This is a genomic window from Bacillus sp. RC242 (assembly GCF_044908245.1).
Lineage (GTDB): Bacteria > Bacillota > Bacilli > Bacillales > Bacillaceae_G > Bacillus_A > Bacillus_A mycoides.
This window is the reverse complement of record NZ_JBIYCZ010000003.1, coordinates 115,343-346,028: the sequence shown is the minus strand read 5'-3', so window position 1 is coordinate 346,028 and position 230,686 is coordinate 115,343. Positions and strand designations below refer to the sequence as shown.

Annotated in this window: 219 protein-coding genes, 5 pseudogenes, 2 riboswitches and 6 other annotated features (2 of these 232 cut by a window edge); of the genes and pseudogenes, 61 read left to right on the top strand and 163 right to left on the bottom strand. The window is 34.6% G+C overall.

Annotated features, from left to right (window positions below; all coding sequences use genetic code 11):
- From thrB to ABH957_RS08615, 4 genes are all read right to left on the bottom strand, one after another.
- Positions 1–752 carry the 5' portion of a homoserine kinase gene (gene thrB, locus ABH957_RS08630; protein ID WP_219302045.1) on the bottom strand. Its footprint begins 142 nt before the window's first position, so the window shows 752 of its 894 coding nt (coding positions 1–752); its start codon is at positions 750–752; the stop codon falls past the left edge of the window.
- Positions 749–1,807 (bottom strand): threonine synthase, encoded by a 1,059-nt coding sequence (gene thrC / locus ABH957_RS08625; protein ID WP_404454923.1) that lies wholly within the window; start codon positions 1,805–1,807, stop codon positions 749–751. Before thrC ends, thrB begins: the two co-directional genes overlap by 4 nt.
- Positions 1,800–3,095, bottom strand: coding sequence for a homoserine dehydrogenase (locus ABH957_RS08620; RefSeq protein ID WP_404454920.1), 1,296 nt, complete (start codon positions 3,093–3,095; stop codon positions 1,800–1,802). The genes thrC and ABH957_RS08620 overlap by 8 nt, the downstream gene beginning before the upstream one ends.
- Positions 3,096–3,403: 308 nt before the next feature.
- Positions 3,404–3,635, bottom strand: a binding site (T-box leader).
- Between the two features lie 116 nt (positions 3,636–3,751).
- Positions 3,752–3,983 (bottom strand) — a binding site (T-box leader).
- Positions 3,984–4,219: 236 nt separating this feature from the next.
- On the bottom strand, positions 4,220–4,858 hold the full coding sequence (locus tag ABH957_RS08615) for a pyridoxamine 5'-phosphate oxidase family protein (protein WP_002012360.1): 639 nt from the start codon (positions 4,856–4,858) through the stop codon (positions 4,220–4,222).
- Between the two features lie 81 nt (positions 4,859–4,939).
- Between ABH957_RS08615 and ABH957_RS08610 the strand changes: the two genes are divergently transcribed.
- Positions 4,940–5,548 (top strand): NUDIX hydrolase, encoded by a 609-nt coding sequence (locus tag ABH957_RS08610; RefSeq protein WP_404456473.1) that lies wholly within the window; start codon positions 4,940–4,942, stop codon positions 5,546–5,548.
- 49 nt (positions 5,549–5,597) lie between these two features.
- On the opposite strand, the gene ABH957_RS08605 is transcribed toward ABH957_RS08610, so the two are convergent.
- From ABH957_RS08605 to ABH957_RS08570, 8 genes are all read right to left on the bottom strand, one after another.
- The gene (locus tag ABH957_RS08605) at positions 5,598–5,936 is read right to left on the bottom strand and encodes an SdpI family protein (RefSeq protein WP_242308932.1); all 339 of its coding nucleotides are present in this window, start codon (positions 5,934–5,936) and stop codon (positions 5,598–5,600) included.
- 72 nt (positions 5,937–6,008) lie between these two features.
- The gene (locus ABH957_RS08600) at positions 6,009–6,839 is read right to left on the bottom strand and encodes a peptidoglycan-N-acetylglucosamine deacetylase (protein WP_404510975.1); all 831 of its coding nucleotides are present in this window, start codon (positions 6,837–6,839) and stop codon (positions 6,009–6,011) included.
- A 117-nt stretch (positions 6,840–6,956) separates the two neighbouring features.
- Positions 6,957–7,829, bottom strand: coding sequence for an aminoglycoside 6-adenylyltransferase (locus ABH957_RS08595; protein ID WP_404510973.1), 873 nt, complete (start codon positions 7,827–7,829; stop codon positions 6,957–6,959).
- 133 nt (positions 7,830–7,962) lie between these two features.
- Positions 7,963–8,634, bottom strand: a complete 672-nt coding sequence (locus tag ABH957_RS08590) for an O-methyltransferase (protein ID WP_404456467.1) — start codon at positions 8,632–8,634, stop codon at positions 7,963–7,965.
- Positions 8,635–8,782: 148 nt separating this feature from the next.
- Positions 8,783–9,502, bottom strand: coding sequence for a 3-ketoacyl-ACP reductase (locus ABH957_RS08585; RefSeq protein ID WP_000818985.1), 720 nt, complete (start codon positions 9,500–9,502; stop codon positions 8,783–8,785).
- Positions 9,503–9,670: 168 nt separating this feature from the next.
- Positions 9,671–10,744, bottom strand: coding sequence for an envelope stress sensor histidine kinase HitS (hitS, locus tag ABH957_RS08580; RefSeq protein ID WP_404456464.1), 1,074 nt, complete (start codon positions 10,742–10,744; stop codon positions 9,671–9,673).
- The gene (hitR, locus tag ABH957_RS08575) at positions 10,741–11,418 is read right to left on the bottom strand and encodes an envelope stress response regulator transcription factor HitR (RefSeq protein WP_085310518.1); all 678 of its coding nucleotides are present in this window, start codon (positions 11,416–11,418) and stop codon (positions 10,741–10,743) included. Before hitR ends, hitS begins: the two co-directional genes overlap by 4 nt.
- 86 nt (positions 11,419–11,504) lie before the next feature.
- The gene (locus ABH957_RS08570; protein WP_404491390.1) at positions 11,505–13,265 is read right to left on the bottom strand and encodes an ABC transporter ATP-binding protein; all 1,761 of its coding nucleotides are present in this window, start codon (positions 13,263–13,265) and stop codon (positions 11,505–11,507) included.
- A gap of 275 nt (positions 13,266–13,540) precedes the next feature.
- On the opposite strand from ABH957_RS08570, the gene ABH957_RS08565 reads away from it, so the two are divergent.
- Positions 13,541–14,305 (top strand): alpha/beta fold hydrolase, encoded by a 765-nt coding sequence (locus tag ABH957_RS08565; RefSeq protein ID WP_002086164.1) that lies wholly within the window; start codon positions 13,541–13,543, stop codon positions 14,303–14,305.
- A gap of 167 nt (positions 14,306–14,472) precedes the next feature.
- On the opposite strand, the gene entFM is transcribed toward ABH957_RS08565, so the two are convergent.
- Entirely contained in the window at positions 14,473–15,753 is a 1,281-nt protein-coding gene (gene entFM, locus ABH957_RS08560) for an enterotoxin EntFM (protein WP_404510971.1), read from the bottom strand.
- A 718-nt stretch (positions 15,754–16,471) separates the two neighbouring features.
- Between entFM and ABH957_RS08555 the strand changes: the two genes are divergently transcribed.
- The gene (locus tag ABH957_RS08555) at positions 16,472–16,642 is read left to right on the top strand and encodes a DNA mismatch repair protein MutT (protein ID WP_404456452.1); all 171 of its coding nucleotides are present in this window, start codon (positions 16,472–16,474) and stop codon (positions 16,640–16,642) included.
- A gap of 43 nt (positions 16,643–16,685) precedes the next feature.
- Here the strand turns inward: ABH957_RS08555 and ABH957_RS08550 are convergent, their stop codons facing one another.
- Together ABH957_RS08550 and ABH957_RS08545 are read right to left on the bottom strand one after the other, a co-directional pair.
- Positions 16,686–17,285 (bottom strand): nitroreductase family protein, encoded by a 600-nt coding sequence (locus ABH957_RS08550; protein ID WP_002141347.1) that lies wholly within the window; start codon positions 17,283–17,285, stop codon positions 16,686–16,688.
- A 248-nt stretch (positions 17,286–17,533) separates the two neighbouring features.
- On the bottom strand, positions 17,534–18,487 hold the full coding sequence (locus ABH957_RS08545) for a D-alanyl-D-alanine carboxypeptidase family protein (RefSeq protein WP_404510969.1): 954 nt from the start codon (positions 18,485–18,487) through the stop codon (positions 17,534–17,536).
- Between the two features lie 219 nt (positions 18,488–18,706).
- On the opposite strand from ABH957_RS08545, the gene ABH957_RS08540 reads away from it, so the two are divergent.
- The 3 genes from ABH957_RS08540 (at position 18,707) to ABH957_RS08530 (ending at position 20,583) form a co-directional block, all read left to right on the top strand.
- Positions 18,707–19,708: a S66 family peptidase gene (locus ABH957_RS08540; RefSeq protein ID WP_404456446.1), complete on the top strand. Its 1,002-nt coding sequence runs from the start codon at positions 18,707–18,709 to the stop codon at positions 19,706–19,708.
- Positions 19,709–19,910: 202 nt separating this feature from the next.
- On the top strand, positions 19,911–20,252 hold the full coding sequence (locus tag ABH957_RS08535) for an EamA family transporter (RefSeq protein WP_002086172.1): 342 nt from the start codon (positions 19,911–19,913) through the stop codon (positions 20,250–20,252).
- Positions 20,245–20,583: an EamA family transporter gene (locus ABH957_RS08530; protein ID WP_002135751.1), complete on the top strand. Its 339-nt coding sequence runs from the start codon at positions 20,245–20,247 to the stop codon at positions 20,581–20,583. Before ABH957_RS08535 ends, ABH957_RS08530 begins: the two co-directional genes overlap by 8 nt.
- Positions 20,584–20,618: 35 nt before the next feature.
- Here ABH957_RS08530 and ABH957_RS08525 read toward each other — a convergent pair whose 3' ends face one another.
- From ABH957_RS08525 to ABH957_RS08470, 12 genes are all read right to left on the bottom strand, one after another.
- Positions 20,619–21,068, bottom strand: coding sequence for a DUF6376 family protein (locus ABH957_RS08525; RefSeq protein ID WP_002135750.1), 450 nt, complete (start codon positions 21,066–21,068; stop codon positions 20,619–20,621).
- A 244-nt stretch (positions 21,069–21,312) separates the two neighbouring features.
- Positions 21,313–21,534, bottom strand: a complete 222-nt coding sequence (locus ABH957_RS08520; protein WP_002031341.1) for a hypothetical protein — start codon at positions 21,532–21,534, stop codon at positions 21,313–21,315.
- Between the two features lie 195 nt (positions 21,535–21,729).
- On the bottom strand, positions 21,730–23,454 hold the full coding sequence (cydC, locus tag ABH957_RS08515) for a thiol reductant ABC exporter subunit CydC (RefSeq protein ID WP_404510967.1): 1,725 nt from the start codon (positions 23,452–23,454) through the stop codon (positions 21,730–21,732).
- A complete protein-coding gene (gene cydD, locus ABH957_RS08510) occupies positions 23,451–25,172 on the bottom strand; it encodes a thiol reductant ABC exporter subunit CydD (protein ID WP_144512423.1) in 1,722 nt (573 codons plus the stop codon). The genes cydC and cydD overlap by 4 nt, the downstream gene beginning before the upstream one ends.
- Complete coding sequence (cydB, locus tag ABH957_RS08505; RefSeq protein WP_002141342.1) at positions 25,172–26,188, bottom strand: cytochrome d ubiquinol oxidase subunit II; 1,017 nt, start codon at positions 26,186–26,188, stop codon at positions 25,172–25,174. The genes cydD and cydB overlap by 1 nt, the downstream gene beginning before the upstream one ends.
- Positions 26,175–27,578, bottom strand: a complete 1,404-nt coding sequence (gene cydA / locus ABH957_RS08500) for a cytochrome ubiquinol oxidase subunit I (protein ID WP_002012335.1) — start codon at positions 27,576–27,578, stop codon at positions 26,175–26,177. The genes cydB and cydA overlap by 14 nt, the downstream gene beginning before the upstream one ends.
- 625 nt (positions 27,579–28,203) lie before the next feature.
- Positions 28,204–29,259: an LLM class flavin-dependent oxidoreductase gene (locus tag ABH957_RS08495; protein WP_098635389.1), complete on the bottom strand. Its 1,056-nt coding sequence runs from the start codon at positions 29,257–29,259 to the stop codon at positions 28,204–28,206.
- Between the two features lie 16 nt (positions 29,260–29,275).
- Positions 29,276–30,217, bottom strand: a complete 942-nt coding sequence (locus ABH957_RS08490) for a ring-cleaving dioxygenase (protein WP_404491387.1) — start codon at positions 30,215–30,217, stop codon at positions 29,276–29,278.
- A 52-nt stretch (positions 30,218–30,269) separates the two neighbouring features.
- The gene (locus tag ABH957_RS08485) at positions 30,270–30,713 is read right to left on the bottom strand and encodes a MarR family winged helix-turn-helix transcriptional regulator (protein WP_113938227.1); all 444 of its coding nucleotides are present in this window, start codon (positions 30,711–30,713) and stop codon (positions 30,270–30,272) included.
- Positions 30,714–30,814: 101 nt separating this feature from the next.
- A complete protein-coding gene (locus ABH957_RS08480; RefSeq protein ID WP_235661805.1) occupies positions 30,815–31,138 on the bottom strand; it encodes a carboxymuconolactone decarboxylase family protein in 324 nt (107 codons plus the stop codon).
- Positions 31,135–31,545 carry a tautomerase family protein gene (locus ABH957_RS08475; RefSeq protein WP_404510965.1) on the bottom strand — a complete coding sequence of 137 codons (411 nt, stop codon included), beginning with the start codon at positions 31,543–31,545 and terminating at the stop codon, positions 31,135–31,137. Before ABH957_RS08475 ends, ABH957_RS08480 begins: the two co-directional genes overlap by 4 nt.
- A 45-nt stretch (positions 31,546–31,590) precedes the next feature.
- Positions 31,591–32,136, bottom strand: coding sequence for a DUF4865 family protein (locus ABH957_RS08470; protein ID WP_113734663.1), 546 nt, complete (start codon positions 32,134–32,136; stop codon positions 31,591–31,593).
- 120 nt (positions 32,137–32,256) lie between these two features.
- Here ABH957_RS08470 and ABH957_RS08465 point away from each other — a divergent pair, with 120 nt between their 5' ends.
- Positions 32,257–33,045: a LysR family transcriptional regulator gene (locus tag ABH957_RS08465; protein WP_404510963.1), complete on the top strand. Its 789-nt coding sequence runs from the start codon at positions 32,257–32,259 to the stop codon at positions 33,043–33,045.
- A 164-nt stretch (positions 33,046–33,209) separates the two neighbouring features.
- Here ABH957_RS08465 and ABH957_RS08460 read toward each other — a convergent pair whose 3' ends face one another.
- The 11 genes from ABH957_RS08460 to ABH957_RS08410 form a co-directional block, all read right to left on the bottom strand.
- Positions 33,210–34,163: a branched-chain amino acid ABC transporter permease gene (locus ABH957_RS08460; protein ID WP_404456499.1), complete on the bottom strand. Its 954-nt coding sequence runs from the start codon at positions 34,161–34,163 to the stop codon at positions 33,210–33,212.
- A 49-nt stretch (positions 34,164–34,212) separates the two neighbouring features.
- Positions 34,213–35,073, bottom strand: coding sequence for a branched-chain amino acid ABC transporter permease (locus ABH957_RS08455; protein WP_219302024.1), 861 nt, complete (start codon positions 35,071–35,073; stop codon positions 34,213–34,215).
- Between the two features lie 21 nt (positions 35,074–35,094).
- Entirely contained in the window at positions 35,095–35,796 is a 702-nt protein-coding gene (locus ABH957_RS08450; protein WP_001196706.1) for a branched-chain amino acid ABC transporter ATP-binding protein, read from the bottom strand.
- Positions 35,774–36,547: an ABC transporter ATP-binding protein gene (locus ABH957_RS08445; RefSeq protein WP_404456426.1), complete on the bottom strand. Its 774-nt coding sequence runs from the start codon at positions 36,545–36,547 to the stop codon at positions 35,774–35,776. Before ABH957_RS08445 ends, ABH957_RS08450 begins: the two co-directional genes overlap by 23 nt.
- A gap of 91 nt (positions 36,548–36,638) precedes the next feature.
- Complete coding sequence (locus ABH957_RS08440) at positions 36,639–37,856, bottom strand: substrate-binding domain-containing protein (protein ID WP_078178798.1); 1,218 nt, start codon at positions 37,854–37,856, stop codon at positions 36,639–36,641.
- Positions 37,857–38,061: 205 nt separating this feature from the next.
- Entirely contained in the window at positions 38,062–39,033 is a 972-nt protein-coding gene (locus tag ABH957_RS08435; protein WP_404510961.1) for a 3-oxoacyl-ACP synthase, read from the bottom strand.
- Positions 39,033–39,449 (bottom strand): MaoC family dehydratase, encoded by a 417-nt coding sequence (locus tag ABH957_RS08430; RefSeq protein ID WP_002064880.1) that lies wholly within the window; start codon positions 39,447–39,449, stop codon positions 39,033–39,035. The genes ABH957_RS08435 and ABH957_RS08430 overlap by 1 nt, the downstream gene beginning before the upstream one ends.
- 4 nt (positions 39,450–39,453) lie before the next feature.
- Entirely contained in the window at positions 39,454–40,944 is a 1,491-nt protein-coding gene (locus ABH957_RS08425) for an o-succinylbenzoate--CoA ligase (protein WP_404456419.1), read from the bottom strand.
- A gap of 15 nt (positions 40,945–40,959) precedes the next feature.
- Positions 40,960–41,565 (bottom strand): TetR/AcrR family transcriptional regulator, encoded by a 606-nt coding sequence (locus ABH957_RS08420; protein WP_404456416.1) that lies wholly within the window; start codon positions 41,563–41,565, stop codon positions 40,960–40,962.
- Positions 41,566–41,695: 130 nt separating this feature from the next.
- On the bottom strand, positions 41,696–42,619 hold the full coding sequence (locus ABH957_RS08415; protein WP_404456396.1) for a CobW family GTP-binding protein: 924 nt from the start codon (positions 42,617–42,619) through the stop codon (positions 41,696–41,698).
- 117 nt (positions 42,620–42,736) lie between these two features.
- Complete coding sequence (locus tag ABH957_RS08410; RefSeq protein ID WP_404449494.1) at positions 42,737–44,179, bottom strand: flavin monoamine oxidase family protein; 1,443 nt, start codon at positions 44,177–44,179, stop codon at positions 42,737–42,739.
- 200 nt (positions 44,180–44,379) lie between these two features.
- Between ABH957_RS08410 and ABH957_RS08405 the strand changes: the two genes are divergently transcribed.
- Both ABH957_RS08405 and ABH957_RS08400 read left to right on the top strand, forming a co-directional pair.
- On the top strand, positions 44,380–45,324 hold the full coding sequence (locus ABH957_RS08405; protein WP_002012312.1) for an L-lactate dehydrogenase: 945 nt from the start codon (positions 44,380–44,382) through the stop codon (positions 45,322–45,324).
- 112 nt (positions 45,325–45,436) lie between these two features.
- Positions 45,437–45,721, top strand: coding sequence for a YesK family protein (locus ABH957_RS08400; protein ID WP_002086206.1), 285 nt, complete (start codon positions 45,437–45,439; stop codon positions 45,719–45,721).
- A gap of 46 nt (positions 45,722–45,767) precedes the next feature.
- Here the strand turns inward: ABH957_RS08400 and ABH957_RS08395 are convergent, their stop codons facing one another.
- The 3 genes from ABH957_RS08395 to ABH957_RS08385 all read right to left on the bottom strand — a co-directional run bounded on the left by ABH957_RS08395 (position 45,768) and on the right by ABH957_RS08385 (position 48,799).
- Positions 45,768–46,787 (bottom strand): AI-2E family transporter, encoded by a 1,020-nt coding sequence (locus tag ABH957_RS08395; protein WP_404510959.1) that lies wholly within the window; start codon positions 46,785–46,787, stop codon positions 45,768–45,770.
- A 159-nt stretch (positions 46,788–46,946) separates the two neighbouring features.
- Positions 46,947–48,557: an amidase family protein gene (locus tag ABH957_RS08390; RefSeq protein WP_404510957.1), complete on the bottom strand. Its 1,611-nt coding sequence runs from the start codon at positions 48,555–48,557 to the stop codon at positions 46,947–46,949.
- A gap of 107 nt (positions 48,558–48,664) precedes the next feature.
- Positions 48,665–48,799, bottom strand: coding sequence for a hypothetical protein (locus tag ABH957_RS08385; RefSeq protein ID WP_002012306.1), 135 nt, complete (start codon positions 48,797–48,799; stop codon positions 48,665–48,667).
- 217 nt (positions 48,800–49,016) lie between these two features.
- On the opposite strand from ABH957_RS08385, the gene ABH957_RS08380 reads away from it, so the two are divergent.
- Positions 49,017–49,436, top strand: a complete 420-nt coding sequence (locus ABH957_RS08380) for a GNAT family N-acetyltransferase (RefSeq protein ID WP_078178803.1) — start codon at positions 49,017–49,019, stop codon at positions 49,434–49,436.
- Positions 49,437–49,600: 164 nt separating this feature from the next.
- On the opposite strand, the gene ABH957_RS08375 is transcribed toward ABH957_RS08380, so the two are convergent.
- From ABH957_RS08375 to ABH957_RS08360, 4 genes are all read right to left on the bottom strand, one after another.
- Positions 49,601–50,203, bottom strand: a complete 603-nt coding sequence (locus ABH957_RS08375) for a nitroreductase family protein (RefSeq protein ID WP_002012304.1) — start codon at positions 50,201–50,203, stop codon at positions 49,601–49,603.
- Between the two features lie 73 nt (positions 50,204–50,276).
- Entirely contained in the window at positions 50,277–50,927 is a 651-nt protein-coding gene (locus ABH957_RS08370; protein ID WP_002012302.1) for a DsbA family oxidoreductase, read from the bottom strand.
- Between the two features lie 103 nt (positions 50,928–51,030).
- Positions 51,031–51,462 carry an Rrf2 family transcriptional regulator gene (locus ABH957_RS08365; protein WP_002012300.1) on the bottom strand — a complete coding sequence of 144 codons (432 nt, stop codon included), beginning with the start codon at positions 51,460–51,462 and terminating at the stop codon, positions 51,031–51,033.
- Positions 51,463–51,581: 119 nt separating this feature from the next.
- Entirely contained in the window at positions 51,582–52,451 is an 870-nt protein-coding gene (locus ABH957_RS08360; RefSeq protein WP_002012297.1) for a LysR family transcriptional regulator, read from the bottom strand.
- Between the two features lie 97 nt (positions 52,452–52,548).
- Here ABH957_RS08360 and ABH957_RS08355 point away from each other — a divergent pair, with 97 nt between their 5' ends.
- A complete protein-coding gene (locus ABH957_RS08355) occupies positions 52,549–53,454 on the top strand; it encodes a DMT family transporter (RefSeq protein ID WP_404491380.1) in 906 nt (301 codons plus the stop codon).
- A gap of 185 nt (positions 53,455–53,639) precedes the next feature.
- Positions 53,640–54,416, top strand: coding sequence for an alpha/beta fold hydrolase (locus ABH957_RS08350; RefSeq protein WP_404510955.1), 777 nt, complete (start codon positions 53,640–53,642; stop codon positions 54,414–54,416).
- A gap of 118 nt (positions 54,417–54,534) precedes the next feature.
- Here ABH957_RS08350 and ABH957_RS08345 read toward each other — a convergent pair whose 3' ends face one another.
- From ABH957_RS08345 to ABH957_RS08315, 7 genes and pseudogenes are all read right to left on the bottom strand, one after another.
- Positions 54,535–55,155, bottom strand: coding sequence for a YcnI family copper-binding membrane protein (locus tag ABH957_RS08345; protein WP_404449485.1), 621 nt, complete (start codon positions 55,153–55,155; stop codon positions 54,535–54,537).
- 35 nt (positions 55,156–55,190) lie between these two features.
- Positions 55,191–56,840: a copper resistance CopC/CopD family protein gene (locus tag ABH957_RS08340; RefSeq protein WP_404510953.1), complete on the bottom strand. Its 1,650-nt coding sequence runs from the start codon at positions 56,838–56,840 to the stop codon at positions 55,191–55,193.
- Between the two features lie 444 nt (positions 56,841–57,284).
- Positions 57,285–57,392: pseudogene (locus ABH957_RS08335) on the bottom strand (glyoxalase); the annotation flags it as partial.
- Positions 57,393–57,452: 60 nt separating this feature from the next.
- Positions 57,453–58,466 carry a CgeB family protein gene (locus ABH957_RS08330; RefSeq protein WP_002012286.1) on the bottom strand — a complete coding sequence of 338 codons (1,014 nt, stop codon included), beginning with the start codon at positions 58,464–58,466 and terminating at the stop codon, positions 57,453–57,455.
- 308 nt (positions 58,467–58,774) lie between these two features.
- The gene (locus ABH957_RS08325) at positions 58,775–59,194 is read right to left on the bottom strand and encodes a VOC family protein (protein WP_002086225.1); all 420 of its coding nucleotides are present in this window, start codon (positions 59,192–59,194) and stop codon (positions 58,775–58,777) included.
- 86 nt (positions 59,195–59,280) lie between these two features.
- A complete protein-coding gene (gene brnQ / locus ABH957_RS08320; RefSeq protein ID WP_002135709.1) occupies positions 59,281–60,639 on the bottom strand; it encodes a branched-chain amino acid transport system II carrier protein in 1,359 nt (452 codons plus the stop codon).
- A gap of 238 nt (positions 60,640–60,877) precedes the next feature.
- Positions 60,878–61,570: an FMN-dependent NADH-azoreductase gene (locus ABH957_RS08315; protein WP_201051853.1), complete on the bottom strand. Its 693-nt coding sequence runs from the start codon at positions 61,568–61,570 to the stop codon at positions 60,878–60,880.
- Positions 61,571–61,882: 312 nt separating this feature from the next.
- Here ABH957_RS08315 and ABH957_RS08310 point away from each other — a divergent pair, with 312 nt between their 5' ends.
- Entirely contained in the window at positions 61,883–62,848 is a 966-nt protein-coding gene (locus tag ABH957_RS08310) for an arsenic resistance protein (protein WP_404456381.1), read from the top strand.
- Positions 62,849–62,970: 122 nt separating this feature from the next.
- Here ABH957_RS08310 and ABH957_RS08305 read toward each other — a convergent pair whose 3' ends face one another.
- Entirely contained in the window at positions 62,971–64,218 is a 1,248-nt protein-coding gene (locus ABH957_RS08305; protein ID WP_404456378.1) for a DUF4153 domain-containing protein, read from the bottom strand.
- A 643-nt stretch (positions 64,219–64,861) separates the two neighbouring features.
- Positions 64,862–65,737 carry a LysR family transcriptional regulator gene (locus ABH957_RS08300; RefSeq protein WP_372488993.1) on the bottom strand — a complete coding sequence of 292 codons (876 nt, stop codon included), beginning with the start codon at positions 65,735–65,737 and terminating at the stop codon, positions 64,862–64,864.
- Between the two features lie 138 nt (positions 65,738–65,875).
- Between ABH957_RS08300 and ABH957_RS08295 the strand changes: the two genes are divergently transcribed.
- The gene (locus tag ABH957_RS08295; protein ID WP_033708127.1) at positions 65,876–66,544 is read left to right on the top strand and encodes a YczE/YyaS/YitT family protein; all 669 of its coding nucleotides are present in this window, start codon (positions 65,876–65,878) and stop codon (positions 66,542–66,544) included.
- A 440-nt stretch (positions 66,545–66,984) separates the two neighbouring features.
- On the opposite strand, the gene topB is transcribed toward ABH957_RS08295, so the two are convergent.
- Positions 66,985–69,129, bottom strand: a complete 2,145-nt coding sequence (topB, locus tag ABH957_RS08290) for a DNA topoisomerase III (RefSeq protein WP_404510951.1) — start codon at positions 69,127–69,129, stop codon at positions 66,985–66,987.
- Positions 69,130–69,567: 438 nt separating this feature from the next.
- On the opposite strand from topB, the gene ABH957_RS08285 reads away from it, so the two are divergent.
- Positions 69,568–70,113 (top strand): hypothetical protein, encoded by a 546-nt coding sequence (locus ABH957_RS08285; protein WP_377895446.1) that lies wholly within the window; start codon positions 69,568–69,570, stop codon positions 70,111–70,113.
- Positions 70,114–70,395: 282 nt separating this feature from the next.
- Positions 70,396–71,031 (top strand): pentapeptide repeat-containing protein, encoded by a 636-nt coding sequence (locus ABH957_RS08280; RefSeq protein ID WP_002148795.1) that lies wholly within the window; start codon positions 70,396–70,398, stop codon positions 71,029–71,031.
- A 102-nt stretch (positions 71,032–71,133) separates the two neighbouring features.
- Here the strand turns inward: ABH957_RS08280 and ABH957_RS08275 are convergent, their stop codons facing one another.
- Positions 71,134–72,417 (bottom strand): aminopeptidase P family protein, encoded by a 1,284-nt coding sequence (locus ABH957_RS08275; protein ID WP_404456367.1) that lies wholly within the window; start codon positions 72,415–72,417, stop codon positions 71,134–71,136.
- 223 nt (positions 72,418–72,640) lie between these two features.
- Between ABH957_RS08275 and ABH957_RS08270 the strand changes: the two genes are divergently transcribed.
- From ABH957_RS08270 to ABH957_RS08255, 4 genes and pseudogenes are all read left to right on the top strand, one after another.
- Positions 72,641–73,633, top strand: coding sequence for a F510_1955 family glycosylhydrolase (locus ABH957_RS08270; RefSeq protein WP_002126844.1), 993 nt, complete (start codon positions 72,641–72,643; stop codon positions 73,631–73,633).
- Between the two features lie 19 nt (positions 73,634–73,652).
- A pseudogene (locus ABH957_RS08265) lies at positions 73,653–73,829 on the top strand (sulfite exporter TauE/SafE family protein); the annotation flags it as partial.
- A 103-nt stretch (positions 73,830–73,932) separates the two neighbouring features.
- The gene (locus tag ABH957_RS08260; RefSeq protein ID WP_404510949.1) at positions 73,933–74,259 is read left to right on the top strand and encodes a cytochrome c biogenesis CcdA family protein; all 327 of its coding nucleotides are present in this window, start codon (positions 73,933–73,935) and stop codon (positions 74,257–74,259) included.
- A 14-nt stretch (positions 74,260–74,273) separates the two neighbouring features.
- The gene (locus tag ABH957_RS08255; RefSeq protein ID WP_003188550.1) at positions 74,274–74,519 is read left to right on the top strand and encodes an urease accessory protein UreH domain-containing protein; all 246 of its coding nucleotides are present in this window, start codon (positions 74,274–74,276) and stop codon (positions 74,517–74,519) included.
- A 54-nt stretch (positions 74,520–74,573) separates the two neighbouring features.
- Here the strand turns inward: ABH957_RS08255 and ABH957_RS08250 are convergent, their stop codons facing one another.
- A complete protein-coding gene (locus tag ABH957_RS08250; RefSeq protein WP_404456364.1) occupies positions 74,574–75,446 on the bottom strand; it encodes a LysR family transcriptional regulator in 873 nt (290 codons plus the stop codon).
- A 142-nt stretch (positions 75,447–75,588) separates the two neighbouring features.
- Here ABH957_RS08250 and ABH957_RS08245 point away from each other — a divergent pair, with 142 nt between their 5' ends.
- Both ABH957_RS08245 and ABH957_RS08240 read left to right on the top strand, forming a co-directional pair.
- The gene (locus ABH957_RS08245) at positions 75,589–76,296 is read left to right on the top strand and encodes an alpha/beta fold hydrolase (protein WP_404456361.1); all 708 of its coding nucleotides are present in this window, start codon (positions 75,589–75,591) and stop codon (positions 76,294–76,296) included.
- Between the two features lie 143 nt (positions 76,297–76,439).
- A complete protein-coding gene (locus ABH957_RS08240) occupies positions 76,440–76,670 on the top strand; it encodes a DUF896 domain-containing protein (RefSeq protein ID WP_061689763.1) in 231 nt (76 codons plus the stop codon).
- Positions 76,671–76,720: 50 nt separating this feature from the next.
- On the opposite strand, the gene ABH957_RS08235 is transcribed toward ABH957_RS08240, so the two are convergent.
- From ABH957_RS08235 to deoC, 6 genes are all read right to left on the bottom strand, one after another.
- Positions 76,721–77,203 (bottom strand): CcdC family protein, encoded by a 483-nt coding sequence (locus ABH957_RS08235; RefSeq protein WP_002012104.1) that lies wholly within the window; start codon positions 77,201–77,203, stop codon positions 76,721–76,723.
- A 15-nt stretch (positions 77,204–77,218) separates the two neighbouring features.
- The gene (locus ABH957_RS08230) at positions 77,219–77,614 is read right to left on the bottom strand and encodes a DUF2871 domain-containing protein (protein ID WP_000737878.1); all 396 of its coding nucleotides are present in this window, start codon (positions 77,612–77,614) and stop codon (positions 77,219–77,221) included.
- Between the two features lie 166 nt (positions 77,615–77,780).
- The gene (locus ABH957_RS08225) at positions 77,781–78,176 is read right to left on the bottom strand and encodes a cytidine deaminase (protein ID WP_000358532.1); all 396 of its coding nucleotides are present in this window, start codon (positions 78,174–78,176) and stop codon (positions 77,781–77,783) included.
- A 33-nt stretch (positions 78,177–78,209) separates the two neighbouring features.
- The gene (locus ABH957_RS08220) at positions 78,210–79,511 is read right to left on the bottom strand and encodes a pyrimidine-nucleoside phosphorylase (RefSeq protein WP_002165965.1); all 1,302 of its coding nucleotides are present in this window, start codon (positions 79,509–79,511) and stop codon (positions 78,210–78,212) included.
- 36 nt (positions 79,512–79,547) lie between these two features.
- Positions 79,548–80,729 carry a NupC/NupG family nucleoside CNT transporter gene (locus tag ABH957_RS08215; protein ID WP_000876193.1) on the bottom strand — a complete coding sequence of 394 codons (1,182 nt, stop codon included), beginning with the start codon at positions 80,727–80,729 and terminating at the stop codon, positions 79,548–79,550.
- A 105-nt stretch (positions 80,730–80,834) separates the two neighbouring features.
- Entirely contained in the window at positions 80,835–81,506 is a 672-nt protein-coding gene (deoC, locus tag ABH957_RS08210; protein ID WP_002012110.1) for a deoxyribose-phosphate aldolase, read from the bottom strand.
- 156 nt (positions 81,507–81,662) lie between these two features.
- Between deoC and ABH957_RS08205 the strand changes: the two genes are divergently transcribed.
- A complete protein-coding gene (locus tag ABH957_RS08205) occupies positions 81,663–82,025 on the top strand; it encodes a hypothetical protein (RefSeq protein WP_404510947.1) in 363 nt (120 codons plus the stop codon).
- Positions 82,026–82,073: 48 nt separating this feature from the next.
- Here the strand turns inward: ABH957_RS08205 and ABH957_RS08200 are convergent, their stop codons facing one another.
- From ABH957_RS08200 to ABH957_RS08175, 6 genes are all read right to left on the bottom strand, one after another.
- Positions 82,074–83,021, bottom strand: a complete 948-nt coding sequence (locus tag ABH957_RS08200) for a DNA-binding transcriptional repressor DeoR (protein ID WP_000356572.1) — start codon at positions 83,019–83,021, stop codon at positions 82,074–82,076.
- A 654-nt stretch (positions 83,022–83,675) separates the two neighbouring features.
- On the bottom strand, positions 83,676–84,566 hold the full coding sequence (locus ABH957_RS08195) for a Vgb family protein (RefSeq protein ID WP_001223216.1): 891 nt from the start codon (positions 84,564–84,566) through the stop codon (positions 83,676–83,678).
- A gap of 115 nt (positions 84,567–84,681) precedes the next feature.
- Positions 84,682–85,077 (bottom strand): DUF3224 domain-containing protein, encoded by a 396-nt coding sequence (locus ABH957_RS08190; RefSeq protein WP_002126833.1) that lies wholly within the window; start codon positions 85,075–85,077, stop codon positions 84,682–84,684.
- 551 nt (positions 85,078–85,628) lie between these two features.
- Positions 85,629–86,159: a GNAT family N-acetyltransferase gene (locus ABH957_RS08185; RefSeq protein WP_002126830.1), complete on the bottom strand. Its 531-nt coding sequence runs from the start codon at positions 86,157–86,159 to the stop codon at positions 85,629–85,631.
- Between the two features lie 241 nt (positions 86,160–86,400).
- On the bottom strand, positions 86,401–86,844 hold the full coding sequence (locus ABH957_RS08180) for a carboxymuconolactone decarboxylase family protein (protein WP_000083030.1): 444 nt from the start codon (positions 86,842–86,844) through the stop codon (positions 86,401–86,403).
- Positions 86,845–87,529: 685 nt separating this feature from the next.
- Entirely contained in the window at positions 87,530–88,480 is a 951-nt protein-coding gene (locus ABH957_RS08175; RefSeq protein ID WP_002126827.1) for a nucleoside hydrolase, read from the bottom strand.
- Between the two features lie 340 nt (positions 88,481–88,820).
- On the opposite strand from ABH957_RS08175, the gene ABH957_RS08170 reads away from it, so the two are divergent.
- A complete protein-coding gene (locus ABH957_RS08170; RefSeq protein ID WP_002126826.1) occupies positions 88,821–89,087 on the top strand; it encodes a hypothetical protein in 267 nt (88 codons plus the stop codon).
- A 243-nt stretch (positions 89,088–89,330) separates the two neighbouring features.
- On the opposite strand, the gene ABH957_RS08165 is transcribed toward ABH957_RS08170, so the two are convergent.
- From ABH957_RS08165 to ABH957_RS08145, 5 genes are all read right to left on the bottom strand, one after another.
- Positions 89,331–89,957, bottom strand: a complete 627-nt coding sequence (locus ABH957_RS08165; protein WP_404510945.1) for a LysE family translocator — start codon at positions 89,955–89,957, stop codon at positions 89,331–89,333.
- Positions 89,958–90,191: 234 nt separating this feature from the next.
- Positions 90,192–91,271 (bottom strand): non-hemolytic enterotoxin subunit C, encoded by a 1,080-nt coding sequence (nheC, locus tag ABH957_RS08160; RefSeq protein ID WP_404510943.1) that lies wholly within the window; start codon positions 91,269–91,271, stop codon positions 90,192–90,194.
- Positions 91,272–91,378: 107 nt separating this feature from the next.
- Positions 91,379–92,587 (bottom strand): non-hemolytic enterotoxin NHE subunit B, encoded by a 1,209-nt coding sequence (gene nheB / locus ABH957_RS08155; protein ID WP_016092835.1) that lies wholly within the window; start codon positions 92,585–92,587, stop codon positions 91,379–91,381.
- A 37-nt stretch (positions 92,588–92,624) separates the two neighbouring features.
- Positions 92,625–93,785, bottom strand: a complete 1,161-nt coding sequence (gene nheA, locus ABH957_RS08150; RefSeq protein ID WP_002135640.1) for a non-hemolytic enterotoxin NHE subunit A — start codon at positions 93,783–93,785, stop codon at positions 92,625–92,627.
- Between the two features lie 604 nt (positions 93,786–94,389).
- Positions 94,390–96,216, bottom strand: coding sequence for an APC family permease (locus ABH957_RS08145; RefSeq protein WP_002126816.1), 1,827 nt, complete (start codon positions 96,214–96,216; stop codon positions 94,390–94,392).
- Positions 96,217–96,358: 142 nt separating this feature from the next.
- Positions 96,359–96,505: riboswitch (cyclic di-AMP (ydaO/yuaA leader) on the bottom strand.
- Between the two features lie 139 nt (positions 96,506–96,644).
- Between ABH957_RS08145 and ABH957_RS08140 the strand changes: the two genes are divergently transcribed.
- Positions 96,645–96,773: a hypothetical protein gene (locus ABH957_RS08140; protein ID WP_002086273.1), complete on the top strand. Its 129-nt coding sequence runs from the start codon at positions 96,645–96,647 to the stop codon at positions 96,771–96,773.
- Positions 96,774–96,835: 62 nt separating this feature from the next.
- Here ABH957_RS08140 and panE read toward each other — a convergent pair whose 3' ends face one another.
- Positions 96,836–97,768, bottom strand: coding sequence for a 2-dehydropantoate 2-reductase (panE, locus tag ABH957_RS08135; RefSeq protein WP_002168643.1), 933 nt, complete (start codon positions 97,766–97,768; stop codon positions 96,836–96,838).
- Between the two features lie 175 nt (positions 97,769–97,943).
- On the opposite strand from panE, the gene ABH957_RS08130 reads away from it, so the two are divergent.
- A complete protein-coding gene (locus ABH957_RS08130; protein WP_012260743.1) occupies positions 97,944–99,419 on the top strand; it encodes a hypothetical protein in 1,476 nt (491 codons plus the stop codon).
- Between the two features lie 48 nt (positions 99,420–99,467).
- Here the strand turns inward: ABH957_RS08130 and trhO are convergent, their stop codons facing one another.
- A complete protein-coding gene (gene trhO, locus ABH957_RS08125; protein ID WP_002086277.1) occupies positions 99,468–100,427 on the bottom strand; it encodes an oxygen-dependent tRNA uridine(34) hydroxylase TrhO in 960 nt (319 codons plus the stop codon).
- Between the two features lie 493 nt (positions 100,428–100,920).
- Here trhO and ABH957_RS08120 point away from each other — a divergent pair, with 493 nt between their 5' ends.
- The gene (locus ABH957_RS08120) at positions 100,921–102,216 is read left to right on the top strand and encodes an Nramp family divalent metal transporter (protein WP_242247556.1); all 1,296 of its coding nucleotides are present in this window, start codon (positions 100,921–100,923) and stop codon (positions 102,214–102,216) included.
- Positions 102,217–102,275: 59 nt separating this feature from the next.
- On the opposite strand, the gene ABH957_RS08115 is transcribed toward ABH957_RS08120, so the two are convergent.
- The 3 genes from ABH957_RS08115 to ABH957_RS08105 form a co-directional block, all read right to left on the bottom strand.
- Entirely contained in the window at positions 102,276–103,136 is an 861-nt protein-coding gene (locus ABH957_RS08115; protein WP_404510941.1) for a M23 family metallopeptidase, read from the bottom strand.
- A gap of 82 nt (positions 103,137–103,218) precedes the next feature.
- A complete protein-coding gene (locus tag ABH957_RS08110; protein ID WP_404510939.1) occupies positions 103,219–104,286 on the bottom strand; it encodes a sensor histidine kinase in 1,068 nt (355 codons plus the stop codon).
- Entirely contained in the window at positions 104,276–104,974 is a 699-nt protein-coding gene (locus tag ABH957_RS08105; RefSeq protein ID WP_404456337.1) for a response regulator transcription factor, read from the bottom strand. The genes ABH957_RS08110 and ABH957_RS08105 overlap by 11 nt, the downstream gene beginning before the upstream one ends.
- A 143-nt stretch (positions 104,975–105,117) precedes the next feature.
- On the opposite strand from ABH957_RS08105, the gene ABH957_RS08100 reads away from it, so the two are divergent.
- Positions 105,118–105,648, top strand: a complete 531-nt coding sequence (locus tag ABH957_RS08100) for a GNAT family N-acetyltransferase (RefSeq protein WP_098270827.1) — start codon at positions 105,118–105,120, stop codon at positions 105,646–105,648.
- Between the two features lie 64 nt (positions 105,649–105,712).
- Here ABH957_RS08100 and ABH957_RS08095 read toward each other — a convergent pair whose 3' ends face one another.
- Positions 105,713–107,341 carry a peptide ABC transporter substrate-binding protein gene (locus ABH957_RS08095; protein ID WP_404510937.1) on the bottom strand — a complete coding sequence of 543 codons (1,629 nt, stop codon included), beginning with the start codon at positions 107,339–107,341 and terminating at the stop codon, positions 105,713–105,715.
- 633 nt (positions 107,342–107,974) lie between these two features.
- Between ABH957_RS08095 and ABH957_RS08090 the strand changes: the two genes are divergently transcribed.
- Entirely contained in the window at positions 107,975–109,351 is a 1,377-nt protein-coding gene (locus tag ABH957_RS08090) for an alpha/beta hydrolase (RefSeq protein ID WP_404444401.1), read from the top strand.
- 208 nt (positions 109,352–109,559) lie between these two features.
- Here the strand turns inward: ABH957_RS08090 and ABH957_RS08085 are convergent, their stop codons facing one another.
- The 7 genes from ABH957_RS08085 to ABH957_RS08055 form a co-directional block, all read right to left on the bottom strand.
- Positions 109,560–110,885 carry a bifunctional S-methyl-5'-thioadenosine deaminase/S-adenosylhomocysteine deaminase gene (locus tag ABH957_RS08085; RefSeq protein WP_404456325.1) on the bottom strand — a complete coding sequence of 442 codons (1,326 nt, stop codon included), beginning with the start codon at positions 110,883–110,885 and terminating at the stop codon, positions 109,560–109,562.
- A gap of 53 nt (positions 110,886–110,938) precedes the next feature.
- A complete protein-coding gene (locus ABH957_RS08080) occupies positions 110,939–111,298 on the bottom strand; it encodes a YunG family protein (RefSeq protein WP_404510935.1) in 360 nt (119 codons plus the stop codon).
- A 27-nt stretch (positions 111,299–111,325) separates the two neighbouring features.
- Positions 111,326–111,769, bottom strand: coding sequence for a GNAT family N-acetyltransferase (locus ABH957_RS08075; RefSeq protein ID WP_404444410.1), 444 nt, complete (start codon positions 111,767–111,769; stop codon positions 111,326–111,328).
- 230 nt (positions 111,770–111,999) lie between these two features.
- Positions 112,000–113,514, bottom strand: coding sequence for a succinyl-CoA:acetate CoA-transferase ScpC (gene scpC, locus ABH957_RS08070; RefSeq protein ID WP_404444413.1), 1,515 nt, complete (start codon positions 113,512–113,514; stop codon positions 112,000–112,002).
- 127 nt (positions 113,515–113,641) lie between these two features.
- The gene (locus ABH957_RS08065) at positions 113,642–114,286 is read right to left on the bottom strand and encodes a LytTR family DNA-binding domain-containing protein (protein WP_404444416.1); all 645 of its coding nucleotides are present in this window, start codon (positions 114,284–114,286) and stop codon (positions 113,642–113,644) included.
- A gap of 81 nt (positions 114,287–114,367) precedes the next feature.
- The gene (locus ABH957_RS08060; RefSeq protein ID WP_404444419.1) at positions 114,368–114,973 is read right to left on the bottom strand and encodes a pentapeptide repeat-containing protein; all 606 of its coding nucleotides are present in this window, start codon (positions 114,971–114,973) and stop codon (positions 114,368–114,370) included.
- Between the two features lie 55 nt (positions 114,974–115,028).
- A complete protein-coding gene (locus ABH957_RS08055; RefSeq protein ID WP_404491370.1) occupies positions 115,029–115,952 on the bottom strand; it encodes an alpha/beta hydrolase in 924 nt (307 codons plus the stop codon).
- A 203-nt stretch (positions 115,953–116,155) separates the two neighbouring features.
- On the opposite strand from ABH957_RS08055, the gene ABH957_RS08050 reads away from it, so the two are divergent.
- Entirely contained in the window at positions 116,156–116,917 is a 762-nt protein-coding gene (locus ABH957_RS08050) for a DODA-type extradiol aromatic ring-opening family dioxygenase (protein WP_404456316.1), read from the top strand.
- A 54-nt stretch (positions 116,918–116,971) separates the two neighbouring features.
- Here ABH957_RS08050 and ABH957_RS08045 read toward each other — a convergent pair whose 3' ends face one another.
- From ABH957_RS08045 to ABH957_RS08035, 3 genes are all read right to left on the bottom strand, one after another.
- Positions 116,972–118,186, bottom strand: a complete 1,215-nt coding sequence (locus ABH957_RS08045) for a multidrug efflux MFS transporter (protein WP_404456314.1) — start codon at positions 118,184–118,186, stop codon at positions 116,972–116,974.
- Between the two features lie 116 nt (positions 118,187–118,302).
- Positions 118,303–119,169, bottom strand: coding sequence for a GNAT family N-acetyltransferase (locus ABH957_RS08040; RefSeq protein ID WP_404444430.1), 867 nt, complete (start codon positions 119,167–119,169; stop codon positions 118,303–118,305).
- Positions 119,170–119,183: 14 nt separating this feature from the next.
- The gene (locus tag ABH957_RS08035) at positions 119,184–119,903 is read right to left on the bottom strand and encodes a DUF554 domain-containing protein (protein WP_404456312.1); all 720 of its coding nucleotides are present in this window, start codon (positions 119,901–119,903) and stop codon (positions 119,184–119,186) included.
- Positions 119,904–120,116: 213 nt separating this feature from the next.
- Here ABH957_RS08035 and ABH957_RS08030 point away from each other — a divergent pair, with 213 nt between their 5' ends.
- Positions 120,117–121,232: a CapA family protein gene (locus ABH957_RS08030; protein ID WP_404456309.1), complete on the top strand. Its 1,116-nt coding sequence runs from the start codon at positions 120,117–120,119 to the stop codon at positions 121,230–121,232.
- A 29-nt stretch (positions 121,233–121,261) separates the two neighbouring features.
- Here the strand turns inward: ABH957_RS08030 and ilvA are convergent, their stop codons facing one another.
- Genes ilvA through ilvE form a run of 6 tightly spaced genes read right to left on the bottom strand, consistent with a single transcriptional unit; the run spans position 121,262 to position 128,162 of the window.
- A complete protein-coding gene (gene ilvA, locus ABH957_RS08025; protein ID WP_404456306.1) occupies positions 121,262–122,524 on the bottom strand; it encodes a threonine ammonia-lyase IlvA in 1,263 nt (420 codons plus the stop codon).
- Between the two features lie 31 nt (positions 122,525–122,555).
- The gene (ilvD, locus tag ABH957_RS08020; RefSeq protein WP_098501036.1) at positions 122,556–124,229 is read right to left on the bottom strand and encodes a dihydroxy-acid dehydratase; all 1,674 of its coding nucleotides are present in this window, start codon (positions 124,227–124,229) and stop codon (positions 122,556–122,558) included.
- A 46-nt stretch (positions 124,230–124,275) separates the two neighbouring features.
- A complete protein-coding gene (gene ilvC, locus ABH957_RS08015; RefSeq protein ID WP_377866094.1) occupies positions 124,276–125,283 on the bottom strand; it encodes a ketol-acid reductoisomerase in 1,008 nt (335 codons plus the stop codon).
- Positions 125,284–125,297: 14 nt separating this feature from the next.
- Positions 125,298–125,528, bottom strand: coding sequence for an ACT domain-containing protein (locus tag ABH957_RS08010; RefSeq protein WP_044440462.1), 231 nt, complete (start codon positions 125,526–125,528; stop codon positions 125,298–125,300).
- Positions 125,525–127,240, bottom strand: a complete 1,716-nt coding sequence (ilvB, locus tag ABH957_RS08005; protein WP_404491368.1) for an acetolactate synthase large subunit — start codon at positions 127,238–127,240, stop codon at positions 125,525–125,527. Before ilvB ends, ABH957_RS08010 begins: the two co-directional genes overlap by 4 nt.
- A gap of 22 nt (positions 127,241–127,262) precedes the next feature.
- A complete protein-coding gene (gene ilvE / locus ABH957_RS08000; RefSeq protein WP_404456299.1) occupies positions 127,263–128,162 on the bottom strand; it encodes a branched-chain-amino-acid transaminase in 900 nt (299 codons plus the stop codon).
- 150 nt (positions 128,163–128,312) lie between these two features.
- Positions 128,313–128,551: a binding site (T-box leader), on the bottom strand.
- 67 nt (positions 128,552–128,618) lie between these two features.
- Positions 128,619–128,864 (bottom strand) — a binding site (T-box leader).
- A 258-nt stretch (positions 128,865–129,122) separates the two neighbouring features.
- Between ilvE and ABH957_RS07995 the strand changes: the two genes are divergently transcribed.
- Both ABH957_RS07995 and msrA read left to right on the top strand, forming a co-directional pair.
- The gene (locus ABH957_RS07995) at positions 129,123–129,881 is read left to right on the top strand and encodes an SDR family oxidoreductase (protein ID WP_000911713.1); all 759 of its coding nucleotides are present in this window, start codon (positions 129,123–129,125) and stop codon (positions 129,879–129,881) included.
- Between the two features lie 90 nt (positions 129,882–129,971).
- Positions 129,972–130,508, top strand: coding sequence for a peptide-methionine (S)-S-oxide reductase MsrA (gene msrA / locus ABH957_RS07990; RefSeq protein ID WP_002189175.1), 537 nt, complete (start codon positions 129,972–129,974; stop codon positions 130,506–130,508).
- Positions 130,509–130,672: 164 nt separating this feature from the next.
- Here msrA and ABH957_RS07985 read toward each other — a convergent pair whose 3' ends face one another.
- The 5 genes from ABH957_RS07985 to ABH957_RS07965 form a co-directional block, all read right to left on the bottom strand.
- A complete protein-coding gene (locus tag ABH957_RS07985; RefSeq protein ID WP_404456295.1) occupies positions 130,673–130,873 on the bottom strand; it encodes a hypothetical protein in 201 nt (66 codons plus the stop codon).
- A gap of 257 nt (positions 130,874–131,130) precedes the next feature.
- Positions 131,131–132,042, bottom strand: a complete 912-nt coding sequence (locus ABH957_RS07980; protein ID WP_404510933.1) for an RCC1 domain-containing protein — start codon at positions 132,040–132,042, stop codon at positions 131,131–131,133.
- 165 nt (positions 132,043–132,207) lie between these two features.
- Positions 132,208–132,849 (bottom strand): FusB/FusC family EF-G-binding protein, encoded by a 642-nt coding sequence (locus tag ABH957_RS07975; protein WP_377866098.1) that lies wholly within the window; start codon positions 132,847–132,849, stop codon positions 132,208–132,210.
- A gap of 110 nt (positions 132,850–132,959) precedes the next feature.
- Positions 132,960–133,646, bottom strand: a complete 687-nt coding sequence (locus ABH957_RS07970) for a DUF421 domain-containing protein (protein WP_404456292.1) — start codon at positions 133,644–133,646, stop codon at positions 132,960–132,962.
- 193 nt (positions 133,647–133,839) lie between these two features.
- A complete protein-coding gene (locus ABH957_RS07965; protein WP_377866100.1) occupies positions 133,840–134,103 on the bottom strand; it encodes a CD3324 family protein in 264 nt (87 codons plus the stop codon).
- Between the two features lie 326 nt (positions 134,104–134,429).
- On the opposite strand from ABH957_RS07965, the gene ABH957_RS07960 reads away from it, so the two are divergent.
- The gene (locus ABH957_RS07960; protein ID WP_404456289.1) at positions 134,430–135,134 is read left to right on the top strand and encodes a polysaccharide deacetylase family protein; all 705 of its coding nucleotides are present in this window, start codon (positions 134,430–134,432) and stop codon (positions 135,132–135,134) included.
- Positions 135,135–135,173: 39 nt separating this feature from the next.
- Here the strand turns inward: ABH957_RS07960 and ABH957_RS07955 are convergent, their stop codons facing one another.
- Positions 135,174–136,517 (bottom strand): sodium-dependent transporter, encoded by a 1,344-nt coding sequence (locus tag ABH957_RS07955; protein ID WP_404456287.1) that lies wholly within the window; start codon positions 136,515–136,517, stop codon positions 135,174–135,176.
- A 322-nt stretch (positions 136,518–136,839) separates the two neighbouring features.
- Positions 136,840–137,062 (bottom strand) — a binding site (T-box leader).
- A 373-nt stretch (positions 137,063–137,435) separates the two neighbouring features.
- On the opposite strand from ABH957_RS07955, the gene ABH957_RS07950 reads away from it, so the two are divergent.
- The gene (locus tag ABH957_RS07950; RefSeq protein ID WP_404456284.1) at positions 137,436–139,070 is read left to right on the top strand and encodes a putative polysaccharide biosynthesis protein; all 1,635 of its coding nucleotides are present in this window, start codon (positions 137,436–137,438) and stop codon (positions 139,068–139,070) included.
- 41 nt (positions 139,071–139,111) lie between these two features.
- On the opposite strand, the gene ABH957_RS07945 is transcribed toward ABH957_RS07950, so the two are convergent.
- The 6 genes from ABH957_RS07945 to ABH957_RS07920 form a co-directional block, all read right to left on the bottom strand.
- A complete protein-coding gene (locus ABH957_RS07945) occupies positions 139,112–139,936 on the bottom strand; it encodes a DUF4037 domain-containing protein (RefSeq protein WP_404510931.1) in 825 nt (274 codons plus the stop codon).
- Between the two features lie 93 nt (positions 139,937–140,029).
- Positions 140,030–140,542 carry a GNAT family N-acetyltransferase gene (locus ABH957_RS07940; protein WP_404456281.1) on the bottom strand — a complete coding sequence of 171 codons (513 nt, stop codon included), beginning with the start codon at positions 140,540–140,542 and terminating at the stop codon, positions 140,030–140,032.
- Positions 140,543–140,619: 77 nt separating this feature from the next.
- Positions 140,620–141,537, bottom strand: coding sequence for a cysteine synthase A (gene cysK / locus ABH957_RS07935; protein ID WP_404456278.1), 918 nt, complete (start codon positions 141,535–141,537; stop codon positions 140,620–140,622).
- Between the two features lie 10 nt (positions 141,538–141,547).
- Complete coding sequence (locus ABH957_RS07930) at positions 141,548–142,759, bottom strand: MFS transporter (protein ID WP_404510929.1); 1,212 nt, start codon at positions 142,757–142,759, stop codon at positions 141,548–141,550.
- A 267-nt stretch (positions 142,760–143,026) separates the two neighbouring features.
- On the bottom strand, positions 143,027–144,286 hold the full coding sequence (gene hflX, locus ABH957_RS07925) for a GTPase HflX (protein WP_404456272.1): 1,260 nt from the start codon (positions 144,284–144,286) through the stop codon (positions 143,027–143,029).
- A gap of 471 nt (positions 144,287–144,757) precedes the next feature.
- On the bottom strand, positions 144,758–144,946 hold the full coding sequence (locus ABH957_RS07920) for a hypothetical protein (protein WP_404456269.1): 189 nt from the start codon (positions 144,944–144,946) through the stop codon (positions 144,758–144,760).
- Positions 144,947–145,322: 376 nt separating this feature from the next.
- Here ABH957_RS07920 and ABH957_RS07915 point away from each other — a divergent pair, with 376 nt between their 5' ends.
- A complete protein-coding gene (locus ABH957_RS07915) occupies positions 145,323–146,306 on the top strand; it encodes a ketoacyl-ACP synthase III (RefSeq protein WP_404456266.1) in 984 nt (327 codons plus the stop codon).
- A 133-nt stretch (positions 146,307–146,439) separates the two neighbouring features.
- Here the strand turns inward: ABH957_RS07915 and ABH957_RS07910 are convergent.
- Positions 146,440–147,709 (bottom strand): annotated as a pseudogene (locus tag ABH957_RS07910) (MFS transporter).
- A 174-nt stretch (positions 147,710–147,883) separates the two neighbouring features.
- On the opposite strand from ABH957_RS07910, the gene ABH957_RS07905 reads away from it, so the two are divergent.
- Positions 147,884–149,749, top strand: coding sequence for a leucine-rich repeat domain-containing protein (locus tag ABH957_RS07905; RefSeq protein ID WP_404444478.1), 1,866 nt, complete (start codon positions 147,884–147,886; stop codon positions 149,747–149,749).
- 37 nt (positions 149,750–149,786) lie between these two features.
- Here the strand turns inward: ABH957_RS07905 and ABH957_RS07900 are convergent, their stop codons facing one another.
- The 13 genes from ABH957_RS07900 to ABH957_RS07840 form a co-directional block, all read right to left on the bottom strand.
- Entirely contained in the window at positions 149,787–151,535 is a 1,749-nt protein-coding gene (locus tag ABH957_RS07900; protein ID WP_404456260.1) for an MFS transporter, read from the bottom strand.
- A 36-nt stretch (positions 151,536–151,571) separates the two neighbouring features.
- A complete protein-coding gene (locus ABH957_RS07895; protein WP_404444484.1) occupies positions 151,572–152,111 on the bottom strand; it encodes a PadR family transcriptional regulator in 540 nt (179 codons plus the stop codon).
- A 179-nt stretch (positions 152,112–152,290) separates the two neighbouring features.
- Positions 152,291–153,103, bottom strand: coding sequence for a polyphosphate kinase 2 family protein (locus ABH957_RS07890; protein ID WP_404456493.1), 813 nt, complete (start codon positions 153,101–153,103; stop codon positions 152,291–152,293).
- 192 nt (positions 153,104–153,295) lie between these two features.
- Positions 153,296–154,237, bottom strand: coding sequence for an ROK family protein (locus ABH957_RS07885; protein WP_404510927.1), 942 nt, complete (start codon positions 154,235–154,237; stop codon positions 153,296–153,298).
- 19 nt (positions 154,238–154,256) lie between these two features.
- A complete protein-coding gene (locus ABH957_RS07880; RefSeq protein ID WP_404456257.1) occupies positions 154,257–155,171 on the bottom strand; it encodes a 1-phosphofructokinase family hexose kinase in 915 nt (304 codons plus the stop codon).
- A gap of 12 nt (positions 155,172–155,183) precedes the next feature.
- A complete protein-coding gene (locus tag ABH957_RS07875) occupies positions 155,184–156,029 on the bottom strand; it encodes a tagatose-bisphosphate aldolase subunit GatY (protein WP_404456254.1) in 846 nt (281 codons plus the stop codon).
- 4 nt (positions 156,030–156,033) lie between these two features.
- Positions 156,034–157,197 (bottom strand): N-acetylglucosamine-6-phosphate deacetylase, encoded by a 1,164-nt coding sequence (nagA, locus tag ABH957_RS07870; RefSeq protein WP_404456251.1) that lies wholly within the window; start codon positions 157,195–157,197, stop codon positions 156,034–156,036.
- A 6-nt stretch (positions 157,198–157,203) separates the two neighbouring features.
- Entirely contained in the window at positions 157,204–158,391 is a 1,188-nt protein-coding gene (locus ABH957_RS07865) for an SIS domain-containing protein (protein WP_404510925.1), read from the bottom strand.
- A gap of 77 nt (positions 158,392–158,468) precedes the next feature.
- Positions 158,469–159,188: a GntR family transcriptional regulator gene (locus ABH957_RS07860; protein ID WP_002086331.1), complete on the bottom strand. Its 720-nt coding sequence runs from the start codon at positions 159,186–159,188 to the stop codon at positions 158,469–158,471.
- A gap of 164 nt (positions 159,189–159,352) precedes the next feature.
- Entirely contained in the window at positions 159,353–160,618 is a 1,266-nt protein-coding gene (locus ABH957_RS07855) for a Gfo/Idh/MocA family protein (protein WP_404510923.1), read from the bottom strand.
- A 26-nt stretch (positions 160,619–160,644) separates the two neighbouring features.
- A complete protein-coding gene (locus ABH957_RS07850; protein ID WP_404456490.1) occupies positions 160,645–161,478 on the bottom strand; it encodes a carbohydrate ABC transporter permease in 834 nt (277 codons plus the stop codon).
- The gene (locus ABH957_RS07845) at positions 161,471–162,415 is read right to left on the bottom strand and encodes a carbohydrate ABC transporter permease (RefSeq protein ID WP_404444509.1); all 945 of its coding nucleotides are present in this window, start codon (positions 162,413–162,415) and stop codon (positions 161,471–161,473) included. The genes ABH957_RS07850 and ABH957_RS07845 overlap by 8 nt, the downstream gene beginning before the upstream one ends.
- Before the next feature lie 53 nt (positions 162,416–162,468).
- Positions 162,469–163,719, bottom strand: a complete 1,251-nt coding sequence (locus ABH957_RS07840) for an ABC transporter substrate-binding protein (RefSeq protein WP_404491354.1) — start codon at positions 163,717–163,719, stop codon at positions 162,469–162,471.
- 479 nt (positions 163,720–164,198) lie between these two features.
- On the opposite strand from ABH957_RS07840, the gene ABH957_RS07835 reads away from it, so the two are divergent.
- The 3 genes from ABH957_RS07835 (at position 164,199) to ABH957_RS07825 (ending at position 167,162) form a co-directional block, all read left to right on the top strand.
- Entirely contained in the window at positions 164,199–165,062 is an 864-nt protein-coding gene (locus ABH957_RS07835; RefSeq protein WP_404456239.1) for a PucR family transcriptional regulator, read from the top strand.
- 102 nt (positions 165,063–165,164) lie between these two features.
- The gene (locus tag ABH957_RS07830; RefSeq protein ID WP_404444515.1) at positions 165,165–166,268 is read left to right on the top strand and encodes an ABC transporter ATP-binding protein; all 1,104 of its coding nucleotides are present in this window, start codon (positions 165,165–165,167) and stop codon (positions 166,266–166,268) included.
- Positions 166,269–166,697: 429 nt separating this feature from the next.
- Positions 166,698–167,162 carry a hypothetical protein gene (locus tag ABH957_RS07825; protein ID WP_002168672.1) on the top strand — a complete coding sequence of 155 codons (465 nt, stop codon included), beginning with the start codon at positions 166,698–166,700 and terminating at the stop codon, positions 167,160–167,162.
- 19 nt (positions 167,163–167,181) lie between these two features.
- Here ABH957_RS07825 and ABH957_RS07820 read toward each other — a convergent pair whose 3' ends face one another.
- From ABH957_RS07820 to ABH957_RS07805, 4 genes and pseudogenes are all read right to left on the bottom strand, one after another.
- A complete protein-coding gene (locus tag ABH957_RS07820) occupies positions 167,182–167,460 on the bottom strand; it encodes a hypothetical protein (RefSeq protein ID WP_002135550.1) in 279 nt (92 codons plus the stop codon).
- 28 nt (positions 167,461–167,488) lie between these two features.
- On the bottom strand, positions 167,489–168,751 hold the full coding sequence (locus ABH957_RS07815; protein WP_404456233.1) for an MFS transporter: 1,263 nt from the start codon (positions 168,749–168,751) through the stop codon (positions 167,489–167,491).
- A gap of 197 nt (positions 168,752–168,948) precedes the next feature.
- Positions 168,949–170,328 carry an S-layer homology domain-containing protein gene (locus ABH957_RS07810; RefSeq protein ID WP_404510921.1) on the bottom strand — a complete coding sequence of 460 codons (1,380 nt, stop codon included), beginning with the start codon at positions 170,326–170,328 and terminating at the stop codon, positions 168,949–168,951.
- 253 nt (positions 170,329–170,581) lie between these two features.
- Positions 170,582–171,819, bottom strand: a pseudogene (locus tag ABH957_RS07805) (N-acetylmuramoyl-L-alanine amidase).
- Between the two features lie 169 nt (positions 171,820–171,988).
- On the opposite strand from ABH957_RS07805, the gene ABH957_RS07800 reads away from it, so the two are divergent.
- Positions 171,989–172,474, top strand: a complete 486-nt coding sequence (locus ABH957_RS07800; RefSeq protein ID WP_404456230.1) for an 8-oxo-dGTP diphosphatase — start codon at positions 171,989–171,991, stop codon at positions 172,472–172,474.
- 28 nt (positions 172,475–172,502) lie between these two features.
- On the opposite strand, the gene ABH957_RS07795 is transcribed toward ABH957_RS07800, so the two are convergent.
- From ABH957_RS07795 to ABH957_RS07785, 3 genes are read right to left on the bottom strand one after another with little or no spacing between them, the layout of a single operon-like run.
- On the bottom strand, positions 172,503–174,128 hold the full coding sequence (locus tag ABH957_RS07795; RefSeq protein WP_404456227.1) for a YndJ family protein: 1,626 nt from the start codon (positions 174,126–174,128) through the stop codon (positions 172,503–172,505).
- A gap of 5 nt (positions 174,129–174,133) precedes the next feature.
- Positions 174,134–174,745 (bottom strand): DUF4166 domain-containing protein, encoded by a 612-nt coding sequence (locus ABH957_RS07790; protein ID WP_404444534.1) that lies wholly within the window; start codon positions 174,743–174,745, stop codon positions 174,134–174,136.
- Between the two features lie 4 nt (positions 174,746–174,749).
- Positions 174,750–175,658 (bottom strand): DoxX-like family protein, encoded by a 909-nt coding sequence (locus tag ABH957_RS07785; RefSeq protein ID WP_404456224.1) that lies wholly within the window; start codon positions 175,656–175,658, stop codon positions 174,750–174,752.
- A gap of 192 nt (positions 175,659–175,850) precedes the next feature.
- Positions 175,851–176,037: riboswitch (Lysine riboswitch) on the top strand.
- A 201-nt stretch (positions 176,038–176,238) separates the two neighbouring features.
- Here ABH957_RS07785 and ABH957_RS07780 point away from each other — a divergent pair.
- Complete coding sequence (locus ABH957_RS07780; RefSeq protein ID WP_404456221.1) at positions 176,239–177,468, top strand: aspartate kinase; 1,230 nt, start codon at positions 176,239–176,241, stop codon at positions 177,466–177,468.
- A gap of 280 nt (positions 177,469–177,748) precedes the next feature.
- The gene (locus tag ABH957_RS07775; RefSeq protein WP_404456218.1) at positions 177,749–178,201 is read left to right on the top strand and encodes a VOC family protein; all 453 of its coding nucleotides are present in this window, start codon (positions 177,749–177,751) and stop codon (positions 178,199–178,201) included.
- A 289-nt stretch (positions 178,202–178,490) separates the two neighbouring features.
- Here ABH957_RS07775 and ABH957_RS07770 read toward each other — a convergent pair whose 3' ends face one another.
- Entirely contained in the window at positions 178,491–178,931 is a 441-nt protein-coding gene (locus tag ABH957_RS07770; RefSeq protein WP_201038476.1) for a helix-turn-helix domain-containing protein, read from the bottom strand.
- A gap of 144 nt (positions 178,932–179,075) precedes the next feature.
- A complete protein-coding gene (gene asnA / locus ABH957_RS07765) occupies positions 179,076–180,059 on the bottom strand; it encodes an aspartate--ammonia ligase (protein WP_002126735.1) in 984 nt (327 codons plus the stop codon).
- A 70-nt stretch (positions 180,060–180,129) separates the two neighbouring features.
- Positions 180,130–180,389 (bottom strand) — a binding site (T-box leader).
- 408 nt (positions 180,390–180,797) lie between these two features.
- On the opposite strand from asnA, the gene ABH957_RS07760 reads away from it, so the two are divergent.
- Positions 180,798–180,929, top strand: coding sequence for a DUF3934 family protein (locus tag ABH957_RS07760; RefSeq protein ID WP_000047589.1), 132 nt, complete (start codon positions 180,798–180,800; stop codon positions 180,927–180,929).
- 135 nt (positions 180,930–181,064) lie between these two features.
- On the opposite strand, the gene ABH957_RS07755 is transcribed toward ABH957_RS07760, so the two are convergent.
- The 6 genes from ABH957_RS07755 to ABH957_RS07730 all read right to left on the bottom strand — a co-directional run bounded on the left by ABH957_RS07755 (position 181,065) and on the right by ABH957_RS07730 (position 191,199).
- On the bottom strand, positions 181,065–184,259 hold the full coding sequence (locus ABH957_RS07755) for a DEAD/DEAH box helicase (RefSeq protein WP_404456213.1): 3,195 nt from the start codon (positions 184,257–184,259) through the stop codon (positions 181,065–181,067).
- 119 nt (positions 184,260–184,378) lie between these two features.
- Entirely contained in the window at positions 184,379–185,311 is a 933-nt protein-coding gene (locus tag ABH957_RS07750) for a response regulator (RefSeq protein WP_002135525.1), read from the bottom strand.
- Between the two features lie 2 nt (positions 185,312–185,313).
- Positions 185,314–186,612: a sensor histidine kinase gene (locus ABH957_RS07745; protein WP_404510919.1), complete on the bottom strand. Its 1,299-nt coding sequence runs from the start codon at positions 186,610–186,612 to the stop codon at positions 185,314–185,316.
- Positions 186,613–186,676: 64 nt separating this feature from the next.
- Positions 186,677–188,389 (bottom strand): oxaloacetate-decarboxylating malate dehydrogenase, encoded by a 1,713-nt coding sequence (malS, locus tag ABH957_RS07740; RefSeq protein WP_404510917.1) that lies wholly within the window; start codon positions 188,387–188,389, stop codon positions 186,677–186,679.
- A 74-nt stretch (positions 188,390–188,463) separates the two neighbouring features.
- A complete protein-coding gene (aspA, locus tag ABH957_RS07735) occupies positions 188,464–189,903 on the bottom strand; it encodes an aspartate ammonia-lyase (RefSeq protein ID WP_002086363.1) in 1,440 nt (479 codons plus the stop codon).
- A gap of 24 nt (positions 189,904–189,927) precedes the next feature.
- Positions 189,928–191,199: a cation:dicarboxylate symporter family transporter gene (locus ABH957_RS07730; protein WP_002086365.1), complete on the bottom strand. Its 1,272-nt coding sequence runs from the start codon at positions 191,197–191,199 to the stop codon at positions 189,928–189,930.
- 377 nt (positions 191,200–191,576) lie between these two features.
- Between ABH957_RS07730 and pyrH the strand changes: the two genes are divergently transcribed.
- Positions 191,577–192,320, top strand: a complete 744-nt coding sequence (pyrH, locus tag ABH957_RS07725) for a UMP kinase (protein ID WP_002064732.1) — start codon at positions 191,577–191,579, stop codon at positions 192,318–192,320.
- Positions 192,321–192,377: 57 nt separating this feature from the next.
- Here pyrH and cls read toward each other — a convergent pair whose 3' ends face one another.
- The gene (gene cls, locus ABH957_RS07720) at positions 192,378–193,589 is read right to left on the bottom strand and encodes a cardiolipin synthase (RefSeq protein WP_404491348.1); all 1,212 of its coding nucleotides are present in this window, start codon (positions 193,587–193,589) and stop codon (positions 192,378–192,380) included.
- A gap of 116 nt (positions 193,590–193,705) precedes the next feature.
- Between cls and ABH957_RS07715 the strand changes: the two genes are divergently transcribed.
- Positions 193,706–194,644, top strand: coding sequence for an esterase/lipase family protein (locus tag ABH957_RS07715; RefSeq protein WP_404510915.1), 939 nt, complete (start codon positions 193,706–193,708; stop codon positions 194,642–194,644).
- 44 nt (positions 194,645–194,688) lie between these two features.
- Here the strand turns inward: ABH957_RS07715 and ABH957_RS07710 are convergent, their stop codons facing one another.
- The 5 genes from ABH957_RS07710 to ABH957_RS07690 form a co-directional block, all read right to left on the bottom strand.
- Positions 194,689–195,834, bottom strand: a complete 1,146-nt coding sequence (locus tag ABH957_RS07710; protein ID WP_404510913.1) for an ABC transporter permease — start codon at positions 195,832–195,834, stop codon at positions 194,689–194,691.
- A 1-nt stretch (position 195,835) separates the two neighbouring features.
- A complete protein-coding gene (locus ABH957_RS07705) occupies positions 195,836–196,945 on the bottom strand; it encodes an ABC transporter permease (protein WP_404456200.1) in 1,110 nt (369 codons plus the stop codon).
- Positions 196,946–196,982: 37 nt separating this feature from the next.
- Positions 196,983–197,921, bottom strand: coding sequence for an ABC transporter ATP-binding protein (locus ABH957_RS07700; RefSeq protein ID WP_404444560.1), 939 nt, complete (start codon positions 197,919–197,921; stop codon positions 196,983–196,985).
- Positions 197,922–198,209: 288 nt separating this feature from the next.
- On the bottom strand, positions 198,210–199,310 hold the full coding sequence (locus tag ABH957_RS07695; protein WP_404456197.1) for a sensor histidine kinase: 1,101 nt from the start codon (positions 199,308–199,310) through the stop codon (positions 198,210–198,212).
- Positions 199,311–199,314: 4 nt separating this feature from the next.
- A complete protein-coding gene (locus tag ABH957_RS07690) occupies positions 199,315–199,953 on the bottom strand; it encodes a response regulator (protein ID WP_404510911.1) in 639 nt (212 codons plus the stop codon).
- A gap of 219 nt (positions 199,954–200,172) precedes the next feature.
- Between ABH957_RS07690 and ABH957_RS07685 the strand changes: the two genes are divergently transcribed.
- From ABH957_RS07685 to exsE, 4 genes are read left to right on the top strand one after another with little or no spacing between them, the layout of a single operon-like run.
- On the top strand, positions 200,173–200,718 hold the full coding sequence (locus ABH957_RS07685) for an RNA polymerase sigma factor (RefSeq protein WP_307897080.1): 546 nt from the start codon (positions 200,173–200,175) through the stop codon (positions 200,716–200,718).
- Positions 200,715–201,158 carry a hypothetical protein gene (locus ABH957_RS07680; protein ID WP_002126705.1) on the top strand — a complete coding sequence of 148 codons (444 nt, stop codon included), beginning with the start codon at positions 200,715–200,717 and terminating at the stop codon, positions 201,156–201,158. The genes ABH957_RS07685 and ABH957_RS07680 overlap by 4 nt, the downstream gene beginning before the upstream one ends.
- Positions 201,151–202,221, top strand: coding sequence for a hypothetical protein (locus ABH957_RS07675; protein WP_016119984.1), 1,071 nt, complete (start codon positions 201,151–201,153; stop codon positions 202,219–202,221). Before ABH957_RS07680 ends, ABH957_RS07675 begins: the two co-directional genes overlap by 8 nt.
- Entirely contained in the window at positions 202,218–203,174 is a 957-nt protein-coding gene (gene exsE, locus ABH957_RS07670; RefSeq protein ID WP_404510909.1) for an exosporium protein ExsE, read from the top strand. The genes ABH957_RS07675 and exsE overlap by 4 nt, the downstream gene beginning before the upstream one ends.
- Before the next feature lie 30 nt (positions 203,175–203,204).
- On the opposite strand, the gene ABH957_RS07665 is transcribed toward exsE, so the two are convergent.
- Positions 203,205–204,452 carry a DUF445 domain-containing protein gene (locus ABH957_RS07665; protein ID WP_404510907.1) on the bottom strand — a complete coding sequence of 416 codons (1,248 nt, stop codon included), beginning with the start codon at positions 204,450–204,452 and terminating at the stop codon, positions 203,205–203,207.
- Positions 204,453–204,605: 153 nt separating this feature from the next.
- Positions 204,606–205,943: a D-serine ammonia-lyase gene (locus ABH957_RS07660; RefSeq protein ID WP_404510905.1), complete on the bottom strand. Its 1,338-nt coding sequence runs from the start codon at positions 205,941–205,943 to the stop codon at positions 204,606–204,608.
- 149 nt (positions 205,944–206,092) lie between these two features.
- Between ABH957_RS07660 and ABH957_RS07655 the strand changes: the two genes are divergently transcribed.
- Positions 206,093–206,638, top strand: a complete 546-nt coding sequence (locus ABH957_RS07655; protein WP_002012259.1) for a helix-turn-helix domain-containing protein — start codon at positions 206,093–206,095, stop codon at positions 206,636–206,638.
- Positions 206,639–206,686: 48 nt separating this feature from the next.
- Here the strand turns inward: ABH957_RS07655 and ABH957_RS07650 are convergent, their stop codons facing one another.
- The 6 genes from ABH957_RS07650 to ABH957_RS07625 all read right to left on the bottom strand — a co-directional run bounded on the left by ABH957_RS07650 (position 206,687) and on the right by ABH957_RS07625 (position 210,480).
- Complete coding sequence (locus ABH957_RS07650) at positions 206,687–207,370, bottom strand: prolipoprotein diacylglyceryl transferase family protein (RefSeq protein WP_404510903.1); 684 nt, start codon at positions 207,368–207,370, stop codon at positions 206,687–206,689.
- A 14-nt stretch (positions 207,371–207,384) separates the two neighbouring features.
- Positions 207,385–207,939: a TlpA family protein disulfide reductase gene (locus tag ABH957_RS07645; RefSeq protein WP_002031090.1), complete on the bottom strand. Its 555-nt coding sequence runs from the start codon at positions 207,937–207,939 to the stop codon at positions 207,385–207,387.
- Between the two features lie 18 nt (positions 207,940–207,957).
- Entirely contained in the window at positions 207,958–208,671 is a 714-nt protein-coding gene (gene ccdA, locus ABH957_RS07640) for a cytochrome c-type biogenesis protein CcdA (protein WP_404510901.1), read from the bottom strand.
- 54 nt (positions 208,672–208,725) lie between these two features.
- Positions 208,726–209,538, bottom strand: a complete 813-nt coding sequence (locus ABH957_RS07635; RefSeq protein WP_404510899.1) for a M56 family metallopeptidase — start codon at positions 209,536–209,538, stop codon at positions 208,726–208,728.
- 1 nt (position 209,539) lies between these two features.
- Entirely contained in the window at positions 209,540–209,956 is a 417-nt protein-coding gene (locus tag ABH957_RS07630; RefSeq protein WP_078175715.1) for a BlaI/MecI/CopY family transcriptional regulator, read from the bottom strand.
- 125 nt (positions 209,957–210,081) lie between these two features.
- On the bottom strand, positions 210,082–210,480 hold the full coding sequence (locus tag ABH957_RS07625) for a DUF3942 family protein (protein ID WP_002012266.1): 399 nt from the start codon (positions 210,478–210,480) through the stop codon (positions 210,082–210,084).
- Between the two features lie 537 nt (positions 210,481–211,017).
- Here ABH957_RS07625 and ABH957_RS07620 point away from each other — a divergent pair.
- Positions 211,018–211,716, top strand: a complete 699-nt coding sequence (locus ABH957_RS07620) for a peptidase E (protein ID WP_002064712.1) — start codon at positions 211,018–211,020, stop codon at positions 211,714–211,716.
- 53 nt (positions 211,717–211,769) lie between these two features.
- Here the strand turns inward: ABH957_RS07620 and ABH957_RS07615 are convergent, their stop codons facing one another.
- Together ABH957_RS07615 and ABH957_RS07610 are read right to left on the bottom strand one after the other, a co-directional pair.
- Positions 211,770–213,179, bottom strand: a complete 1,410-nt coding sequence (locus ABH957_RS07615) for an MATE family efflux transporter (protein WP_404510897.1) — start codon at positions 213,177–213,179, stop codon at positions 211,770–211,772.
- Between the two features lie 99 nt (positions 213,180–213,278).
- Positions 213,279–214,043, bottom strand: a complete 765-nt coding sequence (locus ABH957_RS07610) for a DUF2087 domain-containing protein (RefSeq protein ID WP_002141210.1) — start codon at positions 214,041–214,043, stop codon at positions 213,279–213,281.
- A 220-nt stretch (positions 214,044–214,263) separates the two neighbouring features.
- Here ABH957_RS07610 and ABH957_RS07605 point away from each other — a divergent pair, with 220 nt between their 5' ends.
- Positions 214,264–215,049, top strand: a complete 786-nt coding sequence (locus tag ABH957_RS07605; RefSeq protein ID WP_404511030.1) for an MBL fold metallo-hydrolase — start codon at positions 214,264–214,266, stop codon at positions 215,047–215,049.
- Positions 215,050–215,087: 38 nt separating this feature from the next.
- Here ABH957_RS07605 and ABH957_RS07600 read toward each other — a convergent pair whose 3' ends face one another.
- A complete protein-coding gene (locus ABH957_RS07600) occupies positions 215,088–215,279 on the bottom strand; it encodes a hypothetical protein (protein ID WP_404510895.1) in 192 nt (63 codons plus the stop codon).
- Positions 215,280–215,411: 132 nt separating this feature from the next.
- Between ABH957_RS07600 and ABH957_RS07595 the strand changes: the two genes are divergently transcribed.
- On the top strand, positions 215,412–215,834 hold the full coding sequence (locus tag ABH957_RS07595) for a PH domain-containing protein (RefSeq protein WP_044441536.1): 423 nt from the start codon (positions 215,412–215,414) through the stop codon (positions 215,832–215,834).
- A gap of 95 nt (positions 215,835–215,929) precedes the next feature.
- On the opposite strand, the gene fumC is transcribed toward ABH957_RS07595, so the two are convergent.
- Positions 215,930–217,318: a class II fumarate hydratase gene (gene fumC / locus ABH957_RS07590; protein ID WP_404456174.1), complete on the bottom strand. Its 1,389-nt coding sequence runs from the start codon at positions 217,316–217,318 to the stop codon at positions 215,930–215,932.
- A 190-nt stretch (positions 217,319–217,508) separates the two neighbouring features.
- Between fumC and ABH957_RS07585 the strand changes: the two genes are divergently transcribed.
- Positions 217,509–218,219, top strand: coding sequence for an SDR family NAD(P)-dependent oxidoreductase (locus ABH957_RS07585; protein WP_404510893.1), 711 nt, complete (start codon positions 217,509–217,511; stop codon positions 218,217–218,219).
- 7 nt (positions 218,220–218,226) lie between these two features.
- Positions 218,227–218,616 carry a MerR family transcriptional regulator gene (locus ABH957_RS07580; protein WP_404510891.1) on the top strand — a complete coding sequence of 130 codons (390 nt, stop codon included), beginning with the start codon at positions 218,227–218,229 and terminating at the stop codon, positions 218,614–218,616.
- 40 nt (positions 218,617–218,656) lie between these two features.
- On the opposite strand, the gene nhaC is transcribed toward ABH957_RS07580, so the two are convergent.
- Entirely contained in the window at positions 218,657–220,060 is a 1,404-nt protein-coding gene (gene nhaC, locus ABH957_RS07575) for a Na+/H+ antiporter NhaC (protein ID WP_002135474.1), read from the bottom strand.
- A 391-nt stretch (positions 220,061–220,451) separates the two neighbouring features.
- Positions 220,452–221,111, bottom strand: coding sequence for a class I SAM-dependent methyltransferase (locus tag ABH957_RS07570; protein WP_002030981.1), 660 nt, complete (start codon positions 221,109–221,111; stop codon positions 220,452–220,454).
- 205 nt (positions 221,112–221,316) lie between these two features.
- On the opposite strand from ABH957_RS07570, the pseudogene ABH957_RS07565 reads away from it, so the two are divergent.
- Positions 221,317–221,434: pseudogene (locus ABH957_RS07565) on the top strand (cobalamin biosynthesis protein); the annotation flags it as partial.
- Positions 221,435–221,509: 75 nt separating this feature from the next.
- Here the strand turns inward: ABH957_RS07565 and ABH957_RS07560 are convergent.
- The gene (locus tag ABH957_RS07560) at positions 221,510–221,821 is read right to left on the bottom strand and encodes a DUF3784 domain-containing protein (protein WP_002064702.1); all 312 of its coding nucleotides are present in this window, start codon (positions 221,819–221,821) and stop codon (positions 221,510–221,512) included.
- Between the two features lie 163 nt (positions 221,822–221,984).
- Between ABH957_RS07560 and ABH957_RS07555 the strand changes: the two genes are divergently transcribed.
- Entirely contained in the window at positions 221,985–222,950 is a 966-nt protein-coding gene (locus tag ABH957_RS07555; protein WP_002168697.1) for a DMT family transporter, read from the top strand.
- Between the two features lie 16 nt (positions 222,951–222,966).
- Positions 222,967–223,638 carry a GntR family transcriptional regulator gene (locus ABH957_RS07550; RefSeq protein ID WP_193663025.1) on the top strand — a complete coding sequence of 224 codons (672 nt, stop codon included), beginning with the start codon at positions 222,967–222,969 and terminating at the stop codon, positions 223,636–223,638.
- A gap of 52 nt (positions 223,639–223,690) precedes the next feature.
- Here the strand turns inward: ABH957_RS07550 and fbpA are convergent, their stop codons facing one another.
- Both fbpA and ABH957_RS07540 read right to left on the bottom strand, forming a co-directional pair.
- Positions 223,691–223,861: a Fur-regulated basic protein FbpA gene (gene fbpA / locus ABH957_RS07545; RefSeq protein ID WP_002012091.1), complete on the bottom strand. Its 171-nt coding sequence runs from the start codon at positions 223,859–223,861 to the stop codon at positions 223,691–223,693.
- A gap of 193 nt (positions 223,862–224,054) precedes the next feature.
- A complete protein-coding gene (locus ABH957_RS07540) occupies positions 224,055–224,954 on the bottom strand; it encodes a cation diffusion facilitator family transporter (RefSeq protein ID WP_404510889.1) in 900 nt (299 codons plus the stop codon).
- Between the two features lie 268 nt (positions 224,955–225,222).
- Here ABH957_RS07540 and ABH957_RS07535 point away from each other — a divergent pair, with 268 nt between their 5' ends.
- Entirely contained in the window at positions 225,223–226,296 is a 1,074-nt protein-coding gene (locus tag ABH957_RS07535; RefSeq protein WP_404456167.1) for a beta propeller repeat protein, read from the top strand.
- A gap of 39 nt (positions 226,297–226,335) precedes the next feature.
- Here ABH957_RS07535 and ABH957_RS07530 read toward each other — a convergent pair whose 3' ends face one another.
- Together ABH957_RS07530 and ABH957_RS07525 are read right to left on the bottom strand one after the other, a co-directional pair.
- Positions 226,336–227,427: a DUF4179 domain-containing protein gene (locus tag ABH957_RS07530; protein ID WP_404491339.1), complete on the bottom strand. Its 1,092-nt coding sequence runs from the start codon at positions 227,425–227,427 to the stop codon at positions 226,336–226,338.
- Positions 227,424–227,990 (bottom strand): sigma-70 family RNA polymerase sigma factor, encoded by a 567-nt coding sequence (locus ABH957_RS07525; RefSeq protein WP_404510887.1) that lies wholly within the window; start codon positions 227,988–227,990, stop codon positions 227,424–227,426. Before ABH957_RS07525 ends, ABH957_RS07530 begins: the two co-directional genes overlap by 4 nt.
- A gap of 269 nt (positions 227,991–228,259) precedes the next feature.
- Between ABH957_RS07525 and asnB the strand changes: the two genes are divergently transcribed.
- Positions 228,260–230,083, top strand: a complete 1,824-nt coding sequence (gene asnB, locus ABH957_RS07520; protein WP_404510885.1) for an asparagine synthase (glutamine-hydrolyzing) — start codon at positions 228,260–228,262, stop codon at positions 230,081–230,083.
- A 46-nt stretch (positions 230,084–230,129) separates the two neighbouring features.
- On the opposite strand, the gene ABH957_RS07515 is transcribed toward asnB, so the two are convergent.
- Positions 230,130–230,686, bottom strand: the 3' portion of a protein-coding gene (locus tag ABH957_RS07515) for a PP2C family serine/threonine-protein phosphatase (protein ID WP_002012083.1). 271 nt of this gene lie beyond the right edge of the window; 557 of the gene's 828 nt are visible here — the last part of the coding sequence; its start codon lies off the right edge, out of view; the stop codon is at positions 230,130–230,132.

The following is a 230,686-nucleotide window of genomic DNA, read 5'->3' as shown; positions in this document are numbered from 1 at the left end:
GATGGTCCCGCACCACTAAGCGCTGTGCCATATGCTCCAAATTCCTTTGCACATTTACGAATTGATGGTAATAACGGTACAAGTTCTAAACGATATGGCTCGTGGAAATGATCTCGTTCCATCATTTCACCTACAACTTCCCACTTCTTTTGACATAACGCAGCTACTAATACGTTGCTTATCGCACTAGCTTTAACTGCTTCATGAAACGGAAACATCTCTGGTAATACAGATCGGCTTTCATCTGTATTTAGCTCTTCATTTGGAATAAGAGAAATTACGCCTAATTCCTTACTTTCAATTCTTACAACCGAAACATTCTTTCCATCAAGTGCTCCGATTACAGTTCCACCTAAAATAGAAGCAGCAACATTATCTGGATGCCCTTCAAAATTTGTAGCAATTTGAACCTTTTGATCAGTTGTTAAATGTAAATTTCCAAGTTGATTCGCAAGCTCTATTCCTGCTACAATCGCTGATGCGCTACTTCCTAGCCCTCTTGTCAGCGGAATATTACTAGTAACTTCTATTATATGGGGTGATAAAGAAGGACATACTTTACATGCCGTGCTAACAATTAAATTTTTATCGTCTGTTGGAATTGAATCTTCAAAGGAATGGATTACTTGCCATTTATCCGCTTCCGCCTTTACCAGCACATCTAAATATAATGACAATGCTATTCCTACTGAATCAAATCCAGGTCCAACATTTGCTGTACTAGCAGGGACACGAACTCTTACTGGTATCACGACATAATCACCCCTTTAATATGATCTTTAATTTGTTCTATATTATTTGAAACACTTGCAATGTCTAATTTATTAGAAGAGATAGCGATATCAGGATCTTTCAAACCATTTCCAGTTAATACCGCGACAACTGTTTCGCCTTTTTTGATTTTTCCAGATTGAACATGTTTAATTACGCCGGCTAATGAAGCATTTGATCCTGGTTCAGCAAAAACTCCTTCCGTTTTTGCTAACAATCTATACGCGTTTAAAATTTCTTCATCTGATACCATATCTATTTCACCATTAGACTGCTCGGCAGCCTCTACTGCATATGACCAACTTGCCGGATTACCGATGCGAATCGCTGTTGCAACCGTTTCAGGCGCCTCAATTACATGTCCTTTTACAATTGCCGCTGCTCCTTCCGCTTCAAATCCATGAATTCTTGGTTTCTTATAACCTTTTTCTTTCTCATATTCACAGAACCCTTTCCAGTATGCTGTAATATTTCCAGCATTCCCAACAGGTATAGCTAGAACATCTGGTGCGTTTTGCAACTGGTCACAAATTTCAAACGCTGCTGTTTTTTGCCCTTCAATTCGATAAGGATTCACTGAGTTTACTAATGTAATCGGCTCTTCCGCAGCAATGTTTCTTACAGCTCTAAGTGCATCATCGAAATTCCCTTCTATTGAAATAATCTCCGCTCCATAAGCAACTGCTTGTGCTAATTTCCCATGCGCAATCTTTCCTTCTGGTATTACGATAATACATTTCATTCCGAGGCGTGCCGCATAAGCTGCAGCCGATGCCGATGTATTACCTGTAGATGCACAAATGATTGCCTCTGCCCCTTCTTCTTTCGCTTTTGCAACTGCCATTACCATACCACGGTCTTTAAAAGAACCTGTTGGATTCGCTCCTTCATACTTTCCGTATAACTGAATCCCTAATTGTTTTGATATATTTAATAATGGAATAAGGGGTGTATTTCCTTCCATTAAGCTGACATCAGGTGTGTTTTCATTCACCGGTAAATAAGAAGCGTACTGGTTTAATAGTCCTTTATACATATTGTTTTTCCTCCTCAATAATGTAGTAACTGTTTATTTCACTTGCGACATCTTCTATCGCCCCTAAAACTTGTTCGAATTGATATTTTGAAGTTCGATGCGTCACAACAACGACTTCTGCAAGCTCACGATTCAAAGGTAATTGAATTACCTCTTTTAAACTCACAGAATAATCGACGAAACATTCTGTTATTTTTTTAAACATTCCAGGCTCATCTCGTAATGAAATGCGCAAAAAGTATTTTGAAACTACTTCTTCATCTCCTTGTAATTCATACGGCTCCGGTTCTTTTAATACACTTTTATTTTTCGGAACTTGATTTATATTTTTAACGATTGAAATAATGTCACTTACTACAGCAGAACCAGTTGGTAACTTCCCAGCTCCAGGTCCGTAAAACATCACTTCTCCTACTGCTTGACCGTGAACATACACCGCATTAAATTCATTATTCACATTCGATAGCGGATGATGACGTGGTAATAAAGTCGGTTCTACACTTAAGTGAATGGATGATCCTTGTTTTTCAGCTTTACCAATTAATTTCATTGTAAATCCTAATTTTTCGGCCATCTCTAAATCTTCTTTTTCAACCTTTCGAATACCTCTAACTTGAACATCATCTAAAGAAACATTCATCGAAAAACCTAAGTTTGCAAGAATTGCTACCTTTCTCGCAGCGTCTAGTCCATCTACATCCGCTGTCGGATCTGATTCTGCAAACCCTAATTTTTGCGCTTCCTGTAAAGCCTCTTCATACGACCATCCATTTTGACTCATCTTTGTTAACATATAATTTGTTGTTCCATTTACGATTCCCATTATTTTTTCAATTTGATCTGAAGCTAGCCCGTCTGATAATCCTCTTAATATTGGAATCCCACCGGCTACACTCGCTTCGTAACATAGGTCACATTCATTTTTATTTGCCAGTTGCAGAAGCTCCGCACCATATACAGCCATTAAATCTTTATTTGCTGTTACGACATGTTTCTTACTTTGCAAAGCCTTCACAATATGCTCTTTCGCTTCTTCAATTCCGCCCATTACCTCTACTACAATATCAATATTTGAATCATTTAGAACTTCATCGACATTACTTGTTACTACGATTCCATCAATGCAAACATCACGTTCCTTTTCCAAATCACGTACAACGACTGTCTTTACCTTTACTTCATACCCTGTATCAAGAGTAATTTTTTTATAATGTTCTTTCAAAATATGGACAACACCACTTCCGACAGTACCTAACCCTAATACCCCAACATTAATAACGTTATTCATCTTCTAATCTCCTCCTAAATAGTTTAATTGTTACACCTATGAATCACCTTACTCTGCTTTTTAATCATGCAGGTGATGGTTATTTCCGTACGTACTAATCGTTTCATGTTACCGCACCTCCTTTCAAAGTAATAAAGTGAAACTTTAATCAGTGGGGATTTTGTCCATGCCTCACTGATTATTAGTTGAACCAATCGGGCTTTTACGGACAGTTGATCTCCCGTCTTACTCCCTCGCATCCGCCAAATTTTGAGATGGGAGTCTTACTGACCGTTAATGCGGGATAAAAAAAACACACTCATCCCTAGGAAAGGGACGAATGTGTTTTCGTGGTTCCACCCTTGTTCCAACCTAGACTTACTTTCTTCTAGATTGCTCAAGTTCAGATAACGGCTGATACCGTCAATAATTACTAGATTGCTCGTTCACTATTGAAGTTCAAAGGTGGTAAGATCATTTCTCGTGTTAGGAAGCTCACAGCCTTGGCCTCCCTCTCTGTAAACCGTAAAAATGTTCTCATGTCCTTATCGTTACTTTTTCGCTCATGTTTATTTGTTAACTCATTATACTCGCATAAAAAACAAAATCAATACTATTTTTTAATTATTTTAAATTTTCAATCTTAAAAACTATAAAAAAAACACACTCATCCCTAGGAAAGGGACGAATGTGTTTTCGTGGTTCCACCCTTGTTCCAACCTAGACTTACTTTCTTCTAGATTGCTCAAGTTCAGATAACGGCTGATACCGTCAATAATTACTAGATTACTCGTTCACTATTGAAGTTCAAAGGTGGTAAGATCATTTTTCGTGTTAGGAAGCTCACAGCCTTGTCTTCCCTCTCTGTAAACCGTAAAAATCATCTCATGTCCTTATCGTTACTTTTTCGTTCATGTCTATTTGTTAACTTATTATAGTTATCAACTTTTCAAAAAGCAAGCCTATTTTTCTTCACAATTTTTAAGAATATGAATAATTATATTTTAAAATAACAAATCATCTAATACAGATTTATTCTCTTGCACATATATTCATCACATACAAATTAGCAATATTTATAGTTAAAGTCTCACTCTAAAACGTTTAGAGTTTCATACTTCAACACTATATTTAAAAAATAATTTTTAATACAATCTTTCCCTATAACTTTCTTCTAAAGAACGTGCAACTTCCTCTTCTGAAGCATTCACTTTCGCATGCTCCATTAACATTTTCGGTGCTGAAGGTAGCTCTGTTTTATTTAACCATGACTCTGGATCCCACATTTTTGAACGAATAAAAGCTTTTGCACAATGAATATAGCATTCTTCTATTTCAACAACAATTCCAAGTAACGGATTGCGTCCATTCGCCTGCATTTCTTTCAAAATTTCTTCATCGTTCGTAATATATGCTTTACCGTTTATTCGGAGTGTTTCTCCAAGACCCGGAATAAAAAAGATTAACCCTACGTGCGAATTTGAAATTATATTTAAAATAGAGTCTATACGACGATTACCCGGTCTTTCTGGGATGATAATTTTATTTTCATTTAATACATATACAAATCCAGGTGCGTCTCCCCTCGGCGAAGCATCACACTCTCCGAATTTATTTGCAGTAGATAATACTAGAAAAGGCGATTTAGACAGGAAATCTACACAATGGTGATCAAGTGATGAAATAACTTTTTTCAAAGCCCGTTCACTTGGTTGCCCCAATATTTGTCGTAATTCTTCCTCAGTTGAAATTATTGATTTTATTTCCTTATTCTCTATCTTCACTAATAATCACTCCTTTTTCTTTATTTTCCCAAAATTCAATACAAATATTGTATAATAAAATTTGCAGAAAGGGGAATTAAAATGACAGAGTGGTTAACAATATTTGATCCTGAAAGAAATACACTTGGAAAGAAATTACGTGATGACGTGCATCGTGACGGTGATTGGCACGAAACATTTCATTGCTGGTTTGTAGAAAAAGATGCTGAGGATATGTTCTTATATTTCCAATTACGCTCTAAAAATAAAAAAGAAGCTCCGAATATATGGGATATTACATCAGCTGGACACATTATGCATGATGAAGATGTACAAATTGGCGGTCTTCGTGAAATTGAAGAAGAATTAGGACTTTTCTTTCAAACTACTGATCTAACATACAAAGGAATCTATAAAATAGATTATGAAATTTCAAATCTTACTGATCGTGAATTTTGTCATATGTATTTTCACAATGTAATAAAGCCACTTCCATTTGCACCAGGTGAAGAAGTAGACGATGTGATGAAAGTACATGCAACTTCTTTTCTACAACTATTAAGAAGAGAGATTTCATCTTTAACGACTAATTCTGTTTTAAACAGTAAACCGATAACAATAACATTTGAAGATATTTATCCGTATGATCTTGAATACTATGAATTTGTTGTAGAACAAGGCAAAGAATTGCTAAAAAATAATAGTTTGTAAATAAAATATGACTCCCAGCTAATAATACTCGGGAGTCATGTTTTTTCCATTATTTCTCAAGTTTCTTTAAGCTTTTCTCTACTCGTATGATTAAACGTATAATTAACAATAGCATGACAGCCATAATCACTGCTGTTGTATGGGGATATCTAAACAATATACTAATAACACTTCCAATTAACATCATAATAAATCCATTTTGATTCATCACTTCTGCACTATACTTGTTACCCGCATCCCATAATTCCTTATTTTTCATTGATCGTTTCGTACGGTAACCGTATGCTGCGTTAATATCCGTTGGTGGATTTTTTTGAAGAATAAGTGCGGCAAGTATAAATATAATACCAATCAATATGCTTATTCCTATGTTTACTAGTGCATACATCAATCATATCCACCTCCTAACTTACACTTTCATTATACTATACAACTTTACATGTTCCAATTATTAACATTTTCACTTTCTCTCTTTAGATGTCTGGAACATACTTGGAAGTGTTACAAAACGCGCTCCTTTCGTTTTTAACTGTGGAATGATTTTGTCTAGCGCCTCTACTGATCCTTGTAAATGTCCACCTGGAGTTGAATGTTGAAGTATAACACTACCTGGAAATGAATTCCCTAACACATTATTTGTAATTGTATCAGCACTTACACCTTTCCAATCAACCGTATCAACACTCCACTGTACAATCATAAAATTTTGTTCTGTCGCCCACTTCAATTGATTTTCAAGTATTTCACCGTAAGGCGGACGTATAAACTTCGGTGCATAACCAGCTAAACGATTTAATATTTCTTCCGTTTTTATAATTTGATTATGGTACTCAGCCTCATTTACTTTCGCTAAATTCGGATGACTATACGTATGATTACCAATTACATGCCCTTCATTAGCGATACGCTTTACTACATTTGGATACCTTTCTGCATTTTCACCAAGCAGGAAAAAAGTAGCTTTTACATTATGTTGTTTTAACTTATCTAAAATTTTTGGCGTAAATACTAAATCTGGTCCATCATCAAATGTAAGAGCCACTTCTGCTTTATTGTATGGTCCTGAAAATGCATACGCATATTTTTCGGCCCACGAAAATGGTGTCCATGACCCTCGATCCTCTTCTTTCATTTCGGCTTCATAATTTTGAGGAACATGTAATGCGTATGGCATCGCATTTACATAGTCTCCATAATAAAATGAATGATATGGCATATAAGTATACGAAATATTGCGTTCTAGCCCCAAAGGAAATGGAACGAACATTTCTGGTGAATAAAAATAATACATGATAAAAACCTCCCTAAAATTTCATATGTGATTCAGCTGCACTTTGTTAGAGAAATTCTTATTCATGAACAAAAATAAGACTGTCCGTAATTAGGACAGTCTTATTGATTTATATACTTAATAAATTACTTTACTATCTTTCGGTAATTTTCTTACATGCTTTAAATAACTCGACACTTTGTCATCGGCATCTTGCGGATATTGATATTCATAAGTGTTAGCAATTTCGTTCGAAACTTTCCTAAATAAATCACCCATTACGAAAAATGAATCCCAAATGTTTTCATATTCTGCATTTGAAAATGTCCTTTTAAACTGCTCCCAGACATCTTTTTCAACATATTGTTCGAAATGCTTTCCAAACTTCCCAGCATTAACTGTAAACTCTGTTTTCATACCGATATGCCACTCTAGCATTACAACCAACATATCTCGTACAGGGCCTTCAAGCATCCCTTTCGCATAAGAAAGTTCCTCGCGCCACAATCCTTTCCCTACATTTGTACTGCACCACCAAAATTCATTACAGCAATCCAAAAACTCTTTTTCTGTAGGCTTTTTTATCGTGTAATCATTATCGTTTGCTGGTGCAAACTCGCCAATACAATTATCTTTATCAAGTAGCAATTTACTTAAACTATCCTGTCCAATAAATTTATTTATTAAATCCACTGGAACTAGCATTAAATCAATCCGGTTTCCATCCATAAACTGCATTAAATACGGAAATTTCCCGTCTTCATCCGCTGGAACTAACGACATTTCTTCCGGCATTTGCACAATCATTATTTCTCCAAATCTATTAATCCAACTATGATTACACGTAAAAGATTGTATATCTTTTACAACATAAATAATATCATAGTCTTGAAAACAATCTTTTTTCACATTTGGATTCACACGTGACCCATTCATGATGACAGCTCGAATTCTTTCATCCTCTTTTGCTGTATTTATAATTAAGTCTAGCATTTCTTTTTCCGTTCTCATCTACTCACAACCTCCAATTCTTTAATATAACATATAGCGTTATGTATATCGGAGGGCCACGAGCTAACTGCGTTGTACACGATACACGTTATAATTGTTCAAACATCTTTTTCATTCCACTTATCTCCTTACATCATTCTTTAACGACTGCCATTACAAATCCATCGTATCCTTTACTTCCGACAGTTTGAAGCGCTGTAGCACTTACACGTGGCTCAGCAGCTATTATCTCATAGAAACGACGTATCCCTTGTACACGAGGATCGCTGCTAGTATTGTCAATAACTTCTCCTTCACGTACTACGTTATCCCCAATAATTACAGTACCAGGGCGTGATAGCTTCATTGCCCATTCAAAATAAGCAGGGTTATTTTGTTTATCCGCATCTATGAAAATAAAATCAAATGGTTCATACTTCTCATTTTCTATTTGTTTTAAAGAATCTAACGCTAATCCTACTCGTATTTCTATTCTATCATTCAAATTGGCACGTTCAATATTGCTCCGTGCAATTTCAGCATGCTTTTCACTTGCTTCTAATGTAACAATTCGCCCTCCAGATGGCAATGCTCTTGCAAGCCATATAGTACTATATCCGCCTAGAGTGCCAATTTCTAAAATGTTACGTGCTCCTTGAATTTGTACTAATAGTTGTAAAAACTTCCCTTGAGTCGGCGATACATCATGTACTGGCAAATTAGCTGCAACGTTTGCTTGAAGAACTTCTTCTAATGTAGAATCTTTTGGTATTAATACATCACTCATATATTGATCAACAGCCGTCCATTTCTCAATTGTACTCATGTAAATACCATCTCCTTCAATTTTCCAATGCTTTTCTACCATTCACATCTGATTATACCAAAAATTCTGTCCTATAAACAAAAAGAAAGAAGGGACACCCACTCCATTACAGAATAGATATCCCTTCTTTTGTTTATAAATTTATCCCTTACGGATTAGTAGACCAAAGTCCTGCTGATTTAATAAATGTACGTTTATTTAATTTCAGCTGCGCTACGATAAACTCTGCAATATCTTCCGCTTGCATTACTTTATCAGGGTTTCCATCAGTTAATCCTAAGTCTACAGCCATGTCAGTTGCTACTGTACTTGGAGTTAAAGCTGTTACACGGATATTATGTTTACGAACTTCCATTGCTAACGATTCTGTTAAACCAAGAACACCAAATTTAGAAGCACTATATGCACTCGTTACAGGTGCACCTTTTTGTCCTGCTGTAGATGAAATATTAATAATATCACCAGATTGTTGTTCAATCATACTTGGTAAAGCTGCACGAGTTGCATAGTATACACCCATTAAGTTTACTTGAATGATTTTTTCCCAATCAGCAACGTCTAATTCTAAAAACTTACCGAATTTAGAAATACCAGCGTTATTAATTAAAATATCGATAGATCCTAAACCGTTTTTTAATGTTTCAATTGCAGTAGTTACCTCTTCATATGAAGATACGTCAGCAGTTGCAATAACAGCTTTTACGCCTTCTGCTTCTACTTCTTTCGCAACTGCTTTTAAGTTTTCTTCTGAACGAGCTAAAAGACCAACATTTACGCCTTCTTTCGCTAATGCGATCGCTACAGCGCGACCAATCCCTCTACCTGCTCCTGTAATTAAAGCATTTTTTCCTTGTAATAATTCTGCCAAGTGTAACACTCCTTAATCTTCTCAGTTGTTTATTATATTAAAAGTGTATCTATGTTTATGTAAAAAGGCAATGATGCACTTTTATGTGCGTAGGTTACTTATAGGTAACTATAGTAATGGTAAATGCATTTTTAAAGAAAAATAGTGTTAGAAGGCCTCCTTCTAACACTATTTTTCTTCATGATTTGGAATACGCACAATAAATTCTGTACCATTTCCTTCTACACTCTCAACTTTTATTTTTCCTTGATGAAGGTCGAGTACTTTTTTTACAATTGCTAGACCTAATCCACTTCCTCCATAAGCACGGTTTCGTGAAGAATCCGCTTTATAAAAACGTTCAAAAATATGTTGTTTCTGTTCTTCGGATATACCAATTCCCGTATCATGAATACTTACTTCCAAGAATTCCTTATGTTCTTTTAAATGAATTGTAATCGTGCCACCATTTGGTGTGAATTTAATACTGTTATGAATTAAATTAATCCATACTTGGCTCATACTTTCTTTGTCTGCAGTAACACACACTTTATCCATATCGAGATCTAACTCAAGTCCTTTTTCATCCCAAAGAGGCTCACTATTTAACACAATTTGTTTCAACTGTTGATCTAATCGATAAGTGGCTCTTTCTGGTGAATACTCCTCTGACTCTAAAAGTGTTAGCTTCAATAAATTTTGACTCAATTTAGATAATCGCGTTGTTTCAGTTTCAATAATAGTAAGATAATGTTTTCTTTTTTCAACTGGTAGATTATCATCTTGTAGTGCTCGAGCAAATCCCTTAATAGATGTTAATGGCGACTGTATTTCATGAGAAACATTCGATACAAATTCTTGTCTCATTTTCTCCATTGCATTAAGTTCATCCGTCATATCGTTAATACTTTTTACAAGCACACCAATTTCGCCATCATACTTTTCTTCATTCCGTATTTTTACAGAGAAGTCCCCTTTTGCAATTTTTTGTATCGGTTCAATGATCGTCCAAATCATCGCCTCTCGCTTCGGTCTCATTAAAATCCCGATTAATGTCCAAATAAGAACGATAAAAACAAAGCCGACCATATCACTAATTAGAAAACTAATAAAAGGCGATACGTTTATTTCAAAAGCTTTCATTAGACTAGACGATACAAAAAAGGCTATTGACCAAATTATAGTAAGAAAAGCAAAGAGCGCTACTATCGCCCCTATTACTTTTAACATCTTTATCTTACTCATTCTTTCTCTTTTTCTCATTTACTTACCTCTAAGCGATACCCTAAGCCCCTTATCGTCCTTATACTAAACTTCGATAGCTCTTCTTGAAACTTTTCACGCAACCGATTAATATGAACGTCTAGCGTGCGTTCATTCCCTTCAAAATCATATCCCCATACGTCTTCTATTAATTGCTCTCTTGAACAAGTTCTTCCCGCTTTAGATCCTAATGTAAAGAGCAACTCAAATTCTTTTAGCGGCAGCGTCACCGTTTGTTCTCCGGCGTTAACTTCAAATGTTTTACGATTTAACAGTACATTCCCAACTTGAATAGATTGCGATACTGTAATTTGGTAACGTTTCAATAATGCCTTCACTCTCACAACTAATTCCAAAGGATCAAATGGTTTTACAAGATAATCATCTGTTCCGAGGTGAAATCCTTTTACTTTTTGAGATGTTTCACCTTTAGCAGTCAGCATAAGAATTGGGATATCATAGTATTTTCTTAATTCATAACATAAATCAAACCCATCCATATTTGGCATCATAATATCAAGAATCGCCATATCGACTTTCACTTCTTCTATTTTTCGAAGAGCATCTAATCCATCAACGGCCTCATATGTTTGAAAACCTTCTCGTTCCAAAAATACAGAAACAAGTTCTCTAATGTGCGGATCATCATCTACAATTAAAATTTTGGGTATCAAGGAATCATATCCTTTCTGCTTAACATACTTTTTGGCACTCTAAAATCAACAATCAGTGAAGTGCCCCTTCACTGATTGTTTTCATTCTATAATGCTCCTTCTTTAATTTTCAATTGTTGCATTGCAAATTCACGGTACATGTCATGTGTCCGTAATAACTCATCATGTGAGCCACTTCCTGTAAGATTCCCTTTTTCAATAAAGATAATTTTATCTGCATCTACAACAGTAGAAAGTCTATGCGCAATAACTAAAGTTGTTCTACCTTTCATTAAGTTATTTAACGCCTTCTGAACAACCGATTCCGATTTACTATCAAGACTTGAAGTCGCTTCATCTAACATAAGGATTTGCGGATTTCGTAGTAACGCTCGAGCAATCGCAATTCGTTGTCTTTGCCCTCCAGAAAGCTTCACACCACGCTCTCCAACTTCTGTTGCGTATCCACTTGGTAAATCATGAATAAACGCATCAACATACGCCATCGCTGCTACTTTTTCAATTTCTTCATCCGTCACTTCACCCTCAACACCGTAACAAATATTATCACGAATCGTTCCATCAATTAACGGACTATCTTGTGAAACGTAACCAATTTGACGTCGCCATGATTGTAATGAATATGCTGTAATTGGTTCTTTCCCTAATTTTATGAAACCACTAGTTGGCTCATAGAAACGTTCTAACAGCGAGAATAAAGTTGTTTTTCCGCTACCACTTGGTCCTACAATCGCCGTTACTTTTCCAGATTCAATCGTGAAATCGATATTTTCCAACACTTTCTCTTCTTCGTTATACTCAAAATGTACATTTTCAATAACGATCGACTGCTTCGCATTTATAACATTCATACCTGTTTCATGATCTTCTACTTCATATTCTAAAATCGTATTAATTCTTTCGGTTGCACCAATTGCTTTTTGGAACTGAGTAAAGAACATAGATAACTGACTCATCGGCATAATAATTTGAACTAAATACAAAATAAATGCTACAAGTTCACCTGTTGTTAATGCACCACTAGAAACTCGCATTCCACCATACCCTACGATAATAACAAGCAATGCCATTAAAACAAACGACATAACAGGTGAAATTAATGCTTGCACTTTTCCTTCTTTCAAACCAAATTGCAATAATTTTTGGATACCTGTATTACCTGTTTCATATTCTTTTTTTTCCGTATTTGAAGATTTTACTAAACGAATTTCTGATAGTACTTGTGTTAATACACTAGTAAAAGAAGCCGTTTCATCTTGAAGTGCTTTTGAAATCTTATACATTTTCCGTCCAAGTGGAACTAAAATTAGTACCGATAATGGAATAACCGTTAAAAGTAAAATTGTCATTTTCCAGTCTAAAACAAATAATACAATTAATGACCCAATAATTGAGATACCGCCTGTTAATAAGTTTGACAAATGCTCAGAAATTAATGTTTTAACAACACCTGTATCATTTGTCATACGACTAATTGTATCTCCCGTTCTGTTTTGATCATAATAAGACACTGGTAAAATAAGTACCTTTTTCCACAATCGTTCTCTAAGTCCAGCTACAATTTTTTGTCCAATATAATTCAGTAAATAAATTGACAATCCTGCAGCAATTGTTTGAATAATAAAGAATGCAATTAATCCAACAATTTGTCCCGTACTAATTGAAGAAAGTGAAAAATTATCAACTAAACCTTTTGTCAGCATTGGAATAAACAAACTCGCTCCAGTAGAAAGTAAGCTCATTATTAATGCAAAAATAAGAATGCCTTTCGGTGGATTTGTATCTTGAATGAGACGTAAAAACTGCCTCCAATTCCCTTTTTTCTTTTCTGTATTCCTAACTTCCATTGTCGTTCATCTCCTCGTTATAAACAAAACTATTCTTTCTAAAACTAGAATACGCTATAAATGTAAACTGAATGTAAACACACTTTTTTCTAATTTTACAAAATATACATATAAACTCATCTTTACAACAAGTATAAATATCTGATATTATTACCTGGTACTTATTATTATTCTATGTAAATTATAGACTACGCATAGAAAATATATAACTAATTTTATCAATTAGCTAATTTAAAACACTATATAAATCTCCAGCATTGAAAGGAGTATCCTTTTTGCAAACAAATAAACATTCCGAAAAGGAAACAATCATTTTTATTCATGGATTAGTTGGAAATCGCCGCGCCTTCAAAAAAGAGCATAAACGATTTTCTGCCTCCTACAACATTATAACTTATGATTTATTAGGTCACGGCGACGATAAAGGAGAAGCTATCGACTTTTCAATACAGCGCCTCGTAGATCAATTATTGAACTTGTATGAAAAAGAGGGAATTAAAAAGGCTCATATTTGTGCTCTAAGCTATGGCTGTTATATCTCTACGACATTTGCACAAATGCATCCAGAAAAAGTATTGAGTATTTGTCATATTGGTGGACATTATAATAACCCTTCCCGTTTATATAATGTTTTTCAGAAATTTTGGGAAAAACGCGGTGATGAATATTCATCTTGGCTTTCTCAGTATGCTAGTACTATTTTTCCAAGTGGAATACTAAGGGCAAATCCGTTCGCTGTTATTTCACGAAATATTTATTACCGTTTCGGATTACAATTACACTCGTCCATTATTGCTGAGTCATTACGACATCGCTTAGAATTCGACTTGAAATCTAAATTAAAAGCACTTCCCCATCCTATATTATGGGTGATGGGAGAACATGATCATCTCTATAAATCTTGTCTCTTTGATTTGAAGTCCATTCTTCCGAACGTTTTATATAAAGAAATTCCATTAGCAGGTCATGCAGCAAACTTATTCCGTCCAAACTATTTTCATGATTTATATGCTAAGTTTTTGCATGGGAAATTGACATAAAGTGAAACTTTAATCAGCGGGGGTTTGTCCATCCCCCGCTGATTATTATCCCGCAAATAGCAGGATAAATACTACTATACTGTTAGTTTATCCAACTATGAAAAAGGCTTCCCAAGTTTCCCTGGAAAGCCTTTTCTCTATACGAAAAGTATATAAAATACTTTTTCTTAGTATGCTTTTGTGTAACCTAATAGGTGCTTACTCCAGTAAGAGTTGCTTACAGAGCTAATGCGTACACCAGTTGCGTCAGTTTCTGCACTGATGAACTGTCCATTACCTAAGTAAACGCCCATGTGAGAAGGACCTGATTTATAAGTATTTTGGAAGTATACTAAATCACCTGGTTGTGGATTGCTAGTTTTTGTTTTAGAGCTCCAGTATCCAGCAACTGTTTGACGAGCGCCTTTATGACCAGTTTGATTTAATACGTAGTGAATGAATCCACTGCAGTCAAAACCAGCAGGTGTTGTACCAGCAGTTCTGTATGGTGAACCATTTAAAGATCTAGCGAATCCAGCGATTGAAGATGTATCTCCACCTGTTGGTGCTGTTGGTTTTTGTACTTGATTAGTACCTTCGTTACCATCAGTAACTACATTGTTCACTCCGCCTTTTACAAACTTCACAAAGTCTGCACTTACGTAACCTGTACGGCCGTTATGGTTAATTTTATACCAACCATTTTCAGCGCCAGTAACGTTTAATACTGTACCGTTTGTTACCCCACCAATTACAGGGTTATATGTAGCTGGACCTGTACGTACTTTTAAAGCACCTGTGTTAACAACATATGATCCACCAGTTTGAACTGTAGTAGTATTGTTGTTGTTGTTTGTAGTTGGTTGCTGTGTTTCGTTAGATACAGCTGAACCACCTTTTGTTACGAAGTCTTTGCTTACGTATCCAGTTCCACCATTGAAGTTAATTTTAAACCAATCTTGAACTTCACCTACAACTTGAACTGTTTTACCTTTATTTACAGAACCTAAAACAGTATGAGACGCGCTTGGGCCTGTACGTACATTAAGTGAAGAAACGTTTACTGTGTAAGTACCTGTTCCTTGCTGAACAGTAGTAGTAGTTCCTTTATTGCCACCAGTTGTTACGAAGTCCCCACTTACATAACCTGTTTGACCGTTTACACTAACTTTGAACCAACCGTTTTCTTGTCCAATTACTTGAAGTACTTGACCTGATTTCACTTTAGAAATAACGTTATGTCCTGTACCAGCACCTGAACGTACATTTAATACATCAGCTGTTACTGTGTATTTTAATTCAGAAGTTGTTTCTACCGTTTTTGTTTCAGTTACAGTCGTTTGAGTTTGAGTTTGTCCATTAATTTCTTTTAGCGCATCATTTGAAACTTGTGCATGAGCAGAATCCATTCCAGGAACTGCTACACCTACTACAGATGCTGCTGCTAAACCTGCGATTACTTTTTTCATAAGTTGTCTTTACTTCCTTTCCCTACTATCCTCTTGAGAAAACTATAAACTTAGTACTTTACAATATTATCAAAGTAAAATATTCATCCAGTTCCATTTTTTAGCAAGAGTTTTATTTTTCACACATCATTTATTTTAAACGATTGAAGTGAATTTAGTGTGAACTTCATGTGAACTTTATCATTAAACAGTGTGTTTTTGCAATGCTTTTTTCAAATTTCTTATGTATTTCATTGAAAATTCGACATTCCACTCATTATCTTAATATATATTTTTCTTTTGCTATCCACTTTAAAAAACTCTATTAATCTAATACAATGCAAAGAATGTATTTTCTAGTAAAGTCCCTTCCATGAAGCATACTCTTATCATGACAAAAAATGCTTTTTTTATCAATAGTATAATATTTTCAGAAAACTTTTTTTGATATTATCCATCGTTTTTAAAAAGATTTGACGATTTGTAAGATTTAACTCCAAAAATTCTGTTCTAATTTGACGAAAATACACATTCCACTATCTATTTTTCACTATCCATGGAATTTTCAGGATATTTGTATTATCATATATAAAGTAGGATTTTAATCCATACAAATTTTATTCACCCCACACTGAAACCAATCGAACTTTTACAGGTCGGTATTCTATACGTATCATTGAATTTTGATATGGAAGCCTTACTGCCCGCAAATAGTGAGATAAAAAAAGGAGATATATTTATGAAAAACATAATAGATGATCCTATAAATAAAAATATAGAACTGTACTATGCTTTTTTTCAATTCGTTTCAATTATAACATTACAAAAAGTATCAACTATTGAAACACGTAAAAACAAATTAAAAAATCAGATTAAAAATTCCTACAAAAAAAATCCTTACTACTTATAAAAGGTGAACAGATTATATCTCTGTTCACCTTTTATTTTTTATTTTATTTGTAAATTTTCACACGAGTTTCTAATGGCTGATATTCTTTATCTCCTGCCGAAACTACCGGTTTACCAAATGGCATTTGCGCAGTTAACTTCCAGTTTTCAGGTACATCCCATTCTTTTTTTACTTCCTCATCAATCAACGGATTATAATGCTGTAGTGTAGCACCAAAACCTTCAATCTCTAATGCTGTCCAAATCGCAAATTGCAACATTCCAGAAGATTGCTGAGACCATGTAGGAAAATTATCTTTATATAGTGCAAAGTTCTCTTGCAAACTTTCTACTACTTTACTATCTTCGAAATACAAAACTGTTCCATAGCCACTTTTAAATGCATTCATTTTCTCTTCAGTAGGTGCAAAATTATTTTCAGGCACAATTTTTCGTAACGTTTCTTTCGTAACATTCCATAATTTGTCGTGTTGTTCACCTAGTAATACAACAACTCTTGCACTTTGAGAATTAAAAGCCGAAGGTGTATGTTTCACAGCATGATAAATCACTTCTTGAATTCTTTCATCAGAAACTACTTGCTCTTTACTAATCGCGTAAATAGATCTTCTGTCTTCAATTGCTGAGTAAAAATCTTTTGCCATTACAATTCCCTCCAATTTTCATTTGAGGCAGTATCATATGTACGAAGCATATAATGCCTCTCGAACTTATTATTAATAAGTTCTTAACTTAATAATATCAACAAACAAAAACAAACTCAAATGATATCACTTGAGTTTTCACTTCCTATACGTCAAAGAATAAAAAAACAGTTTATTGTCACCAAAATCAAGGTTCAATAAACTGTCTGTCTTATTTTTATAACAATCTAAATTACTTCTTTCTTCACCTAATTAAGCAATTGAAATGCATAGGACATTAATTTATTTGTTTCTGTAAAACGTTTTATTTTACTTTTTGTCCCCATAACAACTGTAATAACACGATTATCGCCTTGTTTTGCAGTACCTGTAAAACAATACCCTGCGCTATCTGTAAACCCTGTTTTTAATCCGTCTATTCCTTCTATATATAAAGCTTTATTATTTTTGTTTAACATCTCATTTGTGCTTGTAACATTAACATTATTAAATGCTAACTGACTTTGACGTAAGTGAGTCACTTCTAATATCTCTGGATAGTCTTTTATAAGATGATACGCTAATTTTGCTACGTCAGCTGCTGTCATTTTTGTTTCACTTCCGTCGGGCTCCTGCAATCCGGAAGCATTCGCGAATTTAGCTTTATCTGACATTTCTAACTGCTTTGCTTTTTCATTCATAAGTTGAACAAAGTTTTTTTCTGTCTTAGCTACATGTTCCGCTAAAGCGACAGCCGAATTATTAGCCGATTCAATCATTAACGCATGATATAAGTCCTTAACAGTTAATGTATCATTTGCTTGCATCGGGATTTTTGCACCCTCTGTTTGTGCCGACTTTGCACTTATTTTCACTGGATCTTCCCAGTGGACTTTCCCATTATGTATACTCTCTAAAACGAGATATGCTGTCATCATTTTTGACATACTAGCAGGGGCAACAGCTTCATTTTCATTATTTTGATAAATAACTTCTCCATTACTCGCATCGATAATAATAGCTGCTTTTGCATCAATTTCTGGTGGTATATATTTTGGTGGAACTACTTTTTCAGATAGCCCTGTTTTAGGTAGCTCTGCCACTTGTAAAGGCTGAGTATCTACTTTTGTTTCACTCTTTTGAATCCCTTGGAAAAAGAACCAACATATACCCAGAATTACTACTAATAGGATTGTTAATCTTCCCCATTTTAACCGCTTCATTCTAAAACTCCTTTAGCAAACCTTTTATACACTCATGTTTAACCATAACAACAATTACTTTATATCGTCAAGGTAAAAAGTATATTTATTCATCTACAGCAATTATAATTTCAACCTCGTTCTCTTTTTCATATGTGTTACACTAAAAACAACAAAATATAAGAATATTCAATAACATCGTACCACAAAAACACTATATAATAGAAAGGATTTATACAAATGATACTTCCAAAATCATTAAAATATGGCGATACAATTGGCATCTACTCTCCCTCTTCACCAGTAACCTATACTTCGCCAAAGAGATTTGAGCGAGCAAAATTATACTTAGAACAGAAAGGTTTTCATATATTAGAAGGTTCACTAACAGGTCAATATGATTATTATCGCTCCGGGAGCATTAAAGAGCGTACTGATGAATTAAATGACTTGATTAGAAACCCTAACGTCTCTTGTATCATGTCGACAATTGGGGGACTGAATTCAAATTCATTACTACCTTATATTGATTATGAGACTTTTCAAAAGAATCCTAAAATAATGATTGGCTATTCAGACACAACAGCATTATTACTAGGAATTTATGCAAAAACAGGAATTCCTACATTTTATGGTCCAGCACTTGTTCCTTCTTTTGGTGAATTTGAGCCTTTCGTAGATTGCACGTACAAATATTTTGCGGATACTTTATTAACTGATCAACACCTTCCTTACAACATAAACCAGCCGTTATTTTGGTCAGATGAATTTATTAATTGGGAAGAAAAAACGAAAGAAAAAGATCTTCGACCGAACAATTGGATTTCAGTAATTGGTGGGAAAGCTACTGGACGTATTATTGGTGGGAATTTAAATACTATACAAGGTATTTGGGGTAGCCCCTATATGCCACTTATTCAAGATGGTGACATTCTCTTTATTGAAGATAGCTCAAAAGATGCAGCTACTATCGAAAGAAGTTTTTCATTACTTAAAATTAACGGCGTTTTTGATAAAGTTTCAGGTATCATCCTTGGAAAACATGAGCAATTTGATGATTGTGGTACAAATAGAAAACCTTACGAAATATTATTAGAAGTATTACAAAATCAAAAACTTCCTTTTCTAGCCGATTTTGATTGTTGTCATACTCATCCAATGATTACTTTACCAATAGGTATTCAAGTAGAGATGGATGCAACAAATAAAACGATACAAATTATAGAACAGTGGAAAATCTAACTCTACTAGCTCTATTATTTTCAGCTCTAAAGCTACGCATTGCCTTCTATTGTTTTACATTAGAAGACATGATACTATATATTTTGGAATGTGAAGAAATAAACAAAAATCATTTCAATATGCCTTTTATATATAATAAGAAGCTATTGATTATATACATCGAGTTTACATACGTGTATATAAAGTAAAAGAGAGTGAATATATGAAACCAACTATTAAAAACTATGTATTTTTACATGTGGCCTTCTTGATATATTCTATCATTATGGTTTACATGAAATGGGCATCTCAATTCCCTATTGCATCAATTTCATTTTTTATTGCTTACTTCGGACTTGTTGTACTTTTATTCGGATATGCAATTCTATGGCAACAAGTCATTAAGAACTTTGAAATTTCTAGAGCATATTCACACCGTGGGATTATCATACTATGGTCAATGCTTTGGTCAGTATTCCTGTTTGGAGATACGATACAGTGGAATCACATACTTGGCGCAGCTATTATTATCGTCGGAATTGTGGTGGTGACAAAAGATGAATAGTTATATGTTATTATTGATATTTGGGATAATTTTAGCCAATTACTCACAAATATTATTAAAAAAGGCTACTTTACAACAATACGATTCTAGAATAAAAGAATATGTGAATCCTTATGTTATCATCGGCTACTTTTTATTTGTAATTAATGCCGGATTAAATGTGATCGCCTTAAAGGGCATGGCATTAAAGCAAGCATCTGCATTAGAATCATTAAGTTATATCATCATTTTAATTTTCAGTTGGTACTTCCTAGGGGAGAAAATCACGAAACGAAAAATCATTGGCAACATTATTATTGTCATTGGTGTAATCATCTATTGTATTCAATAACAAAAAGATCCGTTTATGATAAACGGATCTTTTTGTTATTGCCCTAAATTTTGAACCTTATCCTTCAAATCACGAACTTGTTCTATCGTCTGCATAAGCTCAGAGTTTTTAAACTGCTCTACATTCATTTTTCCTTCCTCTATCTTTGTCATAGATGTATCAATTAATGTATTTAACTTTTCATTATAACCGACGATTTGCTGGTGAAGATCCTTCGCTACATCTGGTGGTGTTAATTCATTAAAAGCTGGTATATCTTGTTTAATTTCAGTAAGTTTCGTTTCTAGTTCTTTCCGGGCTTCCCCATCCTTAACAGCCTTTTCAGCTAATGCTGGCGCTTCATTTGCAAATGCACTTATTTCATTTACATAGTCTGTCGCTTTTTGAGCGTAATCTATGGAGTTCTTCCCTTCCTCTACTAGCGAACATCCCATCAAACCAATTGAAACTACAATTGAAAGTAACATTGTTTTTGTAAACTTCATTTTTACCTCCTAAATAATTTCCATACTTTTATTCATTTATAAACACTTTATTTTCTTCTTATACACTTTATCACATCATATCTTATTTTTTTAATCTTCCTCTTATACATTCTAGAAAAATCATTATTATCCTGTTCAACATGTACCTCGAAACTATCTTCATTTAAATATAAAAACAGACATACTTATTTTCAGTACGTCTGTTTTCCAGGTACGTATAGCTCTCACTAATTAAAGTTTCTCTTTATCCTCTCACATGCCCTATTACTGTTATAATATCTATGTCTATATGTACACTAATAATATCTTCTATAATGTCCGTATATCCTTGGCCTAAAGGTGTTCCGTAATGTAATAAAATTTCTTTTTTTTCATAAACTGACTTCGGTACTGTAAAAATAAATTTCCTCATATTCCGCTCATCAGCAGGCTCCAAAATTAAAACAATGCCATCCTCTTCAAACATATAATCACGCCTTCCAACAATCCATTCACTATGGCTCAAGTATTGCCTTGAAAGGATAGGTTTTAAACACCCTTTCTAACAATATATAACCATTTCATGATCAAATAGCTTATACGGCTTATATGATTTCACCACAAATACAAAAAAACACGAACCTTGAACTACCAAGAATTTGTGGTTTTTTGCATTTCATTCCTATATACCTTTATCAAGCTCATATAACCTACGATATTTCTCATTTTCTTTCAGTAGCTGTTCGTGACTACCTTGCATAGCGATTTGGCCACTATCAAGGAAAATAACTTCATCTACATGTTCAATTCCTACAAGATGATGTGTAATCCAAATAACAGTCTTTTCTTCTGTTGCAGAAAACATTGTTTCTATTAAGGCTAATTCCGTTTTAGGGTCTAAACCGATAGTCGGTTCATCAAGTACAATGATTGGTGTTTCTTGCATAAGAGTTCTTGCAAATGCTACCCTTTGCCTTTCTCCGCCAGAAAACCTCTTTCCCATTTCATGCATTTTTGTTTGTAATCCATCAGGAAGAGAAGCAATGTGTGGTGCTAGCTGTGCTTTCTCTAAAGCTTTCCATATCTCTTCATCATTAGCCTCTGGTTTACCGATCCGCACATTATTTCCAATTGTCGTATCGAATAAATGTGGTTTTTGGTTTAATACAGAAATATATTTTGACAAAAAATCCGTACGAGCTTGTTCACCATTCAATATAACTTGGCCATTCACCGGACGTAGTGCACCAGTTAACAATTTTAGTAAAGTAGATTTCCCTGTTCCACTTCTACCTAAAATAGCAATTTTCTTTCCTGCCTTTATTTGCAATGATACATCTTTTAATACAGGTTCATTACTATCCGGATAATTATACGACACATTACTCAGTTCGATATCTACATGTTTTGATGCAACGTATTCTTTATTTACAGATAACTCCTTACCCTCATCCAAAGCGCTCTCACTTTCTACGCCATTAAGCCGATGAGCAGATTCTACATAAGATGGAATTCGATCGATAGCATCTGATATAGGGATAAGCGCATTTGTCACAGATAATGTCATTAATACGAACGCTGCAATAACTGTAGGTGCAATCTGTTCACTTGCTGCTTGATTTCCAGTCCACATAATCATTGAAATAACTACAATGCCGACTATTAAATGAATGATACTGTCTCGAATATGGTACCAGCGTTTCACTCTCTTTTCTGTCTTTAACAACTGGACATTTTGCTCTACATACGCATTAATAAATTCATCTTTTCTACCACTCGCCTGCCAATCAGATAACCCAAATACAGCATCTGTCAATTGTTGATACAAACGATTTCTTCCTCGCTTCAAAGCAACATGATGTCGTTTCATCAAAAGTAGTGATACGAATGGGAGAAGAAAAACAATAACAGCTAACATACAAGATGCGATAAGTGCAAATACTAAGTCAAATGCACCGATAACAATTACGAAAATGCTATATACAACTAACGCTAATATACTAGGGAATATTGTACGTAAATATAGATTCTGTAAATGTTCTATATCATCAGACAATACACCTAGTACATCACCAGTTTGAAATCGAGAGCGTAAAAATAACGCCTGTGGTTCTACAATTCTATATAGTTTTGTCCTCATTTTTTCTAAAATTCGTAGAACGACGTCATGCCCAACTAAACGCTCTAAATAATGAAAGACCGCTTGTCCTATACTAAATGCACGCGTTGCGACAATAGGAACATATACAGCCATTACATTTTCCGGTCTGAGAGCAGATTTAGAAATTAAATAACCTGAAATGAAAAGTAACATCGCACCCGAACTAACTCCAAGAAGCCCAAGGAAAATAGTCAAAGTCATTCTACCTTTATTTTGCTGTATATAAGGCTTAATCCAGTTACTCATCGCTCTCCCCTCTCTTCGCTATGAAAATGTAATGTCTCATTCGTTAAAAGTTCTTCATATGTTCCACTTTCTATAACTTTCCCTTTATTAAAAATAAGAATATGATCCATTTGCTTCATCCAATGTAGACGATGCGTTGCAAGAAATACTAACTTACCTTCAAACAGACGTAACATCGATTGCTTTATTTCAAATTCAGTTTCAATATCAAGATGTGCTGTAGGTTCATCTAATAAAATGATTGGCTTTTTACTTAAAAGTGCACGTGCCATAGCGACACGTTGTTCTTGTCCACCACTAAGCATACGTCCACCTTCTCCAATTCTTTCGTACATCCCATGTGGTAATGATGCAACGAGCGAACGAAGACCAACTTCATTAATAACTCTCTCAACCTCTTTATCAATTGTATTCGTTTCATAGAAACAAATATTATCTTTTAATGAAAGCGGAAAAATATAAGGTTGCTGCGGAATATAAGCAATATTTTTTTGCCAATCTTCTCGATTAGATTCACCAATTTCCACACCATTCACTAACATCTTCCCACCCGAAGGAGCTAGAAATCCTGCTAACACATCGATTAACGTTGATTTCCCTGCCCCACTTTCACCAATAATGCCTATAGCACCGTTACCTTGCCAAGTAAAATCAATTCCCTCTAATATAGCCTTTTCAGATTCATCATTATTTACTTTTACATCTTGTAATTTCAAACTACTAGAAGAATTCCATACTATATCTACATTTGAATCTTTCTTTTCTATTTCTTTTTGTTTCTGTAAAATTTCTTCTATTTGCTCCATTGCCAGTTGTCCATCTAATGTAGCATGATAATTCGCTCCAACTTGCTTAATCGGCAGAAAATATTCCGGCGCTAAAATTAAAATCGTAAGAGCTGGCAACAGTATAATTGTCCCATCTATTAACCGTATCCCTAATCCAACTGCTACAAATGCAATTGATAAACTCGTAAAGAAATCTAATGCAAAAGAAGAAAGAAAAGCAACTCGCAAAGTACGCATCGTTGCTTTTCTATATCGTTTACTTACTTTTTCAATCTTTCCTTCGTGCTGTTTACTTTTCCCTAAATACTTTAATGTTTCTAATCCTTTTAACGTATCTACAAAATGATTAGAAAGTACACGATATGTCTCATATTGGCTATCCGCCATTTTCTGCGCTGCTAATCCTAGAAGGATCATAAACATGATCACAATTGGAATCGTTACAACTAATATGATTCCCGACTCAATGTCTAGTGTAAAAACATATAGAACAATTAGCCCTGGAACGATACTACTTCTAATCATTTTAGGAATTGTCAATTCAATATATGTTTTAAATTTCTCAATACCTTCTATCGATAAAGTAACCAGATGACCAGTCCCATTCGTTTGGACAAATCTCGGCCCTAACGTAAAATATGCTTCTATTAACTGTTTACGTAATGCAAATCCTGTTTTTTCAGCGAAACGCTCAACCAATATTTGCGATGTTCGCACTAACATTTGGCGTGCTGCAAACGTGATCCCAAAATAAACAGTTTCATTTAGTACAGCTTGCACTGTTTCTCCATGAAATAAAAATGTGATTGCTCGTGCTAAAAACACTGTCTGCGCAATGATACTACACGCCTCTAAAATGCTAATAAGACTTAAAGTTACATATAAAACTCGGCTACCAGGATACGACGGAAGTCCTCTTTTTCTTTTCATTAGTACTCCAAATCTTTGTCTGACTTAACAGGTTGTCTAAATACATAGAAACTCCATATTTGACTACCGATAACAAATGGTAAAATAGCAAGAGAAAAATAGCTCATCAGTTTTAATGCATAAGGTCCTGATGCCGCATTATAAATTGTCAAATCATTTACCGCTCCTAATGAGCTAATCATGACACGCGGGAACATACCGATGAACACACTTGCACTTAACAAAATGATTGTTAAACTCGTCATAAAGAAAGCCCAACCATCTCTTCTTCTTTTATTTAATAAAGTAGAAACAAATAGCGCTACAAAAGCTCCAATTGGAACCATTAGCCACTCTGAACCATGTGCGGTGAAAATATCTGTTTTCCATAACCCTACAGCTGCAAAAACAAGAAGTGTTATTAATGCAAAAGGTGCAATCTTTGTCGCGGCAATACGTGCGCGTTCTCGTAATTTTCCTGTTGTACGTATAGTAAGGAATTGCAAACCATGAACAATACATAGAAGAAGAAACATAACTCCCCCAAGTAACGCAAATGGGTGAAGTAATTTCATAAATCCGCCTACCATATTTTTACTTCCATCAATTGGTACACCTGTCATAAAGTTTGCGATTGCAACTCCCCAAAGTATGGGAGGTAGCAAACTTCCAATAAACATGCCCCAATCCCAGAAACTCTTCCATTTATGATTTTCTATTTTCGCACGGAATTTAAAGGAAACACCTCTTATAATTAATGCAAGAAGCATAAACACAAATGGAATATAAAACCCACTAAATAAAGTTGCATACCAGTGCGGGAATGCCGCAAACATAGCGCCACCAGCACAAACAAGCCATACTTCATTTGCGTGCCAAAACGGCCCAATTGTATTTAAATATATACGTTTTTCCAGATCGTTTTTCCCTAAAAACCTTGAAACGATTCCTACACCAAAATCGAAACCTTCAAGTACAAAGAAGCCAACGAATAAGGTTGAGATAATTAGAAACCACAACTCATTAAGAGATAACATACTCTTCCTCCTTATCAAATGGATCATGGCTTTGATAATCCTTTTTCGTTTTCTTATTCGCATGTCCTTTAATGATACGAACGAATAAGTAAACAGTAATTCCTCCAACAATTAAATATAGTGATGTGAATGAAACAAGAGAGAATAATACTTCTCCAAATGAAACGTTTGGAGATACAGCATCTTCTGTTTTCATAACACCGAAGACAACCCAAGGCTGACGTCCCATTTCAGTCATGATCCATCCTACTGTATTACCGATAAACGGTAGTGCAATTGCATATACCATTATTTTTAAATACCAAGGGTTTTCAGTTAAGCGATCTTTTCTTGATAAGAACCAGCCGTACATTCCTAAAAGAAGCATGAATGTTCCACTCATTACCATCGCTCTAAAACTCCAGAACATAGTATGTACTGGAGGAATATAATCTCCAGGTCCATATTTTTCTTCATATTGTTTTTGAATTTGATTCATCCCTTCAACTTGACCGCTAAATTTATCATATGACAATAGACTTAGCATATAAGGGATTTGAATTTCAAACGAATTTTCTTTCTTCTCTGTATCAATTTTTGCAAATACTGTAAATGGCGCTGGATCCTCACTCGTATTCCATAATGCTTCAGCTGCTGCCATTTTCATCGGATGTGTCTTAATTAAATTTTGTGCTTGTGCATGACCGAAAAATAATACCAATGCTGTTGTAATTGTTCCAACAACGATAGAAACTCGGAACGATTTTTTAAACACCGCAGTTTCTTGACCTTTTGATATTTTCCATGCACTTACACCTGCAATAAAGAATGCACCAGTTGCAATTGCCGCTGTAATTGTATGCGGGAATTGCACCCATAATTGTGGATTTTGAATAATCGCCCAAAAATCATTCATTTGCGCACGTCCATCTGCTGCCATTTCATATCCTACTGGGGCATGCATAAATGCACTTGCAGTTAAAATCCAAAATGCTGATAACATTGTTCCTATTGAGAGGAGCCAAATACATAAAAGATGAACTCGCTTCGGAAGTTTATCCTCACCGAATACCCATAAACCTAGGAATGTAGACTCAATGAAAAATGCTAATAAACCCTCAATTGCAAGTGATGGTCCGAAAACATCACCAACAAAACGTGAATACGTTGACCAGTTCATACCAAACTGAAATTCTTGTAAAATACCTGTTACTACACCTACTGCGAAGTTAACAAGGAATATTTGTGTCCAAAACTTTGTCATCTTCTTATAAATTTCTTGTCCCTTTACCACATACAACGTTTGCATTAACGCAATGATAAAAGCTAAGCCTATAGACAGCGGAACGAAAAAGTAATGAAAAATCGTTGTTGATGCAAATTGTATTCGTGCCAATTCGAGCGTTTCCATGCTAAAGTCACTTCCTTCATATTTTTTTATATCGTAATATCGATTGAATTGTATGAATTCACTTCATAACGAACAATTCAATCATTTGGAAATACAAAAAGATAAATTCGTTTATGTACTTTCTGAAAATATAGATTGTCAGTTTTTTAGATAATTACAAAAGAACTTTCTTCATACGATTTACCTTTTCACTATTTCAGTAGTGTTTTATTCGTTAATCGAATTGTATAATATACTTACATAATAAATTCAGGTGATTTTTGACGTATTATTGACAGGATTTTGTCTGAAATATGTCTTTTGTAATTTTTTTGAATTAGATTTTTCACATTTTAAAAACGGACTTTTCAAACATACAACACACTCTTATATCAATTATTATTATGTTTTTCTCTTCATACGCTTGACTTTCCTCTTGAAAAATGTCCTCGAATCAAACCTGAAAACACGTTAGATTTTTGTCAAGAGAAAAATGTATTTCCAAAATTCAAATCAACAATATTGTTATTCACAAATAGAAAAAAACTCCCCTTTCTCTAGACATAAAATTCGTTTTTTTGTCATTTTTCAAACTGACTAAATAAAAAAGTACCGAGAATAGATTATATTCCCGGTACTTTTTTCATTATTTCGTTGTATATTTTCTAACAGCCGGCATAATTTCAGTAGCAATTAATTCAATGTTTTTCTCAATCTTATCAAATGGTACACCGCCAAAATCAATCTGTGCCATAAAACGTTGCTGTCCAAATAATTCATATTGATAAAGCATTTTTTCAATAATTTGTTGCGGGCTACCAATCATTAACGCATCACGGTGATCTACTGCGTTAGTAAATTGTTGTTTTGGATACCCACCACCGCGTAGCGCAAGCATACCAGCATTAATATGAGGATAATATTCACTAAGTGCATCTTGTGAATTTTCTGCTGTATAAAATAAACTTGTTGTCGCAATTGGTAATGTTGCTGGATCAAAACCACTTTGCTCAGCTGCTTCACGATATGCATCAACCGAAACTTTAAAATTAACAGCCGGGCCACCAAGTGTCGTAAGCATCATTGGTACACCTGCGCGTCCTGCCTTAATTGCACTAGCAGGTGGCCCTCCAACAGCACGCCAAATTGGCATATTGTTATTTTTAGCTCTCGGTATAATTGCCGCATGTTCAAGTGGCGTTCTAAACTGCCCTTTCCATGTTACACTTTCTTCTTTATTTATTTTTAATAAAAGATCCATCTTCTCTTCAAATAGTTCTTCATAATAATTTACATCGTAACCAAGTAAACTATATCCCCCAATACGAGATCCACGACCAGCAACGATTTCAGCACGACCACTAGAAATTAAATCAATTGTGGCAAAATCCTCATATACACGAACCGGATCTGACGTGCTTAATACTGTTGCGGAACTCGCGATTTTAATGTTTTTCGTAGCTTGTGCAATAGCTCCTAAAATAACTGTATGAGCTTGCGTTGTAAAATGCGCTTGATGACTTTCACCGACAGCAAACACATCAATTCCAGCTTCATCTGCTAACTTAGCTGTTTCAATTAGTTCATGAATTCTTTTTTCTGCACTTATTTTCGAACCATCATGCGGATTTAAAATATGATCTCCAATTGAATATAATCCAAATTCAATTCCCTTACTTGTATCAATACGGTATTTTTCCATAGTTGCTCTCTCCCTTTTAATAAAGCGGTATTAATTTCTCTTCAATCTCTTTTCTTCTCTCTTCTAAAAATGGTGGTAAATCCAGCTCTTTTCCTAATTCTTCAACTATTGAATCTACTGTAAATCCTGGGCCATCCGTCGCAATCTCAAATAAAATGCCATTTGACTCACGGAAATATAAACTTTTAAAATAAAAGCGATCGATAATCCCTGTTGATTGGAACCCTTTATCTTTCACCGCTTCATTCCAATAACTCAGTTCTTCATCATTTTTCACACGAATAGCTAAATGATGAATACTTCCTTTTCCTGGTCTTTCACTCTCTCCATCTTGCTGTTTCACCAAAATTTCTCCAAAAGATTGACCATCAATAGATTGATAAATCCCCTCATCGTCTGAACGAGATACTTCTTTATAACTAAACAAACCTGTTAATGTTTTTGATAATTTATTTAAACTGCGCACTGTCATTTCAACTGTTCCCATGCCTAAAATACGATGATTCTGCTCTACAGAAGATTCATCCCATGCAGTCCAATATTCAGGCACCTCTTCATCTTTATTATTTAACAGCACTAACCGTAGACCATCTGGATCTTCAAAGTGCAGTGCGTCTCTTCCGGCGTAAGTTGTAATTTCCCCATGCGCCACCTGGAGTGACTCAAAACGTCTCTTCCAAAATGTAAGACTTTCTATTGAAGGTACGAGCAAGCCTATTTGTGTTATTGCATTTGTACCACGGATTGTTCTACCTACATTCGGCATTTCAAAAAATGATAATTCAGTTCCGGCACTCCCTGTTAAATCACCATAAAACAAATGATACATAAATGGATTATCTTGATTGACTGTCTTTTTCACCCGGCGTAATCCTAAAACATCTCGATAAAAATTATTATTCGTTTTCGCATTTTTAGTCACCATAGAAATGTGGTGATGTCCTGGAATTGTATACATAAAACTTCCTCCTCTTTATCACTTGATTAGTCAATTGATTAAGTAAAAAAAATTACTCATTCGGTAATTCTTTTTTTTCACTATGCTTATGAACTTTTGACATCAACTCGTATAGTATTTTCTGCTCTTCTTCATTTAATACATCATCAAAAAATGATGATTGAAATGCAAGTTGCTCTGGCAATGCTCTTTCTAAAGCCGCTTCCCCTTGCCCTGTAAGACTAATTGTTTTCGTTTTCCAATCTTGTTTTCGTATAATATATCCTTCTTTTTCAAGACGTGTTAACATTCGAGAAATACCGCCTTGTGTAACGGTAACCTTTTCTGCTAACTCCATTTGTGTTAATGGCTGATAAGTCCGTATTTGCAAAAGCACATCAAATTGGGCTGTTGTTAAATCAAAACGTTTTAAAAACTCATTTGACATTTGATTACTTTGGTTCGTAAATCGTATTAAACGTAGCCATATTAACGATCCTATCGTATTTTCACGCATGTTTCATCACTTCCTAGCGTTGATCTTACTATCACTTTACCACTCAAGTGATAGTAATGCAAGTAGAAATATGTTAAAAATACCTCCCAAAATCATTATTCTTAACTTTCCATTTCATTCATTGCTATATTTAAAGCTGCCACAGCTTTTGGCCAACCAACGTAAAAAGCCATATGTGTTATTAATGCAACTAATTCATTCTCCATTATCCCATTTTGTTTAGCTAGCTTCAGATGAAATGATAATTGTTCTGTATTACCAAGACTGATTAGCGCCGACAATGTACATAAGCTTCTTTCTCTTAATGTTAAAGCGGCATCCCGCCACACTTCCTCAAATAATATCTCTTCACTATAATGAGAAAATACAGGTGCTATTTCTCTCATTTTCTTTGGAATATAAAATTCAATTGGTTCATTCATCATTTTGCTCCCTTCATTTTTACCAATTGTGCCGTCCCTTGACCAAATGACCAGTTTTCAGCAGCTGTCTCATGTAATGTAATAAAAATGTCAGTAACTTTTACGTTGGAACATTCCGAAACTTCAAAGGATATAGATTGATACAAACCTTTTTTCTGTTGTACTGTTCTTCCAGGTCCACATGTAATAGAAACATGAATCATATTCTCAGTTCTCATTTCTCCTCTTTCCAACAAATAATATGGATTATACAAAAATTGATTTCGTTGATAAGGTAAAAATATTTGAAAATAATCATTTTCAGGGATGTTAAAATGTTCAATTAATGAAAGATGGATACATTCACCTATCTTTTTCAACTCTTCTTTATTTACTATATCTTCATGATAATAAACGTTCACAAAAGGCATACATTTTCATTCCTTTTTCTTAATTTAGCATTCAACAACATATCCTCATGAAATATGTAAAATCTCATAAATAGTAACATCGTCCATTACATCTATTTCAGGCTTTTCCTTATAAAAACTGAATTGACTATATCCCCACTTATCCGGATTATAAACTATTACATTTCCTAAACATTTTTCTATGTTTTGCACATTTTCATTTACTTTATTTAATTGCGTCCCAATCAGCGATTTACTTTGAGAAATACTCCCTGCATATTCAACAGCATATCTACTTTTTCTAAAATCATTACTTAAATTAACAACTAATGGAACACCTATATTTATTTGTTGCCACCCAAACGATTGCAAAATATTATCGTAATACCCTTCGAATATAAATTTGTTCATCCCTTCATGACCATTCCACATATATAAAGGTGCATAACAGTTATAGAAATTCCCATCCTTACCTGTCTCAGTAATTAAATAAGCCTTAAAATTTAGTTCTTGAAAACCATCAGTTTTAAACCCATTATCCTTTACCCTTTTTTTAATAATCTCCATGTCATAATCCTTTGGTAAAATGACCTTATATTGCATACCAATCATGTTTATCACTCACTTTCGATCTTATATACATAATGATAAACCGATGATCGGCTGACGTAAAATAGGTATAAATTATGTTTGATATCATTTATAATGATACCGTATAAGGGGCTGAAATGAATGGAAATAAATGATCTTATTATATTTAAAACTGTAGCTAACGAAGGATCTATTAGTAAAGCTGCTAAAGAGCTAGGCTATGTACAACCAAATGTAACTGAGCGAATCAAAAAATTAGAACAAGAATTAGAAACACCTTTACTACATAGAGATAACAAAGGTGTCTCCCTGTTACCTTCTGGTGACATTTTATTAGACTACACGAATAAAATATTAGCTCTTTTAGAAGAAGCGAAAGATGAAATTAAAACAAGTGCTTCTTCTTATATAATAGCGACGTCACAATCTATTTTGACTAATTATTTAAGTATGCGTATTAAAGAAAATTTCAGGAATTATCAAATATATATAGAAAGTAGTAGCCATTTACAAAAACTACTACAGCAACAAAAAGTTGATATAGTCATAACTTATGAGGATTATCCCGACGCAGCGTTTAAAAAAGTATTCACCACTTCAATTTCTGTAGGCTTATTAAAAGCGAAAAAACAGTGTAACATTGACTTTTCAAAAGAACTTTTCTTTGTTAGTAACGATAAAAAGTGCCCTTTTAGAAATATGACAATACAATTTCTAAAAGAAAACAATCTATCCCAGCATCAACTTCAACAGTTAGATTCTTATTCGCTTATTGAAGAGTTTATTGTTGAGGGAAATGGGATAGCTTTTTTACCGATTAGAAATGATAAATTAGTTCCAGTTGAAAATGTCGCAGTTGAAAAACTACCTATTAACTTCTTTACAACTCGAGACTTAAATAAAGTGATTCCAGGTGAACTATTTAATTAATAAAGAGGCTACACTTGTCGTATTTTACGGGTAAATAGATATCCCTTTTCGAATCGCTAATATAACTTCATATACTATCGTACGGCTTAATAAAATAAAAAGGGATGTTACCTAGTTAATATGTTTAACTACTAGGACATCCCTTTTCATCTTGAAGACTTATTTTACACGTTCTGCTCCACCCCTGTGTTCTTCTCCTTCTTATCCCTTTTAAAATTCTTCAACTTCTTAACTGTTCCAACTAACCCTTTCGGAAAAACTAGAAGCACGATAATGTATAATAAACCAAGAATAATCGTCCACCTTTCAAAAATCGGATACTCTGTAGCTAGTTCTGATAAATAATATTTTAGTGATTCAATAATTCCTGCTCCAGCAATAGCTCCGATTAACGTTCCAACTCCCCCAATCATTGTCATCAATAATGCATTTAATGTCATTTCAATTGAAAATACAGTTGTATTAACAAAGCGTAAAGTGATAACAAATAAACCACCGCTAATCGCTGCAACTACTCCTGCAACAACACTAGCAATAATTTTATAATGAAGCACTTTATAGCCAAGTGCTTCAACTCGTTGTTCATTTTGTGAAATCGCCTTTAACACTTTCCCAATTGAAGATTTTGTGAAAAGACGTAACAAAATGAAAATACTGATTAGACATATAAATGTTATATAATAAAATGTAAAACGATCACGGAATATATCTGGTACACGAAATGTAAATCCATCTCCTCCATGAGTCAGTGAACGCCATTTTTCAGCAAGTACAAAAAACAGCTGGGAAATAGCGAGCGTTAACATTGCATAAAAATGACTTTTCAAACGTAATGAAAGCATACCAATTATATAACTAACGATGGCTGATACAATAATTGCGGCTGCTATTCCTATAAAAAAGTTCGTTATAGACACCCCTTGCCGATCAAATAAGAGTGCCACACCATACGCCCCTATTCCAAAGAACATACAATGACCGAATGAAACAATACCCGTATATCCAAGGAGAACATCAAAACTCATAGCGAAAATAGCAAAGATGAAGATTTGAGTGAACAAAATTAACAAGCTCCGTGAATCATTTACGAATGGAAATACACTTAAACAAATGAGCATAAATACTCCGAAGTATACTTTAATTCGATTTGATGTGCTGTTCACCGTTTCACCCCTTTTCACCAACAAGGCCCGTTGGCTTCACTATTAAGAAAAATAGTAACATTAACATATTAATTGCAAGTGATAAATCCGGTATAAAATATGCTGTAAAAGCACCAGCTAATCCAACAATTAAAGAAGCGAGCGCTGAACCTTGTACGCTACCTAACCCTCCAATGATAACTACTATAAAGGCTAAAATTGCATACTGCATACCCATCTCAGCAAAAATAACTCCTGAATATGGTGCTAGTAGAAAACCACCTAACGCCGCCATCCCTGCTCCTAATAAAAAAACAAACGAGAATATCGCTTTTACGTTAATTCCGAGAGCTTGAACCATCTCTTTATCCATTACACCAGCGCGAATCATAAGTCCTATCTTTGTTTTTTTCAGTAGCAATAGTAAAGCGATGTAAATTAGTATCCCAACTAAAATAACGAATAGACGATATTTAATTAATATAACGCCTTCAAATGTATAACTACCTTGTAACCATAACGGTAATTTAGCACCAATGGGATTTGGCCCCCAAAATACTTTAATACATTCACTAAGTACAAGCATTCCTCCAAGCGTCACAAGAAGCTGGCGAACATGATTTCCATATACCGGTCTAATAAGGAATCTTTCTAAAATGAATCCAAGAAACATCCCCATAGAAATTGCTCCAATTAAAGCGAGTAAATAGCTTCCAGTTGTATTAAATATCCATACACCTGTAAAAGCTCCCCATGCAAATAACCCACCATGTGCGAAGTTTAGAACGCTCATTAAACCGAAAATAAGTGAAAGACCTGACGCTAATAAAAAAATGAGCATCCCTGTTGAAATCCCATTTACAAATAAATTGATTAACACATCCATCCTTCTCACCCCGGATTCATGTTAAGAGATTCCTAAATATTTGTGACACATTTCCTTATCCTCTTTTAATTCATGCATAAAACCGTTATGAACAATTCTTCCGTTATCCATAATATAAAAGTAATCACCAATTTGACTAGCCATCATAAAGTTTTGTTCAACGAGTAAAACTGTTGTTTTCTCTTTCATTTTCAAAATGGCTATCATTAATTTTTCTATCATAATGGGCGACAAGCCTTTACTCGGCTCATCAATAAGTAATAAACCATCACTATTAATAAATGCTCTTGAAATTGCTAGCATTTGCTTTTGCCCTCCGCTTAAGAGTCCGCTTTTTTTATGCCAAAATTGCTTTAAATCTGGAAATAATTCAAGCATCCAGTCTATTTTTTCTTCCGCTTCTTCTCCCTTCCCCCTAGCAAGAGCGAATGTTTCTTCTACTGTCAGGTCGTGAAAAATACCTTGATTTTCTGGTACATACCCTATTCCTTTCCTTGAAATTAAATGTGTAGATAATCCATTTACTTGTGTACTATCATAATAAATTTCACCATGTGCGATATGGTGAAATCCCATAACCGAACGTAATGTCGTAGTCTTCCCTGCCCCATTTCTTCCAAACAGTACAGTAATCGTTCCTTTCTCAACAGTAAGAGATACCCCTTGTAAAATATGAAACTGATCTAAATACGTCTCTATATTATTCACTTGTAATAGTGCCACTATATAATCCCCCTAAATAAGCACTTTGTACACGCTCATCTTTCATCATTTCTTCGGGCAAACCTTCAGCCAATAACTCTCCATGGAATAAAACGATAAGATGGTCTGACAAACCTAGTACCATATCCATTTTGTGTTCAATAAGTACAATTGTACTCTCTGGATGTTTCTTAATATTTTCAATCACTTGTAAAATAGCCGGTACCTCCTCAACTGATATACCTGCCGTCGGCTCATCAAGTAGTAACACATCCGTTTTTAAAGCTAATAACATCGCAAGCTCTAACTTTCGTTTTTCCCCATGCGCTAGATCTTTCGCTAATACATGTTCTTTCTCGTGAAGTAATACTGTTTTTAAGAAACGTCTCGCCTCTCCAACTTGTTGCTTAAATTTTGCCGAACTCGGAAAAAACCTATAGTAATCTTGCACAAATGATTGAACACTTAAACGAACATTTTCAAGTACCGTTAACTCTGGGAATATATTTGTAAGTTGAAAAGAACGACCAATTCCTAATCGAGTACGATCCGAAATTGATAAATTTGTAATCTCTTGTCCTTTAAAATATACTTCACCCTTTGTTGGAGAAATTTGTCCACTTAGTAAATTGAATAGCGTTGTCTTTCCTGCACCATTTGGTCCAATAATTGAAATGAGCTTTCCTTTTTGTACTGTTAAATTCACATCCTTAATAACATGATGCTCGCCAAAAGATACGCAAAGATTTTTCGTTTCTAGCAAATGTGTCACGAAATCCCTCCCTTTAAAGCTTTAAGTATGAAAGAAATACGTATAAAGAGGGTGTACTCCCTCTTTATATGTAAACAACAGAAAATTCAGTCTATTTATTTTGAACTTGGGGTTCTGTCTCTTTCATCGTTAATTCTCGCTCTAATACTGGCACCGGATAATCAACACCATCTTGCTTTTTCAATGTGATAGAATAAAGTGTCTGCATCGCTTGGTGATCTTTTTCTCTAAACTTCATCTTTCCTTTCGGTGTATCAAATTCCATTCCTTCCATTTTCTTAATCAATGTATCTACATCTGTATCACCTTTTGTTTTCTTTAAAGCTTCTACAATTGAAATTGCCGCTGACATTCCTCCTGCTGTAAATAAATCTGGCACCGCACCATTAAATCGTTTTTTATGTTCTTCAACTAACCAATCATTCACCTTATTTTTCGGAAGTGTGTGATAATAAACAGAAAAACCTTGCATTCCTACTAACGCATCCATCGTTTTTAATGCCGGTATATCTGGTGCACCGGTAGAAATTTTAATACCCTGCGCTTCCACATTCATATCTTTTAACTGTTTCCAAGGTGAATTTGCCCCTGCCCAAACGATAAATAAATAATCCGGCTTTGAGCTAATGATATTTTGAATATTTGCAGTGAAGTCAGTCGAATTTGTATCAGCATATTGCTCGTTTACAATATTCGCACCTAATTTCTTTGCTCCAGCTTTAAATGCCGCAATTCCCTCACGGCCGTAAGCATTATCTTGTGCTAACGTTGCTATTTTTACATCTTTTTTAGCAATTGCCGCAGCACCAGCGACTGCATCTTGAGATGAATTTCTACCTGTTCTAAAAATATATTTATTCCAGTTCTTCCCGGTAATACTGTCAGCTACTGCTGGTTCTACAACCATTATTTTTTCATATTCTTCTGCAAGTGGTAAAACCGCTAATGTATCACTTGAACTAGACGATCCGACTAAAAAATCGACTTTCTCTTCTTCTAATAATTTCGTAGCTTTTTTAACTGCTACATCAGCTTTTGTTTCCGTATCTTCTACAACAAACTTAATCTTCTTCCCTTCCACTTTCCCAGTTCCACCCGTTGCATAGTCTAACCCTAATTCAAATCCGTTCACTGTTTGTTTTCCATATGATTCTAATGGACCTGTTAATGAAGCAAGAACCCCTACCTTAATCGTCTTTTCATCCTCTGTACTTGTTTTCTTTCCTGAACAAGCTGCCGTTATTAATAACGAACCTAACACACAACCAGTAGCCACCATTCTTAGCCATTTACGTTTTTTCATCGACATTGTGATCCTCCCCATATTTTACTTTCTGATAGAATCAAACAAGCCAAAGTTACCCATCCGTAATTATGACTTTTCCTTTGAATCATACAAACAAATCTGTTTGAAAAATTTAATGAAGTACCTTTACATTCGCCGCCTCTTTCCAAATACCTCCATTTACCATATATTCATCTAGTATTTTTCACCACCTAATTACAGTCGCTGCTCAAGTATACCCAGTACCTGCACTAACCACTACTGCAATATCTCCAGGCTGTAATTTCCCTTGCTCATTTGCAAAATGAAGACCTATACATGGGTCAAGTGCTGACATATGCCCATAATGATCTAAATATACAACTTGCTCTTCTACTAAGCCCAGCCCCTGTAACAATTCTATTAGCATAGAGCGTTTTGTATGCAGTGGTAACAATACTTTAATATCTTTAGGAGTAAATCCACTTTTTCTTAACGCCTCCCGAATAACCTTATCAAAATTAGGGGTTGAAATTGGATCTAAACGTTCTTTCATACTAATAGGATCTATTACATCAATATAATGTTGTCGATTCTCAACTGTATCATAGCTCGCAACCTGCTTCGATCCACCAGCTGGAATACGAACATCGTCATGAAATGAACCATCCGTTATAATCGCACTGCCTAATATTTCACCGTTGCTAGCTCCCTTTTTTACTAAAGCTGCACTTCCGCCATCAGCAAAATTAAACATAAAACGTGAGCGTGGATTATCATAATCTACAATTTGAGATTCTTTACATCCACCTACTAATAATATATTTTCAATTGAGTTATCGGAGTAGAGCATATCCTTTGCGACTTTGAGAGCGATTGGAAAGCAAGAACTAACATTCATAATTTCAAAAGCATAAGCATTTTTCAATCCAAGTTCATGCTGAATTTTTGGGGCACTAGACCATACGTGGTAATCTTTATGTGAACTGCCAAAATAAATGACTACATCAATAGATTGAGGATCTACTTGTAATAATATTGGCTTTGCAGCAGCAATAGCTAAATCTGATGCATGCATCGTTTCGTCTGCCACATGTTTTTCATATAACCCAAACTTTTCTATAATAATATTCTCAGGAATACCTGTTTTTTTAGATAAATCTGCGGCCGTCTCTACGTCTTTTGGGAAGAAAACACCAGTTGCTTCAATCCCAATTCTCATTAGACAATTCCTCCTTCTTTTGGCACCATCATAGTCGCTACACCTGTTAACACTAAATCTCCTTTTTGGTTATGACACTCAGTTAACAATTTCAAAACTCTCTTTTCTATCATAAATTCTTGTACTGTTGCCGTAGCTGTAATCGTATCTCCTATAAAAACTGGCGCTGTAAATTTAATAGTTTGTTCCATATAAACGGAACCCTTTCCTGGTAAATGAACGCCTAACAATTGTGATAATAAACTAGAAGTTAATAAACCATGTGCGATTCTTTGATTAAATCTAGTTTGTTTCGCATACTCATGATCAATATGAATTGGATTAAAATCCCCACTTAAACCTGCAAATAGTACAAAATCTGTTTCCGTTATTGTTTTACTACATGATGCCTGTTGACCGGAACTATACATCGTCATCTTTTCACCTACTTTTCAGTTGATTTGCCAACTGTGCTTTTTGAATTTTACCAGTTGCATTTTTAGGCAATTCCTCTAGAAACATAATTTCTTTTGGAACTTTATATTTGGCTAGAAATAAACGACAATGATCAATGACTTCCTTTTCATTTAATACACTGCAACTCTTTTTCACAATAAAGGCGATTGGAATCTCTCCCCACTTTACATGTTGTGTACCAATTACTGCTACCTCACATACTTCTGATAGTTTATTAATAACTTGCTCTACTTCAAGGGGATAAATATTTTCACCACCGGAAATTATCATTTCTTTTTTTCTACCGACAATGTATACAAAACCATCTTCATCAACTCTAGCTAAATCTCCCGTATATAACCAACCATCTTGAATCGTTTCTTCTGTTGCATCTGGCCGATTCCAATACCCTTTCATTACATTTGGTCCTCTTATTATTAACTCTCCAACTTCACCAATCTCAACTTTATTTTTGTTTTCATCAATAAGTACATAATCACAAAACAGAACAGGTTTTCCAATTGAGCCTACTTTACGTCTTGCATCTTCTTCTGAAAGCATAAATACGGTTGGTGATGTTTCAGTCATACCAAAGCCTTGACCAAATAAAAATCCTCTATCTATAAATTCTCTCATCAACTCTTCTGGACATGGTGCGCCACCGTTATAAAACCAGCGAACTGATTGTAAATTTGTAGTTTCAAACTTTGCGCAATTAATTAATGCTTGGTGAATTGTAGGTACTCCCATTACAACAGTCACTTTATATTTTTCTATCATAGAAAGAGCTATGGTTGGCTCAAATTTTCTCGGAACAATGATTATTCCACCTGCAAATAAAGTTGGAAATGCGAATAAACCAATCCCACCAATATGAAATAAAGGCAATAACACAATGGAGCGGTCATGAACAGTTAGGTCAATCGCAAATGTATTATTAAGCGCATTCCAAAACATATTCTCTTGTGTAAGTACAGCTCCTTTCGGTTGTCCTGTTGTCCCCGAGGTATAACATATAATAAAGGATGCGCTTTCATTTATCTCTTCAAAGTTGTCAATTTTTCTATCTTCTATTTCTTTTAAACTTTTAATCGAAATAACTCTTTGTACATATGTTACATTCTGCATTGACAGTGCCATATTTTGAAATGTTTCCTCTACAAATAAAACTGTAGCTCCACTATCTTTTAACTGAAATATAAGTTCATTTTCTGTTAACCGTATATTCAGTGGAACAGCAATACATTCTACCTTTGCTATAGCAAATAAAAGTACAATATATTTCAAACTATTTTGTGATAAAATAGCTATCCTCTCTCCTTTTTGCACATTTAAGTCGTAAATTAAATATGCTGCTACTTTACTTACATACTCATGTAACTGTTTATATGTCATTTCCTCCTCTTCTGTAATAATGGCAATGCGATCTGGATGTAAATAGGCCCGTTTTTCAATCCAATAAGCAATGCCTTGCATATTTTCCCCACTCCCTTATCTCTTTCTCAATCCTTCAAATATTAATGACATCGCTGCTTCAAATACATCTTCCGGAACATCTTTCTCTTCCCAATAGCCCCATCGCATTCCTAAAAATTGACCAATTGACATAAGACAATACGCAATTGTTTCTTTATCAAGTTGTTTAAATTCCCCCGCTTCCATGCCAGCCGATAAACTTTTTAAAAATCCATTTGCGAGCTTTGCATAATACCATCTATATAAATTATCATCAACAACTACCGCCTGTTGTACAATGTTATATAGATTAGGACGATCTTTCACCCATCGAAAAAAGGCCTGAAAACCTCTTCTTTGTGCCTCTTCATAACTTGATATCCCCTTCATTTCTTCTTTAATAATTAAGCGTAACTCACGGTTCAATCTGCGAATCAATTCATCAAATATATCTTTTTTAGATGGAAAGTAATTATAGAAAGTTCCGTGCGCTACCGTTGCTTCTTGTGTAATATTCACGATAGAAGCTTCGTAATATCCTTTACTACCAAATACCTCTTCTGCAGCACACAATAATTTCTCTCTCGTTTCTAACCCTTTTGTTGTTAGGTTTTTTACATCCATTATTATTTTTTCTGACACCTGAATCACCTCTTAGATTTGATTATAAATATATTTCTGAATTTTTCAATTATTTTTATTAGACAAAATCCGCAAGCGTTTTTCTACATACAAAAAAGGACTAACTTATTTTGAAGTTAGTCCTTTAATCTTAATTAGAATTAAGTTCTACTTTCTCTAACCCTTCAGCCAATTGTTTCTTATCTAGCCCTTCTCCTATTACTACTAAGTTTGTCGGGAAACCGAAGTCTTGCTCCAGTAAAGTTGGTACGCCAAATGAATATTGGAATAAGTGAGGGTATTTATCTCCATGGAATTTCACAAATCCTTTTACACGATAAATGCTATCTGGTAAATTCGAAAGCCATTCGTATAATTTATCTTGATCAATCGATTTCGTAAATTGATACGTCATCGTTTGTATATGTAAATGCTGTTTAACATGAAGTGTCTCATGTTCTCCATCTCTCACAAATTCAGCTTCTTCTATATCTTTTAAAGATATATTACAATACTTTGTTTCAAACAATTTCGCATGATTATTTATTGCTTTTACGTCTTCAAGTACTTTGTTCTTATCCGAATCTGTTAATAAATCTGATTTATTAATAAGAATATGACTTCCATATTTCATTTGCTCATGTAATAGCTGTTGTACATTTGCACTTAATATACTTCGGTTTAACCATCTTACTGCATCTAATACGACTACTATAGATTTCACTTCAAGGAAAGGAGCTAAAATTGGTGATACACATGCATCTAACACTTCAATTGGATGTGCGACACCTGTTGTTTCTATATAAATTACATCTGGTCTTTCTTGTTGATATAAAGAATGTAATTGAATTTCAAGCTCTTCTTTTAACGTACAACAAATACATCCTTTCAGAAGCTCCCTTAACACATTCTCTTTTCCAATAATATCTGTATCTACCGAGTATTCACCGATTTCATTCATCAAAACTGCAACTTTTCGATTTTTCTTCTTTTCTGCTAATAATAAATTTTGCAGCAATGTTGATTTTCCGCTACCTAAAAAACCACCTAATATATGAATTTCTACTTTACTCATTCGACCGACCATCCATTTCTCTACTTCAAATTTCTTCAAAGCGTAATTATTACGATTTATATTTATCATTTTATTAAAAGAATACCTATTTGTAAACAAAACTGCTAGATTATCGTTTCATTTTCCATTCACTTCATGAGCAACTCTAATTCCAGACTCGATTGCTCCTTGCATCCATCCATGTGTTAATGTCGTATGTTCTCCTGCAAAGTGCACTCTACCCGCTGGCGGCGTAATATATGGAAACAATTCAAGCTCTTGCCCTGGTTCAAAAGCTGTAAATGCTCCGCAAGAATACGGATTTTGACTCCAGCTAAAAGATTCTCCCACAACATACTCACTATAAACCACATTCCCATAAATTTGCGCTAAATTTTTCAATGCATAACGAATACGATCTCTATGCGAGAGACTATCCCACGTTAACGCTTCATCTGCCCACGTATAGCTTGCTATAACGATAGCTGCCCCTGGTGACTGAATGCCATAGCTCGGATAATATGTAAAGCGGATAGGTAAATCTGTAATTGACTTACCACCATATTGTCCTGCTCTTTCCCAAAATCTACTTTTAAACTCTATCGCAATTTTAGTTGAAGCAATATAATTTAATTCACGAATTGCCCGCCTTTTATAATAAGAGAATAAATGATATGGCTGAACTTCTGCAAATCGCAAAGCTGAAAATGGAATTGTGACAATAGCGATGTCACCAGTTACTATAAATGAATTTAACGTTTGTTCATGTGTTACTTGCATCATTACTTTATTATCTTCCTGTATAATTTTTTCTACTTTATACGACATAAAAATATTATCCTTTAGCTCTGGTAAAAATGAATTTGGTAATGCGTCCATCCCGCCTGTTATCTCATAATATTTCGTCGTTGAAGTGAAAAAGATCATTTCGCGTAATACTTCAATTAAAGACATTCCCATGTATGCTTCCATATCAAGAAGTACCCCGATCATATCTATTGCCCCATCTGAATAATACTCGGTTAAAAATGAACCGAGCGAATATGTTTTATACTTTTTTTCAACAATAATCCAGTTTTTATTAGGATCTTTCTTAATATAATTAAGTATCGGTTCCAATACCTCTAACATTAACCCTTCTGCCGTTTTCCCTCTTTCTTTATCTAAAACTGGATATCCAAGTACACTTGGATCCTTTTCAAACACATCCAATCTCGTTCTTTTGTTATTCGTATAAATTATATCTGAAGAAGTTTTATTAATAAAAAGGTTTAACGGTAGTTTAAATTTACGAATGTAAGCTAAAGTTAAATCATGAGTATCCGGAATACGCATAGGACCTGCGTTAAAATATAATCCTGCGCTAAATGGTTCACGAATCGTATACACTCTGCCACCTATTCTGTTATTTGCTTCTATAATCGTTACCTCATGCCCAGCCTCTTTTAATAAAGATGCTGCAACTAATCCAGATATCCCTGCACCGGCAACTGTAATCCGTTTGGGTTTGGGGTTATTCGTTTTGGCAAGCCCTTCATGAACAATTTGAAGCATTTGTTCCATCGATAATGGATTCCCCATGCCAATTCCCCTTTTACGAAGGATTTTACTGAATTATATTCGTTTAACAGGATTCCTATGTTTCATTCAAGTAATTGAGCGGATACATTTTCAAATACTTGAATATCTTTTATAAAATGTAATAAAATAGATATGAAATTATAGAAGTAAGACGTATTATCTTACATAATAAAATTTATGAAATAGCGAGGAATTTTGAAATGAAAAAAGGTATTAACCGTGTTGTATTAGTAGGAACAGGAGCAGTTGGGTGTAGTTATGCTTACTGCATGATTAACCAAGCTGTAGCTGAAGAATTTGTTTTAGTGGATGTAAATGAAGCAAAAGCTGAAGGAGAAGCAATGGACTTAAGCCATGCCGTTCCTTTCGCACCAGCTCCAACAAAAGTTTGGAAAGGTAGTTATGAAGATTGTAAAGACGCAGATCTTGTTGTAATTACAGCTGGATTGCCACAAAAGCCAGGTGAAACACGTTTAGATTTAGTTGAGAAAAACGCTAAAATTTTCAAGCAAATTGTTCGTAGCATTATGGATAGCGGCTTTGACGGTATCTTCTTAATCGCAACAAACCCTGTAGATATTTTAACTTACGTAACTTGGAAAGAATCTGGATTACCGAAAGAACGCGTAATCGGTTCTGGTACAACTCTTGATTCTGCTCGTTTCCGCTATATGTTAGGTGAGTACTTCGATATTGGACCTCATAACATTCACGCTTATATTATCGGAGAGCACGGTGATACAGAACTTCCGGTGTGGAGTCACGTATCAATTGGTATTCAAAAACTACAAACGCTTCTTGAAAAAGACAACACATATAACCAAAAAGATTTAGATGATATTTTCGTAAACGTTCGTGATGCAGCTTATCACATTATTGAACGAAAAGGTGCTACATACTACGGCATCGGCATGTCACTTTTACGTGTTACGAAAGCAATCTTAAGCAATGAAAACAGCGTATTAACTGTATCAGCATATCTTGAAGGTCAATACGGCCAACAAGATGTTTATATCGGCGTACCTGCTGTTTTAAACCGCGGCGGTGTTCGGGAAATTTTAGAAGTTGAACTAAGTGAAGAGGAAGAATTAAAATTCGATCACTCTGTTCAAGTGTTGAAAGAAACAATGGCTCCTGTTCTTTAATCATATTTTCCAATCAAAAAAGCCATCCGATTTATATTGGATTGCTTTTTTATACTTTTATAGTTCCCCCTCAATTTAAACGGTAATATTATCTATAAAAAGGGGTGATTTCATGAATGATTCTTTGACGATTGCAATCCTCTTGCTAGCTGTAGCATCCTTAATACTTTTCCTCTTCTTAATCATCAGAACGCTATTTCCAACTAAAAAATATGATAAGAATCTCGGATTGATTCTAATTATTTTAAGCTTGTTAGCAATACCGATAAGTATCTTCCTTGTAGGAGGATGGGCTGGTATGGGAGTTAGTGTAATCGCAGTCTTTATTTTTGCTGCTGTTATTATAGCTTTAATTGCAAATACCTTCATTAAACTACCTCCTCCAAAGAAAAAATAATAAATGACCGATGTTTTCATCAAGAGAAAACATCGGTCATTTTCTATCACTTATTATCTTTAATCGGTTCATCATTATTTACATCAAGTACATCTAATAAAAAGATAAAGATTGGAATCCCAATAATAAGCCCCCATATTCCGAGGAAATGCTCTGAAAAGATAAGAATCATAAATGTATAAAAAACAGGTAAATTCGTTTTTGCAGACATAAATTTTGGATTTAATAAATAACTTTCAAGAGCGTGGATTACTGTAATGAACACTAGTATGTAAACAACATACACAACCCCGCCGACGTTATAGGCAATGATACAAAGTGGAAACAAGGAAATAATAACACCAGCAACCGGAATCAAACCGAGTAGAAAGACCATGACAGCCAATACAAGAAGCTGTGGAAATCCTAAAATGACAAGTGCAATTACAGTGAGTACACAATTTACAACCGCAATTAAAAACTGTGCTTCAATCACTTTTCCGAACGATCTTGCAAACCTTTCACCGAAATATGCAATCTCCTCATAAAAAATTTTCAGCTTACTATCTTTAAATTTCGAAGTAAATGCTATAATGCGTTCTTTTTCTAATAGGAAAAATAAGCTTAAAATAAGAGAAAGTAGTATTTGTAAACTGACTTTTCCTATGTTTGCTATCGATTGATAAATGACATCTACACCTTGTTCGATATATTTCGATACTTCCATTCCATTAATTATCGAAAGTGCATATTTAATTATCTCGTTATCAGGTGGGTTTTGAAAAAACAATTTAAATTGATAAATTAATTGTGAAATTTGTATCGTTAGTACAGGCAAATATTTATATAGTGTAGTTACAATAAACGTCACTAACACAATATATAAACCAGCAATAACCACTTTCCTATTTACTTTCAATTTTTTTGAAATAAACTTTTGAAATCGATCCATCAAAAACGTGAGAATAAACGTAATTAATATTAAATTAATCATACTTTTTAATCCATACAATACAAGCACTAATATTATTAAAACGAGAAACCGTTGAAACCCTCTGCTTCGAAAGAAATTTTTCACTTCATTCATTAAGAATTAACCTCCCCCTTCAATGGATGGAAATTGGATATATTACATTTTATGAACTTCTATAGACAATCTTTCTTACTAATTGGAAAGAATCCTTTTTTTCTTTTTTATTGTCGGATTTTTTTATCTAATACTTTTCTAAAAACTACTTTATCAACTCTATATTTTAGGAGATCGTCTATTTTTAGATTGCTGTTCATACGCATATCCAATATTAAAAAGTTCTTTTTCACCAAACTGTTTCCCAACAAACACTACACCTACCGGCTGACCATCAGAATCATATCCTGCCGGCACTGCTAATTCTGGATAACCAGCCACAGCTGATAGAAGAACTTCATCGTTATTAATCATCACAAGAGCATCCAAACCTTTTTCTACTAAATACCTATCTAGCTCTTTTCTTGCATTTTCTTGACTCGTTTGAACTATTTTTTCAAACTCATCTTTCGTTATAGCAGATTTCTCAGAACCCTCAATTAATGTTTGTCCATACTTTATTCGTCGTTTACTATCCTTTTTATTAAACGCTATAATCTCTTCTAACGATTTTACTGGCACATTTTTTTGCCGTGAAAGATAATCGTTAACATTATGCTTGAACTCATATTCTAATGTTTGCAGATTATCTACACCCTCGCTGTTTAACTGAACATCATCAGTCAATCTTGCACCTGCATCTTCAAGGTCCTTTCTAATCTTTTTCGCTACTGCTTTTCTAATTTCATCTTGTTGTTCTATAGAAAAAAGAATCCCTATCTTTTTCCCTTTTAATCCATCTATCGATAACTCCTTCGTATAATCCATTCTATCTCTATCTTTCATTTTTTCTATCATAGCATCTTTTCCATCATAACCTACCATTGAATTAAATAGCGTTGCTGCATCTTTGACCGTTCTTGCCATTGGCCCTGCTGTATCAAGTGTTTCAGCTAACGGGATAATTCCTGTTCTGCTAACCATACCTAAAGACGGACGTAACCCAACTACTGATTGTTGCGTTGCCGGTGCTACTATGGATCCCGTCGTTTCCGTCCCGATTGCAAGCGGTGCAAAATCAGCTGCAACCACTGTAGCAGATCCTGAACTCGATCCTGATGTATCAAATGTAATCGGGCCATATGGATTTAAATTTTGTCCTTTCTTCCCACTATATCCACTTGGCATTGTAAAAGATAAATAATTCGCCCACTCAGACATATTTGCTTTTCCTAAAACAAACGCCCCTTCTTCTTTCAACTTCTTCACAATCATCGCATCTTCATCTGCAATCCAATCTTTTAATACATAAGTTCCAGCACTTGTCGGCATAACATTCGCTGTTTGTACATTATCTTTTACGATGACAGGAATGCCGTATAAGTTCGATTTCTTATTTAAAAATCTCTCTTTATCTAACTGTCGTGCTTCCTCCATTGCATTAGGATTAATCTCTGTAACAGCATTTAATGATATTCCATTTTGATCATGTTCTTGTATTCTAAAAAGATAAATACTCGTTAATTCTTCATATGATAATTTCCCATCATCAACCATTTTTTGAAGCTCATCCACAGTCGCATTTACAACTTCTTTTTCTTTTATCTTTATATTATCTATGTCGATCCCTTTAAGCTGATTATGTATCGGTTTTAACACTCTGTCTTTATCATATACAATACGCTCAGGTTCCTTTGGAAAATAATTTTTATACACGTAATATCCTCCGGCACACACCAATAGAACAATACCTCCAGCGATAGACAACGTTATCTTTACCCATTTTTTCATGTTGCTTCCTCCACTCTAAAAGTTGCTCATTTATATAAAAAAGAGAGTTACCTTTTACTTAACTCTCTCCAATCAAAATGCTAAATGAAAAAATGAAAGATTTCAATCTAATTACTTTTTTTTTGCATTTGCTTTGCTAACAATTCCTTCACCTGATTATATGTTAACCCTGAATTTTTATTTAAACGTTTCACTTCATCAACATCAGTACCGACAACTGTATATTTTTTCTCATCATTCATGTTCCCACTTCCTTTCTCACCAGATTATTTCTTATATTTCTTCCCTAAATGCACATAAATTAACACCAATACGAATAGGGAAGCTGGACTAAATTAAATAGACGAGACAGATGATATAGTATTCAATAACTAAAAGGAGTTCTGTTGCGTAAGAGGAATAGATAAAAATATGTCGAATTTATATACTTATTGAATTTAAGGACATGGAGGATGCATTTTGAAAACATATGAGTTTAAACATAACATTCCAACATTGGAAGAGTACAAATATTTGTGTGATTCTGTTGGATGGACTAATTATATGAATTTTGAAGTAGCGGATACTTCACTGAAGCATTCTATTCACTGCATCACGGTCAAAGATAATGAAAAAATTGTGGGCATGGGGAGAATTGTTGGTGATGGATCTATCTATTTCTATATTCAAGATATAGTGGTTCATCCGGATTATCAGAAACATGGTATTGGGAAAGAAATAATGCATCTTTTGGTTGCATACTTAAATGAGACTGCCCCTGATAAGGCGTTTGTCGGTTTATTTGCATCACAAGGTAAAGAATCGTTCTATGAAAAATTTGATTTTAAAAATTACTCACCAAACATGACGGGGATGTTTACTGTCATTTCAAAAACATGATAGATTTTTAATTGTAGGGAAAACTTCGATTCATATGAAAGAAATTATTCTTGCAGTAACCTTTTCCACAATCGCATTTAAACATTACATACGAAAGGAGAGTACATATATAGCTATATATGTACTCTCCTTTCATTTATTTAACTCTGTATATATTAAATTTCTTAATAAAATTTCACTACATCTTCAGTAGGTAAGAATGTTCTTTCCCCTGGTTGTTCATTTGGCTCACCAAATGGCATTTGTCCTACTAAACTCCACTCCGCTGGAATATTCCATGTTTCTTTCACTTCAGCATCTACGATTGGATTGTAATGTTGTAATGATGCGCCAATTCCTTCAGCTGATAATAACATCCATACAGTATGTTGTAACATTGCATTACCTTGATGAGACCAGAATGGGAATTGATCTTTATATAACGGTGCATTTTCTTGCATTTTTTCTACAGTTGCTTGATCTTCAAAGAATAGAACTGTTCCTACACCTGCATGGAAGCCTTTTAGTCTTTCTACTGTTGCTTCAAAATTTTCTGCTGGCACGCGTGATCTAAGTGTTTCTTTTACGATATCCCAAAACTTTTCATGCTCTCCATCCATTAATACGACCATACGGCCACTTTGCATATTGAAAGAAGTTGGTGCGTGTAAAGCTGTTTTTAATACTTCTTCAATTCTTTCTTTTGTAATTGTAGCGTTTTTTGTTACTTTACGAATTGAACGACGGTTCACGATTGCTTCTTTTAAGTTTGTTGTAGTTGCTGACATTTTAATTCCTCCAAATATATGTTTTATTATTTTTATTTAAACAAATCAATTTGAGTCTTTCATGCAAGACGAATTAGCAATATCCATCCGCCTTACATTGCATACCTTCAAATGAATTTGTTTTATCCTTTTCGATTTCTTTATCAATTACTCTTTCTAGCGTTTCTTTACTAGCAAGTCCTTGAATGACTTCATCTCCAATCATTACAGTTGGTACCGCCATAATATTCGCTTCATCATATGCATGTTGAATCGCTTCTTGATGTTTTTCTTTATATTTACGAGTTACTAAAGCATCTTTAAATTCTGCTTCAGGAAGCCCTACTTCTACCGCTAATTTCGTTAATACATCAATATCTTCAATGTTTTGCTCTTCTTGGAAAAACGCAGTAAATACTCGGTGATGATACTCATTTCCAAGTCCACGCTCTTTCGCAAATTGGCACCCTTCAAAAGCTAAATGTGTATATGGATGCGGAGAAACACGTGGCAGACGCATTTCAACCCCTAATTTTTTTGCAGTAGGAAGAATGAAAGAATCCCATGAACCTAACTTATCTGGCTCGTTCCAAGGATCTATTTTAGAATATGGACTTGGACGCAATTCAAATGGCATCCATTCGATTTCTACATCTTTCTCTTTCGCTACTTCATCTAATGGACCTTTTGCTAAAAAGCAAAACGGGCATATAAAATCTGAGTATACTTTCATTTTCACAGTCATATTATTTGCACCTTACCTTCTTTTTATTTTCAGATGTAACCGAAACGGTTACAATTTTGAGAAAAAAATATGCATTCCCTTTGAGAGACTTGCAATTATCATATTATGCATTCATTTTTTGTTGTAAAGATTCAAATAACTGCCCCATCGTAATATTTCTCAACACTTCTTCCATCGCAGATTGCGCCTGAACTAAAATAACCTCTAAAACAGCTTGAATATTCGCCCCAATTGGACAGTCTGGATTCGGTTTTTCATGAATGTGAAATAGTTTGTCTTCTTCCACTACATTCACTGCATGATACACATCTAATAATGTGATTTCATGTAAATCCTTTAATAATCCCGCGCCACCCGGACCGCGTTTGACGTATACAAACTCAGCTTGTTTCAAGTAAGACGTTATTTTTCGAATTACTACCGGATTTGTATTTACACTTTCGGCCATATAGTCCGAAGTACAAACTGAAGATGGATTGTTTTTCAAAATAGATAAAATATGAACAGCTATAGAAAAGCGGCTACTAATTTTCATTGTGATTACCACCTCGATGTAATCATTATAGTTACAACTAGAGTATAAGTCAATCCTTTTTACAAATTTTTTAAAGCAAATAAAAAAGTGCCCCATTACAATATATGAGACACCTCTTCTTATTCTGCAAACAAGTCTTGAAATTCTTCAATAAATAGCTGCACAGCGATTGAAGAATCCTTTAATGAAGGAACAGCTAAAGCAATTTCTCTCCATACTTGTGGTTCCAATTCTCTCGTTTGTATATTCTTTGGTAAACTCGTTAAAGATAACTCAGCCAAAATTGCGATTCCTAATCCTTCTTGAATCATATTTAAAGCTGTTGTAACTGTGGAAATTATATATTCAGCCCGAAGTGGTACGTTCGCTTGTTTAAACATATCGATAATGGGTGGTTCGTACCCACCCTTACATAATATGATCGGTTCATTCTCTAAATCACCTATTGTAATAGAATCGTTCTTACAAAGAGGATGATCCTCTCTTAAGACAACAACCATTTTCCCCTTCGTTAAGGGCACGATCTCCATATCTTTATTAGGCAAGATAACAATTCCTATATCAACAACCCTCGATACTAACCAATCTTCAACTTCTTTAATCGTGCCTTCACAAAGAACGACTTCTAAGTTCGGATACTTCTCCTTAAAAAGATTTATCATTTTGGGTAAGAAATGTGCAGAAGCACTCGGAAAACTCCCAATTCGAATCGTCCCAACTTCGTGCCCTTTCTCCATCGCTACTTCTTGTTCAATCTTCTCAACGCCGTTTAAGATTTCTCTAATATGTACAAGAATTCTATTTCCAACATCCGTAACGATTAGCCCTTTTCGTTTATCGCGTATAAGAATGGTAACTCCTAACTCTGACTCAATGCTTGAAATCGCATGACTTACAGCTGGCTGTGTCATATTTAACATCCCAGCAGCCTTCGTAAAACTCCCTAATTCAACCGTTTTAATTAAAACTTGAAGTTGTGTAATGGTCATAACTAATCACTTATACTCCTTATAAAAAAGATTCATTTTATTTATCATAGTCGATATCATATCATAGTGAAATGGAATACAACAAGGAGGGATTACAGTGACACAGCTTTCTCGAACTAAGACGGCCATAATCCTTACATTTCTCGTTATTATGTGGGGAATTAATTGGCCGTTATCAAAATTCGCTCTGCATTACACACCACCCGTACTCTTTGCAGGGATTAGAACATTAATAGGAGGATTTATCTTACTTACTTTCGCATTACCGAGATACAAACAATTAAATTTAAAGGAAACTTGGCATTTATACTTTATTTCATCTTTACTCAATATTATTTTGTTTTACGGACTACAAACTGTCGGACTTCAGTATATGCCCGCCGGACTCTTCTCCGCAATCGTATTTCTCCAACCTGTCTTACTCGGCATTTTCTCATGGATTTGGCTTGAAGAATCTATGTACGGCTTGAAAATTTTCGGACTTATTCTTGGATTTATTGGTGTTGGGGTTATTAGCTCTAGTAGTTTAACTGGACATATTTCTATTATCGGTGTACTACTTGCTTTAGGGTGCGCTATCGGCTGGGCACTCGGCACAGTATTTATTAAGAAAACTGGACACCGCGTTAATGCCATTTGGATGGTAACACTTCAGCTTATTATTGGCGGACTTTGCTTAATCGGATTTGGTTCAGAATTTGAGAGCTGGTCTAGCATCGCTTGGAGTATACCATTTGTAAGTGTACTACTATTCATCTCGTTCTTTGTTATTGCAATGGGATGGCTCGCTTACTTTACACTTGTAGGAGCTGGTGAGGCAAGTAAAGTTGGGGCTTATACGTTCCTTATCCCACTGATTGCTATTATTGTAAGCTCTATTTTCTTACATGAGGCCATTACAATTAGCTTATTCATCGGACTTTTATTTATTGTGGTGAGTATTTGTTTTGTAAATATAAAGCCGAAAACACTTGCTGTAAGGCAGCAAGTTGAAGTGAAATAAATAGATATGAGAAAGAGTCTACCACTTGTAGGCTCTTTCTTTTTTACCATTTTATGAGTACAGTCACTTAACATCTTAGCAAAAGGAAAATTTTTCTTTTTTATTGTATGATGGTAATAAAGTAGAAAATATTATCTCTTATACATATGGATGGACTAACAATTCTAATCATAAGGGGGAATTATATGGTTTTACAGTATAAAGAATTTGGAGATTCAAGCTCTCCACTTATGGTTTTTATTCATGGGGGCGGAGTCAGTGGATGGATGTGGGACAAACAAATTAAACATTTCACTAACTTTCACTGCCTTGTTCCTGATTTACCCGAGCAAGGGGAAAATAGTAGTAAGGATCATTTTTCAATACACTTTAGTGCTGAAAAAATCATTGAATTAGTTGAAGAAAAAGGACAAGGCAAAACTGTTATAGTAATCGGTTTTTCGTTAGGTGCTCAAGTATTAATTACAATGCTCAGCATGAAACCAAACTTAATTCAATACGCTATGATAAATAGCGCATTAGTTAAACCAATTCCTTTCGCTAAAACATTAATAAGATCCCTTGGCTTAACCTATCCACTTATAAAGAGTAAGACGTTTTCCAAAATACAAGCAAAATCAATGTACATAGATGAAACACAATTTGATAACTATTATCATGAAAGTTGTCAAATAAGTAAAAATACATTTGTGAGGATATTAGAAGAAAATATGTCGTTTACAATACCAAAAGGTTTCGAGAATGCTAGTAGCAATATATTAGTAACTGTTGGAGAAAACGAAAAAAGAATCATGAAAGACTCGATGACTGCAATCCTTGAAAGCAATCCTACTTGCACAGGTATTATCATTCCTAAAATCGGTCATGGAATCCCTTTAGCAAATCCCAAACTATTTAATAATTTAATTGAAAACTGGCTTAAGCATGATAACCTACCAGAAGAAGTAATGACAGTCAATTGAGTTCCTTATCTTAATAAACCATGTTGTATTTGTAGCTCTAATCCCCCTCGAAGCTGCTTAATCTCAAAATTTTATTAACAAAGGTCTCATTACTTTCAATGAGACCTTTCAATGTTCCCTACTTTTTACGACGTACTACAAAAACACACGTACCTATGGAAGATACAATCGCTAAAACTGATAAGACAATTGCTATTGTTTGCATATTACTTGTACCTTCATTTTTTTCCACACTAGATACTTCACCATGTTCTCCTGTTAATGATGTACCTTTTGCAATCGTAGTAAGTGAATGGGGCTTCTCAGCTTTCTCATCGCCTGTCCATTCAACAATTTCTCCATCTTTATATTGTTGATATGCATTCCAAGCTATTTGTTGCTCTTTATCTGGATTTTTAGCAACGAAAGTAAATCGTTGGAACTGACCAGGTAAAATCCCATCCCCTGTTGCTTCCCATATTACAGTTTTAACTTTTCCAGCTGCATCTTTTTGTTCTTCCACTTTCCACCCTGGCACTGGCTCGTACTGTTGAAACTCGACTCCAGACGGTATTTTCAGTGTGACTTTTGTTGTTGCCATATTCTTTTCAACAGGTACCTTTATCGTATAAGTCTCCCAAGAGCTAACGTCAGAAGTTGCTGGTTTCACAGTTACGTGAGCACTAACAGGTAACGAAAAAATCCCCATTGCAATTATTGTTGCGATCATTGTTGTTCCTAATTTTTTTATACGTTTCATTTTCTATAAACTCCTTTTCATTTATAACGTCTTTTTTATCTGCCACCTACAATAAATTTATAATCCGTATCGAAACTATCAAGAGATTTTGTTAATCCGTGAACTTGTATATTCCAGTTTCCTGTCATGTTAATATACATACCTTCCGCTTCATATTCTCCCGGTGACACTGCCGAAACTTTAAATGAACCTTTGCCCATGTTCATATCTAAAGATTGAGTCGTCAATACAATTTGTTCCATATCAGTAACAGGCTGTCCATTCTCATCCTGCAAAGTAATATGAAATGTATTCTGTCCTACCTTATTAGGACTTACATGTAAAGTAAGTTCATATCCATTATCTAATTGTTTACTCTCTGTAAAAGGTCCCGTAGGAGGCATCGGCGGCGTTTGTACATTTGTCATAAACGCTACGATTACAAAAACGATAATTCCAATGATAAACTCTACTTTCACCGTAGCTCCTAACCTTTGCTGCGCTCGCATTCTCCCTTTCACATAATGAATAATTCCCAATATCCCCATACACACGAATAAAAGTATTTTTGCTAATAAGGCCAATCCATACTTCGTATCAAATAGGGAATGGATCGTGGGAATAAAAAATGTACTGTTAAAAAGACCCGTTAATAAAATCACAATGACAGCACCTGTTGCCCATGGCGAAAAACGCTTAATCGCATCCCAATACATAGTCCACTTGTCATCCTCTTTACGTAACAGAAGAACAATCGATGATAGCCCCCCCATCCATAACGAAGCTGCGAATAAATGCAGAAAGTCCATAACGACAGCAATTTCTTTAAACTTTAATCCATATGCATGACTATTGAAGGCTTTCATAACAAGTAAACCAATAAACAATAGTATTGGAATGCTCCATACTTTAAACGACGAAAGCTTCTCACGCTTCACTGCAAAATATGTAACAATCATAAGCGTACTAATAAGAGCCATTTGAGTGATCCATACATAACCAAAAACAGATAGCTGTAATGTTTCTTTTAATAATATAGGATCAAATGCTTCTAACCATGAAACATCAGCATTTATTTTCGCCTGCAATGGTAGATTGAATAGTAAACTAATAAATATCCCAAATAATGATATCCATATTATTTTCTTACTCCTCGACTGAACTTGACTTGCACTTCCTTTATAAAGGATAAGGTTAAATAATAGAACACCGATAAATAGAGAAAAACTTGTATATAAAATTCCGCGTTCCATAATCAGATCGATTTGGGGAACATAGCCCATCTCTTCTACTTTTATATCATCTGTTCCCGCTTCTGCTGATCCAATACGGAATGGAATAACTCCTTGAATTGGATGTCCATCAGCTGAAATAGCCTTCCACTGAATAGAGTAAAGACCATTTTTGAGATTCTCTTTTAACCCAGCTTCTAATATTTTTTTGTTTTTCTTATCAATATGTGCATCTTTTAAATCTACTCTTTTACCTGAGGTATCTCTTACGAACAATGTATTAAAACTTGAAACTTGTATGTCCTCATCGAATTCAATTTTCACAACAGATGGTGCTTTCTTTAACGTTTCATTTTCAGCAGGATTTGATTTCACAACATACGCATGAGCGGATGCGCTTTTTGGTATCAATATGATCAACACGCACGCAATTAATAGCCATGCCCCTAACCTTCGTATTACTTTCACAATCATTTCACTTCTTTCTTTTTCGTCACTACACTTTCATTACTTTTTACTTCCCAAGTTTTATTTCTTGATAAAATATTAACCTGATTAAGTATAAGGATTTATTTAGTATCACTCTCTATTTATTCCTCACCTCTACGCTTCTAATATAATAGTAGCTACCTTCATAGATATTACTAATATTTTTAAAGTTAATTATCATTATAGCATAAAATATATTTATGTAAGTTCCCTAAGAAGAAAAGTTATCGTGAATCATTTGTGAAGAAAATGTGAAATACATAAAGTGAAACTTTAATCAATGGGACTTTTACGGGCATTCGATCTCCCACCTAACTCCCTCGCATTCTCCGACTTTTGAAGCGGGAATCTTATTGCCAACAAATAGCGGGATAAATAAAAAAGGTATTACGTTATTACGCAACACCCTTTCTCCATAATACACTTCCTTTACTTCTCTTCCGGATAATCACAATAATTAATGATCGTGCCCTCTGTATCCGCTAGGTTAAGATAAATTAATCTTCTACCATGCTTATTCATTCGAAGTGTATGCTCTTCCATTCAAATACCTTGTTCTTTAAATATGTTGTGTTTCAACACATTCTTTCCCTATTTTTAAATTTCATTTTCTTTTTTAGGGTTCATTTCAATTATTTTTAACAGCTGTTGTACCCTTTTATCATATGTATGTTCGATTAGCGTTCTCTTCAGCCCTTCCATCGCAATTTTCTTTCTTTGTGCCGGGTTCGATAAATATCTTTCAGCTTTCTCTATAAAATCAACCGCTGAGGTAAATGTCTCAATTTGTACCCCTGGAATATAACACTTTTCTAAATCTGAACGAATATCCGTCATTTGAAAAGAACCTGTACTAGCTATTTCGAATGTACGATTATTAATAGAACAAGCATTTACTTTTACTCTATTTCTATTAAATGTTAAATCCTCTATCGAGCGATGTATATTCATGTTAATTTTACTTTTTTTGTAATATCCTATACTGTTTTCGTAAACCAAAAATGGTAAAAGTAAAATTTTATCTTTCAATAACTCATAACTTTTTAGTCTATCCCAATTACAACCTATAATTAGAGTGTTTTTAGTCACTAAGTACTCTGCAATTGAATCAATAAATGCGAGCCGATTATCAAAAGCAGTCCCTATGAAACTAATATCAAATATGTATTCCTCTTCCCTAAGTATCGGCGTATATACAGGAGGTTCTGCTGCTAAAGGCAAATAATATACATTATCACAACCTAAATCTTTATAAAAATCAATACATCCTGTATCTTGCGTAAACACATAATCATAATCAAGCACTAAGTTTTTCGTCACATCTGTAAAGTAAGGGTCATCTGTAAGCCAGAGTGCAGTTTTAAAGTTGTATTGTTTTAAATCTTGAATTCCCTTAATTATCCCTTCTTCAAAACCATGAAATACAATAATGAGTGCCGGTTTTATCTTTAAAGCCGTTTTCACCAAGTTTTCGTATGTTACCATCGTTACATTACGAATTGCCTTTTTCAAACTATTATATATAGATTCCTCTAGCGCCGGAAAATAGACAGGAACACTAGATGTAACAAATAATACGTTAAAATTTTCAGCACTATTTGAAATCTCCACAGATAACCACTCTCCAATACATGAAATTCACAATTTATATTATATGTATTGCATAAAATATATAGTTGGTTATAAAGCACTCTTTTTCTTTCATATATTACTGTGCAAAATGAGGATTGCTTACCCTATAGTCGGCTCCATTTGCTCGCAAATACTAAAAAAAATCATGCCCACTCCTACAGGATAGTGGATAGCTTCTCATAATATATATTCAACATTCCGAAATACTTTCGTCGAAATATTGAAAAGTATACAAATAAAAAGGCGTTACATTAGTACGTAACACCTTTCACAAAAATACACTTCCTTTATTTCACTTCCGGATAATCACAATATTCAATAATCGTCCCTTCCGTATCTGCTGGGTTAAGGTAAATTAATCGTCTACCATGCTTATTGATGCGAAGCGTATGTTCTAACGTTCGAATCCCTTGTTCCTTTAATTCTTCTAAAGCTACATCTAAATCGTCTACACGATACGCAACATGATGGACACCTTTCCCTTTTTGCTTTATAAATCGTGCTATTGGAGAAGTTGTATTATTCGTTGGCGCAAGTAATTCGATTCTATCACCATCAACTTCAAGAATAGCTACTTCGCTTTCAACACCAGGTGCTTCACTTACGTATCGATCTATTAAAGTTCCTGATAAAACCTTTTCATAAAAATGTATCGTACTATCTATATCACGAACTGCGATCCCGATATGGTCAATTGTTTTTTTCATTTTATTTCCCCTACTACTTTATTTTTTCTATTCTTATCAATAGTAACAAAAAAAGTTATAGAATCAAATTCTATAACTTTTTTTGTTTAACTTATTTTCTTATTTGCATCAGCTGCTGGTTGCACTCCATTTTTCGTTTTTACAACGCTAATACCATAGCCGATAAATCCACCGATAATCGCTGGGAAGATCCAGCCTAATCCTACTTCCTGCATCGGAAGGAATTTAGTGAACACTTGGCTTACTACTTCAATGTTAACTCCAGCTGCACTTAATCCATCGAATAAGCTGATGATAAATGTTACGATTAAGCTCACTTGATAAACTTCAGCTCTACCTTTGAATAACGAGTGGAAGAATGTTAAGAAAATCAGCACGATTGCTAGTGGATAAATTGCTGTTAATACTGGCACAGAAACTGCAATTAATTGCGTTAATCCAACATTTGCAACAATTGCACTAAATACACATAGCGTGATTGCGATTGCTTTGTAAGGAACATTTGGGAATAACTTATGGAAAAATGAAGAACACGCTGATACAAGTCCCACACTTGTTGTTAAACAAGCAACTGTAATCATTAACCCTAATAATACTCCGCCATATGATCCGAAATAGTAGTTAGAAACTTTCGCTAATACTTCTCCGCCGTTTTCTAAATGTCCAAGCTTCGCAACGCTTGAAGCTCCCATATAAGAAAGAGCTGTATAAATAATTGCTAAAATAGATGCAGCAATCAGTGTTGCTTTTGCACAAACAACCATAATTTGTGTTTTCGTTTTCGCACCTTTTTCTTTAATTGCATTAATAATGATGATCCCAAATACGAACGATGCAAGCGTGTCCATTGTTAAGTATCCTTCTTGGAATCCTTTGAAAAATGCATGTGATGTATACCCTTCAACTGGTGCTTGCATTTCTCCAATCGGATGAATAAAAGCAACAATTACTAAAATACCGATGAATGTTAATTTAATTGGTGTTAAGATTTTCCCAACAATATCGACAATTTTCGCAGGATTTAGCGAAAAAAAACAAGTAATACTAAAGAATATAATTGTAAAAAGAATTAACGGTGTAGAACCTAATCCCTCTGGCATAAACGGCTTAAGACCAATTTCATAAGAAACATTTCCCGTTCTTGGTATTGCAAATAACGGACCGATTGCTAAGTATAAAACTGTTGTAAATACAATCCCAAACACTGGGTGAGCACGACTTGCTAATGACTGTAAATCATCTTTACCTGAAAAACCAAATGCCAATACACCTAGTAATGGTAAACCTACTCCTGTTACTAAAAATCCAGCGTTAGCAATCCATACATTCTCTCCTGCCGATTGACCAAGCATCGCTGGGAATATTAAATTTCCTGCTCCAAAAAATAGTGCAAATAACATTAATCCGATAACTACTATGAACGAAAACGGTACTTTATTCGCCATAATATAACCCCCATTCAAATTTCCTTATTTCATTTTCCAATTTTAACTAATTGAATTTTCTGAATATTTAATTTAAGTATCAACTATTCTTGAACTCATTATAGTTTGATATATAATATTTTGCAATACTATTTTCGAACTTTTCTTTTATTTTATAAATATACATTTTTTTACACGAAAAATAGACTAAAAAACCAACATGGTCATCCATGTTGGTTTTTACATTTACTATCATTAATTAAAATTTCGCCGCTACTTTCTTAACGTTCTCTAAACCTTCTTCAACAATTTGCTGTGAGCGATCTGGATATTGATTGTGTCCTTCAATTACAACTGTCTCTGGATTGGCAATTCCCCAGAACCCAAGTACGTTTGTAACGTAATTAACAGCCATTTCCATAGGAGCCATTTGTTCAGAAGAGTAATCTGAACCACGAGCGCCTAATACAACTACTTTCTTATCACCAACTAAACCTTCTGGACCGTTCGCTGTATATTTAAACGTTTTTCCGGCTTGAGAAAGGTATGAAATATATGTGATTAATGGTGCGGGTACTGTGAAGTTCCATAATGGGAACGCAAATACAACTTTATCAGCTTCTAAAAACTGATTTAAATATTGATCTACTGTTGCTACAGCCTTCTCTTCTTCAGCTGTTAACTCCATTCCTTGACTACGTTTATATCCACCTGAAATTGCGATATTTCCGTAATACGGAAGATCTAATGCAAATAAATCTAACTCCGTAATTTCTGTATTTGGGTTCGCTTCTTTATAAGCACTTACAAATGTTTCATACATTTTCGAACTAATTGCTTGCTCCGCTGGACGATCGTTTGCTTTTACAAATAATACTTTTGACATTGTTTTATTCCCCTCTACTTTTGTATTTTCTTCTTTTTTACCAAACAATGAGCTAAATAATCCCATTTTCTTCACCTAAACTTTCTTATCATATTCATTATTCATCATCATAAAAATTCTTATTCTAATAAAAAGTTCCAATTGATACCTTAACCTGAGCAAATTAAAACTTTTTGTTATTTAATTACCTTATGTAAGTGATTGTAATATATCCACTTACTTTAGTCAAGTAACTTTTTAAAAAGAAGAAAATCTCGAATTAAAAATATTTAATAAAGATATTTCCTCAGTCAAAATGATTAATTCAAAAACACATAAGTAAAATACCTTGTATAATATGACTAAAGAGGGAAATTCATCTATAGAGAGGATTAATTAATGAGTACTTTAGAAAAGATTCAAACCTTTATCATTCTTGCAGCTGTTATATTCGGGGTTATATTAGGACAATTTAATATGGTACATATGTATTCGGAAAAATTTATTGTCCCCTTCTTATTTTTAATGCTTTATGGATTATTCCTTAGCATTCCATTAAAGGATATAAAAAATGGATTCCGCAACTTAAAATTCGCTGGAACAAGCCTAGGTATTAACTTTATATGGACACCTCTTCTCGCTTGGGGATTAGGCGCATTATTTCTTTCAGATCACCCAGCACTTTGGGTTGGCTTTATTATGTTAATGGTTACTCCGTGTACAGACTGGTATTTAATTTTCACAGAGATCGCAAAAGGTAACGTCGCATTATCTACATCAATTCTACCGGTAAATTTAATTTTACAAGTATTATTGCTGCCAATTTATTTGTTTTTATTTGCTGGTGTAATGAAAACTGTAGCGGTTTCTGTTTTAGTAGAAAGTATTGTTATCGTAATCTTCTTACCATTTTTACTTGCGCACGCTACAAAATTCATTATGCATAAAATGAAAAAAGTTGAAACACTTGAGAATAAACTCATTCCATTTTTCAGCTCTTCCCAAATTGTATTTTTAAGTTTAGCAATAGTAGCGATGTTCGCCTCACAAGGTAAGTACTTATTACAAAATATGAATGTTGTTTTATTGTTACTTATACCAGTATTACTGTTCTTCATGATTAACTTTATACTAGGACAGTTTGTAGGACGTATGATGCATTTATCCTATGAAGACACTGCCAGCCTCAGCTTAACAACATTAGCGAGAAACTCGCCTGTTGCACTCGCTATTGCTGTAACAGCTTTTCCAGACGAGCCTCTTATTGCACTTGCACTCGTTATTGGGCCGTTAATTGAGTTGCCCGTTCTGACTTGTGTTTCACAAGTGTTATTGCTTATCAAGAAAAAGCAGCAATACACATAAAAAAGCGTCCTACTTTGGGACGTTTTTTTTGTCGAGAAATTATAGAAGTAACGATAATTATCGGCTTTAAGGATTTTATACGTTATAGAAAATTAATTTATCGTTACATTAACAAAGTCTTTCTAATTAAACATTATAGGAAAAGTAAATATAACGAAAGCTGCCCAAAGTCCGTAGATTGGCAAATACTTCGTAACAGCATCTTGGATAGCTGTCGGTCCTGATTTATTTTGTAGAAAACGCATATAGGAAAACATAATCCAAATGAGATTCGCCCAAATCAGTATGTTTACGCCTAAAACAGCAAGTCTATTAGGTGTAATCCCGAAAGAAGAAAGTCTGAATACGATAGCTGACAAAGCGACAGTGTCAATAATAAGCGCCAGAACAATTAAGGCAAAATTTATATAATCTGAAATGCTCTTTTTCTCATCTGAATCACTCTCAACGATAGAAAATATAGTAACAGCCAGTACACCAAGGAGTATTCCGTTGAAGGCCATTAGGAAATTGCGGTCCAAGAACGGATTTTTCCCGACCCATATAACCGTTATAAGATAGATCAACAATGTGATCAGGACGAGAGGACTAAAAATTTTAGATATGTATGGTGTAATATTTTTAGCAAGTTTAAGATTCAATGATACTAAGTATGCAGCCACTACAGCGAGAGCGGCAGCTCCAAATAAAACAACATTACTAAAATAGAATTCTCCTATATCCAAGTCAACAAAGCTAAATAATCGCATAGTGAATACTGCTAGTATCATTCCGCTCACTGCCATGCTCGCGTAGAGAAGACAATATTCTAAATTAAATTTAATATAAGCTAATCTTGTACTGCCTTTTGAATATTCATTTCCCGTAAACGCAAGTCCCAATAAGACCCATAACAATATAGGAAGATGTAAATAAGCAAGGATACTGCTGTCTTTATAATTTAATGGCAACATATTAAGATACAACCCGGAAATCAGGAATAACGATGCAAGGAAATAAATAATACTTTTTTCCGGAGTATTATTGTAAACAAAATAGGCAGCGATAAAGGGAATTATACCAAAAGCCAGGTTAATTGGAGCAATTGCTTCCTGCTCGACAAAGTGGAAAATGATTCTAGTGCTTATCCCAGCTAGAATAGCTAACATGCCCATGAATAAGAAACCTTTTTGAAACAGCGATATTTTTTCTTTATTTGCCGTCTCCTTGAAATGCAATCTTTCATACCAAGTAGCTAGCACCTGAGAATCAGGGTTTTCATCCCATGCTTGTGAGAATGATTTTTTAAAAGCTTTCGGGTCTTTTCTATACATTCTCTCCAGCTCATGAGGCTTATCAATATTTTCAATAATAAAATTGTTAATTTCCATAGTTATACCTCCTCTAATTTTAAAAACAACGCTGTTACCTTTTCCATAAAAAGCACCTCACTTATTTATTCTGATTTTGATTTTATTATATATTTTATTGTTTTACAATAAAATTTTATTATTTTATATAATATTTTTGTTGTATATTTTCATTCCAAGCAAAAACAAAAAGCATTCCTCATTCAAAGAAATGCTCTATAACTTTTTATAAACATCGGTGTAAGCTACTTTCAGCTGTTCTCTTCATTGCTTGTTTTTATTTTCTAATTTCTTATTTTTCCTTTATATAAAAGAAATGATATAAACGTCCAATTTAACAACACCTTTTCAAACAATTATTTCAAATAAATTTTAGTGCTAGTATACAAAACTCTGTAATTATAAAATAAAAAAGCATGACATAAAATTGTCATGCTTTTTCTTTTATATCTATATTTTTAAACCTAATATAGAACATTTTACTCGGGAAAGAGCTTTTTCATTTGTTGAAACCACTTATGTCCTTATATAAAAAGCTCTTTACTAATAAGTAATGTAATTACTGCGTTTTTCAAATTAGTAAAGAACTTTTTATCCCGGCTCAATTTTTCGTAAGATGTCTTTATTACTTGATTGGAGGCTATTTTTGCTTTGTTCATATCTCCTAATCAGCCATTTCCCAAAATTGAGATGCTACTTTGGAAATTCTTTGGTCTTTTAATTTTACTATTACAGGCTCTAACTGAAAATCAAATTGTTTCAATTCAAAAAGCGTTGTATGTTCTAAAAATGATGATGTGTAATCCATTCTTGGAATAACGGATAATCCTAGTCCTCTACTAACAAGTGCTACAACCATCCTTATATCTTTACACTCGATAATGATATTTGGCTTGACTTGATGTTCATCAAATACTTTGAAAAGGTCTTCATTGAAGGAGAGTCCTTCCATTGCTCCTAGCATAATGAATGGAAACTGGGCAATCTGTTCAATCGTCACATGCTGTGATGAAAACGATGCTGCCCAACTTGATGGAATAATCACAGCGGTTGGTTGTTTTTTTAATATTTTCATCGCATATTGTTCACTATTGCCCAATCGTAAAAGTAAGGCAACATCAATTTCTCTTTGTTCTAGTCTTTTTAATAATTCTTCTGAATTTCCAGTTACTATTTTTATTTTGACATTAGGGTATTGTGTTCTAAACGTACTAACATAGTCAATGAGCATATTCGAACATGTAGACGATACACCGATACTTACTGTTCCGCCTATACCTTGTTCAATTTCTTGAATTTGCTGCTTTACATCTTGAATTTGCATTAACATTTGATTGGCATATTGGTATAGTATTTCACCTGTTGCTGTAAGCTCCCATTTTTGACGATATCGATGAATTAAAGTTGTGCCAAGATCAGTTTCAAGCTTTTTTAATAATTGGCTAAGTGGGGGCTGCGCGATATGGAGCACTTCTGCTGCCTTAGAAATGCTTCCTTGTTTCACAATTTCTTTAAAGTAATATAATTGCCTGAAATCCATTGTATCTCTCCATCATATGTTTTTTGATATAATTAGTTTATCATATATATATTTTTCATATGTCGAATTTAGCGTTATATTTAATTCTATAGCTATAGTCTTTATATTGATAATATTAACTAGAAAGTGAGAGATACTATGAATCATTGGAGCAGAACCTTGAAGCGCATCATCTTATACGTGCTCGGGTTATTTTTTATGTCGATTGGCATTAGCATGTCGATTCAAGCAGGATTTGGTGTATCGCCTGTGTCATCATTAGCATATGCAAGTACGCTAACGATTGGTTTATCGGTTGGTGTGACAATGGCGCTTGCAAATGTTTTATACATTATTATTCAAGTGATATTAAGTAAACGAATGGAGTTAAATGAATTTGTGAGTCAATTCATTATTTCGTTTTTATTTGGTTTTTTCATGGATGCAACACTCTTCCTTGTACAACTTTTCCCTGCACCTGAAACTCTCCTTGCTCGAAGTGTATATTTAATTGTTAGTTTATTTGTTATAGCGGTCGGTTTAATGGGCTATACAACAGCGAAACTGCCATTAATGCCGTATGATGCGTTAACTTATGCAATTAGTGAAAAATTTAACTTAAAATTCGGTAAAGCAAAAATTTTGAGCGATTTAATAAACATTTGTGTGGCTGGTGCAATCTGTATAGTTTTCATTCAATCATTAGGCTCAATCGGAATCGGCACATTAATTGCCGCCTATTTTATCGGCAAAATTTTAGGGTGGATGATACCGTATTATCAACCACCTCTCCAACAATGGGTATTTAAAACAGAAAAGGCTGTCTAAGGAATCATAATAAAGTACAGGAAAAATAGATGAATCAAATTCCTCAGCCGAAATCAAATAATGAATTTTACACCTTACCAAGTGCCAGTCCACATTAGGAATGGCACTTCTTTATTATTGCCTTTTCTTTGACCTTCTATCACTTTGGTTAAATGATAAAACAAACATTGTATTAAAACTAACCTGCCGTTTAGTTAAAGAAGGATCTTTAAACAACTTTTTTATATTTCAAAAAACTTTATTGCTACTTAACACTATTTCATACCATCTTTTCAAACAATTATTTCAAATAAATTTTAGTGCTAGTATACAAAACTCTGTAATTATAAAATAAAAAAGCATGACATAAAATTGTCATGCTTTTTCTTTTCTATCTATATTTTCAAACCTAATACAGCACATTTTACTCGGGAAAGAGCTTTTTCATTTGTTAAAACCACTTAATTCTCAAACACAAAATTAATCTTATTATCTTTCCACTCTAACTTCGCATCAAACGTTTTCTCGCCTTTTTTAAAGCCTTTAATTAAATCGGTCTTCTCACCTTTTAATAGTTTCGTCATGTTTTTTTGCGAAATAGCTTTGCTTAAAATCTTCTTCGAGATGGTAAAGTCACATTGTGTTGTATTGTAGTTAGAACAACCGTAAAACGTCGACTTATCAATAACATCGCCATCGCATTTTTTACAGTTCCCGACCTTTTTACCTGTTGTAAATTTCGATCCTTTTCGTTCAATCGATTCAACATGTAATCCGGTGAAATCCCATTTCTCCGACATTTCTACCGCATCTTCAATAATTTTAGCTGATAGCTTTTTCGTTTGCTCCATAAATGTCGCTGGTGAAGCTGTACCTTCTCCAATTTCCGCAAGGCGTTGCTCCCATTTTGCTGTCATTTCTGGTGAAGCTAGTATTTTATCACCCATTGCTGTAATTAATACTTTCCCTTTATCGGTTGCATACACTTGGTTTTTCTGCACATCTATATATTTACGATCTTTCAGCATTGTAATAATACCTGCACGAGTTGCCTCAGTACCTAAACCTTCTGTTTTCTTTAATACTTTCTCAAGCTCTTCATTCTCTAAATACTTACCGGCTGTTTTCATTAACGTAATAAGTTGTCCTTCTGTATAACGCTTCGGTGGCTGTGTTTTTCCTTCTTTCACTTTCACCTTTACAACTTTTCCTTGTTCACCTTCAGCTACAATCGGAAGAATCGTTTCGTCATCTTTATCGTCTTGGAAAATAACTTTACGCCAACCTTCTTGTATTTGCTGTTTTCCTTTCGAAATGAACGCAGCACGTTCGTCTACAAGAGTTGTAATTGTTGTATAGTCAAAGATTGCTACTTCATAATGCGCCGCAATCAGCCTTCTTACGATCATATCGTAAATTTTCTTTTCATCACCTGATAGTTTGCTTGGATTTGTAACTTGCTCTGTCGGTATAATTGCGTAGTGATCTGTAACTTTCTTTTCATTCACATAACGCTTATTGTTCATAATCGATTCAATTGGTGCTGGCAATAAACCTTTATATTCATCAAACTGACTTAACTTCTGTAAAATATCAGGGAATGTCGCTGCTTCTCCTTGTGTAACATAGTTAGAATCCGAACGAGGATAAGAGACTATCCCTTTTTGATATAGTGCTTGTGTTATATCAAGCGTCTTTTTCGGTGAAAATTTAAAGGCTTTATTCGCTGTCGCTTGCAGTGCTGATAAATTAAATAAAAACGGCGGCTGAAACTCTTTACGCTCCGTTTTCATTTCTTTTACTACAGCCGGTTTATTTTGACAAAACGCTGCAATTTTATTTGCCAAATCAGGATCATTTAAGCGGGACTCATTATCTTTCTCCCATTTCCCCTCATACTTCTTTCCTTCTATATTAAAGGTTGCGAATACTTCCCAAAACGGCTCTGATTTAAAGTTTTCAATTTCCTTCTCACGCTTTACAATGAGTGCTAATGTTGGTGTTTGTACACGACCAGCGGAAAATACATCGTTCATTCCTTTTTTCTTTAGCAAAATACTAAAGACACGCGATGCATTCATACCAACGACCCAGTCGGCGCAAGATCTTGTATATGCTTCGTAATACGTATTAATCGTATCTGCTTCATCTAGTAAGTTTTTAAATCCTTGATAAATAGCTTGTTTCGTTAAAGATGAAATCCAAAGACGCTTCATTGGCTTTTGCACGTTGCAAAGATTAATAATGTTTCGTACGATCAATTCCCCTTCACGACCAGCATCGCCCGCGTGAATAATTTCTGTTACCTGAGGATTATGTAACAGCTGTTTCACAACGTTAAATTGCTTATATTTTGACTTTGTTACTTCAAATTGAAAACGTTCTGGAATCATTGGTAACGTATTAAGTGACCATTTTTTCCACTCTGCATGATAATGTTCTGGATTACATAACTGCGTCAAATGACCAATTGCCCATGTACAGTACGCTCCATTTGGAAATAACTCATTTGCTTCTACTTCTAAATACCCATCTTTCCGGCGATATTTAAACTGTGAAACAAGAGCCAAACCTTGATCTGGTTTCTCGGCGATAATTAATTTCATTTTATAACTCCCTATCTGTATTCCAGTGTTACTTTCATTGTCTATATGTTTAGAAGCGATGATAAAACAACAATCTTATTTATCATTCGCGGTTTGCCTCACAAATGTGAGACCTATAATATTATACGCTTATTCTTAAGAGCTTCACAATAGAAACTCATTATATAACAACCTCTTTCGCATACTCACAAACAAAAAAGACGTCCAAAAATCGAGCGTCCTTTCCATTCACTACTATTTGCTTTCATATATTCTATAAAATTTTAAATATAACAATTCGTTATGAAGCATCGTCTGCAAAGATAACCATCATTATTTGAAAATTATATTGAACTTACCTTTTTTTAATTGTGCAGATAATTTGCAGATATAAATAAGCATAAGTATTCTCCATTTGAACATATGATGAAATGAACGATAGGACAGGGAGGTATCATGATGCTTGCTTATACGTTAACTACCTTAACACTTTGTTGTATCTCGATTATTATTACATCATATATTTCTAAACGTAAGGGTACCCTAATGGAGTATATGGTATTTATTATGTCTTTTAGTATGAGTATCGGTTTAAGCATTGGTTTTTATTTAGGTATTCTATTTAAAGGAGAATTACTATATTCTACTTTGCTTGCTATTTTGATTAGTGGTTTTATTGGTTTTTTAGTCGGTCTACGTTTTCACCTGTATACTGCCTTAGAAGGAATGTTCTCTGGATTAATGGCAAGTATGATGGGAGCTATGATTACAGAAATGCTAAACGCTCAACAAGCTCATAGTATACTGTTCATTAGCCTCTTACTTACTATAACGATAACTATGTCATGTATGATTCAGCTTTTATCTGAAACCTTCTCTACTTATATCCATCGTGGGTTTCTATTATTGCTCTCAATTGGCGTAGTAATCATTGTTTCTGTATTTATAACATTCCCAGATTATGCTCCTCCACCTTCATCCGGACACAATCAACATATGCATTAACACTTGCAAACAAAATTAATAAAGCAGACGCTTTACAAGAGGCGAATATTTTAGGTATGCAAGATGCTTTCCTTGTAACGACTGTATTAGCAATTCTCGTATTTATTATGACGTTGTTTCTTAAGAAAAAATAACACTGTGACTTCTAAATAAGAAAAAATCAGCTGCAATGCTCTTCACAAAAAAAGGTAGGTTTGTGTATAATAAGAACTAATGTTCTTTCTAGAAAGACACTAAACCTGAATTACACTCATATATCAAAAAGAAGAGGATTGATATACTATGAAAATTGATAGACCAAAAATTTCACCAGAGTTATCTTCACGGAATTTTCAAGATATTTTTTATGAAGAAGATCCAACATTAGAAATGTGTGAAATTATAGACTCCACTTTCGAAAATGAATCTGTAGATAAAGTGCGCTTATATAATGCAGTGATAAAGAATTGTAAGTTCACTAATACAGACTTTAGCAATATTGATATCACAGATGTTTGTTTTGAAAACTGCGATTTATCAAATGTTAATTTAAGCAATTCTTCTGTTCACAGAGTTGAATTTAAAAATAGTAAATTAATTGGAGTTAACTTTACAGAATCTAGCTTAGGAAATGTTAAATTTGAGAATTCAATTTTGAATTTAGCGGCATTTGGAAATTCTAAACTAGAAAAAATTATATTTAATGAAACTTCATTAAATAATGCAGATTTCTTTGACTGTAAACTAAAAAAAGTTGAATTCCAATTATGTAGCCTTGACGAAGCTAATTTTGATCAAACATCACTGAAGGGGATAGATATTAGTTCTTCTAATTTTGATACACTTACAGTTTCAGTGAACGATTTAAGAGGATGTAAAGTATCAACATATCAAGCTGTTCAGTTCGCAACTCTATTAGGATTAATAATTAAAGATTAGTATTTCGAAGGTAGCACAGAACTCTATCCCGAATCATGGACTTTTTTAAGTGTCCACGATTCGAGGTGAAGTTCAAATACATTAGTGGTTACCTTTTTCTTATTATTTAACTACGGCCTGATTTCCCTTTATATGTTCATTATTTTCGCTCATAAACTCTTCGATTTCTTCAACTGATCTAATAATATCTGTTGACAAGTTTTCATACCCGTCTTTCGTTACAAGAATATCATCTTCAATACGAATACCAATTGATTCTTCCTCAATGTAAAGGCCAGGCTCTATCGTAATGACCATACCTGCTTCTAATACTCTATCTTTATACGTTCCTACATCATGCGTATCTAAACCTAGGAAGTGACTTACTCCATGATAATAGTATTTAGATAATTCCTCGTCTTCTTGAATTAAACCAATTGCTTTACACTCTTCTGCTAATACTTTTTTTGTATGCTCATTTAATGCAGCAAACTTTAATCCTGGCTTAATAAGTTCAGTTGTTTCTTTCAATGCTTTTAACACGATATTATATATTTGTTTTTGGCGACTCGAAAACGTTCCGCTAGCTGGGAATGTGTAACTAATATCAGCATTGTAATAGTCTTTTTGAGCACCTAAATCAAGCAGTACTAAATCACCATTTTGAATTTGTGCATCATTATCTTCATAATGAAGGACTGTAGCATTTTTACCACTCGCCAAAATTGTATTGAATGCATGATGTTTAATTCCAGATGATTTAAGCCTAAAATCAAAATGAGCTTCTAATTCATATTCCATCACATCTGCTTTTGCATGCTTCAGCACGTTATAAATACCCTCTTTAGTTACAGCAATCGCTTCTTTAATGATTTCAATTTCTTCTTCCGTTTTAAACACTCGTAATTCACAAATATGCGGATATACATTACCAATTAAAACGTGTGGATACTGTTCTCTTACATATTTAGCAAACTCTAACGTTTTCGTCTCAGTACCCTTCCACTCACGACGCTCTAAATCTAAATACAGATGCTTCACATTTTCTGTGAAAAGTGTATTTGCCATTGTCTTCTCAAAGCTTTCTATATATACAACTTTTTTTATGCCTGAAATTTGTTCTGCATCTTCTTTAGAAACTGTTTTACCGTCCCATTTTTCCATTACTGGATCTGATTTTTCAATGAAAAGAGTTTCTTCCACACTATTTCCAAACTTTTTCAACATGAAAATAATATTTGGCTCATCGATTCCCGTTAAATAGTAAAAATTTCGATTCGGCACAAATTTATAATGTGCATCGGCTGACATATGAGGTGCTTGCCCAGCAAATAAAATAGTAATAGATTCATCCGGTAATGTGTTTACTAATCGTTCTCTATTTTGAGCAAAAAATGTTGATTTCATAATAATCCCCCTAGCGTTCTATGTATAATTTTGAAACTAATTATCCAATATAATTCATTCTATTATTGTTATAATTTTTCGTCAATTAATAGTACTCATAGAGAAAAGAAAATCTTCATTACTAGGGCCCCTTCCACTCTAAATTATGCATACCACTCCACAATTTCTTGACATTTATTCCATATACTTAAAATCTCATATATATGGAAAGGAGTCTACAAAAGTGAAACATTATGTAGCAACAGGGTTAGCAATTACTTCTTTATTAATAATTACAGGATGTTCTAGCAATGCTGAAACAGCACCAGCTAAAAAAGAAACGGTGCAATCTCAGCCAAAAAATAAAGAAACAGCAACTACGATTCCGCAAAACTTCTATAAAGAAATTACATCTGGAAAAATCGAGCACATTCATGGAATTGGCTACGCGGGAAATATGCCTGGGGTTTCTATCGCAACTCACAGTGGTATAAAAGTTTATCAAAATGGTAAATGGTTTGAAACTACGACTGAGCTACATGATTACATGGGATTTCAGGCAACAAAGAATGGATTCGTTGCCAGCGGTCATCCTGAACCAGGTGCAAATTTAAAAAATCCTTTAGGGTTAATGAAAAGTTCTGATGGCGGTAATACCCTCGAAAAGCTAGCGTTTTATGGAGAATCTGATTTTCATAACCTTGCTGTCGGATATAATACGGAAGCAATTTATTTATACAATGAGCGTCCAAATTCTAAATTACAACAAGGTTTTTATTTCAGTACGAACAACGGACAAGATTGGAAAAATAGTAAATTAAACGGTCTTTCAAGTACAATTCATTCCTTTTCAGCACATCCAGATCAATCTAGTGTAGTCGCGGTAAGTGCTAAAGACGGTGTATATTTGTCTACAGATTATGGAAATACATTTGAACTATTTTCTAAACCAGTTGAATCGACCGCAGTTACATTAAGTAATGAAGACATTATCTATGCCTCTATTAATAAGCAAACTGAGCAACTAATTACGAAGAAATCAATTGCTACAAATGAAGAAACAAACTTACAGATTCCATCTTTAGATTCTAAAGATACAATTATGTACATATCACAAAATCCTCAAAATTCAGCTGAAATAGTTTTTGCTACAATGAAAGCAAATGTCTTTCTTTCTATGGATGACGGTAAAACGTGGAAGCAGATTACTAAAAATGGAACATTACAATATAACTAGTTAGAAAGGTGAATATAACGTGTTTTCAACAGTTAGCGAGTGGAGTTATCAACTCATGTCTCCTTTAATGGATATCGCGAATGCTACGAAATCAATTCCTCTTTTATTTGCGTTTTTATTAGGCATTGTAGGTACCCTTTCTCCTTGCCAATTAACAGGAAACATTAGCGCTATTACACTTTATCCCGCATTAACGGGCAGTAAAACTCCCACCTCAAAATTCGGATAGTACAAAGAAGTTAGGTGGGATATCAACTGCCCGTAAATGCCCGATTGGTTCAACTAATAATCAGTGGGGGATGAACAACCCCCCACTGATTAAAGTTTCACTTTATGGCAATCAATCTTTACAAAAGGGACATGCATGGAAACATATATTGTTATTCATTTTAGGAAAAATAATAGCTTTTACGACACTTGGACTATTAGTATGGTTCTTAGGAAAAGAGATTCAGCAAATATTAACTTTGTATTTCCCATGGTTACGAAAAATAATTGGACCTTTATTAATTTTAATGGGGCTAATGTTGGCAGGTATTATAAAAGGAAGAAGTTTCTTCTCGATCAAATTTATACGAAAACAAAATGAGGTTGGCTCATTTTTACTTGGATTCTCTTTTCCTTAGCCTTCTGTCCGACTATGTTCGTTCTATTTTTCGGAACGTTAATCCCTTTATCTTTCTCATCTAATTATGGATACTTGTTTCCGACATTCTTTTCGATAGGAACTGCTCTACCTATCGTTGTACTTATGTTCATCATCTCCTACCTTGGATTAAATGGGACTTTACTGAAAAAGAGCCGAAAAATAGGAAAAAACATTCAGCGTATAGCCGGTGTTCTCCTTATATTAATCGGGCTTTATGATACTGTCCTATATTGGTAATACACACAAAAGGTAAGCTTCAGTGAAATGAGCTTACCTTTTGTATCATTTTATTCATTTTTTCTTTTGTTGTAGTTGGCTTAGTAAATTCGTAACAAACGCCAGAAACAGTGCGTCATTTTCTTTTTTAGGTGACCATTGCATAATAAGTTGTCGTGGAATTTTAATTTCTATCGGTTGCACGATGAAGTCATGAATAATTTGTTTATGAAGTCCTGATAATGGAACGATTGTTATTCCTTTAACTTGTAAAGCCAGTGCTAACGCCGAACTAATTGTCTCTGATTCCATCACTTTATTAACTACTATTTCATTTTTCATCAAATATGGTTCAAGTCCTTCTTTACAACCAGAGAGCGGCATTATAAAAGGATAATTTTTCAACTCTTTCATTGTAAGACCAGATGGAACTGACTTAGAAGAAACCATAACATACGGATCTTCACCAATTACATCATAATGAAATCCTGGTATTAAATTTTCTTTTATAGAAATAGAAAAATCTGCACTTCCAGAAGACAGCCAATCTAACACTTCTTGATAGCTTCCTTCTCGAACTGCAAGCACATACTGACTTTGATCAAAATTACCTAGTTCGATACACTCCGCCAAACAATATACAGTAACTGAAGGATATGTAGCTAATACAATCTTATACAAGTTATTATTTTTTAATTGTAAAGCTGTTTCTTCAAGGTTTTCATACTCCATTAGAAGTCGATCTACACAAACTAAAAATTCTTTTCCATTTTCAGTTAAAACAGTTCCGTGTCTAGAGCGATCAAATAATGTTATAGCATATCGTTTCTCTAATTTGTTTACGATATGAGTTATAGCCGGCTGTGTCATATGTAACTCCTTAGCTGCTAAACTAATGCTGTTCAAACGAGCCACGTATTTAAAAACTTTAAAATCAAAAACGTTCATTCTGTTCTCCTTATATAAAAGTTATTTATATCATCTATAAATAAGCTTCATTATATTTATCAATCCACTTCATATACACTAATTATACATCATCAATATTACGAAAAAATAAACATATAAACATTAGAGGAGTGTTGATTAAATGAGTACTTACGTTTTAGTACATGGAGCATGGCAAGGTGAATGGGCATGGGATTTAGTAAAACCTCAACTAGAGGCTTTCGGACATACAGTTATTACACTAGACTTACCTGGAAGTGGGAAAGATACAACTCCATCACAAAATATAACATTAGATTCCTATGTTAATGCAGTAACAACTATTATAAATCAACAAAATGAAAAAGTTATTCTTGTTGGACATAGTATGGGTGGAATTGTGATCACTCAAACCGCTGAGCTTATACCAAATAAAATCGATAAATTAGTATATCTTTGTGCATTCTTGCCACAAAATGGAGAAAGTCTTGGTAGTAAGTTAGACGGAGAAGCTGGCCCACAATTCTCTATAAATGAGAATGACATGACCGCAGAACTTATACCAGAGTTGATTGAACAAACATTTTTAAATGCTACAGAAGACGGTTCTATTAAAGGAGCATCTTTTAATCAAATGCGTCCTCAACCACTAGGACCGTTCCAAAAAGAGCTGAAAATATCAGAAGAGAACTTTGGAACTGTAAATCGTATTTATATCGAAACAACTCTAGATAGAGCGATTCCGATTGATTTTCAGCGCCGAATGAATACAGAAACTCCTTGCACAAAAATAATTACTTTGGAAGCTGATCATTCACCATTCTTTTCTAAAACAACAGAACTTGTGAATCACTTACATGAATTAAGCTAAATCTTATATCTACCTTGTAGACACCCGCTTACTTTAATACGGGTGTCTACTTTTTTACACTTCTTGACATAGTCAAATAAAAAAGTTAAAATAACTATAAATTAGTAAGTAACTAATTTAAATTAAAATTAGAGGTGAACAAAATGAAAAACATTTTATTCCGTATTAACGAATTATCAAAAAAAGAAAAAGCATCTGGATTAACAGTTGATGAAAAACAAGAACAACAAATGTTGCGTCAAAACTATACAAAAACATTTCGCGGGAGCTTAGATTCCATTTTATTAAACACAAAAATCGTTGATCAAAATGGTCTTAACGTTACACCAGTTGCATTACAAGATGCTCAAATACGTTTAAAATTAAGCAAATGAAATCAAAGCTAAAAAAACAATCTTATAAAACATAAAAAGAGCTGAAATTCCTATATAGAAATTCCAGCTCTTTTTATTGTCTTTTCTAATTTAGTAAACGAGCGATACATCGCAATTCTCCACGATACAATCATCGCAAAAGCGAGTAAGAAAAACATTCCACTTAATTGGGTTAAATCAATCGACTGACTTAAATATGATTTTAATGCTACCCGGACAGCTAATAAACCAACTAAAATAAATATGAACGCTTTTGATGGTTTCATATATATGTCTTCGCCTCTTATTTCGAACTTAGATGTTTTAATAAGAAATATAGAGAAAATAAGTCCTACGCTAATTGCCTCTACTATTTCTAAAGACGTTAATCGAAACTCTGGTAAGAAGTACATCATTGCACCAGTGCTCATAAAAATTGGCGGTAATATAATTTTCTTTTTCGTTACCGGTTTTTTCGCTGACTTAAAGCGAAGAAACATAACTCCAACTGCCATACAAACCGCTACTATACTTGATAAAAGTGCTAAACTCATACTCTCCACTCCTATCTATTTAAAAGATTTTTTGAGCAAAATCATAAACCAAACGAGCCCAACACTTATAATGACATGACCTAATCCAGCCATATGGCTTAAACCATTAAAGTCAGTTCCATTTACTTGTAGAATACCTCTAAATACCATTGTAGCAATAGTAAAAATTAATCCTACATTATAAACAACAAACCACGCACGAAAACTTTTTGTTTCACGGACATTAAATACTTTAAATAGAGCTAAAGCGACCAAAAAGAATACAAAGCCGAGCACTAATACGTGTGTATGCACTAATTGCAACATAGTGGATCCTTTAATGCCTTGCGCTTTCGTATACTCTCTTGCAAATACACCTGATAATAAACCAATAATTAAGTAAATGAATGCTGCATTATATAATTTCTTCATCATATTCCTCCTGCTGTAGAACGACAATTTATATCGTCACTTTCCATATTCACTGCAATCATTTTACGCAAAGTTTATGAACGGAATATGAACAGATTATTACATTCTATTATTGAAAATAAAAAAGGCCATTCCACAACTATTAATTGTGGAATGGCCTTTTAACTTATTTTAAATCTTCAATTGAAAAGGCACCAGGCAGTAACTGCTCTACAGTCACTTCTTTTTCATCGCCTTTTACATTTGTTAGTAAAACTGGCATTTTCGGATCACAAAATTCAGCAATAACTTGTCTACAAGCACCACATGGTGAAATAGGTCCGTCAGTTTCTCCTGTAATGACTAAGTAACTAAAGTCGCGCTCACCTTCTGATACTGCTTTAAATATTGCTGTTCTTTCTGCACAGTTACATAAACCGTAAGAAGCGTTTTCTATATTACAACCAGTATAGATTTTACCTTCTTTTGTAACTAGCGCTGCACCAACAGGAAATTTAGAATACGGAATATACGCTTTCGATAACATCTTATTTGCTTCTTCGATATATTTTTTCTTATCCATATTATTTCCTCCTCAAAGTAAATGTAATTATGATTAGTCAGTAATAACTGTATGAACTAATTTAGGAGCCACTGCTGTTTCAGCGATAGAAATGTTCTCATAGATTTTTGCTTTTACATCTTCTACATTTTCGCGATTTGCATAAATCGTTACGAACGGCTCGCCTTCTTTTACTGCATCGCCAACTTTTTTACGTAACATTAATCCTACCGCTAAATCGATTTCATCTTCTTTTGTCGCACGACCTGCACCTAATAACATAGCTGCGATACCGATTTCATCTGCAACAATGTTTGAAATCACACCTGAAGTTTTTGCAGGTACATCAATTACATACTTCGCCTGTGGCATTTTTTCTGGATTATCTACAATTGAGCTGTCTCCGCCTTGGTTGCTTAAGAACTCTTTAAACTTCTCAGTTGCTTTTCCATTTTTCATCACTTCAATTAGCATTTCACGAGCTTCTTCTAATGTATTTGCTTTTTTCGCAAGTACGACCATTTGGCTTCCTAATACAAGTACTAATTCTGTTAAATCTTCTGGACCTTCGCCTTTTAAAGTATCAATTGCTTCCTTCACTTCTAGAGCGTTACCAATCGCAAAACCAAGAGGTTGTGACATATCTGAAATTACTGCCATCGTTTGACGTCCAACATTATTTCCGATACGTACCATTGCATGAGCTAATTCTTTTGCATCTTCTTCGGTTTTCATAAATGCACCAGCACCTGTTTTTACATCAAGTACGATTGCATCAGCACCAGCTGCAATTTTTTTACTCATAATTGAACTTGCAATTAGAGGAATTGAATTTACTGTTCCTGTTACATCACGTAATGCATAAATCTTTTTATCAGCAGGTGTTAAGTTTCCTGTTTGTCCGATAACAGCCACTTTGTCACGGTTTACAATATCAATGAACTGTTCTTTCGTAATTTCAACGTGGAATCCTTCTACCGCTTCTAATTTATCAATTGTCCCGCCCGTATGTCCTAAACCACGACCAGACATTTTTGCTACTGGTACATCTAAAGCAGCGACTAATGGTCCTAATACTAATGTTGTTGTATCACCAACACCGCCAGTTGAATGCTTATCTACTTTAATGCCTTCAATTGCTGATAAGTCGATTGTTTCTCCAGACTCAACCATTGCCATCGTTAAATCTGCACGTTCACGATCCGTCATATCTTTAAAGAAAATTGCCATTGCAAGTGCACTCGCTTGATAGTCAGGAATACTTCCATCTGTATAACCGTTAATAAAGAAATTAATTTCTTCAGTTGTTAATTCTTTTCCATCACGTTTTTTCGCAATAATATCTACCATTCTCATTACAATCACCATTCCTTTTTATATTATATGAATCTGTTAAAATAATAAGCCAACGATTGTTGCTGATAAGAAACTTACTAATGTTGCACCGAAAAGTAATTTCAAACCAAATCTTGCGACTACATTCCCTTGTTTTTCATTTAAGCTCTTAACTGCCCCAGCAATAATTCCAATTGAAGAGAAGTTTGCAAATGAAACTAAGAATACAGATATAATCGCTGTCGTTCTATCTGAGAAATTAAAGTTTCCTTTTGCTAAATCTGTCATCGCAACAAATTCATTTGATACAAGTTTTGTCGCCATAATATTCCCTGCGTTAACTGCTTCATGCCATGGAACACCCATAATAAATGCAAATGGTGCAAATACATAACCAAGAATTTCTTGGAATGAGATACCGATTACACCTTTAAATACTGCATTAATGAATGCGATAAGGGCAACGAAACCGATTAACATAGCTGCTACTGTAATCGCAACTTTAAATCCATCTATAATGTATTCCCCTAATACTTCAAAGAATGTCTTTTTCTCTTCTTCTTGTACTTCTAACATATCTTCTTCTTCAGTAACTTCATACGGGTTAATGATAGAAGCAATAATGAAGCCACCGAATAAGTTAAGCACTAAAGCGGTTACAACATATTGCGGTTTTAATAACACCATATATGATCCAACGATAGACATAGATACTGTAGACATTGCAGATGCACATAATGTATACATTCTTTTCTCTGGCAATAATCCTAGTTGTTTCTTAACTGAAATAAACACTTCAGATTGTCCTAAAATCGCAGAAGCTACCGCGTTATATGATTCGAGTTTCCCCATCCCATTTACTTTACTTAATACTAGACCGATAGATTTCACAATAATAGGTAATACTTTAATGTGTTGCAAAATACCTATTAAAGCTGATATAAATACGATTGGCATTAATACACTTAAAAAGAATGAAAACTCTTTTTGATTTACTAATCCACCAAATACGAAATTCACACCATCAGCGGCATATTTTAATAATTCTCCAAAACCATCTGCTATTCCGCTAATTAATATATTCCCTACGCTTGTATTTAATAATAAAAACCCCAAAATGAATTGTAATATAACCATCGTTATGATTGGGCGATATTTGACTTTCTTTCTATCATTACTAGCAAGCCAAGCGATACCTAAAATCAATACGAGGCCTAAAACACCGATTAAGTATTTCATAAGCCGTCTCCTCCCATTCGTATCCGCTTACATTCTTTTCAATTGTTAAAGCAATAGATACACTTTACTTTAAACGTGTATCTATTGCTTTTCACACTTTATTAATTAGTAATTATCTGTAGCACCTTTTGCATCATTTAATACGATTGCAACACTAGCACTTGCTCCAACGCGAGAAGCTCCAGCCTCTACCATTTTGTCTGCATCTTCACGTGTACGAACGCCGCCAGATGCTTTCACGCCAACGTTTGGTCCAACTGTTTTACGCATTAATGCGATATCTTCTGCAGTTGCTCCGCCAGTTGAGAATCCAGTTGAAGTTTTTACGAAATCAGCGCCAGCTTTTACTGATAATTCACAAGCACGAACTTTTTCTTCATCTGTTAGAAGGCAAGTTTCAATGATTACTTTTACAAGAGCTTTTCCTTTTGCTGCTTGTACTACTTCATAAATGTCTTTTTCAACGAACTCATTGTCGCCATCTTTTAAAGCACCTACGTTGATTACCATATCAACTTCAGTTGCACCTTTTGCGATAGCATCTTTTGTTTCGAATGCTTTTGTTTCAGTAGTGCTTGCTCCTAATGGGAAACCGATTACAGTACAAACGTCTACATCATGTCCAGCTAATTCTTCAGCAGCTAGCTTTACCCATGTAGGATTAATACAAACTGAAGCAAATTTGTATTGCTTTGCCTCTTCGATTACTTTCATAACATCTTCTTTTGTAGAATTTGGTTTTAAAATTGTATGGTCAATTAACTTTGCAATGTTCATTATCTTCACTCCTCATATCTTTTAACAACTTCATTCTAACTCTTAGTTGAACAAATGTAAATACACTTTTGAACTTTTGTTCATTCTTTTTTAGAAGGGAATTTCTAGTAATACATTGAAAGTAGTATAAGCTTGTAAATAAAGGATGTGAACCACTTGTTTAAGTCAAAATTCTTTATATTCACATTGCTAGTATGCACCTCACTATCCATATTTATTTTTTATAAAAGGGATGTTATTTTCCAAGAAGGAAACCCAGTTCCATTTGCTTTAGCTATGTCTAAGATGGTTATTCAAGATAAAGAAATGGTGGAAGTAGAACTGATAGATAATCAATACCCCTACTTAGTAAAGCGCGGAAAAATGGAACCTTTTATCGATATGATGGAGCAAGATGGCTGGAGTTTTGTAGATAGAGATATTATGGCTAACTCACTAATTTTTGAAAAAGGAGATCAATCAAAGAGCGTTCCTTACAAATACTTTACAAGGTACTACACATTGATTTATTCATACTAAAAATAAAAGGCTTTCTCAAAATTAATATTTTGAGAAAGCCTTTTATTTCTAACCTTTTTGATAATGTAACAATTCTTTCGCTGTATGCTGATCTATAATTAGTACATTTGCATACCCGCCACGTAACGCACCGTCAATTGCTTTTATTTTTCTATTACCACCTGCAACTAAAATAGAACGTTTCTTTAATTTAAGTTCCTCTAACTCAATTCCAATTGTACGCTTATTAATTTCTTCGCTACTAATATTTCCGTCTCCATCAAAGAAACGTGAACAAATGTCACCGACAGCTTGTTCTTTCAAAATGTTCGTTTCATCCTTATCTAAATATCCTAATCGGAATAATAACGCTTCATCACGCACTGTTCCAACAGTGAAAATTGCAATATTTGCTTGTTTCCCCATTTCAATAATGTGATGAATATGTCTATCTTGCTCCACTAATTCTTTTGTCACCGCATTATCAAATATAACTGGAAGAGGTAGATTTCTTGGCGTCGTTTGAAAAGCATCTGCAAATAACGCGATTGTTTCATTCGCATATGTATTTACACTTGAGTGACTAATGCCACCTTTTAACTGGACAACCTCTACACCTTTCACATGTTGCGGTACGATTTTTCTAGCGATTTCATACATCGTCATTCCCCAGCTTACACCAACGATATCACCAGTTTTCACTGTCTTTTCCATATACTCAGCTGCATATTTACTAATATACTCCGTAATCGTTGCATATTCTGGTACTGGAGAAAATACGACATGCGCTTCTAACAGGTTATACTTTTCTTTAAGTAAATTCCCAACGTTATCTAAGTCAGCAAATGGATCAGCTATACTAATTTGAACAAATCCTTTTTCTTTCGCATACTTCAATAATCTAGAAATCGTCGGTCTTGAAATATTTAATTTATTAGCAATTTCTTGCTGACTATAATCTGATTGATAATATAATCTTGCAACTTCAACGCTTAATTGTTGTTTATCCTTATCCATAGTAACTCATTACATATCCTTTCCTGTATTTCCTTTTCGTTACAAGCATTATACAGCTTTATGCAAAAAAATTCGACTCCCTTATTTATCAACCTAAACTTCTACTCCACTTAGGATTTACAATGAAACTTTTATTTTTTAGCTTCATACACTCGATACAAATGATCTTGAATCAGATAAAGTGAAACTTTAATCAGTGGGGGTTTTGTTCATCCCCCACTGATTATTAGCCCTCACCAATCGGGCTTTTACGGGCAGTCCGACTCCCACCTAACTCCCTCGTATTCGCCGAATTTTGAGGTGGGAGTCTTACTGCCCGCAAATAGCGGGATAAATCGATTCATATTTAATTCATTCTTTTTGTTCTTTCTGTAGTAACAATAACAAACATTAAATATCGTTTATGGAACTTCCTTAACGTACGGTAAAGCCAAGTTTTTTAATATAGAAATTCCTTAGCGTGCGAAATTCACGTTTTGATGGCGAGACCCCATCGCCATCAAGCTAAAATTTTATAGTACCCCCAGAACGAAATTTTGTGCTACTTGTAACAAAAAAGCACATTTTTTCGTTTTGGGGAGCAACCAAATTCTTAACTTGATGGTGATGGGATATTTACTTTTCTGAGCTTGATAGCGATGGACGATATCCCTATTACGTAATGATTGTTAGACGTCCAATTTGATTACACTCTTCAGCGAACCAAAGATCGCCATCCGGACAAAACGTGATACCATGTGGCTCTGCATTATTTGTAGGTATCGTATATTCCGTAATAACTCCTTCAACTGTAATACGGCTGATTTGGTTACCTCCCCATTCTGTGAACCAAAGATCTCTGTTCTTCCCAGGTATTATGGCATGAGGACGAGCGTTCGGCGTCGGTATAACAAATTCTTTGATCTCACCTTCGAACGTAATTCTACCAATTTTATTGCCTATGATTTGCACAAACCATATTGCTCCATCTGGGCCGCTCGCAATTCCAACTGGCCCGGAGTTGGGTGTTGGGATTGGATATTCTTTGACCTCACCTTTAGTGGTTATTCTCCCAATCCTATTGTTCTGATTCTGTGTAAACCATAATGCACCGTCTGATCCCAGAGTAATAAAAGAGGGAAATGATTTGGAGTTAGGCAATTCAAACTCGGTGATTTCCCCTGACTTTGTTATTCTTCCGATCCTACCATTATTCATTTCTGTAAACCATATTGCTCCATCTGGGCCTTCCGTTATGCCAAAAGGTGCAGCGTTCGTTGTAGGGAGTACATATTCTTCAAAAAGACCGTTCATCGACATTTTACCGATCTTGCTTGAGTTATATTCCGTAAACCATAAGTCACCGGTCTGGTCCGAGATAATTGACATAGCTCCTGCATTTGCTGTCGGAATGGGAAAAGAATTTATTTCACCAGTAGCATTTATTCTACCAATTCGATTCCCTTTCTGTTCCGTAAACCACAATGCTCCGTCTTTTCCTACGGTTATTCCATATGGTCCTGAATCTATTTCATTGACCACATATTCTTGTATCGTGATCCTCATATCATTTCCTCCCATTGAAAATTTTGAGTCTTGTTTTTCGGTATAATTTAGTTTTAAAAAGGACATTCCTGGTATTACAGTGGATGCCCTTTTTGCTAAATTATAAGATATTTTGTTAGAATTCAAAGTCTAGAATCATTTTACTGGTTTGACCTGTAAACTTATAATTATAGGACCCTTTCAGGCTTTCTAATTCACCAGTAGCTTTGATGATTGTTGCAGGGGAATCTAGATTTCCTTTATCAAATATCCCTTGCTCTATAGCTATAAATGTCCCTCGTTTTCCCTTATAAATTCCTTCGAAATGTAAAAATCCAGAAATTTTAGCAGTAGCCAAGTGACCATCATCTATAGTTGATTCTAAATAATATAATAAATATTCAACAAAAGCTTTTCCTTTTAATTCACCGTCAATATCATATTCGACATGGGCAATATTAATAGGGAAATCTTTTCTAGTTTCATTGACTGGCTTTTCATCCCATTTACTTACTGTAAATGTTACTTCCATACGCGTAAACCTCCCTTCATCATTAGATGAGTAATCTACCTCCAGTATATCACCTAAAAAGTACCATCAATAATTATATCTCATAGGAGTGTTTCTAAAGTAACGGATGCTGCTGGTAAGACCCTGTTAAGAGCAAAAGACGACTTATTTTTTGTTCTTCTTGTATGACATTGAAAGTAAATTTTTATTTAACAGTTTACTTTCATTTTTATTAAAAAAGAACACGTAGAAATTACTACATGTTCTTTATGAGACGGTTCATTTTTAAATATTACGTATCTTCTAGATTTTTCTTATTATATAGTTGTGTCCTTCTATTTCTTTTCCCTCATTTCAACAGCAAAGTTCATGATCTCTTCCTCTGTTAATTTTTCTTCAGTGGTTAAGATCGGACGGATTACTCTATACGTTTCTTAATTATTTCAATTGTACTAGAAATTGTGAATTAAAAAAGAGAGCCGTAGCCCTCACTTTCAATTAATAGCAATTAAGGATGCTTCGAGGGTATTTAATAGCCTACATTTTAAGGAATGTAGGCTAAGTAATATAAGTTAATCTGTTATTAATTTTGAATAAATACTTAGATCAATAAACTTTTCATTAGATTTTTCACACTTTCTCATTGTCCCTTCGAATGTAAAGTTTAACTTTTGTAAGACTTTTATTGAATTGATGTTTTCAGATTCAACTTTTGCTTCTATTCTATTGAATTCTAAAGTACTAAACGCATAATCCATTAAAGAGAGAATGGCTTCTGGCGCATACCCCTTACCCCAAAAAGCTTTACTAATATCGTAACCAATTTCTGCTTTGGCGTTTTTGAAATCAAATGAATTATAACCACAAGAACCGATAATTTCATTTGATTCTAATTCAATTATTGAATAACGAATAGCTCTGTTTTCCCGAGATAACTTATCAAGCATTTCAATCATATCTACCGCTTGGCTTTCATCAGTAAAACTATTGATATTCATAAATTTTGTAACTTCTGGATCCGCCCAAATTGTAAACATGCTAGCTGAGTCTGATACTTTCATTTTTCTTAAAACTAATCTTTCGGTTTGTAGTTCTGTAATCAATATTTTTACCTCCATTATGTTTTTATTTTGGGGTCAAGATATTGATATCTGCGCATAGTTCAGTCCCTTCGTGTTTCAAGATAATATTATTATAAAAGCTATAAAGGATGAACCAATAAATTTCAAAAATTTGGTTATGTCACAGTTTATGACAACTGCGTAATAAAGAAAAATGAAACAATTTTATTGTGATTTTTAAACATCTTTAATTTTATTCTTATTTACCGTTCGTTGAGAGCAATTATTTTTTAGTTGCTGTATTTCCCATTGCAATAGAAATTCTATTCCAACTGTTGATTTGATTAATTACCAGAACAAGGTCAACATATTGTTTCTCGTCATAGTGTTCACGTACTCGCTTATATAGGTCTTCAGGAACTCTTTTAGTGGGAATTAGAGTAATATGCTCAGATAGTTCAAGAGCAACTTTCTCTTCAGGTGTATAAAAATCACATTCATTCCAAGCATTCAAGCAATAAATTCGTTGTTCGGTTTCACCTATCTTACGGGCATCTGATGTATGCATATCCATGCAGAAAGCACAACCGTTAATTTGAGAGACTCTAATCTTTATAAGTTCTCTAGTAATTCGATTAATTGTAGATTTCTTAGTGTACTTCTCCATATCCATCATAATTTTCATGCCATCAGGTGCAACATCATAGTAGGAAATTCTTTGACTCATAAGGCAAGACCTCCTTTGATTTTAAGATACTTATAATTATACCTTCATACGAACATTCGTGCTATTTTTTTGTTTGTAAAGCATTCGAAATCAAAGAGAATTTCAGTTATAGACAGTATAATTAGTTGTTTCATGGTACGTAAATATCGCAAATGAGTAACCGTATTTTCCAAACAAATATTTTCACTTTTTAATTACTTTATTATTACCGTCAGAATAAATTGAATAACTCTATTAATTTTTAAATGATTTTATTATAAATGAAACAATTTTATTATCACCAAACAACTACATAATTTTGATCAAACTTTATTCGAAAGCTACAGTGTTTTTATCTTCCTATAGTTATTTATGGGGATTTAGTTAATTTTTTCGTTTTGGAGAACAACTAATTTCTTAGCTTGATAAGCATGTGACGAGACCCCCTGCCCGTCAAGCTAAAGTTTTAATGTACCCCCAAAATAAAAATTTTCTTTCACTACAGTTAATTACTTTGAGAAGTCAGCGGATTTTTTCATTTTAGGGGGATTTTGTTTTGTTAGCTTGATAGTGATGGGATACAGCCAACATTTTGGAAGTTTTATATGCTAAGCGAATTTTAACCTAAAAAAGTCGAATTCCTGTACGTTAAGTGAAGTGGCATTTCATTCACATAATCCCTATTATCTGAAGTTAATAAAGTCTGTTACACTCTCTTCTTTAAAAACGTTTCCATAATATCCTTCTTGAATCTTTTATAATCAAGCTGAAAAGCTACATTATGCGTTTTATAGCCTGGATTAGTAGCAAAACGAAAGTCTGCAATACTTTGACCAAATCCTTCTCCTTGATCAGGAATTACTTTAATGGGTACTCTTGAAAGGCCAACAGCCTCTTGATTCAGCAAATACCACACTGTTACAAAATCATGCATAGGGCTTCCACTTATACCAGGATTAGACTTAGAGTAGAATTTATAATAATAGTCTAACATAGGTTTGATGATGAGTCCTGCAAGATCCTGTGTATTCCGATGAAATGCATCGATTTGCTGGACCATTTCGGGTGTAACAATCGCATGTTGAGTCACATTTAAAGGAATAATTGTCAAGTTCTTTGCATGCTGCAGAATTAAGTTTGCTGCATAAGGGTCTGAGTAAAAGTTAGCTTCAGCCACAGCAGTTACGTTACCTGGATAGAAAAAAGCTCCCCCCATGCAAATACATTCTCTTACGTTTCGCATTGTTTCTAAATTCAACACAAAAGTCGTAGCTAGCGAAGAAAGTCTTCCTAAATTGATAATTGTAAGATCTTCTAAATTTGATTCTATAATTTGATAAATATCATTTAAAGGATAAACTGGATATGAAATTTCAGGGGGAATGATAGGTCCTAATCCGACTTTTCCATGTACCTCAGGGAAATACTGAATCAATATACCTGTCAACGGTACAGAAGCACCAAGGAATACGGGTATCTCTTCTCTTCCCGCAATGTACTTCAAATAGTTAATATTTCTTATTGCATTTTCTCTGGATACATTTCCATAATCGGCTACAATTCCTACAAGTTGAATGTCTTTACGAAAAAAAGTGTACAGTATAGCAAACGCATCATCAATCCCCAAATCTGTAAACAGGAGAACCTTTTTTTTCATATCTCTTCCTCCAAAATCTATAGAATCCTACTTTCACTAATGATGTAGTGATCAGACTAAGCTTGTATGTATATATTTTATGTATTCTTAAAGAGTGGATTCTATTCACTTGAAATAGCTTTGCTCATCTAAATTTGATATTATGTTCAAGCGTAAGTTTCTGTTCTTAAGTTCATAGGCATGGTGTGCTATCCCATGCCCATCAACTTAAGAATTTTTTAACACCCCAAAACGAAAAAACAAGTTAAATTCTCATAGATAACTATCTTATAATTAATTATATAATTTATTTTGCAATATGATAATATAAAGATATTACACTTAAAAGAGGGGATTCAAATTGGTTAAAAACTTACCTTTACTAATAGTTATTTTAATACTAGATGTAAGTTCTTCTACATTAAGTACGAACGGATACTTTTCTCCAGTTATAGAATGGTCTTTAATGATTATAAGTATTATTTTAAACATTACTGCAGTTATAGGCTTATCACTACACGTCTTTGTATATCAACCTATGAAAAGATTTGAAAAAATTAAAATGAAATCTTCAAATAAAATAATTATATTTGAGGTAACACCACCTCGCCATCGAGTGTTGATTTAGAAAAAAGTTTAATTATAAATATTTTATGATATTCAATAAATTTAACTTATAAAAATATTTTTATTCTTATTCAACTATCCTGCCCCGTTAGTTTAAGTACATTTCTTCACAATTTTTACAGTGATAGTAACATAAATACCCAACAAAAAATCATCTCCCCTCTAGAAATCTATAATGGTAGTTTTAGAATAAGTGAATAAGAGAAATAACCACCATTGATTATTTCTCTTTTCATATACATATTTATTTTTGGAAAAATAACCTAACTCCAAATACTAATAATACTGTGCCAGTAATACCCTCTATTGTACGGTTCACTTTTTCTTTTCGTAAAAAAGTTCTTAATTGACGTATTAGTGAGATATAAAGTAAATACCATATTGCTGTCAAAGTCGTAAATGTGAGTCCTAACAAAAGAAATTGGAAGAGATGACTTTGATTGCTCACAATAAATTGGGGTAGAAAACTTAGGAAAAACACAGCAGTTTTTGGGTTTAAGATTGCCGTGGTAAATCCTTGTCTAAAACTTTTAATCGTTCCAATATCCTTAGAGTTCATTTCCACTGAACCTGACATATCTTCTTTTTTAGACAAGGCACTTTTAATTGACTTTACAGCTAAGTAAATTAAGTAAAAAGCCCCAGCATATTTTATAAATGTAAATAACATCGCAAATTTCATTAGGATGGCAGAAAGTCCTAGTGTAGCCATTATTGTATGAATCATCATTCCAGATACCGTTCCTAAGACGGTCTTTATCCCACCATTTTTACCATGCGAGATAGTGTTTTTTGTAACTAAGGCAAAACCGGGACCAGGCATTATTATGATTAGGATTGCTGTAAGGATAAATAACAAATAATTTTCCATGTTCTAGTATTTCCTTTCCAATTTTTAGTTTTGCCTATAGTATAGCTTTTTTACTTAAAATATTAAATATAAAAAGCGTGATCAGGAGTTTATCGAGGTTATTAGTATCAATTTGACCAAACATTATCCTAAAGTTACATTGATAAAATGCACGGCAAACTTATGGGTAAAATTACAGGACGGCTCTCACAAAAAACGGGATAAAAAAAATAAACAGTGGAACTACTCCGCTGTTTATTTCGCCACGCCTTCATGTAATTTTTCTGTATAATCTTTTACATCCTTCCAGCTATCTTTCGCTGTATTTAAATCTTCTTTTATAAACGTAAATTCTTCTGGACTCATTCCTTTTACGTTTTGTAGTAAGTTATTATATTTCGCACCTACTGTATACCATTGATTTGATATGTTTTGCAGTGCTGTAATTGCTGCATCAATTGTTTCTGTCATATTTGTTGTTTTATTTTTCACATCAGTCAAAATTGCGACTTCTGCTTGTGTTCCAGAAATTCTATCTTTTAAATTGGCTATTTCTCTTTCTGCATTTGCGATATCTTTTTTCGCAATCGCAATCATCGGTCCGCCAGCAAGACATGTTATTAATGCTACGCAAAGTACACCACCAGCGATAACCATATCATTACTCTTTTTAATTGAATCGTTATATGTATTTATTTGTTGCTCTAATGCTGGAATACCAGCATTAGTACTCGCCAAAATCGAGGTTAATTGATTTGTATCCTCTTTAAAACTATTTGTATCTTTCGCCATTCTATCGCGAAATGCTTTTAAATTCCCTAATAAAATATCTACTTCGTTTTGATTCTTTAAAATGTCCGCATACAACTTTTCTAAATCCACTTTTAATTTACCGCTATCCTTTTGATCAATCGCTACTAGCATGCTATTATAGTACGCTTGAAAAGTATTATTGTAATTAATAATGTTTTGATCCGTTTTCATAATTTGAGGCTTCATATTATTTAACCAATACGCCGCATTAATTTTTGCATCTCTTTGGTGCTGAATCATATGCCCTCTTAAATTACCATTAATCGAACTTATTTTACTCAAATCAGTCTCTTGCTGATTTTGAATTAATTTTGCATATGAATCCATTGCGAATATGCTCGATGTCGTTTGCGCCATTACATCTTGGAACCCTGCTGGTCCGAGAGAATAATTTTTTGCACTCTCTTGTAATGTTTTTACGTTTTGTTCCGCTGCAAAAGGATGTAAAGGAAGCACATTACTCGTTGCCACTCCAGCAATCATTATTGCTAAAAGACATTTCTTATAAAATCTTTTCTCCATACTTTTCACCTATTCTCTTTATAAGGATATCAAAAGCTCCTGCTCACAACTGAACAGGAGCTTCAACTCATTCATCAATACTTAACGCTCTAACGATTCGTATTCGATTATGCTTTTTTCGTATCTACTACTTTAATGTCTTCAGCATAAATTTTTTCTGCATAGTCTTTAATGTTTTTCCAGCTATCTTTAGCTATATTCAAGTCTTCCTTAATGAAAACAAGGTCGTTTGGACTAATAGAGTCTACATTTTGAAGTAATGAATTATATTTCGATCCCATTGTATACCATTGGTTTGAAATATTTTGCAACGCTGTAATTGCAGTATCAATCGTATTTGTTAAATACTCAGTTTGTGTTTTAATGTTCGTTAATCCTGCTACTTCTAATTGCGCAGTTGTAACTTGTCCTGTTATCTTTTGAATTTCTGCTTGTGCATTATCCAGCTCTTTCTTCGCTAATACGATTCCAGCTGTTCCACCACCTACAGCTGCTGTACCACCTGCAATTAATGCGATTCCTAGCGGCGTTCCTGCACCAGTAGCAATAACTACTGCACCACCGATAATTGCAATTGGGCCTAAAGCTGTCGCAACAGATGAACCGATAATAATTGCATTATATTTACTAATTGCTTCATTATACGTTGTAATTTGATTTTGCAGAAGCGGAATTCCAGCATCTTGACTAGCCAAGATAGATGTAATTTGATTTGCATCTCCCTTGAAATTTTGAGTATCCGACGTCATTTTATTTCGGAATTTCTTTAAGTCTTCTACTAACTTATCTACTTGCGCTTTATTTTCAGTAATACTACTTGATAATCTGGTTAGACCTTTCGTAAGAGTTGCTTTATCCTTTGCATCAACCGCAGCAACTAAAGTATCATAATAGTTTTGGAATTTCGTATTGTAATTAATGATATTTTGATTTGTTGAAATAAGCTGTGGCTTCAATACATCTAGCCATTGTTGTGCATTCCCTCTAGCTGTATCTTGATGCTGAATCACTTTACCTTTTAAAGCTGCATCAACTGACGATACATTACCAAAGTTAACATTACCTTGTTTAATAATTGTTAAAGCGTACAGATCCATTACTAAAGCGTTTGAACCTGTTCTTTCCATCGCATCTTTCAGGCCTTCTGGTCCTAATGAATATTCTTCGTAGTCATTATAAGCTTTTGCTACAGCATGAACTGGAGCTTGTTTCACTGTACTTTCAGCTGCATACGTATGGGCCGGCATAATATTCCCTGCTGCAAATACTGCCATAAGTGCTGATAGAGCCATTACTTTATAAGGTTTTTTTGTCATTTTTCTTCTCTCCCTATATCGCTAATTATTTTTCTGTTTAATGTACTTCAACGTTTGTAACGTAATCTTCAAATTGATTTGTTTGTTTATTCATTTCATCACTTACTTTTTTAAGTTGATTGAAATGTTTTTGAAGTAAACTACTGTCTGTATACGTGCCTTCTTCAATATTTGTTTGAATTTGGATCATATTATTATTTAAAACTTTCCAATCCGTTAATAACGTTTCTAAAGTTGTAATTTGGCGATCAATTAGTTCTGTGAAGCTACTTACTTGATCTTCAACAAATGTAATTTGAGTCGCCTCTAGTTCAGTTTGTGATAACTTCTGAATAAGCGGTAATAACTCTTTTTGCTTTTGTTGAATACGAAGAGCTGCTTCCCTCGTTTGACTATCTGCAGCATTTACAATTTCATTACTTAAAGTACCGATAGAAACAAAGTCGATTGTTTTCGTTTGTGCAGTTTGATTTGTAATTGTAAATACTTGTTTACCGATATTAATAGAACCTTTAATGATTTCTTGCGGTCTATTCAAAATAGTAGTTAATTCAGCTTGAATTTCCCCTTGAATTCTTTTAATATCTTCTCTTAATTTCACAATATCTCCACTTGATCCTTGAAGTGTTTTTATTGCCTCATCAGCTTTAATTGATAAGTTGTTACTATCTTTGTCTAATACCGTTTTAAATCGATTTAACTCTAATAAATCTTGCTCCATACTCTCTTGAATGCTTTGGACTTGCAATTGTAATTTTCCATATGCGTTTGTAAAATCTGCTTTTGCCTGTTCATCTTCATTTACTTTTCCTGCTAGTTCATAGAGCTTACTATAATAACTATTAAATCTTGTGCTGTATCTCATCATTTCTTGATTTAAGTCGATTAGCTTCGGATTATATTCATCAATCCACTCTCGTACATTCGTTTTTGCAAATTTTTGATGATTCGTTAAACTACTCATAGCGTTTACCTTAATGTCTGGCTGTTGCAAAATAACTAATCCGTATGCTTGGATAAGCGGTGACTGTGACCCTAACATTCTAATTGAATTGGATAATGTATTTGGAGCAATTACATTTTGCGCATATACTGTTTTCACTTCTGTTTGCCCCTCCTTAGCGTAAGCGCTTACAGGAACGAAGCAACTCGTAGATACTGCTGTAACCAATAACCCTGTAATTAAAGTCTTTTTCACTTTAACTCCTCCTATGTATTAGCAACTATTACTATCGCATTTTATTATTCTATTTTCTTGCACATTATTTGAGATGGTTAAAAATAGAGAACGTTCTCACCGTGAGTCATGTACGAAACACCTCTCTCAAACTTTATTTCTACAGTACTTACTTATTGTTATAAAACATTTCATAACTTTTCACATGTGCTTAGTATGAATAACATTGTATAAAATTTCTGTTTCATCGCAATTTCCATATTCACACAGTGAATATATTACATGAAAATATTATTCATTTTAAGATAAATAACGCACGTGAATATGAAATTAAGTTTTGTTTTTATTAAAGTTTTGTACTGTAAGGTCATTTAAACACAGCTATTCATCTATCGTAAAGAAGTATTTTAATTCCCTTTATTTTCAAGACCTCATGTCCTTATTCCAAAATAAAATCCACTTAACTTCCTCCATTAAAATATCCATATATCACAACAAAAAACACTGTTTACTCATAAGTGATTACATTATATTAATATAACTTTAAGACCTATATGCAATTATGCATAGCATATACACAAAAAGGATAGCTTCACTTTCGTGAAGCTATCCTTAAAAAATCTTATTACTTTTTCAAATGATATGGAACTGTCGTAATAACAACATTTCTTTTATAGAGTAAATACGCACGAATGAGTAAACTAGACTGATTATGAAGAATGTTATGCCAACCTTTTTTCGGAATAAACTGTGGTATAACGACCGTAACTCGGTAATTTGATTCACTCGCTTTATATTGCACTGTGTCAATAAATTTTGTAAGCGGCTGAATAATGCTTCTATAATGAGAATGTAATGTAACAAGCCTTACTTCAGGTTGCCACTTCTCCCATTTCTCTTCAAATTTCTTTTCCTCTTCTCTGTCAAAAGCAACATATACAGCGATAACTTGATCTGCAGAAAGAGCCTTAGCATAGTTCAATGAATTTTCTACTACATGAGTCATACCAGCTACAGGAACGACAATTACATTCCCTTCAATCGGAACAAGTGGTTCACAAGTTTTTAAACTTAATTGATCGCCCACTGCATCATAATGCTTCTTAATTCGATGGAACAAGAAGATAATAAAAGGTAAGAAAATAAGGATTGACCAAACTTGTGCGAACTTAGTTAAAAAGAACATGCTCATAACGATAAAACTAATGACTGCACCAATTAAATTAACCGTTAATCTTAAAGCCCATCCTTCAGGCTTTTCACGAAGCCATTTTAGTACCATTCCAGTTTGAGAAAGTGTAAACGGAATAAATACCCCTACTGCATATAGCGGAATCAAGTGTTCTGTTTTCCCCTGAAAAGCTACAATTAAAATAATCGAAGAAATCCCAAGTATAATAATACCGTTTGAATAACCTAGGCGGTCTCCTCTAATCGTAAACATTCTCGGTATGAACTTATCTTTTGCAAGATTAACCGCTAATAGTGGAAATGCAGAATAACCTGTGTTAGCCGCAAGAATTAATATTAAAGCTGTTGTACCTTGTATGAAATAGTACATGAAATTACGTCCAAAAGTTTGTTCAGCAATTTGTGAAACGACTGTTACTTCCTTACTTGGATTAATTCCGTAATAATAAGCTAAAAAGACAATTCCAGAAAATAAAACTGCAAGTAATGCACCCATTGCAAGCAATGTTTTCGCTGCATTGTTAGGTGCAGGATCTTTAAAGTTTGGAATTGCGTTAGATATCGCCTCAACACCCGTTAAAGCAGAGCTTCCTGAAGCAAATGCTCGTAACAGTAAGAACAAACTAATTCCCGCAACTGGTGTTCCAATTGGCGAATGCAGCGTGGGTGAAACGTGACCAGTCAAAATATTATATATTCCTACACCAATTAATATAAATAATGCTACAACGAATAAATAAACCGGATATGCTAAAACGGAAGCTGATTCCGTTACGCCTCTTAAATTTAAGATGGTAATCAATATGACAAATATAATCGCAATGATTACATTATGTGCATGTAAACTAGGAAAAGCTGATGTGAGCGCATCTGTACCTGCGGACACACTTACTGCAACAGTTAAAATGTAATCGACTAATAAAGATCCTCCAGCTATTAATCCCGGATTCATCCCTAAATTTTCTTTTGATACAACATATGCTCCGCCGCCATGAGGGTAAGCAAAAATAATTTGTCGATAAGATAAAATAAGAGCTGTCAATAATACTAATACCCCAACAGCTATCGGAATGGAATACCAATAAGCTATTGCTCCAAGACCTGCTAGTGCAATTAATATTTGCTCTGGTCCGTATGCGACCGATGACAATGCGTCAGAAGATAAAATGGCTAGCGCCTTCGTTTTATTAAGTTTTTGCTCTCCTAACTCAGTTGATTTTAACGGTCTTCCAATTAAAAATCTTTTAATAGATGAAACCAATGCTGTCCACTCTCCAATAATTTTGTACGAACGATTTTGCTAGTTACAGCGATAAACTATTTCTTCAGAAAACAAAAATGTCTACAAGCCATAACGAAATAGACTTGTAGACATTATTTTTTTTGTCGCACAAGCTCCACCTTCCTTCTCAATATAACGCTTACGAGGTTAGCTGTCGGATTCGGGCCTATGAGTAGCCCTACCTTTTTCAAGGATTCACCCCATTGGATTATGTACTAATCCATAAGAACGGGTCCCCCGCACCATGCGGCTTCAGCGATTTAGAAAATTGAAACTGTGGATTATAATACTCCTTTATTTTCAAAAAGTAAACAAAAATTTTAAAAAAGAAAAAAATTAAAACGATTGCGCATAATCCACCGAAAAATATACATAATGAATACTAAAAATCCACAAAGGAGACCCGTATGTCTAAAGAAAAGAAGCCACTTTTTTCCGATTCCTATTTAGATGCAGTAGCAAATGAAATTAATCAGCTATATGGTAAACGTGAAAGAGAACGAAATACGACAGATAAACCGAAAAGAAACGAATAAATTGTCAAAAAGAAACAAAAAAAGGATAGCAACATTTATATTTTGCTATCCTTTACTCTTTTTCATACCATTTCTTTAGTAAAAATCATTTTTTCATATACCTTTAAATTTTGATACACAACACTTAATAAAGGCACATCTATAGACATTTCCTCTGCTAATTTCAATAAGTATCCTTGTAAATGCTTCCCTTCAATGAGCGAACCTTTTTCCATATCCCGTTGCATCGATGACTTCATATCATACGAAATTTTATCAATCGTTTTCATATGTTCCTGGGCGATATTCTCCTTAACTGGAGCCCCCATAGATTTCATGATTTGCACTGATTCTTCAAATAAGTTCCTAATAAATTCTCGGCCTCCATCACTCTCACGAATCGGTCCTATCGGCGCACGCATTAATGTTGTCACACCTGACATTACGGTGATAAATAAATATTTATGCCACATATCTTGCACAATATTTTCACTTAAAACAAAACTAGCTTTTGTATCTGCAAATGTTTTAGAAATAAGCTTTATTCTCTCTGAATCTTGAGGCTTAATTTCCCCAAATACAAGTCTGTTGGCAGCACTCGTTTGTACAATTTCTCCCTGATCGTTCAATGTCGTCTCGATAAAGCATAGACCGCCAATTACTTTCTCTTCACCGAATTCCTTTTGTAATAGTGATAAATGAGCGATACCATTTAACAATGGGATTATTACAGTATTTTTACCTACAAACGGCTTTAAATCTATGGTCGCCTCGTGTAAATGATACGCTTTTGTTGAAAATAAAATCACATCAAATGGAGTCGTTCTATCTTCTTTCGTTACCAATTTCGGTTGAAATGAAAAATCTCCATTAACACTACGAATAACAAGGCCTTTTTCTTCTAATTGCTGTTTTCTTTTGCTGCGAACGAGAAATGTAACATCTTCTCCCTTTTCTACTAATCGGCCACCGAAAAATCCGCCAACGCCCCCAGCTCCTAATACTAAAATACGCATACAACATCCCCCTTTTTCTAACACAATTATACTAATTTTAGTATACATAACATTATACATGTCCTTTGTTAAATAAGCTGAATTTTCATTCTTAATCTAATGAACAAGAGAGGTTATTTTCAAGAAAAATTGGGCATGTTGTTTCTATAGCTTATACGGAAAGGAAACAATGTAAATGGAGGCAATACAAACAATCGAGGAAAAAGATGTAACAACAGCTATATTTCAATTTATATTCCCGTTTTCGTTTAAAACTGGATATGAACAAAATATGTTCCCTTTCTTACAAAAAAATGATTTTCGACCTTTTCGACTCGATCATCTTGAAGATGAAAATACATATTACGGGAAATTTCAAGTTTCACATCAAAATATGGAAGCATACTATCTTTCCTTTACAAATAAAATTCTCTTTCCTCATTCAGAACATCAAAAAGGATTACAGCGCTATTCTAAAGACCTTAATTTAAATGGACATTTAACAACTAACCTTATTTCCGTTCCATTCAAGATACATTCTATTGATGTAACACTTTGTCCTTATGAGCTTGGGTTCTTAACAATTCGGACAGAAATAAAAACCGCTCCTAACATGACATTATCAGAAGCGATTGAATTCGCGGCTCGCTTCCGTGTACTTGAAACTAAAAGTGATACGACTGAGACTATTTGTATTGAATGTGATGGAAAAAAATATTCACAAGTAGAAAAACTTATATTCGGTGATTTATTTCATGGTTTAACAGACTTCTTTGAGAACAAGAGATTGCGGAGTTCTTACTTTCAAACATTCCCTTTCTTTGAAGACCAGCGAATGTATGTACAAACTCTATTATCCATAAACAAAGAGTCAGACCTTCATATAATCGATGTATATCGAGCTTCCAGTCTTTCCGGATTATCAGATGATGGTAAGCCATATATTAGTGCAAATAATGTTCCTTATATTCACGATTATTTAACAAAACATTCTTATCAAAGATGGGCTCCTAACCGTTACTTTATTATGGAAGAACATATTTTCACATGTATTACAAATGAAGGTGAACAAGCAGTCACTAAACTTGCTAGTCAAATGTACGGGGAGTTTTATTACGCTTTATTATTAAATTTATTTCATAAAGTTGTTTTATTAAAGATGGCAAACGCTTATGCCGAGTTAAATATTGAACAAGATACAAATGAAATAGAGAAATTAATTTATTCAATAAATTCGTTTACAGCTAATTATTTTTCTTTAGAATTAGTATCCCAATCACAAAGTGAAGATATTTTCTTTCGTCTAAGAAAACTTTTTAACATTGAAGTACTGTACACGAACGCGAAACAAAATCTCGATAGTTTATTTAAATATCAAGAAAATGTTGCTTCAAAAAAAGATAGCCTCTTATTATTAATTTTAACGCTCTACTCTGTTGTAGGCCAAATGTTAGGGTTTACTATGATTGATCTTTTAAGAAACACCGATTCAAACAAAATATCATCGCCTTTTGAATTTTTTGCTCTATTAATAGCGATTAGTGGCATAGTCATTTCACTTATTTTAGGTATACAAAGTTTATACCAATGGAGTGTACAACATAAACGAAGAAAAGCATGGGTAAAACAAACTGTACTTTCTGCTGTGAAAGAGAAGGATAGTACAAAGTAACTAAAAAACAGATGGCAGCACGATGCTACCATCTGTTTTCTATTATGCTTACTTACCTGCTTCGATTTTTTCTAATGTAGCAGCTACTTGCTCTTCAGTTAATTCGTGTTGCACGATATAACGATTACGTGGGTGTACACGACATTCATGAGAACATGCACGTAAATGTTTTGCTTCACTTTCTTCAGAACATAAAATTTTCTTGTTACATTCAGGGTTTGCACAGTTTACATAGCGCTCACAAGGTTCACCTGTAAAATGATCTTTACCTACGATAACGTGCTCTTTTTGGTTTACTGGTACAGCGATACGCTCATCAAATACGTAACATTGACCATCCCAAAGTTCACCTTGTACTTCTGGATCTTTTCCGTACGTTACAATTCCGCCATGAAGCTGGCTTACATCTTCATAACCTTCGCGAACTAACCAACCTGAGAATTTCTCACAACGAATTCCCCCTGTACAGTACGTTAAAATCTTTTTACCTTCAAGTGTTTCTTTATTTTCTCTAATCCAATCTGGTAATTCACGGAATGATTCAATATCTGGTTTAATTGCACCTTTAAAGTGTCCTAAATCAAATTCATAATCATTTCTTGCATCAATAATAACTGTATCTTCTTGTTTCATTGCCTCATAAAAATCTTTTGGTTCTAAATACTTCCCAGTAATTTCTTTCGGGTTAATGTCGTCTTCTAGACGAAGTGTAACTAACTCTGAACGAGGACGTACGTGCATTTTCTTGAATGCATGTTCATCCGCCTCATCAATTTTAAACACGATTCCAGCAAAACGTGGATCATTATTCATCGCTTCCACGTATTTTTCTGTTTGCTCAACAGTTCCAGAACAAGTTCCGTTAATTCCTTCTGTCGCTACAAGAATTCTTCCTTTTAACTCAAGTGATTTACAAAATTCTAAATGCTGTTCAGCAAATTCTTCTGGATTTTCAATTGTTGTGTACATGTAATACAGTAATACTCTATATGGTTTTGTAGTTGCCAATGTATTTCTACCACCTATCTAAATTTTAAAATCATGTATAAGTTAACGTTCATATCAAAACATATATAATAAGAAAATACATACTAAATTGTACTTAGCCTATTTTCTTCTATTTACAATTTTTTCTATAAGTTAACAAAAATAAAAACAAGATTACAGAACAAAACACTACGGTTAGGTTGTAATCCCAATATATTATATATCATACAATTTCATTTCCATCAATTAATATGATGTAATATAGGCTGTATGTTCACATAAATTTCAAAAACAGCCCTATAATTTATTATCTTCTCCCTTATTCATCAACCATAAACTCCCAAAATATTTTTGCATCGTCACACCATTCATTGCACACAGTCATATAATTTGCATTAAGGAAACTTTTATGTTCAAATGAAATTGCCACATCATATATCTAAATGTATTGAAATAATGAATAAGAATAAAGTGAAACTTTAATCAAGTTAAGATTTCAAAGGGGAATACTACTATGAATAAAGATATAACAAAAGATAAACAAGTCCCTTCTCAAAGTACAACAGTTCAATCAGCCCATTTAGCGTTAAGTGGACAAACAAAAGGCTTTAAAAGACTGTTACCATTCTTAGGACCTGCTTTTATCGCATCAGTTGCTTATATTGATCCTGGGAACTTCGCTACAAATATCGCAGCTGGATCACAATATGGGTATTTATTGCTTTGGGTAATACTCGCTTCTAATTTAATGGCTGTATTAATTCAAACTTTATCAGCTAAATTAGGAATCGCTACTGGGAGAAATCTTCCTGAAGTAGCTCGCGAAAACTTCCCCAAACCAGTTTCCATCGGTTTATGGATACAAGGGGAACTCGTTATTATGGCTACAGATTTAGCTGAATTTATCGGGGCAGCACTTGGCTTATACTTACTATTTGGAATTCCGATGTTACCAGCTGCTTTAATTACAGCAGTTGGATCATTTATTATTCTTGAATTTCAACGCAGAGGCTTTCGTCCATTAGAAGCTATCATAACAGGTATGATTTTTATCGTTGTTATCGCTTTTGGTATCCAAGTCTTTTACGCAAAACCGGAATTAAGCCCTCTACTCTCAGGACTTTTCACTCCAAAATTCCAAGGTGTAGATAGCATCCTTTTAGCAGCTGGAATTTTAGGTGCGACAGTAATGCCGCACGCGATATATTTACATTCGGCCTTAACGCAGCGCCGTGTAGTCGGAACAAATGATGAACAAAAGAAAAAGATTTTCCGCTTCGAATTCATCGATATTATTATTGCAATGGTTATCGCTGGAGCAATTAATGCAAGTATGTTAATTGTAGCAGCTGCACTATTCTTTAAAAACGGCTTGCACGTTGAAGACCTTGATGTTGCTTTTAACCAGTTCAGTAATTTAGTCGGTCCTGTATCGGCTGCATTATTTGGGATTGGACTTTTATCAGCAGGTTTATCTAGTTCTTCTGTTGGTACGATGTCTGGTGATATTATTATGCAAGGATTCATTCGAATGCATATTCCGTTATACTTACGCCGATTTATAACAATGATTCCGCCTCTCGTTATTATCGCTTTAGGTGTAAATCCAACTTACGCTCTCGTTATGAGTCAAGTTGTCTTATCTTTCGGTATTGCCTTTGCATTAGTACCACTTATTATGTTTACAAGTAATAAGAAGATTATGGGTGCACTCGTCAACCATCGCATTACAACATTTATCGCGTGGTTAATCGCTGCACTTATTATCGTTTTAAATATTTTCTTACTGTATCAAACATTTGTCGGTTAATAAAAAAGGGTATTCCAAATTTGATTTGGAATACCCTTTTTGTATGAAATGATTTCCTTCTACTTACCACTTATGTATGTCCCTCTTTCCGGCATTATCGCACCTTTTTCAGTTCGAAAATAAAGTGGTAAGCCTTCCGTGAAAAACATACTCACCTTGGATGGATCCTGCCTTTGATGATGGATATGTAAATGTGGTTCACTTGAACTTCCTGAGTTACCGACTTGGGCAAGAAATTCTCCTTCATTTACATGTTCGCCTTCCCTCACTTTAATTGATCCTTTCTTTAAATGGGCAAGAAACAAAAATGTACCTGTTTCATCCAGTCGTAAATAAATATGATTTCCCGCCATCGATTGAAAATCATCCGATCCCGGAACTAAATCTATTTCATCATTTTTAATTGATACAACTGTCCCAGAAGCTGGTGCCATTACTTTCGCTCCATATATTCCATAATCCTCTAACTTACTACTTTTCACTTCAGCAGGTGGAATGAGAATATCGTATGCCCATCGTTCATTTGGTTTTATAACGTGATAGTTCATTTCTAATTTATCGCCGCCCCAACCTATCAATGCTCGTTCATTCAAAGGAAAACGAACGACTACTTTAGGACTCATAGACTGTACATCTACTGGGTATGCAATTCTCCCAATGTTAGCGAACCACCCCACGGGCCAAGCTCCAATGGTAGAAAACAGAACTATTAATAGTAGCGTTCCATCTATCCGCTTTCTAAAAATGCCTTTCCAAACAAACATTACTGCTGAGCCTATTAAGAGACAAACTGAAATTACACTAAAAGCCTGTATAATCCACCACACAAAGACTGATGTAACGCCATTACCTAAATAAACTAAACTCCAACTTATAATTAAAAAAGCAACTATAATCGCTAATAAAAATCTCTTCCACATGCTGTATCCCTACTCTCCTATCTTTGTTCCCCATGATACGAAGTAAAAATTACGACATATGAAAGAAATACTTACGACTTTCTTACATTTCTTTATACCGCGGTAAAACGATAGTGAAAACCGTTTCTTTATCGTTACTACGTACAGTGATATCTCCTTTATGAAGTTCCGCTATACTTCTCGCAATTGCAAGTCCCATTCCTTTTCCACCCGTATGAGAGCTACGTGATTTTTCACCACGATAAAACTTCTCAAAAACGTAAGGAAGGTTCTCATTCGGAATGCATTGTCCAAAATTTTTAATTTCTATTTCAACATTCATGTCTCTTTTAGAAATTTGAATCAAAATCTGTTTTCCGTCTTTCCCGTACATAATACTATTACTAATTACATTTTCGAACAGCCTCACCATAAGCGCTACATCCATTTCCACATGTAACTCCTTATCACCGTTAATACAAAAGCTCATATCGGCATCATCTAGTAGTGGTACAAAATCAATCATGATTTGTTCAATGAACGCTTTCATATTTACTACACTTTTATGTAATTCGATTTCTCTATAATTTATTTGACAATATTCTAATAAGTCATCTACTTGATTTTTTAATTCATAACTTTTTCGCTTTAATATACTTACATACTGTTCACATTCTTCTCCATTTGAATGAAGCTGATTTCCTAACAGGTCCGCGTAACCGATTAGAGATGTTACAGGTGTTCGTAAGTCATGAGAAATATTGCTAATCATTTCATTTTTCGTTTCCTGCGATTTTTTTTCATTTTCGATAGACTCTTTTAAACTTTTAGCCATCCTATTAACATTCGCTGCTAATTCACCAATCTCGTCATTTTTTGAAATAGGTATATGTATTTCCAAATTACCACTACTTATTTCCTTCACACTCTTGTTAATTTCAGATAATCTTTTCATCATTGTTTTTGTCATGAATGCAAAGTATATTGTAGTAAAAGTTAAAAAAGCTATTAAATATAACAATGAATATTTTTCCTCTAATGCAGTAACATGACTATATATATTTCCAACTACAATTTGAAACGCTATTATACTTACAATTGCTAACAAAATGCTACATATGAATGCGATAAAAAACTTAGCTCTAATGCCTTGTAATGATTTAATCTTCAATTTTATATCCGACTCCCCAAACATTTTGAATAAACTTCGGCTCTTTTGGATTCTCTTCAATTTTATTTCTTAATCTTGCAATATGAACCATTACTGTATTATTACTTTCATAGGCTCTTTCTTTCCAAACGCTCTCATATATTTCTTCAATAGTGAACACACGATTCTTTGTAGCGGCCATTAAGTACAAAATATCATATTCAGTTTTCGTAAGATTGATTGTTTCTCCATATAACATTACTGTTCTCGACACTTCATCTATTTCTAAACCTCTAATGTTTATTTTCTTTTCTATTACTTGGACAGCATTTTGATTAAAATATGTATACCTTCTTAATTGAGCCTTCACTCTTGCTATAAATTCAATTGTACTAAACGGCTTCACAATATAATCATCTGCCCCAGTGCTAAATCCAATTACTTTATCTACATCTGATGATTTAGCGCTTAAAAACATAATTGGCAAACTATATTTCTCTCTTATCCTTCTACACAATTCAATCCCATCCATTTGAGGCATCATAACATCAAGGATAGCAAGTTGAACATCATTATTATTCAATACCTCTAACGCCTCTTCTCCGTTGTCAGCACTAAAAACAGTAAAACCTTCTTGCTCTAAATTTACGTTAATGAATCGAATAATATCTCGATCATCATCTACAATTAAAATTGAGTTTTTCTCCATATCTAAACCTCTTTTTGAAATATATTCCACAATCAATTTTAACATAAATTAAAATCATCATTACACCTTGAATAATCTTTATTTTCAGATTAAAGTATACAATAACAAATACATTCTAGTTTCATATGAACAGGAGTGAAGGCATGTTTCCTATATTAAAAACTGAGCGACTTATTTTAAGAGAACTTACTGAAGAAGATGCACCGAGTATATTAGATTGCTTTTCTAATTCCGATGTCCTGCGCCATTATGGCCAAAAACCATTACAAAATCTCGATCAAGTAAAGCAAATCCTTAACAATTTTAAGTTGAGTTACAATGAAAGACACGGTATTAAATGGGGCATCGAAATAAAAGACAAGAAAGGAATCATTGGAACAATTGGTTTTCATGATTGGTCTTCTGAACATAAACGAGCAAATATTAGTTATGCCTTTTTGCCTGAACACTGGGGAAATGGATATGCTACTGAGGCAGTTTCTGAAATAATAGGTTACGGCTTCAATACGCTCCATTTAAAACGTATCGGGGCAATTGTATTTCTTGAAAACGAGGCTTCCAATAAAGTACTATTAAAATTAGGTTTTGAAAAAGAAGGGGTTCTAAAAAACTATATGTATCAAGATGATATCCCCTATGATACGAATTTTTATTCTTTATTAAAATCCGTTTAATAGATATAATTCAAAAAAAGAAACCTCACTTTTAAAAGTAAGGTTTCTTTTTTGATTAATAGTTTTACTTATTATCGATATAAGCATTCTTATAAGTATAAACACCACCAAATTGATGCTTTTCAATTCCTTTTACATAATCCTTTTGTACGTAAGCTGAGCCCATTTGATAAAGCGGTGCGATTGCAGCATCCTCTAATAAAATACGCTCGGCCTCTTGCAATGCTTCCCATCTTTTCTTCTGATCTAGTACTAGATTGCTTTTCGCTTTCTTTATTAATTCATCGTAGTGACGGTTAGAATAATTCATTTTGTTATTCGGATTCCCCGTCGTAAAGAGCTCTAAATAACTAATTGGGTCTTTATAATCAGGTCCCCAATTTGCCATAGATATATCGTAATCTCCCATTTGTTCTAACTGTAACTTTTGCTTAAATGGCTGTTGTTTAATTTGTATCGTGAGTCCTTGCAAATTCTTTTCTAAGTCACCTTTTATATATTCTGCCATACGTTTTGCATTATCTTGTTCATATGTTAAAAATTCGAGGTTTACTTGCTCTACTCCCAGTTCTTTTTTCGCTTCTTCCCAAATCTTTTTCGCATTTTGCAAATCATATGGAGAAAGATCTCCGTTTTCTTTTCTAAAATCTTTACCAGTCTCCTCATTTATATGACCAACCGGTACAAGTCCGCTTGCAGACTTTGCCCCGTTATTAATAAAGTGAGAAACGAAATCTTCTTTATTTAAAGCGAATGAGATAGACTGACGCACTTTCTTATTTGCTAACGCATTATTTTTTTCATTAAAACGTAGCATAGCAATTCCTGGATCGCTCGACATATGTAATTCCTTACTTCCTTTATACTTGTCTACAAATTGAGAATTAATAGGCACTCGATCCAAATCACCAGCTTCGTATAAATTAACAACCGTCATTGTATCTTTTACAATTTGAAAGTTTATTTCGTCTAATTTCACTTTCTTTTGATCCCAATATGTAACATTCTTCTTTAATTGAAACTCTTGTTCATGCTTCCACTTCTCTAATACAAATGGGCCGTTATATATGAGATTACTAGGTTCCAATGCATAATTCTTTCCTTGTTCTTTCAAAAATGATTCATGCTGTGGTAAGTAAATAGGTAGTGCTAACAACTGTAAAAAATAAGGAATTGGCTGTTCTAATTCCACTTCTAACTTATAATCATTTATAACTTTAACCCCAAGTTCATCAAGAGGCATTGTTCCCTTATTTATCTCTTTCGCGTTTTTCACATGAAAGAGCATATACGCATATTGAGACGCTGTTTCAGGGCTAATTGCACGTTTCCACGCAAACATAAAATCATTTGCTGTTACACTGTCTCCATTTGACCATTTTGCATCTTTACGCAAATCAAATGTATATTTTTTACCATCTTCACTTCTTTTAAACGATTTTGCTACTGCTGGAATAGGCTGATCTTGATCATCTAATACATACAACCCTTCAAATATGTTTTGCATAACGTGCGCTGATGTACCATCCATCGTTTTCGCAGTATCAAGAGAAGGAATTTCTTCTGATACCGTTACATTTAATACTTGTTTTTTTGCCTCTGTGTCACTTTTATTCGCTTTATTATTACAAGCTGTTAATAATAAAGTTGTAACAAGTGCCATTACCATTAAATGGCTCTTTTTTCGCTTCATGAATTGTTCTCCTTAAGTATAAAATATTATAAAGCGTTATATATTATAGCAGAAATATGAACAGAAAGATGCGACATTCTTTTGAATGTTTATTCGTTCAAGAAAAAAGCTATCCTTTTAAAAAAGGATAGCTTTTCCTTAATAAAATCAAAATTTATTGTCGCCTCAATTGTATGAAGGAAATGTTCTTTCGGAACTAACTCTTCTACAGAAACAGATACACGTTCGCCACAATGATTTTTAAAGCACCATCCTAAGAAATCTCTCCTTATTCTCTTTTTATCAGTGTTGACACATAAAAAGAAGTTCAGATAGAAAGTTGTATTTTACAAATCTTATACACTTAAGGATTTTGTAAGGATCAAGTAAGAAAAACGAGAGCTTTGTTTCGTATAGTCAAAATATAAAGTGAAGGAAGAGAGATTACGATAAAACCAAAATGACTGATTTTAGATAAACCTATCAATGGTTTAGACGACTCTTCTTTTCCATACTAATCATCATGTCTTTTTTTAGAGTAATAATATCAGTAGGTCCAAGTTTGGGAGATTACTTGCAGATATTTTGAAGTTTTTGCACCAGAACTTTAATTACCATACCTGTTTTTTACCATCACATATTGGAGGTTAAAACATGAATAAAAAAAAGAAAATACAAAAATCAGTACTTTCCTTTAGCCTACTCTTTTCTTTAGGCGTTTCATCTTTCCCGCTTACAACAGCTATTCACGCAGATACACGTGAGGAACAATCTGCAGAAAAGAAACTAGTCTCTTTAACGGAGCGTACATCATTATTTTTTGAATATCTCCAGCAAGGTAAGTATGCAGAGGCACTCCAGTTGACGTCTGCTGCTTTTCAATCCAAGTTTACAGCAAACACATTACAAAATTGGTGGACACAAAGTGGGATAAAAATCATGGGAACACCTGTAATAAAAGAACGAAACTTGGTCCATCAGACGGTGGAAATTCCAGGAGCTATTGAAGGAACTACCATACCGCTACTCATTAAATTCACACCTGGCGGGAAAGTAGATGAAGTTGGGGAAAGGCCGCCCCAGGAATCTTACATTCCGCATCCTAGCTATGACCAACCTGCTTCCTATCAAGAACGTGAAATCGTCATTGGAAATTCTACTTATCCGTTACCAGCCACATTAACAGTTCCGAAACATAAGCCTGGTGAAAAGGTACCCGTAGTTGTTCTTGTTCATGGTGCTGGCATCCATGATCGCGATGCTACCTATTTGGGAACAAAAATCTTACGAGACCTTGCGGTGGGCCTTTCATCCAACGGAATTGCAGTGTTGCGCTATGAAAAACGTACCTTAGAACATGCATTAAAGATGAGTGCAGAACCTGTTACGTTAGATCGTGATACTACAGATGATGCCATATATGCAGCAAAGTCAGCAGCGCAGCAGGAAGGCATTGATCCAAATAATATTTTCATTCTCGGACATAGCCAAGGAGCTGGCACAATGCCGCGTATACTGAGCAAAGCGCCTTCCTCACTTGTTCGAGGAAGTATCTTACTCGCACCACCTGCACGCCCTTTGACTGACACTGCCATTGATGTGAGTCAATACCTTGGGGCGCCAAAGGAAGTAATCGATGAACTAAAAAGACAGTTCGCTTTTATCCTGGATCCTACTTTCAATCCTGACCATCCACCAGCTGACTACAATTTTCCGTTTCCGTCTCCTCACTTTATGTATGATGTTACTAGGTGGCGTCCAGTTGAGGAGGCAAAATCACGAAAAGAGCCTTTACTGATTCTGCAAGGGGCACGCGATTATCAAGTAACAGTAAAAGATGAATATACAAAATGGCAGGAGGGACTTTCAAACCGCGGGAATGTTCAGTTCAAAGAATACCCGAAATTGAATCATTTCTTCACGGAGGGTGACGGGGAATTGAGTCTTCCAAGTGAGTACGAAATCCCTGCAAATGTTCCCGAGTACGTCATCCAGGACATTATTACATGGGTCAATGAGACAAAAAAATAAGAAAACATCGAAAGCCTTCATGCAATCATCATTGCGTGAAGGCTTTTTTGAAACTAGTGATTTTAACTAAATCATTCTCTTCTATTTTATTAATCAACACTAATAAGAAACCTCTCCTTTCCCTCTTTTTATCAGTGCTGGCACATAAAAGAAGGTTCAGGCACAAAAATGAGCTGTGGAGAAGACTTTCTCCACAGCCTGAAAATACCTATCTTTGTAAACCTCGTTTATAACGACTTGCTTCAAATATAATACGCTCTTCATCTAACGTTTTACATTCGCCATTCCAAACGACACGCTTTCCGTTAATAATTACATCGCTAATATCTTTTCCACTAGCAGCATATACAAGATGCGATAATACTTCGTCTGCTGGTTGTAAATGCGGCTTATTAGATGGGTCAATCGTAATAAAATCGGCACACTTTCCAACCTTAAGTGATCCTGTTTGTTTCATACCGATTACTTCAGCAGCTCCTTTAGTCGCAAGTGTAAGAGCTGTTTCAACTGGTAACGCTGTTGCATCTTGGTGAATACCTTTTTGCAGTAAAGTCGCTATACGCATTTCTTCAAACATATCTAAATTGTTATTAGATGCCACACTATCTGTTGCAATTCCTACTTTCATTCCTGCTTCTAGCATCGCTTTTACATTCGCTATACCAGATCCTAGTTTTAAATTACTATTCGGGTTATGTGCCACTCGAACATCATGTTCTGCTAAATATGCACGCTCATTTTCATTTAACACTACACCGTGCGCAATAACTGTTGGGCGTTTAAACAATCCGCAACTTGCTGCATATTCTACTGGACGTTTTCCGTACTGTGCTTCAATATCACGTACTTCACGCTCTGTTTCCGAAAGGTGAATATGAACCATCGTTTGATTTTCTACTGCAATACGTGCGCATTCTTCTAACAGTTCTGTGGAACATGTATATGGACTATGCGGTGCAACCATCGTAGTTAACATACCACTTTCGTTATAGTAACGCTTCACATATTTCTCAGCTTCTTCAATTGCTTTCTTTTCATCATCTTTCGTTCCGAAGCTAAATAAAGTTCTTGAAACAGCAGCTCGCATCCCACTCCTTGATACCGTTTCCATAATTGCATCTTGATCTACTCCAATTGGATTAAACATGTCAGAAAATGATGTTGTACCACTTTTCACCATTTCAAGTAATCCTAATTCCGTACTAGCGACCGCAAGCTCTGGAGTGAACTGGCTTTCAAGTGGCCAAATTCTCGTCTCAAGCCATGGTTGTAATAACATATCGTCTCCAATCCCTCTTAAGAGACTCATTACAACGTGTGTATGTGTATTTACAAGCCCTGGTAAAACCCACTTTCCTTTCATGTCAATTACTTCATCTACTTCAAAATTATTAGCAAATTCTCCGCTATTTACATCTATAATTTGATCATTTTCTACAATGATATATCCATTTTCTATCACTTCGTTTTGTTCATTCATCGTTACGATTGTAGCGTTTACATAAGTTGTTTTCAAAAGTATTTCCCCTTTCAACTCTATGAAGTTCCCTTTAATAAGTTACCACCATTATAGTAACTTATTAAAGATTAAGAGTCAAAAGATAATTTCAATTCTTTCATTATCTTTTCCTTCAAAATGCTATATTGTTTTTCATTTGTATCTGCAAACGCTTCTTCCCGATTTGATTCCATATCCAAATAATTCAGGTTTTCATTGAATTGAGCCTCTGTAAAATCAAACCTATGTCCATCTATACAGTTATAAAAGTGCCACACCTCTCCTATTTTTGTCTTCTTGATTTGCCCTCCGCATATATCTTGAATGGCTAAAGCCGTTACACCACACTGTCCCTTTGCTGGATTTTCACTTGTCCACTTAGAGCTCGTTTCTATTGACCAAGATCTTATCAAAGCTTCATATATTTGTTTTTCCTTTACATTATCCATTTTCATCTTCCCCTACTATCAATCGTTTTACACTTCATATTGCAAAAGTGGTAAAAGACGATTTTTAAATACTGTTGATGACGTCTCTCCGATTAACTTTGCTCCCATCTTTAAATAATATCCTTTTGCATTCGGATCACTATCAATCGTAAAACTTTTTAATCCTAGTTCCTTCGCTTTTTCTATTACATTCTCCCAAAGTATTTTCCCGTAGCCTTTCCCTTTAAAACGAGGATGAATGTATAGGAAATCGAGAGCATTATCGTCACGTAAAAATGAGAAAAAACCAATCTTCGTATTATCATTTTCTAAAACATATACAAAATTATTTTTTATGTACTCTTCTGTAACTGTTAAATCTCCCTTACAAGCAAGAATAAATTCTTCGCTATAATTCCACGTTGCTTTTGAATGTAGCGCGAGTTCACTTAATTCATTTGCTTCACTTAATAACGCTTTTCTTATCTTCATGATTCTTTCTCCTTACCTTCGATATATAAACTCTTAAAATGATTCGAAAAGTAATTTAAAAAACCTCTTATTTACGTAAATAAGAGATTACTTTTATAAATCTTTATTATAGGTAACAATTTTTTAAAAGAAAAAGAACGCCATTCCTGAAAATTGGCGTTCTTTTTCTTTTAACCTTTATGGCATATTATATTGAAAATCATTTGTTTTACTATTTTTATACTACATAACTATATAGTTTCTACTACCGCTTCAAGCATTGTTCCATTTTTAGCATAATTCGTATGCCAAGAAAAAGCTTTTTCTAAAACATGAGGCGTTTGTCCACCTCTTGTTTGTGCTTCTTCGAAATAAGCTCTTAGCTGGTCACGATACATTGGATGTGCGCAATTCTCAATAATTAGTTTCACTCTTTCTCTTGGCGCTAGTCCTCTTAGGTCAGCAAAGCCCTGTTCAGTGACGATAACATCTACATCGTGTTCAGTATGGTCTACATGAGAAACGAAAGGAACGATACTTGAAATGTTACCATCTTTTGCAATCGATTTCGTAACAAAGATCGCTAGACGTGCATTTCTTGCAAAATCACCAGAACCACCAATACCGTTCATCATTTTTGTACCTAAAACGTGAGTGGAGTTAACATTTCCGTATATATCTAATTCTAAAGCAGTATTAATCGAGATTAATCCGAGGCGGCGAATGATTTCAGGGTGATTAGAAATCTCTTGCGGGCGCATCATTAATTTGTCACGATATTTTTCAAAGTCGGAAAATACTTGTTGCATTTTCTCTTCAGAAAGCGTGATGGAGCAGCAGGAAGCAAAATTGACTTTCCCAGCATCCATTAGATCAAAGACCGCATCCTGTAAAACTTCAGAATACACTTCTAAATCTTCAAACTCCGAATCTAGCATGCCGTGCAATACTGCATTAGCAACTGAACCAATTCCCGATTGTAACGGTGCTAAACTCTTTGTTAATCGGCCTACTTTAACTTCTTCTCGAAGGAACTCTATTAAATGTTGTGCCATAATGACAGTTTCTTCATCTGGAGGAACAATTGTCGATGGTGAATCCAGTTGATTCGTAAACACAATCCCCTTCACTTTTTCTGCATCAATCGGGATACCGATCGTTCCAATTCGATCATCCGTTTTTGCAAGCGGAATCGGAAGTCTTTCCCCTTGTTTACCTGGTTCATATAAATCATGCAGCCCCTCTAGTTGCGTAGATTGAGCCATATTCATTTCAATAATAATGGACTTAGCATTTAAGGAAAATGCTAAGGAATTTCCAATTGAAGTGGTTGGAATAATCATGCCGTCTTCAGTAATCGCAACCGCTTCCAAAATAGCGACATCTATATCCATAACGTCAGCACGGAGTAGCTCTGCTGTATGAGATAAGTGCTGATCCACAAATAAAAAGTCTCCGTTATTAATTCCTTTTCGCATAGTCGCATCGGCTTGGAAAGGCAATCTTTTCCCTAAAATTCCTGCCTCAGCAAATAATTTATCTACATCCGAACCTAAGGAAGCCCCTGTATAAACATTTACTTTAAAAGATTTATCATTCTTCACTCGGTTCACCAGCGCAAACGGGACTGCTTTTACATCCCCAGCACGTGTAAATCCACTTAATCCTAAAGTCATTCCACTTTCAATCCATGAAGCTGCTTCTTCAGGTGTAACTACCCGATCTTTTAAACGTTGATCCCTGATTCTATCCAAATTATTCTCCATATGTAATCCCTCTCTTAATGAATATTCATAATTATTTTACACATTAACACTATGAAAATAGGGATTTTAGTATACAATGCCGAAAATTCAGATAAAACAGCAAATCTAGGTTCTAAAGCAGAATAATTTAGAATCCTAGAAGCTTACGAAAATAACTGGCGTATGATTGACTAACTGGTACTCTCTCTCCGTTATCCATAGAAAGTAAAAAAGTAGAATGGGTATCAGGATAAATCGCTTTAATATGATTAACATTTACAATAAATGAACGGTGACACCTAATAAATGAATCTTTCGGAAGCAAATATTCGAATTCTTGTAGAGAGTACTTATGTGTTCCTGTTAACTCTTCTGAATTCACATACGTCTTTTTATCTTTAGCCTCTAAATACATCACCTTTGAAAAAGGAACCGGAACCCATCCGTCTGTTGTTTTTAAAGTAACGACTGACTTACCATCCGTTAAAGCTGGATAAATTGCCGTCACGCAACCTTCAATCTTTCCATTATTTGAAAATGGTACGGCCATTCCATGATAAGGAATACCGAAAACATCCCGGTTAATAAATTCAGAGGCTTTTTGCTTCGTTACCATTGCTTTATGAGCAATTGTCCCTTCCTTAATAGGATCACCGGTGCTAATCTTTAAATCAATTCGTTTACTTGGCCGATAGTAAATATATTCTTTCGTATTCGAAACGGCGATTGATATTTCATCTGAAAATAATTCCCCAACAACATCTAGTAGTATACCTAATGTTTTATCTTCCATACTATAAACACCTCATTCACTATTATACTACTATTATGATTTAAAAAACCGTTCAGCATTTTGAACGGTTTTACAAACAATTTAGTTCACCTTAGCCCCATAACATCTTGCTACTGCAACTGCCTGCGCTATATCTAATTTTACATTTTTTAAATCGAAACTTTTAAAATCAACTCTATCAACTACAGCTCCTCTTAAATCTGCGCCGCTAAGTTTTACCTTGCCTAATTGTGCACCCGTTAAATCCGCTTCACGTAAATCTGCTTTTTCTAAATTACATTCATATAGGTCAGCTTCAATTAAACGTATACCCTTTAGCATTTGTTTACTTAAATTCGCAAACCTTAAATTCGTATAGGACCAATCACCCGATATTATAGTTATTCCGTCTAAATTCGCTTCTTCAAAATCAGAGCCGGTCATTTTACATTCTTCAAACTTCGATACGAATAAATTCGCACCAACAAACTTACAATTCGCAAATGTCGTTCTTTGATGGATAGAAGCGTTAAAAAGAGCACCGGTAAAATCACATTCTATGAAATTACAATTTTCAGTAGAAACTTCCGATGCATCTATCCCTCTAAAACGGCATTTTATGAAAGTACAATTCTTCAATTCCTCTTCTTTAATCAAAACATCTTGAAAATCTATTTCTACATATTCTTTATTAACAAATTCACTCATAACTATTCCTCCATCTCCTTAAAGAAACCTCACTTCAAAAAAGTGAGGTTTCTTCTCATACAATATGCTTATCTAGCCAAGAAATCAAATCTTGAAATACTTCATCTCGATTTACTTCATGGAACATTTCATGTCTTCCATTTTCATATAAACGAAGTGTTACATCTTTCACATCACATTTTTTATAATTTTCATATACTTCTTTTACACCTTTCCCCATATCCCCAACAGGATCACGATCACCTGAAAAAATATGTATCGGAAGGTTTTTCGGTGTTTTCTTGAACTCTTCTAGTTTATTTACTTCTAATACACCAGAAAATAATTCTCGATAAAAACTAGTCGTACAAATGAATCCACATAACGGATCCGCAATATATTTATCAACTTGATTATTATCTGAAGATAACCAATCAAATTTTGTACGATTTGGTTTAAAGTGTGAATTAAAGTTTCCGAAAGATAAAAAGTTTAGCATCGGACTTTTCGTTTTTGCCCCGCGTAATTTCATCTCAATTGTCGCCACTTTATGACCGATACTTCCTAAAAGCCCTGGATTTCCACCAGTTCCTGAAATAAGGAATCCATCATATAATTCCCCTTTCAGTTGTACAGCACGTCTTGATAAAAAAGAACCCATACTATGTCCAAGTAAAAATAACGGGCATGTCTGCTCTTTTCTTATCGTTTCTGATACAAAGATAACATCAGACACAGCCTCATTCCAACCTACATTTGGTTCAAAATGACCATAATCTTCTTCTCTTTTCACTGTTTTCCCATGACCTTTATGATCATGTGCATAAACACCATATCCTGCTTCTAATAACGCAGCAATAAAGTCTGTATAAACACCTGCATGTTCTGTCATACCATGTGCAATTTGAATAATCCCTCGCGGATCTCCTTCTGGTAGCCACTTACGTAAATAAATTTCCGATCCATCCAATGCCGTAACGAAACTTTCCTGTACGTTCATTTCGTCAGCCCCCAACTCTATTATGTATATCAAAAAATGAATATCCATTCATTATTCTTATTATGTATTATATGCAATTGCTTTCATTATGACAAATGACTCACTTTTCCAATTAACTCTTAAACTAATATATTGACGAACAGAAAATAAAATTATATAGTTACTTACATAAAGTAATTATTATATTTTGGGAGGTTTCTATTATGATGCCATCATTATTTTTAGCACACGGATCACCGATGCTCGCTATTCAAGATACAGAATATACAAGTTTTTTAAAAACACTTGGAGAAACATATAAACCGAAAGCTATTGTTATTTTTACCGCTCACTGGGAAAGTGAAGTATTAACGATTTCCTCTTCAGATGAAGAATATGAAACAATTTATGATTTTGGAGGTTTTCCTCCTGAATTATACGAAATCAAATATCGTGCGAAAGGCTCTTCTAGCATTGCGTCTATGCTAGCAACAAAATTTAAAAACAAAGGCATTCCAGTCCATCATAATATGACGAGAGGGTTAGATCATGGTTCATGGACACTCCTGCATCGTATGTATCCAGAAGCAGATATTCCTGTCATACAAATATCAGTAAATCCATTCCTTCCTGCAAAAGAACAATTTGAAATTGGAGAGGCACTAAAAGGACTTGGACAAGAAGATATTTTAGTAATCGGTAGCGGAGTTACTGTTCATAATTTACGGGTATTGAAATGGAATCAAACAACACCTGAAAAATGGGCGATGGAATTTGATGATTGGATTATTAAACATATGCAGACCAATGATAAAGATGCATTGTTTGATTGGGAGAGAAATGCGCCTCATGCACAATTAGCAGTACCACGAGCAGAGCATTTTGTTCCTTTATTTATCGCAATGGGTAGCGGTGAACAGACAGGGAAAGTCATTCACCGTAGCTACGAGCTTGGTACATTAAGTTATCTTTGCCTTCAATTTTAATAAAAAAGGATGAAGCAAATATTGCTTCATCCTTTTTACTGTTCATTCACCTAGTTAACTAACTTCCAAATGTCGTTTCTCTGATACCTCTTCGTTCTTATTATGAAAATAAACCCAAATGCACGCAATAAATAATAATGATGAAGTAGAGAAGAAAACATATTGGAAGCCCGCATGTGCTGCAATTTGTCCACCAAGTACTGGTCCAATCATATTCCCTAGAAACTGAAACGATTGATTATATCCAAATATTCGTCCCGTTACATGGGTTGGTGTATGTTGTTTTAGTAGAGTTTGTACGGAAGGTAATAATCCTGCTTGTGCGATACCTAATAAAAATCGAAGAATTAATAGTTGCCAAGCTGAGGTTACAAATGCTTGCGGGATAAAAATAATTCCTGCAGCAAACAACGCTACAACTAACGTTTTTTGGGGGCCAATATGATCTGATAATCTTCCTAGCTTAGGAGCTGCTAAAATTACTGCTAATCCTGTTGCAGACATGACTGCACCTGCAAGCATTTCAATATGATCTGTTCCTGGTCCTGCCAAATGCTTTACGTACAACGTAATAATAGGTTGAATTGACATATTTGCAAGCTGAATAATAAAGGTTGCTACAAATAAACTTATTATTAAATGTTTTGCCGGGACCATCGTCCATACTTTTTTCGGCTGTGCCTTTTTTGCTTTAGCAGAATGATTCTCTTCATGTAAGAAGAAAAAGACGATGAGAAAGGAAAGGAATAAGAAAGCTCCTGTAACTAAAAAAACATGGCGCATTCCGATTAACTCTGACAAATAACCTCCGAGTATCGGCCCAAGTAATGAACCACTCACGCCTCCAGTTGAGATTGTAGAAATTGCCCACCCTGAATGTTCTTGCGGAGTTTCTGCAGCAATAAATGTCATCGCTGTAGAAAGGAAACCTGATACCGCTCCCATTAAAAACCGAAGTGCGACTAGTTGATACACGTCCGTCACAAACCCCATAAGCGTCATAATTATCGCCATACCAAGGCTCGCACGTATAAGCATTAATTTCCGTCCATGTATATCACCAAGCTTGCCCCATATTGGTGATACGATCGCACCCATTAAAAATGTCACTCCAAATGCAAGTCCCGACCACTGTGCAATACTAGAAGTGCCGGTCACCCCTAATTCCTCAATATAAAAAGATAAAAAAGGAATTACTAAACTCATACCGGCTGCAGTGGTAAAACAACCTAGCCAACAAATCATTAAATTTCGTTTCCAGCTGGCCATTTTCACACCTTCTTTCATTCGATACCCATTCTACACCGTTTTCTAGAAAAAGTTTAGTAATTTGCTTTATACATAATAAAACTCTATCCCTTTGCATTCTTTGCAAAGGGATAGAGTTAATTATCTCCTATTGGTATTAAACGTGCATTACAGCATCGCTCGTAAAACTCAATCGGACCTGCTTGTCCTATAATTGCATACTCATATCCGATTTTCTTCATGTTATATAAACAATGATTCAATAACGTCTTCCCAACACCGTTCACACGATTATGTTTCGCTGTACCCATCGGGCCAAACAGCCCTTTCTTTCCTCTCACAACATCATAACAAGCGAAACCAATGATTTCTCCTCCTTGTTCAGCAATAAAAATAGGTAACTCTTCTTTATATGTCCGAAATCCATAATCTAAAGATTTTAACCAACGCTCCCCAAATTCATCCTTAACAAAACGTGCCAACTTTTCAAAATCAGAAGAAATCGCTTTTCTAATATTACAGCTTAAACTATTACAAATAGGATCAGATCTTGTTAATGCAACCGTCAAGTCTCTTGGTTCAGATGTAATTTGCAATACATCTTTTTTCGTCTTTTCACTTATAACCTTATTAATAACTTCATCCCCTTGAAAAATTGCATATAAAACATGCCCTTCATTTATTACTATTTGCTGAAAACGTTCCATCCGTTTCTTCGCTACTTTTAAAACTTCTATCGTCTTATTTGAAACTTTAAACTCCCCAACATTTATGTATTCTATATCATTTTCATAATATTGTTGGAGTAACGATATCTTTGCTAAAAAATCCATACCCACCGTATGAAATAAATACATATGTAACTCCGCGCAAACTCCAGTACCTTCCTTACAAGCTCCTATAAATAGATGAACTGGATGGATAATACCTTTACTACACTCAGCCTCTTCTGCTGCGATCTCCAATATTTTATATGCACGTTTTGTAAATTGGAATTCCACCATCTATATCCCTTCCCCTAATGACTTATTATCAAACCATAACCATATATAATAGAAACAATTACTCCAACCATTAATATGCCTGGAAGTAAATTTGCCACCTTAATTTTAATAACACCAAGTAAGTTCAAGCCAATAGCGGCTATCATAATACCACCTGTAGCTGTCATTTCCACTATAAATTGATTCATTAATGCTTTCGGGACCAAACTATTAATTTGTGTTGCAAAAACCGCAATACCTCCTTCGTATAAAATAACTGGAATCGCCGAAAATACTACGCCAATTCCTAAAGTTGTCGTTAATATAATAGAAATAAATCCATCAATAATCGCCTTTGTAAATAAAATATCATGATTTCCGCGAATCCCGCTGTCGAGTGCACCAAGTATCCCCATCGCACCAATTGCAAAAATTAAAGTAGCTGTTACAAAGCCTTCTGATATGCTCCCTTTCCCTTTCGATCCAACTTTATTTTCTAGCCAATCTCCTAACAGCTTTAACTTTCCCTCTAATTGCAGCCATTCCCCGATGACGGTACCAATTACTAAACTTAGTATGACAACAAGAAAATTTTCACTTTTCAATGCCATTTGAAGTCCAAGCACAGTAACCGCTAAACCGATTGCATGCATAATTGTTCCTTTCATACTTTCTGGAATTCTACTAAATAATTTACCTAGTAAAGTACCAAATATAATACAAATCCCATTTACAACTGCTCCTAATATAACCATTTCTCATTCTTCACCCTTCGAATTCTTTATTTCTATATTTTGGTTTATTCATTGATTTACAGGTTATCTATATGTTAACTTAATATTGAGAATATTAACAAACGATTTCTACTATATAACTCGCTATTTTTTTGTTACTATACAAAGACCAATTGCTTTTAGTAGATTCATTGTTAATCTAATTGTGGGATAAACTCAAAAGGGACGGTATTTATGAAAACTTTACTAAAACGATTTCTGTTAATAGCCTTTTTCATTACACCAATTGTTTTATTAATCAACTACTCTTTTATTTCAAAAGCAAAAGACAAACCTGATATGCAAAACAAATCTAGTAAAACTGCTTCAAAAAGCGAAGAGAAAATAGAAGACCCTGAAATCACACTCACTTTCTCTGGTGATACAATGTTCGATTGGCAATTACGTCCCGTAATCGAAAAAAATGGGGCTGATTATCCATTCCAACATGTAAAAAAAGAAATAACGAAAGCTGATATTTCTTTTGTTAATTTAGAGTCAGCATTTACAACGAGAGAAAAAAAAGTGCCTGGGCAACAATTTTGGATTAAAAGCGATCCATCCACACTACAAGCAATAAAAAATACTGGATACGATATTGTCAATATTGGCAATAACCATACGCTTGATTATGGACAAGATGGACTACTAGACACCATTTCTCACGTTGAAAAATTAAAACTACCTTACACTGGAGCCGGAAAAAATGCTGAGGATGCTTATACCGCTCGTGAACTAACTGTAAAAGGAAAAAAATTTAAGTTTCTTTCCTTCGTTCGATTTATGCCTAACTTTAATTGGGTAGCTGGTGAAAATAAGCCTGGCGTTACGAACGGATATGATCTAGATCTTGTAACAAAAACGATTCAAGAGCAAAAGAAAGATGCTGATTATGTAATCGTTTATATGCATTGGGGCGTTGAAAAATCAAATCGTCCAATAGAATACCAAAAACAATATGTTCCAAAAATGGTAGAGGCAGGTGCCGACGCTATCGTTGGAAGTCACCCGCATTGGCTACAAGGATTTGAATATCATAAGAATGTTCCTGTCGCTTACTCATTAGGAAACTTCTTATTCCCGAGCTACGTAAACGGAAAAAGTGCTGAAACAGGCGTTTTGACCTTAACGTTTAAAGGGGAAGATGTTCAAATGTCTTTCAATCCTTACATAATACGAAACAATCAAATTTCTCCTGTAAATGAAGACGAGAAGAAAAAAGCGCTACAATATTTACAGACGATTTCAACTGATGTAGAAATTGATGATAGCGGTAAGATAATTAATAAACGAAAGCAGAAAGAGAGCTAACATTAGCTCTCTTTCTATTTTTATTTCTATTAAATAAGTAAATCAAACAAAACAGGATTTTTATTAAGCTCCATAAATTGAATATTATTTTCTTTAAAACGAGTAATTAATTGCTCATAATCCTCTTTATGTTTTAATTCTACGCCGACTAACGCTGGACCATTTTCTTTATTATGTTTCTTAATGTATTCAAAGCGAGTAATATCATCTCCTGGCCCTAATCCTTTATCAAGAAATTCTCTTAGCGCACCTGAACGCTGCGGGAATTCAATGATGAAGTAATGTTTTAGTCCTTCATAAATGAGCGAACGTTCTTTCATTTCTTGCATTCTATCAATATCATTATTTCCACCACTTAGCGTACATACAACTGTTTTACCTTTTATTTCATCTTTGTATAAATCAAGCGCTGCAATAGATAGTGCACCCGCGGGCTCAGCTACAATTGCATTTTTCTTATACAGTTCTAAAATCGTCGTACAAACCTTCCCCTCTGGTACTAAAACAATGTCATCAATTACATCTTTACACGTTTCAAATGTTAACTTCCCTACTTTTTTGACAGCTGCCCCATCAACAAAACTATCTATTTTCTCCAATGCGACATTATCATTTTGAAGAAAAGCCTCTTTCATAGACGCAGCTCCCATTGGCTCTACACCAATGACCTTTGTAGCAGGACTAACACCTTTAACATATGTACCAACACCTGATGCTAATCCACCACCGCCGATTGCTGTAAAAATAAAGTCAACCGATTTCTCCATATCATGCATAATTTCAACTGCCACTGTTCCTTGACCAGCAATAACATAAGGATCATCAAACGGATGAACGAACGTCATTCTATTTTCCTCACAATAGCGCTGTGCTTCTTGGAACGAGCTATCAAATGTATCACCAATTAATACAATTTCCGCAAAATCGCCACCAAAAAACTGTACTTGCGATACTTTTTGTTTAGGTGTCGTTGTCGGCATAAATATTCTTGACGGAATCTTCAATAAATTACACGTATAAGCAACTCCTTGTGCATGATTACCAGCGCTTGCACAAACAACGCCGTTTTGTAATTGTTCTTCCGATAAACTTTGAATTAAATTGTACGCACCACGAATTTTGAAAGAGCGAATCAATTGTAAGTCTTCTCGTTTTACATAAACGTCACAATCATATTTCTCAGATAAAACTGTATCACGTTGTAACGGTGTTTTAATAACGATATCTTTCATGCAATTATGAGCCATTAAGATATCTTCAATTTTCACTCTCTCCTTTACTTTCTGCACCATTTCATATCATCCTTATCTCTTTTAAATTGGCTCAATCAAAATCTGGGATTTTTAGAACTGCACCTGTATTCGCCGATGTTACCATCTGTGCATAACGTCCAAGCCAGCCAGTTTTCACTTTCGGTTCTGGTCGTTTCCATTCTTTTTTACGCTTATTTAATTCTTCATCACTAACTCTTACCTCTAACAATCTTTCCTCAACATCGATACAAACGATATCCCCTTGTTCAAGAAGTGCAATCGTTCCGCCCGCAGCTGCTTCTGGCGAAATGTGCCCTACCGAAATACCACGTGAAGCTCCAGAGAAACGTCCATCCGTTAATAGCGCAACATCTGCACCTAATCCCATACCAGCAATCGCTGATGTTGGTGCTAACATTTCCGGCATACCAGGGCCGCCTCTTGGTCCTTCATAACGAATAACAACTACATCCCCTTTCTTAACCTTCCCAAGCATAATGCCCGCAAGCGCCTCATCCTGTGAATTAAAAATAACGCAAGGTCCTTCAAATCGTTTTACTTCAGTTGCCCCGCTTTTAATAACTGCCCCATCTTTCGCAAGGTTTCCTTTTAATATACGTAATCCCCCTTCTTCACTATGAGGGTTTTCGAGAGAATGAATAACTTCCCTATCTTTAATCTCTGCATGAGCAATGTTTTCTCTTAACGTCTGCCCAGTAGCAGTTATTCGATCTAGATGAAGTACCCCTTCTTTTCGGCTCATCTCTTTCAAAATTGCACTAATCCCGCCTGCTCGATCAATATCTTCCATATGCCAATTAGAAGCAGGGCTTACTTTACATAAATGCGGTACACGTCTTGAAACAGCATCAATACGGTTCATATCGTAATCTAATCCGGCCTCTTGTGCGAGCGCTAGCGTGTGTAATACTGTATTCGTAGATCCTCCCATCGCCATATCAAGTGCAAATGCATCATCAATTGCCTCTTCTGTAACAATATCACGTGGCTTAATATCTCTCTCAATTAAAATTTTTAATTTCTCTGCTGCTTGTTTAATTAACTCCTCACGTCTTGGATCAATTGCTAAAATACTACCGTTTCCTGGAAGAGCTAAACCTAACACTTCACATAAACAATTCATAGAATTCGCGGTAAACATACCCGAACAAGAGCCACAAGAGGGACAGCCATGATCTTCGATATCCTTTAATTCTTCTTCTGAAATTTTCCCGGATTGATAAGCTCCTACCCCTTCAAAAACGGAACTTAAATCGACAACTTCTCCTTTAGATGTTTTTCCCGCAGCCATCGGGCCGCCTGAAACAAATACAGTTGGAATATTAATACGAAGGGCCGCCATCATCATACCAGGTGTAATTTTGTCACAGTTTGGAATACAAATCATGCCATCAAACCAATGTGCATTTACAACTGTTTCTACTGAATCTGCAATAATTTCACGACTCGGAAGCGAATAACGCATACCGATATGTCCCATCGCAATACCATCATCTACTCCAATTGTATTGAATTCGAATGGAACCATGCCTGCTGCACGAACGGCTTCTTTTACAAGTTTTCCAAACTCGTTCAAGTGCTTATGCCCTGGAATAATTTCAATAAAAGAATTACAAATCGCAATAAACGGTTTATCAAAATCCTCATCTTTCAAACCAGTTGCTTTTAATAAACTACGATGCGGAGCTTTATCAAAACCTTTTTTAATCATGTCACTTCTCATCTTGTCAAATCCCCTCTTACATATTTTTCACTTATACTCTCTTAATCTATTTCTTTACTAATTCTTTCGGTGCATGAATCCAGCTCATCATTTCACGAAGCTCTGCTCCTACTTTTTCTAGCTGATGGTTTTGTTCTGCTTTTTTCATCGCATTATACGTTGGACGCCCTGCTTGATTTTCTAAAATCCATTTCTTCGCAAATTCACCTTGCTGAATTTCTGCAAGAACACGTTTCATTTCCTTCTTCGTTTCATCTGTAACAATTCTTGATCCTGTTACATAATCTCCAAACTCTGCCGTATCTGAAATAGAATGACGCATATTCGTTAATCCGCCTTCGTACATTAAATCAACAATTAACTTTAATTCATGCAAACATTCAAAGTATGCAATTTCAGGACGATATCCACCTTCCGTTAACGTTTCAAAACCAGCTTTCACAAGTGCTGTTACTCCTCCGCAAAGTACTGCTTGCTCACCGAATAAGTCTGTCTCTGTTTCTTCTTGGAATGTCGTTTCAATTACACCTGCACGTGTACAACCTACACCTTTTGCATACGCTAGTGCTACACTTAATGCTGTTCCCGTTGCATCTTGATGCACTGCAACTAATGCTGGGACACCATTTCCTTCTTGGAAGACACGGCGAACGAGATGACCTGGACTTTTCGGCGCGACCATCGCTACATCTACGTAACTTGGCGGATTAATTTGCCCGAAGTGAATATTAAATCCATGTGAGAAAAGTAACATTTGTCCTTCACGAAGATTCTCTTCTACTTCTGTTTTATATACATACGCTTGCTGTTCATCCGGCAATAACATTTGTACAACTTGTGCGGTTCGAACCGCTTCTGAAACGGACATTACTTCAAATCCATCAGCTTTTGCTACTTCATATGACTTACCAGGGCGAACACCAACTACAACTTCCACACCAGAATCACGTAAATTTTGTGCTTGGGCATGACCTTGAGATCCATATCCGACTACCGCAACTGTTTTCCCTTTTAATAGCTCTAAATTTGCATCTTTCTCATAATAAGTTTTCATATTCCATACACTCCTTATAATTTATTTACTTGCAGTACATTGATTAATTTTTTCAACTGACTGACAAGTAACGTTGCTTCATTTTCAGTACAAACTGCTGTTAATTTCATTTCAGAAACACCACTTGTATCTCTTTCGTTTAAATTTAAAGAAGAAATATAATAACCACGCCGAGCGAAAATTCCGCTTATACGTAATAAGACGCTCGGATCGTTATGAATAACTAATGAAAAAGTATGACTCATTCTTCCCACCTCTTCATAATCATTTCGTTATTCCCTTTGTTTGGCGGAACCATCGGAAAGACGTTCTCACCTTCTTCTACACAAAAGTCAACTACGACAGGACCTTCATGAGAAAATGCTTCTAACATTACCTTTTTCGCCTCAAACGAATTTGTTGCTCTTAGCCCTTTTACACCATAAGCTTCTGCTACTTTCACAAAATCTGGTGACCCAATTCTCGATTCCGACAAACGGTTTTCATAAAACATTTCTTGCCATTGCCTTACCATTCCTAAAAACTTGTTGTTTATGATGAATACTTTGACAGGAATATTATTTTCAGCAATTGTTTGCAGCTCTTGAATGTTCATTTGGAAAGAAGCATCACCAGCAATACAGATGACAAGTTCTTCTTCTTTTGCAAGCTGAGCACCAATTGCTGCTGGAAAACCAAATCCCATCGTCCCTAATCCCCCTGATGTTAGAAAAGTCCGTGGTTTTCTCGCTTTATAAAAGTGAGCAGCCCACATTTGATGCTGTCCTACCTCTGTCGTGACAATCGCTTCACCATTCGTTAATTCACTTACTAAGTTGATAACATGCTGTGGTTTTAACTCAAATTCTTTTTGCTTATATGAAAGTGGATATTCTTCTTGCCATTTCTTCACTTTCTGAAGCCATTCATCCGTTTGTGTATAAATAGACATATGTAACAGCATATGTAGCGCCTTTTTCACATCACCAATAATCGGATGCTCTACAGTTACATTTTTATGGAACTCAGAAGGATCAATATCCATATGTACTTTTTTCGAATGCGGAGAAAAAAGTTCTAATTTTCCTGTTACACGATCATCGAAACGAACACCTAACGCCAGTAATAAGTCACATTCTGTTACTGCCATATTTGCAGCGTACGTTCCATGCATACCGAGCATTCCTAAAAACAACGGATCTCCCGGCGGATATGCACCCAGTCCCATTAAAGTTGAAACGACTGGAATACGATTCTCCCTCGCAAACTTGATGAGTTCTTCAGATCCGCCTGAATGAATGACGCCTCCCCCAATATAAAGGAGTGGGCGTTTTGCTTTTGAAATTGATTTTGCTACCTCTCTCAGTTTCAAACTGTCTGGCAAAGGTTCTGGTTTATATCCTGGAATCTCCACTTCTTCATTAAAGAAACTTGTTACATTTGCATTTTGAACATCTTTTGGAATATCGATTAATACCGGTCCCGGCCGCCCGCTTTCGGCGATGTAAAAAGCTTCTTGCACAGTTCGTGATAAATGATTTACATCACGAACTTGGTAATTATGCTTCGTAACAGGTACTGTAATTCCGACAACATCCGCTTCTTGAAATCCGTCTTTACCAATTAAAGGCGTTGCAACTTGCCCTGTAATGACAACTAAAGGAATCGAATCCATATAAGCATCTGCTAAACCCGTAACTAAATTCGTCGCCCCTGGGCCAGAGGTAGCAAAGACTACCCCAACCTTTCCAGAAGCTCTCGCATATCCTTCCGCTGCATGAATTGCAGCTTGTTCATGACGAGTTAGCACGTGCTTTAAACCACTTTCGTATAACTCATCGTATATTGGTAAAATCGCTCCGCCTGGATAACCGAAAACGGTCGTTACACCTAATTTCTTCAAACATTGAATAACGTGTCCAGCACCTGTAGCTTCTTCACTCTGCAGTTCATCACATGCTGTATACTGTTCCTCCATTTTAATTAACTCCTCTCCTTATTTACGCTAAACTTTCCACCAATCCTGGAACACGTACTCCTCTTTCTCTCGTTAATTTTTTAAATTCTTCGGTTAATCTTTTTGTTACATCTCCTGGTTTTCCATCTCCAATTTCTCTTGAATCTACTTTCACTACAGGAATTAGTTCCGCTGCAGTTCCTGTTAAAAACACTTCATCTGCTACATATACGTCATGGCGAGTAAATGGCCTTTCCTCACACCGAATACTTAGACGCTCACATAACTCAATCACACTATTTCTCGTAATACCTTCTAGAGCCCCTAAGTACGAAGGAGGTGTTAACACTTTTCCATCTTTCACAATGAAAACATTATCTCCAGACCCTTCACAAACATATCCTTGTTGATTTAACATAAGAGCCTCTAGCACTCCCGCTTGTGCCGCTTCAATTTTTACAAGCACGTTATTTAAATAGTTCATTGACTTAATGCGTGGGTCTAATGCGTCTGGCGTATTACGTCTTGATGCAACAGATACAACGCTTAGTCCATTATCATAAAATTCCTGTGGGAATAACTTTAATTGCTCTGCAATAATAATTACGCTCGGTTTCACACAACTTCTCGGATCGAGTCCTAAGTCACCTTTTCCTCTTGAAACAATTAATCGAATGTAGGCATCCGCGTATTCATTTTTTTGCAATGTTTGTAAAACTGCTTCTTCCATTTCGTCAACCGTCATTGGAATTGTAAGTAAAATAGATTTCGCCGATTCATATAATCGTTTCACATGTTCTTTTAAACAAAATACATTTCCTCCGTAACTACGAATCCCTTCAAATACACCGTCCCCGTATAAAAAGCCGTGATCATATACTGAAACAACTGCCTTTTCTTTTTCTACAAATTCCCCATTCATGTAAATGTACTGGTTTCCCATCTCACATCGCTCCTCTTTTTTCTCTCTATTTTTGCAACCTATTTCTATATCGATTGCTGAGATGAGTATTTTAACAGAATATTCAGTATACTAACCTTAAAAATATACTCGGCTCAACAATCGATTACTTACACACTTGTAGCAATCCATTGCTGAGACGAGAGACTCGTGGTACCACTCAGCTTCCTTACACTTCTCACGAAATATAAGCTCTGCAAGTCCAATTAGACTTTTATTTTTCTATCGGAAACAACTCCGCTACTTTTTACTAACTTCAAAAGCAGTGCTCCGAGGTGATTTTCAATGATTCAATTGTTACCACCCTCACAGCCTTTGGGCAGCTCTCTGAAACAATCTTTATCATTTACTCTCCTCTTCCTCGCATTCTTTTATTCTATTTTTTAAAATAAAAACTCTCGCCTCAGCAATCAACTACTACAAATTAGTAGCTTTGATTGCTGAGGCGAGAGTTTCGCGTTACCACTCAGCTTCCTTATACTTCTCACGAAATATAAGCTTCATAGGTCCAATCAGACCTCCGTCCTTTTACCGGAGACGATGCCGCCGCCCTCTACTCAGTTTCCCTTTCGCAAGCGATGCTCCGAGGTGATCTTCAATGATTCGATTGCTACTACTCTCACAGCCTAGGAGTAGCTCTCTGAAACGACCATAATCATCTACTTTCCTCTTCTTTGCATATACAACATATAAAGTTAGAAAATTCTTAATTAACTTTTATTTGTTACACGTATTATAGGACGCGACTCTTTTCATTGTCAACATGTTTTTAGAAAAAAATTAAAATTCATTCTATTCACTAGAAATCTATTTATTTTTTCTCAAAACAAAATCGGAATGAACTTCTTACACATACTCATATATTACTTAAGTATGTTCGCGTTACTACATAAAGAAAAACAACTTAAAAACATATACAATTTATGAGGAGATGAGAAATTTATGTTAAAAGGTAAAATAGCATTAGTTACAGGAGCAAGCCGAGGAATTGGACGTGCTATCGCAAAACGGTTAGCAAACGACGGTGCATTAGTTGCTGTTCATTATGGAAATCGAAAAGAAGATGCTGAAGAAACTGTTCATGAAATTCAATCAAATGGCGGATCAGCTTTTTCTATCGGTGCAAATCTTGAATCTTTACACGGTGTAGACAACCTGTATATTTCTCTAGATAACGAACTACAAAAAAGAACTGGTGGAACACAATTTGATATTTTAATAAACAACGCTGGAATCGGTCCTGGTGCTTTTATTGAAGAAACGACTGAACAATTTTTTGATAGAATGGTTTCAGTAAATGCAAAAGCACCATTCTTTATCATTCAACAAGCACTACCACGTTTACGTGATAATAGCAGAATTATTAATATTTCATCAGCTGCCACCCGCATTTCTTTGCCTGATTTCGTTGCATATAGTATGACGAAAGGTGCAATTAACACGATGACTTTCACGCTTGCAAAACAACTCGGAGCACGAGGAATAACAGTAAATGCTATACTTCCAGGCTTTATTAAAACAGATATGAATGCAGAACTATTGAGCGACCCAATGATGAAACAGTACGCTACTACTATTTCCGCCTTCAATCGCTTAGGTGAAGTAGAAGATATTGCCGATACTGCTGCTTTTCTTGCTTCTCCAGACAGCCGCTGGGTTACTGGACAATTAATTGATGTTAGCGGAGGATCTTGTTTATAAAAAACATATATTTTCAAATCTTTTTTATTGCGCAATAAAACAATTTATATAATACTATATAAAACATATACATTTAGGAGGATTACAGCAATGTCCGAAAAAACATACGAACTCGCAACCTTCGCAGGTGGTTGCTTTTGGTGCATGGTAAAACCATTTGATGAACTTCCTGGTATTCATAAAGTACTTTCTGGCTATGCAGGTGGTCATATAGAAAATCCAACATATGAACAAGTAAAAGCTGGAACATCTGGCCATTTAGAAGTCGTTCAAATTACATTCGATCCTTCTATTTTCCCGTATCAAAAATTACTAGATTTATATTGGCCACAAATCGATCCGACTGATGATGGCGGACAATTTTTTGACCGTGGTCCCTCTTACCGCACAGCAATTTTTTATCATAATGAAACACAAAAAGAGCTTGCAGAAAAATCGAAGCAAACGCTAGCAGAAAGCGGTATGTTTAAAGATCCTATTGTGACTGAAATTCTTCCTGCTGCACCTTTTTATGAAGCAGAAGAGTACCACCAACATTTCTATAAAAAGAATCCAGAGAAATATGCTACTGAGCAAAAAGAATCTGGCCGTGAAGACTTCATAAAAGAAAATTGGCAAAAAAAATAATAAAAATGCATCGTGCTTTTTAAGTACGATGCATTTTTATCTTTGAAAAAAGTACCATACAATTATGAGAACAATCGCTGTTAATGTCCAAAGTACTATCGCGTTTTTTACTCTATTCTTTTTATTAGTCATTTCATCTCCTCCTAATAGCTATTTAAACATATTCAAGATTTCCTTTGTTTAATTGTCCACTTGATGAACGTAAATAAATCCGTACATATTCTTATAACAAGAGTACCAATTATGCCGATTGTAATCCCAACTAATACCATCTGTCCAAAACTAAGAGAGGTCGTGTATGTTATGTAGAGAACGATACATACAATTGAAAAATCTGGTAAAAAAAGCAAAAACTTTTTAAACATTTCTTCACCTCTCCTTATGCTTTATTTGTAAACCATGTCTTCTACTGTAGCTTTGCAATAAAGTTTGTTCAAAAATTCCATTTAGACCCTCATTTTATGGAAAAGAATAAGAACCCCTTTTGAATAGGGATTCTTACTCAGCAGATTTAAGTTTGATTATTTTCTACATATCCTATTCCATAATTACGCCTGAAATAACATAATATTACCAGCGATTTATTAGAAATTAAACATTCTTATTCCCCATCAACAAATATTTAGATTGGCAAAATATTTGGATTGGGCAGTCGGATACCGTGCCAGCTGTGTACATCGCATTGGCCATATTCGCTATCACCTACTGCTACCACCGTTCCGTCAGATGTAAGGCCGACGGTATGTGCACACCCCGCCGCTATCGCTACAATATCGCGCCAATCGCTTACATTACATTGACCATACTCATTTGAACCCATTGCTACTACAGTACCATCCGATTTCAGACCGATTGTATGACTACTCCCTGCCGCTATCGCCACAATATCACGCCAATCGCTTACATCACATTGACCCTGTTTATTATTACCCACAGCTGTCACCATACCGTTTGATTTAAGACCAACTGTATGAAGATATCCCGCCGCTATCACCACAATATCACGCCAGCTACTTACATTACATTGGCCATATCGATTATTACCCACAGTCGTCACCGTTCCTTCCAATTTAAGACCGACTGTATGCCAGTCACCCACCGCGACCGCCACAATATCACGCCAGCTACTTATATTGCATTCTCCTTCTTTATTTCGCCCCACTGCTATTACCGTGCCATCCGGTTTAAGGCCAATGGTACGACGCCATCCCGCCGCAACCGATACAATATTATGCCAGTCGTTTACATTACATTGATCATGATTATTCCAACCCACTGCAACCGCAGTACTGTCACATTTAAGACCGATTGTATGAGCATTACCCGTGTTCGTCGCCATATGAACATTGCCCGCTGCGACTGCTTCAATATCACACCAGCCGCTTACATTGCATTCTCCTTCTTTATTTCGGCCCACTGCTACCACCGTGCCATCCGATTTAAGAGCAACGGTATGACCACGACCCGCCACTATCGTATCTTTAGGCCACCGTTTCACTTTTAACACCTCTTCTTTCGGTGAAATGTAATTCATGTTTTACCTCCTTGCATATAAGTATCTGTATCCAAATAGATGTTTTTATCAAATTTCATTATAAATGACCTGACTTTTTTTATAAATCTACAGCTACAAAAGAAGCCTATTATTACTTCTTCAAAAAATAAAAACCTCCAGTTTAAGTACTAGAGGTCTTCCATTTTATTTCTTTAATCTCTCGATAAAATCCTGTAACTTATCAAGCGATTTCATATTATGATTACAAGCTACACCATCTTTGCAAATATAGTTTCCCTTTCTAACGAAAGTTCCTGGTACATCACCTTTAATTTCAACTAAAAACATTCCTACTTCTTCATGCCCATGACATAATGAACAAATGCTTTTTTTATTTAAACTTTGAAATGTTCCTTGCAGACCAACAAACTTATTTTTATCATTTTTCGCTATAATAAATTTCCTGCTTGATCCTTTGTCAATCCAGCTTAAATAAGATAATTCTTTCATATCCAGTTCTTCCATATCAGGCAGTTTTAATTTTTTTGCTTTAGGGAATAGTTTTTTTAACGTTTGTGCTGTAACTTCCTGAAACGGAATTACATACGGATTTATTTTCATTAAAAACGATTCTGCATCTTCTCTATTTTTAACTGTTAATACCGTATCAATTAACTCTTTCTGTTCATCCGTTAAATTCTCAAATACATGTATTATCTTTTCAATTGCAAGTGATTTTAACGCTTGAATTACTCCTCTATCATTTGCCGTAGCATGTCCATTTGCTAAAATATAAGCTTGTGACTTTATAAAATTATATTGATCACTTCTAATAAAAGCTTCCATATTTATCACTCCATACAAATTGTTGATCTAATTTTATTGTATACAATGATTACGTTTTTTGATATGTAAAAGATAATTTAGAAATGAACATTACATACTCCGATTATGTTCTACCGATTCATTTCTTGACAAAAGAATCCATCATCTGTTTTCCATTCCGCATATAGTACATCCTCAAATTTAGTAATCCCTTTTTGCTCTATTTGTTTATAAAGCCATCCCTCATCAAAACCTGCTTCCCTTAAATTATCCTTCACTACTTTTCCATCACTAATTAATGAAATGGGTAAGTATACAGGCTTATGTTTTAAACTCAAATCATTTATAGTGGGAGTTTCATATTTACTTTTTTTCAGAACACTTATGTTTCCGTTAGGTTCCAAAATCATATACTCAACTTCCCGGATTGAAAAAACATCTTTTTGCTGCCGTAGCATTTGCTGTAATTGGTTTATGTCCAAATGATTTGAACTTAGTTGTTCCCGGTCAATATATCCATTACGGATAATGATTGACGGAGAGCCTTCAAAAAAACTTCTCGTCCCTCTAAATTTTTGCGTTATTACTTCTATTATATAAATTAACACTCCCCATACAAGTACTGCATATAAAATAGACCATACTTTTATTTCCGGGTCATATATAGTATTTCCGACCAATTCTCCGAGAACAATAGCAGAAATAAAATCAAAAGGCGTTAGCTGTGATATTTGTGTTTTCCCTAATATTTTTGTAGCAACCAATAGAACAAAAAAACCAAAAATCAATTCTATTGTTATTTGTCCAAGATGATTCATATAGGTTCACCTTTCTGTCATATGAAATATAACGTTTTCATTTCCCATCCACGCCTCCATACTATACAATTACGATTCATTTTTGCTATTATCATCCCATTCATACTAAAAATATCGAATCAAATTTTGTAATGAACCTATAAAAAAAGAGTCTGATTCAAAATAACATATGAATCAGACTCTTTTTTAAAATTTATTTAGAATACACTATCTTTTTAATCGTTTCTCCAGAAAGAAAATATTCTTCTGCTAATTGATGAATTGCAATTCCGCTTTTAAAAGCGTCTTTAATTGCTTTATTTCTTTCATCCAGTTGTTTTCTTCCGCCAGATCGTGTACCCCATTTATAATGTTTCGTTTCTTGTTTTGGAATGTAAATTGTTTCACCTTGTATATACTTTTGAATTTCGGTAATTAAACTTTCTGGTAAAACCGTCGCAGCTTTTACGTATTTCATGTCTGCTCGCCCCCTATTTTTTATGGTTCATTTCAATAAGGTGCAAAGCCAAATATAAAAAATGATACGAGCTCATTTAGGCGATTGTATATTACTTGTCTACCCCACGCAAAGTATCGCCATTTCCATACTTGGCTTTGCATGAGACGTTGCAGTGTCTGGCAATTGAATTATAATCGCCATATAAACACCTCCTAATATACCTTTTGCATTTTATTATATGATAAATTCCTTCCCCTTGCATCCACATCCTTTTCAAAGCAAAAAATTACTTAGTTTGATATAATACTTTTTAATCGAATCAAAAATAAATATGAGGTTGTATTATGAAGAAAAAAATAATCACTACACTAGTTACACTATTTATTATTACCATAGCATTATTCGGAACTTACAAATTAATGAATGCAAGAAGTTTTCAATTATTCGGCGAACTGACAAACCGCATTGAAACAAATGAAAAGATAGTTGCCTTAACTTTTGATGATGGCCCTACTAACAATGTAAAACAAATACTACCACTACTAGATAAGTACAATGCTAAAGCTACTTTCTTTGTTATTGGAAACGAATTAGAAAACAATTTACCATTAGGTGAAGCGATTGTTCAATCTGGGCACCAACTTGGAAACCATACATATTCTCATAATAGAATGGTTTTCAAAACTCCTTCTTTTATTAAAGAAGAAATAGAAAAAACGAACTCGATAATCCGTCAAACAGGATATACAGATAAAATTGATTTTAGGCCACCTAACGGTAAGAAACTAATAGGACTGCCATACTATTTAAATAAAAATAATATCGAAACAATCACATGGGATCTTGAACCTGATACTTTTTATAAATCTACAGCTGATAAAATTGAATATGTTAGTAAAAATGTAAAACCAGGTTCTATCATTTTATTACACTCTATGTATGATGAGTCTAATGAAAATTTACAGACCATTGAAGGTATTTTAGACTCTTTATCTAAGAAGGGCTATCAGTTCGTAACAGTAAACGAATTACAAAAAAGAGCAAAATAAAAAGGTAGCGTATCATAGAATGATACGCTACCTTTCTTTTTATATAATTCCAAGTACATTTAAGAATACGATAACAATCGCAATTGGTGCAATATAGCGAAGTAAGAATAACCATAATACAAATAGTTTATAGCCTTTATTTTCACTTACACCAAGCTCTTTCATTAATACATCTTTCTTCATTTTCAACGGAACAAAGATGGAAACTAATAAAACACCAAGCGGCATTAGTATGTTACTAACCGCATAGTCTGCTAAATCAAAAATTGTTTTTCCAAATGGCTTCACATCGCTTAACAAACCGAATGATAATGCTGATGGAACCCCAACAACAAAGATTAACAACCCAACAATTAAAGCCATTTTTTCACGTTTCCCTTTGCTTTTACCTTTTGTTGTTAAGGACGCAACGCTAATTTCTAACATCGAAATTGCTGATGTAACAGTAGCAAAGAAGAATAGTAATAAGAAAACGATGAAGAATAATTTTCCGAACGCCATTTTACTGAAAATAGCTGGCAATACGATAAATAATAGTCCTGGTCCTTGAGATGGTTCCATTCCAAATGCGAACACAACTGGGAAAATTGCAAGCCCTGCAAGTAATGTAATAACAAGCGTTAAAGCTACGATAGAAAATGCTGAACGCGGTAAACTTTCTTCTTTCGGTAAGTATGAGCTATACGTTACCATAACGGCTACACCGACGGATAGCGAGAAGAACGATTGCCCCATTGCATATAAAATGATTTCTGATGTTACGTTTGAGAAATCAGGTTGTAAGAAGAATCGAATTCCTTCTCCAGCACCGTCTAACGTAAGTGCACGAACAATTAATACAAAGAATAAAACGAATAGTGCTGGCATGAAATATTTATTTACTTTTTCAACACCATTTTGTACACCTTTACTTACGATAAAAATAGTAATAAGGATGAATAATAGCTGTGATCCAACTGCTAAATACGGATTGGAAATGATTTCACCAAACGTAGCTTCGTATGCTCCATTTCCTTCCCATAATCTACCTGTAATTGCATTCCATAAGTATAATAAAATCCAACCCCCTACAACACTGTAGAAAGAAAGTAATATGAAACATGTTACAATCCCTAATTTACCTAACCACGGCCATAACGTTTTAGGAGCAATCTCTCTATACGCATCAACAGCCTCTTTTTGTGTACTTCTTCCAATAACGAATTCAGCTAATAATAGCGGTAAACCAATTAATAATGTGAAACCGATGAAAATAAGGAAGAATGCTCCGCCTCCTCCGATGCCGGCCATATACGGGAATTTCCAAATCGCCCCAAGACCAATTGCTGAACCTGCTGCAGCTAATACGAAACCTAATTTCGATGTCCATTGCTGTGAATTCATCTTTTTATCTCCTCTCTTTTTCTTTTTCTTTTTCTTTTTCTTTTTCTTTTCATTATAATTCGCTCTATGTTCATATTGTTCTATTACTAGCCCGTTCTAATCCAACCACTTCCTCTCAAATAAAAAACGCCCCTACGTAAATACGTAGGGACGACAAAAATATCGCGGTACCACCCTAGTTATGAAGATACAACAAAGTTAGGACCTAAATAAAAAACGTCCCTACGCAAATACGTAGGGACGATAAAATATCGCGGTACCACCCTAGTTATGAAGACACAACAAAGTTAAGACCTAAATAAAAAACGTCCCTACGTAAATACGTAGGGACGATAAATATCGCGGTACCACCCTAGTTGTGAAACAATCTTCACCACTTTATTTGATAACGGTATAAACTACCGTCTTTCATTTCCTCATAATGTGAGATTTATGAAAGATGCTCCAGGACGAACTTCATGAATAATCTATATACTGATTCACACCAACCATCAGCTCTCTGAAATAGGGAGATTTTCACTACTATACCCTTTCATTGCCCAAATATTATTTTCCGAATTGATTACTATCATTTTTATCATACATTAAAAATAGTGTCAACTTATATTTTGAAATTTTATGCATTACATTCTATTTAAAAATTCAAAATATGACTTTTTTATGAATAGTATTAGAACATTTATGGTTTATACTGTATTAACTTCTCTAGCAGGTTTATAGTAGTATACGATAAAGTGAAACTTTAATCAGTGGGGGTTTTGTTCATCCCTCACTGATTATTAGTTGAACCAATCGGGCGTTTACGGGCAGTTGATCTCCCACCTAACTTCTTTGCTCCAGTCGCATTTTGAGGTGGGAGTCTTACTGCCCGCAAATAGCGGGATAAATGCAAGACAGCACGAGTAGGAGGAAAGAATTTTGTCTACTTCAAAAGTTTTAAAAGGTACCGCTTTATTAAGTGGTGCAACAATGATTTCACGAATTTTAGGTTTTATATACTTTTTCCCCTTTCAATTATTAGTTGGAACGCAAGGGGTCGCTTTATATGGATACGCATACTCTTGGTACGGTATTTTATTAAGCTTTTCAACAGCTGGTATTCCTATTGCCGTCTCAAAATTTGTTGCAAAACATAATGCACTTGGTGATTATAGTACAAGTAAAAAATTGTATAACTCGAGCGTAAAATTAATGATGTTTATGGGCTTTTTAGGATTTTTAACTTTATTTATTGGAGCACCGTACATATCACAATTTATTATTCGCTCGAAAACACCAGATCCACAATTTATCGCAGACGTAACACTTACGATGCGAGCATTAAGCTTCGCGCTTATTATCGTACCAGCTATGAGTGTTACACGTGGTTATTTCCAAGGTTTTCAACATATGAAACCAAGTGCTGTTTCTCAAGTCGTAGAACAAATCGCACGTGTCGTTTTCATTTTAGTTGGTAGTTTTATCGTCTCAAAACTATTAGGAGGTTCAGTAGCTTCTTCTGTTGCAGTTGCTACATTTGGTGCTGTTATCGGGGCACTTGCAAGCGTCTCTATTTTAATGATGTACTGGAAAAAATATAATGGATTAAAACCTCCTGAGGGTGAGCTGAAAACGAGATCATCAAACATTCCGTTAAGAAGTATTTATATGGAGTTACTACGTTATGCAATTCCAATTGTATTTGTAGGCATTGCAATCCCGCTCTATACGTTAGTAGATCAATATACCGTAGCTGATGTCCTTAGAGCGATGGGAGAACCTTTAGAAACCGCGAATGCAGTTTTCGCTTATATAACGAACTATGCCCAAAAGTTAATTATGATTCCGGCTTCACTTGCAACTGGATTCTCATTAACAATTATTCCGGCTATAACGAAATCATTTACAAGCGGGAAGCTAGATGAATTACAAGGACAAATTTCAAAGATATTTCAAGTGTTGTTATTCTTCACTATCCCAGCCGCATTCGGTCTTGCTAGTATCGCTTACGATGCATTCCGCATGGTTTATGTAAATCCTGAAATTGCACTTAGTGGATCACAATATTTAATTTCATTTGCACCTTCTGCTGTATTAAGTGCGATTTTCACAGTTTCAGCTGCTATATTACAAGGAATTGATTATCAAAGAAAAACAATGATTGCATTCTCAGTCGGTATTCTCGTTAAAATTGTGGTGAACACACCGCTCTTACATTTATTCGGTGGACATGGTGCTGTGCTTGGAACAATTCTTGGCTATCTCGTTTCAAATATTATTATGTTGTACTGCATCGTTAAGTTTGCGAAATTTAAAATTGGCGAAACAGCAAAAACAGTATTTCTTATTACGCTTTATTCCGCGGCAATGTCTGCTGTTGTAATCGCATTAAGAGCATTTATAAGTTGGATTATTCCTGGCCAATCTTATATAGAATCATTGATTATTGTGTTTATATGCGCCTCAGCAGGAGGACTTGTTTATCTTTTATTCGTACTAACGAGTGGACTTGCTTCGCATATTCTCGGTGATCGTATTCAACGTTTACCTGTATTAGGAAAGTTAGTAAAATAAAAAAACAAGAGATGTAACGCGTTGTTACATCTCTTGTTTTTTTACTTCGCATATTGAATGCGCTTTTGTTGTTCAGCAATATTTAATTCTGGAGCATATTGTTCTACTAAATGTAATACCTCTTCGATCAACACTTCTAACTCCTGTACACTATACTCCGGTTTCCCTATTAACGTATTCGCCATACGCTCATATAGATTTTCAGGTTTGATATTCATACGCTCTACATTATAAGCCATCCATTTAAATGCAGGATGATGTACATACAGTTTATTCAAACCAAATAAAACACCGAATAAATCTCTTTGTACTTCACAAATAACATCGTAAAGCATAAGCCAATCCTTTCGTGTTAAAAGAGCCTCTCGATTATGCGAACGATTGCTTAACCAAAGATTTTCTGAAATCATCCTTTTCGCCAATTCTTCTGGATATACTTCAATCCTATCTTTTAGAGCATGTACTTTTACTTCTCCATACAAACTTACACCATCATGAACCGATGATACAATACATTGTTTCTCATAATTTGTATCATACTGCTCTATAACTTCTGAAATAATTTTTTCTACTGTTAATGTTAAAAAGTTACTAATCTCTAGTTTAATTCCTTCTTTCGTCAAATACGTTTCCGACCATTCTTCGTCCTCGTAAGGATGATATGACAAAATCGTTCCACCAATATTATTAATTGGACCTAGACGCTCTTCATCCTCTGGTGGTTCTGACCATAAAATATGTAATTCAATATCTGAATGTTCATCTTCTAACTTTCTCGCTACAGATCCTGCTAAAATAATAGCTTCGACTTTCTTGTTTTGCCTATAAATCTCCGACATCTCTACCGCTTTCTCTTTTAATCCCATTGCATTTCCCCCTAAAACTGCAGTACTCCCCTTACTTTTCATTTATCTATTTCGATATTAAACATTACATTACCTTTTCAAATTCCTACTAAATCATATTTCTACCCAATAACGCTGAACAATTTCGCCAGAATTAGAAGAAACTACTTCATTTTCTAGCACACCGCCAACCTTTTGTATTGTTTTAGCAGAACCAATATTTTCTTTATCACAAGTTATTAACACTTTCTTCAACCCTAATTTTTGCGCCTCAGCCAATGAAAGTTGCAGTTGCTTCGTAGCGTAACCTTGGCGACGTTTATTCGGATGGACACTATAACCGATATGACCGCTTTCCAGTAATAATTCTGGATTTAATCGATGTCTAATATTCACAAAACCTATAAGTTCTCCTTTTTCAACACTTAAAAACTGACTAGACGGCACTCGATTAGATGGTAAGTTTTCTCCTACTTCTTGTATACTCACTTTTGCAAACCATTCATCGAGAGAATCAAAATTTTGTAGAGAACTGCTGCCGTGTGGTTGTTCTCCTGATTGTAAAAACGCATGTCTATATGCCATAATTTCCCCACTATATTCATGTATTGGTTTTAATAGTTTCATTGTCATTCTCCCCTCTTAATAACCTAAAACAAACACCTTAATAGCTCTATTTCGCTATTAAGGTGTTTCTATCAATTTCATTCAAATAATCCCATACTCAAATAACGCTCACCTGTATCAGGTGCAATACATAAAACTTTTTTACCAGCGCCTAATCGTTTCGCTATCATAATTGCTGCGTAAACAGAAGCTCCTGAAGATGGCCCTACTAATAAGCCTTCTTGTCTTGCTAAATTTCTCATTGTAGTTAATGCTTCTTCATCCGCAATTTGAATAATTTCGTTATACACTTCTGTATTTAAGTTTTTTGGAATAAAACCAGGACTTGTTCCTACTAGTTTATGAGGGCCTGGAACACCGCCAGATAACACTGGTGATCCTTTCGGTTCTACTACTGCAATATATAAGTTTGGTAGTTTCTCTTTTAATGTTTCACCGGTCCCTGTAATTGTTCCACCCGTTCCCGCCGTTGCTACAAATGCATCAAGCTCTCCATCCATTTGTTCATAAATTTCAAGTGCAGTCGTATAACGATGTATATTCGGATTTGCTGGATTTTCAAATTGCTGCGGAATAAAACTATTTGGAATTTCTTTTTGTAACACTACCGCCTTCGCAATTGCCCCTGGCATTCTTTGTTCAGCTGGTGTTAAAACTACTTCTGCGCCGTATGCTTTCAATAAATTAATACGCTCTTTGGACATATTATCTGGCATAATTAAAATCGCTTTATATCCTTTAGCAGCTGCATTCATCGCTAAGCCAATTCCTGTATTCCCACTTGTCGGTTCAATAATTGTATCACCAGGTTTTATAAGTCCCTTTTCCTCAGCGGCATGAAGTAAATTATAGGCTGCACGATCTTTCACACTGCGTGACGGATTAAACATTTCCAGTTTTACATACACATCAGCTGCGTCCTCTGGAATAAATTTAGATAATCGGACGACAGGTGTATCTCCTATTAATTCTGTAACGTTTTCACATAATTTCATAGCGCATCCCCTATTCTATCGTTTTCTTATCATTCGGCAGTAACCATGAAGTAAGTCCAATTAATGGTAAACAACTACATAATAGCATAATAAATTGAAGGCTATACATATCAGCTAATTTTCCAAGGACTACAGCACCTAATGCTCCAAGACCAAACGCAAGGCCAACAATTAACCCTGATACCATCCCTACTTTTCCAGGAACAAGCTCTTGTGCATATACAACAATTACACTAAAACTACTAGAACTAATAAAACCAATACATAAAAATAATGGTACAACCCACACGAGCGAAACGTGAGGTAGTAAAAGTGCAAGCGGCGCTGAACCGAGCATTGAAAATACAATTATCTTTTTCTTACCGAATTTATCTGCTAACGGACCACCAAAGAAAGTACCTAATACACCAGCAATCATAAATGCGAATACGAAATACTGGGCATTTTTTATAGATAAACCGTAATGCTCAATTAAGTAAAATTGATAAAAATTCCCGATACCAGCACCGTACCAAGAACGTACAAATGTTAGAAAAACAAGAAGTATAATAACAAATTTAATATGTGTACTTACAATTGCATTTTCCGCCTCAAGTGCAGCCCTCTTTTTCCTTCTTACAGCACCAGTGGCTAATTCATTTTTATACCAATTTGATACAAAAATTAGTAATACAATTCCTACTGCTGCAAAGGCTGTAAAACCTAAAGAACCAATTTGACCGAGCGGAACGAAAATTAATGCTGTAAAAATAGGTGCTAGAGAATTCCCTGTGTTTCCTCCCACTTGATAAATCGCTTGTGCTAAACCACGTTTGGCACCTGCCGCCATATAAGCAACGCGGGCACCTTCTGGATGAAAGACTGCGGAACCTAATCCAATAAATAAAACAGAAATAATAACAATAATAAAATTCGGGGCAAACGCGAGCCCTATCATCCCAAGCATGCTCGAAAACATACCGAGTGGTAATAAAAATGGTGACGGCTTCTTATCTGAATACATACCAAAAACCGGTTGCATAATCGATGACGTCATATTTAACGCGAACGCTATCCACCCTACTTGCATGTAGGATAAATTCATCATTTTTTCCAAAATAGGAAACAACGCCGGTACAACTGCTTGCATCGAATCATTCAAAAAATGTCCGAAACTAATCGCAAATAATATTCGATATATCGTTGGTGTTTCCACTGCACTTTTTTGTGAAACTGCCGGCATATACGAATCTCTCCTTCCCGTACAAAATATATATTTATTACAGTAAGTGTAATAAATTCTGAGTTTTGAAACATTTCTATTCTATACTGGTTTCATTTCTTTTTCCAGAAATATCACTTCATAAATATTAAATTTTCCCTATCTGTTTTATCAGATTTATTTATATGAACTCTCTGTACTTTTTTTCATGCTAAGTTAGGACGACGGGAAGGCTTGCAATTATGAAGAAAAAGACGACCCTAAAACATATTAGGATCGCCCTTTTTATTAAATAGCAAAACGCTTATACTTCTCATAATCACTCGTCTTACATTCTAGTGCAATTTTCGTACCTTCGTTTTCATAACTCGTAGATAAAACGTGCGCATGATTGTTGAAATACGAAACTACCTGTCCTTGATCATATGGAATTAACATTTCACACTTCGTATACTCTTTATAAATGTGTGAGCGAACTAATTCTATAAGCTCTTCAATTCCAACATGTTTCTTCGCAGATAGATACACGCGATCTTCTTGCACTTTCGGAATTTCAACATCTACCATATCTGATTTGTTGTATGCATAAATCGTCGGGATATTTTCCACGCCAATTTTCTTCAACGTTTCATTTGTAATATCAATTAATTGCTCATAATTAGGATTTGAGTAATCTACGACGTGAATGAGTAAATCTGCTTCCGCCACTTCCTCTAGCGTTGAACGGAATGCTTTCACAAGATGATGTGGTAATTTACTTACAAATCCAACAGTATCCGTTAATAAAAATGATTTATTATCCGGCAAATCAATATTTCGTACAGATGTCTCTAATGTCGCAAATAACATATCTTTTTCAAATACTTGTTTTTCTACAGTACCATTAAAAATTTCAAGCATTGTATTCATTATTGTTGATTTACCTGCATTCGTATATCCTACTAATGACACAACTGGCATTTCATTTTTCTTACGTTGTTTACGCTGCGTTTGACGCTGTGCAACAAGTGCCTCTAATTCTTTATTTAGAGCTGCAATTTGTTCTTCAATTTTACGACGGTCTAATTCCAACTTCTTCTCACCGACACCTTTATTTTTCGTGCCAACTCCCCCGCTCTGTCTTCCTAACGATTCACGAAGACCGATTAAACGAGGCATCATGTACTGAAGATGGGCCACTTCTACTTGCAACTGCGCTTCTTTCGTTTTCGCACGTTGCGCAAAAATATCCAAAATTAAAATGGTACGATCAATTACTTTACAATCTAAATCCTCTTCTAAATTTCGAATTTGTGAAGGAGACAATTCATCATTAAAGATAACCATATTCGCATCGGCTTCTTTCACATACGCTGCTACTTCTTCAATCTTCCCTTTTCCAATATAATGCGACGGATTTACTCGTTGTAAATTTTGCGTCACTTGACCGATTACTTCCACATCACAAGCTTCCGTAAGATTGGCTAACTCTTCCATCGAATATACAAAATCAGCTTCATTACCTAAATTTACTCCAACTAATATTGCTCTTTGTAATAATTCTTCCATATATTTATTCCTCCATTTCGATTACGCAAAATAAAAAACACAGGTCACTGCCTGTGTTTTCGTAAACGGATAAGGGTTCACCAAAGAAATAGAAGAAAGCAGTGCTTTCATTCTATAACATGGTCAAAAAGTCCCAAGATAGTATACGTATCCAACAAGTGTTCACCTATACTATCCCATTCTATTTATAAAGGCAAAACAAAAAGAGGGCGTATTCGTCCCTCCCTCTTTTTCACATATAAGCTTAATAAAAAGGGTTCCTTTAAAATAGGCAGACCAATCCCGTTCACTCTGTACACAGACAGAGCCTTTGAGCGCTATTCAATTATCGGCACAAAGTATTGAGACGTAATCTGATTAAGATCAAAGGAAGCCCCTCCGTTCATTTTAAGTTACATAAAGTGTAGCATAAGTAATTCGCTTTCACAAGGTTTAACAACCTATATCACACTAAAGAAAATCTTTATATTTTTACTTTAATCGGCATTTTTTGCGAGTTCTTTTCACAATAAAAATAACCACAGCTACAATGAATAATACACCTATAACAATAAGCACAACTTGCCACGAACTTAAGCCGCTCACCATATCACCTTTTAAATCCACTTTCTTCGTAGGAATAGACTCTTTTGCAATATGGCTTAAAGCTGTTTTATCCAACTCTGCCTCATCTAATCTCTTCGTTCCACTGCAGATAGATGTCTCTAACTTTTCCTCTCCTCTATAAGAAGAAAAGACTAAGTACTCTCCTCCCTCTGCAAAACGAAATGCACAGCTACTTACACTTGTATATATAATAACTTGCGAAGAACTTGTCCCTTTCCAAAAAGAGACAATACATATACGATTCTTTTCAAGAATCTCAAACCCTTCATTATCAATTTTAGAAGCTTTCCGTATATTATTTGGACATCACTCCTCAAATCCCTTTCCTTTTATTAAAATATATTAATTTTATTAAACAGAAAATCTTTATTGACATTTTTATAACCTGATATTAGTATCAGGTTATAAAAATAAGTTAGGAGATGTTCCTATGAATTCTAAATCTCGTATTACCGCAATTGGTACTTATGTTCCAGATCAAGTATTGTCTAATAACGATTTAGAAAAGATGATCGATACGAATGATGAATGGATTGTGCAAAGAACAGGAATGAAGGAAAGAAGGATTGCTAACGAAGACGAATACTCCTCACACTTAGCCATTAAAGCAATCGAAAATTTGTGTACAACATATAAGAAAAACTTAGAAGATATTGACTGTATCATCGTCGCTACAACTACTGCTGACTATGTTTTCCCTAGTATTGCTTGCCAAATACAACAATACTTCAACATACCTCATACACTAGCTTTTGATTTAAATGCGACTTGCGCTGGTTTCACATACGGACTGCATGTCGGTAATAGCTTAATCACTTCTGGATCACATGAAAAAGTACTCGTCATAGCGACAGAGACATTATCTAAAGTTACTGATTACACCGATAGAACGACCTGTATTTTGTTCGGTGATGGCGCTGGAGCTATTTTATTAGAAAGAGATGAAAATAAACCAAGCTTTATCGCTGCTCACATGGGAACAAATGGTGCTGGTGGCATTCATCTATACAGAACAAACTTATCTACTACTATGAATGACACACCACTGCAAACAAATGAAAAAATCGTTCAAAACGGAAGAGAAGTATATAAATGGGCAACACGCACAGTGCCAGCAGGTATAAAAGAACTATTACATACCACAAATATGCAAATAGATGATATAGACTGGTTCGTACCACACAGTGTTAACTTACGGATGATTGAATCTATTTGCGAGAAAACTGAAATTCCAATTCAAAAAACTTTAACCAGTGTAAAATACATGGGGAATACATCTTCAGCTTCCATTCCACTCGCTTTAGATTTAGCTAGAAAAGAAGGGAAATTAAATAACGGAGATACACTTTTACTGTACGGTTTTGGCGGTGGTCTTACGCATTTAGGGCTTATTGTGGAGTGGGATTTAGACTAACACTTTTTATACAGCTAACATTACGGTAAACGAAATTATATCAACGATTCCAGTTAAACTATTAGTTAATCACAAAAAGCGGCATTCAAGGATTTATTAGCTCCCTTTGAACGCCGCTTCTTTCATTTAAATTTTATTTACCTGTCCGAGACCATATCACAACTGGAATAAGCAGTAAGGCTACAGCCCCTCCCGCTAATGATAATGCCGCATAACTGGAATTAGCTACTACCATTCCTGACATCGCTCCACCTGAAGCTCCGGCTAACGCAATAAAAACATCTATTTTCCCTTGTGTTTTAGCACGTGTAGAAGGAGTTGTGGAGTCAACGATTTGAGCTGTACCACTAATCAATCCAAGGTTCCACCCTAATCCAAGTAAAGAAAGAGCAACAATTAATAATAGTAAAGAATCACTGGGTGCTATCGCAGCTATGACACCCGCTGCAAGTAAAATCATCCCACCAGCTATACTCATCGTAGTACGGCCAATTTTATCAATTAACATTCCTGTAACAAGCGATGGAAGGTACATTGCCCCTACGTGAAATCCAATGACTAGCCCTACTTCACTTAGTCCATGACCATGGTGTCCCATATGTACTGGCGTCATAGTCATAATCGCAACCATCACTATTTGAGTAAGGTATCATTACGATTGCTCCAACAGTAACACCACGTTTATTTTCTATCATTTCTTCTGTTACTGGTTGCCCTTTATATGTATGTTCTTGTTTATATGTTTCTATTATGTTAGCAATAATTAACGGGTCTGGACGAAGCATAACGAAAAGGACAAGACCCGCAAGTATAAATGCCGCTGCCGATAATATGAACGGACCAGCAAGGTTAGGAATTCCAATTGAATCGGCAAAATCTCCCATTACGCCTACTAAATTCGGGCCAGCTACCGCACCAAAAGTCGTCATAACCATCGTAATACTAATAGCAGTTGCTCGCTGCTTCCTATCTGCTAAATCGGTACCAGCATAACGAGCTTGTAGATTCGTCGCTGTACCTGCACCGTATATGAGTAAAGAAACTAGTAAAAGAATAATACTATTTGTTAACGCAGCCAATACAACTCCAATAGCCCCTAGTCCCCCTACTATAAACCCTGTTGCAAGTCCTATTCGGCGACCATATTTTTGCGATAACTTCCCAACAAAGAAAGCCGCTACCGCAGATCCCATTGTAAACATAGCAGCCGGTAATCCTGCATATGCATCTGTCCCAAGCATTTGCTGTGCAAGTAGTGCACCTACTGTAATACCAGCAGCTAACCCTGCTCCGCCGAACATTTGTGAAATACTTACTATTATTAACGTTCGTTTATATAATTTTTGCTGCTCTTCTTCTGTATACATATGGTTACTTATTGAAGCATCCGCCTTACCTAGCATTTTCTCACCCTCCTTTTGAAATTAATTCCTCTTGTTAATGTACTATGTTTAACGTTACATATTCAATGTCATTTTTCATCCGTCGCTTTAATTATTAAAAAATCTCTAACTATACTTTACTTATCTCATGCTATATTAAAAATACTACTATTCACAATATACAAGGAGAAAACAATGAAAAAAACACTAGAATTATGCGAAGCTTGCAAACATAATCCAGTACAGCAAATAGAAGAATCTGATGAAGCAAATCAACCTTATAAATTATGTAGCCAATGTCATGAACGTCTTATCTCGTTATCTTTACATCCAAATGAATGGTACAATCTTGCAATCGTTCATTCACCTTATAAGTATTATTTGCACGACGATTTTTATGAAGGAGATGGTGAGGCGACGCAACCAGAATTAGAGATGGATGAGCATAAACTTGCACCCGCGCCTACTTTAGAAGAAGTTCGCTCAAACTTTAAAAACTTACTTGATTACACAATGACTCGATGGTTTCTTCAAGAAGAAGAAATTGAAGCTCTTAATATGTACGATAAAAGCGAAATATTAGATGCTGTTATGAACCGCTTTTCTAACACGATAAATGGTGTAATTAAAACTCGATTACTCGAGATTGTTATATGTGTATTAGGAGAAAATGCCTCTGATTGGATAAGAAAACTGTGGAAGGAATTTGATGAAGATTTAATTGCACCTCTTTCACACGCTGCCGCTTACTGTTTACCATTTGAAGAAGCATTCCCTTTAGTAATAGAAAAGCTAAAATCAGTATTAGAATGTGAGCTTCCGACCACTTCCTTCATTTGTTTACATTCTTTTCAATCCTCAGCAATATTGGATTGGATAGAGGAAAATGCAGTATCATTTCATAGCGATTGGGGACGATTAGCTGCAGTATCACAACTAACTTGGACGCGGATTAAATCTTGGCTAACAAAAGGACAACCATTAAGTTTAATAGCACTGGAAGCAATGGTTAACTGCATACCTTCAAATGAAGATATAATATATGAAATGAATCCCAAAATTTTATTAACAGATCCTTCAGAAATAGAGTCTATTTTAATAGCATACAAAGAAAAAGACAGTGTTTCTAATGTTAAAACAAGTGTTGAAACTATTTTAGAAAACAAAACGGTAATATTTCAACATGCGAATCCTTTACAAATATCTATCAAGAAGAAACCAAAAGACTTTTTAGTTATGGATGGCACAGTACAAATTCATGAAAACAGACTGGATGAATACGTAGAATTCATTAATACAAACAACTATACCCAAGTTTACATTAATGACCTTAGGTATAGTATGGAGCATCTTGATTTTCTAGAACGCTGTCCGCAAATCGAAGCGCTACAAATTAATAGTACCTATATTACCGATTATTCAGCTTTATATAAATTAAAAAACTTAAACTCTTTATCACTAGAAGAACCACAAGTCCCTTTAAACTTAACAGCACTAGAAAGCTTTAAAAATATAGAGGAACTTTACATACAGTGGAATAAAAACATTACAGGGTTCGAATCTTGTTCTAACTTAAAAGAACTATACATTTGGAAATACAAACCGAAACAAAAAAACCTTGAAGAATTAATGTCTTTACAAAACCTTGAAAAACTAAGAATTACACAAGGGAACATTAACTCATTAAAAGGATGTAGAGCATTTCCTAAATTAAAACATTTAGAAATCAATTATGTAAGAAATTTAGAACATATTGATGAAATTGAAAACAATGCTTCAACTTTAAAATACGTCGAATTCGATCATTGCAGTAAAATTAAAAATCACGACTATTTGCGTTATTTAACAGAGTTAGAAACACTCATTCTATCAAGTTGTGGTAACATACAAAATCTACAATTCATTAAAGAGCTACCACGGTTAAAGCATTTTAGCTTCGTGGATTCTACTATTGTAGACGGCAATTTAGAGCCTTGCATCGGAATTGATTTTGTTGGCTTTAATAATAAGAGGCATTACAGTCATAAGTTTAACGAATTAAACCCAGATTTTTCATACTAGCATAAAGAAAAACAGGCTAATAGCAGCCTGTTTTTCTTTACACTTCCTCTACCACTCTTTCCCTTCTCTTTTTACTCAAAGCCTTGCCTTCCCAAAATAACAAACTTACTAAAGCACAAACTAAAATAATTGGCACACTCGCTTTATATAAATCTGTAAAACTCATAGCCATCTGATTCTTAGCATAATGATTCACATCATTCAAAAATGCGAGTACCTCTTTCTTCATACTTTCCTCTTGTCTTTCAACTTCTTTTGTCACTTGACTCATAACTTCTTCTCTTTTTACATCTCTATATTCTACTGGAACTCCGCTTAATACTTCATCCACCTTTTGGTGAATTAATTCTTCTTTTTTCTCTTTATTTAGCCCTACAAATGTTCCATTTTGTTTCTTTTCTATATTTGTTTCTATACTTTGTTTCTCTATCTTTTCTTTTGTTACTTGTAATATTTCAGTTTGCTGAGCACTATCCACATGAATATTACGCACTTTTTCTTCTGCATAACGATATACATTCTCTTTATTTACAGATAAGTTGTGTGTTAAGTTAGATACAAATATCGCTACTGCTAATACAATACCTACTTGACGTAACATCGATACGACAGTTTGAGAAGCAGTTAATAATTCCCCTTCAAACGAAGATGCACTTAAAACTGTAATTGGCCCCACTACTAAACCATATCCAACACCTAATATCATACATGGAATAATAATTTCTATATTTGTTGAATTAACGTCAATCATTTGCAACCAATAGTAGGATAGGCCCATAACAAGAAACCCTGACAAAATAATAGTTACTTTTCCAAGCTTTTTAATTAAAGTTGCTGCAACAGGTGAGATAAAAAATATCATTGCTGAAATAGGTGTCACTAGAAAAGCAGCTTCAATTTCCGTTCGGTGCTGTATTTTTGTCAAAAAAGTTGGAAGCAATACAGTAACGCCAATTAAGAATAAATTACTTAATATAACAACGATAGACGCTCCGACAAACATTCGATCTTTAAATAAATTTAAATTCACCATTGGATTATGAATCTTTCGTTCCACTAAAACAAATAGAATAAGAGAAATAGTGCTAATTACATAACAAGACAAAGCAATATTACTTTGCCATCCCCATGTATTACCTTTTACTAGTATGAGAGTAAAAGAGAAAATCGCTGAACTACTTAATATGAGCCCAATCCAATCTATTTTTGAGATAATACGTTCTTCATCTTTTATTTGTAGCATAATACAGCATAAAATGATCCCAATAATACAAATTGGAACATTGACGAAGAACACCCATCTCCATCCTAAATTTTGCGTAATAATCCCGCCTATTACTGGACCAATTGCAGCTGACAACCCCTGTGTTACTCCTAAAATGCCAAGTGCAACATGTCTCTTTGCTAATGGCATAGCCGATACACCTATTACCATACTCGTTGGAAATAAAATTGCAGCACCAATACTTTGTATAAAACGAGAAAAAATAAGAAAATCGCCTGTATTAGCAAAAGCACAAAGCACTGATCCACCACCAAAAATAATTAAACCGAGAATATACACCTTTGCTTTCCCAAAAATATCAGCTATCCGTCCTAGTGGGATTGCGAGTACTGCAATCGTCATTGTATAAACATTTAATACCCAAGACATCTTCTCTAATGAAGTATTTACACTCGATTGTATTGCTGGTAAAGCTATATTCATAATCGTTGTATCAATCATACAAAGAAAAATACCTAAGCACATTAAAAAGACAATCTTAATACCCTTTGACTGCTCCATGTTAATCTACCCCTTTATTTATTGCGAACACAGTTTCTATTCTTTTGTTTTATTGCTTTCTTTCACTTCTAATTGCTGTAACTTCCTCTTCAACGTCTCTACTTGTGCACTATATGATGCAATACCTACATCGAGCGAAATTTCTTCAACGAAAGTAATACCTTCTCTCCATTGTTCATATTTCAAACGAAGATCTGCAATGTACGCTTCTTTCCTTTCAATTTCGTCTTCAATCCATTTTTTTATCGCCTTATGATCACTATAATTACCAAAATACATCCTCATTAAAAAATCTGAACGTAAAACGTCTTTCTCTACATCCGTTTGCATGTATTGATAAAACTCTTCACGCCCTTCATCTGTAATAAAGTACATTTTCTTATTCGGTTTCCCTTCTTGCATAACAACCTCTTTTTTTATTTTCCCCTCTTTTTCTAATTGTCTTAAAGTTGGGTAAATCATTCCAAAGCTTCCATCAAAAAAATGAGTAAATACATCTTCAAACAAAATTTTAATATCATAACCAGACAATTCTTTTTCCATTAATAAACCTAAAACAACATCTCTTCCCTTCAAAATAAGACCCCCACATAGCATATAATCAATAATCATATTAACAATGTTAATATGATTATTGATTATATACCTTATTCTGTAAATTGTAAAATGTTTCTAACTAAAAAAGCTGCCCTGTAATTTGGTTTTTCCAAATTACAGGACAGCCTCTCTTCATATTTCCTACACAAAACTTTTTACTATTTAACTCCTACATCTTGCATAGATTCAGTTTCCTTTTTCTTACCTTCTTTTATTTCATAGTAATAAGAAGGTAATTCTATATTATGCTCTAAGAAATAGTCCTCAATTAATGTAGTAATCACTTTCAATGTTTTCAAACGAGCGTATAATTTATCATTACTCGCAATAATATTCCATTTAGCATTCGGCTTATTTGTTTCTTCAAACATATCTTCCATTGCTTCGACATACTCATCCCATTTTTCACGATTACGCCAGTCTTCGTCTGTAATTTTCCATCTTTTAAGAGGGTTGTTCTCTCTTTCTGTAAATCTTTTTAATTGTTCGTCTTTACTAATATGATAGAAAAACTTTCCGATTATGTAATGATCATCAGTTAATAGTTTTTCGAAATCATTAATTTCACCATACGCTCTCGTCCACTCTTCTTTTGTAGCAAAACCTTCAACACGTTCAACTAATACACGCCCATACCAAGAACGGTCGAATATAGTAATTTGCCCATATTGAGGAAGTTTCCGCCAAAAACGTTGCAAATAATGATACCGTTTTTCATGAGGAGCAGGCGCGCCAATTGGATTTACTTGGAATCCACGCGGATCAAGATGTTCAGTCACTCGCTTAATTGCTCCGCCTTTACCTGCTGCATCCCAACCTTCCATAACGAGCATAACAGCGATTTTTTCTTCTTTTAAAATTTGCTGCAATGCTAATAAGCGCATTTGATATTTTTCGAGTTTTTTATTGTACTTAGATTTTGATTCAATTCTTTTCGTTACATCTACTTTAGCAAGATGTCCATTTTCCATAAAACAAATCCCCCTTGTTGTATGACAATGTTATTTTAACATATTATTGGGAATTTTTTCATATTAGTACACCTCTTGATTCACGTTTTCAATGAAGAACAGAAATGATAAATCACATCTGCAAATACTTTATAGCAACATCATCAAAGAACGTATATTCCTATTAACTCTTTTCGATAATTACCTTCTAAATTATATATTCATTGATTTTGCCTCACATCGGCTCAATGCTACATAACATGCTCCATATACACCGGCATCATTATGTAATGATGCTAAAGCGATGTTCGTCTTATTTTGATAAATGTCCATTACTTTGTCGTGGAACCTTTCCTGAATTTCTCTCAAAAATGGTTCACCTTGTTCTGTAATACCTCCCCCTATAATAATTAATTCGGGGTTGAACATATGGGTAATATTCACTAAACCAGTAACAACATACTGCAAAAACTGATCATATACATTTTTCGCCAACTGCTCTCCTATATATATACGTTCTATAATTTCTTCACCTGTAATTGTACCTATCTCTATTCCTTGTATTTTAGATGCTTCTTTATATTGACGAATCAGCGCCGAAGTCGATGCATACCTCTCGTAACACCCTGCTCCACCGCAACTACATTTTTCTCCATTATGAAGAATTATCATATGGCCAAGCTCTCCGGCTAGCCCTTTTGCTCCCTGAAGCAATTGGCCATTTGTAATAACCCCACTACCAATCCCGGTTCCAAGTGTTATTAAAACAATATGTTCTTTACCTCTCCCCGCTCCTTTCCACATTTCACCGAGACAAGCTGAACGAACATCATTTTCAACAGTTGCCACGTACCCTGTCTCACTATAAATGTAATCTGCTATTTTTGTACCACTATATCCCGGAATATTAGCAGAAAACATAACTTCTCCTTTTATATTATCAATAATCCCACATGATGATATACCAACAGAATGAATTGTATAACTCTTTTCAAACTCATGTATTACTTCACAAATGCGATGCAAAATTTCTTTTTTTTGATTTTGTCCTGGTGTGTTTATTTTTCCTTGTTCATATACTATTCCTTGTTCATCAATCATTGCATATTTAATAAAAGTTCCTCCAATATCAAAACAAGCAATACACTTCACCATATTTCTCCCCTCCCTACTTTTACACAATTGTAATTTCATTATAGAATTTCTCTACAGTTTTAAGCTGTATATAACCTGTTGCTTGCTCAGCTGCATTCGCCATTCCACACGCCACTGCTAATCGAAGTGCATCCTTTACCTCAGCGAGTGCAAACGTTATTCCTGCTACCATTGCATCTCCTGAGCCAACAGCATTGATAGAGTTTATTTCTGAAATAATTGCCCTAATGCTTTCAACTTTCGTGATAAGTATCGCCCCTTCTCTTCCAAGTGACAGAAGAACATACTGCACGCCTCCCTCGCATATTTTAGTTGCTTCCGCAATCATTTCTTCCTGTGATACATGCTCCTTTTGAAGCAACTGGCAAATTTCTTGCCTGTTTGGTTTAATTAAGAATGGCTTTCCTTGTATGCCATGAAATAATGGCTCTCCACTTGTATCTAATATAAATTTCTTACCATTTTCAGCAGCTTTTTGTGCCAACTGTTTATAAAATGAGTTTGGGATACCCTTAGGTAAACTTCCCGATGCAACAATAAACTCAAAATCTTTTACTATTCTTTCATATTTTTTTATAAAAAGAGCTATTTCATCCTCCGAAATAGCTGGACCTACTTCTAATACTTCAGTAGCCGAAGCAGAATTTTTTGTTACTAACGCTAAACAATTGCGAGTTTCTTCTTTCACGGAAACAAACTCATCTATAATTGATAGTTCTTTCAATTCTCCTCTTATGAACTCACCATTTCTACCACCAAGTAAACCAATACCTGTTACCGCTTCTCCTAGCAACCGAATTACTCTCGATACATTAATTCCTTTTCCACCCGCAGTTTTTTCATAGTCCTTCGTGCGATGCACTTTGTGTGGTTTTAATTCTCCTAATTCATATCGCATATCAACAGATGGATTCAATGTAATTGTCGCAATCATAAAAATATCTCCCTACACTCGATTCAAACTTTTGCACATCTTTATTTTATCCGCAACAACTTGTTTCATGGCCAGAATTGCATCTGAAAAATATTTACGCGGGTCATTTTCTTCTGGATTAGTATGTAAATAATGGCGTAATGCTGTTACAAATACAATTTTTAATTCTGTGGCGATATTCACTTTACAAATTCCTAAGCGAATTGTTTCTTGGACTAGACTGTCCGATAATCCAGATGCTCCATGTAGTACAAGCGGAATATCAACTTGCTTCCGAATTTTTGTTAATCTTTGTAAATCTAATTTTGGTTCCCCTTTATATAGCCCGTGAGCCGTCCCAATTGCAACTGCTAGTGAATCAATGTTGGTACGTTCTACAAATTCTTTAGCTTGATAAGGATCTGTATAAATTGAGTTTTCTACTATTATATCTTCTTCTATTCCTAATAATTGCCCTAACTCAGCTTCTACTGTTGCTCCATATTGTTTTGCATACGCCACAACTTCCTGAACAATCTGAATATTCCTTTCAAACAGATGATGTGATGCATCGATCATAATAGAACGAACTCCTAAATCGATACAATTTTTAATATCTTTTATATCTTCATGATGATCCAAATGTAGGCTGATTGGTATATCATATCGCTTCCTTGCTGCTTCAATCATATACAAAAGATATTCTTTTCCCATATATTTTATCGTACCTGGTGTAGCAGCAATAATAACAGGTGACCTAAGTTCTACTGCGGTTTCAATTACCGCTTTTAAAGTTTCTAAATTATGAATATTAAAAGCAGGAACCGCATAGCCATTTTCTTGTGCATTTCTCAGTATAAATTGAGTTGAAACAAGCATATTCTCAAATCCTTTCTTTTTTCTTTTTATATTTCATTTCTCCCCCGACAAATGTCCCTATAAGGTTTAAATCCTCTGTTAATATAAGAAAATCAGCTCTTTTCCCTGGTGCAATACTTCCAATTTCATTGTCAACTCCAATACTTTTAGCCGGTATTAGCGAACCCATATGGACGCTTTCCCATAACGATGCATTTGTCCATTTCTCCATATTCTTCACACCATCAATAAATCGAAGTGTGCTTCCCGCTAAAGATCCCGCCTCTGTTCGGGCAATTCCTTCTTTTACATGGACAACAAATTCCCCTAAATTATATGCACCATCCCCTAATACGCCTGCTCGCATACAGTCACTAACTAAACAAGTTTTATCATATCCTTTACATTTATATAAAATATTCACTACACTCGGATGGACATGATGTCCATCTGGAATGATTTCACCATACACACCCTCAGTAGAAAGTACTGCCCCAACAACGCCAGGTTCACGATGATGTAACCCCTTCATTCCATTAAACGTATGCACAAAGATTGTCGCTCCTGCCTGAATCGCTTTCTGACATACCTCATAGTTTGCATTCGTATGACCAATTGCTACACGGATATTCTTTTTCACAGCTTGCTGTATAAACGTAATAGCACCTTTTCTCTCTGGTGCCATTGCAATTTTTTTAACCGTCCCTTCTGATGCAATAATCCACTCCTCTAATAATTCAATAGTTGGATCAATAAAATACTTTGGGTTTTGTGCACCTTTATAGACTTCCGTAAAACAAGGTCCCTCAAGAAAAGATCCAATAATACTTGCCCCTGCCACTCCCCTCTTTTTTGCATGAGCTATATTCCTTAAGGATCTTACTGTATTTTCTAAAGAATCAGTTAATATAGTTGACAAAAAGCTCGTAACACCATTTTCCAATAACATAATAGAAATATTATTTAACGATTCATATGTGCTATCCATTACATCATGTCCCGCTACACCGTGAATATGCGTATCAACAAATCCTGGAGAAATAATACTTCCTTCAAAATCCATTACCAGCGCTCCGTCTACTGTTTCTTCAACATGTTTTAGAAAGTAGCCATTTACAATATGTAAATATCCACTTTCACAAACACCATCTTCTAGTAGATACATAGATGCTTTGACGTAATAATTCATAAATTGCTATTCCTTTCCTTTATAAGGATGTACTGTTACCCCTTGAACGATACGATTTACACTTCCACTCGGACAAGGATTATCTGGAGTAATCCCTAACGCAATAGATTTATATAGCGCTAAAATTTGACCATATAATACATAAATGAACGTGATATATATGTCATCTTTCATGTCTCGCCCATCATTACATAAAAACGTATTACAATGCTGCCTTGCTTCCTGATTATCTTGATGTGCTATAACAATAATCTCGCTTCTTTCTTTCTCTTGAAAAATCTCTTTTAATAAATCAAGATCATATTTTTTCGTATGTTCATCATTAGATAAAAATAATACAACAACTGTATCCTTATCTAAAATTGATTTCGGTCCATGTCTAAACCCAAGCGGTGTGTCAAACATAACTGGGATACGCCCAGCAGTTAACTCTAAAAATTTTAAAGCAGCCTCTCGAGAAAGTCCTTCAAATACACCTGATCCTAAAAATACAATTTTACGAAATTCTTTTTCTGCAATTCTTTGAATTTCTCGTTCTTGTTTTTCGATAACATCTTTTCCTAAACTTACAATATCCATAATGCTAGATTCTAAAAGGTGGATATGATTATAGTTACATAACATAAGCGCACTTAACATCATAGAGGTAAAACTTCCTGTCATCGCGAACCCTTGATCATTTGCCCCCTTCGGCATATACATAACAAAAGAGTTCTCTTTATGTTGAAATTGCTTCGCTAAATTTCCTTCTTCATTACATGTTAAAATAATATGATAAACTGAATGAATAATTTGTTCTCCTAACTCAACTGCCGCTACACTTTCTGGACTATTACCAGAGCGGGCAAAAGATACTAAAACTGTTGGGATGTCCGGCTGAAGATAGTAATAAGGACTTGAGACTATATTTGTTGTTGGAATACTTTCAATGTGCATTTTCTTTAAATTTGTTATTCTTTTGATATACGGAACAATTGTGTCTCCAACAAAAGCGGATGTCCCTGCACCAGTGAAAATAACTCGCACTTGTTCATGCTTTCTTGAAATACGTGAAAAGAAATCTATAATTTCATAATGATTACTTTGAAAATTCGAATATACTTGCTCCCAAAGATCTGGCTGTTGTGCAATCTCTTTCGCTGTAAAACATGCTCCATATGTTTCTCTTACTTCATCATTTGCATGTAATAACATTTGAGACCCCCCTTAATATTAGTTCACATCTTATCACGTCATCATTACCAGTTGAATTACAATAAGTATAATTATACTTATTGTAATTCAACTGTGTAAGTAAATTTATCTCCTCTTGCAATTGTCTGTGTGTATTCGATTATATTTTCTTTCGCATATGCAATCCGTTCTAGTGATAAAGATGGTTCATTCTCTTCAATTTGTAGCCATATTGCATGCTCTTTTTCTGCTGCAATCGCTTTGAAGCTTTCCGCTGCGCGCGTGATATGGACTTGATATTTTGTACGGAAAATCTCATACATTGGTGTTTCTTCTAACTCTTTCTTCGTTAAATATGGAAAGAACTTTACAGGAATATAAGATGTTTCAAATAGCATTGGTTCTTTATCAGCTAACCTTAGTCTAGTGATTTGATAAACCTCTTCTTCAAAATCAAGATTCATAATTTTCGCTATTTTCTTATCGCAATGAATAATGGAAAATGATACGACGGTTGATGACGGAACTTTTCCAAACTTTTTCATTTCTTCTGTGAAACTATAAAAGCGAACAAGACTTTGATTAAATACACGAGGTGAGACAAAACTACCTTTACCATGTTTTTTATAAATATATCCTTCTTTTTCTAATTCCTGCATCGTCTGTCTCACTGTTGTTCTACTTACATCATGAATCTCACATAACTCCCGTTCGGATGGAAGCTTATCATGTTCTTGTAAATTCCCAGTTTCAATTTGTCCTACAATAATATCCATTAATTGATAATATAATGGTGTTCGATTATCTTTTACAATCATGTTTTACTCCCTCATCTATAAAGTTGTTATAACCAGTTTATGGCTATTATATCGAATGAAAATAGGAATTACCATCACTTTCTCACATACGAAGATAAGCTTATTCCATCGGTAAAAACTCATTTCAACTGTACGTTTAGTTTGTCCCTTTATATGCACTCTTCTCACTTCGCTGGATTCATCGCTTCTTTTAACCCTGTCACATATTGCTTAAGAGATACCGTTTCACCCGTTATTCTTGATCTTTCAGCTGCAAAAGCAATCAAATGACTATTTGCCGAAGTCATTGCAGACGTTAAACTTTCTGTTTTATTGCTTTTTACTTTTTCGATGAAATCAGTCATAATTGCATTATCTGCTCCCATATGTCCACCTTCTATTGTTTCTGGGTAAACAGTTTCAACCTCACCAGAAAAATATTTGACCTTCAATTCATTTAGTACATCATGACCATGAATTTCACCATGTGTGCCCATAATTTTAAACGTACGGCAACACTCTTTCGTAAATGCAGACATTGTAAAAGCAACTGTTACATCATTATCAAACAGCAAATTTACAACTTGATGATCCACAACATCATTGTCACAATGGTACACACAACGCCCATAAGGTCCTTTTTTTAGTGCCTCCAGTCTATTTTCAATACTTGTATCAATAGAAACTACATTCGCCGGCCATTCATCTCTCTCATGTAAATACCACTTTAAAGCAGAATATTGGCAACTTTCCTCAACTTCACAACCATCTGTACATCGTAGCGTCGAACTCTTAGGTGCATGTTCAGATTTAAAATGAGTCAAACTTCCAAAAGATGAAATCTTTTCACATTCTGCACCAACAAGCCATTGTAGCACATCCATATCATGACAACATTTTTGCAAAATCATTGAACTTGATTCAGACTTATTACGCCAATTTCCTCTTACAAAGCTATGTGCTTGATGCCAATGACCTACATTTTCATTCCATTGAATCGAAACGATATCCCCTATCTTCTTTTGATCAACAATTTCTTTTAAAGCCCGATAAAATGGTGCATACCTTAATACGTGACATACGGTTAATAACACGTTATATTTCGTTGCAGCCTCTGCAATTTCCAATGCCTCTATAGGGCTTGGTGACATTGGCTTTTCTAATAAAATTTTGTATCCCTTCTCAATTGCTTGCATAACAGGTTTATAATGAAACCGATCTGGCGAACAAATAAGCAATACATCACAAAACTTTTCTTTCGCTAATAACTCTTCCCATGTTTCAAATTGCATATTTTCCGAAACGCTATGCATTTCAGAGAATTTCCGTCTTTTTACATTATCCAATTCTGCAACTGCAACAAAGGTTATCTCTGTTGGATGTTCTAACGCGTAAGAAGCATAAGCGTACATTCCACGACTTCCTGCCCCAATTAAGGCTGCTGTAATCATAAGTATCCTCTCCTATTCTATTATTCTTATTTTCCACCTGTAATTGTAATTCCTTCAATAAATTGTTTTTGCAAAAATACAAATAATAACAACATTGGTAAAATCGCTAAAAATGATCCTGCCATTAACACCGGATAGTTTGTTGCATATTGTCCCTGTAGTGAAGATAAACCAACTGACAATGTCATCATATCTGGTGAATTATTTACAATCATCGGCCACATCAATTCATTCCAAGACCAAAGTGTTGTAAATATACCAAGCGCAATTAAACCTGGTTTTGCAAGTGGCAGCATAACATACCAATAAATTTGGAAATGATTGCAACCATCTAATCTTGCTGCTTCTTCTAGTTCCTTTGGAACACCCATAAAAAACTGACGTAATAAAAAGGTACCAAATGCACTAAATAACCCAGGCACAATTACTGCTTGTAATGTATTCAACCAATCCAGTTTTACCATAATTAAATATTGCGGGAGTAAAAATACTTGAGCTGGAACCATTAAGACAGAGAGGGTTAGTAAAAACAATATATTTCTACCTGGAAATTGTATTCTAGCAAAAGCATACGCTGCTAATGAGCATAAAAATAACTGACCGACCGTTCTAGCTATTGTAACAATTAAAGTGTTCATCATAAATTTTAAAAATGGTAATAAGTTGAATACTTCCGTATAGTTACTCCACATAAATTGAGACGGGATAATAACTGGTGGAACTTGAACGGATTCTGCATATGTCTTTAGAGACGTTAATATCATCCAAATAAAAGGACCAATGGTTAATAAAGCACCTATGATGAGCATTGCATGAATCATAATCGTATTTTTATTGACTGCACCTACTCTTTTATTCATCATAATGCACCCACTTTTTCTGTAATATCATTTGAATCGCTGTAATGACTAATATAATAATTAATAATACAACTGCTATGGCTGCCGAATATCCTTTTTCATTTAAAATAAAGGCATTTTGATAAAATAAATAAACAATAGATTGTGTGTTTTCAATTACATTACTTGTTCTACCAATCATCATAAAGATGAGATCGAATACTTGAAATGCTCCAATTAAAGACATAATCGTTACAAAGAAAATAACTGGTGATAAAAGTGGCAATGTAATCTTAAAAAAAATTGTAATTGGCCGGGCTCCATCCATAATTGCTGCTTCATAGTATGTTTTAGGGATGTTTTGGAGACCTGATAGAAAAATAACCATGTTATACCCTATCCCACCCCAAATCGCAACTATAACAATTGAATATAATGCAATGTTTGGATTGGTAAGCCAATTAGGACCATCAATTCCAAACCATGATAATATGTAATTGAGTAGCCCATAGTCAGAATTATAGATCCATTTCCATACCATCGCGATTGCAGCCGGCATTGTAATAACAGGTAAAAAATATAATGTTCTATAAAGGGATTTCCCTTTAATGTTTTGGTTTAATAGTACTGCTAGTATGATGGATAAAAATATACCAATTGGAACGGTAAGTACGATATAAATAAATGTATTTTGAAATGCCTTTCCTAAATCTTTATCAGTAAACATCTTTTTATAGTTTTCTAATCCAATCCATTCATAGCTACCAAACGCATCCCACGCTGTAAAACTAAAATAAATATTTTGCAAAATTGGCCACATATAAAAAATGAATAACCCTAACATAGTTGGGGCAATCATGATATATGCCCATATATAATCTAATTTCTTTTTCTTTTTATATTTTTTTTGTATTTGTGTGTTTTTTTGATCCACTATCTTTATTGATAGATTCTCCATCTCTTCACTCCTCCCATAATTTTTGATTTAAAGCAAGGAGAGGATCCCTCTCCTTATTTTTTAGAAAGAATTTCATTTGCTTTCTCTGTTAATTCTTTTGTTGCTTCTTCAACATTCACCTCTCCTCCCCATACTCTTTTTAATGTTTTTGTTTCCTGCTCCCATAAAGCCCCTGTATTTTTCACACTTGGTAATGGGTAAGAATAGTCGACTCCAGTGATATACGCTTGTAAATTCAAGTTTGGAACGGATTTAACCCATGCTTCTTGTGTTCCATTAAAAGCAGGAATGACTGTTCCAGTTTCTGCAAATACATCTGCGGCCTCTTTAGAACCTAAATATTTTATAAATTCCCAAGCTGCATCTGGATATTTTGTTTTCGCTGAGATAACATTTGCTAGACCATGAATCATAACAGCTCTTTCTTTCCCTTTTGGCATAACAGCAATATTTAAATCAGGATTTTTCTTATATTCTGGTACCATCCATGGCCCATCAAAAATCATCGCTACTTTACCTGATAAAAACAAATCAGATGCTGTTGTCTCTGTCATTTGAGCAAATGTTGGTGATAATCCTTCTTTAATAAAACTAATGTTATAATTAAGTGCGTCAATTGCTTCTGGTTTATTAAATCCAACTGTTTTTTTATCTTTAGCAAGAACATATCCTTTGTTTTGGTAAATAAGATCATAATAGCCACCTTGATTACCCATCGCTGCTGCAAATCCCCATACATTTTTTTCCTTTTTTGTCAATTTCTTTGCTGTTTCTTTCATTTTCTCCCAGTCCCATGAATCATCTGGATAAGCTACTCCAGCTTCATCAAATAATTTTTTATTGTACCAAAGTGCCGTTGTATCAAAATCTTTTGGAATACCATATGTTTTATTATCCACTGTATATAAATCAACTAAAGATTTCGGATAATTTTCTAGTTTATACTTATCCTTTTTCGCTTTATCATCCAAAGGCATCAATACTTTTCCCGAAGCGTATTTCACGACATTTGGTCCATTCATCCAAAATACATCTGGCAATGCATTTCCTGTTGCTGCTGTTTCAAGCTTCTGAAAATACTGCCCATACGCTGTTAATTCTATTTTCACTTTAATATTCGGATGTTTTTCATTAAACTGTTGAACCACTTTCTCCACTGCTGGTAGTTGTTTCTTATCCCAAAGTGCATACCGTAATTCTACTTTTTCATCTTTAGATGACGTGTTAACCTTTTCGCCACTATTAGAACATCCCACTACCGCCAATAGCAATACTGACAAAAAGAAAATAAACCACTTTTTCATCTCATTCCCTCCTCTATAAACAATCATCTATATAACAAAATCTTTACTTACGTTTCTTGTAACTCACTGATGATAAATTAAACTAATAAAAGCAACTTTACAAAAGGTCTGAAACGCCTTGTTAATAAAGCGTTTATAAACTTAATTTTATTAATCTATAAAGACAATGCTCTTCTCTCCCTTCTCTATCAATTTAAGTAGACTTATGTCATTATCAGTTGAAGGAATAAACTATCATTGATATATTATTTATACATATACCAATTCGATAACGACATGATGTTGTCATTACCAGTTGTTATGAAGTATAACACTATCACTTTTTCCTTCGCAATATATTTTCTGAATCTTTTGATTTTTTTATTGATTATATTCTATTTAATTTTATATGCCGCTAACATAAGTAGAAATATTTTTCTAATCCATTACCCCTATAAAATTTGTTATTAATAAATAATATAAAAATAAGGAGTGTTTATATGATTCAACAATTAAAAAGATATTACGATAAAGATATAAAAATTAATGAAGCAATACTTTCTGAAGATTTTAGTTGGTTTTTAATTGACGGGAATAGAGTAGGAATTCGTAAATCTCGCTTACACCAAAGGGAGTGTCAACTACTTTCCTCTCTCTTAACTCCCCTCTATACTGAAACATGTTTTGAAACAGAAAAAGAAAAGTATTGGCACGAAGCGTTATATCAAAGTAAAGATATTCAAATAACATCTGTGCGCTTTTTACACTTCTTCACAACGCATCCTATAGTGGAACGTGATGAATTTCATAATGCTTTACAGTCGATACTTGATTTTGATACCCCTACAATATGGGAAACTTCACAAACTGGAGTTCTCATCTTAGCAGAGAATATATCTGAATATAGATTGCAAACAGCCCTTGATACGCTAGAAACAGATTTTTTTATATCCTTATCCTTTTTTGTCGGCAGACACTACACCCAAACAAATCAAATTTCTCACCTGTATCAATGGGAGCGAAATTTATTTTCTTTTCTTTCTCCCTATTTATCAAAGAAAATTACATATATTGAACAACTCCTTCCTTACCAATTAATGATCTCATTACCAAAAGAAAAGAGGGAAAAATATACACATCATTTATTAGCGCAGGTTTCCAGTGATAAAGAACTAATAGAGAGTGTTAAAGTATTCTTCCAATGTAATTTAAATGTATCACTTGCTGCCAAGCAATTATATTTGCATCGAAATACCTTACAGTATCGAATTGATAAATTTATTGAAAAAACAGGTTTGAATATAAAAACATTTGAAGGTGCTGTGGCTGTTTATATGGCCTTTCTTTCTTTGAACATCTCGTAATTTTGCATAAAAAAAGTAACATTTTTTGTGCAACTTGCCGATTCATCTTGCGACTAAAAAGACTTATAATTCAATTAATTATAGAAATAGAGGTGATTCATAATGGCAGAACTCGTATTAGATCACATTTTCAAATTGTATGACAATAAAACAACTGCTGTTTCTGATTTCAATTTACATATCCAAGATAAAGAGTTTATTGTATTTGTTGGTCCTTCTGGTTGTGGAAAATCAACTACTTTGCGTATGATTGCAGGTTTAGAAGACATTTCTGATGGCTCATTTTATATTGATGGAAAACTTATGAATGATATCGCTCCAAAAGATCGTGACATTGCTATGGTATTTCAAAATTACGCACTATATCCACATATGTCTGTTTATGATAATATGGCGTTTGGTTTAAAACTGCGAAAACTACCAAAAGATGAAATCAATCGTCGTGTAACAGAGGCAGCAAAGATATTAGGACTTGAAGATTATTTAAAACGAAAACCAAAAGCATTGTCAGGCGGGCAGCGGCAGCGTGTTGCATTAGGAAGAGCTATCGTTCGTGACGCAAAAGTGTTTTTAATGGACGAGCCTCTATCCAATTTAGATGCTAAATTACGTGTAAGTATGCGTTCAGAAATTTCTAAACTTCACCGCCGTTTAAACACAACTACTATATATGTAACACATGACCAAACAGAAGCAATGACAATGGCATCACGCCTTGTTGTTATGAAAGATGGTATCATTCAACAAGTTGGTACACCTAAAGAAGTATATGATACTCCTGAAAATGTTTTTGTTGGCGGATTCATTGGTTCTCCGGCCATGAATTTTTTTATCGGAACATTGAAAGATAACTATTTTTATATAGAAAACATTCGTTTCAAGGTACCTGAAGGACAATTGAAAAAATTACAGAAAAAAGGGTATAGCGAGAAAACACTTATACTTGGTATTCGCCCAGAAGACATTCACGATGAACCAATTGTCCTTCAATCTTCTCCTGACTCGACTGTCGAAATTACAGTTGAAGTAGCTGAGTTATTAGGTGCTGAGACTATGCTACATGGAAAACTTGTAAATCAAAGTTTTGTTGCACGAATCAACGCTCGATCAGAACCGAAAGCTGGCGATAAGCTTTCAGTAGCATTTAGTCTAACAAAAGCACATTTTTTTGATATTGATACAGAACAACGTATACGTAACAACTAAACATGTCTAATTGGCCGTTCCCAGCTTAGTTGGGTATGCAAACAAGCTGTGCAGAAAAATCTCTACACAGCTTCTTTCTCTAATTCCCCTTTATAAATACTATTTATCATCACTTTAATAGTATTTATCCATTGACACATCCTCTTTACTTTTTAACATTCTGTTGTTGAGTTGAAACGTTTCTAATATTTTTTCCCCTTCCTCTGTTGAATGCAAAATAAAAATATATAGTGTTGCAACAAAATAGCACATACACTTCATAATTCAATAGCACCTAATTATAAAATAATCGAAATACATATTCCCCACTTTTCATGTACAATCCCTAAGCTGATATACATGACTCCAATCATTAAAATATACGGTATATTATCTTAAAAAGTCCAAATAATAACAAATAAATCCATTAAAGAATGGGAGCTCTCTAAAATGAAACGAAAAATAATAACTCTCTTTACGCTTATATGCTTAGCACTACCAATACAAGCTAGTGCATACACATTTCAATCACTACCAATTGCGTCAAAGTCTAAACAGTGGTATATCGAAATTGACAAATCTCATAACTCAAACAAGCAAGCCGTGCAGCCAAAACAAGGTGTATATGATACGTATAGTTTACTCTTAAAAAATATTGGTAATGATGTTGCAAATGTATCGGTGGAAATACTTGATAACACACCTACATCTAAAGCTACCTTTAATCCTACTTCATCTAATAACAACGTTTCAAAAAGTCATACAAGCTTTGACTACATGGTATTCCCATTAGACTTTAATAGCCATAATTTTAAAGTTGTCATTACTTGGGAAGAAAAGAATTTCTCTTACAACGGTCATCCAGTACATGAGAGTAAAAAAATGAAGCAAACATTTGTGTTTAATGAAGAGTAAGTCCTAATTTGATTAGGGCTTACTCTTTATTTACAAAACCCGATTGAATTGCTTCTGTCACTTCTTTTGCAATATGTATTTTTGTAGCGTCTACACAGATTTTTTTGTCCCAAACATGTACGGAAGGCTCTTCATTAGACAAATGCTTAATTAAGATGAATCGATTATATGTCATTTTATTTTCTATAGGAGTAGCAATATACACCGTGAAATTCCTTGCTTCAAATACCTTTTCTCCCAAAACGTATTTACATCCCAACTCATGTACTACTAAATCATGTAGATTTTCTATAGTCATATACCATTCCCCCTTTTTGCCTACATAATCAATCGAACCGCCGAATACTTGGTACAGACAATGCCATTCCAATTGTTATGAGTACTAAAATAGCTAGCATTATAATTGTTATCTTTCCACCTATTACAGTAGCTAACCAGCCTACCACCACATACCCTAATGGTAATAAAGCAAATGAGCCTAACATATCAAGACTTGCCACTCTTCCAAAAGCTTCTTCTGGTACAAGCTCTTGTAAACTTGTTTCCCAAATAAGCCCAAATATCATAATACCGAATCCTTCAATTGCCATTAATCCAATTAAGGCGGGTGCCCAAGAAACGAAAGGCATAATTAATAACGCCATTCCACTAATTAAAACACCACCATACGCAAGTAATCCTCTCTTATGCCACCGCTGCCTCCCACCAAAAATTAGTGCTGCAATTACAGCTCCAGCACCAGAAGCAGCCATACCTAAGCCATACACGTAAGCTTCAAAATGATGATGAACATTAAACAACCATGGAATTAATACAACGATAACGCCTGCATAACAAATATTAATGAAAGAAAAGACTAGAATGGTAATCCACAACCACGGATGACTTTTTAAAACTAAAATACCTTCCATAAACTCTTGTTTGTAATCGATCTTACTCTTTTCAATGGGTTTTACTTTTTTAAACTTAATTTCTTTTAAAAATAATAAACATAAAAATGATAACAAATACGTTGCTGCATCTAGTCCGAAGCCTATCCCTGCAGATGTAACTGATACTATTAACCCACCAAGTGCTGGGCCAATTAATCGTATTCCTTGATTACTCATTTGCGTTAATGCATTAGCTGCATTTCGAATTTCCGGTACAAATACTTTCGCTCTTACAGCTGAATACGCCGGCTGAAATATCCCTTCCATAAGTCCATATAATGCCACGAGTACATATAGAAGTGGAATTGTTAAAACGTCCATAAATATAAGCGTTGCAAATAATAGCATTAATATGCAACGGATTATATCCGTAAATAACATCAATTTCACCCGGTCAATTCGATCCACGACTAATCCAGCAAACGGTAACGCAAGAATATTAGGAAGCATGTACATTGCCATAGTCATTCCCATTACAACTGTTGAACCAGTTAATGAATATACAACGACTGGCAGAATAACCATCGTTATCGAACTACCTAAAGTCGAAAGTAATTGCCCAATCCATAAAAACTTAAAGTGCGGTGACACTTTAACTGGCAATAACAATTTACCGACATAACCTAAATTTTTCTCTGTTGGTATTTCTCCTTGCATATCTCTCTCCTCTTTTCAAACTAAGTTAATACCCGAAAATAAACACAGAAAATTCAATCTTTAATAACTTTAATTATATATGAAACTGTTAAATTATTGGTAGAAATATAAAAAAGAACATCGTAATGAATCTACACATATTATGTGTTGAATATAAATAAAAAAGGTGTTTTCATATATGAAAACACCTTTCCACTTTATAATTTTAAGTTCTTCTTCAATGTCCAATATTTTTCTGGAGCATTTTCAAGTGAGAATTCTACCCAGCCATTTGGATCTTCACGATATACGTTTACTTTTGTACCATTTTCTAATTTTCCAACTTCATTTTGTGTAACGTTTGGTACACTCTTAATTGGGTTGTTAAACGGGAATGGAACTTGATAGTAAGACCCTACCGACTGAACAGTAGTTTTTGCGTCTTTTGCATAATCTTTATATGGAATTGTTTCGCCTAATGCATCTACATTTAATGTATTAGGGTTTTTCGGTAATCGTTTGACATTTTGATAATCCTTGTTATTGAAAGGCTTAATACGTTCCATAATATTAGCAATTTTGCCAGCCCATTCTTTATCAGTTGAATACATTACATTCATCGCAGGTAATGTGTAACCTTTGAAATACTTAGCACCTTGTTCTAAGTAATTCTTTCTCACATAATCAGCATTGTATGAAATACTTAATCCATAAGATGGTAAATATTTTGCATGTGCGAATGGATCCCAATCATACGCTCGTAGTCCAAATAAATTATGTTTACGATATGCAATTTCTGATTTCCCGTATCCAGACTCTAAGATTGCATGTGCTGCTAAATATAAAGAGTTCACGCCATACTCGTTTTGCGCTTTAATAAAGTCTTGTCCAACTCCAACAAGCGGACTATCGGGATGATATCTTTTAATATAATTATCAATCTCTTGAGCTGTTACATTAGAAGGTAATGTTACATCTAAATCGATATATGATGCCATGGCGTTATATAAAAATTGTGCATATTCTTCACGTGTTAAAACACCTGTTGGATTAAATGCACCTGCTCCATTACCTGCAGCAACACCGTTAGACTCTAATGCACTAATCGCTTCATTTGCCCAATGATCTTTCGGAACATCATTAAATGTATGATTAGCTTTTACTTTTAGTTTAAAGGCTTTCTGTAAAATTACAGCCATTTCAGCACGAGTTAAAGATTCTTTCGGTCTAAATGTTCCTTTACCATCACCTACGAAAATCCCCATATCTGTTAAAGCTAAAATTTCTTTTTGGAACATTGTTGTCCCTTCGTTAATATCAGAGTATGGATTTTTATATTCGCTTTTCGCTTCTGGTTTTAATGCACGATATATTAATGCGGCTACTTGCTCACGATTTACAACATCCCCGAATCCAAACTTACCATTATCATATCCTGCAATAATTTCTTTTGATGTTAAATTAGTAATTGCTTTATACGACCAATGATCTTTCGGAACGTCTGGAAATTCTTTTTCAGCTGCAAATGAAGTTGCCGGAGCCATCACTACTTGAAGTGCGACTGTCACTGCTAACACATTAGAAATAATTTTTTTCATATTTTTTAACACGTTATGTATATGCTTGTCCCGTGTTAACTTGCCTCCCTTTATAATAAAATTTTCCCTATCAAACTAACAAACTCTTAATTAGTCAACAGTAAAAGTATACGTGATACAAATAAACTAATCTACCATTATTTTATTTATAATCAGCATAATACGATATATCTTTTTATTTTGATACAAAATTATATAAACTCATATGAAAAGCCCATCTCTATATAGAAGATGGGCTTAGCAAACGATGTTTTTATTTAGCCAAACGATATTTTGAAACATTGAAACCTTTCCACTCATAATAATCTAAAATACCAGCATAAACTGCTTCAGCAGCAATTTGTCTTCCTGATTCTGAAGCCAACTTCTCATAATCTGCACTATTATCTAAAAATGCTAGTTCAGTTAATACTGCAGGCATCTCATTTTCTCTTAGTACATAAAAGTCTTCTGGTTTCGCACCACGATCTCTTGTATCTAGAGCTTTAACTACTCGTTTTTGTATTTTCTCTGCTAACATACGACTATCTTTTTCACGTTCAGTTAATTCTTTCGTTTCAGATCCTTTATAATAAAAAGTCTCCGTTCCATATCCATCATGATTGTTAGAGCCATTTGCATGAATACTTACAAAAATATCTCCATTATGCTCTTTCGCGAACTCTACACGGTTTTTAAGGTCCTCAGGTTGATTTTTACCAAGACGGATATCCGTTTCACATGTTAACAACACATGGAATGGAGTATTTTTATCTAGTAATTTTTGTAATCTTTTCGATGTATCTAATACAATATCACTTTCATATAATCCTTGTGTCGGCTTCCCAGAATCTTTCCCACCATGACCTGGATCAATAATAATTACTTTTCCTTCTAATGCATCTGGAATTTTAAGAGAATCTGATTTTGCAATAAATTGCGCTGCTTCTGCCTTCGTTACAGTTTTATTAGGTAGCCAAGCTGTACTAGTTACACCTTGTGAAATATTCAATTCTACTAAAATGTTCTCTTTATCTTTTCCCCAACTAGGATTTAAATATGCAAATTTTGTTGGTAATGGTTGTTTTACTTTCGCATCTAATTTATACGCCCCAACAAGCATCGCTGCCATAGAAACTCGGTCAATTTTACCGTCTGGATCAAAAATCCCGTTTCCTTTCCCTGCAATTACTCCTGCTTTTTCTACAGCGGCAATAAATCGAGTTGCCCAATGAGTTTTAGAATCTGTAAAGGTTGGCTGAGCCGCATTATCAATCGGTAACTTTAAAGTTTGCGCAATAATTGTTGCTGCTTCTGCACGAGTGATTTCTTTTCCAGGCTCGAACATTCCTGCATCATTACCTTTAATTGCACCTTTCTCTACTAAATAGAACCTTCTGCCCAGTCCCCTGCTGGGACATCTGGAAATGTTTTTGTTTGTGCGAAACTACTAGATGAATAAGATAATATACTAGCTGCAATTATTCCTGCTGCGATTATTCTATTTTTCATAGAATATATTCCCCTCTCAAGTACAATGTTTTTATGTAACAGACTAATTATAGTTCTGAAAATTAGTAATAGTCAATCTAATTTTGTATAATTTTGTATTATTATTGTATTTTTTGTCATAAATAACTACAATAAAAAACTATAAGATTTTATAAAAGGAGAGATTCGTATGAGTAAGAATTGGAAAGATATAGAACACCGCATTTATACAATGTGTATGATTCAACATAATAACGAAGTATTACTAATACGACGGCCGGATCATCTAGGCTTCCCTGGTTACATCGCTCCTGGCGGTAAAGTAGATTTTCCAGAAAGTATCGTTCAAGCTGCTAAACGAGAAGTAAAAGAAGAAACTGGATTACTTGTTTCAAATTTAACTTTTAAGGGATTAGATGAATACGTAAATCCGAAAGAAAATGTTCGATATATGGTATTTAACTATTGGACAGATTCATTTGAAGGTGAACTCCTTTTGAATCCTCCTGAAGGCGAATTATTATGGGTGCCAATTGATACAGCACTCAATCTTCCTATGCAAGATTGGTTTAAAGAGAGATTCCCATTGTTTTTTGAAAAAGGTACGTTTGAAATTCAGCGTGTTTGGGAACAAGACTTGGATAAACAAGTTGCTATGTCAATTACCCATACGTAAAAAAGCTTGGAATCTCTCCAAGCCTTTCTTACTTTCCCTCTATTTTCTTAATCTCATAATCAATTTCTAAAAACTTAACTCCAAATATCCACATCCTATGATTAGCTTCTAATATTTGATCCTTGCGCCCTTTAATAATAAATGTCTCTGCTAATGGTAAACGTATTGTAAAGAAACGAGTATGTAAATAAATCCCCTCATCTCCCCTGCCATTCTCTCTTAACTTACTTGTAATGATTAAAGCATTATCATCATTGCATAACTTCAAAATACCAGTCATATTCGAATATGGTAAAGGCAATGCGATATTCATATATGTCTCGTTCTTGTATGCATGCTTTGAATAGAGGGCTACAAAAACAGACTCTCCTGCTTCATTTTTTCTTAGCCAAGCCCTTACATTCTCTCTTCCATCCTTCTCATCTATTATCCCAATGATAGAGCCATGCATCGTTTCCCACTTGCCGCCCATTCCTAAATGTATTTGTCCTACACGCTTACTCATTTTCTCATAACAAAATGCAACTGGGCGGAACCAACGAGTCCATTTAATATGCGATTGTAACTCATACTCTTTTGTATTTTCATAAAAACGAATAATACTTAAAGGAATCTTCGTCATGTCAAATGCCTCACTATGAAAATCATTCATTTTATCAACTAAACCTTTGTATTCCTTGCTATCTATTAAATTTCTGTTATGTAAAAATGCTTCACCAACTGTCGCATTTCCTCTTAACCTGCTCATTGTTTTCCCGTAATATTTATAATTCGGAGTACTCTTTTCAATCATCCAACCAAGAAAAGCTGGTAACGCTACTCCAATTCCATTTACAACACCGTGAATCCAGACCATTTGTGCAATTGTAATCGTCATTACTTGTTTGAAATTTCCGTATGAATATATGAGTGAAAACATTATTGTTACCATAAGTGTACTGGATGAAAGAGTAAGGAGAATCTTTGCACTTATAGCATTGAATTTCGTTCTCCATACGTAAATCCCATATCCATAAATGGCACATAAATATATGAACACTGCAAAAAATTCAAATACCCTCGAATACGTAATTCCTATTGCAACTGTCATTGGAGAAATGACGATGATAAACATAATAGAGTCATATAACTTACTTCCCTGTTCTCTTTTTCTTCCAAGTAAACCAGCTGATAACGGCAATAAAAATGCCGAGTAATGAAAGTGTGCCGCTGTGAGTAAGACAATGTCAGAACTAAAATGCATAATGGAAAGTTTCGCTACAGAAGCAAAGAACCAAAAACCACCTAGAAACAAATAAATAAACGCACTATCTATAGCTACTTCTTCTAGAGGCTTCCATCCTCTTTCTAGCAATCTACTTACACCAAATAATGCAACGATTCCTGTATATACAAACCAAAGTAGCGCAAAGAAATAGTGATTTGTTACGAAAGCTAGCATTGCACTAACTGCTGCAATTGGATATAAAAGCGATACAAATTTATAAGATAATAAATACGATCCATTTCTTGTTTTCTTATCAACAATGCAAAATGACATCGGTATAAATAACAAAATAGATAACAATATGATTGCTTCAACAGGATTTACATTCGACCACTCGTATATTAGAAATATAATATAACAAGCAAGTCCAAATATTATATTTTTCATCTCGTTTATTCCCTTTCCACAAATGTTCCCTTATATGAAAATAACGAACCAATTAACGGATTTCGTACTTGTACATGAATTCGAAAACATTGTAGTGTTTCATCATAACTTTCTACAATTTTTGCCTCTCCGTATAAAAATCTAGGTAACGGTATTTTTCTTCCAAACATAAAAAACCATTGTTTCTTTGAAGAAATATGCATCCCGCCTTTTTCATCAATATAAAAATTCAATGTAGAAACGAGTAAATGCGGCTCACCAAAATAATCTACAATTTCATTATTCTCTTCATCCAACTGCATAACAGCGTTAAAATATCTTTTCTTACTATGAAAATAAAAAGTACGATTCCACCGTACAAATTCATTTCCATGTTCATCTCGCTCAGCGGTATTATGTATCAAAAACGGAACTTTTTGCCCTCGCTCAGAGAAAAACATTCGAAACTTCGATGTAATTTTTAATATTAATTTAACGAAAAAAGATCCTCCATAAATTTCATCCATTTCCCCTTCCCCAATAAAGCTATTTTCCTTTGTTATCGCATATCGTTCCTGCAATTTTGGATGAAGCCTTTTATAAGAATCCCCTAATAATCTTTCATAAATATTAACCATATACTTATCCCTTTCTCGTCCTCTTGCAATTTTTTGCGCTTGGCAAATTAGTGCTATTTATATAACCGACAATCGATAACCCTATTAGAAGAAAATTTAATGTAATCGGATTAAACGGTTGCGTAAAACTAGCGATATTCGTCGATCCTGCCGCTAATGTTAAAACTATCAACAATATAATATGCAATATAAATAGTTTTCGCTTTTGAAGTGGCAATAGCCACATAACACCCCATATTATTTCTAAAAATCCAACTATTTTAAGTATAAAAATACTACTTTCATTCGATCCGATTAGTGCAGAAAGCATCTTTACTTCTTCTGAATGAGTAAACATCAATTTCGGTACAATCCCTTGATATAACCATACGAAAGCAAATAAAAAGCAAACTAGCCAATACGTCATCGTTCTTCTAATTAGCAACTTTGGATGAAGTCCCTTTTCTAACCATAATTTTAAAGCATCAAAACTCCATGCTGTCCCCCAACCTAATAGTGGACGAAAAACATATAAATCTATCACATTTCCTATACGACCAAATCTCGTATCATAATCATATTGCGTTTCAAAATGAATATGTTCTTCATTCGGTGTATACTTCCAATAACCACGCCCTATTTGTATAAGTGATAATTGATTGTCTGTCCAAAATTTTAAAGAGGAAATGCGTTCTCCAGTTTCTTTTCTTATTTCACCTATCGATTCCCCTTCTCCGGCTATTTCAAGTCCAAATCCGATCTTTGTTTTATATAAAAACTTCTGTGGTTCTCCCTCTTTTTTTTCTAAATACGAAATCTCAGTAAAACGAGCATCCCACTCTGTATGTATATCAGGCTCTTGTGTATATGCCCATAGTTTCTCCATTGTTGTGTTCATTTCTGTGGCTACATAAATAGGCTTTTTCTTCCCCATCCTTCCACCTCCCAGGCGCTATATTTTCAATGTACATGCAATGAATCGATTTTGCTACATTTTTCACAAACTAATTTAATAAAAAGATAGAATTTCAAAAAAATACAAAAAACACTTGATTCCCTGAAAAATTTAAATTATTATAAAACAAATGTTACCAACAACTTCATAAATCATACACTCTCGCCTAAAACGTGAGATAGAGGTTGCAACGCTTATAAGTATTCTAAAGGAGACACAGAGATGTCTATGATTTTAGAGGAAAGGAAGTGTTGCCGAAATTGATAAATTTCTCTGCATTTATCAATTGGGGCTGTTTTCGAATAGAAACAGAACTGTCATATGTACAGACGTGTACGTATGAAGAGCTATCTACAAAAAAGAGATATCATTTTTATGATATTCCTTTTTTGGCGGTTTTTTTATTAGCTCCGTTTTCTGTTTCCCTTTTCCTGTAACAGCACCATCCTCACTTATTTGAGATGGTGTTTTTTATTTTTCTCTCTGGTAACTACAGGAATATTGGGATTTGTATATGTCCTAACCTATTCTTAAAAATGGACGAAAGAAGGAATTCGTAATGGAAACGATTGTACAAAAATTTGGCGGTACTTCTGTCGGAAGCGTCGAACGCATTCAACATGTAGCAAATTTAATTATTGAAGAATATGAACGAGGACATAGTATTGTCTCTGTCGTTTCAGCAATGGGAAAAAGTACGGATAAACTTGTAGCACTTGCTAACGCTATTACTGAAAATCCAAGTAAACGTGAAATGGATATGCTCCTATCTACAGGAGAACAAATAACTATTTCATTATTAACAATAGCACTACAAACAAAAGGTTATAACGCAATTTCATTAACAGGATGGCAAGCTGGTATTACGACAGAATCTGTACATAGTAGTGCACGGATTACTGACATTAACACCACTCGTATTCAGTCTTACCTTACTGAAGGCACGATTGTTATAGTAGCTGGTTTCCAAGGAATAAGTGAAGAAAATGAAATTACCACACTTGGCCGCGGTGGCTCCGATACGACTGCTGTCGCATTAGCTGCTGCACTAAAAGCAAAAAAATGTGATATTTATACGGATGTGACCGGCGTATATACGACTGATCCACGAGTTGTACAAGATGCTTATAAATTAGATGAAATTTCTTATGACGAAATGTTAGAGCTTGCCAACCTCGGTGCTGGCGTATTACACCCACGCGCTGTTGAATTTGCTAAAAATCATAATGTAATTTTAGAAGTTCGCTCAAGTATGGAACAAGAAAACGGAACAATTGTAAGGGGAGAATGTAACATGGAACAACAATCAATCGTTAAAGGTATTGCATTTGAGGATAATATTACACGTGTCACAATTAAAGGGTTAGAACAAGGTGCACTTTCAACAGTTTTCTCTACATTAGCAGCAGCACATATTAATGTAGATATTATTATTCAAAGTATTACAAATGAAGGAACTGTTCACCTCTCCTTCTCAATCCATTCTAATGATTTAAGAGAAACATTAGAAGTATTGGAACAAAATCAAGAAGCACTTCACTATGAATCTGTAGAACATGAAAATCATTTAGCAAAAGTATCAATTGTAGGATCTGGTATGGTATCTAACCCAGGAGTTGCTGCGAATATGTTCACTACTTTAAAAGAAGAAGATATTCATATTAAAATGGTAAGTACATCAGAAATTAAAGTATCTGTCGTTATTGACCGTCTTCATTTAGTAACGGGTGTTGAAGCACTTCATCAATCATTTATGGTGAAAATTGAACCTTTAGTGCAAATGATTTAATTTCCACCAGTAAAACTTACAACAAATTATATGAATCTATTTCCTTCCTATATAAATAGAAAGCTGTTTGCATAGTGGAAAGTGAGAAAAAGGTTATTTAGTTTAAAATAAAGTCGTTTGAAGAACAATAAAATTGTTAAAAAACGGAAGCAAGTCATTCTATTCAACAATCGGGCAGTTATCTCCCACCTAACTTCCTCGCATTCGCCGAATTTTGAGGTGGGAGTCTTATTGCCCGCAAATAGCGGGATAAATTTTTACACATAAGGAGATAAAGACTATGGCAAACAACAGATTACTAAGAATGGACAATGTCAGCATCGTTGTAGAATCTCTTGATAACGCAATCTCTTTCTTCAAGGAGATTGGATTAAAACTCGAAGGGCGAGCTACTGTCGAAGGTGAATGGGCTGGTCGCGTAACTGGACTCGGTTCTCAGTGCGTAGAGATTGCTATGATGGCTACGCCAGATGGTCACAGCCGAATTGAACTTTCGCGATTTCTCACCCCACCTACTATAGCAGATCACCGGACAGCTCCTGTAAACGCCCTCGGTTATCTGCGCGTCATGTTCACCGTCGAGGACATTGACGAAATGGTATCCAGACTTACTAAGCATGGTGCTCAGCTCGTTGGCGAAGTAGTTCAGTATGAGAACTCGTATCGACTCTGCTACATTCGTGGAACCGAAGGAATTTTAATCGGTTTGGCGGAAGAACTCGGTAACAAATAAGTAAGTGATGTTTTATAAAAAGCCTTTACTGAAATATGCATTGCTGAAGTAAAAATATTTGAAGAAAATTCTTATTCAATAAAACTTAGATTTTCAACCCCGTCCTAACTTTAGAACGGGGCTATACTCGTTTGAACTTTTAAAATTAAATAACTTTATTATCATTTTACACATAGATTTCAAGACTCTATACAAACAGCTTTTTAACATATTACCTATATCTAAAAATCGTTATAAAACAATTAGATTATTCGCAATACCTTTTCCTAGGAAATATAACGGACTCTTCTCACTTCTTATCATATATATCTTTTCCTTTAAATAACGAGCGAAATTCATTCAAAATAACTTTCTTCACGTCGGAATAAAAGACCATCATGAATAGCGCAGCCCCTAATAAAATCTCTTGAATTCCTTCGTAATCAATGAAAGCACTCATAATTAGCAAACCAAATCCAATATAAAAACCAAACTCATTCTCTTTCTCAAAATCCTCATCTTCTTCATCAATATGTATTTTCTCTTTAAAATTTTGATTCCCTTTTATTAATTCATCGAGCGTAACATTGTACATTTCGCTCAATAAAATTAAATTATCAATGTCAGGGTAACTTTTATCATTTTCCCACTTATACACCGCTTGCCTAGTTACACCGATTTTCTTTGCAACATCCTCTTGCGAAAAACCCTTTGACTCTCGTAGTTTTTTTAGCTGTGCTCCTAAGTTCATAACGTCCCCTCCTTTAACAAATTATTACATAAAAGGAGATGAAAAAGAAAGAAACTATTAGTAACACTCACTGTAAACCACCAGTTTACACAATAAAAAAGGAAGAGTAACTCTATTTTCGAGCCACTCTCCCTCTCACTTATATTAAAACAAATGAATGTTTTCTTTCTTGCAAGCTTCACGTAAATCATCAGGCCATACAGAAGATTGAACTTCACCGATATGTGCTTTACGTAAGAAGTACATACACATTCTTGATTGTCCAATACCACCACCAATTGTTAATGGTAGTACGTCTTCTAAAATACCTTTATGGAAATCATACTCACGTTTGAAGTCTTCACCAGTTTTCGTTAATTGCTCATCAAGTGCTTTACTATCAACACGAATTCCCATTGATGATAATTCGAACGAAGCTTGTAGTACTGGGTGCCAGAATAAAATGTCACCGTTTAATTTCCAATCATCATAATCGGACGCGCGTCCATCGTGCTTTTCACCTGAACGGAGTGCATCACCAATTCCAATAATAAAGACTGCACCGTGTTCTTTCGCAATTGCATGTTCACGATCTTTCGGTGTTAATTCTGGATATTTATCTTCCAGTTCTTGAGAAGTAATGAAAACAATTTCTTCTGGTAAATACTTTCCAAGGAACGGATACTTTTCAAATAAGTGATCTTCTAATTCTTTGAATATTCCATAAATTGTTTGTACTGTTTTTTGTAAGTAATCGATAGTACGCCATTCTTTTTGAACGATTTTTTCCCAATCCCATTGGTCAACATAAATGGAATGCGTTGCATCAAGTTCTTCATCACGACGAATCGCGTTCATGTTTGTATATAAACCTTCACCAGCTTCATATCCGTATTCATGTAATGCGAATCTTTTCCACTTCGCTAGTGAATGTACAATTTCTAATTCTTCTCCTGAATGTAACATATCAAATTCAATTGGACGTTCTACACCGTTTAAGTGATCGTTTAATCCTGATTTCTTCGTTACGAATAATGGTGCAGATACGCGGAATAGTTCAAGGCGCTTTGCTAATTGATCCTCGAAAAATGTTTTAACTTCCTTAATTGCGATTTGAGTCTCTCTTACTGTCATTAATGATTGATACATGGTGGTTTCCTCCTAAAATGTTTGGATGTTGTGAAAAGAAGCCAACAAAAAAAGCCCTTCTTTCCCAAAAAACTGGGACGAAAGACTTTGGTTCCGCGGTACCACCCAAATTAGCAACAGAGGTTGCTCACTTATACAATACGGAGATTAAAAAATCTCGATACTGTTCTTCTTGTAACGGCGAAGTTCCCGGCTAAGTCTACTTTCCTATAAAGGATTTCGGTTAGCGACTCCAGGAGGTTCTTCATAATAGGCTTCGTATCAGGCTCACACCGTCCCTGACTCGCTTAAACTACATCCTACTACTACTCGTCCTTTCATAGTCGTTTTATTGTCACATCTCTGAAACATTTTATTAATGATTATTCTATACAAAAAATAGATAAAGTCAACAAAAAGTTTTAAAAAATTTTTCAATTCTTTATTTTATGCCTTTACCGATTGTTCTTAATATAACATTTTTATTTCCTTTGTCTCTTCAATCCAAAAAACATTTCACTAATTGAAACTAACATATATACAACAACTAGTGTGATTGTTCGAAATATAGAATCCGCAGTATTTCTTATTATTTTCATTTTCTTTATAATTCCTTTCAGTTTACTCGCAATTTCATGATATACTATAGCATTCAAGCAGTTTGTTTTTATTTAAAGCAAGCATAGTCATTTATCGATAGTATTTTTCTAAAACATTGGCTATTATCAAATCAGATTTTTTATATAACGGAGTGATCATATGAGTAAAACGAAAGCAAAACCGAAAAAAGGTGTAGGACAAGGTACAGGAAGTAAAGGATGGAACCGTTGGCAATCAAGTGCGAAAAAGAAAGCTGCAAAACCATACAAAAGTAAAGGTACAAAGAAATAAAATAAATAGTGGGAGATGAACAACTCCCACTGATTAAAGTTTCACTTTATCTCTTTACTTTGTACAAAACAAAATATAATTATTACAACAAAAAAGCTATGCTTTCATCTCTATGAAAGCATAGCTTTTTCCATATTAAATCATAAGAATATCGCGGATTTCTTCCTCCGTAATAGAAGATAACTTCTCTTCTCCTGGCTCGATAATTTCAGCGATTAAATTTTTCTTACTCTCTTGTAACTCGTGCATTTTTTCTTCAATTGTTCCATGTGCTACTAACTTAATCACTTGCACTGTATTTTTTTGTCCCATTCGATACGCTCTATCCGCAGCTTGTTGTTCAACAGCTGGATTCCACCACAAGTCGTACAATATAACTGTATCTGCACCTGTTAAATTTAGTCCTGTTCCACCAGCTTTTAACGAAATAAGAAATAGATCCCCTTCTCCTTCGTTAAACCGATTGCATAGCTCTACACGTTCTTGCGCTGGTGTACTCCCGTCTAAATAAAAGTATGGAACTGCTTGACGATTTAATTCACGTCCGATTATCGAAAGCATCTTCGTAAATTGGGAAAAGATAAGAATTCTCTTCCCTGTACTTCTGCATTCCTCCAAAATTTCTAGCAACTGATCAAATTTAGCTGAACTACCTTTATAGTCATCAACAAACAAAGCAGGATGACAACAAATTTGCCGTAGTCTCGTTAAACCAGCTAAAACCCGAATTTTATTTTTACGTAACGTATCTTTATCCAAATGTTTTAACGTTTCTTCTCTTAACTTTGCTAAATAAGCTGCGTAAAGCCTCTTTTGATCTGGTAAAAGTTCTGATGATTGTAAGTGCTCAATTTTTTCTGGGAGTTCATGTAATACATCACCCTTTAACCTTCTTAACACGAAAGGTTTTACCCGCTTCGCAATATCTTCACGTCTTAAATCACCGAACTCTTTTCTTCCCGGTAATAATTCTGGGAAGACGACGTGGAAGATAGACCATAGCTCTTCTAATGAATTCTCTACAGGTGTTCCCGTTAATCCAAAACGGTACTCTGCTTGAATCGTTTTTACTGCCTTCGCAGTTTGCGTCGTATGATTTTTAAACGCTTGTGCTTCATCAAGAAATAACGTATGAAATGGCTGCGCATATAACCTTATATCTCTTCTCAGTAAAGGATATGACGTAATTACTACATCAAATTTCGTTATATCTTTTAAAATTTTTCGGCGCTCTGCTTGATTTCCATCGGCAATAACTGCTCTAATATGTGGAGCGAATTTTTTTAACTCGCTAAGCCAGTTGTAAACGAGGGACGACGGAGAAACAACTAATATAGGCAGTTTCTTCTCTCGAATTTCCGGCAAAACAGAGTCTATAAAAGCAATACTTTGCAACGTTTTCCCCAGTCCCATATCATCAGCTAAAATGCCGCCAAAACGATAATAGGCAAGTGTTTTCATCCACTGGAATCCGTATGTTTGATACTCTCTCATTATCGCATCTAAGCCACTTGGCACCGCAAACTTCAGCTTTTTAGGGTTTTGAATGTTCTCTACCAATTCTTGAACAGACTCATCTAAACTTAATACGTTTCCTTCTTGCAGTGAATTCATCCATTTCACACTACGAATAAGAGGGACATCTATTTCTTCGCCCTTTAAAAATTCTTTTCGAATACTAGATTCTTTTATAAACTGATTAATATCATTAAACTCTTTACTCTCAAGTGATAGTAGAGCACCACTTGCTAAACGATAATATTTCCGTTTCTCCTCAAGAGCGACTAATACCCCTTTAATTTCTGCCTCTGGAATACCTTTTATATCAAAGCGGAATGATAACCAATCAATTCTCTCTTTCCTTCTAACTCTTATAAGAGGAGCTGTGTCTCCCTTATGAATTCGTAATTTGATGGCTGACGTCGCATAAATATCAACTAAACCTTTTAACATTGGAACAGCATGATATAAAAAGTTATACTCAGCTTCTTCATTATGCATAAAATAACCGCCTTCCGTTTTCGCGAAGGCACTTTCACTCATAATGTCTAAAATCTCTTTTTCCTTTTTCTCATCACGATTAAAAACAGATGGCTGCCCATCCTCTTCTAACGGATTAATCACGACGTTTCCATAATGAAATTCGAGACCTGCTAACAAACGATTTTTCACTCGATCTAAATACAATTTTACTTTTAGCGAAGGCGTTTCAACACGATCTGATATTACTTCATCAATTCGCACAGTACCAAGCTTCATTAACCCTGGTACAACTTTTGCTACAAAGTGTTCCATCTTATCTGCTGGAATATACAATTGGTTACTACTAGAACGATTCATCATTTTTTGTAATTCGATAAGCCGCTTACAATCCTCAGCGTTCAACTGATACAGTTTCCCTCCAAATAGAGCATAACTATACGTATCCATTACTTCTACTTGTTGTAAGCCGTCAATATAAAGTGTAAACCCACCGTTACTCCCTTTATTAAACTCAAAATGTAAAGGAAGTAGCCCTTTTGAAATTTGTAAACCGTGAAAAGATTTTCCATCTTGATTAAGTCCCACAAACTCAACTTTAGAAAGTAAAGAAAGCATATCCTTCCATGAAGCTGGCGGTATTAAAATCATACTATCATCTTGTTTTGCATGTACTTCCAGTGTATCCTCATACATTTTTTCATTATGATAAATTTTAATTAGCTGCTGAATAATCGCATCCGTTTCTTGCCTGAAGCTATGTACATCCGGTGTATATGTAAATTCATTTGAACAATTATAGGACTCTCTTTTCTCCACATTGGAAAGAAATTCTCTAATATGATTTACAAAATACATCTTGGCGAGTTTAAACTGAATACCTAGCAGTGCCCCACCATTTTTCGTAACTACTGGCGTACATATAAATTCAACATGAAGTATTTCACGTGTATCAAAACGGTGTTGTTTACTTTTTGGTCTTAATGGTTTTTCTGCAAATAAATGAAACATCCCGCTTGTTAATTGTTCATTTCCGCTACTAATAGGCACCATTCCACCGGTTTGCTGATTATAATTTATTTGTATCAATACTGCCGCAACATGTTGACAGTATGTTTGAAAAGATGCTAACGAAGGACAACTACATTTCGCAACAACATCACCTTTTTTAGCTTTTTCTACTGTAACATGAAAATCTTCGTTCCCTTTTACCGTCGCTTCGCAAATTTCTTTATTTTCATCATAATGATTTATTATTACTTTATTTGATTTATAATAAGCTTCGCCTCTTTTATATGAGGTTTCTCCGCATACTTCTTTAATAATCGATTTATTTATTGTAAAACTCATTGTTTTGACACTTCCTTACTTTAAAACCAGTTTCTCTTAACTAACATTTTACATGCTCCAAGAGAAAATATAAAATGTAGATTTAATAAAAAAAGATGCTTGTATATAAGCACCTTTTTTCACTCTATCTCCATCAACCGTTTCGCCTCAAAATACAACACTTGAATAAATTTCTTCGTATTAATTCGTATATGGCCAGAAGTTGCTACTTCATCCTTTGTCATTTCTGTCATTCGTTTTCTAACTACAGTGAAATCAAAAAATTTCGGCGCATAGCTTTCAAATTTCGGATTTGAAAAGTCTGTTAATCCAAGGGAAGCTAAGTGATTTAACGATTGATAAATCGCTCTACGTACCCTTTGTTCAGATGCTTTTCTCTCCTTATCTATATCTGCATCTGAAGCTATATTCTCTAATTTTCTTATAGTTATATGGTGAAAGATATCTTTTAGCGCAGGAAATCCAAATTCAAACGTTTGCTCTTTTTCTTGTCCATATAAATATTCCAACATACTAAGTAAATCTTTACTTCCATTCTCTCCCGCAATACCGAGTTCTGATAATAAATAGCGCCCTGAATCTGCTATTCTTTTCCCTTCCTGCATTGGCTCATTTCGAACTTGCGGCTGTTCCCACTTAAAAACGTTATTCAATGATTTTTGAATATCATGTATAGAGCGCTCTAAACGAATACGTTCCATTACTTTACGTACAACAGATACAACCTCAATTTTATTTAATGGTTTTGTAATATAATATTCAACACCAAGTGTATACGCCTCACCAATAAGCTGTTTCGATTCAACTTGAGAAATCATAATGATTTTCCCTGTAAAGGAGGACGCAATATGGCGAACTGTTTCAATCCCATCTCGCATTGGCATTAATAAATCAATAAATAAAATATCTACTTTTTTAAAATTTAGTTGATCTGCTTCAATAAAAGCTCCATCTTCCGACTCTCCAATTACTTCCCCAAGATCGCCATCTTCAATAATTTGTGAAAGCATGGAGCGGAAAACTTCATCATCATCTACGATATAATAAAACAACTTCATTCTCCTTCCCGCTTTAAACTGCACTCCGGTAAACAAACGATAAACTTACACCCTCCGCCAGTTTCTCGGTCTTCTAATCTCACTTCTCCTCCGAGCTCTGTTACCATTTCGTTTATGTAAGAAAGTCCAATACCTGTTGAAGGTGTTCCCGTTTGATCATACTTTGAAGTAAATCCTGGCTTAAATACTAATTTTTTATATTTCTGTGCAATACCAGGTCCATCATCAATTACTTCAAAGAATATATGTTTATCTTGTTTATATAGCTTAATAATAATGAGACCTCTACCCTCAATTGCTTCAACTGCATTTGCAACTAAGTTATTAAAAATGGATAAGACCGTGTACACATGATATTCTGCATGCTCACCTTCTATATGTTCCGAAAAACGTATATCTTTTTCTAACATTTCAGCATACTTCTCATTAATTCTTACAATCATTTCCGCTAATTCATGTCCTTCTACATACTCAGCCACATTTTTATCTAATAACAGTTTAGATAGTCCTGCAAAAATTCTTTGATTATCCTTTTTGATTTCGTGCACTTCTCCTGCTATTTTTAATGCTGTTTTGCTATTTAAATCATCGTTCGCTTGTAAGTTTCGATATAGTTGATATGCTTCTTGTGTAATTAACTCGGCATTTTGTAACGTTTTTTTCAAATGGACAGATTCCACATATAAATTAGAGAGGTACATTAACATATTTTCATTTTCTTTTCGAACTTGTGATTCTTTTAATTTTGTTTCATATAAATTCATCATATTTAAAAAACCAAGTGCAAAGAAACTACGGAAAATAGCAATAATAATTAGTTTATTCACTTCAGAAACTGTTATCGTTGTCCCCAGCACTAACATATGATAAAACGCAAGTTCAGACATACTTGCGATAATTTCAATTGTAATTCCAAGACATCCTATCACAATTGGCTTCTGATGAAACTTATTCACCCTACAAAGCGAAAAAAGACTTCCATAAATAAAATAATAAAAGAACACAGGATAACGCAAATAAAATGATTCTGTCATATGGAATGAACCTTGCAATACCCAGTCAAGACATACACGAAATAAGACTACAGATATACCTACAAGAATACCTGCAGCTGCTGCTGGCACTCTTCTTAAAAATAGTAATAAAAAGAAGAAAAGCGGTGTCCCGAAACTAACACGAAACATATCATTAAAAGGATGAAAATTCAGCTCTCCAGCAATCGGAACAACAACCATTAATATAATTAAAAGATACATATCTTTCTTCCATAATTGATTCCAATTCAAAGGTGCCACTTCCTATGCTTTTTTTCAATTGTAAAAGTGAAAGCCCGCTTATAATTATAAACGGGCTTTATTTCTATATTCTAACCTTTTCTACCGCTTTTATTTGGCGATACTCCGGTTCCCATATTGCTTCTTTTACTGCAATCTTAATATCGTCATCACTTAAGTTCTCTCTAGCAACACCTTCTGCAACTGCAACTTTCGCTACTTCAATCGCAACCAGTTCAGAGATATTACGTAACTCTTCAACTTCTGGCAAAATAGGCGCTCCTGGCTGACTTGTATCTACCATACTTGCAACTGCTTCTGCTGCTGCTGCGAACATTCCATCCGTCATGACGCTTGCACGAACAACAATTGTACCAAGACCTAGTCCTGGGAAAATAAGTGCGTTATTTGACTGTCCAATCACATACGTTACACCGTTATATGTAACCGGTTCAAACGGACTTCCTGTTGCAACTAATGCTTTTCCTTCTGTCCACTCGATTAAATCTGCTGGTTTCGCTTCAGCAAGTGGCGTTGGATTCGACATTGGTAAAATGATTGGTCTTTCTACGTGAGAAGCCATTTCTTTAATAATTTCCTCTTTAAATGCGCCTGCAACAGTAGATGTACCAATTAAAATTGTCGGTTTTACATGTTTCACAACTTCAGCAAGTCCGATAGCATCATTTTGTTTCCAATCACTTACTTCAGCTTCTTTTCTTGCATATGGAATTTGGAAATCAAGAAGATCTTCCATATTATCTGTAACCAACCCATTACGGTCAATACACCAGAAACGATTATGTGATTCTTCGTCTGATAAGCCGATACGAACCATTGCATCTCTTACTTGATCTGCGATACCGATTCCAGCCGTACCAGCACCAAACACAACTACACGGTGTTCACTTAACGGTACACCAGAAGCTTTTACTGCCGATAATACAGCAGCAAGTGAAACTGCCCCTGTACCTTGAATATCATCATTAAATGTACAAACGTCATGACGATATTTATCTAAAATTTTTCGTGCATTTCGAGAACTGAAGTCTTCCCAATGTAGAAGTGCTTTCGGGAATTGTTTATTTACCGCTTGAACAAACGTATCAATAAATTCATCGTAAGCTTCACCTGTTATACGAGGGTGACGATTTCCAATATAAAATGGATTGTTTAATAATTCCTCACGATTTGTACCTACATCTAAAATTACCGGTAATACACGGCTAGGATCGATTCCAACTGCGGCCGTATATACAGCCAATTTCCCGATTGCGATGTTAATTCCACCAACACCCCAATCACCAATTCCTAATATACCTTCTCCATCCGTTACAACGACTAAATCAATGTTTTCAGCTGTTGCACCGATATTTGCAAATGCATCTTCAATACCTGATGGATCGTTAATTGATAAATAAATGCCACGTGGTTTACGGTATTCATGACTATATCTTTGAATTGCTACACCTACAGTTGGTGTATATACAATCGGTAACATTTCACGTAAATGCTCTGTTAAAATACGATAAAATAACACTTCATTTCGATCATGTAACGCTGTTAAGTATACATTCTTTAATAAATCATCCGGCTGAGAACTAAATTGTTCATATGCTCGGCGTGCTTGTTCTTCTAACGTTAAAACCGCTGGCGGTAATAACCCTTTTAAACCTAACTCTTCTCTTTCCTCTTGTGTGAAAGCTACCCCTTTATTTAAAAGTGGTGTTGATAATACTTCTGCTCCTCTTAATGTTGTTTCTAATGCACCATTAGAAGCCACTGTAAACTTACTCATAACATCCCTACCTCTATTCATATATAGCATTTCTATATTGTAAACAAAAAAGAGGGGATTGTCCCCCTCTTCTTTTAATTTTTCTTTAAAAGAGTTGCTCCTGCAATCCCTGGGTGTGTCATTTCGAATGGATCTAGAATTAACTCTAATTCTTCTTGTGACAATACACCATTTTTCACACATAGTTCTCGAACGGATTGCCCTGTCGCAATTGCTTCTTTCGCAACGCGAGCTGCTGCTTCATAGCCGATATGAGGGTTCACGGCTGTAATAATTCCTACACTCTTCTCAACGTACTCTTTTAAGCGATCTTCATTCGCTTCAATTCCTTTTAAGCAATTATCTGTAAAGGCACGGAAACCGTTATTCATAATGCTAATAGATTGAAGTAAGTTGAAAACAAGTACTGGTTCCATAACATTTAATTCTAATTGTCCTGCTTCTGAAGCAAGGCAAATTGTATGGTCGTTACCAATTACTTGGAACGCAATTTGATTAATTACTTCTGGCATAACAGGGTTTACTTTCCCTGGCATAATAGATGAACCTGGTTGACGAGCTGGTAGCATAATTTCCGCTAATCCAACGCGTGGACCTGATGCCATTAGACGAAGGTCGTTCGCAATTTTAGACATATTCATCATACATACTTTAAGTGCTGCAGATACTTCAGTGTACGCATCCGTATTTTGAGTTGCATCTACTAAATCTTCTGCACCAACAAGTGGTAGTTCACTAATTGTAGCTAAATGTTTTACAACTGCTTCAATATATTCTGGATCTGCATTTAAGCCTGTACCAACTGCAGTTGCTCCCATATTTACTTCATATAAATGTTGACGTGATTGCTTGATACGTTTCATGTCACGTTCAAGTACGCGGGAGTATGCTTTAAATTCTTGTCCAAGACGAATTGGCACAGCATCTTGTAAATGTGTACGACCCATTTTAATAACATGATCGAACTGTTCTGCTTTTAATTCAAATACATCATGCATATAACCCATTGTTTGTAATAAGCCTTCTAATGCATTTAATGTTGCAATATGAATCGCTGTTGGGAATGCATCGTTTGTTGATTGTGCCATATTTACATGACTGTTTGGACTAATATAATCATAGTCTCCCTTTTCCATTCCTAATAATTCAAGGGCACGATTGGCAATGACTTCATTTGCGTTCATATTCATTGAAGTTCCTGCACCACCTTGAATTGGATCAACGATGAAATGATCATGCCATTTCCCCTCAAGGATTTCTTGTGATGCTTCTGCAATAGCACCACCCTTTTTCAATTCCAATCTTCCTACATCTGCATTAGCAAGTGCTGCCGCTTTTTTTACAATTGCTAACGCTTTAATTAAACCTTCATGGACTTTGTACCCTGTAATCGGGAAATTCTCTACTGCACGCATTGTTTGTACACCGTAGTACGCATAATTTGGTACTTCTTTTTCACCTAAAAAATCTTTTTCAATTCGTACTCCATTTTTAACTTCAGTTAATGTTGTCATGATTACTCACTCCTTAACAATCTCTTACGCTGCTTTTGTTTGTTTGACCGTTTCTACATATTGTTTTGCTTTCTCATCATCGAATTCGCCTTCCCACTTCGACATAACAATGGCAGCTAATGCATTTCCTAATACATTGACAGCTGAGCGAATCATATCTAAAATGCGGTCAATTCCCGCAATTAATGCGATGCCTTCTAGCGGTAAGCCCATTGATCCTAACGTCGCTAATACAACAACGAATGATGCACCCGGAACTCCCGCCATACCTTTGGATGTTAACATGAGAACGAATAATAGCGTTATTTGCTCCGTCAGTGACATGTGTACACCGTACATTTGTGCAACAAACAATGCCGCTAACGCTTGATAAATAGCTGATCCAGTCAAGTTAAATGTATAACCTGTCGGAATTACGAAAGAGGCAACTGCCTTTGGACAACCGAACTCTTCCATTTTTCTCATTATATTAGGTAAAACAGCTTCTGAACTTGCTGTCGTAAATGAAAGAATAAGTTCTTCTTTTAAAATTTTCATTAATGTAAAAATATTTACTCCAACCATTCGCGCATTAATACCTAATACAATCACAACGAATAGTATAACAGTTACGTATACAGCTAGCACTAGTTTTCCTAAAGGAAGTAGTGTTGCTACACCAAATTTCGCAACCGTAACAGCAATTAATGCGAATACACCAAATGGTGCGAATTTCATCACTTGATTTGTAACCCAGAACATCGCTTCGAGCACACCTTCAAAAAAGTTAAAAACAGGCTTTCCCTTTTCACCGATTGCTGCAACTCCTAAACCGAATAGTACTGAGAAGAATATAATCGGTAATAAGTCACCTTGTGTAATAGACTCAAATATATTTTTCGGTACAATATGAACAATCGTTTCTGCAAAGCCTTTCTTCTCTGTTGCATCTGCTGTTTGTTTATAAGAAGAAATATCACTTTGTTGTAAATTACTCATATCAACGCCAGTACCTGGTTGGAATATATTTGCTGCAAGTAATCCCATTAAAATAGCAATCGTCGTAATAATTTCGAAATAAAGAATTGTCTTACCACCCAGTTTCCCAAGCTTTTTCATATCGCCTACACCAGCTACCGCAACAATTAATGCTGAAATAACAATTGGTACTACAATCATCTTAATTAAGTGAATAAATATATCCCCAATTGGTGTGATATAAGAAATCGCCGTTTTATTGCCATAAAAGACTGCCCCTACTACAATCCCTAAAACAAGCGCGACAAAAATTTGTGTTGCCAATCCGAATTTTTTCATTTATGTTCATCCCCTTCATGCGAACGCTTTCAATTTGAATTTATAAAAGCTACTCACACATCATATAAGCGAACCTACAAAATCATACAAAAACCTACAAGTTCGTCACAAAAAATTCAAATTTATTTCTTATAATATTCATTGACACTTTTTATAAAAAAGAAATAAAATAACCTTGATAAAACATCAGATTATTTCGTATAATCTAAAAGATATACGTATTCTAAATAAATGGGGATGAAAAGGAGTGGATGTTATGAAAAATCACGTGAAGAAGTTCATCATATCTATTTCTTTTCTATTTCATTTTCTTACGAAGGAACAAAGGCATTCGCCTTTGTTCCTTTTTTATTGCAATCTATATAGGGGGAATTGTTATGAAACCATATAAACGCGTCTTAATTAAACTAAGTGGCGGCGCACTTGCTGATCAATCTGGAAATAGCTTTAATTCCAAACGATTAGAACATATCGCAAACGAAATAATATCCATTATTGACCTAGATATCGAAGTATCCATTGTCATCGGCGGCGGTAACATTTTCAGAGGTCATCTAGCTGAAGAATGGGGAATTGATCGTGTAGAAGCTGATAATATCGGTACGCTAGGTACGATTATTAACAGCTTAATGCTTCGCGGCGTTTTAACAAGTAAAACAGATAGAGAAGTACGCGTTATGACTTCCATCCCTTTTAATGCAGTAGCTGAACCATATATTCGCCTACGTGCAGTACATCATTTAGATAACGGTTATGTTGTCATATTCGGTGGTGGTAACGGGCAACCATTCGTTACAACAGATTACCCAAGTGTACAAAGAGCCATTGAAATGAATAGCGACGCCATTTTAGTCGCAAAACAAGGGGTAGACGGTGTCTTTACAAGTGATCCAAAATATAATAAATCAGCGAAAATGTATCGAAAACTGAACTATAACGATGTTGTTAGGCAAAACATACAAGTAATGGATCAAGCCGCTTTATTACTTGCTCGAGATTATAATTTACCGGCACACGTCTTTAACTTTGATGAGCCTGGTGTTATGAAAAGAATTTGTTTAGGTGAACATGTTGGGACGTTGATTAATGATGATGTTTCGATGCTTGTGCATGAAAAATAGTATTTTCCATTAACAAAGGGTGCCTTTTATAGACACCCTTTGTTTGTTCGTTAATCCTCACAAATAAAAATCAACCAATCCCGCAAATTTCTCCTTACAACGCTCCCAAAAAGATAACTTCTCAAAAAACTCTTTCGTCATTTCTTTCGAGTCATGAAAATCTTGTGTTAACGCCTCATTCACTTCTGATACGATAGATCCACCATGAATATACAAATTCATCTCATCATTAATATAGAAGCTACGTGCAGTAAAGTTTGTAGTACCGATAACAGTTAATTCATTATCAATAAGCATTAACTTTCCATGAAACATACCTTTTTTATAACCGTATACAGTAATCCCATTATTAACAGCTTGACGTATGTATGGATATGCCGCCTCTTTAATAAGAGGAATATCTGGTTTATATGACCAAAGTATTTTTACTGTAACGCCACGTTTTTGCGCCGCGATTAAAGCGTTCATTAATTCTTTATTTTTCGCTATAAAATAAGGTGTTGTAATTACAATTGAATGTTTCGCTTGTTTTATTAACTTTATATATTTTTCAGCGACATGATGTCCATTGTAGCTAACCATCGTATGTAATGTATTCCCTTTACTCGCTTTATTCGTACTTCTTTTTATATGTTCTTTCGTATCTCGTTTCCAATCTAAAGCGAATTGCTCTTCTAAATCTTTTGCTCCTTCTCCTCTAAGCCGCACATGATAGTCACGCCAATATCCAAATCGCTTATCTTTCCCTAAGTACTCATCCCCCATATTAAACCCACCTGTATAACCGATTTCCCCATCAATTGTTGTAATACGGCGATGGTTCCGATGATGTAGAGAATAAAATCCAAATGGCAATTCAGGTTTTCTACTATATGTAAAATGAACACCACTTTCCCGCAATTCATTTTTCATCTTTCTTTCAAATGATAAATCATTAATTAAATCAACCGATAAATATACGTTTACTCCTTCTTTCGCCTTCTCCTTTAATAAGTTTAAAAAAGTATGGCTACTTTTATCATCCGATAAAATATAAAAATAAGTGTAAATAGATTGCTTCGCTTCACTTATATCAGTAAATAGCTGTTTATAAAACGACTTCCCTTCTACATATAATTGAAAGTCACTATAATGAGGCGCATACTCTGTCGGCATATTTTTCCCGGCTTCCATTTTCCTTCCGAGCGTAACGTCAATATGCATCCAAATTAAAATAACAACGAAAATAGCAATAATAATAGAAGTGACTCGCAATATTTTTTTAATCATTTTGATTTCCTTCCACTCATATTACTTACTATTTCGTAGTGTTTCATTAAAATAAATTTTCATTCAAAATGCATTTCCTACTTTTTGGATGTTACAAAGTTAAAGGAGAGCAGACTATGAAAAGAGCAAAGACTCCTATTATTTTTATCCCAGGTCTTTTCGGTTCAATGAGTAATATTATTATTCCTGGTACCGGTAATTGGAACTTTGGGCTTTCTTCGTTTATTTATGAACCATTCATTATGATGTTAGAAAGTATCGGCTATGAACGAAATAAAAACTTGTTTATCTGTTTTTATGACTGGCGTCAGCGTATTGCTTTTTCCACTCAAAAATATTTATTAAAAACAATTGCCTATGTTAAAGAATTTACAGGGTGCGACAAACTAAATTTAGTTTGTCATAGTATGGGCGGGCTTCTTGCACGTTCTTACGTTCAAAGTGAAGAATATGAAAATGATGTGGAGCAACTTATTATACTCTGTACACCAAACGCTGGATCTCCCCCCAATTATAGTTATTGGACTGGAGGTGCTCTCCCAGTACATACATCTTCTAAAATAAATATCGTTCATTTTTATATGGAACAATACATTCACTACGTAAGCACCTTACACAAAATGAATAAAGTTGAAGCGATACACCGTTACTTTCCAGGATTACAAGATGTTATCCCTTGTAAAGATTACGGAAATTATTTATTTATAAAATCTGGCTCTGCTATTACATTTCTTCCTTATAACAAGATGAAAACGAAAAATCCATTCCTCGATACATTAAATGCAAATAGATTTATGATACAGAAAAGAAATATTGAAACTACACTCATTGCAGGAGATGGAGTAGAAACGATTCAATATTTACAAGTCGTCCCTTCACATTCAAAACTGGAATGGACAGATGGAAAAGTCGTCGGTGATATACTTACAAAACATGGTGATGGTAACGCTGTTCTACATAGTGTTTTTCTTCTAGAGGGAAATAAATATGTTGTGCATGCTTCACATAACGAAGTTCTCTACAAAAGCATTCCTATATTACAAAAGATACTTTAAATTACGAATACAAAAAAGGTGTGGCATTGCGCCACACCTTTTCATTAAATGAAGTTCCTTGCATCATTATTTCTTCCAAACTTATAAATCGCAATTAAGAAGAACGCTATCGCAAAGGCGAATAAGATTAAAATATTTAAATACAAATCTGAAAACGGAATTCCTTGCTGTAATTTCGAAATCGTGTCCATTAGCCAGCGTTGCGGTAAAAAATCAGCTATTTTTTGTACTGTTTTCGGCATAATATCATATGGAAAATAACATCCCGCTAATAAACATGTCGGCACAATAACAACATTTTGCATCGCATTTGAAGCAGTTGAACTTTTTGAAAAAGAAACAATGACTAATGATAAACCAATTGCAATTAAAGCAAATATCATGAGTACACCAATCATAACTGTGAAAGGCATATTTATATTCGTATGAAAAACATTCGTCATAAATAATACTGCAATTACAATTTGTAATGTTAATATAATCATATTCACCGCGACATTAGATAATATAAATTTCTTTCCATCTATCGGTGTCGATAATAACCTAAAATACGTTCTGTTCTCTTTTTCTTTTAAGATAAATCCTGATAAGTTCATCGCTGAAAATAGCATAAACATAATAAGATAACCAATCGTTTGATTTGTCATATCCTTATTTTTCGAAGTATCTTCAAGTGTCTCAGCCTTTACTTTAAATGAACTTTTTTGATAACCAGCGTACATACTATTAAACGTACTTTGATCGGCCCCTGCCACTTTATTAATCGCAGCGATGTTATCAACATAGTTATATAAATACGATTTTATAAATCCTGTTACTTGATCGCCTTTAATCGATGAAATCTCAATATGACTCGGTTTCCCTTCTCGAACACTTTCAGAAAAACCAGACTGTAATGTAATAACACCATCAAGTTTTTTTGAAGTGAGTTTATCCTCCACTTCAGATTCCTTAATTTTACTAACATTTACATGATTGAGTCCTTCTAAAAATTTCACTGTATCATTTGCGATAGGTTGATTTTCTTTATTTATAACCCCAATATTTAACGTTCCTTGCCCTACATTCCCATATATCGAAAAGGAAATGAGCGTTCCTATTATCGGCAAGCTAATAATAATGAGTAACCCCTTTTTATTTTTCAGAAGCACAGATAACGTTTTTTGTATGAGCCATAAAATATCTTTCATACTATAGCCCCTCCCGTCTACGTAATGCAATAATCGCAATTAATAAAAAGAGTGCTGAAATTCCGAGGTTTAAAAATATTACTGGCAGTGCCGCCCCTATGTCATTTGCATAAATAATTTTCATAATGGCTGTGTTGGCCCACGTTAATGGCGATAAATTCGTAACGACATTTTCTTCCACTACGAAATACGCACCACCAAAAATAGAAGCTAATTGCACAACAACCATAATAATTGCTCTAGATGCCTCACCTGTTTTTGTAATAAATCCGATTCCTAAACCGAAGCTAATTGCTAGAAAGACTTCTGTTAGTAAAATAATAAATATGATTCCAAGATGGTCGCCCCAATTCGCTTGAAAAACAAATTTACTAAATAAAACGACGAGTAATAGACAAAGTGCATTCGCTACAAGACTACCGAGCACTTTCCCAATGAAAATTTCAGCTTTACTTATAGGTGCTGCAATTAAACGATCTCCTGTTTTACGTATTCGTTCTCCTCGAATTAAAAAACTCGCCCCCATTGCAGCGTACAGTGCAATCATCGTCGTCATTACAACCGCATAGTAATCCATAGAACCTGGTTTTTTAGCAGCTTGTAAAGATGTTTCTTTAATATAATCATTATGATTTCCGTTTGAAATAACTGCGCTAACCTTACTCGGATCTACTTTTGCAACTTCGGCCACTACGTTGTACTTATCAACAAATGTTGTAAGCATGCCTTCCACAATACTTCCCTCAATACTACTTTTGTCACTTCCGTAAAATTTTGCACCATCTTTATTTAACTCTACATAAGCAGCATATTTATTTTGCTTCACTTCTTCTTTCCCATCTATACCTTCGGAAACTTTTTTAAAATGAATACCTGATTTATCGACTTCTTTCGTAAACGCTTCAAACGATTGAGAAAACGTGCTACTCGCTTCATCTTTATATAGCACTTGTATATCCTTAATCGCTTGACTATCGCTATTAAATGCGTTACTTAACGCTGTTCCTAATACAAGCATAAGCACAATCGGAAATGCTAACATGAAAACTAAAGTTCTTACGTCCCTGAAATCTCTTTTAATGTGCATCACTGCAATGTTAAAGATGTTCAATTGATGAACCTCCCTTTACCTTTTCTTCATTTACCTTTTATTTATCTCGTAAGTTTCTCCCAGTCAACGTAAGGAATACAGTTTCTAAGTTCGGAGCCTGCTCCTCTAACGAACGAATTTCAATGTCATGATTAATGAAATGCTGAATAATTTTATTTAAATTATTTAATCCTGCATCCGAGTTTACCTTGATTACGTTCTCTTCAATTTGAACAGCTTTCACACCATTTATCTCTTTTAAATTTTCTACATCTAAATTTTCTACTGACTTTACTTCAATCCAAATATCTTTCGTATCTGTAATAATCGCTTTTAACTGTTCTTTCGTTCCTTCTGCAATTACTTTACCGTGATCGACAATTGCTATTTTCGTACAAATCTCTTCTACTTCTTCCATGTAGTGACTCGTATAAATAATCGTACTTCCCATTTCATTTAATTTTCGGACAGACTGAAGAATGTAGTTCCTTGACTGCGGATCAATTCCAACTGTCGGTTCATCCATAATAATTAACTTCGGTCTATGAGCGATTGCACAAGCTATATTCAGTCTTCGTTTCATCCCGCCAGAAAAGTTTTTCGGATAACTTTTATGTTTATCACTAAGGCCTACAAATTGAAGTGCTTCCTCTACTCTCGCTTTTAGCTCGGCTCCTCGTAATCCATACAATCCAGCAAAGAATTTCACATTTTCATAGGCAGTTAACTCTTCATAAATCGCAATATCTTGCGGAACGATACCAATATTCATTTTCGCAAATCGATTATATTTCTTTATATTTTTTCCTAGTATGCTGATTTCACCTTCATTACTTCTTAACAAACCAGCAATCATATTAATCGTTGTACTCTTACCAGCACCATTCGAACCTAAAAAGCCAAATATTTCTCCTTCTTTAATAGATAAAGACATATTATCTACCGCGATGAAATCACCAAATTTTTTCGTTAAATTTTTAATTTCCAATGTGTTCATCATTTCACCCCTATTTCGGTTTCTCTGCTTTTATCCCGCTATTTGCGGTCAGTAAGACTCCCACCTCAAAATTCAGCTGGTGCAAAGAAGTTAGGCGGGAGTCGGGCTGCCTGTAAATGCCCGATTGGTTCAACTAACAATCAGCGGGGAAAAACAAAACCCCCACTGATTGAAGTTTCACTTTATTATAAACAAAAAGAATGAACCTGCTCAGTGCAGAAGTTCACTCTTTTCACATGAGATTATTCACTTTTTTCATATGAGATGATTCATCCTCGTCTCATCCTCTTATATCGGCAATAACATTGTTACTGAAAAGCCACTTGTTCCATCTACAATAATTTTTCCGTTTACTGATGCTGTTCGCTCCTCCATCCCCATAATACCGAGGCCTTTCTTAACAAGAGCTGCACCTTTACCATTATCCTTCACTTGTACTTTCACCATCTTGTTCAGTACATGAATATCTATTGAAATGACTGTCGCATCAGCATATTTCATCGCGTTTGTTAGTGCCTCCATAACATTTTCACCAATAATCTTCCACTGAATTGGTGAAATCATATCTAAGTTCCCTTTATATACGAATGGAATATTTATATCATGCTTACCAGCAAATTCCTCTATGAATAATTTCATACGATGAATACCAATTTGCTCTGTTGGTGGCTTCATATTTTTTAATGTAATCCGAATGCTTTCAATGCCATCTTTTGAAATATGAATTGCATTTTGTAATAACTCAGCAGATTTCACTTTATCTATTTCCATTAATCTCTTCGCTGCTTCCATTTGAATAAGTGCACCCGTCATCGAGTGACCAATTTTATCATGAATTTCTTGAGATAATCGATTTCTTTCCTCTAATTTAAATGTGTATTCAGATTGCCTTATGTAATCTTTATTTTCATTTAAGCTTTTCGTAAGTCTTTGTATGTCTTTTCTCATTTTATCATTTTGCATTTCTAGTTTTAATAATCGTGCTATATAGCGGTGAGCTATCGTTAAGGAAAAAAAACAAAATGCACTAATAAGTCCATACGTCATTTGAATACCTTCACCTATAAAAATAATAGGAAGAATCATAATGAAAAAGATTAACCATTTCTTTTTTATGTAATAATTTGCAATTTCATATAAGTTCAAAGGTAAAAATAAAATAAAAAACGGATGAACCTTCCATGTAAATAACATAACTACGCCAATTGACACACAAGTTAATATGTTTTTGTACGTATCTTTTTTAAATATAGAGATCAACACGTTTACAGAAAGATATAAAAGCAAAGTAAATATAATCCACGGTAAGTTCGTAACATTTAAATGAATGTAGCTAAACACTATATATAAAAAGACAATAAGTTTACTTACAGTTAACCAAAATTCCATAACATTAATCTACTTTCCCTGTTAAGTAATAAATCGCAATTTGTGTGCGATGTTCTAGTCCAGTTTTCCCTAAAACTGATGTAATATAATTTGCAATCGTTCCTTCAGATATGAAAAGTTGCTTCGAAATTTCTTTATTTGAGAAACCTTTCGCAATTAATGCGATAATACTAAGCTCTCTTTCTGTGAAAAGGCTCTTATCAATTTTAGATTCTTCCTCTTTACTTTCCATTAAATTAGACTTAATTTTATCAAGCACTACATCTTGCATAACAGTTTGACCGTTATAAACTCCTTTTATCGCATCACGAATACGCTCCGGATCATTATTTTTTAATAAATAACCTTTCGCTCCGTTTTTTACTGCGTCCAAAATATATTCATCATCATCAAATGTCGTTAAAATGAGAGGCTTCGTTTTTGTCTCTTCACAAATTAACTTCGTCGCCTCTACCCCGTTCATGTTTGGCATACGAACATCTAAAAGCGCAATATCAACTTCATAATTTTTACAATACGCTACAGCTTCTTTTCCATCATTTACGGTATCTAATACTTCAAACTCTTCATATGTATTTAAAATAATTTTCATGCCTTCTCTTATAAAAGAATTATCATCGGCTATTAATATTTTAATTTTCATGTTTGTTAGTATGGACCTTATCCTACTAACATTCACATCCTTTCTCCATGTAGCATTTCCTCTTTGCTCATTATATACTTCTCTTTACCATTTTTTCACACCTTTTTCATATACCCCTCCTGCTAAAAATATATTATTCTTTTTTTACAACATGTGTAGGGTGACTTATCATTTCTTACGTCTATATAATAGAATGCGTCAAAAAGGAGGGAGAGACCGATTGAGGAAAAACAATTAGTTGCAAAAGCACAGCAAGGAAGCGAACATGCTTTTCGTATCCTTGTACAAACATATCGTCATTATATTTTTCAAGTTATCTTTTCCATTTTAAGACATGAAGAAGATGCTAAAGATGTTACACAAGAAGTATTCGTAAAAATTCACGCCTCTCTCCCAAATTATCAATTTCGCGGATTAAAAACGTGGATGGCACGTATTGCCACCAATCACGCTATTGATTATAAGAGAAAAAAAGCTAGAGAAAACGAAGAACTCTCCTTATGTAAAGAAACTGCGGAAAATATAAAATCCTCTCATAATATCGAGGCATTATTATTGACGAAAGAGCAAAAATTACTCATTGCTCAAAAACTGCGAGAACTTCCCGACAATTACCGTGACGTCGTTCTCGCACATTACTTAGAAGAAAAAAGTTATCAAGAAATTGCTTTGCAAGAAAATATTGAAGTGAAAACAGTCGAAATGAAACTGTATCGGGCAAGAAAATGGATTAAAAAACATTGGAAGGAGGAAGAGTTTCTATGATGCATTATTCAAAAGAAGATTGGCGCAATTATACATTAGATGTTATATCAAACAATGAACGTGAATCTATGGAAGAACATCTTTATGAATGTGATCATTGTTTAGCACTTTATATGGAAAGTATTGATGAACAACACGAAAACCTTCCAATGATAAATGATGATTCATTTACGAACGAAGTTATGACGCAAATTAATTTTGAAACGTTACAGCCTAATGAAAATATAAAAACAAACTCACTAAAGCGCACAATTATTCACTACATAATTGCGACTGCGGCTACAATTATTTTTATGGTAAGTGGTTTATTCCAGTATATTTTCACAGCGACATCAAATTTCGAGAAATCTTCAAAACATAACGAGTCTTCTATCTCACAACAAATTGTAAACAAATCGGTAGACACATCAAAAAAGGACGGAGGTTCAAAGCATGAATAAAAATCCCTTTTTGGCACTTGTGTTAGGGCTAATTCCTGGGCTTGGACATTTATATTTAAAGAAATTCGGACGATTTATTTTATATAGCGGCGGGGCTTTATTTCTATTTATCTTTGCAGCATTTTGTACAATAGCATTAGGAGCGCGTGATATTGCTTTTCTTTCTCTATTTTTACTAGTCGTGTTATGGGCGATCAATTTATTAGATTTAGTTATCACTATTATTAATCAATCGAAAAAACAAGCAGCCGGAGAATTTACAGAGTCCTCTAAAGAAAGCGAACGATTTTATATCATTCTTCTATCAATCATTCCTGGGCTTGGTCATTTTCAATTAGGACTTATGCAACGCGGACTTACATTTTTAGTAGCTTGTACAGGAATAGGAAGTATGATTATATTCGTTGCACTCTTAACATCTCAAGAAAGTTTTCTTATCTTCCTTATTACGCTACCTGTTTTATGGATTTATAACTTCTTTGATGTTGTTCAACAACTACAGAAAAAAGAACGCGGCGAGCAACTAGATGACCGTACTATTTTCGAAGAGTTTGAAGAGCACCGAGAACAAGGAAAGAAAAATAAAACATTCGCTTCCATTTTAGCAATGTTTCCTGGAGCAGGACATATGTATTTAGGCTTACAGCGCCGTGGTCTTCAGCTTATGGCAGCCTTTTTACTATCTATTTATTTGCTCGACTTATTAAGACTTTCTGCGTTTTTATTTTTAGTACCAATCATTTGGTTCTATAGCTTTTTTGATGCGTTACAGCAAACTGCAAAATACGGAAAAGAACGTGTAAATGACGAACCTATCATTGACTATTTTATAAATCATCAAAGATGGATCGGTATTGGGTTAATTACACTCGGTGGTTATTATTTATTAGATCAAACAGTCCTTCCTATTTTGAATGACTATTTTGCAACTATATTTAATATTCATCTTAGCGAACTATATTATCGCTATTTCCAAACATCTATCGTTGCTCTCCTTTTAATTGGTGGCGGCTTTAAATTGTTACTTGGAAATAAAGAAAACAAAGGTGGTACAAACGAATGAGAACATGGCGCGTTGGAACATTCTCAATGGGGCTCTCCATTATTACATTAGGTTGCTTTTTACTATTTTCAGTCGTAAAAGGAGTTCAAACATTAGATACATTAACAGCCTGGTGGCCTGTTTTACTTATCATACTTGGCGCTGAAATTTTACTATACCTTCTATTTTCTAAGAAGGAACATTCATTTATTAAATATGATATTTTTAGTATTTTCTTTATCGGAGTTTTAGGAAGTGTTGGAATTGCTTTTTACTGCTTATTATCAACTGGATTGCTAGAAGAAGTTCGTCATTCTATTAACACAACTAGACAAACGAGTAATATTCCAGACGGACAACTTGATATACCTGAATCTATCAAAAAAATCGTAGTGGATGCGGGGCATCACCCTCTAACGATAGAGGGTGATAATACAAATCAAATTCATCTTTTTGGAACATATGAAATGACGACAAAAACAAATGAAAAACCTAATTTAAAAAGAGATGATTTCCTTTCAGTTCAAACGGCTGGAGAAACGATGTATATAACGTTAAAACCATTACCGGTTCAGCATACGTTATTTAACTCAACACCACAGGTGAAACAAACACTCGTTCTTCCGCAAAATAAAAATGTAGAGATCCGCGCTTCAAATAACGAACTATCTCTTTATCCAGGTCAATTACAAAATAATTGGTTTGTACAAAACAGTTCAAACGTATCTGTTCATTTAGCTAAAGAAAGTGATGTTTCTTTAACAGCCGTAACAAATCAAAAAGAAACTCACGGAAACACACCTTGGGAACAAGTAGAAGATTTAGCGAAAAAAGAAAATAATTCTTCAGAAGAAAATCCAGAATTAAATGGGCAAGAACATTGGTATAAAAACTCGATAAAAACAGGAAATGGAACGTACAAATTAAATATTGAGAAAGCTTATAATTTAAATATGAGCGTTATCGAAAAATAAAAAACCTTCCACAATTGTGGAAGGTTTTTCTCATATAATCGCTTTTATTCCTTCTAAAATTAATCCAATCATAAAACCACAAACAGCCCCGTTCACACGAATCCACTGCAAATCTTTACCGACATTATTTTCAATCATTTCGATTAATGTTTTATCATCTAACTTATCAAGGTTTTCTTGCACAAGCTTTCCAATTTTCGAATGATTCTTTTCAACAATAGTAACAACTTGTTTTTGTAACCAATCTTCTATTTTTTGAACAGTCAGTTCGTCTTCTTTTATTTTATTCATTTGTGTTTGTAAGAATGGAACAACATATTTATCAGCAAATTCTTCATTCTTCACAAAGGTAACTGCCCTACTCTGTACTTGCTCTAGCATTTCTTTTATTTTGTCTGTAGCATCCCAATTTGCAATCCATTTTTCTTTCCAATTCTCTAATTCCTGTAATAAAGATTCATTTTCTTTTACATTTATAATCTCTTGACGAATTTTCGCTAATATAAGTTGTCTTGTGCTATTATCTGCATCTTGTAAGCTGTTAATATTGCTAATGATAAACTTCTGCAAAATGCCGCCGATTTTATCCTCATCAACAATATTCATAAACGATTTCAAAGTAAACTGTAGGAATCCATCTATTTTTATGTTTTCCATCGCCTTCATGCCTAAGCTTCCGAGCTGATAACGTGCTTCATCTTGAGCTGTCCAATCTTTCACTTTTACTAATATGTAATCAAGTGTTTTTTCATCATATTCTTGCACTACTAATTGATCCACGAGAACTTGTAATATGTTACTTGTGTTAATTGTATGCAAATACGTTTTTAATTCTTTTTCAATAATAACTGCTAATTTTTCCGTATCTATTTGAAGAATCGCTTTCTCAGCAATTGTTACAATTCCTTTTTTCACAGCGTCAGACTGTAACTCTTTCTCAGCAATTTGCAGTACCATTTGTGCTAGCTGCATTTCTTTTACTTTACTTGTAATACTTTCTTTCGTCAGCCATTCATTTTCTAACGTAGAAACGAGACCCTTTGTTACCCGTTTCCGATTTTTAGGTAATAATGCTGTATGTGGAATTGGAATTCCCAACGGATGACGGAATAAAGCTGTAACCGCAAACCAATCCGCAAGTCCACCAACTAACCCAGCTTCAAATCCCCCTTGAATAATCTCCCCAGCTACCGTTCCTTGAAAAGGGATGGAAGCCGCAAAACCTACGCCCATAACCCCAAGCGAAATACCCGCTATATATTTAGTCTGTAATGACATCGTATACACATCCTCTTATTATGTAAAATAAAGCTTTTTGTTATTTTTATTCGATATTAGCAATCCTTTATATCTATACTATAAAGAACTAGTGCGAAAATAACAAAGAATTTTATGTACATGAAAAAAATGAGGCTGTAAATAGCCTCATTTTTATTTTAACTTTAATTCCAAACCTTTCTTATAATACCCATTCATCACGTCTTCCGGAACCATACTCCCACCAGTTTCCCACACAATATGAGTACCTTTCTTCACCTTCTCTGTTAACTGTTGTTTTTGTAAATACTCATTTTCAGCTTTACATACATTCAACGGCCCTATCATACCCGCTAATGCAGAAGGCTCTAAATAAATATTTTCAGTATCAGCCAGTTCTTTTAATAATCTATATAACTCCTCATCACTTACTGTGTAATTTCCACTCAAAAATGGTTCCATCGTTTTACCGACAAATCCAGATGGTCTTCCTACTGCAAGCCCATCCGCATCAGTTACATTGTCAATACCGATATCTTGAACGGCAATTTTATCGTGAAGCCCTGTCATTAAACCGAGTAACATACACGGAGAGTGCGTAGGCTCCGCAAAGAAACAGTGCACATTGTCTTTGTACAATAACTTTAAACCAAATGCTACTCCGCCAGGCCCGCCACCTACCCCGCACGGAAGATAAACGAATAAAGGGTGCTCTTCATCTACTACAATTTCTAACTCTTCTAATTGTTTTTGTAAACGTGACGCTGCTACTGCGTATCCTAAAAATAAATCATGTGAGTTTTCATCATCAACAAAATAACAGCTAGGATCTGCATCTGCTTGCAGTCTTCCTTCTTCTACTGCTTTACTATAATCAGCTTCATATTCAATAACGTTTACACCTTTACTTCTTAATAAATCTTTTTTCCATTGTTTTGCGTCTGCTGACATATGGACTGTCACATTGAAACCTAATTTCGCACTCATAATACCGATGCTAAGCCCTAAATTTCCAGTAGAACCTACTGCAATTGAATGCTTCGCAAAAAAACCTCTAAATCTATCACTATCTAAAATTGAATAATCATCTTTCTCTGTTAACATTCCATGCTGAAGTGCCAGTCGCTCTGCATGTTTCAGCACTTCGTATATTCCGCCTCTAGCTTTTATTGATCCTGATATCGGAAGCCCGCTATCACATTTTAATAGTAATTCCCCTAAAATAGGTTGCCCATAACTTTTCTCTAAAGATTGTTTCATAGAAGGTATTTTCACTAAAGGTGATTCTATAATACCGCCTGTTTCCTTCGTTTCAGGAAATACTTTCGCAATATATGGTGCAAAACGCTTTAATCTCTCTTCCGCGTCTTTTACATGTTCTTCATTAAGTGGCGAATTTTTTATTGCTGTTTCATACTTTTCCATATTCGGGTTTATCCAAAATACTTCTTCTGTTGCGATTAAGTTATTTACTAGTGGATATTGCTCTTTTAATGCCTCTATCTCCTTCATTCCTCTTCCTCCTCATATCCTTGTAGCTAGCCATATAATAAATTATAATTAAATTAATTTTAATATAGTTTAACATAAATAATTCATTTTAGTTAATTTTAATTTAATTTATTTAAATATAAATTAATAATTATTAAGGAGCATTTATTATGGAAAATATAGATATTGGTAAAAAGATTGAAAAACAAAGAAAAGAAAAAGGATTAACTAGTAAAGAATTAGCAAAGATGGCCGAAATCACACCATCAATGCTTAGTCAAATTGAACGTGGTTCTGCTAACCCTTCTATTCAAACATTAAAGGTACTTGCAAAAGCTCTTGATGTTCCAACATTTAGTTTTTTACTTGAAGAAAATAATACAGACGATTTAATTGTACGTTCTCATAAAAGAAAAAAAATGATTATCGATAATTTATCATATGAATTGTTATCACCTGATTTCACAGGAAATTTAGCAACAGCAATTATGACTATCCCACCAAATACTGCTTCATCAGAAAATGTTCTAGAACATAAAGGTGAAGAATTAGCATTTGTATTAGACGGAAAAATCACATTGCACTTAAATGAAGAAGAATACACATTAGAAACTGGTGATAGCGTAAAAATACCAGCTTATTTAAAACATAAATGGGTAAATCAATTCGAGAAAAATGCGATTGTTTTATTTTCTGTTACTCCGCCGATTTTTTAATTCATATGATGATACAAAAATAGCCATGCTCTCCGTGCATGGCTACTTTTATTTTTTTGGTACTAGCAAAATCCCTAAACTAATAACAAAAAAACTGAGTATTTGCTGTATTGAAAGACCAAATAGAACTGAATTTTGTTCACTAATAAGTGAAATAATGATATGAGCAATTCCCTCGCAAATTAGAAAAAAGCTTATATTCTTTCCATTTCCTAATCTTTCATTTTTAATCCATAACAAGCCAATTATACCGAGTGCGAGTATAATCTCATACATGAAAATAGGATGATACAAAAATTTTGATTCATATATTTTCATCCCCCACGGCAGTGTCGTTTGTGCACCTACTTCTTGATGGAATATAAAATAAAAGATTATACTCACGCAAAATCCAAAAGGTAATGTATCAAGTAAAATCCGAAGAGAAAATTGCTCTTTTTTACTTTTCCAAACAATATATATACTCGCAATTACGCACCCTACTATAATATGCTGAATACTTCCTACAGCTAATAATGCTGGCATTGGCGCCCCAATGGCCCATACCGGATTTAAAATTGCCGGTGCGAATTTCCATACTAATACAATGATAAGAAAGCCATTCGTTACTGCATCCATCATTTTTTCATATTGAATATTTTGCTTTTTCATCCTTAGTTTCATTAGAATAAATCCAAATAAACTTCCTATTATAAGAGAAACGGGTTGTAACCTCACCATCCACTCCATCACTATGAAATCCCCTCTTAATTCTCAATTATTTTCTTAAACTTCTCTTCTAATTGATCTGGAGGTAATACACCTCGTGCATGATCTACAATAATTCCATCTTTATTAACAAAAAATGTCGTTGGTAAAGAAAATACTTTATAATCTATTCCAGCTACTCCGTCCATATCTAATAGAACAGGAAATTTAAATCCGTGACGATCTGCAAATGCGCTCGCTTCTTGTACTGGATCCCCGATTGTTGCATTTACCGCAAAGATTTCAACATCCTCCTTATATTTATCATACAAACGAACTAGATCAGGAGCCTCCATTTCACATGGACCACACCATGATGCCCAAAAATTAATAACATATGGTTTTCCCTTTGCATCATTTAACGAATAAAGCTTCCCATCTAATCCTTTTAATGTTATGTTCGGCGCTTTAAATCCCACTTGTGGTAATACTTCCTTCTCTTGTAACTCCGCTTGTTTCGCTTTTCTTTCTTTTTCTTCTTTCTTAGTATTATAAAAGTTAACTCCGGCCCAAATTAGTGCCCCAGCTAGTATAATAGCAATTAGTTTCTTCACTTTTCTTCCTCCTCATTTCTAAAATCCCGTAAATCCGCCGAATAGACGAATAAAGAACGCTGTAATTTTCGTCATTTGATTTGTATATAATAAAACCCCTGTTAAAATCATCATTCCACCGCCGATTTTCATCATGACATTGGCATAAGTAACAATCCATCTTACCTTTCCAATAAAAAATGCCATCACGAAAAACGGAACTGCAAAGCCAAGAGTATATGCCGTAATATAAAGAAGCGCACTTTCAGGATTGGTCGCCCCGAGCATAAGCACTGCAGAAAATATCGGACCAACACACGGTGTCCATCCTGCTGCATATGTCATGCCGACCAAAATTGAGCGAATATATCCTGTCAATTTACTTCTATACTGCACTTTTTTCTCTGCCATAAGCCACTTAGGCTGAAACAATCCAGTCATAAATAACCCCATCAAAACAATAAAAACCCCACCAATTTGCTGAATCAATCTTTGATTAGATGAAAAAGTAATCCCAATCCAACTCACCGATAAACCTAACGCATAAAATATAACCGAGAAACCGATCATAAAAAATACTGTATGTATAATCGCTGACTTTTGCATAATCCCACGATTTTCTTTTAAATCTTGAATAGACACACCTGTAATATATGATAAATAAGATGGATATAGCGGTAAAGAACATGGTGATATAAATGAAAGTATCCCAGCCCCTACTACTAGCCAAATTGTTAAATCCGCCGCATTCATTTTATCCCTCCTAAACACACTACAATGCGTAGTGTTAATTATTAAAAAAAGAGGCTATATGCACTCTCCGACAATAAGTACAATCGACATACAAAATAGCCCTAACGTTACATATACTGAATTTGTATGTAATGGCATATTCAGCTTAACAACTTTCTCATTCAACACTTGCTCAATTCGTAAATTAATTGCGGTTTTCGCAAACGACGCTGTAATACATTGATTTTCCATCGTCTTTATTTTAATTAACTTTAATAATGCACTACCTAGCTCAAATGAAGATTTCATTTTTTTCATCGCATATTTATCTGCTGATAGCTCTTGATATACATGATAACGCTGCAACATCCCTTTTAATATAGGAATATACATCATTCCCTCAGCTAACAATGTAAAGAAAAATAACTTTAATGGATCTCGATTTTTTTGATGATATTCCTCATGTAATACAATCGCATCAATTTCTTCCTCAGAAAATGCCTGAAACATTCCTTCTGAAATGACAATTTTCGGTCGAAATAATCCAATTGTAAATGCCGTAATCTGTAACGTTGATAATACGTACACTTGCTTTCCTTTTCTAGTAATAGACACGAGATTTCTTTTCAATCTTTTACTATAAAAAAACTGCTTCCAAATTCTTTTACTCATAATGATTACAGTAACTAACAGTAATCCGGCTATCATTATACGAAGTATTGATAGTTCCCTCATATGTTTTTGTAATTCAAATAAACAAAATTGCGAAAGGAAAAATGCTTTATTTTGAAAAAGAAATGGGTATGTAACGTAGTATACTAACATGCTTAAAAAAAGCACACTAATAGTCACTGCTAACAAAACGATTTTACGCATTTGCCACTTCATTTTATCGGTCCTCTTTTTTTAGCTGACTTAATTTCTCTTCTAATTTTTTTATTAAAGATGGATCAGCTTGTTCTAACTCATCTATCATATGGTTCACAACAAGATCTCCAAATTCACCCATTAATTCCTGTGTCATTTTCTTCGTTTGATTAGATAAAAATTCTTCCTTCGTTTGTGTAGTACGATACATACCACTTCTTTTCACAATATGCTTTTCTAAATGTGCTTTCTCTACTAATCTGTTCATAACTGTCATTACAGTATTAAAATTCACCGGGGATTCTTCACTTAATTTCTGTTGCACATCTTTAATGGTAATACCCTCAGTAGCCCAAACAATCTCCATTATTTTCGCTTCAAGCGGTCCGAAAAAGTGATTTAACCCTTGCTCATTTAACTTGTAGTTTTGAGTAAACATCGTATGCCCCCTTTCACACTACAGATTGTAGTATAAAATATATAGAAGGTCAAACATAAATGATATTAACTGATACTTAAATGAATCCTAATCTCCACTAATTAGTTATCTGTACCACGTTCGATTCATTGTAAACCTAACTTCTCTCCAAATGTATCATAGAGATAATATTCTAATATTTGCACACTAAATTTCTCATTACGCCCAAGTGCAAATAATTCCCGATCTTTTGCTACGATAGTATCTAATGGAATCACCACATTATCCACTATTTTTGTAATTTCAATTACATTACTTTCTACGTTTACTTCTGTTTTAAATTCAATATTTTCTAATACTATATGTGAACGTCTTCCTGATGCAAAAAAAGTAAAGTTAGGATTTTTAAAAATTCCAATTTCACTCTCTAACGGATATAAATATTTATAAATTATATCTCTATGTCCATCTTTTATTATTTTTTCATCTTTTTCATCGTCTAAATATTCTTTCACCTTCGCTGCGAACTCAAATCGAAAATCCACTCTTTCACGCTCCCTCTTTTCAGTTTACGCTAATAAATATATCGATATAATTTTACCATATTATAGAATAAGTTCCTATAAAAAGTAAAAAACATTTTTGTAAAACTTCTGGTATTCCCCGTACTTTTTAATATAAATACTAATATTCATTAGTACGTCGTTATATTCATTTAAACATATTGTTTCCATACTTTGAAACAATATTATCCAGTATTATATATCAATAAAGTGAAACTTTAATCAGTGGGGGTTTTGTTCATCCCCCACTGATTATTAGCCTTCACCAATCGGGCGTTTACGGGCAGCCCGACTCCCACCTAACTGCTTTGCTCCAGTTGAATTTTGAGGCGGGAGTTTACTGCCCGCAAATAGCGGGATAAACTGCTTCTAATTCCTTTCTATCTACAGCTAACGATACCTCATGCTATTTCAGTATATTGTTTGCTTTATTTCCCCTTATTCATTAAATCACAGAAGGAATGTAACTCCCCACTATCGAATTTTTACATAACAAATATTATTAGGTGGTGCTTTACTATGAAATTAGCTGTCATTGGTGGCGGTGATTTACAAGATCCAAATCACTTGCATATTAATGAACGACTTATAGAATTAACGAATAAACAATACCCAAAAGTATTATTCATTCCTACAGCTAGTCGTGATGATGAAGGATATATAAAGTTATTTTTAGAAACATTTGAAAAGCAATTACATTGTGAGGTTCAAATTTTACGCATTTCAACCGAAACACCTACTAAATATGAAATAGATGAGATGATTCATTCTGCCGATTTAATTTACCTTGGCGGTGGAAATTACGTTCACATGCTTGAACAATGGAAAGAACATAAACTAGATGAAAAGTTACTATTTGCTTTAAAACGTGGAACACTTATTGCAGGATATAGTGCCGGTGCTATGTGCTGGTTCACATCTAGCATTCGTTCAGATTATGAAGGTTCCGGTTATATAGAAAGTAGTGGCTGGGGTATTGTTAACAAAAGATTTTGCCCCCATTACAATCAATTAAATAGAATGAATGCCTTCCATACGTTTTTACAAACTCACCAAGGTAATATAGAAGGTATTGCATTAGAAGATAATTGCGCTTTATATATTACAGAAGGTTCATTTGAAATTATCGGTGAGCCAGATACAGCTTGGGAGTTTTATATGAATAATGGAGAACTCATTAGACAACATTTTGACATAACTTTAAAAAGTTATTTATAAGCATTCATAAAAAAATGTCCCTAAGTATAATGACTTAGGGACATTTTCATCTTTTAACTCACTAATCGTGTAATTCGTTTCTTCTGCCATGAAAGCTTATAATATGCATACTGTAATATTAAGCTGACGATGAATGCAGCTGGATACCCAATCCATATCCCTTCTATTCCAAGGCTCGTATGGTAAGAAAGATAATACGCCACAGGTACTTCAACAAGCCAAATTGATACAATACTGATTACAGTTGGCCATAGTACAGTACCACTTGCTCGCATTGTCGCACTAATAATTTGTGCATGACCGAAAATTAAGTAGCTCCATAATGTAATCATGATTAGACTATGAGCAATGTCAATTGTATTTTGACTTGTTAAAAATAGTGCTAAAATATCTCTTGAGAACAAGTAAATAAGAGATATTAATACACCACCAATTATATAATTCATAATAATTCCGGCCTTAACAACTTTCTGCAATCGATCAAATTGGTTCGCACCAATTGATTGCGCTGCAAAAATTGATACCGTAATACCGAGGCTAACCGCTGGCATTTGTACATAACTTGCAACTTGGTTCACAACACCATACGCCGCTGTTGCATCTGAACCGTACCGATTTACAAATGCGATTACCGCGATCTCTGATAATGAAACTAATATCATATTAATACTCGCTGGAATACCGAGGCGTAACAATAATTTTAATAACTCCCAGTCCATACGAAGATATTTTCTTACTGTCCCGTCTAATTGTAGTGGATGATTTTTCTTCTTTAAATACACTAGCATGACAATAAACGTAATAACTGTAGATATAACTGAAGCATAGGCTGCTCCGTAAACATCTAATTTCGGAGCTCCTAACCAGCCAAAAATAAGAATTGGTAATAAAATCATATTTAGCGCTGTACTTACGATTAAAAAGTAAAATGGCGTTTTTGAATCTCCTGTACCTCTCATAAATGTTGTGTATGCAAAATATAAAAATAATACTGGCATAGATATAAATAAAATTCTTGCGTAATGCACACTTATTTCAATAATATTTTCTGGCGTTCCCATAAGACGCATAATATCCATCGCAAAAATACTACCTATTATCGCCAACACGACTCCGATAATAAAAGTAAACGTAAGCGTCGTACCAACGATAGCTTTTAAGCGCTCCTCATTTTTAGCACCAAATGCCTGACCAATTAAAATTGAACTACCAGAACCAATTCCAATTACAAATGAAACGAGTAGGAAAAATAACGGGAAAAATGCCGATATAGCTGCTAGATCATTTACGCCAAGCCATCTTCCTACTACTACCATTCCAAATAACTGTCCAACTGACTGTAATACATTACTTAAAAGTAACGGCACTAAAAACATGGACATCGATTTCCATATCGGCTTATGTTCCGTTTCTGACTTCTGTGACTCTACACCTTCTTTATTGTTATTTGTAGGTGGTTTCAAATTTCATTTCTCCTTTTACTAAAAATCTGTTTTTCAACTTCTATCTCTTTGTATAGTTGTTATAACGATGTGCTTCCATTCATTTTCTTTTCCGTATTATTATAACTTCACCCAGTATTGGCTTCCATCAGCTGTTCTATCTAAAAACCCATATTCGATTAAATATCTTCTTAAAGTTACAAAATCCGGGTATACACTTTCTATGACAGTATTTACTTCTTTTTCATTGTACTTTTTATTACTATCAAACTTCGTCACTAAATGGCGTAATATAATTAATTTACGCTTTTGCTTTTTCGGAAATTTAGAAAGCGGTCCATCTAATCCTTCTGTAAAATGTGCTTTTAATACTTCCTCATTTTCTTCTTCCGTAATATTGTAGCGATCATCCACCATCGTTGCTGTTCTATGAATGGGTACAAATTTCGTTTGTACTTTTGATTTTTTTTCTGACAGTTCCATTAACGCTAAAAACACTTTCGCTTGCTTCATTTTTTCTCGAAGTGTAAATCGATGATTACGAATGGTTGATGTACTTCCGCCATCCATCTCTTTTACAATCTCTTTATCATTTAGCCCCATATGGAAAAACTGAACCATTTTCTTTTGCAAATCCGTTAAACCCGTATACTTCTTATCAAGATTTAATAAATAATCAAACATAGACGTATGTTCATTTTGCACATGCAATTGCACAAACTTCTCTGCTTCATACAAAACTTGATTATCTTGATAAATAACCCCCTTAATAAACGCTTCTCCACAAGCTAAACAAATATATTCCTCTGCTTCCGCTTCAAACACATACCCTTTCTTCAATTCCTCAACCGATGCATCCCAAAACTTCTCTGAAATATCACTCACACTAAACACTCCTTCAAAACGTTTATTCAAAAACTAAACAAATCACAATAACGTTTATTGCCACTTCACCATCTTAACATAACACAAACAAACATTTCAACGTTCCGTTTACCCATTTTATAAACTTTTATAAAAAAATCTATTAAACAAATTAAAAAAGGACTTAAAGCAACGAAAAGCGAATGTGTTTAATAAATGAATTTAGGATGTGAAACAAAACATGACTATTTTGCACGACCCTTGGTTTACTGTTAAACAAATCGCTCGAAATACATATGCGATTAGTGAATATGGGCATTGGGAGAAAGTACATTCCTTCTTACTTGTAGGCGATACCACCGCACTCCTTATCGATACTGGACTAGGTATCGATAAGATGAAACGTATAACGGACCAACTAACAAACTTACCAATTACAGTTGTCACAACACACGTTCATTGGGATCATATCGGTAGTCACTCACAATATGAAGAAATCTATGTACATGCTTTAGAAGAAGATTGGCTCATTAACGGCATAAAAGGACTTCCTATTACTCAAATTAGGCACGACATCGCTCGTGACATTACTAAACCTACACCTAAAACATTTCAACCTGAAACATTCAATCCATTTCAAGGAACACCAACAAAATTACTACAGGATGGAGACATTATTGATATCGGAAATAGGAAAATTCAAATTATACATACTCCAGTTCACTCACCAGGATATATTTGTATATACGATTATGAAACTGCGCTTTTATTCACAGGGGATTTACTTTATGAAGGAACGATTTTTGCGTTTTATCCTTCGACAAATCCTGTAGACTTAGTTCAGTCTCTAAACAAAATTACAAACTTCTCTCCTATTAAACAAATTTACGGTTCACATCATACACTTGGTCTTTCTCCTACTATATTGAAAGAAGTAAAATACGCTATTCAATATTTAAGTGATAACAAACTCGTTCAACATGGAACCAACATTCACTCATTCCAAAACTTCAGTATTCAATTTTAACTACAAAAAAGGTGTTTCCACATATAGAAACACCCTTTTTACCCTTTATATATTTTATAAACAACTTCCACTAAAACTTTACTCGCTTGTACAAATACATGTTTTCGCTTTCCATCCTCAGCGAATCTATTTGAGCAGCCATTCATAATCATCATACAACTAATTATGACTAGCACTACAATTTTATTCTTGTTAGTCACTTTATGCCACTCCACTATTAAAAACTTCATTTAAATTTATCCTATCAAAAAATTTTACACGAATAATAAACCGAAAGAATATGCAATTCTGCATATTCTTTCGGTTTATTACGATGTTGTGATTTAATTTAGTTAAATAACACGTATAACGAGGTGACTAACTTGAAGTTTAAAGCGAAAAAAAATCCATTTCACGTCATTTTTATTACATTATTTATAATTATTTTTTTCATTTCGCTATTCTTCCAAAACGAAAATTCTATTTTTTTCACTCTTATGATGCTGTTAAATATCGTGAATCTCTCTTCATTCTATTTCTCTCACTACAACATAACGGAATCTTCTCTTATTGTAAAACACGGTTTCATATTACGTACTGAAATTCCATTTGAAGATATTCGTCACATTAAATACTCTGGCAAAACACTCCGTTCAGAAAAATGGACTAGGCAGCAATTAGAAATTGATTATAATTTATTTGACTCTGTGACAACTTTCGTACCACAAGAAGAAGAAAAATTCATTTCACTCTTAAAAGAGAACTGCCCACATATGAAAGTAATGAATACGTCTTCTAACAAATAATATCTTTTGGAGCTTGCAGTAGTACAAGTGGCGGAAACATAAAATAAATATCAAAAAAAGCCAAGATTCTAAACTAAGAACCTTGGCTTTTTCTATTACTCTTTCGGAGCAATCATTTTTTTCGGATCTACAATTTCATTAAATTGCTCTTCTGTTAATAGGCCCGATTGCAATGCTGCTTCTTTTAAAGTTAACCCCTCTTTATGAGCATGCTTCGCAATTTTCGCTGCATTTTCATATCCTATATGCGGGTTTAATGCAGTAACAAGCATTAATGAACGATTCACATTCTCTTTAATTACTTCTTCATCCGCTTCAATGCCAACTGCACAATTATCATTAAATGAAACAATTGCATCTGCTAATAAGTGAGCGGATTGTAAGAAGTTATATGCAATAACTGGTTTAAATACGTTTAGCTCAAAATTACCTTGGCTCGCAGCAAATCCGATTGTTGCGTCATTTCCCATCACTTGCGCTACAACCATCGTTAACGCTTCACTTTGCGTTGGATTTACTTTACCTGGCATAATAGAGCTTCCTGGCTCATTTGCCGGAATAATAATTTCTCCTAGACCACTACGTGGACCACTTGCCAGCCAGCGTACATCGTTAGCGATCTTCATTAAATCAGCTGCTAATGCCTTTAATGCACCATGCGTATATACAACTTCATCATGGCTCGTTAATGCGTGGAACTTATTTGGTGCAGAAATAAATTGCTTACCTGTAAATTGGCTAATTTCCTCTGACACCATCTCACCAAATTTAGGATGAGCATTAATACCTGTTCCAACTGCAGTACCACCAATTGCAAGCTCTTTCATATATGTATTGCTCTCTGCAATCATACGCTCTGTTTTTTCAAGCATACGGTGCCATCCGCTAATTTCTTGTCCTAACGTTAACGGTGTTGCATCTTGTAAGTGTGTACGACCAATTTTTATAATATGTTCAAATGCAGTTACTTTTTCTGCTAAAGTTTCTTTTAATTTCGTAATTGCCGGTAATACGTGATTTTCTACTGCAATTACACATGCTACATGAAGCGCTGTTGGAAATGTATCATTTGAACTTTGAGACATGTTCACGTCATCATTCGGATGAATATGTACGTCAGATCCCTTATCTTTCAAAATTTGATTCCCTCGATTTGCAATTACTTCATTCACATTCATGTTTGACTGTGTACCGCTACCCGTTTGCCATACAACAAGCGGAAAATGTTCATTCCATTTCCCTACAATTACTTCGTCAGCTGCTGCCACAATTGTTTCTGCTTTTTCTTCTGATAACTTTCCTAATTTTTGATTGCTAAGCGCTGCACTCTTCTTTAAAATGGCAAATGCTTTTACAATTTCAAGCGGCATTTGCTCTGTTCCAATCGGGAAGTTTTCTTTACTACGTTGTGTTTGTGCTGCCCATAATTTATCAGCTGGAACTTTTATTTCTCCTAATGTATCTCTTTCAATTCTGTACTCCATTTTTTCATCCCCTTGAAAATATAATACCTACATCTCTTATATTAACAGACTTTTAATCAAATGATAAGAATTCTCACTCATATATACAAATATTCAATATTTTTTTCATAAATTCCTCTTGACCTAAACTTAGGTTTAGGCTGTATCCTTTCCATTGTAACCTACTATAACGACACTGGAGGAATTCAAAATGAAAAAATATGCTTTCATAACAGGTGCGAATAAAGGGATCGGATATGAATTGGTTCGTCAATTAGCAGAAAAAGACTATCACGTATTTTTAGGTGCTCGTAATAAACAACTTGGACAACAAGCCGTAGAATCTTTAAATGTTTCAAACGTTTCCTATATTCAAGTAGACATTTCTAGTGCTCAATCCATTCAAGAAGCAATCAAAAAAATCCATGAAACGACTGACCACTTAGATTTATTAATCAATAATGCAGGCATAGCACTCGACTTCCATACGCTACCTAGTGAATTAAATATTGAAACTTTACGCCAAGAATTTGAAGTTAACTTTTTTGGAACATTCCAAATGGTGCAAGCCTTTTTACCATTATTAAAGAAATCAAGCAACAGTAAAATTATAAATGTAACAACTGACATGGCCTCACTAACAATGTTTGCTAGCGGTGAAACACACCCAATTAATACATTAGGATACAATTCTTCAAAAACAGCTATTAATGCTTTAACATTAGCATTTAGCAAAGAATTTGGTACTAACGGTCCAGCAATTTTCGGAGTAACCCCTGGTTTTACAACTACTGACCTAAATGGAAATTCCCCAGGTGGCCATACGACCAATGAAAGTGCTAAAATTATTATTAAATATGCATTAAGTGAAACAAACTATAATGGTAAAATACTAAATAAAGACGGCATTATACCTTGGTAATAAAGGGATGAATGATATGTATTATACAATTGGGCAAGTCGCCAAAATGCACCACTTAACTATTTCTCAAATACGTTATTACGATAAACAAGGACTGTTCCCTTTTCTTAAAAGAAATGAAAAAGGAGATCGCGTTTTTGATGAAGAAGCACTGAAATATTTAGAGATGATTTTATGTTTAAAAAACACCAGTATGCCAATTCAAAAAATAAAAAAATTTATCGACTGGTCTATGGCGGGGGAATCTACCATCCTTCAACGGTTGGAATTAATGAAACAACAGGAGACCAATGTCTTACAGCTCATTCAAGACACTGAAAAAAACTTAAAAAAGATACAACAAAAAATTGCTAAATATGAGGACGAAATAACTTCTTCAACTCCTATTATAAAATAAAAAATCACCTTCTACATATTGTAGAAGGTGATTTTTTATTTTATGATGCTTGCTTTCCTTTATCCGCATCATCTACATACCAAATGAACTTGCCTGTATATCCATAAATAACTGCTAAAATGAGTGATACGAAGCTTAGCCACATAAATGGAACGTATGATAATGTTGATACACCTAAAATACCAGCCATAAAAATACCATTATCAGACCATGGAACCATACCAGAAGTCAAAGTTCCACCTACTTCTGAGTTACGTGCTAATACGCGGCGATCTATTTTTAATTTATCATAGCTTTCTTCCATAATTTTTGGTGTTAAAATAAGTGATACGTACATCGCACAACCAAATATGTTAGCTAAAAATGCAACGATTAGTGTAGACAATGTTACATTACCTGCAGAATTTAATTTCTTCTCAAATTTCGATACGATTACCTTTAGAACACCTAGCTTTTCAAGTAATCCACCAAAACCTAAGCCGAAAATAATAACGGCTACTGAACCAAGCATACCATTAATTCCACCACGGTTTAATAACTTATCGACAAACTCGACACCAGATTGAATTGAGAATCCGTTATATGCTGTTCCAATTGCCTCTCCAAAGTTCATTCCTTGGAAAAGTGTTGCCCAAATTGCACCAATTAAAGCTCCCATAGCAATTGTTGGCATAGATGGTTTCTTCATCGCCAATAGCACAATAACAATTACCGCTGGAACAAGCATCCATATTTTAATATCAAAGTGCTTTAATAAAGATTCTTTTAAAAACTCAACTCTATTTAAATCTACATTATCCCCGCCATACATCCATCCAGCAACAGTAAACATAATGCTGGTAATAATATAAGCTGGAACGTCTAATACGAGCATAGCTCGAACGTGAGCAATAACATCTACTTTCGCCATAGAAGCTGCAAGAACTGTGCTATCAGAAAGTGGTGATAATTTGTCTCCGAAATAAGCTCCTGAAAGGACTGCACCCGCAACAAGCGGAAGTGGTAATCCAAGCCCTTCACCTATCGCCATCATAGCAATACCTGCAGTTCCAACTGTTCCCCATGATGTTCCTGTCGCGATAGAAGTGATTGAACAAATAATTAAAGTTGCCAATAAGAATATGCTAGGGTGAATGAATTCTAATCCATAATAAATTAATGTAGGTACAACCCCACCAGCAATCCACGTTCCAATTAAAGCCCCAACTGCAACTAAAATAAGAATTGCTTCTAATCCATTAGAAATCCCTTTCGTAATTGCATCTTGCAATTCTTGATAACGAAATCCTAATCTTAATCCAAGCGCAATAACTAAAAACCATGAAATAAATAGCGCTAATTGAATTGGGAGATCAAAAATCGTTTGGAAGGAAAAGACGACAGCAAGAAATAGGCATAAAAGAATAATAATTTCTAGCATCGATGGTAATCTTACACTTTTCATTTTTTTCTCTCCTTACAAGTCGATAACATGATGTATGTAGTCTTACGTGTATGTAGTATACAATCAGCGAAGACAAAACAAAATTTTCATATTATTTCGATTTATTTTTTCAGTATAATATATTCACAACCCTTTCTATTGTAAAAGTAGATTGCGCTTTTCGCAATGAAAAATATAAAAAATGTTGTATTTTTATTTAGATAAAAACACCTAATGAAATAAAACTTTAATCAATGAGGGTTTTATCCATCCCCACTAATTATTAACCCATAATAACCTTTTTAATATTTGCCTCAACAAAACTTTTTACTACCGCTTTCACCTCATATGTAATAATATATTTCCACATAAAAAAAGAGCACACATCATTTAATCGATGCATGCCCCTCTTTTATTTATACATATTTTGTATCTCTTCTTTATTTTTAAGTATTTCCGAAAACTTATCGCTACAACCTTTCGGAAATAAAACTCCGAGTCCATATGAATGCCCAAACTGAAAATGAGGGTATTTCACCTTGACCTCATCCCAAAACTTATACACACCGAAATCACCGTTTTTAACTTCAATATCATGAAATAATACAATACCGTTTTTCGCAACTTTAGGTAACCATGTTTTATAATCATGAGAAACAGCTTCATACGTATGATAGCCATCAATATGCAAAAGATTTATCGTTTCATCTTGAAACTCATCCAGAGCATCATCAAAAGTAGACCGAATTAAATTCCCTATATTCAGGTAGTTATCCCTCACCACTTTTTCTACTATTTGAAAAACCCCTTCTCCATATGGACCTGTATGCCCATCTCCAGCCCAAGTATCTACAGCAAAACATTTTGTGGCTAACCCACCATCTTTTACCCCCTGGCAAAAACTAAAAAAGGAAGCACCTAAATGCGTACCTAACTCAACTAAAGTTGCTGGTTCTTCAAATCTTACTAAATCATATGCGAAATCTAAATGCCCACTCCACGCAGATTGTGACCGAATAATAGGACTAAAATTTTCAAATTCAAACGATGGTTTATGAGTAACCCAGTTCATCACGTATCTCCTTATACACATATTTTTAACAAACCAAATTACTCTTATCTTTATTTTTTTGGCGTCGCGATTATGATTATATTTCATAAAAAGATGAAGAATTACCCCATTCTTATTGGGGTAATTCTTCATCTACATATGGATTTGCTGGCTTCTTAATCTTCTCTACTTTACTTATTTTCACAAGCGGAAATAGCATTCCTTAGAACCAGAAGCATTGAAAAAATTGGATGAACGATATGGAGATCAAATAACTGAACTTGTATTTATCAGCATCGATATGAATCGTTCTATTAACAGAAAAAGAAATGAAACAAGATTGAAATACATTTGTTGATCCTATTCCCGCTTTTACTTTCACTTCATAATAAAAAGGCTTCCGTAGCATGGAGCCTTTTTCACTTTGTAGTACTCTTATTTAACATATTTGCTTTAATAAGAAACACAATTGTACCTAAAACAATTAAGATAGCATATACGATACCAACTACATCACCTATTTTTTCTAAGCCAAACGGTAATAGTATAGTAGCAACTCCGACTATATAGGAAAACACACCTGAAAGCTTCGCTAATTTATTTTTATCTCCAACAAACGTTTCTTCCTGATAGCCTGCCAACAAAAACAATCTCTTTTTCACATGTATTTGATAGCCTAAAAAAATGATAAGTAATCCAACAAATAAACAAACCAAAAATCCTGCTAGCATATAACTCTCCCCTACGATATTTTACTATACACAAAAAAGATGATCGTTCTTACTAAACAATTTTATTTTTAATTAGAAATTTCAGTTTATTAATACTCCATTTCGTGATATATTGCATATTGTATCTAATATATATTTTTTTGAAAGGAGGACTATATATTTTATGGATCCAAATCGATTAAAAGGAATTATAATGGTCATAATCGGTGCTTGTTTATGGGGCTTATCCGGAACAGCTGCGCAACAACTTTTTCAATTCGAAAACGTTTCCACTGAATGGTTAGTTACAATCCGTTTGCTTATATCCGGTGCTATTTTGCTCATTATGTCATCATTCGGAGCGAACAAAAAAGAAATATTTGGAATTTGGAAACAAAAGTCTGATGCAAATAAGATAATTTTGTTCGGTCTTTTAGGCATGCTTGCTGTACAGTACACGTACTTCGCTTCTATTAAAGAAGGAAACGCTGCTGTTGCAACTTTGTTACAATATTTAGCCCCTATATTTATCACTGTATACTTACTTTTCAAATGGAGCGTTCGTCCATCAAAAATTGATTATATTTCAATTACCCTCTCATTAGTAGGGACTTTTCTCCTATTAACAAACGGTTCTGTTCATAACTTAGCTGTATCTACACCTGCTATCATTTGGGGCATTTTATCTGGACTATCTCTTGCATTTTATAGTTTGTATTCAAAAGAATTGTTAGAAAAGTGGTCTTCATCCGTTATCGTTGGATGGGGGATGATCATTGGGGGGATTGGCGTAACGATTTTACACTTTATTTCCACAAACGAATTCATTTTATTATCAACTATGAAATATGTAAAACTAAGTACCCTCCCGCTCATTACATTTGTCGTCATTTTCGGGACACTCATCGCATTTTATTTATACTTAGATAGCATAAGATACCTTACGCCTAAAGAAACAACATTATTTGGCTGTACAGAACCACTCGCAGCTATTATTTCTTCTGTGCTTATTTTGCACGTACCGTTTCAATCTTTTCAGTTATTAGGTGCTTTTTGTGTAATTGTAATGGTGCTCATATTAAGCCAAAAACCGGATAAAGGAAAACCAAAATTAAAGCTTGTTAATACGAAAAAGAAACATATACAATGAAAGGATTGAATTCACTATGCCTGTCCCTCAAAATTATAAAAAAACAGGAAGAGTTTCAGCAAAGTCACTCGTTTTAAATCAACTGCAAGATTGGATTATAGAAGGTGTTTTACGACCTGATGAGAAAATAAATGATGGGGAATTGGCAGAAGCACTAGGAGTAAGCAGAACACCTGTTAGAGAAGCTTTACAAATTTTAGAGCTTTCTGGATTAGTTGAAATGGTACCTGGGCAAAAAACGAAAATCGCGCCTATTAAGTTAGACGACGTATCTATCATTTATGAGACGATAGCTGGTCTTCACTCAATTATAGGAAAGCAAGCACTTCAAAAAGTTACAGACGCTGATATTAAACTACTTTCCGAGATAAATGATGCTTTTCAACAATCTATACATGAAAAAGATTCAAAAAAAGCTTTAGAACTAGATATACGATTTCACAATACAATTACTTCTATTGCTAAAAACCGATATATTGAACCTTTTCTAGAAAATATGCAACTTCACATTTTACGCCTTGAATATTTATTTTTCCAAAACTTCGTGCCTGCAAGTCAATCTATTAAAGAACATCACTCTATAATTCAAGCACTACAAAAACAGGATGAAAAACGAATGGAACAAATGATGTCTCAAAACTGGCTCCGTCCAATGAAAGAAATACAAAAAATAATTTCTATGAAATAATAAAGCTGGTTACACAAAAGTGTAACCAGCTCCTTCTTTAATAATCTATGTGCTATGCCTGAATATTTGCGTAATCTTCAATATGCTCGTACTCTTTTTCCAATTCCTCTAAAGACAGCTCGTATAATTGTCGGTCGCGAATCTTAAACACCCCTGCTCCAATTAACTCATCAATTAAATGTCTCTTACGATTTTCAACAGCAAAACGGAGTTGACTACTCATCTTTTAAAAAACTCCTTTCTACGATCATTGAAAATGATAATCTTTATCAATTACCACTTTTGATTATAAAAGATGATTCTTAATAAGTAAAGTAATCTTATGAAATATTTACCTTACAAAGTATTTGTGGCCACATTATATATATGTATGCCACGCGAAAAATGTTATGACATTTTTTCATACCCTTTTTCTTTCATACTTTGCAAGTTGTCTCATTATGGTTAAATTCACCTTCTATTTCAACTTGAATGGTGACATGTTCTACATGAAATTTCCCCTTTAATACATCCGTTGCTTCTTTCAATACGCTTTGCGTTTCATTACCTTCGATAATAAGATGGCAAGTTAATACTTGAAAATCTGATGTTACAGACCATATATGTAAATCATGAACTTCTTTTACAATAGTAATATTTAATAATGTATTTTTCACCTCTTCAGCATCTATGTGCTGCGGTGCACCTTCCATTAATATATGAACTGTATCACGTGTTACACGCCATCCACTTGTAATGACTAAAATAGACACAAGAATACTAGCAACCGCATCTGCAGCAGTCCATCCAAAAAATTTAATAAGTAACGCAGCAATAATCGCTCCAACTGAACCTAATAAATCGCCTAGTACATGTAAGAACGCACTTCTTAAATTTAAATTACCTTTCACATCTCCGCCTCTCATTAATATCCAAGCTGATACAATATTAATAAGCAGACCAAGCACAGCAATAATGAGCATTCCATTACTAGCGATTTCAACTGGTTCCTTAAAACGACGAATTGCTTCAATAAAAATATATACTGAAATGACAATAAGAACGACACCATTACATAATGCCGCTAACATTTCGACTCGCTTATACCCATATGTTTTCGCGGCCGTTGCCGTTTTTTCCCCAAGCTTGAACGCAAGTAAACTTAAAGCTAAGGATACTGCATCACTTAACATATGCCCTGCGTCAGACAATAGTGCTAAGCTATTTGTTACAAATCCGCCAATAACTTCAGCAATCATAAAACTTGTTGTTAATAAAAAGGCAATTAATAACGCTTTTTTATTTTTTGAATGACCGTGATCATGTGAGTATCCCATACAAATACTCCTTTAAGTGCAATATCTGTATGTTAGTATGAAACACATTCCCTATCTTTATCCCCCATTAACGCCCGATAGTGAATGCTACTAATCCGTAGAAGATGAACAATACCCCACTGATTAAAGTTTCACTTTATCCCGCTTCCTCTGTATACAAACTTCGCTACTTTTCAAACAAGTCCTTTTTCTCAACTAAAAACAAGACTACTTCTTTTTTATTTTCATATTGTTTACTAATGAAAGAATTTTTAAGGGGGCTACAAAATTGAAACGACTATTTCTCTGCATGGAGCGTGAACTTGTTGTAGTAAAAGAACAATATGGTAACTATGAAACCACATATCATTTACAAAATATGCAACCTACCTGTATTGTGGTTGATCCATTCCAAACAAATCGTGTTTATTGCGGCACATTTGGACGAGGTTTATGGCTAAGTGACGATGGCGGGGATTCGTGGAGACCAATTGGAGATTCATATCGTTACTTTGATTTCCCTAAAGAGGATGGTATTTTACATTCTTCGATTACTTCCATTACGATAAGCCCTAATGAACAAGTTAACGGATATGGTGTCGTTTATGTCGGTACAGAACCTAGTGCTTTATTCCGTTCAGAAAATGGTGGTGAAACGTGGACTGAACTTAAAAATATGAAATCATTATTATCTTCTTATACGTGGGCTTTTCCGCCTAGACCTTTCACCCATCACGTTCGCTGGATTACAGTTGATCCAAACACTCCAAATACAATCCATGTTTCAATTGAAGCTGGTGCTGTTATTCAAAGTAATGATAGAGGGCATACATGGATTGATAAAAAATTCGGTGCTCCTATTGATGCTCATCAACTGCTTATGCACCCTGAAGCCCCTAATCGCCTTTATGCATCATGCGGTGACGGATTTATGGGCGGACCTGATCGCGCATACCTTGAAAGTTATAATAGCGGAAACAGCTGGATCTCATGCAGTGAAGGACTTGAACATCATTATTTATACAGTATGGCTATCGATCCGGCTGATTGCGATACAATTCTCGTTTCTGCCGCACCAAGTGCCGACCTTGCTCATCACCGTATTCCTTATGAATCTTATATTTATCGAAAAACGAAAGATACTCCGTTCGAGCAAGTGCAGCAAGGTCTACCCTCTGCAATTGGTACAGTCATTTCAATGTTTGCGACAAACCAAGCAGAACCACATACGTTTTACACTTTAAATAACAATGGCGTATTTCAATCCAATGATAGCGGTGAAACGTGGGAACAACTAAACATTCCGTGGAAAGATGAATATAAAACGCAGCATCCACATGCATTGCTCGTTACTTGTTCTTAACGAAAAAAGACTGCCTAATGGCTTTAGGCAGTCTCTCTTTTATTTCTTTAAATCAATTACGATATCATCTAGAACAATATCTTTACTCTTCGCTTCTTTTTTCGGCACCTCAATTTCCTTCTCTTTTCCATTCACATATTCCACTCCACCATGATTTTCAGGTGTATGAACTCGCAAGTGTACACGAGGTGTAACGATAAGCTTTGTTGCATTTTCGTTCAACTTTTGGAATGTAGCACTCCATCGAATATTGTAAGGATCGTTGCCACTTCCCCCATTTCCTTCACCCGAATAATCATTCCCTAAATCATCCTTAACCGTCAATTCAACATCTACACTATCCCATTCTTTCCTCGCACCCTTAGAAACTTCTTGATTGTAATAAAGAATAAATGAAACCGGCGACATTGCGACCTTTTCCATATTTGCTTTTATACCTTCTTTTTCCGAACTTCCACCAATTGTTCTCTCTTTACTATCCATTGATTTTACAGTTAATGCGAAATTCCAATTACCTTGTATTGATTTTTTCCTATCTGGCATCTCTATTCCCTCTATATTCCATCTAAAGTTTACTTTGTCCTTTTTATTAATATCATGGTGCGTCGTTGTTACCATACCTACATACTTTTTTTCAGTAACTTTAGTCATTTCCCCACTTCCTGAACTACCATGAGCGTCCATTATATCCAATCCGCCTAATATAATAGGATCATCCCCTAAGTCTTGCTCACTTTCCAGTGAATACGTTATAGATAATGTTCTGCCATCAGAAATTACATCATTAATTGTAACCTTAACCCCATTACTCTCTCTCGTCATATTCAATTCAGTCGAAAACTCTTTATAATTTTCATATAGTCCTGTTCTACCATTATCTAAAAATCGGAATATATCACCTACAATTGGCAATCCTCCAGCATATGTAGGAAACCCGATACCAAGCGTTGCAACTGATAATCCTACTAAAATGGATGCAGCAGCGACACCTTTTTTCCAAGTTTTCATCTTTTTCTTCGTACGTATAGATCGTTTTAAATTACGTTTCACTTTTTCTTTTTCAATTTCAGAAGTCTCAAGTTCTTTTTCATCTATATCAATATCATTTAATAGTTCATAAATGTCTTTCATATTACACTACCTCCAAAACTAATATTCGTAGCATTTTGTTGTATTTTCTTCTTCCCCCGGTACACACGATTATCGATCGCCGCCCTGGTTAATCCTAACTTGTCACCGATTTCCTCTGTCTTCATACCGAGAAGATATTTCATAACGAACACCTTTTGATCTAACGGTTCTAATTGATTAATAAGCTTCAATAACTCTTCCCTATCTTCCATAACGATTAATTCATCTTCTGCCGATTTTTCTGTACTAATATGAAACTCATCTGAAATAATTTCTACTGTTCTAGTCGCTTTCCGGTAATAATCAATCGCCTTAAACTTTGCAATCGCTGCAATCCATTTTTTAAAATCACTCGGCTCTCCATGAAACTTATTTGCGTTATTCCAAATGGAAAGAAATATATCATTTACACATTCCTCTATCAATCCATCATTTTGAACTGGAAGAAGTACTTTGTGCGTGATTCCTTTTATGAGTGGTAAGTATGTATCGACAACAAATTCTAGCGCATCTTCTTTTTGCCGCTGTAATCTTTTTATAAAATTTTTCTCATTTGATTTCATGTAGCGATTCCCCTTATTTTTTTGTAAAAGCTTTTACACCCTATATAACGTTTTGGAAATTTTTTTCTCTCATCTTTTTTTATTTTTTGTATGTAATGGAATACTTTTCCTTAGCCATTGTCTCATATAAATATAAGCTTGAAGAAAATTTTCTCAAGTCTGTAATTCAATTAGTGTAGTACACTATTTATGCAGACACTCTTTAACCTGATGTACATTTCATTTAATTAATCTACTTTTATAATTTTAAATTAGGAGATGAGATTTGTATGTGTGGAATTACAGGTTGGGTAGATTGGAAGAAAGATCTTTCAAATGAACATGTTATTTTAGAAAAGATGGCGAATAGTATTCAGCATCGCGGTCCTGATGCTGAAGGATTTTGGTTTTCACCTCATGCGGCTTTTGCACACCGACGTTTAATTGTTATTGACCCAGAAGGCGGGACGCAGCCAAAAACATTCCGTGCCGGTGATTATACGTATGCTCTTACTTATAATGGAGAAATTTATAATTTTCGTGAACTGAGAGAACAGCTTCAAAAATGTGGTCATGCATTTGAAACGCATTCAGATACAGAAGTATTACTACATGCTTATTTAGAATGGAAAGAAGACTGCGTACAACATTTAAACGGAATTTTCGCTTTCGCCTTATGGGATGATCAGAAGCAACAACTGTTTTTAGCACGTGATCATTTAGGCGTAAAGCCACTCTTTTATACAGAAAGAAATGACAGTATTATTTTCGGATCTGAAATAAAAGCATTATTAGCTCATCCATCTGTTCCTGCTGAAATTGATGCGGACGGCATAAATGAAATATTTGGATTAGGCTTATTTCGAACTCCAGGATGTGGCGTCTTTAAACATATTCAAGAAGTTCGTGCTGGACATTCTATAACATTCACACGTGATAAAAAAGTAGTTAAGAAGTATTGGAATTTAGAAAGTAAGATCCATACAGACTCTACCCAAGACACATCTTCTCATATTTTATCTATTTTACAAGATACAGTAAAAAGACAATTAATTGCTGATGTTCCCCTCGTTTGTATGTTATCAGGCGGATTAGATTCTAGTGGTATTACTGCACTGGCAGGTAAAGAATTTAGAGAGGAACACAAAACACTTCACACATATTCAATCGACTTTTTAAATAGCGCGAAAGATTTCGAACTGACATTTGCTCGAACTGGTCTAGATGCTCCTTGGGTAAAACGTGTTTCTGAATATGTAGGGACATCGCATCATGACATTATTGTGAATGCTGAAGAGTTAGCAAATCACTTATTCGTTCCCCTTCACGCGAAAGATTTACCCAGTGCTGGCGAAATGGAAACTTCACTTTATTTACTATTTTGCGAAATGAAAAAAGATGCAACCGTAGCTTTATCTGGAGAATCTGCTGATGAAGTATTCGGGGGATATCCTTGGTTTCATCAAGAAGAACTATTATATGTAGATAAGTTTCCGTGGTTAACAAACTGGAAAAACACATCTTCTCTATTATTAAACGACGTAACAACTCAATGTAATCCTGAGCAGTATATTAATAAACGATTCCATGAGGCTGCTCTTGAAGTACCTACTCTTGAAGGTGAAAGTAAAAAAGAAGCGAAACAGCGTCAAATGTTTTATTTATTTTTAACACGATTCCTTCCGTTCTTACTCGACCGTAAAGACCGTATGAGTATGGCTGTAGGATTTGAAGTTCGTGTACCGTTTTGCGATTATAGATTAGTTGAATATTTATGGAACGTTCCTTTCAATATTAAAAGTATTGATAATATCGAAAAGGGAATTTTACGTAGAGCGCTGAAACCAGCTTTACCTGATGATGTGCGAAATAGAAGAAAAAGCGCTTACCCTACTTCACAGGATCCACACTATTTACAAACAATCCGCAATTTAACGCTTGATATGTGCAGCAATAAAAACAATCCTGTTTTCTCACTCATTAACCATTCCATATTACTTGCACTTGCTGATCAAAGTAACAAAGAGATTACCAATTTTGAAGCAAGAAGTGCTATGGAGTATATGCTACAAGTAAATGAATGGTTAAAAACGTATCATATTCATATTGCTTAACAAAAAAGAGTTCAAGGACAAAAACCCTTGAACTCTCTTTCATTTATTAATTGGCACATTGTCTATTTTCAGTATCGATGGACCATCCAATAATAGTGGCACAATCTCTACCTTTCCACTGAAGTACATTTGTTAATACAGGCTCAATCTGTAAACAAGATCCGTCGTGTAATATTTCTACTAAAGATTGATCATCATCAAACTTTAGTTTATCACACTCTAAAATACCATCCGTTGCCATTACAATGTGATTCTGACCTTTTTCTAATCCCCTTACCCCTGATGTAAAACAAGGTGTATTCGCTGCAAAAACATTTTTTCTTCCTATGTATTCATAGTTCTTACGCTTATTTAGCCTACCTTTTCCATTTTTCGTTTGCTCTGAATGGAATAAATACGCGAAGCAATCACCAACTGATAGCCAATATAAGAACTCGCCTTTTCGTAAACAAATTAAACATGCAAGTTCCTCATCATCTTGGTCACATTTCTCGATAAAGAGCTCATCTGTAAATAACGCTAATAAATACATATGTGTATGATGAAAAGCTAAATGGATTGGGTATGAAAATAACTCTTTTAGTTTTTCTTCTCTTTCTGAAA

What these genes read in the sequence shown, in the direction of transcription:
- ilvD (WP_098501036.1), bottom strand. Translation starts at nt 124,229, where the DNA reads ATGAGAAGTGACATGATTAAAAAAGGTTTTGATAAAGCTCCGCATCGT.
- ABH957_RS07865 (WP_404510925.1), bottom strand. Translation starts at nt 158,391, where the DNA reads ATGTTATTACATGCAAATGATGAAGTAAGAGAAACATATGGAGCATGT.
- ABH957_RS08075 (WP_404444410.1), bottom strand. Translation starts at nt 111,769, where the DNA reads ATGAAGATAAGAAAAGCGTTATTAAGTGAAGCAAATGAATTAAGTGAA.
- asnA (WP_002126735.1), bottom strand. Translation starts at nt 180,059, where the DNA reads ATGTATCAATCATTAATGACAGTAAGAGAGACTCAAATCGCAATTAAG.
- ABH957_RS08060 (WP_404444419.1), bottom strand. Translation starts at nt 114,973, where the DNA reads ATGAGTGAATTTGTTAATAAAGAATATGTAGAAATAGATTTTCAAGAT.
- ABH957_RS08140 (WP_002086273.1), top strand. Translation starts at nt 96,645, where the DNA reads ATGTCTAAAGAAAAGAAGCCACTTTTTTCCGATTCCTATTTAGATGCA.
- ABH957_RS08360 (WP_002012297.1), bottom strand. Translation starts at nt 52,451, where the DNA reads ATGACCATTACACAACTTCAAGTTTTAATTAAAACGGTTGAATTAGGG.
- ABH957_RS08480 (WP_235661805.1), bottom strand. Translation starts at nt 31,138, where the DNA reads ATGATGAATGAACCAATTGAATTTTATATTCCAAAGAAAATGAGAGAA.
- ABH957_RS08340 (WP_404510953.1), bottom strand. Translation starts at nt 56,840, where the DNA reads ATGATTGTGAAAGTAATACGAAGGTTAGGGGCATGGCTATTAATTGCG.
- ABH957_RS08260 (WP_404510949.1), top strand. Translation starts at nt 73,933, where the DNA reads ATGAACAACCCCCCACTGATTAAAGTTTCACTTTATGGCAATCAATCT.
- ABH957_RS07905 (WP_404444478.1), top strand. Translation starts at nt 147,884, where the DNA reads ATGAAAAAAACACTAGAATTATGCGAAGCTTGCAAACATAATCCAGTA.
- ABH957_RS07675 (WP_016119984.1), top strand. Translation starts at nt 201,151, where the DNA reads ATGAATAAAAATCCCTTTTTGGCACTTGTGTTAGGGCTAATTCCTGGG.
- ABH957_RS08010 (WP_044440462.1), bottom strand. Translation starts at nt 125,528, where the DNA reads ATGAGTCATACTTTTTCATTAGTTATTCATAACGATCCGAGCGTCTTA.
- ABH957_RS07605 (WP_404511030.1), top strand. Translation starts at nt 214,264, where the DNA reads ATGACTATTTTGCACGACCCTTGGTTTACTGTTAAACAAATCGCTCGA.
- ABH957_RS07835 (WP_404456239.1), top strand. Translation starts at nt 164,199, where the DNA reads ATGATTCAACAATTAAAAAGATATTACGATAAAGATATAAAAATTAAT.
- ABH957_RS07760 (WP_000047589.1), top strand. Translation starts at nt 180,798, where the DNA reads ATGAGTAAAACGAAAGCAAAACCGAAAAAAGGTGTAGGACAAGGTACA.
- ABH957_RS08275 (WP_404456367.1), bottom strand. Translation starts at nt 72,417, where the DNA reads ATGAAATCAACATTTTTTGCTCAAAATAGAGAACGATTAGTAAACACA.
- ABH957_RS08095 (WP_404510937.1), bottom strand. Translation starts at nt 107,341, where the DNA reads ATGAAGCGAAAAAAGAGCCATTTAATGGTAATGGCACTTGTTACAACT.
- ilvA (WP_404456306.1), bottom strand. Translation starts at nt 122,524, where the DNA reads ATGGTGCAGAAAGTAAAGGAGAGAGTGAAAATTGAAGATATCTTAATG.
- ABH957_RS08255 (WP_003188550.1), top strand. Translation starts at nt 74,274, where the DNA reads ATGTTCGTTCTATTTTTCGGAACGTTAATCCCTTTATCTTTCTCATCT.
- cydA (WP_002012335.1), bottom strand. Translation starts at nt 27,578, where the DNA reads ATGGAAACGCTCGAATTGGCACGAATACAATTTGCATCAACAACGATT.
- ABH957_RS08570 (WP_404491390.1), bottom strand. Translation starts at nt 13,265, where the DNA reads ATGGAAGTTAGGAATACAGAAAAGAAAAAAGGGAATTGGAGGCAGTTT.
- ABH957_RS07700 (WP_404444560.1), bottom strand. Translation starts at nt 197,921, where the DNA reads ATGAACACATTGGAAATTAAAAATTTAACGAAAAAATTTGGTGATTTC.
- ABH957_RS08055 (WP_404491370.1), bottom strand. Translation starts at nt 115,952, where the DNA reads ATGAACGTACAGGAAAGTTTCGTTACGGCATTGGATGGATCGGAAATT.
- nagA (WP_404456251.1), bottom strand. Translation starts at nt 157,197, where the DNA reads ATGAATTATTACGTCAAAGCATCTATGTATCTACTAGAAGATGGTGTT.
- ABH957_RS08525 (WP_002135750.1), bottom strand. Translation starts at nt 21,068, where the DNA reads ATGAAGTTTACAAAAACAATGTTACTTTCAATTGTAGTTTCAATTGGT.
- ABH957_RS07550 (WP_193663025.1), top strand. Translation starts at nt 222,967, where the DNA reads ATGCCTGTCCCTCAAAATTATAAAAAAACAGGAAGAGTTTCAGCAAAG.
- ABH957_RS07570 (WP_002030981.1), bottom strand. Translation starts at nt 221,111, where the DNA reads ATGAACTGGGTTACTCATAAACCATCGTTTGAATTTGAAAATTTTAGT.
- ABH957_RS07815 (WP_404456233.1), bottom strand. Translation starts at nt 168,751, where the DNA reads ATGCAAGGAGAAATACCAACAGAGAAAAATTTAGGTTATGTCGGTAAA.
- ABH957_RS07530 (WP_404491339.1), bottom strand. Translation starts at nt 227,427, where the DNA reads ATGAAAGACATTTATGAACTATTAAATGATATTGATATAGATGAAAAA.
- msrA (WP_002189175.1), top strand. Translation starts at nt 129,972, where the DNA reads ATGTCCGAAAAAACATACGAACTCGCAACCTTCGCAGGTGGTTGCTTT.
- ABH957_RS07695 (WP_404456197.1), bottom strand. Translation starts at nt 199,310, where the DNA reads ATGGAATTTTGGTTAACTGTAAGTAAACTTATTGTCTTTTTATATATA.
- ABH957_RS08350 (WP_404510955.1), top strand. Translation starts at nt 53,640, where the DNA reads ATGGTTTTACAGTATAAAGAATTTGGAGATTCAAGCTCTCCACTTATG.
- ABH957_RS07890 (WP_404456493.1), bottom strand. Translation starts at nt 153,103, where the DNA reads ATGGAAAATGGACATCTTGCTAAAGTAGATGTAACGAAAAGAATTGAA.
- ABH957_RS07690 (WP_404510911.1), bottom strand. Translation starts at nt 199,953, where the DNA reads ATGAAAATTAAAATATTAATAGCCGATGATAATTCTTTTATAAGAGAA.
- ABH957_RS08455 (WP_219302024.1), bottom strand. Translation starts at nt 35,073, where the DNA reads ATGGATGTGTTAATCAATTTATTTGTAAATGGGATTTCAACAGGGATG.
- aspA (WP_002086363.1), bottom strand. Translation starts at nt 189,903, where the DNA reads ATGACAACATTAACTGAAGTTAAAAATGGAGTACGAATTGAAAAAGAT.
- ABH957_RS08225 (WP_000358532.1), bottom strand. Translation starts at nt 78,176, where the DNA reads ATGGATAAGAAAAAATATATCGAAGAAGCAAATAAGATGTTATCGAAA.
- ABH957_RS07665 (WP_404510907.1), bottom strand. Translation starts at nt 204,452, where the DNA reads ATGTCATTACAGACTAAATATATAGCGGGTATTTCGCTTGGGGTTATG.
- ABH957_RS07980 (WP_404510933.1), bottom strand. Translation starts at nt 132,042, where the DNA reads ATGAATTACATTTCACCGAAAGAAGAGGTGTTAAAAGTGAAACGGTGG.
- entFM (WP_404510971.1), bottom strand. Translation starts at nt 15,753, where the DNA reads ATGAAAAAAGTAATCGCAGGTTTAGCAGCAGCATCTGTAGTAGGTGTA.
- cydD (WP_144512423.1), bottom strand. Translation starts at nt 25,172, where the DNA reads ATGAAAAGAAAAAGAGGACTTCCGTCGTATCCTGGTAGCCGAGTTTTA.
- ABH957_RS08285 (WP_377895446.1), top strand. Translation starts at nt 69,568, where the DNA reads ATGCTTGCTTATACGTTAACTACCTTAACACTTTGTTGTATCTCGATT.
- ccdA (WP_404510901.1), bottom strand. Translation starts at nt 208,671, where the DNA reads ATGAATGCGGCGGATTTAACAATTTGGCTAGTAGTAGGGGCTGGGATA.
- ABH957_RS07800 (WP_404456230.1), top strand. Translation starts at nt 171,989, where the DNA reads ATGAGTAAGAATTGGAAAGATATAGAACACCGCATTTATACAATGTGT.
- cydC (WP_404510967.1), bottom strand. Translation starts at nt 23,454, where the DNA reads ATGAGTAACTGGATTAAGCCTTATATACAGCAAAATAAAGGTAGAATG.
- ABH957_RS08130 (WP_012260743.1), top strand. Translation starts at nt 97,944, where the DNA reads ATGGAGGCAATACAAACAATCGAGGAAAAAGATGTAACAACAGCTATA.
- ABH957_RS08315 (WP_201051853.1), bottom strand. Translation starts at nt 61,570, where the DNA reads ATGGGATTATTTAGCTCATTGTTTGGTAAAAAAGAAGAAAATACAAAA.
- ABH957_RS08410 (WP_404449494.1), bottom strand. Translation starts at nt 44,179, where the DNA reads ATGGGGAATCCATTATCGATGGAACAAATGCTTCAAATTGTTCATGAA.
- ABH957_RS08345 (WP_404449485.1), bottom strand. Translation starts at nt 55,155, where the DNA reads ATGAAACGTATAAAAAAATTAGGAACAACAATGATCGCAACAATAATT.
- ABH957_RS07880 (WP_404456257.1), bottom strand. Translation starts at nt 155,171, where the DNA reads ATGATTGCGACAATTACATTGAATCCATCTGTTGATATGCGATATGAA.
- ABH957_RS07850 (WP_404456490.1), bottom strand. Translation starts at nt 161,478, where the DNA reads ATGAATAAAAGAGTAGGTGCAGTCAATAAAAATACGATTATGATTCAT.
- ABH957_RS07680 (WP_002126705.1), top strand. Translation starts at nt 200,715, where the DNA reads ATGATGCATTATTCAAAAGAAGATTGGCGCAATTATACATTAGATGTT.
- ABH957_RS08365 (WP_002012300.1), bottom strand. Translation starts at nt 51,462, where the DNA reads ATGAAAATTAGTAGCCGCTTTTCTATAGCTGTTCATATTTTATCTATT.
- ABH957_RS08245 (WP_404456361.1), top strand. Translation starts at nt 75,589, where the DNA reads ATGAGTACTTACGTTTTAGTACATGGAGCATGGCAAGGTGAATGGGCA.
- ABH957_RS08195 (WP_001223216.1), bottom strand. Translation starts at nt 84,566, where the DNA reads ATGAGGATCACGATACAAGAATATGTGGTCAATGAAATAGATTCAGGA.
- ABH957_RS08280 (WP_002148795.1), top strand. Translation starts at nt 70,396, where the DNA reads ATGAAAATTGATAGACCAAAAATTTCACCAGAGTTATCTTCACGGAAT.
- ABH957_RS07555 (WP_002168697.1), top strand. Translation starts at nt 221,985, where the DNA reads ATGGATCCAAATCGATTAAAAGGAATTATAATGGTCATAATCGGTGCT.
- ilvB (WP_404491368.1), bottom strand. Translation starts at nt 127,240, where the DNA reads ATGGAGGAACAGTATACAGCATGTGATGAACTGCAGAGTGAAGAAGCT.
- ABH957_RS07820 (WP_002135550.1), bottom strand. Translation starts at nt 167,460, where the DNA reads ATGACTATAGAAAATCTACATGATTTAGTAGTACATGAGTTGGGATGT.
- ABH957_RS07580 (WP_404510891.1), top strand. Translation starts at nt 218,227, where the DNA reads ATGAATGATATGTATTATACAATTGGGCAAGTCGCCAAAATGCACCAC.
- ABH957_RS08605 (WP_242308932.1), bottom strand. Translation starts at nt 5,936, where the DNA reads ATGTATGCACTAGTAAACATAGGAATAAGCATATTGATTGGTATTATA.
- topB (WP_404510951.1), bottom strand. Translation starts at nt 69,129, where the DNA reads ATGAAATTAATTATCGCCGAGAAACCAGATCAAGGTTTGGCTCTTGTT.
- ABH957_RS07655 (WP_002012259.1), top strand. Translation starts at nt 206,093, where the DNA reads ATGGAAAATATAGATATTGGTAAAAAGATTGAAAAACAAAGAAAAGAA.
- ABH957_RS07840 (WP_404491354.1), bottom strand. Translation starts at nt 163,719, where the DNA reads ATGAAAAAGTGGTTTATTTTCTTTTTGTCAGTATTGCTATTGGCGGTA.
- ABH957_RS08190 (WP_002126833.1), bottom strand. Translation starts at nt 85,077, where the DNA reads ATGGAAGTAACATTTACAGTAAGTAAATGGGATGAAAAGCCAGTCAAT.
- ABH957_RS08435 (WP_404510961.1), bottom strand. Translation starts at nt 39,033, where the DNA reads ATGAGAATTGGGATTGAAGCAACTGGTGTTTTCTTCCCAAAAGACGTA.
- ABH957_RS07755 (WP_404456213.1), bottom strand. Translation starts at nt 184,259, where the DNA reads ATGAGTTTTACAATAAATAAATCGATTATTAAAGAAGTATGCGGAGAA.
- ABH957_RS08100 (WP_098270827.1), top strand. Translation starts at nt 105,118, where the DNA reads ATGTTTCCTATATTAAAAACTGAGCGACTTATTTTAAGAGAACTTACT.
- ABH957_RS08600 (WP_404510975.1), bottom strand. Translation starts at nt 6,839, where the DNA reads ATGTATTATTTTTATTCACCAGAAATGTTCGTTCCATTTCCTTTGGGG.
- ABH957_RS08545 (WP_404510969.1), bottom strand. Translation starts at nt 18,487, where the DNA reads ATGAAGCGGTTAAAATGGGGAAGATTAACAATCCTATTAGTAGTAATT.
- ABH957_RS08475 (WP_404510965.1), bottom strand. Translation starts at nt 31,545, where the DNA reads ATGCCTTTTGTGAACGTTTATTATCATGAAGATATAGTAAATAAAGAA.
- ABH957_RS07860 (WP_002086331.1), bottom strand. Translation starts at nt 159,188, where the DNA reads ATGATTGTAAAAGATAATCGAACACCATTATATTATCAATTAATGGAT.
- scpC (WP_404444413.1), bottom strand. Translation starts at nt 113,514, where the DNA reads ATGGAGAATAATTTGGATAGAATCAGGGATCAACGTTTAAAAGATCGG.
- ABH957_RS07995 (WP_000911713.1), top strand. Translation starts at nt 129,123, where the DNA reads ATGTTAAAAGGTAAAATAGCATTAGTTACAGGAGCAAGCCGAGGAATT.
- ABH957_RS08050 (WP_404456316.1), top strand. Translation starts at nt 116,156, where the DNA reads ATGATGCCATCATTATTTTTAGCACACGGATCACCGATGCTCGCTATT.
- ABH957_RS07715 (WP_404510915.1), top strand. Translation starts at nt 193,706, where the DNA reads ATGAAAAGAGCAAAGACTCCTATTATTTTTATCCCAGGTCTTTTCGGT.
- ABH957_RS08305 (WP_404456378.1), bottom strand. Translation starts at nt 64,218, where the DNA reads ATGGAAATTAACAATTTTATTATTGAAAATATTGATAAGCCTCATGAG.
- ABH957_RS08175 (WP_002126827.1), bottom strand. Translation starts at nt 88,480, where the DNA reads ATGAAAAAAAAGGTTCTCCTGTTTACAGATTTGGGGATTGATGATGCG.
- ABH957_RS07775 (WP_404456218.1), top strand. Translation starts at nt 177,749, where the DNA reads ATGGCAAACAACAGATTACTAAGAATGGACAATGTCAGCATCGTTGTA.
- ABH957_RS08495 (WP_098635389.1), bottom strand. Translation starts at nt 29,259, where the DNA reads ATGGAAAAATACCGTATTGATACAAGTAAGGGAATTGAATTTGGATTA.
- cls (WP_404491348.1), bottom strand. Translation starts at nt 193,589, where the DNA reads ATGATTAAAAAAATATTGCGAGTCACTTCTATTATTATTGCTATTTTC.
- ABH957_RS07970 (WP_404456292.1), bottom strand. Translation starts at nt 133,646, where the DNA reads ATGAATCATCTTGGACAAATAACAATAGAATTGATTTTTGGTTTTTTT.
- ABH957_RS08105 (WP_404456337.1), bottom strand. Translation starts at nt 104,974, where the DNA reads ATGGAGAAAAACTCAATTTTAATTGTAGATGATGATCGAGATATTATT.
- ABH957_RS08590 (WP_404456467.1), bottom strand. Translation starts at nt 8,634, where the DNA reads ATGAGTACAATTGAGAAATGGACGGCTGTTGATCAATATATGAGTGAT.
- ABH957_RS08395 (WP_404510959.1), bottom strand. Translation starts at nt 46,787, where the DNA reads ATGAATGAAGTGAAAAATTTCTTTCGAAGCAGAGGGTTTCAACGGTTT.
- ABH957_RS07885 (WP_404510927.1), bottom strand. Translation starts at nt 154,237, where the DNA reads ATGGTGAAGTGTATTGCTTGTTTTGATATTGGAGGAACTTTTATTAAA.
- ABH957_RS07635 (WP_404510899.1), bottom strand. Translation starts at nt 209,538, where the DNA reads ATGAAGTGGCAAATGCGTAAAATCGTTTTGTTAGCAGTGACTATTAGT.
- ABH957_RS07620 (WP_002064712.1), top strand. Translation starts at nt 211,018, where the DNA reads ATGAAATTAGCTGTCATTGGTGGCGGTGATTTACAAGATCCAAATCAC.
- ilvC (WP_377866094.1), bottom strand. Translation starts at nt 125,283, where the DNA reads ATGAAAACTTATTATGAGAAAGATGCAAATTTAGAGCTATTAAAAGGG.
- ABH957_RS08180 (WP_000083030.1), bottom strand. Translation starts at nt 86,844, where the DNA reads ATGAGTCAAAGAATTTCCTACTATGATGTTGCACCTGATGGCATGAAA.
- ABH957_RS08230 (WP_000737878.1), bottom strand. Translation starts at nt 77,614, where the DNA reads ATGAAGAAATTATATAATGCAGCATTCATTTACTTAATTATTGGTTTA.
- ABH957_RS08415 (WP_404456396.1), bottom strand. Translation starts at nt 42,619, where the DNA reads ATGAGTAAAGTAGAAATTCATATATTAGGTGGTTTTTTAGGTAGCGGA.
- ABH957_RS08030 (WP_404456309.1), top strand. Translation starts at nt 120,117, where the DNA reads ATGAAAACTTTACTAAAACGATTTCTGTTAATAGCCTTTTTCATTACA.
- ABH957_RS07830 (WP_404444515.1), top strand. Translation starts at nt 165,165, where the DNA reads ATGGCAGAACTCGTATTAGATCACATTTTCAAATTGTATGACAATAAA.
- ABH957_RS08530 (WP_002135751.1), top strand. Translation starts at nt 20,245, where the DNA reads ATGAATAGTTATATGTTATTATTGATATTTGGGATAATTTTAGCCAAT.
- ABH957_RS08240 (WP_061689763.1), top strand. Translation starts at nt 76,440, where the DNA reads ATGAAAAACATTTTATTCCGTATTAACGAATTATCAAAAAAAGAAAAA.
- nheB (WP_016092835.1), bottom strand. Translation starts at nt 92,587, where the DNA reads ATGACAAAAAAACCTTATAAAGTAATGGCTCTATCAGCACTTATGGCA.
- hitS (WP_404456464.1), bottom strand. Translation starts at nt 10,744, where the DNA reads ATGAGAAAAAGAGAAAGAATGAGTAAGATAAAGATGTTAAAAGTAATA.
- ABH957_RS08370 (WP_002012302.1), bottom strand. Translation starts at nt 50,927, where the DNA reads ATGACTGTGAAAATGAAAGTATACTCAGATTTTATATGCCCGTTTTGC.
- ABH957_RS08555 (WP_404456452.1), top strand. Translation starts at nt 16,472, where the DNA reads ATGAAAAACATAATAGATGATCCTATAAATAAAAATATAGAACTGTAC.
- panE (WP_002168643.1), bottom strand. Translation starts at nt 97,768, where the DNA reads ATGCGTATTTTAGTATTAGGAGCTGGGGGCGTTGGCGGATTTTTCGGT.
- ABH957_RS08080 (WP_404510935.1), bottom strand. Translation starts at nt 111,298, where the DNA reads ATGGATAATGTAAAGGAAAAACAAATATATGAAGCTTTGATAAGATCT.
- ABH957_RS07560 (WP_002064702.1), bottom strand. Translation starts at nt 221,821, where the DNA reads ATGCTAGCAGGATTTTTGGTTTGTTTATTTGTTGGATTACTTATCATT.
- fbpA (WP_002012091.1), bottom strand. Translation starts at nt 223,861, where the DNA reads ATGAGTAGTCAACTCCGTTTTGCTGTTGAAAATCGTAAGAGACATTTA.
- ABH957_RS08115 (WP_404510941.1), bottom strand. Translation starts at nt 103,136, where the DNA reads ATGTGGAAGAGATTTTTATTAGCGATTATAGTTGCTTTTTTAATTATA.
- ABH957_RS07810 (WP_404510921.1), bottom strand. Translation starts at nt 170,328, where the DNA reads ATGAAAAAAATTATTTCTAATGTGTTAGCAGTGACAGTCGCACTTCAA.
- ABH957_RS08300 (WP_372488993.1), bottom strand. Translation starts at nt 65,737, where the DNA reads ATGGATTTCAGGCAATTATATTACTTTAAAGAAATTGTGAAACAAGGA.
- ABH957_RS07730 (WP_002086365.1), bottom strand. Translation starts at nt 191,199, where the DNA reads ATGAAAAAATTCGGATTGGCAACACAAATTTTTGTCGCGCTTGTTTTA.
- ABH957_RS08375 (WP_002012304.1), bottom strand. Translation starts at nt 50,203, where the DNA reads ATGTCAGCAACTACAACAAACTTAAAAGAAGCAATCGTGAACCGTCGT.
- ABH957_RS07630 (WP_078175715.1), bottom strand. Translation starts at nt 209,956, where the DNA reads ATGTTTACTCAAAACTACAAGTTAAATGAGCAAGGGTTAAATCACTTT.
- ABH957_RS07960 (WP_404456289.1), top strand. Translation starts at nt 134,430, where the DNA reads ATGAAGAAAAAAATAATCACTACACTAGTTACACTATTTATTATTACC.
- nhaC (WP_002135474.1), bottom strand. Translation starts at nt 220,060, where the DNA reads ATGAAAAGTGTAAGATTACCATCGATGCTAGAAATTATTATTCTTTTA.
- ABH957_RS08390 (WP_404510957.1), bottom strand. Translation starts at nt 48,557, where the DNA reads ATGAAAAAATGGGTAAAGATAACGTTGTCTATCGCTGGAGGTATTGTT.
- ABH957_RS08460 (WP_404456499.1), bottom strand. Translation starts at nt 34,163, where the DNA reads ATGCTCATTTGTTTAAGTGTATTTCCATTCGTAAATGATTCACGGAGC.
- ABH957_RS08045 (WP_404456314.1), bottom strand. Translation starts at nt 118,186, where the DNA reads ATGGCCAGCTGGAAACGAAATTTAATGATTTGTTGGCTAGGTTGTTTT.
- ABH957_RS08035 (WP_404456312.1), bottom strand. Translation starts at nt 119,903, where the DNA reads ATGGTTATATTAGGAGCAGTTGTAAATGGGATTTGTATTATATTTGGT.
- ABH957_RS07770 (WP_201038476.1), bottom strand. Translation starts at nt 178,931, where the DNA reads ATGAACTTAGGAGCACAGCTAAAAAAACTACGAGAGTCAAAGGGTTTT.
- ABH957_RS07930 (WP_404510929.1), bottom strand. Translation starts at nt 142,759, where the DNA reads ATGCCGGCAGTTTCACAAAAAAGTGCAGTGGAAACACCAACGATATAT.
- ABH957_RS08620 (WP_404454920.1), bottom strand. Translation starts at nt 3,095, where the DNA reads ATGAATAACGTTATTAATGTTGGGGTATTAGGGTTAGGTACTGTCGGA.
- ABH957_RS08465 (WP_404510963.1), top strand. Translation starts at nt 32,257, where the DNA reads ATGGAAATAAATGATCTTATTATATTTAAAACTGTAGCTAACGAAGGA.
- ABH957_RS07900 (WP_404456260.1), bottom strand. Translation starts at nt 151,535, where the DNA reads ATGGAGCAGTCAAAGGGTATTAAGATTGTCTTTTTAATGTGCTTAGGT.
- ABH957_RS08220 (WP_002165965.1), bottom strand. Translation starts at nt 79,511, where the DNA reads ATGAGAATGGTAGATATTATTGCGAAAAAACGTGATGGAAAAGAATTA.
- ABH957_RS08405 (WP_002012312.1), top strand. Translation starts at nt 44,380, where the DNA reads ATGAAAAAAGGTATTAACCGTGTTGTATTAGTAGGAACAGGAGCAGTT.
- ABH957_RS08235 (WP_002012104.1), bottom strand. Translation starts at nt 77,203, where the DNA reads ATGAGTTTAGCACTTTTATCAAGTATAGTAGCGGTTTGTATGGCAGTT.
- ABH957_RS07855 (WP_404510923.1), bottom strand. Translation starts at nt 160,618, where the DNA reads ATGATTACAGCAGCCTTAATTGGGGCAGGAAGTCGTGGAATGTACGCT.
- ABH957_RS07710 (WP_404510913.1), bottom strand. Translation starts at nt 195,834, where the DNA reads ATGAAAGATATTTTATGGCTCATACAAAAAACGTTATCTGTGCTTCTG.
- ABH957_RS07780 (WP_404456221.1), top strand. Translation starts at nt 176,239, where the DNA reads ATGGAAACGATTGTACAAAAATTTGGCGGTACTTCTGTCGGAAGCGTC.
- cydB (WP_002141342.1), bottom strand. Translation starts at nt 26,188, where the DNA reads ATGTTATCTCTTAATGAGTTGTGGTTTCTAATTATCTCAACCTTATTC.
- ABH957_RS07945 (WP_404510931.1), bottom strand. Translation starts at nt 139,936, where the DNA reads ATGGGATTAAAAGAGAAAGCGGTAGAGATGTCGGAGATTTATAGGCAA.
- ABH957_RS07790 (WP_404444534.1), bottom strand. Translation starts at nt 174,745, where the DNA reads ATGGTTAATATTTATGAAAGATTATTAGGGGATTCTTATAAAAGGCTT.
- nheC (WP_404510943.1), bottom strand. Translation starts at nt 91,271, where the DNA reads ATGGAGAAAAGATTTTATAAGAAATGTCTTTTAGCAATAATGATTGCT.
- ABH957_RS08540 (WP_404456446.1), top strand. Translation starts at nt 18,707, where the DNA reads ATGATACTTCCAAAATCATTAAAATATGGCGATACAATTGGCATCTAC.
- ABH957_RS08250 (WP_404456364.1), bottom strand. Translation starts at nt 75,446, where the DNA reads ATGAACGTTTTTGATTTTAAAGTTTTTAAATACGTGGCTCGTTTGAAC.
- deoC (WP_002012110.1), bottom strand. Translation starts at nt 81,506, where the DNA reads ATGAACATTGCAAAGTTAATTGACCATACAATTTTAAAACCAAATTCT.
- ABH957_RS08295 (WP_033708127.1), top strand. Translation starts at nt 65,876, where the DNA reads ATGAATCATTGGAGCAGAACCTTGAAGCGCATCATCTTATACGTGCTC.
- pyrH (WP_002064732.1), top strand. Translation starts at nt 191,577, where the DNA reads ATGAAACCATATAAACGCGTCTTAATTAAACTAAGTGGCGGCGCACTT.
- exsE (WP_404510909.1), top strand. Translation starts at nt 202,218, where the DNA reads ATGAGAACATGGCGCGTTGGAACATTCTCAATGGGGCTCTCCATTATT.
- ABH957_RS07975 (WP_377866098.1), bottom strand. Translation starts at nt 132,849, where the DNA reads ATGGAAGCTTTTATTAGAAGTGATCAATATAATTTTATAAAGTCACAA.
- brnQ (WP_002135709.1), bottom strand. Translation starts at nt 60,639, where the DNA reads ATGGCGAATAAAGTACCGTTTTCGTTCATAGTAGTTATCGGATTAATG.
- ABH957_RS08610 (WP_404456473.1), top strand. Translation starts at nt 4,940, where the DNA reads ATGACAGAGTGGTTAACAATATTTGATCCTGAAAGAAATACACTTGGA.
- ABH957_RS08550 (WP_002141347.1), bottom strand. Translation starts at nt 17,285, where the DNA reads ATGGCAAAAGATTTTTACTCAGCAATTGAAGACAGAAGATCTATTTAC.
- ABH957_RS07875 (WP_404456254.1), bottom strand. Translation starts at nt 156,029, where the DNA reads ATGCTTGTTTCAACTCAATTTATACTGAGAAATGCACAAGAAAATGGC.
- ABH957_RS08325 (WP_002086225.1), bottom strand. Translation starts at nt 59,194, where the DNA reads ATGAAAAAAACAATTGACCATATCGGGATCGCAGTTCGTGATATAGAT.
- ABH957_RS08470 (WP_113734663.1), bottom strand. Translation starts at nt 32,136, where the DNA reads ATGATTGGTATGCAATATAAGGTCATTTTACCAAAGGATTATGACATG.
- ABH957_RS07795 (WP_404456227.1), bottom strand. Translation starts at nt 174,128, where the DNA reads ATGAAAAATATAATATTTGGACTTGCTTGTTATATTATATTTCTAATA.
- ABH957_RS07825 (WP_002168672.1), top strand. Translation starts at nt 166,698, where the DNA reads ATGAAACGAAAAATAATAACTCTCTTTACGCTTATATGCTTAGCACTA.
- ABH957_RS08490 (WP_404491387.1), bottom strand. Translation starts at nt 30,217, where the DNA reads ATGTATACAATTCCAGGACATCACCACATTTCTATGGTGACTAAAAAT.
- ABH957_RS07940 (WP_404456281.1), bottom strand. Translation starts at nt 140,542, where the DNA reads ATGAAACTATTAAAACCAATACATGAATATAGTGGGGAAATTATGGCA.
- ABH957_RS07965 (WP_377866100.1), bottom strand. Translation starts at nt 134,103, where the DNA reads ATGAAATACGTAAAAGCTGCGACGGTTTTACCAGAAAGTTTAATTACC.
- ABH957_RS08040 (WP_404444430.1), bottom strand. Translation starts at nt 119,169, where the DNA reads ATGGTGGAATTCCAATTTACAAAACGTGCATATAAAATATTGGAGATC.
- ABH957_RS08165 (WP_404510945.1), bottom strand. Translation starts at nt 89,957, where the DNA reads ATGGAAAATTATTTGTTATTTATCCTTACAGCAATCCTAATCATAATA.
- ABH957_RS07915 (WP_404456266.1), top strand. Translation starts at nt 145,323, where the DNA reads ATGAATTCTAAATCTCGTATTACCGCAATTGGTACTTATGTTCCAGAT.
- ABH957_RS08520 (WP_002031341.1), bottom strand. Translation starts at nt 21,534, where the DNA reads ATGTTTGAAGAGGATGGCATTGTTTTAATTTTGGAGCCTGCTGATGAG.
- ABH957_RS08485 (WP_113938227.1), bottom strand. Translation starts at nt 30,713, where the DNA reads ATGCGTGAAAATACGATAGGATCGTTAATATGGCTACGTTTAATACGA.
- ABH957_RS08200 (WP_000356572.1), bottom strand. Translation starts at nt 83,021, where the DNA reads ATGGATAAGGATAAACAACAATTAAGCGTTGAAGTTGCAAGATTATAT.
- ABH957_RS07540 (WP_404510889.1), bottom strand. Translation starts at nt 224,954, where the DNA reads ATGGGATACTCACATGATCACGGTCATTCAAAAAATAAAAAAGCGTTA.
- ABH957_RS07785 (WP_404456224.1), bottom strand. Translation starts at nt 175,658, where the DNA reads ATGGGGAAGAAAAAGCCTATTTATGTAGCCACAGAAATGAACACAACA.
- ABH957_RS08385 (WP_002012306.1), bottom strand. Translation starts at nt 48,799, where the DNA reads ATGAATGATGAGAAAAAATATACAGTTGTCGGTACTGATGTTGATGAA.
- ABH957_RS08120 (WP_242247556.1), top strand. Translation starts at nt 100,921, where the DNA reads ATGAATAAAGATATAACAAAAGATAAACAAGTCCCTTCTCAAAGTACA.
- ABH957_RS08065 (WP_404444416.1), bottom strand. Translation starts at nt 114,286, where the DNA reads ATGGAAGATAAAACATTAGGTATACTACTAGATGTTGTTGGGGAATTA.
- ABH957_RS07660 (WP_404510905.1), bottom strand. Translation starts at nt 205,943, where the DNA reads ATGAAGGAGATAGAGGCATTAAAAGAGCAATATCCACTAGTAAATAAC.
- thrC (WP_404454923.1), bottom strand. Translation starts at nt 1,807, where the DNA reads ATGTATAAAGGACTATTAAACCAGTACGCTTCTTATTTACCGGTGAAT.
- ABH957_RS08310 (WP_404456381.1), top strand. Translation starts at nt 61,883, where the DNA reads ATGAGTACTTTAGAAAAGATTCAAACCTTTATCATTCTTGCAGCTGTT.
- ABH957_RS07525 (WP_404510887.1), bottom strand. Translation starts at nt 227,990, where the DNA reads ATGAAATCAAATGAGAAAAATTTTATAAAAAGATTACAGCGGCAAAAA.
- ABH957_RS08595 (WP_404510973.1), bottom strand. Translation starts at nt 7,829, where the DNA reads ATGAGAACGGAAAAAGAAATGCTAGACTTAATTATAAATACAGCAAAA.
- ABH957_RS07985 (WP_404456295.1), bottom strand. Translation starts at nt 130,873, where the DNA reads ATGTTTAAAAAGTTTTTGCTTTTTTTACCAGATTTTTCAATTGTATGT.
- ABH957_RS07600 (WP_404510895.1), bottom strand. Translation starts at nt 215,279, where the DNA reads ATGAAGTTTTTAATAGTGGAGTGGCATAAAGTGACTAACAAGAATAAA.
- malS (WP_404510917.1), bottom strand. Translation starts at nt 188,389, where the DNA reads ATGAGTAAGTTTACAGTGGCTTCTAATGGTGCATTAGAAACAACATTA.
- cysK (WP_404456278.1), bottom strand. Translation starts at nt 141,537, where the DNA reads ATGAAATTATGTGAAAACGTTACAGAATTAATAGGAGATACACCTGTC.
- ABH957_RS07585 (WP_404510893.1), top strand. Translation starts at nt 217,509, where the DNA reads ATGAAAAAATATGCTTTCATAACAGGTGCGAATAAAGGGATCGGATAT.
- ABH957_RS08425 (WP_404456419.1), bottom strand. Translation starts at nt 40,944, where the DNA reads ATGCAAGGCATTGCTTATTGGATTGAAAAACGGGCCTATTTACATCCA.
- ABH957_RS08090 (WP_404444401.1), top strand. Translation starts at nt 107,975, where the DNA reads ATGAATAAAAAAAAGAAAATACAAAAATCAGTACTTTCCTTTAGCCTA.
- ABH957_RS08215 (WP_000876193.1), bottom strand. Translation starts at nt 80,729, where the DNA reads ATGAAATACTTAATCGGTGTTTTAGGCCTCGTATTGATTTTAGGTATC.
- ABH957_RS08440 (WP_078178798.1), bottom strand. Translation starts at nt 37,856, where the DNA reads ATGTCGATGAAAAAACGTAAATGGCTAAGAATGGTGGCTACTGGTTGT.
- asnB (WP_404510885.1), top strand. Translation starts at nt 228,260, where the DNA reads ATGTGTGGAATTACAGGTTGGGTAGATTGGAAGAAAGATCTTTCAAAT.
- fumC (WP_404456174.1), bottom strand. Translation starts at nt 217,318, where the DNA reads ATGGAGTACAGAATTGAAAGAGATACATTAGGAGAAATAAAAGTTCCA.
- ABH957_RS08430 (WP_002064880.1), bottom strand. Translation starts at nt 39,449, where the DNA reads ATGACGATGTATAGTTCCGGTCAACAGGCATCATGTAGTAAAACAATA.
- ABH957_RS07955 (WP_404456287.1), bottom strand. Translation starts at nt 136,517, where the DNA reads ATGAATTCACAGCAATGGACATCGAAATTAGGTTTCGTATTAGCTGCA.
- ABH957_RS08400 (WP_002086206.1), top strand. Translation starts at nt 45,437, where the DNA reads ATGAATGATTCTTTGACGATTGCAATCCTCTTGCTAGCTGTAGCATCC.
- ilvE (WP_404456299.1), bottom strand. Translation starts at nt 128,162, where the DNA reads ATGGGAAACCAGTACATTTACATGAATGGGGAATTTGTAGAAAAAGAA.
- ABH957_RS07845 (WP_404444509.1), bottom strand. Translation starts at nt 162,415, where the DNA reads ATGGAGAATCTATCAATAAAGATAGTGGATCAAAAAAACACACAAATA.
- ABH957_RS08535 (WP_002086172.1), top strand. Translation starts at nt 19,911, where the DNA reads ATGAAACCAACTATTAAAAACTATGTATTTTTACATGTGGCCTTCTTG.
- hflX (WP_404456272.1), bottom strand. Translation starts at nt 144,286, where the DNA reads ATGGAAGAATTATTACAAAGAGCAATATTAGTTGGAGTAAATTTAGGT.